Below are 230,686 nucleotides of genomic sequence, written 5' to 3'. Positions count from 1 at the left end.
GAGTTCGGCGGCCTGGGTGATCAGCGCACTGAGCGAGACATTGTTGCCCTGCAGGGCCTGGATCAAGGTTTCCGAGAGCGAATTGACCTGATCCGGTTGCAGCACACTGAACAGCGGTTCGAAACCCGACAGCAGCGATGACACATCGAACGAGGGTTCGGTGCGCTCGACGGGAATCGCGGACCCGGCAGTCAGCACGGTGCCCTCGTCCTTGCCGGGAGCCAGCGCGATATAGCGCTGGCCGATCAGATTCTGGTAGCGCACAAGGGCTTTCGTTGTCGTGGTCAGGCGCTGGTTGCGCTGGATGCGGAAGTCCACCCGCGCCTTGTAGTCGCCGTCGAAATCGATGGCGTCGACGCGCCCGACCCGCACACCCGCCATCCGGATGTCATCGCCGACCCGAAGGCCGAGCACATCGGTGAAAGTGGCCGAGTACGAATCGGTATCGCCGGTCACCGAACGTTGCAGCGTCGACCAGATCGTGTACGTCAGCAGCATCGCGACCACGGCGAACAGACTGAATCCGGCTAGTGCTTTCCCTGATTTCATGTGCTCACCGCCCCTCGTCCGGTGCGGTGTCGTAGACGGTCACCGAGCCACCGGCGAGTATCGGAGCCATTAGCAGGTACTGCGCGGTGGTCGGTCGGCCGCCGACGATCGCCGCCGCGGCATCGAGGCCGCGCAGATCCGAATTCGGCTGGGCCGATCGATCCGCCGCTGGTGCGGTGCTGCCCGGAATCGTCGGCAGCCCGGGAATACTCGGTAGTCCGGGAATACCTGGTAGGCCTTGCGTTGGAGCAAGGGGCGCTGGACCCGCGGCTGCCAACCGCTGCGGCATCAGCTGCAGCGGAAACTCCTGCGGCGGTGCGACATCCGGCACCGTACTACCACCACAGCGCGGACCGGACATGGTGCCGTAGTGCGGACAGTCCTTGGCCGTGTACTGCTGGAACGGCGTGAAGCTGACATCCATCTTCCACACCAGCCGACCCGGTCCGAATCCGAAGGCCGTGCCGAGTCGCCGCAGCGTGGCATTGAGGTTGGCGGCGGTATCCGGGATGGCCTGCGGATCCCTGGCCAGACCGCCGAACAGGCCGTCGAGTCCGACGACCAGATCCTTCCCGGCGTCCGGATTGCGTGCGAACAGCGAATTGAGCGAATCGACCGCGCCGCTGGCATTGGTCAGCAGTGCGACCAGGTTGTCGCGCCGCTCGGTGAGTGTGCGCGCCGTGGTCACCGAATCGGAGAGCACACCGACCAGCTCCGGCGCCGAAACGCTCAGCGCCGTCACCGCCCGGCCGAGATTGCCGAGCAGATCGCCGATGCCGGGAATCGCGTGCACCTGGGTGAGCCAGGTATCGAGGCGTTCGATGGTGGAACCCGGCACCCGCGCGGCGGGATCCAGCGCGTCGGCGAGTGTCGCGAGCACCCGGCCCAGCTTCTCCGGCTGGATGTGGTCGAGCACATCGCGCAGCACACTGAGCGTGGTCTGCAACCGCACTGTCCCTTCGCTGGTGTCCTCGAGAATTCGCGCGCCGGCGCGCAGGGTTTCGGTCGCGTGCCCGTTGTCGACGAGTTCGATGGCGGTCACGCCGAAGATATTGTTGGGGATCACCCGCGCCGTGACATTCGCCGGAACCAGGCCAGCCACAGCGGGTTTCAGATCCAATGCCGCATTTTGACGTTCGCCCCTGGCGACGACATCGACACCGGCCACCGAACCCACGACCATGCCGCGGAATTTCACATCGGCATGGGTGGGCAGCCCGTCGCCGGTGCTGGTGAGCACGGCGACGACCGACACCTTGTCCTGGAAATATCCGGTATAGCGCAGGCCGAGCAGGTACAGCAGCAATGCCGCCGCCGTGGCCATGGCGATTCCGGCGAGGGTGAGTTGACGTGCGGTGGGTCCGCGCCCACTTGGATCGAGCAGCATCGCCACCTATCCCGAAATCCGGAATCCGGGGTCGATTCCCCAGATCGCAAGGGTCAGAAACAGATTCACAAACACCATGACGACGATCACCATCTTGATCGCACGGCCCGCGGCGTGGCCGACGCCTTCCGGACCGCCGGTGGCGATATAGCCGTAGTAGCACTGGATAAAGGTCGAAATGAGGACGAACACAACCACTTTGACGACCGAGAACAGGACATCGATACCGTTGAGGAACTGGAAGAAGTAGTGGTCGTAGGTGCCAGCGGAGGTGCCGCCGAGGAATAGCACGGCCAGCTTCGTCATCAGATACGCGACGGCGAGGCCGACGCTGTAGAGCGGGACGATGGTCAGCGTGGCGGCGATCATCCGCGTGGTGACCAGATATGGAAGTGGCCGGATGGCAATGGATTCCAGCGCATCGATCTCCTCGGAGATCCGCATCGCACCCAATTGCGCGGTGAAGCGACAGCCCGCCTGGATGGCGAAGGCCAGAGTCGCCAGGATCGGACCGATTTCACGCGTGGTCGCGAAACCAGAGATCGCGCCGGTCAGCGGATTCATGGTGAGCAGATTCAGCGCGGTGTAGGACTCCATGCCGACGGTGATCCCGCCGAATCCGCACAGGATGATGACCACGCCGACCGTGCCGCCGCCGACGATGAGCGAACCATTGCCCCAGCCGACATCGGCGGTCAGCCGCAGCACTTCCTTGCGATAGTGCCTGAGCACGAACGGAATCGCCGCGACCGCTTGGCAGAAGGTGATCGCCTGATGGCCGAGTCGCCGGTTGGCCTGAATCGGCACGCTGGCGACCGCGCCCACCGCGCGAAACGGCTTCAGGGCGGGCGGGGTGTATCGGGTACCCATCTCAGATCACCTTCGCCGGGAACAGCGTGTTGTAGATCTGGGTGATGATGATGTTCGTCGCGAACAACATCAGCGCCGAGTTGACCACCGCCGCATTCACCGAGTTGGCGACCCCGCCGGGACCGCCCTTGGTGTGCAGACCGATATCGCAGGCGATGATGGCGGTGAGCGCACCGAAGATGGCGGCCTTCACCAGCGCGATCACCAGATCGTTCGCCACCGCGAAGGAGGCGAAGGTGCTGATGAACGAACCCGCCGTGCCGCCCTGGGCGTACACGTTGAACATATAGCCGGTCGCGAACCCGACGAAGACCACGAATCCGCACAGCAGGATGCTGACCAGGATTGCGGCCAGCAGTCGCGGCGCGACCAGTCGGCGCACCGGATCGACACCCATCACCATCATCGCGTCGATCTCCTCGCGAATGGTGCGAGAGCCGAGGTCGGCGCAGATGGCCGAACCGACCGCACCCGCAATCATCAGCGAGGTGACCAGCGGCGCACCCTGCCGAATAATGCCGAGACCACTGACCGCGCCGATAAAGGTCGTCGCACCAACCTGATTCACCAGCGCACCGACCTGGATCGAGACGACGACGGCGACCGGAATCGCGACGAATACGGTCGGTGCGGCCGAAACGCTCGCCATGAACGCGCACTGCTTGATGAACTCGTGAAAGGGGAAGCGGCGCACCAACATCGCGCGCAGCATCTCTGCGAAGGCATCGCGCATGAGCCGGACCTGGCGACCCAACGTCTCCAGTGATCGCTGTGGATGCCGTTGCCACAAGCCTTTCAGGTCTTCGACCGCGCGTTCTAAATCCGTTGGCCTTTCGGTGCTTTGGCTGCTCATGCCGACCCGCTGAGTTGATGCTGCAGCAGGACGAGGAGATAGCCGACCACGGCGATACCCGCGAAGGCGGTGCTGAGCACGGCGAGCCAGAGCCCGAAGCGCAGCACCGGATTGACTTTCATCCGCCCCCCGAGGATCTTGACGCCGATCACCAAGATGTCGATGAGCCAAACCAAGATCATCATCAGGTCATGCACACATTCGAGAAGGTGAGCACCGGCCAGCACACGATCGAGCCGAGGAAGGAGATGACCACGTCGATGCCGTGCATGCGATGCAGATGGCTGGTGTGGGTCAGCGTCCAGATGAGGCCGACGATCCCGTATGGAATGGCGAGAATGATGATGGTGCCGAGGAATTCGGAGACCTTCATCTCGTAGCTGAATATTCGATCCAGCTTCTCGAGCATGCGCCTGTGTCCTTTCTCGCGCCGCCCGCGCGGCACGGCCGATACGCACCGGGACGAGGTATCGCTGCGGCGCGAGTGCGGCCGATCACGCTGCGATCGGTCGGGTATGGGTCCGTATGTTACGCATGATTCCGTCGGCTGTGGAAGAACTTGAGAACACTTAGTTCGGTGAATCTCGGTAGAGAACCCAGTACAACCAGCTACACTCGGTTCAAATCATCGAGAATCTCGAGTAACATAACCGGCCGCTTGCCTGCTTCGCGCCGGTTCGGACGACAGGAGCGTTCGATGAGGGCAACGCGGATGCCGAGGCAATCCAGCGACAGCAACGGACCGATCCGCGCTGCCACATCCGGGAGTAGCAGCACCGCTAGTCCGAGTAGACCCGCCACATCTGGTCGACTATCGCCGCGATATCGGAATACGTTGGCACCCAATCCAATTGGTTCATCGCCTTGGCGGGATCGGCGACCAGCGCGCTCGGCTCCGGCACCGCCGGGCGATGGACGAGTGGCACGCGACGTCCCGATACCTTTTCGACGGCGGCAACAACCTGGCGGACACTCGCGCCCCGACCGCTACCGATCACGTACCGCTCGGTCGTGCCCGGCGATGGCAGGTGTTCGAGCGCGGCTACGAACGCATTCACGGCATCGGAAAGGTGCACATAGTCACGGACCGAGGTGCCGTCGCCGTTGACCTGCAACGGTTCATTCCGTGCCGCAGCTCTGAGCACCCTCGGGATGAGCCGAGTGGGGTCAGGATCGCATCCGCCCGCCACATTCGACAGCCGAAGTACAGCAGCGGCGGCATCGTGGGCTTCGACGGCTGCTTCGGCCGCCAGCTTGCTGCTCGCGTACGGATGGGGTGGGTTATCGGGGAGTTCCTCGGTGATCGGCCGCCCACCGACATCGCCGTAGATCGCGCCGGTCGAGGCGAATACCAGCCGGGGCACCTCGGCGGTCGACATGGCATCGAGTAGGGCGATGGTCCCGACGGTGTTGACACCGAAGTACCAGAGTGGGTCGGCCATCGACTCCCGCACCCGGGTCAGCCCGGCCAGGTGACACACCGCATCCATGCCGTCGACAGCGCTGCGAAGTGCATCTGAGTCGAGCAGGTCGGCAACGCGGATCTGGTTGGCATGCGCGATGTTCGGCTGCTCCGAATGCACCATGGCGACGGTGTCGTGCCCGGCCGCCGCCAAGGCCGCGACGACGGCCCGACCGAGGTAACCCGCAGCTCCCGTGACAAGTACGCGCATGGCGCGAGCCTATGGAAGGCCCTGGTCGGCTACCGGATCGGGTAGCGACGGTCGATGATGTCGAACATATTGGGTTGGCCCGCTTTGTAGAGCTCGCGGTCGACGAGTTTGAGCGGTTCCCAGAGCGGCATGGTGAAGCGGGGGGTGACAATGGCGAGTCCGGCCGATGAGCCGGATGCGTGCAGGATGGCATTGGCGGCGAGGCGGCCGCCTTCGTTCGCGCCCTCCATGCAGGCGACATTCATGCCGGTCTTGATCCAGTCGCCTGCGAGGAAGAGGTTGTCGATTGCGGTGGCGGCGTCGGGGCGGTCGGACCACGAGCCGGGGTTCTGGATGAAAATCGCGTCGTCGTAGGCGATTTCGGGCGTGCCAGCATCGGTGAGGGCCGGGTCGATCATCCAGGAGTGCAACATATCGTCGCTGAGCTGGACTTCGCCGTCGTCATTGACGTGCGCCTTGATCTGCGCCCAGGTTTCGCTGGCGATCTCCTCGGGGGTGCACTGCATGGCGGGCTTGCGGTTGAAGGTGCCCGGCTCTTCCCATTCGGAGATGATGGCGGACAACACATCCTGGACGGTGCCGTCGCCGTAGGTGGTCAGCGGCCGTCGCCAGAATTGCGCCTCGCTGATCGAGGTCAGTCCCCATGGCGCGTCGTTGTAGCCGACGTGGCCATTGGCCAGGTCCACGCGTTTGCGCAGGAAGAATTGGATGCCGACCATCCAGGCGGCCTGCAGGTTCCGGATGCGCTCGAGATTCGGGTCGGCCGCGGCCATATCGTCGGTGAGCACGTCGGGGAACTTGTCGAGCGGGATGGCGCAGAGGTAGTAGTCGGCCTCCACCCGATGACGCGCGCCGCCCTGGTCGGTCACGGTGGCCGAGGTGAGATGCGCGCCGTCGCTGTCGAAGCCCGAAAGACGCTGGCCGAGTTGGAAAGTCACGCCGATCGAGCGCAGATAGTCGATCCACGGATTGATCCACGCCTCGGTGGTGGGGCCGTTGAGCACACGGTCGTTGCCCTTGCCGTCGCTGTCGTTGTTGAGGTTCAGCAGCGACCAGACATATTCCTCGCCGACCAGCCCGATCGAATGTGCGCTGCAGTTGGCGGATTTGGTGGCGACGAGTTCGCGGATGAAGCCGTCGCCCAGGAAGCGATTGTATTCCGGGGACGAGTTGTCCAGGCGCGCGAAATCGGTCCAGGTCATACGCTCCCACTGCCCTAGCTTGCGCTCGGTGCTGCTGGAGACGTAGACGGCCAAGCGCTCCGCGGCGAAGACCGCCTCGGGCAGCGGCAGCCGGAACAGCGATTCGAAAACCGATGCGACAGAGTCGATGAATCCTTTAGGCGTCATCGGAAATTGGGACAACGGCAGTGGGAGCGGCAGGGGGACGGTGAGATTGTGCCGATCCATGCCCGCGATCATTGCCGCATTGAGTCGCACCAGGTTGTCCCATACGCCGTTCGCGTTGCCGGGGAAGGGGATCCGGCGCAGCGTATCGGGCAGATTGTGATAGAAGCCGAAGAAGCTGCGGAATCCGTGTTCGCCGGGTAGCCCGTCGGCGTAGATACTGCGGGTCTTGCCGCCGAAGGCGCCGAGCTTCTCGTACACCGTGACCGCGAAGCCGCGTTCGGCTAGTTCGTGCGCCGCGGTCAGACCCGCGGGCCCCGCGCCGAAGACCGCCACGGATCGGCCCGGCTGGGCGCTGGCCCGACCGCCGGTGGGCGCCAATGTCATGGCGGCTGCGACACCACCGACCATGGCGGCGTTTCTCATGAATGTTCGTCGCGACTGCTTGGTCCGCATGCTGAATCTCCCGACCATCCGGCCTGCCACGTCCATGTGAGCCGCGCGCAGGCGCCTGCGATGTCGCAAGATGTTACCGACTATTCTTCTGATACGTGACGGATTCCGTTCAGTAGATCGGAGCGCAACTAGTCTCAGGCGCAATGATCACGTGAATTCGCCGCCCATCACGCACCGCCACGATGTTGCTACTGATTCTCCTCAAGGGCAGAGAGCGTGCGAAAGTATGGTCGTCAGATCGGGCATGGCTTTCGGTGACTTCGTATAGGCGTAGGTCACCGCCCGACCATCCGGTGTGGCGCCGGAGACCGTGAGGAAGCCGTAGATGCCGCCGGTGTGCCCGACATACTCTGCGCCACAGGGCAGCCGAGTGGAGCTGATGCCGAGTCCGTAGTTCATATCCGCCTGCCCCATCGGCACACCGGTCCGCATCTCCCGCAGTTCGGCGGCCGGAACGACCCGTCCGGCCAGCAGCTCCTGATAGAAGCGGTTCAGATCGTTGCCGGTGGAGACCATTCCGCCCGCACCCCACGGCACCGAAGGTTCGATACGCGACACATCGGTGACCACGCCATCGATATCGGCGTAGCCCTTGGGATGCGGTCCCCGGATATCCAGCTCGCCCGGCGCGGGCAGGTAGGTGTCGTCGAGCCCCAACGGCTTCAGGATCCGCCGATTCAACTCGTCGACATACGCCGCACCCGTGACCCGTTCGACCAGCAGATCCGCCACGATGTAGTTCGAGTTGCTGTACTCGAACCGCGCACCGGGCGCGAAATCCGCTGGCATGCTGAGGATTATCGCGATCTGCTCGGCCGGTGTCATGATCCGTCCCGCCAGCGCCGCCGCATACTCGTCGACGCGGGGGTCATCGGTGAGTTCCGGCAAACCGCTTTGGTGCCGCAGGATCTGACGCACGGTGATCGCCCGCCCGTCGATCCCTTCGCCCCGCAACAGCCCCGGCAGATAGGTATCCACCGGCTCATCGAGCCGAACCTTGCCCTCCGCCACCAACTGCAACACCACCGCACTGGTGAACGTCTTGCTGATACTGCCGATCCGCACCCGCTGCGGTTGCGCGACCGGAATCGGCGCACGGGTACCGATATCGGCCACTCCGCTTGTGAGCGTGACCGTCTGCCCGTTCTCGGTCAACGTCGCGATCATCCCCGTGACCCCACCCTCGACCGCCTGATCGATATCCCCCTGGACCACCCGAATCCTGTTCTCCGACACCTCCTCCGACGCATCCTTCCCCGCACCCGGCGCGCACCCCACGAGTAGGGCAACCACACCAGCAGCAATACCTGACGTCACAAGGCGCATACCTCGACGCTAGGAATTTCCGCCAACCCCCACATCCGGGTCGCCCCCTGAGATCTCCCCGGGGTGGCCCCCTAGCACCAGCGGGTGATCTATCGCCCAGACATGGATCGAGCCCGATCCGAAGTTCGGACCGGGCTCGATAGCTCCGAAGCGGAACACTATCGGCGCTCGAACTCGCCGTCGACAACGCCAGCGGTGAAGGCAGCCCAGACACCGGCGGTGAATAAAAGCGCTGGGCCAGTGGGATTCTTGGAGTCGCGAACGCCAATCGTGTTGCCGTCGAAGAAGGCGACCTCTACGCACTGACCACTGGACTCGCTATAGCTGCTCTTGAACCAACGCGCCCCAGGCAGGTCAACGTTCACTGTCGAACCTTCCCGCCACCACGCCAGCAGTGAAGGCGGCCCACTCACCGGGAGCGAAGACCAGCGCCGGGCTAGTGGGATTCTTCGAGTCACGGACGCCGACTATGCCTCCGTCAAGGAATGCGACCTCCACGCACTGACCATTCGACGCGCTGTAGCTGCTTTTGAGCCAGCGCGCCCTGGAGATGTCAACGGTCACCGTACTTCTCCTTCACCGCCTGTGTGAACCGAACTCGGCAGAGTGGAACGAGCTTAGGGTTGAGCGAATTCGCCGTTCACTACGCCAGCGGTGAACGCAGCCCACTCACCGGGCGTGAAGACCAGCGCCGCTGCGATGGGATTCTTTGAATCACGGACGCCGACCAAGCCACCGTCGAGGAACGCAACCTCCACGCATTGACCGCTCGTCTCGCTATAGGTGCTCTTGAACCAGCTCGCCTTGGACAGGTCAACGTTCACTACTGAATCTCCTTGCTACCTGCCGTATCAGGTCTCGCGACTTTGTCTCATCCAGCGCAGTGCACCGAACGGCCTCAGCGTACTCATGGTAGCGCTGCACGAGTTCGGGCCGGTCAATGTACAGATCACTGCTCATCGCGCCATCGAGATAGACCACGGGCGGCTCGACAGGCTCTCTCTTGCTGTCCGTTCCGAAGTCGAGTAACACGAACGGGACTGCGGGCAGTCCCCACACGGACCCGGCGGTGAATGGGTGTATCCGGACGGTGACATTCGGGAGAGTGCTCCTCTCGGCGAGTTGGCGAAGCTGTGCCGACATGACCTGTGGGCCACCGATCATTCGATGCAGGGCTGACTCATGCAGCAGGACCTCCAATGCAAGCGGCCGTACCTTTCGCGTGACGATGACCTGTCGATCGAGCCGGACCTGCACGCGACGTTCGATGTCTTCCTCACTGCCATCGACGTAGAACGCACGGATCATGCCTCGCGCATAGTCCGGGGTTTGCAACAGGCCGGGCACCAGCTCTTGGTAGGAGATCAGGCGGCGCGCAGCACGTTCCATGTCGACATACATGTTGAACGCGTCGCTGAACAGTCCACCGAGGGACGTGATCCCGCCCTCGTCTTTGGCCGCCGCTGCCCGCGAGGCCAGTCCGACCGCCTGCTCGGTGGCATCGGGCTCCACCTCATACAGCGAACATAACTCGCGCACATCCTGACGCCGCGGTTTAACGGTGCGGCCGGTCTCCAGGCGCTGTAATCCGTTGTAGCTCAGCTGAACTGCCGTGGCGGCATCTTGAATTGCAAAGCCGCGCCCCTCGCGCTTCTCGCGCAGGAAACGGCCCAGCTGGCGGCGCAGCAGCGTCGGCGACTCCTCAGACATCGGATTCCTCCCCACACAGTGAATGCACTTGCGCTCGAATTCCGAACACGGTTTTACAGCACATTCGCACAGCGTCTTGGGGCTTTCCGCGAGTTCATCTGAACATTCGGATTTCACTCGTACGGTCACCGGCACGGTGGTGTGCTGAAACCGCGCTCGGAGAGAACTTTTCCCAGATCAGGAGTTGTTTTCGGGGCCCGAGCGCACCCACCATCGTCGAGGTCCGGGGAGGTCGGCACGTGCCGAATCGAGAACTGCCACAGCGAGATCCCTTCGTCGGTCCGCCGACCGCTTATCGCGGTGCGCCGGTCGATGTGGTCGAACAGTTCGCGGGCGCGGTCCGCGAGTGGGCCGAGCAGTCTGCTCTCTCCGAGTCGCCCCGATGCCGGGGGGTCGAGTCCTCCGACACCGGGTGCACGGACGGTGAGGTTTCGTAATGCGTCGAGATGCCTTGCGCACCAGTCGAACCCAGGACGGCGGCAAGGTCGCGGTCTGGCAGTTGATCGGAAGTTCCGCCCGCATCCTGCGCTTACAGCTTTCCGGAGAGTCGTTTACGGCCTATCGCCTGCCGTCGCGCACGACGCTGCTGAGTGCCCAACCCGGCACGGTCGTGTTCGACGCCGATGCGGACCTGGCTGACGCCCGAGAGCTGTTTCCCCAGCACGAGGATCTGTGGGATGTCCTGCGCGACGAGTACTGGGCCGCTCTTCTGAGCCGGACCGACCTTCCGAACTCGTTGTGACGCAGCATGTCTCGACCACCGCGAAACGAAATCTCACCGTCCATCGAAGCGCTACTCGTCGCCTTCCACCAAGACACCTGGCGCAAGCTCGAACTCGCTCCTACCGACAGCCGCCCGCTGTGTCACCACGCGGACGGCTCCGTGTACGAGGTCGGCGAAGACGGCTGGCCCACCGAGTACGACGAGCCCGACTAACGTCACGCACATCCAATGCGTACCTCGCATAGGTTGCGGCTTGTGCGAGGTTGCCACTGGCTATGCGACAGCCGTGGACTCTGCGGTTCACGCACGCGGTGACCAGGGCCTGGGCGGATGCGGTGGGTGGTAACTGCGCCCTTGTCACGGCCGAGGGCTAGCCGGGGTGAGTCAGGACTTGCGTTGGAGCGTGCTCCAACTTCTAGAGTTCGGGGCATGACGAAGACAGAGACCTCGGATCGGTTCGAGCGCGGGTTGGCGCTGCTGCAGAAGATCGGTGGGCAGGAGCGGCCCGCGGTATTGGACAGTCTGGCCGATATCGCGCCGGACCTGGGGCGGATGACCGTCGAGTTCGGGTACGGCGACATTCTGTCGCGGCCGGGGTTGACGTTGCGGGAGCGGCAGTTGGCGACGGTGTCGGCGCTGGCCGCGATGGGAAATGCCGCGCCGCAGTTGCGGTTCCACATCGACGGGGCGCTGAATGTGGGGTGCACGCGGGAGGAAATCGTGGAGACGCTGATCCACGTCAGCGTGTACGCGGGGTTTCCCGCCGCCTTGAACGGGCTGGGTGCTGCGCGCGAAGTGTTCGACGCCCGTACCGATCTCCCCGCACCGGCAGAACCCGCACCGGCACCGACCGGTGACCGGTTCGAGCGTGGGAGCGCCAAGCTCAGCGAGATCGACGGGCACGCAGGCGAACAGGTCATCGCCTCGCTGGCCGATATCGCACCGGATCTGGGGCGCTACATCATCGAATACTCCTTCGGCGACGTGTATTCGCGTCCCGGACTCGACCTGAAGACCCGTGAGATGGTCACCGTCGCCATGTGCACCGCGCTCGGTACCGCGGCGGCACAGCTCGGCGTGCACATCCACGGCCTGCTCAATGTCGGTGGTACCGAGACCGAGGTTGTCGAAATCATCACGCAGATGGCGGGTTACGCCGGATTCCCGGCCGCACTGAACGGAATCACCGTGGCACGCAACGTCTTCGCCGAGCGCTCACAGCACTGAAGCGTCGAACCCGGTGCGGCGCTGGCTAACCGAGCGCCGCACCGAGACCCCTCATCATGTCGGTGGCTACTTTTCGGCGGCGCGCCGGTAACAGTGTGCGGAGGCGGCCAGATACTGTCGGCAGCGGGCGCCGTGTCCGGCGTGAACGGACAGAATGAAGCGCGCTCGGTCATCGCTCAGACCCACCGGCTCTTGATTGCAGTCGCGGCTCTGCACGAGCCACAATTCTCGGATATCCGAATGCAAAACGTCCATTGTTCACCTCCAGCGAAGAGATAAGTGCACCCAGCACCGGCGCCCCCACCGGAACCCGCCTTCAACGCTGCGGATCGAACAGCGTCGGGACCGTGCGTCGGGATCCGGCAGAGTCGGCACCCCCGAAAGGGTTGGGGCACAAACCCGGTGCCGGGTACCGCTTCAGAGTGCCTGTTGCGATTCGGTGGATAACAGAGCCGAAGGCGATAAATGCGAGTAATTTTCGATTGATTCAGCCTGGTGCAAGGGAGCGGGACCTATGGTTGAGGTCGACTGGACCGGCGAAGACGTACTCGCTCTTCGCGTGGCGATGAAACGAAGTCGCTATGAGTTCGCACGCCTGGTGGGCGTCACCCCGCGCACCGTGATCTTGTGGGAGAACGGCCGGACAACCCGGATGCATGCCGCAAGCAGGCGATTGCTCGATCGAGTGCTCTCGGAGGCCGATTCGGTCGTCGTCGCGCGATTCGAGCGCGCGATCGCGGGACCGACGACGGCCCGCGGTACCGAAGACACGAGCGCGGCGCTCGATCGGATACAGCTCGGTAGGGACATCGGGCTCGACAAGGAAGTCGAGGATGACGACGTGAGAAGGCGATTGTTATTGGCCTGCATCGGCGCGGGCCTGGCCGGTCAGGCGGCCGAGATGGTCGCGAGCGAGCCGGAGAAGATGCTCGCTACCCTGGACGCGGGTTCGATGAGCGAACGACGGCTCGGCCTGCTCGAGCAATCCGTCGATGCCCTCGGCACCCGCGTCGTGCAGGTCCCGCCGCACGAGTTGCTGCAGACCACGCTCGACCAATTCCGGGCAGTCCGCGGCAGTCTCGCGGAGCGTCAGGCGACGCACCATCAAATCCGACTGGTCCGTACGGCCGGGCGCTTGGCGAATGTGGTCGGTGAAATTCTGTTCAATGAGGGACATTTCGGTCAGGCGCGATTGTGGTACACGACCGCAATTCATGCCGCCCAGGACATCGGAGATCGTTATTCCGAGGACATCGCACTGGCCGGAATGTCATATTTGCCAACCTATAGCGATAATCCGAAGGAAGTTTTGAACCTGCTCAGCCCCCGCCTCGAAGAAAATCCGGGCCACGGTCCGGCGGCGGCCTGGCTGTGGGGAATGGCGGCCCGCGCGCACGCCAGCCTCGGCAATTTCGACGGCTTCGCCCGCTGCATCTCGCGATCGGAGCGGGCACTGGAAAATGTTCCCGCGGAACAACTCTCGATCGGCATATTTTCCTTCCGTCCGGAGAAGCTCGCCTTCTATCAGGCGATCGGCTACTCCCGCTTGGGCCGCGCCGAGCAGACCGCCCTGGCATCCGAGCGAGCTATCGGGCTCTACGACCCGAGCGAGACGATGGAACCGGCGCTGGTCCGGTTCGAACACGCCACCGCACTGCTCGCCTCGGGCGAGGTGGACGAGGCCTGCGCGGTGGCGACCCGCGCGATCACGAACGGGCACACCTATGTCGGCCTCACCGTCACCAAGCGCGCCAAACAATTCGACACGGCGCTGTCGGGTTTCCGTGGTCGTGCGGTGGACGATTGGCGCGAGCAGGCTCGGATGGTCGTCGATACGCCACGCACCCGCGCATGAGGGAGTAGGACGCACCGGTCGGCAGGGAGGGATGTGCGGTACCGGCGCGCCCTACCTATTCAGTTGGCCTCGGTCCGCATCGCGGTAATGAGCGAATTGGGGCGCATATCCAGCCAGTTGGTTTCGACGTACTTCAGGCAGGAGCGGCGCGCGGCCGCACCGTAGGCGATGGTCCAGCCGCCGGGTACAGCGGCGAAGGTCGGCCAGAGGGAGTGCTGTCCCTCGGCATTGATCAGGACGTAGAACTGGGCGTCATCGTCGTCGAATGGGTTGGTCATTGATCGGCCTTCCTGGTGGGAGAGTTCAGGCCCGGTCGGCGTGCGCCAAGACATTGGTCAGGACGTGGCCGATGCGGGCGAGGGCGGATTCGGAGGTCATGCGCCAGTGCGTGGCTTGGACGGCGTGGTTGTGCACGGTGCCGTCGACGGCGTCGGACCAGCTGGCCGCGCCGGTGGCTCCGGTGGGGTCGTCGAGTGCGGCGGTGAAGTAGACGAGATTGCCCTTGTAGGGCCGCGGGCGGTAGCGGGTGATCAGCTCCAGCGCGTGCGCGCCCGCGTCCAGCAGACGGCCGAGTCGGTCGAATCCGAAGGAGGCGAATGGTTCCGGGAGTTCGGCGATGCGGCACGCGAGCTGGGTACGGTCGAGTTCGATATCGATGTCGTCGGCCTGTTCGCCGAGTAGGCCGCCGAGCAGGTCGGTTACCGGTACCGTCGCCGTCTCGTCCACGCTGAGGTGCAACGGGCTGTCCATCATGGCCAGCAGCGCGACATGTTGGCCCTGGTCCTGCAATTGGTTCGCCACGGCGTGTGCCAGCACACCGCCGAGCGACCAGCCGAGCAGGTGGTAGGGGCCCTCGGGCTGTACCGAGCGGATTTCACGGACGTAGTGTCCGGCCCAGTTCTCGATGGAATCCGGCAGCGCCGCTGTCGAATTCAGCACCGGCGACTGGATGCCGTAGACAGCGCGCTCGGGATCGATGTGCGCGGCCAGACCGGCGAACGACCACGCGACGCCGCCGACCGGGTGGATGCAGAACAGCGGTTCGCGAGAGCCGCCGGGGCGCAGGGGCAGTAGGACATCGAAGGCGGCGTGCGCGTCGACGCGGCCCCGGCCGGACCGATGCAGTTCCAGGTGGTTGATCAGGCCCGCGGGTGTCGGCGCGGCGAACAGCCACACCACCGGGATCTGTTCGGCGAGTGCGTTGCTCAGCTGGGTTGCCAGTCGAGTCGCCAGCAGCGAATTGCCGCCGCGTTCGAAGAAGTTGTCGTCCGTGCCGATTCGTTCCACGTCGAGCGTCTGGGCGAAGACGGTGCAGACCAGCAGCTCCAGCTCTGTTTCCGGAGCTCGGAATTCGCGGGAGCCCAACTCGGGTTCGGGCAGGGCGCTCCGGTCGACCTTGCCGTTGGCGTTGAGTGGCAGGGCCGTCAGTTGCATCAGCACGGTCGGAACCATGTAGCTTGGCAGCGTTTCGGTCAGCGCGGATCGCAGCGCATTCGGATCGATCGGTCCGGTTGCGGTGAAATACCCGACCAGCAGGTCACCGCGATGGGCGATGACGACCGCCTCGGCGACCGCCGGACGTGAGCGCAGGGCGTGCTCGATTTCGGCGAGTTCGATGCGGTAGCCGCGTACCTTCACCTGGAAGTCGCGGCGCTCGACGTATTCGAGGTTGCCGTCCATCCCCCAGCGGACCATATCGCCGGTGCGGTACATCCGGGTGCCCGATGCGCCGAATGGGTTGGCCACGAATCGTTCCGCGCTCGGGTGCGGCCTGCCGTGATAACCGCGGGCCAGCTGCGCGCCGCCCAGGTACAGCTCACCGGTCACCCCCGTCGGCACCGGGTGCAGCCGGTCGTCGAGCACATAGACCTGGTTTCCCGATTCCGGTGTGCCTATGGGGACGACCGTTTGACGGATACCGGTGCCGGTGCGGAATCGGGTCACCGAGACGGCTGCCTCGGTGGGTCCGTACAGGTTATCGATGCGCGCGGCGGTAAGTGCGCGGATCCGGTCGACGGTCGCGGTCGGCAGTGCCTCGCCGATGACGAGCAGTCGCCGCAGCGATCTCGGCAGTCGCTGATCGCCGCTGACCTCGGCCAGCATGGCCAGTAGCGATGGCACCAGCGTCACCGTGGTGACCGAGGCGCGTCGGATCAGATCCAGCACACGTGCCGGGTCACGTTGTGCGCCTTGTGGTGCCAGCACGACCCGCGCACCGGTGCGCAGAGCCCACCAGAACTCCCAGACCGAGAGATCGAAGGCCGCCGAGGTCATCAGTAGCGTGGCATCGTCGATGTGCAGCGCGTATTCCGTTTGCAGCCAATTCAATTGGTGTGCGACCGCCGCGTGCGGGACCGCAACGCCCTTCGGCGTTCCGGTCGAACCCGAGGTGAAGATGACATAGGCGGTGTGTGCGGGAGTCAGCGCGGCTAGCCGCTCCTCGGCACGAATCGGACTCCCGTCGAGAACTCCGGCCGCGACCGAGATATCCAGGACTACATCGTGGTCCGCCACCGATCCGGGCAGCATCGGCCGCTCGGTCGAGGTCAGCACCAGGGCCGGATTGGCGGCGGCGAGGACGCTCGTGGTCCGGTCGAGCGGGTGGGTCGGATCGAGCGGAACGTACGCACCGCCCGCGGTCACCACCGCGTACATGGCGACGAGCAGGTCGACACTTCGCGGAATGGCCAGGGCCACGAGCGATTCCGGGCCGATGCCACGCCCGATGAGCGCGCGGGCCAGTCGGTGCACCCGGGCGGCGAATTGGCTGTAGGTGACCGTTACCGCGTCATCGACGATCGCCACCGCATTCGGTGCCCGGACCACCTGTTCTTCGAACGCGGCAATGAGGGTGGCCGGAGCGAAGTCGTATTCGCTCCGATTCCAGGACACCAGCATCCGGTCACGTTCGACCGTGTGCAATAGCGGCAGATCACCTACCGGCAACTGCGGTTCGGCGCAGATGGCGGCCAGCAGCCGTTGCAGTCGTCCGGCGAAACCCGCGACCGTGGCTTCATCGAACAGTGTGGTGGCATAGGTGATCGATGCGGCCATACCCGCCGCGTTCCCCACCGCGTCGTACCGATCGGTGACGACCAGATGCAGATCGAATTGCGATATCTCCGAGTCGAAATCGACTGCGGTGGCAGACAAGCCGTCCAGTGCGAATTCCGCTTCGGCCTGGTTGTGGAAGGAGAAGCCGACCTGGAACAACGGATGCCGGGCGGTCGAGCGCTCTGGATTCAGCACCTCGACCAGCCGCTCGAACGGTACGTCGGCATTGGCGAATGCGGCGACATCCGCGGTGCGTACCCGATCCAGCAGTTCGGTGAAGCCGGTGGCCGCATCCACCTGCGTACGCAGCACCAAGGTATTGACGAACATGCCGACCACATCATCGAGTTCGGCCGCACCACGGCCCGCAACGGGGGTACCGACGGCGATATCGGCGGTGCCGGACAGGCGGCCCAGCAGCACGGCGAAAGCGGCGTGCAGGACCATGAACAAGGTCGCTCCGCTGTTTCGGCCCACATCGATCAGCCTGGCCTGCACGTCGGCGTCGATGCTGAAATCGACATGTCGGCCGCGGGTGGAGACGATGGCGGGTCGGGGACGGTCGGTGGGCAGGGCGAGCTGTGCGGGCAGTCCGGTAAGGGTTTCGGTCCAGAAGCGGAGTTGCTGGGAGATCAGCGAGTCCGGGTCGTCCTCGCTGCCGAGCAGATCCCGTTGCCAGCGACTGTAATCCGCGTACTGCACCGGCAGCGGCGTCCATTCCGGCGGCATGCCGTATTTGCGTGCGGCGTAGGCGGTCATCACGTCACGTGCCAGCGGGACCAATGACGAGCCGTCCGCGGCGATGTGGTGCACGACCACCACCAGCACATGCTCATCCAGAGCTGTCGCACCCGCGATAGGGCGGAAAAGCCTGGCGCGCAATGGCACCGAGTCGGTGACATCGAATCCGCCGCCGACGAAGTCCGCGACCGCGGAAGTCAGGTCATCGACCGGCACCGGAATCGGGGCCAGCACCGGCGCTCCCGCATCGGCCATCGGCAGCACGACCTGCACGGGGCCGCTTTCGTGCTGCGGGTAAACGGTGCGCAGCACTTCGTGGCGCGCTACCACGTCGGTGATCGCGGCATTGAGTGCGGCGATATCGAGATCGCCGGTGAGCCGCACTGCCAGTGGGATGTTGTAGGCGGTGGACTGGCGGTCGAGTCGGTTGAGAAACCACATGCGCTGCTGTGCCAGCGAGAGCGGGACCGGGTCGCTGTCGGTGCGTCGGGTCAGGGCCGGACGTGCCCGCGTCGCCGTCGTGTCGAGGGCGGCCGCCAGGGCCGACACTGTCGAGTTCTCGAAGACTTGTCGAACACCGACCGAAGCGCCCAACCGCGTGCCCAGCCGTGCGGCCAATTGTGTTGCGGTCAAAGAGTTTCCACCGGACGCGAAGAAGTCGTCGTCGAGGCCCACCGCTGTCAGACCGAGCACCTCGGCGAAGACGTCGGCCACGATGCGCTCGGCGGCCGCCTCTGGAGCGCGGAAGGTCGCGGTACGGAACTCCGGTGCGGGCAGTGCCTTGCGGTCCAGCTTGCCGACCGGCGTCAGCCGGATTTCATCGAGGACCATGATCGCGGCGGGCACCATATAGGCCGCCAGTGAGCGTGCGGCGAAGGCCGTGAGCTCAGCGGTGTCGATTGCTTCGTTCACGACCACATACGCGACCAATGAGACGCTCCCCGTTGCGTCCGTATGGCCGATGGTTACCGCGAATTCGACACACTCGTGCGCCGAGAGCACCGCATCGATCTCGCCGAGTTCGATGCGCAGACCGCGTACCTTCACCTGGTGGTCGGCGCGTCCGACGTACTGGATCGCGCCGGATGCGGTCCAGCGCACCAGATCACCGGTCCGGTAGAGCCGCCCGCCCGCCGGACCGTAGGGATCGGCGACAAAGCGATCCGCCGTAAGTGCGGGCCGCGCGTGATATCCGCGCGCCAGACCTGGCCCGCGCAAGTACAGCTCGCCGGTCACTCCATCGGGGACGGGCTGCAATCGGGCGTCGAGCACCACCGCGGACATACCGTGAATGGTGCTGCCCAGATCGAACTCGCCGGGCCGCAGCGGTGCGCTGATATTGGTGATGATCGTGGTCTCGGTCGGGCCGTAGGTGTTGTGGAACACACGTCCGGTTCCCCAGCGCCGCACCACATCCGGGCCGTACGACTCGCCGCCGACCGTCAGGTGGGTGAGTTCGGGGAGTTCGTTCGGATCCAGTGTCCGTAGCACGGCCGGGGTGATGAAGGCGTGGGTGATCCGTTGATCCCGGATGAGCGCGGTCAATTCCGCGCCACCGTAGACACCTGCGGGCGCGATCACGAGTGCGGCGCCTGCGGGCAGGGCTAGCAAGAGCTCGAGCATGGATGCGTCGAAACTGGGCGATGCCACGTGCAGGACCCGGGATGTCGCCGTGACCTGGTAGCGATCCCGCTGCGCATACGCCACACCTGCGAGGCCGCCGTGGGTGGCCACTACGCCCTTCGGGATACCGGTGGAACCCGAGGTGTAGATCATCCACGCGGGATTGGCCACGCGCACCGGACGAGTCAGCTCGTCGAGACCGAGGGGTGCCGCGCTCGAATGCCGCATACGGGCCACCGTGGCCGGTGCGTCGAGCACGAGCCATTCGGCGGTGCCGGGCAGCCCCGGTCGGCATCCGGTCAGCGTAATGCCCACGGTGGCACCGGAATCCGACAGCATGTGGGCAATGCGATCTGCCGGGTAGGTCGGATCGGCGGGTACGAAGGCCGCGCCGGTCTTCGCCACCGCCCACACCGCGAGTACCGATTCGACCGAACGCGGGATGGCCACGGCGACGAAGTCTTCGGCACCGACGCCGTGCCCGATAAGCATTCTGGCCAGGCGCGACGAGTGCTCGTCGAGTGCGCGATAGGTCAACGCACGGTCGTCCGAAATCAGCGCGGGCGCACCGGGATTCATCGCGACCGCGGCGGCCATCAGCTCGGCGAGGGTACGCGGCGGCGCCGGTTCATCGCCGCGCCTGCCGAGCAGTTCGGTACGTTCGGCCGGAGTGAGAATATCGATGGTGCCGATCGGCGCGGACGGATTCGCGGTGAGCGCGCCGAGGACACGACCGAACCGTCGCAGCAGTGCGGCCGCGCTCGACTTGTCGAAAAGATCTGTCGCATAGTCGAGTTCGATTGCCAGATGGCCTTCGGTATCGAGTTCCGCCGCGACGGTGAACTGGAGATCGAAACGCGCGACCGGTTCGTCGAATTCGACAGCCGTCAACTCCAGACCCGGCAGCGTGAACTCCGCCGCACCGGTATTCAGGTAGCTCAGCGCCACGGTGAACAGCGGATGCTTGGACTGGGAGCGCTCGATGCCGACTTCATCGACGACGTGCTCGAACGGGACCGTCGCATGGGCGAATGCGGCCAGATCGTTTGTCCTGGTCTGGTCGAGCAGATCGATGAACGAGCGGGCCGGATCAGGATGTGTGCGCAGCACCAGGGTGTTCACGAACATGCCGACCAGGTCGTCCAATGCCGCCGCGCCGCGGCCCGCGACGGGGGTGCCGATGGCGATATCGGCCGAACCCGAAAGCCGGGACAGCAATACGGCGAGCGCGGCGTGCACCACCATGAACGGTGTCGCGTTGTGACGCGCGGCGAGTCCGTGGATACCGGCACCGACACCACCGCCGAGGCGGGCACGCACCGTGCCGCCGCGCTTGGATGCGATGGCCGGGCGTGGCCGATCGGTGGGCAATGCCAGTTCTTCGGGCAGATCCCGCAGCGCTTCGGTCCAGTACCTGAGCTGTTCGGCCGCGACCGAATCCAGTTCGGCCGTCTGCCACAGCGCGTAATCGGCGTACTGCGCGGCGAGTTCCGGCCAGACCGGGGTGCCGCCGACCACTCGGGACAGGTAGGCCGACATCAGGTCTCGCAGCAGTGGCGCCATCGAATAGCCATCCGCCGCGATGTGGTGCAGCACGGCGACGAGCACATGGCTGGTCGCGTGCTCTCGCAGCAGGATCGCGCGCACCGGGACCTCGGCGGTGACATCGAAGCCAGCACTGAGGAATTCGGCTATCCGCTCGTCCACGGAGCTGGAAGTCTCGACCACGAGGGATACCGGGGCCGGTTCGGCGGGCAGGATCACCTGATATCCGATGCCGTGCGCATCGGCCGGATACACGGTGCGCAGCGCCTCGTGACGGGCGATCAGATCCGTGAACGCGGCACCCATCGCCGCCTGGTCCAACTCCCCGCCGATGCGCACCGCGACCGGAATATTGTGCGCGGCCGAGTCGGGGTCGAGCCGGTTGAGAAACCACATGCCGCGCTGCACCGGTGCCAGCGGAATGCGCTCGGGGCGTGCCCCGGCGATCAGGGGCACGACCCGGCCATCTGCTCGATCGGCTAGTCGTGCCGCGAAGGCACGTACGGTGGGCGCCTCGAACAGCAGCCGCACGGGCACCCGACCGATGCGCTCGCCGAGCCGAGCCAGCACCCGGGTGGCGATCAGCGAGTTGCCGCCCATGTCGAAGAAGTTGTCGTCGGCACCGATCGGCGACCATGCCAGCACCGCCTCGAACGCCTCGGCCACCAACCTTTCGGCCGGAGTGACCGGCGCACGGTAGGCGGCGCGGTCGAATACCGGCTCCGGCAGTGCCTTTCGGTCCAGTTTGCCGGAGGTGTTGAGCGGGAAAGCGGCCAGTACGACGATCGCCGATGGAACCATGTACGACGGCAACGCATCCGCCGCAGTCGCCAGAACTGCTTCAGTATCGATTTGCATATCGCCCACCACATAGCCGACGAGATGGTCGCCGGTGTTCGTGGCGACCACGCTGGCGGCAGCCTGCGAAACGCCGGGCACGGCAGCGAGTACGGCCTCGATCTCACCGAGTTCGATGCGCTGGCCGCGGAACTTCACTTGGAAGTCGGTGCGGCCCAGGTACACCAGTTCCGGGGTCGCGCCGCTGGTGTCCCAGCGAACCAGATCGCCCGTGCGGTACATGCGCTCACCCGCGGGTCCGAATGGGTTCGCCACAAAGCGATCCGCCGTAAGGTCGGGCCTGCCGTGATAGCCGCGGGCGAGTTGGGTGCCCGCCAGATACAACTCCCCCGCGACCCCCGGTAGCGTCGGTCGCAACCGGGAATCCAGCACGTACACGCGGCTGTTCCACTCCGGATTGCCGATCGGCATGACGCTGCGGTCGATCTGACCGGTGACATCGCGGTGGGTGATGCTGACCGCCGCCTCGGTCGGGCCGTACAGGTTGTGCAGGCGCGCCGAACTCACCGCGCCGAAGGCCCGGACGGTCTCGGCGGGCAGCGCTTCGCCGATGACGAATACCGTGCGCAAGGTGTCGAGATCGGCGGGTGTTCGCATCTGTCCGGCGAACTCGCTCAACATCGACGGCACGAAATCGGTGACGGTCACGCCGTATTCGGCGATCGTCGCGGCGAGGTAGGCGGGATCGCGATGCCCGTCCGGGGTCGCCAGCACCAGCGTCGCACCGATGCGCAACGGCAGGAAGTAACCCCACAGCGAGACATCGAAGGTGGTCGCCGTCTTCTGCAGGTACACGTCCTCGGCGGTCAGCCGGTACTCGGACTGCATCCAGGTCATCTGGTTGACGATCGCGGCGTGCGAGACGCTGACGCCCTTGGGTTTTCCGGTAGATCCCGAGGTGAAGATCACGTATGCCGGGTTCAGCGGGTGTATCGGCGCGGACCGCTCGTGCGCCGCGATCGGGTCGTCGGCATAGCCGTCGAGCGCGACAGTATCGACACACACCGTCGCACCGGCATATCCGAAGTCTCGACGATCGTTCTCGGTGGTGAGCAGTGCGATGGGTGCGGCGGTGTCGATGATGTGGGCGATGCGCTGCGCCGGATGGTCCGGGTCGATCGGCACATAGCCACCGCCCGTCTCGAGCACCGCGTACATCGCGACCACCAGATCGATGGAACGCCGAATCGCCAATGCCACCAACGACTCCGGGCCGACGCCGATCGCGATCAGATGTCGGGCCAGCCGGTTGGTTCGGCGGTCCAGTTCGCCGTAGGTCATGGTGGTTTCGCCGAAGACCAAGGCGATATCGTCCGGCGTCGCGGCGGCCTGCTGCTCGAATTCGTCGAGCAGCATTTCCGCGACGAACGCGGTGTGCGCGGAGTCGTTCCACGCGGTCACCACCCGTTCCAGCTCACCGGTCTCGAACAGATCGATGTCGCCGACCACCTGTTCCGGATCGCCGATCACCGCACCGAGCAACCAGATGAATCGTGCGGCGAAGGTCGCGATGGTCGACTCGTCGAAGAGGTCGGTGGCGTAGGTGAAGTGCAGCGCGTCGTCGGCGACGGTCAGTTGTAGATCGAATTGTGTTGTCTCGTAGTCGATCTCGTATTCGGCGACGGTGATGCCCGGCAACTCGACCGATACGGGCGCGAGATTCTGGAAGAAGAGCGCGATCTGGAACAGCGGATGCCGCGCCTGCGAGCGCGGCGGATCCAGCACCTCCACCAGCCGCTCGAACGGCACATCGGCGTTGGCGAAGGCATCCAGGTCACCATCGCGGACGCGACGCAGTACGGCGGCGAAGGAATCCGAATCAGCCACTTCGGTGCGCAGCACCAGGGTGTTGACGAACATGCCGACGAGATCATCGAGCGCGGCGGCACCGCGGCCCGCGATCGGCGCGCCGATGGCGATGTCGGACATGCCGGACAGTCGCGCGAGCAGGGTGGCCAGCGCGGCATGGACGACCATGAATGGGCTTGCGTCGTATCGGGCGGCGATGGCGGCCATGCCGTCGCGGACCGCGGGTTCAAGTGCGATGGCGGTGCTCGCGGCGGCGTGGCTGGCAATGGCGGGACGTGGCCGATCCGAGGGCAGATCGAGCTGAGCGGGCAATCCAGCGAGTGCGCGATTCCAGTAGCGCAGCTGCTGTGCCGCCAACGATTCCGGATCGTCCTCGGCTCCGAGGACCTCGCGTTGCCAGAGTGCGTAATCGGCGTACTGCACTCGAAGTTCCGCCCACGTCGGTGCGGTGCCGGTGGCGCGGGCCGCGTATGCGGTGGCGATATCCCGGGCGAGCGGGGCCATCGAGAAGCCGTCCGCCGCGATGTGATGTACCACGATGGCGAGTAGGTGTTCGCGATCCGACAGCGTGGCCAGGCCGACGCGCAGCGGTATTTCGGTCGTGACGTCGAAGGGCGTGGCTACCAGGTCCACCAGTGCCGACGAATCCAGCTCGACGATGTGGGGCACGTGCGTCGCATCGAGAATTCGTTGGTAGCCGGTGCCGTCGATTTCTGGGTATACGGTGCGCAAGGTTTCATGCCTGGCGATCACGTCGGCCAATGCCGCGGCGAGCGCATAGGTGTCGATATCTCCGGTGAGCCGGATCGCGACCGGAATATTGTGCACGGTTTCGCCGGGATCGAAGCGGTTGAGGAACCACATTCGTTGCTGTGCGGGCGAGAGCGGAATCAGCTCGGGGCGGTGCCGCGCGGTCAGCTCCGGACGAGCGCTGGTGCCGATGAGCCGAGCGGCGCGGGGGGCCATTGCGGCGACGGTCGGCGCCTCGAACACCATCCGCACCGGGACCTCGGCATCCAGCGCCGTACCCAGCCGAGCGGCCAGCTGGGTGGCGATCAGTGAATTGCCGCCGAGTGCGAAGAAGTCGTCGTCGACGCCGATTCGCTCGATGCCGAGCAGCTCGCCCATGATCGCTGCGACGGCTTGTTCGGTGCCTGTCTCGGGGGCACGGTAGGTCGCGGTCTCGAAGACCGGTGCGGGCAGTGCGGTGCGATCGAGCTTGCCAGAGGAATTGAGCGGAAAGGCAGCCAGCACGACGAAGGCCGACGGCACCATATACGCGGGCAGTGCGGCAGCCAGTTCCGCGCGCACATCATCGATGTCGACCGCTGGGTCGGCCACCAGGTAAGCGACCAACTGATCGCCGACTCGCTCGTCGGTGCGAACCACGACGACGGCCTGATCGACGGCATGCACCGTGGTGAGCGCGGATTCGATCTCGCCGAGTTCGATGCGCAAACCGCGCAGCTTCACCTGGAAGTCGGTGCGGCCCAGGTACTCCAGCTCACCGTTCGCATTCCAGCGGACGAGGTCGCCGGTGCGATACATCCGCTCCCCCACGCCGCCAAAGGGATTCGCGACGAAACGTTCAGCGGTCAACTCGGGCCTACCGACATAGCCGAGCGCCAACTGCTCACCCACGAGGTACAACTCACCCGGCACACCCACCGGCACCATGCGCATCCGCGCGTCCAACACCAGCAACCGGGTATTGAACACCGGCTTGCCGATCGGCACCGAGTCCGCATCGGCATCGGTCACCTCGTGGCAGGTGACATCGACCGCCGCCTCGGTCGGCCCGTACAGATTGTGCACGCGGGCACCGGTCAGCTCGCGGGCCCGCTGGGCGGCGGGCGCGGACAGTGCCTCACCTGAGGCGAATAGCGCCCGCAGCGTGTCGCATTCGCGCGCAAGTGGTTCCGAAAGGAATACCGCCAGCATCGAGGGCACGAAATGCGCGACGGTGATTCCTTCATCGATGATCAACCGCGCCAGATAGGCCGGATCCCGATGACCGTCCGGCCGTGCGAGCACCAGTCGCGCGCCGTTCTGCAACGGCCAGAAGAATTCCCAGACCGAGACATCGAAGGTCGCCGGGGTCTTCTGCAATACCGCGTCCTCGGCGTGCAGCCGATACTCCGACTGCATCCACACCAACCGGTTGACAATCGCGGCATGCGATACCGCTACCCCCTTGGGACGGCCGGTCGAACCGGAGGTGAAGATGACATACGCGGTGTGCCCCGGCAACAGTACGCCGAGCCGGTCCCTCGCGGTCAGCGGCGCGGGTGAGTATCGCGTCAGATCGAGTCGATCGATCCGAACCTGCCGTGCCGCAACAACTTCCAGATCACTACCCGAGGTCAGCACCCATACCGGACGCGCTGTCTCGAGCACATGGGCGATCCGGTCGGCCGGATGGTCGGGGTCGAGCGGTAGGTACGCCCCACCGGCGACAGTGACCGCGTACATGCCGACCACCAGGTCGAGCGAGCGCCGCATGCCGAGCGCGACCACCGAATCCGGGCCGACACCATGCCCGACCAGCCATCGCGCCAGCCGATGGACCCGGCTGGCGAACTCGGCGTATGTCAGCGTCGCGTAGCGACTCGATGAGGGGTGGTGGTCGGACGGATGGGCCGGACTGCACCCCTCGAATGTCACTGCGGTTGCGTCAGGCGTCCGCAGCACCTGTTCCTCGAACAGCGACACCAGGGTGTGCGAGCCGTCCAATGCGAATACGGTGTCGTTCCAGTGCTCGAGCAGCGACAGCTCATCCTGATCCAGTAGCTCGATATCGCCGACACGTATGGCGGGATCGGCCACTACGGCCTCGAGTAGGCGAACGAACCGGGCCGCGAAAGATTCGACCGTCGCACGGTCGAAAAGATCCGTCGCATAGCGCATGACCGCGCGCAGCGCGGTACCGTCGCCCTCCGCGAGTTCCAGCGCGAGGTCGAACTGCGTGACCTGGTTGTCGATCGGATACGCGGCGACCTCGAGTCCGGGCAGGCGAAGCACCGTATCGTCGCGGTGCTCGAAGGTGAGCAGCGTCTGCACGATCGGCGAATGCGCCTGTGCGCGAATCGGATTCAGCTCATCGACCAGCCGCTCGAACGGCAGATCGGCATGCCCGAAGGCCCGCACGTCGGCGGCACGGACCTGCCCGAGCAGTTCGGCGAAGGTCGCCTCGGCCGCCACCTCGGTGCGCAATACCAGGGTGTTGACGAACATGCCGACCAGATCGTCCAGCGCCGCCTCGGCCCGCCCAGCGACGGGGGTGCCGATCGCGATGTCGTCCACCCGGGCCAAGCGGGCCAGCAGTGCCGCGTAGGCGGCGTGCACCACCATGAACGTCGACACCCCGTGTTTGCGTGCCAGACCCGCGATCGCGGCGGTCAGCTCCGCGGTGACGGCGAACTCGACCGCGGCGCCACGACCGGATGCCACGGCGGGGCGCGGCCGATCGGCGGGCAATTCCAGCACCGGGGCGAGTCCGTCGAGTTCGGTGCGCCAATGCGCGATCTGGCGAGCCAGTACGGAGTCCGGGTCATCGGCCGAGCCGAGCACCTGGTGCTGCCACAGTGTGAAGTCCGCGTACTGGACCGGCAGTGGCCGCCACTGCGGTGCCGCGCCTTCGGTGCGAGCGCTGTATGCCACCATCAGATCCCGCGCCAGCGGGGCCGTCGAGACACCGTCGGCGGCGATATGGTGCACCACCACAACCAACACATGATCATCGGACGCGACGCGGAACAGCCTGGCGCGCACCGGTATCCGAGTGCGCAGATCGAACCCGATACTCGCGACGCCGACAACCGCTGCGAGGATGTCGGATTCGGTGATATCGACCCGCCGCAGTTCCAATTCGAGCGGTTCGGTCACCACCTGCGTGGGACCGATGCTGTCGGCTGGGAACACGGTGCGCAGCGATTCGTGCCGAGTGACGACATCGCCCAGCGCGGCGCGCAAGGCGGCTTCGTCCAAGGCACCGGTCAGGCGAATGGTGATCGGAATGTTGTAGACGGCCGAATCCGGATCGAGGCGGTTCAGCAGCCACATCCGAGTTTGGGCCAGCGACAATGGAATACGGTCCGGACGATCCCGTGCTACCAGCGCGGGTCGCACTACATCGGTACGGGTCACCCGCAGTGCCAATTCGGCCACCGTCGGTGCTTCGAAGACCTCCCGCACGGTCAGCGCGCTACCCAAGGCAGCGTTGGCCCGTGCCACTAGCCGCATGGCCAAGAGCGAATTGCCACCGCGCGCGAAGAAATCGTCATCCGCGCCGATCGGTCCGCACCCGATCAGATCAGCCGTCAATGCGGCCAGCACCGATTCGGTGCCTTCCTGCGGCGTGCGGAATTCCATTGCGGCACCCGCGACTTCGACCTGCGGCAGCGCCGCACGATCGAGCTTGCCGACCGTGGTGAGCGGCATCTCGTCGAGTACCACGAGATGTGCGGGCACCATGTACCCGGGCAGATGTTCACGAACCTGCGCGAGTACCGCGTCCGGAGAAACTTCCGCGCCACTGATGTAGCCGACCAGGCAGTCGGAGCCGGAGGTGTCGCGCGTCAGGATCACCGCGGCATTCGTCACGCCCGCCACCCCGGCCAGCGCCGACTCGATCTCCCCGAGTTCGATGCGCTGACCACGCAGCTTTATCTGGAAATCATTGCGGCCCAGATAGATCAGATCGCCACCGCGGTTCCAACGCACCAGATCGCCGGTGCGATACATCAACCGCCCCGGCACACCGAACGGATCGGCCACGAAGCGCTCGGCGGTCAGTCCGGCGCGTCCGTGATAACCGCGTGCCAGTTGGTCACCCGCGAGATACAGCTCGCCCGTGACGCCGATCGGGACCGGCCGCAGCCGTGCGTCCAGGACATAGGCGCGGGTGTTCCAGCACGGACCTCCGATCGCGACATCGCGGCCGGATTCGCCGTCGGCATCGGTGAATTCGTGATAGATAGCCGAAATCGCTGCCTCGGTCGGGCCGTAAGCGTTGTGCACCGCCCCGCCGACATGTTCGCGAATCGTCGCGAGCAGGTCCGGGGTGAGCGCCTCACCGCCGCAGTGCAGATGGCGAAAGGAGCACAGCGCATCACCCATACCCTCGCCGATGAGCGCCGCGAGTACCGACGGCACGTATTCGGCGATAGTGATGCGGTGTTCGCGCAGCAGTCCGGCGAGGTACGCCAGGTCCAGGTGGCCGCTGGGTCGGGCGATGACCAGCGGTGCACCGACCGCGATCGGTAGGAAACACTCCCACACCGAGACATCGAAGGTGAGCGGAGCACGCTGCAGGATGCGGTCGGCCGCGGTGACGCCGTAGCGGAATTCGAGCCAGCGCAGCTGATTCATGATGGCGCGGTGGGTCACCGCGACGCCCTTCGGTCGCCCGGTCGAACCGGACGTGAACAGCACGTACGCCGTATTGTCGCGGCGCAGTGGCGGCCTAGCGATCGGTGCGGCGTCGAGATCGCTGATATCAGTGAGATCGACAACGCGGATGTCATCGGGCAGTACCGCACCACCGACGGCCAACACCAGAGCCGGTGCGGCGCCATCGATCACCCGCGCGATCCGGTCGGCCGGGTGGGTCGGGTCCAGTGGCAGGTAGGCACCGCCCGCGCGCACGATCGCGAATATGGCTACGAGCATGTCGATCGATCGCAGCGCGGCCAGTCCGACAATCGTCTCCGGGCCGACGCCAGCCGTAATTAGGTAGCGCGCAAGGCGGTTCACCTTTGCTTCGAACTCCGCGTAGGTCACGGAGGTGTCCTCGAAGATCACCGCGACGGCATCGGGTGTCGCGGCAACGCGGGCGGTCAGCAGATCGTCGAGGGTTTCGGCGGGCAGCGGCCGGGCGGTGGCATTGCGGTCCGAAAGCAGCAGTCCGCGTTCGGCTACCGACATCAACTCGACATCGCCGACGAGGGTGCGCGCGTCACGCACCATGGCGCGTAGTACCCGCTCGAAACCCGCGAGGAAGCCATCGACCGTAACTTCGTCGAAAAGGTCGAGCGCGTAATGCAAATGCACATCGATGCCGTCGGCCGCACCATCGGCGGCATAGCGGTCGGTCAGCGTCCAGTCCAGATCCAGCTGGATCGGCGCTGGCCCGATATCGAGGGCGGCAATATTCAAACGGTGCAGCTGAAAGTCCGGCTTGGACTGGTTCTGCAAGGTCATCGCCACCTGGTAGAGCGGCGCATGTGCCTGCGAGCGAACGGGATTCACGGCATCGACGAGCTGTTCGAAGGGCACGGCGGCGTGCTCGAACGCGGCCAGATCCGCGGTCCGGACCGTGGCCAAGAGCTCACCGAGCGTGGCGTCGGCGCGCACCTCGGTACGCAACACCAAGGTATTGACGAACATGCCGACGAGCTCGTCCAGGGCTTCGTCACCGCGACCGGCGACCGGCGTACCGATGACGATATCGTCGCTCGCGCTCAGGCGGCTCAGCAGTACCGCCAGCGCGGCGTGCAGCACCATGAACGGGGTGACGCGATGCGTGGCCGCCAACTCCTGGATACCTCGATGCAAGACCCGATCCAGATGTCCGGTAATGGCACCGCCTCGGTTCGCGGAGACCGCGGGTCGCGGTCGGTCGGTGGGCAGCGGCAACACCTCGGGAACGCCAGTGAGCCGACCGGTCCAGTACCGCAGCTGATGGGCCAGCAGCGAACCCTTGTCGTCGGCCCGGCCAAGTGCATTGCGCTGCCAGATCGCGAAGTCCGCGTACTGCACGGTCAGCGGACTCCACGAAGGTGCGACATCCGCACACCTTGCGACGTAGGCGGTAGCCAGATCCCTGGTCAGCGGCGCGAAAGACCAGCCGTCGGCGGCGATGTGATGCACGACGAACAGCAACACGTACGTCTGCTGACGCGACCTGGAGTCGTCGAGTCGGAGCAGCCGCACGCGCAACGGAACCTCTGTCGTCACATCGAAACCGGTCTGGGCCGCCGCGGCGATGAGTTCGGGCAACTCCGCTGTCGACACCGCGCGGGCGACGAGTTCCACCAACCGGGTCCCGGCGGGCAGTACCACCTGTGTCGCGGCCCCGTCGTGTTCGGGATAGATGGTGCGCAGCGTCTCGTGCTTGGCGATGACATCGGCGATCGCGCGTTCCAGCGCGGACACATTCAGCACACCGGTGAGGCGCAGCGCGAACGGGATGTTGTATCCGCCGCTCGCGGCGTCGAATCGGTTCAGGAACCACATGCGCTGCTGCGCGATCGATAGTGGGATCGGCTCGCTGCGATCCTGAACCGTCAATGGCGGCAAGGCCGGTGGCGCCGCCTCCTGTTCGACGGTGATCCGCCGCGCCAGCTCGCGCACTGTCGAGGCGTCGAAGATGGTGCGCACGGGTACGTCCGCGCCGGTCGCCTTGGTCAGCCGGGCCGCGAGTTGCGTGGCGATGAGGGAGTTGCCGCCGAGGGCGAAGAAATCGTCATCCGCGCCGACGTGGTCGACACCGAGCAGTGCGGTGAACGTCTCGGCGACAAGGGTTTCCGCGAGATCGCTCGGCGCACGGTATTCGGCAGCCGCGAAAACCGGTGTGGGCAATGCTGTGCGGTCCAGCTTGCCGGAGGCCGTGATCGGGAATTCGTCCAACACGGCATATGCCGACGGGACCATATAGCTGGGCAGCCGACGCGCGAGTTCGGCTCGAACGCTGTCGGTATCGAGTCCGCCATCTGCCACCAGGTAGGCGACCAGCTGATCGTCTCGAACCAGGACGACGGCCTGTGCGATACCGACAACCGACAGCAATGCCGACTCGATCTCACCGAGTTCGATCCGCAGGCCGCGGACCTTGACCTGGAAGTCGGTGCGGCCGAGGAATTCCAGCACACCCGGCTCTCGCCAGACGACCAGATCGCCGGTGCGATACATGCGGGTACCGGCCGGACCGAACGGATCGGCCACGAACCGCTCACCGGTCAGATCGGCCCGACCGAGATAGCCGCGAGCCAACTGAGCTCCGGCAAGATACAGCTCCCCGGGCACCCCCACCGGCACCTGACGCAACCCTGCATCCAGCACATGCACACGGGTGTTCCAGATCGGCGCGCCCATCGGCAGCGGACCGCTATCGACATCCGTCACCTCGTACGCGCTGACCTCGACCGCCGCTTCGGTGGGCCCGTACATGTTGTGCACACGCGCTCCGGTGATGGCACGTGCGCGCTGCGCGGTTGTCGCGGGTAGTGCCTCGCCCGAGCAGAACACGTGCCGCAGTGTGGGCACGTCGAGATCGTCGGAAACGAAGACAGCGAGCATGGAGGGTACGAAGTGCGCGACCGTAATGCCCTCGCGCCGAATCAGATCCGCCAGATACACCGGATCCTGATGACCGTCCGGACGAGCCAGCACCAGCCGGGCACCGACCTGCAACGGCCAGAAGAACTCCGGGACCGAGACGTCGAAGGTGACCGGTGTCTTCTGCAGCAGCGCATCGGTGCCATCGAGCGCGACATGCGCCGACTGCATCCACAACAGCCGGTTCACGATGCCCTGGTGGCTCATCGCCACGCCCTTGGGCCGACCGGTGGAACCCGAGGTGAAGATGACGTAGGCGGTATTCGCGGACCGCAGTGGTGCGCACCGATCGGCATCGGTAATCGGCGCGAACGAATACCTGGAAAGGTCGAGTCGATCGATACGGACCTGCACGGCTGCGATATCCAAATCCAGGCCCGAGGTCAGCACGCAGCGCGGAGCGGCGGTATCGAGGATGTGGCCGGTGCGTTCGGCCGGATGATCCGGATCCAGCGGTACATAGCCACCGCCCGCCACGGTGATCGCATATATGCCCACCACCAGATCGACAGAGCGCCGCATGCCCAGTGCGACAAGAGAATCCGGACCGACGCCCCGCTCGATGAGCCAGCGTGCCAGCCGATTCACCCGTCCAGCGAACTCGGCATAGGACAGCGTTGTGCCCTCGAAGGTAAGTGCGGGTGCGCTCGGCGTGCGTGCCACCTGCATGGCGAATAACGAGGGGAGCGTCTGGGTTTCGTCGATGACGTGCGTCGTGTCGTTCCAGCGTTCCAACACCGACCGCTCGTCGGCGGCCAACAACTCGATGTCGCCGATCCGGGTCTGCGGCGCAGCGGCCACGGTGGCGAGCAGACGCCGAAAGCGGGTGACGAATGCGGCGATGGTCGCGGCATCGAACAGATCGGTGGCGTAACGCAGGCTGCCGGTGAGACCGTGCTCACCGGCGCGTTCGTTCACCACCAGATGCAGATCGAATTTCGCTGTGGGGTCGGGCGATTCGAGCGGTTCCACGGTCAGCCACGGCACTTCGAGCGCCCGACTGCCCGCGACAATGCGCGGTGCCGTACCGAAGCTGAACAGCACCTGGAACAGCGGGTGCGCGCCGGTGCTCCGGTCCACCGACATGGCATCGACCAGCCGCTCGAACGGCAGATCGGCATTGGCGAAGGCCGCGAGATCGCGATCACGCACGCCTGCGAGGAGTTCGGCGAAGGTGGCCGTCGCGTCGACCGGAGTTCGCAGCACCACCGTGTTGACGAACATGCCGATGAGCGCGTCGAGTTGGCGCTCGCCGCGACCACCGACGGGCGAGCCGATCACCACGTCATCGGTGCCGCTCAGTCTGGCGAGCGTCGCCGCGAAGGCCGCGTGCGCCACCATGAACAGCGTCGCGCCACTGTGATGGGCGAGTACCCGCAGCGCGGCGGCCAACTCGGGCTCGACCCCGAATTCCACTGCGGCACCGCGATCGGAAGCCAGCGCCGGGCGCGGCCGGTCGGTCGGCAGCGCGAGTTGGGTCGGCATGCCGTCGAGGGCGGCGCGCCAGAATCGCAATTGCTGGTAGGCCGGATCGCCGGGCCGGTCCTCGGAGCCGAGCAGTTCGCGATGCCAGAGGCTGTAGTCGGCGTACTGCACCGGCAGCTCGTGCCAATCCGGCTTCCGGCTGGTCAACCTGGCCAGGTAGGCGTGCACCAGGTCGGTGATCAGCGGTGTCATCGATAGTGCGTCGGCGGCGATATGGTGGACGACGAAGACCAGCACGTACTCGTCACCGGAAATGCCGCGCCGGTCGTCGACCCGGTCGACGCTCAATAATGCGACGCGCGAGGGCAGTTCGGTCGTCACATCGAATCCGGCGGCCGTGATCGCGGTAATGGCAGCGGTCAGATCGGCACGTTCGACGGGTACCGGCTCGAGGGTGAGGCCGATATCGGCCGGGGCGAGAATCGACTGGTACGGACCGGATTCGCCGTCCGGGTAGATGGTGCGCAGGGATTCGTGCCTGGACAGCACATCGAGCACCGCACGCTCGAGCGCTCTGACATCGAGTCTGCCGGTGAGCCGGAGCACAACCGGGAGGTTGTAAACGCTGGCGGCACCGTCCTGGGTTTCGATCCGGTTGATAAACCACAGCCGCTGCTGGGCGGGCGCGAGCGGAATGCGCGCCGGACGCTCGCGGCGCACCAGCGGACGCGCGGACGCACCGGCCATGCTGAGTTCGTCGACGGCGACGGCGAATCCCTCGACGGTCGAGGCGTCGAAAAGGGCGCGCACTGGGATGCGCGTGCCGATGGCCTCCCCCACCCGCGCGGTGACCTGGGTGGCGTCCAGCGAACTGCCGCCGAGCGCGAAGAAGTCGTCGTCGAGGCCGACTCGTCGCACCCGCAGTACCTCGGCGAATACCGAGGCGACCAGACGCTGGGCCGCATTGGTCGGTGCACGGAAGCTCTGCTGCCGCAGCACCGGCACCGGCAGCGCCTTGCGGTCCAGCTTGCCGCTGGTATTGAGCGGGAATTCGGACAGCTCGATCAGCGCGGTCGGCACCATATATCCGGGCAGACGCTGGGCTAGCCCGGCCTTGACCGCATCCAGATCCAGAGCACTGCCCGGCGCGCGAATCACATACCCAGCGAGATAGTCGCCGTCGATCAGCCGTACCGCGGCCTGACTCACCTCCGGCACAGCGAGCAATGCGGACTCGATCTCGGCCAGCTCGACGCGCTGACCGCGGAACTTCACCTGGAAGTCCATCCGGCCGAGGTAGACGAGCTCCCCTTCCGCGCTCCAGCGCACCAGATCCCCGGTGCGATACATCCGCGCACCCGCTCTGCCGAAAGGGTTGGCCACGAAGCGATCCGCGGTCAGATCGACTCGACCGTGATAGCCGCGGGCCAGTTGGTCACCGGCCAAATACAATTCGCCGGGTACCCCGATGGGTACCGGATGCAGTCGCGCATCCAGCACATACACCTGCGAATTCCATTCCGGCTCGCCGATCGGCACCAGCTCGTCGTCGACCGTGACCTCGCGATAGGTGATGGACACGGCCGCCTCGGTCGGGCCGTACAGGTTGTGCAGCGCGGCATCGCCGACCGAATGGAAGGCCGCGACGGTCTCGGGCGGCAAGGCCTCGCCGATGACGAAAACATCGCGCAGCGAATCCAGTTCGTTCGCTTCGGCATTGGCTGCGAAAACCGCGAGCATCGACGGCACGAAGTCGGTCAGTGTGACACCGTGGCGGGCAATGGTTTCGGCGAGATAGCGCGGATCGCGATGGCCATCGGGCGCGGCGAGGAGCAGGGTCGCGCCCGCGCGCAGCGGCAGGAAGTAACCCCACAGCGAAACGTCGAAGGTGGTCGCGGTCTTCTGCAGGTAGACATCGCCGACGCGCGGCCGATATTCGGCGTGCATCCAGGCGAGTTGGTTGGCGATGGCGCGGTGCTCGACCGATACGCCCTTCGGTCGGCCCGTCGAGCCGGAGGTGAAGATTACGTAGGCGGGGTGCTCGGGCCGCAGCAGCGCCCGGCGCTCGCGATCGGCGATCTTTGCCGCCGAGTACCCGGACAGATCCAGTTCATCGAGATGGTGCAGGCGCACGCTCGGCGGCACGGTCGCGGGGAGGGCGAACCCGGTGCCGCGGGTGGTGAGTACCGAATGCGGCCGGGCGGTATCGAGGATGTGCCAGATGCGTTCGGCCGGATGCTCGGGATCCACCGGCACATAGGCGCCACCGGCACGCAGCACCGCATACATCGCGACCACCAGCTCGATCGAGCGCGGCAGCGCGAGTACCACCAGCGATTCCGGGCCGACGCCGGTGCTGATCAGCAGGCGCGCGAGGCGATTGGCCCGCTCGGATAGTTCGGTGTATGTGAGTTCGGTGGTATCGGAAACCAGGGCAATAGCATTCGGCGTGCGACGAACCTGGCTGTCGAAACCTTCGTGCAGAAACCGATCGGCGACCTTGTGCCCGCTGGCATTCCAGCTGGCGGTCACGTAATCGAGTTCGCCCGCGTCGAGGAGTTCGATATCGCCGACCGCGATCTCCGGATCGGCGGTGGCCGTGCGCAGCAGTCGGAGAAACTTGATACCGAATTCGCGCACCGTCGCGGCGTCGAACAAGTCGGTGGCATAGGTGAATTCGGCACGGTAGCCGGTCGCGGTATCGGAAAGAGTCAGCTGCAGATCGAATTTGGCGAAGCCGGGATCGAAATCGACCAGTTCCGCGTCCAGGCCGGGCATTGTGAGCGCGATCGGCCCGATGTTCTGCATGAACAGCGCGACCTGGAACAGCGGATGCCTGCCCGGGGAGCGCGCCGGATTCACCACCTCGACCAGCCGTTCGAAGGAAATATCGCTGTGCGCGAAGGCATGCAGATCGCGCTCACGCGCATTGGCGAGCAGGTCGGCGAAGCTCAGCTCACCCCGTACCTCGGTACGCAGCACCAGGGTATTGACGAACATGCCGACGAGATCGTCCAGGGCGCGATCGCCGCGGCCCGCGACCGGTGTGCCGATGGCGATATCGGAGGTGCCGGACAGCCGCGCGAGCAAGACCGCGAGTGCGGTGTGGACCACCATGAATGGCGTGGCTCGGCTGCGAGCGGCAATCCGGTCGATCGCCTGACGTAGCTCCGCGTCGATGACGAACTCATGGGTCGCCCCGCGGTAGGACGCGACGGCGGGGCGGGGCCGATCGGTGGGCAGATCCAGCTGTGCGGGCAGGTCGGCCAATTCCGTTGCCCAGAAACCGAGCTGACGCGCGGCCACCGATTCGGGATCGTCCTCGTCGCCGAGCACCCGCTGCTGCCACAGCGCGTAGTCCGCGTACTGCACCGGCAGCGGTGCCCAGTCGGGTCGGCGTCCGGCGCGACGGGCCGCGTAGGCGGTGACGAGATCGCGCATCAGCGGTCCCATCGAGACACCGTCGGCGGCAATGTGATGCACCACCAGGACCAACGTGTGGTCCTCGGGTCCGCTGCGCAGCAATCGCACCCGAACCGGGATCTCCTCGGCGACATCGAATCCCTGTACCGCGCTGGCCAATACGGCGGCAGCGAGTTCGGACTCCGGAATATCGCTCGGCGACAGGTCGAATACGGCATGCACGGGCCGCACCACCTGGGCCGGGCCGTCGGCGGTCTGTGGATAGACGGTGCGCAGGATCTCGTGCCTGGCGACGAGATCGGTAATCGCCGCGGACAAGGCGGTGACCTCGAGCGGGCCGCGCAGCCGCAGTGCGACCGGAATGTTGTCCACCGCCGCGGTATCGAAGACGTAGGCGGATTCGGTGTGCGTGCCGAACCGGTTGAGAAACCACATGCGCCGCTGCGCCGGGGACAGCGGAATGTGCTGCGGCCGGACCGCTGCCGTGAGTGCGGGTCGTGCGGCTCCGGTCCGTGCCAGCCCGGCCAGCGCCGCTACCGTCGGGCGGTCGAAAAAATCGCGGACATCGACGGCAATGCCGAGCGCGGCCCCGATTCGGGCAATGGCGCGGGTAGCGATCAGCGAATTGCCGCCGAGCGCGAAAAAATCGTCGTCCGCGCCGACTCGATCCGTCTCCAGCAGTTCGCCGAAGATCGCGGCGACGGCCACCTCCGCCTCGGTCGATGGTGCCCGGTATGCGACCGATCCGAATACCGGTTCCGGCAGTGCGCGCCGATCGAGCTTGCCATTGGCATTGATCGGCATTTCGTCGAGGACGATCACCAGCGACGGCACCATGTAGTCCGGAAGGTCGCGGCGGGTGGATTCCAGCACGGCGACCGGATCGACGGTGACACCACGCTCGGCCACCACGTAACCGACCAGGTGATCGCCACCGGCATGCCGGTGCAGCAGCACCGCGGCCTGCGCGACCCGCTCATTGCGCAGCAGCGCCGCCTCCACCTCGCCGAGTTCGATCCGCAGCCCGCGCAACTTGACCTGGAAGTCGATGCGACCCAGATATTCCAGTTCGTCCGGGCCGCCGTCACCATCGGTGCGCCAGCGGACCAGGTCGCCGGTGCGGTACATCCGATCACCGGGCGCCCCTTGCGGATTGGCCACGAAGCGGTCCGCTGTCAGCCCGGGACGGGCCACATAGCCGCGAGCCAACTGCACACCGGCGAGATAGAGCTCACCGACGACGCCACTGGCCACCGGCCGCAGATTGTCGTCCAAAACCAGCAACTCGGTGTCATCGGCGGGCGTGCCGATCGGCACGGTCGTGCTGTCGACGGCGGTGACCTCGTGCGCGGTGACATCGACGGCGGCCTCGGTGGGGCCGTACAGGTTGTGCAGTGTCGCGCCGCTGATATCGCGGAAGGCGGCCGCGGTGGCGGCGGGTAGCGCCTCGCCGGAAGCGAATACCAGGCGCAGCGACCGTGCCGCACTTTCGATCTGCGGTTCGGCCACGAATACCGCGAGCATCGACGGAACGAAATGCGCGACGGTAATGCCACGTTCGGCGATCGTGCGCGCCAGATAGGCCGGATCACGATGACCATCCGGCGCCGCGATCACCAACCGCGCGCCGACCTGCAATGGCCAGAAGAACTCCCAGACCGAGACATCGAAAGTGAACGGCGTCTTCTGTAGCACCACATCGTCGCCGCGTAGTCGATACAGCCGTTGTCGCCATCGCAGATTGGCCAGGATCGACCGATGCGATACCGCAACGCCTTTCGGGCGGCCGGTCGAACCCGAGGTGAAGATGACGTAGGCCGTATTGTCCGGCGAGAGCGAGCGGCCATCGACCGACGCCGCCTCGACGGTGTCGAATTCGTCGATCCGCAGAACCGGGATATCCGGGCCGAGCTCGGGCTGGTCATGGGTCGTGGTGAGGACCAGGACGGGTGCGGCGACCTCGAGCACATAAGCGATGCGTTCGGCCGGATGCTCCGGATCGATCGGCACATACGCGCCGCCCGCCTTCAAGATCGAGTACATCCCGACCATAAGGTCGAATGAGCGTCGCACCGCGAGACCGACCAGACTGTCCGGGCCGACACCCAGCTCGATCAACCGTCTCGCGAGGGCGTTCACCCGGTTGTCGAACTCCGCATACGTCAGCGTCGCACCCGCGAATTCCAGTGCCACCGCGTCCGGCGTCCGGCGCACCTGCTCCTCGAATTCGCTGACCAACGTCTCGATCGGCGCGAATATCGACGGCAGCAGGTGCGCCGCCGCGGTCAGGGCATCGTCGAGCAGTTGCTCCAGCACGGTGCCCAGTGCGCCGTCCACGGACTCCAGCAGAGCGGGCAGCTGACTGGAGACCACGACCGATACCAGCGTGTCGGCACCGAGACCGCCGCCCATCGCCTCGTCCAGCACCATGATCTCGGTGGCCAGCGCGGCGTAGGTGATGGTGGTCCCGTCGTGCCGCAGGGCGACCCGCTCCGGATCCGATTCGGCGACCTTATCGATCAGGATGGGGAGATCGTCGAGCCCGTACGCCCGGCGCAGCGCCGAATGATCATAAGCGGCAACATGATTGCCGATTTCGCTGGATGCGACCGATTCTGCCTGGGACATCAGCTAATTCCTTCCGAATCGATTTCCGAACCAGAGTTGGCGAGTACGGCCTGCGCCTCGGTGCGCAGGATCCGCAGGACCGCGGCGAGACCACTGCCGCCGAGGGCGGCCAAGAGGCCGGGGACCAGCCCGGCGAGAGCGACATTGAGGAGCGCTTCCGGTTTCGCGGTCGCGCCCATGGCCCTGGCGACCGTCACGAGCTTGGTGGCCAGCTCGCCGAATGTCACCGTGTGCGTGTCGTGGGTGAAAGCAAATGCACCGGGCGCGATTTCGGCAGCGGCCGTGATCAGCGCGGGCAGATCCGCCGGGCTGGTCGATCGTTCGCCACGGGACTGTTCGCCGCGAATGTCGATGGCTCGGATGGCGATGGCGGGGTCCTGCGCGACTGCCGCGAATATGCGAAGTAGCCGCGCGGCAAAAAGCCGGACCGTCGCGGCATCGAAAATGTCGGTCGCGTAACCGAATCGCATATTCAATCCGGCCAGGTCACCGGCCGCATCGAACAATTCGATGCCGGTGAGTTGCAGGTCGTATTTGGCCTCGGCCAGCTCGAGGTCGAGCACCTCGACCTCGATGCCGGGCAATGTGACTCGGCCGGACGGCATGTTCTGGAAGGCGAACATCACCTGGAACAGCGGCGTATAGGCACTGGACCTGGTGCGGCCCATGGCATCGACCACCCGCTCGAACGGCACGTCGGCATGCGAGAGCGCCGCGATATCGCGATCCCTGGCCTGTCGAAGCAGATCCGCGAAGCCGGTGCGTGCGTCGACCTGGGTGCGCAGCACAACGGTATTGACGAACATGCCGATCAGATCGTCGAGCTCCGGTTCACCGCGCCCGGCGACCGGTGCGCCGATGGCGATATCCGCGGTGCCGGAAAGCTTGGCGAGCAGGACCGCGAACGCGCTGTGAAGCACGGTGAACAGCGTGGTGCCGTGCGCACTGGCGACGGCCGCCAGTCGATCGGCGAGCATGGCGTCGACTTCGAAACCGACTGTGGCACCACGCATATCGCGGCGCGCCGGACGCGGTCTATCGGTCGGCAATGGGAGAAGTTCGGGCAGGCCCGCCAATTCGGTTGTCCAAAAGCTGAGTTGCCGAGACAGCAGACTGCTCGAATCGCGGTCGGAGCCGAGCACCGCGCGTTGCCACACGCTGTAATCGGCGTACTGGATCGGCAATGGCGACCAATCGGGCGCATTGCCCGCGGTCCGGCTGAGGTAGGCACGCATGAGATCCCGCGTCATCGGTGCGACCGAATAGCCGTCGGCGCTGATGTGGTGCAGCACCACGACGAGTACGTGCTCGTCGATATCGGTGCGGAACAGCGCGGCGCGGATCGGTGGCGATGCGGTGATATCGAAACCGGCGGCGACGAATTCAGCGATGCGTACGTCGATATCACCCGGTGCCACCAGGACCGGTTCCAGATCGACCTCGGTGACGTCCAGCACCTGTTGCACCGGTTCCGGTTCGGCATCCGGATATCGGGTGCGCAGGATTTCGTGGCGCTCGATCACGTCCAGGACGGCCGCGGTCAGGGCAGCGGTACCCAGTGCACCGGTCAGACGCAACGCTGCGGGAATGTTGTAGGCCGAGGAGTTGGGGGCCAGCCGGTTGACCACCCACATCCGCTGCTGTGCCAGCGATAGCGGGGTGGGTGCGGTGCCGGAGCGTCGGGTCAGCGCTGGCCTGGCATCGGCGTCCCCGAGTTCGGCCAGTCGCGCGGCGAGCAGGCCGACGGTGGATGCGTCGAACACCGCGGCCACCGGAACCCGCATTCCGAGTGTCGAGCCCAGCTGCGCTGCCAGCCGGGTCGCCAGCAGCGAATTGCCGCCGAGCGCGAAGAAATCGCTGTCCAGCCCGACCATTTCCGCGGCCGCGATTACCTCGACGAAGGTGGCCGCGACCAAGCGCTCCAGATCAGTGGCCGGTGCCCGGAAGGTAGCCGTGGTGAATACTGGCTCGGGCAATGCGGCCCGATCGACCTTGCCATTGGCATTGAGCGGCAACGACTCCAGCACCACGATCGCGGCGGGCACCATATAGGTGGGCAGTTCCGCGGCCACCGCCGCACGCAAGGTCCCGGCCAGCTCAGCACCCGTCGAGCCCGGCACCGCGACATAGGCGATGAGCCGAGCTCCGGCGTGATCGTCGGCGGACGCCACCGCGACCGCGGCACGCACCTCCGGCAGCCGCAGCAATGCGGCCTCCACCTCGCCGAGCTCGATCCGGAAGCCGCCGATCTTAACCTGGAAGTCCGCCCGCTCCAGGTATTCCAGCGCACCCTCCGGACGCCAGCGGACGATATCGCCGGTCCGGTACATCGTGGTACCCACGGCGAAGGGATCCGCGACGAACCGGTCGGCCGTCAGCGCGGGCCTGCGCTGATAGCCGCGCGCCAATTGCGCACCGGCCAAATACAACTCGCCGGATACGCCAACCGGGACAGGTTGCAGCCGTGCATCGAGCACGTAGACCCGGCTGTTCCAGGCGGGCGCGCCGATCGGCACGATATGGGTCGGGTCCGCATCCACTTCGAAGGCGGTGATCGATACGGCCGCCTCGGTCGGGCCGTACAGGTTGAACAGTCGCGCGCCGGAATGTCCGGCGCGACGCCGGAATTCGATAGTGGTGGCAGGCGGCAGTGCCTCACCGATGGCGAGCACCTGCCGTAGTGAATCCGGTAGCGGCGCATTCGATACCGCGAGCAACAGGCCGACCAGCGACGGCACGGCGTGCAGCACCGTCACCGCATGCCGTTCGATCAGTGTCCGCAACAGGTCCGGCTCGCGCTCGGCGCCGGGCTCGGTCACCACCAGGCGACCACCCGTCGTCAGGACCGACCAGAACTCCCATACCGAGAGGTCGAAGGTCGCCGGAGTCTTCAGCAGCGCGCACTCGTGCGATCCGAGCGCGAAGCGGTCACGCAGCCAGGCCAATTGATTGACGATCGCCGCATGCGAAACGGTGACCCCCTTGGGCAGTCCGGTCGAACCGGAGGTGAAGATCACATACGCCGGGTGCTCGGGCCGCAACGGTCGCACCCGTTCGCCATCCCCGATCGGAGTCGCCGCGTAGCTCGCCAACTCGAGTCGATCCACTTCCATTGCGGGAAGTGAGGTTTCGATAGGCAGTCCGTCGCGTGACGTGGTGAGCAAACACACGGGTGCGGCAGTTTCGATGACATAGGCGATCCGGTCAGCCGGATGGTCCGGATCAATCGGCACATACGCACCACCGGCCCGCACCACCGCGTACATGGCGACAACCAACTCGATCGAGCGCCGCATGGCGAGCACGACAGTCGCCTCCGGACCGACCCCCTCCGCAATCAACTTGCGTCCCAACCTGTTGACCGCGGCGTCGAATTCGGCATAGCTGAGCACTGATTCCGAGCTCGCATCGATCAACGCGACACTCTGGCGCGTCAATGCCACCTGAGCATCGATGAGATCGGCCAACGTCGCCGAGGCCACCGGATGCGCGGTCCGATTCCACTCCTCGAGCAACAGCGTCCGCTCGGCGCCCAGCAGATCCAACTCACCGACAGCCGTATCCGACTGGGTGACAATCTTTTCGAGCAGCCGCAATAGCTGCCCACCGAACCGCTGTGCACTAGCGTGCTCGAACAGGTCGGTCGCGTAGCCGAGCGCGAGATCGATCCCCTCGGGCGCGCCGTCCGCACCGTAGTGATCGACAGCGAACAAATGCAGATCGAACTGCGCAACACCACTGTCGAATTCGACCTCACTCACTTCGAGTCCGGGTAGGTTCAGTTCGCCGCGCTCGTGATTCTGGAACGAAAGCCCGACCTGGAACAGCGGATGACGCGCCGCCGATCGTTCTGGATTCAGCACCTCCACCAGGCGCTCGAACGGCACATCCGCGTGCGAGAAGGCGGCGATATCGGCCGCCATGGCCTGCTCGAGCAGCGCATCGAAACTCGCGGTGCCATCGACCCGAGTACGCAGCACCAGCGTGTTCACGAACATGCCGATCACATCGTCGAGTTCCGCATCGCCGCGGCCCGCGATCGGCGTACCGACCGCGATATCCGAACCGCCGGACAGTCGGGCGAGCAGCGCGGCGAACGCGGCATGGACAACCATGAACAACGTTGCACCACTGCGTCTTCCGAGCGCGACGAGCGCGCCGTGCAACCGCGCGTCGATCGCGAAGTCCACCTTCGCGCCGCGCGAACTCTGCCGTGCGGGGCGCGGGTGGTCGGTCGGTAGGGCCAGCTGATCGGGCAGTCCGTGCAGAGTTCGGGTCCAGTACGCGATCTGCTGTGCCGAAAGCGATTCGGGATCATCCTCGTCGCCGAGCAGCTTCCGCTGCCACAGTGCGTAATCCGCGTACTGCATGGCGGGCGGTGCCCAGCCGGGCGCGATGTCATTCAGGCGTGCGCTGTAGGCCAGCATCAGGTCACGGATGAATGGCGCGAGCGAGGATCCATCCGCGGCAATGTGATGCAGCACCGCCGCCAATACGAACTCCGCGCGCCCCGCTATCCGGAAAAGCCGCAGCCGCAGCGGAATGTTAGCGGTCACGTCGAATGTGGTGGCGGCCAGCTCTCGAATGCGTTCCGATAGTTCGGCTTCGGAAATATCGGTCGGATACAGCGACGGAATCGCCTGCGCTACAGGCACGATCATCTGAGTCGCCGCGCCGTCCATCTCCGGATACCTGGTCCGCAGCGACTCGTGTCGGCCGATCAGGTCCGCGACCGCAGCCTGTAGCGCCGTGATATCCAGTGCGCCGGTGAGCCGCAGCGCCACCGGAATGTTGTAGGCGATGGAGTGCTGGTCGAACCGGTTGAGGAACCACATCCGCTGCTGAGCCGGGGAGAGCGGAATCCGTTCCGGACGTGCACCGGCCACCAGCGCGGGCCTGGTCGCAGTCGTATCGCTCGCGCTAACGGCTGCGGCGAGGTCGGCGACCCGTGGCGATTCGAACAGCGCGCGCACGCCGATGGTGCGCCCGAGTGCGGCGCCGATCCGGGCCGCGGCCTTCGCGGCCAGCAGGGAGGAACCACCGAGGGCAAAGAAATCGTCATCCGCACCGATCAGACCGTCATCGGCCATCCCGAGCACATCCGCGAAGACCCCGGCGACAATCTCCTCGACGAGCGTCCCCGGCTTGCGATACGTCGTCGCCTCGAACACCGGTGCGGGCAACGCGGCCCGATCCAGCTTCCCATTGACGGTCAAGGGAATTCGATCTACCACCACGATCGCGGCGGGCACCATATGCTCGGGCAACCGGCGCGCGAGTTGTTGTCGAAGGTCCGCGGTATCGATCCCATCGAAGCCGACCACATAGGCGACGATGCGCGACTCGTCCACCAGATCGCGGCGCACGTCCACCGCCACCTCGCGCACCGCGGCGCTCGCATCGAGTAGCGCCGCCTCTATCTCGCCCAACTCGATGCGGAATCCGCGCAGGTTCACCTGCTGGTCGGCCCGGCCCAGATACTCCAACTCGCCGTCGGCAGTCCACCGTGCGAGGTCACCGGACCGATAGGCCAGGCCACCGTCCACGGCGTATGGATCGGCCACGAACCGACTCGCGGTGAGCGCGGGCCGCCCGAGATAGCCACGCGCCAGCTGACCACCGGAAACGTAGATCTCGCCGGGCACACCGACCGGCACGGGCCGCAGCCGCGCATCGAGCACCCGCACGACCAATCCGGGTATCGCCCCACCGATCACACTCGCCGAGCCGGTATCCGCCTCGATCGGCCGGTAGGACACGTGCACGGTGGTCTCGGTGATGCCGTACATATTCACCAGTCGCGGCGAGCGGGGGTGCCTGGCGAACCAGCCGCTGAGCCGCTGCGGTTCCAGCGCCTCGCCACCGAAAATGACGTAGCGCAAGCTGAGTTCGGCGGGCGGTGGCGCGGCAATCAGTTGATAGAACGCCGACGGCGTCTGGTTCAGCACCGTCACCCGTTCCGCGGCGAGCAGTTCCAGGAACTGCTCCGGTGAGCGCGAGGTGTAGTAGTCGACCACCACGAGGGTGCCGCCGTGCAGCAGCGCACCCCACAGCTCCCAGACCGAGAAATCGAAAGCGTAGGAGTGGAACAGTGTCCAGACGTCCGCTGGCCCGAACCCGAAGTGGCACTGGGTGTTATCCAGCAGGCGCAGCACATTGCGGTGCGGGACGACCACACCCTTCGGCTGCCCGGTGGATCCGGAGGTGTAAATGACATAGGCCGTATGCGCCGGATTCAGCGACCCGCGACGCTCGGCCCGAGTGATCGCGGCCGAGTCGATCGAACCGCGATTCGCGGCCGCGATATCGAGCACCGGCCCGCCGAACCAGCCGGACGCCAATTCGGTCGCGGCACTGACAATCGCGCAGATGGGACGCGCGTCATCGAGTACGTATTCGATCCGATCCGCCGGATAGTTCGGATCGATCGGCAGGTAGCCACCGCCCGCCTTGATCACCGCGACCAATGCGACAACCAGTTCCACCGACCGCGGCAGCGCCACCGCCACCAGCGCTTCCGGTCCGACCCCGGCCGCGATCAGCCGCCGGGCCAGCCGATTCGACCAGGCATCGAGTTCGGCATAGGTCAGTGATCGGGTCCCCGCGCGGACCGCGACCGCTGTCGGGTCGATGGCGGCCGCGAGCGCGAACCGCTCGGCCAAGGTGTCCGTCTCGGTGACATAAGCCGTTGTCGGAGTGGACCATTCGTGCAGTGCGCGATGCTGTTCCTCGGCGCTGAGCAATTGGATATCCCCGACCACCACCGTGGCATCCGCGGCGATAGCCGCCAGCACCTGGGTGAACCGGCGACCGAGAACCGCGATCGTGCCCGCATCGAAAAGGTCGGTGGCATAGGTGATCTCGATATCGATGCCGTCCGCACGGCCATCCGCGTCATCGGATTCGAGCACCGTGAACTGGAGATCGAATTTGGCTGCCGCCACATCGAATTCGACCGGACGCACCACGAGATCGGCGAGTTCGAGCGGCGGCAAGGTGAAGTTCTGGAAGGTCAACGCCACCTGGAACAGCGGATTCCGATTCAACACCCGGGTCGGCGCGATGACCTCGACCAGCCGCTCGAACGGCACATCCGCGTGCGACAGCGCCTCGATATCCTGCGCGCGCACGGTATCCAGCACCGTCTCGAAGCGCGCCCTGGTGTCGATATGGGTGCGCAATACCAGGGTGTTGACGAACATTCCGATGAGCCCATCGAGCGCGGCATCACCGCGACCCGCGACGGGTGTCCCGATCGCGATGTCCTCGCTGACGGACAAGCGGGACAGCAACACCGCGAGCGCCGCATGGATCGTGCTGAACAGCGTCGTTTCCCGCTTGCGGGCCAGTTCGCGCAGTTCACTGTGCAGATCGGAGTCGATGCGCAGCCGGTGGGTGTCACCCCGATACGACGAGACGGCGGGTCGCGGCCGGTCGGTGGGCAGCTCCAGTTGTTCGGGCAGACCCGCCAGCGCACGCCGCCAGAAGGCGAGTTGCCGGTGCGCCTGCGACTCCGGATCCGCTTCCGTGCCGAGCGTTTCGGCCTGCCACAGCGTGTAGTCGGCATACTGCACGGGCAATGCCGCCCATGCGGGCGCGCTGCCATCCCGACGTGCGGCGTAGGCGGTCATGAGATCGCTCGCGAGCGGTCCGAGCGAGAACCCGTCGGCCGAAATATGGTGCAGCACAATCGCTAACACGTGGTCGTCGCCATATGTGAACAGCCTGGCCCGCAGTGGCGGCTCCGTGGTCAGGTCGAAGGCGGTCGCCGCGAATGCGCAAAGATGCGACCCGAGGTCGGCTTCGGTGATCGGCTCCGGCCGCAATATCGGAACGGCCCGTGCCGCGGCGATGATCACCTGCTCCGCGCCATCGGGTCCGCCCGGGTAGACCGTCCGCAGTGCCTCGTGCCGGGCGACCACATCGGCCAGCGCGGCCGACAATGCCGCCACATCGAGCTGGCCGGTCAGCCGCAGCGCCACCGGAATGTTGTGCACGGCATCGCCCGCATCGTCGGCAAGGAATCGGTTGAGAAACCACATGCGCTGCTGAGCCGGGGAAAGCGGAATCCGCGTGGGGCGCGGGCGCGCGTGCAACGCGACATATCCACGCCCCTCATGCGCCTCGGCCGCGGCCGCAAGCGCCACAACCGTGGATGCATCGAACAGCATCCGCACCGGCAGCCGCGTATCCAGCGCCGCCCCCAACCGGGCAACGACCTGAGTGGCATTCAGTGAATTTCCACCGAGGGCGAAGAAGTCGTCATCGAGGCCGACCAGCTCGACATTCAGCACCTCGGCGAAGGTCCGCGCGACGATATCCTGGGTCGCCGTGCCGGGAGCCCGGAAAACGGCGGCCTCGAATACCGGCGCAGGCAGGGCCTTGCGATCCAACTTCCCGGAAGCATTCAGCGGAAATTCATCGAGCACGACGACCGCCGACGGCACCATATATGCGGGCAGTTGCCTGCTCACGGCGGATTTCAGGGCATCGGATTCGACCCGCGCCCCGGATTCCGCGACGACGTAGGCGACCAGTTGCTGCCCGTCCCGCAGCACAACCACGGCCTGCGCGATCGAATCCACCGTGGTGAGCGCCGTTTCGATATCCCCCAGCTCGATCCGCAGACCACGCAACTTGACCTGGAAATCAGTGCGCCCCACATACTCGAGCACCCCATCCGCACGCCAGGTCACCAGATCTCCCGTGCGATACATCCGCGTACTATCGCCGAACGGATTTGCGACGAACCGATCACTTGTCAGATCCGGCCGTCCGATGTAACCGCGCGCCAATTGCGCACCGGCCAAATACAATTCGCCCGCAAGCCCCACCGGCACCGGACGCAACCGCGCATCGAGCACATAGACCCGGGTGTTGAATACCGGTCCACCGATCGGCACGCTATCCACATCGGCATCGGTGACCTCGTGGCTGGTGACATCCACCGCGGCCTCGGTCGGACCGTAGAGATTGTGCACTGCCGCACCGGTCAGCTCACGCAACCGATGAGCGGGCTTGGGGGCCAATGCCTCCCCCGATGCGAAGACCAGCCGCAGCGAATCGCACTCGGCCGCTGCGGGTTCGGCGACGAACACCACCAACATCGACGGCACGAAATGCGCGACACTGACTCGCTCGCGACGAATAACCCGCGCCAGATACGCCGGATCGCGATGCCCATCCGGCCGCGCCACCACCAGCCGCGCGCCGACCTGCAACGGCCAGAAGAACTCCCACACCGACACATCGAAAGTGGCGGGCGTCTTCTGCAGTACCACATCGTCGCCGGTCAGCGCGTAGGTGTCCTGCATCCACACCAGCCGATTGACAATCGCCGCATGCGCAACCACGACACCCTTGGGCCGCCCCGTCGAGCCGGAGGTGAAGATCACGTACGCGGCATCGGCCGCCACCGAGCAGCCCAGCCGATCGTCATCGGTGAGTGGTGCGTTCGCATAGTCGGAGGTGTCGAACAGATCCACATCGAGTACCGCCCATGCGCTCGCGCGCTGCTCGGTGCCGAGATCCAGCCCATCCTGCGTGCGGGTCAGTACGCATACCGGACGCGCCGCCCGCAGCGTCTGGGTGATCCGCTCGGCCGGATGCTCCGGATCCACCGGAACATACGCACCACCCGCCGTGAGCACCGCGTATATGGCGACGACCAGATCCACCGATCGCCGCATACCGATGGCCACCGTGGTCTCCGAGCCGACACCGATCGACACCAGCAGCCGCGCGAGCCGATTCACCCGACCCGCGAATTCCGCATACGTCAGCGATTCGCCTTCGAAGGTGACCGCGATCGCATCCGGCGTCCGCGCGACCTGCGCCTCGAACAGCGATACCAGCGTCGCGTCGGCAGGCACCGGATGCGCTGTCGCATTCCAGGCGTCGAGGATCAGCGCCCGCTCGTCGTCGGCGAGCAGATCGATATCGCCGATCCGCACGTGCGGATCGGCGACCGCATCGAGCACGCGTAGTAGCCGATTCGCGAACGCGGCGACCGTCCGCGCGTCGAAAAGGTCGGTGGCGTATTCGAAGGTCGCTGTCATACCGGCCGCGTTGACGGTCTCGGTGAGCGTCAGTTGCAGATCGAATTTCGCTGTCCGCGTGTCGATATCGAGCATCGACGCTTCGAGTCCGGCCAGCTCCAGGCTGGTCTGCGCGGTGTTCTGGAAATCGAGCATGACCTGGAACAGCGGATGCCGTGCCGCCGAACGTTCCGGATGCAATACCTCGACCAGCCGCTCGAATGGCACATCGGCATGCGCGAGGGCGCGCAGCTCACTGTCGCGGACCGCCGCGATCAAGTCGGCGAAAGCCATTTCGGGCCGTATATCGGTCCGCAGCACCAGGGTGTTGACGAACATGCCGACGAGCCCGTCCAGCTCGGCCGCGCCGCGCCCGGCGACCGGCGTCCCGATCGCAATATCCTGCTGCCCGGAGAGTTTCGTCAGCAGCGTGGCGAATGCCGCGTGCAGCACCATGAACAGGGAGGCATTCGCGCCTTCGGCCACCTCACGCAGTCGTCGATGGGTCGCGGCATCGATGCCGAAGGCATGGCGCGCACCACGCCCCGACGCGATCGCCGGACGCGGCCGGTCCCCCGGCAGTGTCAGCACATCCGGCAGATCGGCCAATTCGGTCGACCAATACCGGATCTGCTCGGCCATCAGCGATTTCGGATCGTCCTCCGCACCGAGCGTTTCCCGCTGCCACAGTGTGTAATCGGCGTACTGCACCGGCAGCGGCGCCCAGTTCGGCTCCGAGCCGACGCGCCGCGCCGCGTAAGCGACCATCAGATCCCGAGTGAGCGGCGCGATGGACCAACCGTCCGCACTGATGTGATGGATGGACACAACGAGCACATGCTCGGTCCCGGCGCACAGCAGTCTCAGCCGAACCGGGGACTCCCGATCGACGGCGAAAGGCATTGCCGCCGCGTCTCGAATTCGATCGGCCAGCTCCGTGACGTCAACCAGCTCCGGCACCAGCGAAACCGCGCCGCGATCCACGGGCAGCACTTCCTGATGCGGAACACCATCGACCGCTGGATATCTGGTGCGCAGCGGCTCGTGCCTGGCGATGACATCGGCAACCGCATCCGTCAATGCGCCGAGATCGAGCGCACCGACAAGTCGCACCGCGGCCGTCAGATTATTCGCGACCGAGGCGGCGTCGAACTGGTTGAGGAACCACATCCGCTGCTGCGCATAGGAGAGCGGCACCACATCGGGACGATCCGCCGCGACCAACGCCCGCCGCGCGGTCCCGGAACCGGGCAGATGCGCGGCCAACGCGGCCACGGTCGAATGCTCGAACAACAGCCGCACCGGAATATCGGCATCGACCACCGCGCCGATCCGGGCGACAATCTGTGTCGCGACCAGGGAGTTTCCGCCGAGCGTGAAGAAGTCGTCATCCAGCCCGACCCGATCGAGACCGAGCACCGCCGCGAACACCCCGGCAACCGCATGCTCGGCAGACGAAACCGGGGGACGAAATGTTCCGGCGGTCAGCACCGGATCGGGCAATGCCTTGCGATTCAACTTGCCCGAGCTGGTCAGCGGCATTTCCGCCATTCCGACATAGGCCGTCGGCACCATGTACGAGGGCAGCACAGCGCGCAGCCGCTGCCCCAGTACGTCGGGCAACTCCGCCTCCGGAATGGCGGCCACCACATAGGCGACCAACAACTCACCCGCGGCATGCGCGAACACCCGAACCGCCGCGGCCCGCACATCGTCGGCAGCGACGAGCGCCGCCTCGATTTCGCCGAGCTCGATCCGCTGCCCCCGCAACTTGACCTGAAAGTCACTGCGCCCCAGGTATTCCAGATCACCGGCACGATTGCGCCGCACCAGATCACCGGTCCGATACATCCGGGCTCCGGTCGGTCCATACGGATTGGCCACGAACCGCTCGGCGGTCAAGTCCGCCCGCCCGTGGTAGCCGCGCGCCAGCTGAACGCCGGAGAGGTACAGCTCGCCGACGACCAGGTCCGGCACCGGACACAACCGCGCGTCCAGCACCAATACCTGACTCGAACGCACCGGCCGACCGATCGGCACCGCCCCAGGCATCCGCGCATCGACCGCCGCATAGGTGGCGTGCACCGTGAATTCCGTTGGACCGTAGAGATTGTGCAGCTCAGCTCGACACACCGCGGCAAAGCGTGCGGCGGCTTCACCGGTCATCGCCTCACCCGCCACGAAAACGGCACGCAGCGAAGCGATCTCAGCTATGCCCGTGGTATCGGCGAACACCGTCAGCATCGACGGCACGAACGAGGTCATCGTCACCCGATGCGCCGCAATGGTCGCGGCCAGATACGCACTGTCCCGATGCCCGTCGTGCGCGGCGACGACCATTCGCCCACCGCGCGCCAATGGCGCGAACAGCTCCCACACCGACACATCGAAGGTCGCCGGAGTCTTGAAAAGAACCACGTCGTCGGCACCGATGCCGTACTCGTCGGCAATCCAGTCGATCTGATTGACCACCGACGCATGCTGCACCGCAACACCTTTCGGTGCTCCGGTGGACCCGGAGGTGAAGATGACGTAGGCCGTATCGGTCACCCGCAGCGGACGCAGCCGATCCGAATCCAGCACCGGCGCATCCGAATAGCCGGAGCAGTCCAGCGCATCGACGGCCAGCACCGAAGGTCCGGTCGACCACCGGTCGCCCGACCGAGTCAGCACACAGACCGGGTGAGCCGAAGCAACGACCTGCGCACGCCGCGCCGCCGGTTGATCCGGATCCACCGGCACATACCCGCCACCCGCGGTCAATACGGCGTAGGCGGCGACAACGAACTCCACCGACCGCCGCATACCGAGCACGACCAGCGTCTCCGGCCCGACCCCGGCTGCGATCAGCCGACGAGCAAGCCGATTCACCCGGGCAGAGAACTTCCGATAGCTCAGTGCCCCAGCCCCATCGACAAGTGCGACAGCATCGGGCGTCCGCCGCACCTGCGACTCGAACGAAGCCAGCAGTGTCGCGGCACGGCTGGACGATTCAGCGATTCCGCACTCGATCGCCCGCTGCCTACCCGCCGTATCCAGCAGCGGCAGATCCCCGACCGCCTGCTCGGCATCGACAACGATCGCTCGTAACAACCGAACCAACCACCGCGCATAATCCGCGATGGTGGCTTCGTCGAATAGATCTGTGGTGTAGGTGAACTCCGCCCGAACCCCCGCCGGTGCCGGACCTTCCCCGAGTCCGGCACCGGCGAAGCCTTCGGTGACCGTGAGCTGGAGATCGAATTTGGTCACTCCGGTCTCCACCCTACTGGTGCAGGCCGACAAATCGGGGAGTTCGAAGGCGATGTCCGCGGCATTGTCGAAAGCGAGCAATACCTGGAACAGCGGATGCCGCGCCTGCGAGCGCGGCGGGTTGATGGCATCGACCAGCTGCTCGAATGGCAATTCGGCATGACCGAAGGCGGCCAGATCGGTCTCACGCACCCGTGCGAGGAGTGCCGAGAAGGGCACGGCGGCATCGACTTCGGTCCGCAGCACCAGGGTGTTGACGAACATGCCGACGAGATCGTCCAGCGCCCGTTCACCGCGTCCGGCCACCGGCGTACCGATCACGATGTCGTCGCTGCCGGACAGCCGCGAAAGCAGCACGGCCAGCGCGGCATGCAGCACCATGAAGTTGGAAACGCCCTTGGCACGGGCTAGTTTCACAATCTCGGCGTGCACCTCGCCCGGAATTTCGAAGCCGAAGACCGCACCGCGCCCGGATGCGACGGCGGGCCGGGCTCGATCGGCGGGCAGCTCGATCAGATCGGGCGCACCGGCAAGCGCGGCAGTCCAGAACTCCAGCTGCCGGGCCGATGTCGCGTCCCGATCCTCGGCCGAGCCGAGCAACTCATGCTGCCAAAGACTGTAATCCGCGTACTGCACCGACAGCGGCGACCATTCGGGCGCCTCGCCCGCGTGCCGATTCCCATACGCGGACATCACATCTCGTGCCAATACCCGCAGTGACAGGCCATCGGCGGCAATGTGGTGCAGTACCAGCGCCAACGCACAGCTCTCGTCATCGACCAGGAAGATGCGTGCCCGAATGGGTATTTCACGCTCCAGGTCGAATCCGAGCGCCGCGAATCGAGTCACCTCGTCGTCCAGTTCGTCGGCACCGATCGATTCCGGCTCGCCCACGACGACGATGTCGTCCGCGGACAATACGACCTGCTGAGCCGCCATCCCGACCGATACCGCGGGAAAGATCGTGCGCAGCACCTCATGCCGATCGACCAGATCGGCCAAGGCCTGCCGAAGCGCGAAAATATCGACCGCACCGCGCAACCGCACCACGAACGGCATGTTGTAACCGGCGCTGGAAGTCTCGAACCGATTCAGGAACCAGATCCGCTGCTGCGCCGGAGATAGCGGAACCAGCGGCGGCCGGTGTCGCGCCCGCAGCTGCGCGAGCACCGGCACGCCACTGGATCCACCCGCCCGCTCGATGAGTTCGGCGAGTGCGGACACCGTGCTAGCGGTGAACAATTCGCGAACCCCGAGCCGACAGCCCAGTTCGGCGCCCAACCGCGCCGCGACCTGGGTGGCCACCAAACTATTACCGCCGAGCGCGAAGAAATCGTCGTCGCGCCCGACCCGCTCGTGTCCGAGCACCGCACCGAATACCCGCGCCACCGCCGCCTGCACCGGCGTCGCGACCTCGGCGTTTTCGTTCGAGATCCGCTCGGGCGCGGGCAGCGCGGCACGATCCAGCTTTCCGGAGGCATTGACCGGCAGCGCATCCAGCACCACGAACGCCGCGGGCACCATATATGCGGGCAGCGCGCGCAGGGCGGCGCCCCGCAGTGCACCGGAGGAAACCGCGCCGGGCTCGGATTCGACCACATAGGCAACCAGCTGCTCGCCCACTCCGGCGTCATCGCGCACCACGACCACGGCGCGCAGCACCGAATCGACGGTTCCGAGTACGGCTTCGATCTCACCGAGCTCGATCCGCAGCCCGCGCAACTTCACCTGGAAATCGGTGCGGCCCAGGTACTCCAGCTCGCCGTGGTTGGTCCAGCGCACCAGGTCACCGGTGCGGTACATCCGGGTCGCCGACCCGAACGGATTCGCGACGAACCGGTCGGCGGTGAGCCCGGGGCGGCCGAGATAACCACGGGCGAGCTGTACCCCCGACAGATACAGCTCGCCCGCAGCCCCGACCGGTACCGGCCGCAGCCGCGAATCGAGCACGTAGAGCCGGGTATTGAAGACCGGCGCGCCGATCGGCACCGAGAGGGTATCGGTATCGGTCACTTCATGGAAGGTGACGTCGACCGCCGCCTCGGTGGGACCGTACAGGTTGTGCAGCCGCACACCGGTCAGCGCCCGCAGCCGCTGCGCCAGCGCGGCGGGTAGCGCCTCACCGGACGCGAAGACGGTGCGCAGCGCCGATGGGCAGTCTTGCTGTGCCAGAAAAGCTTCCAGCATAGATGGCACGAAATGTGCGGTCGTGATGCCATATTCGGCAATCACGGCCCGCAGGTAAGCCGGATCACGGTGACCGTCGTGCTCGGCGAGCACCAGCCGCGCCCCGATCTGCAACGGCCAGAAGAACTCCCACACCGACACATCGAAGGTAGCGGGCGTCTTCTGCAGCACCACATCTTCGGGCGAAAGCCGATACTGCCGCTGCATCCACACCAGCCGATTCACGATCGCCTCGTGGGTGACCGCCACCCCCTTCGGCAGTCCGGTCGACCCCGAGGTGAAGATCACGTACGCGGGCTGTCCCGGTCGCAGCGCGGCGGTACGTTCCCGATCCCAGACCGGACCATCCGAATAATCCGTGAGATCCATGCCATCGAGACGGATCACCGGTACTCCGGAGAGCTCCAAGGCTTCAGTTGTCAGTACGCATGCCGGTCGCGCGGTAGCCAGAATGTGCGCGGTCCGCTCGGCCGGATGATCCGGATCGAGCGGCACATACGCCGCACCGGCAGCGAGCACGGCATATATGGCGATTACCAGTTCCGGCGACCGACGGATACCGAGCGCGACCCGCGTTTCCGGTCCGACGCCGAGTCCGATCAAATACCGTGCCAGCCGATTACTGCGCGCCGCGAGTTCCCGATACGTCAGATCCGGCACACCCGCGAACCGCACCGCGACCGCATCCGGCGTCCGCGCGACCTGCGCCTCGAACATCGAAACCAGCGTCGGCGCACCGCCGAGCGCGGCTGGCACATCGAAGCCGGTCGTATTCCAGATCCGGGTGCTGACCTCGAGTTCCAGTTCGGTCGCCAGCGCCACCGCCGCCATCGACGTATCCACCTCGGTGGCCACCAGACGCTCCAGATACCGCACGAACCGGGTCTGATGGCGTGCGATGTCGTCTGCGGTATAGAGATTCGGATTCGCCTCGAAATCGACGTGCACGCTGTCGCGCTCGCCGTAATAGACATTGAGGCTCAGGTCCTCCACCGGCCCGGTGGACAAGACGTGGTGCCTGCCGACCGCATCGCCGAGGGTCAACTCGCTGCCGAACAGCATGATGTTGGCCAGCGGACCGAACAGCGCACGGCGCGCGGGCCGCCCGTCGTGCTCGGCATCGCGGCGAATGTCCTCGTGCCGATACCGCTGGTGCCGCAGCGCACCCGCCACCTCGACCCGCGTCGCCCGCAGCAGATCCCCCCAGGTGCCGTCGACCGCGAGCCGCAGCGGCACGATATTCGACAGCATTCCGGCCGAGCGCCGCATGAGCGCGCTGGTGCGCGCCGTCACCGGCAGACTCAATACCGCCTCGTCCCGATCGGTGAACCGTCCGAGGTATCCGGCGAAGGCAGCGAGCAGTACCACCGCGAGGGTCGAATCTTGATTCGCCGCAAGCGAATTCATCCGGTCGACCAATGCATCCGGCAGCATCCGGGCCGCGATCAGATTGGCCGCCGAGCGCGGTGCGGTCCGTCCATCCAGGCTGGTAGCGCCGTCGAGCCCGACCACCCGCTCGGCCCAGTGCGCCCGGTCGGTCTCGAAGCGAGAGCTGTCCCGGTAGGCGAGTTCGGCGTCGACCAGCTCGGTCAGCGCACCGGGCTGGACCGCCGGTGGCTCGGTGCCGAGCACCCTGGCCGTGTACAACTGCGCCGCGCGCTGCGTATTGCTGAGCGCGCCGAACCCGTCGAGCACGATGTGATGCGCCCGCAGATACCAGAAGCACCGCTGATCGGCCACGCGCAGCAGGGCACCGGTGAACAGCCGATCGGTCAGCATATCGACCGGCGCGCTCGCATCGGCGCGCATCCATTGCTGCGCCTCGGCCACCGGATCGGCACATTCGCGCAGGTCGATTACCTGCATATCGACGGAATTCGCCGGATCGACGCACTGATACGGCACCCCGCCGGATTCGCCGAGTCGCACCAGCACCGATTGGTACTCCCGCGCCGCGATGACCGATACCTCCTGCAGGATCACGGGGTCCAGCAGGGCGGGCACGTCGACGTATTGGGCCACATTGATCGGCACGTCGGGATCGAGCAGCTGCGCGTACCAGATCCCCAGCTGCGCCGGTGCGAGCGGAAACGGCTGGTCGTCGGGAGCGTCCGGTAAGCAGTCACTCGCCAGCCGCGCGGCCCCGTCCGGTCGCGCCCCACCCAACTCCGTACCGTGCACCAGAGCCTCCTTGTTCGGCGTAAAACAGCTGGCCGAACGATTCCGGGCAGCGCGAATAAGCCGCTGCGGCAATACTGTTCAGCGTTGCCGCATGGCTTCGACGCCACCACAAGACAATTCGGCGAATGCGCGGGGCACAACGACACCCGCGCGGGATCGAAACAGAATGCGCCCCGCTCGCGCCTAGCTCTTGATCGCTCCTCCAACGTCCGCTGCCGCGGTGCGGGCGCCGCGGCGGTGTCAGCTACATCACTCGGATGTGATCCGCAGTGCGAACACTAGGCGCTTCGTTAATAAAAAGGAACTTTTTGCACTAAAAAAAGTTGGTCGGCCGTCCAGCGTGTTCAGCTGGGCCGACGCAGCTGGGCAAAGCTGTGTTCGCGACCACAATTCGATCGCGGATGTGAGCCACAGCACTTTCGGATGTGCAGACTATGAGCGCGAACGTTGCATCCGCGTTGCATCGGCGCCCAGCCGCCGATCGAGCACCCGAATCTTGGCCTCGATCTGCGCATACAGCGGCGAATCGCGATCTACGGTCGCGCGATACGCGACCCAGGCCGCGGCATCGTCGCGCCCCTCGGCACATGCGGTCCACCGGCGCAGCACCGCGGCTTCACCGGATCCGAGCACCGCGGCGCGCAGCCGAACCCGAAGTTCATCGCGGATATCGATAATTCCCGGCGCGGTAGAGCGCGGTAGCACCGGACCCGCGTACAGCCGTAATGCGGTGTCGACATCACCGGAATCGAGCGCGGCGCGCAGCGCCTCGATATCGGTCGCGATATGCACCCGCAACCGATAAGGGCGCGAACCGAATACATTCGGGCCGACCACCGCGCGCAACCGCGACATGGCGGCGCGGATGGTGCCGTTGTCCAGATCCGTGTCATCGAGCAGCAGTGCGAGATGATCCGCGCCGAGCCCCTCCGGATGCTCGGCGAGCAGCAGCAGAATCTCGGCGTGCCGCTGCGACAACGGAACTCGATCACCCGCGACGGTCAGCAGCGGCTGTCCGAGCCCGAGTGCATCCAGACCCCATCGCGGCGCCGCGATTTCGCCGGTCGAACCCACCGCCCCGCGCTGACTCGCGCGCATCGCGGTGAGCAGCAGATCCATTTCGGCCGCGGTCGAGGTCGCCTTCACCAAGGCCAGAATCTCCGGCTTCGCCACCCGCACGCCCCCGGCGATCATCAGCACCCCGACCAGCCTGCCGTCGGGATCGTGCACCGGCGCGGCGGCACCGGTGATCTGATGCATCCGGTGCAGAAAGTGTTCGGGCCCATGGATCCACGCGGCCCGCCCGGTGCGCACCACCAGGCCAACGGCATTCGTGCCGATGCGGCGTTCGCTCAGATCATCGCCAGCGCGCAGCCCGATCTCGGCGGCGGCATCGATCTGATCGGGATTGCCGTGCACCCACAGCACCCGGCCGAACTGATCGGCGACCGCGACGATCAAACCCGTTCTGGCCGTGTCCTGTACGAGCAATTTGTCGATCAGCGGCATCAATGCGGCAATCGGATGCGCGTCGCGGTAGCGCTGCAGATCCGCGCCGCGCAGCCCGCGCCCGTCGAGCGGATCCATCGGGTCGACACCGCCGCGCACACTGCGCAACCAGGATTCGAGCACGACGGGACGCAGCAGACCGGCAAGCTGCGACAGCTGCTCGCCACCCGCGCTAAGATATCCGTGTGCTTGTGCGGCATAGGCTTCCAGTGCGCCGAGCTGAGTGCCGGGTTCGACGCCGTGCCGTGGGGGCCGCCCACCTGCAAGATTGCTGACCATTTGCCTTTCTTTCCGCCCCAAACTGTACCGGCGCTCACAACTCAGGCAAGGACGGTTGCCTTCGTTTGTCCGCCAGCTCACACCGCGTTCAGATCTCGGACAAATGTGACCTACCCATCTTCATCGATGCCTAGGTGAGGTATTCGGCGACGCGTTCGGCAATCAGTACCGTCGTCGCCTGCGGACCGCGGCTCAGCGGCACCGGAACAACGGAAAGATCCACCACGGATAAACCGGTCGTGCCGTGCACGCGGCATTGCTCGTCGACCACCGCACGCTCATCGTCGGCACGGCCCATTCGGCAGGTGCCGGACAGGTGTTGCGAAGTAGCCAGATTCGCGTACTGCCACGCATCATCCGGTATCGCTTCCGGCGTGCGCACCGTCGGTATCGCGTGCAATATCTCGCGCGCCGAGCCAACCCCTTCCTGTAAACGAATCCGATCCGCCGCCTCGGATAAGTAGCGGTAATCGATGTGCGGCGGCACGGTCGGATCGGCGGAGCGGAGGCGGAGCACGCCCTCGGAATGCGGACGCATGAGCGCCACACCCAAACGTCGGGTATACGGGGTAAACGTTACGGCGTACGGACGGATTTCGACATCGCCGAGTTCCAGCACGTATTCGAGCGGGATGCCTTCGACAGCCGGGGGCGAGGGATCGAAGCGGTAGTCGATGCCGATCTCCGGATGGTCGCTGAACCCCGCACCGACGGGCGCGGGATGCACAACCGGAATATCCAGGGCCCGCAGCTGTTCCGGATCGCCGATGCCCGAGCGCAGCAACAGCGCCGCGGATTCGATTGCGCCCGCGCACAATACGATTCGATCCGCGTCGAGTGTGCCCGCCTTGCCCCTGTGCACGTACTCCACCCCGATGGCCCTTGTGCCGTGGAAACGGATGCGGGTCACCAGCATCGCACCGGTCACCGTGAGATTCGGCCGCGCCAGCGCGGGCGCGAGATACGCCGATCCGGTGTCGACCCGCCTGCCGTGCTCGATATTGCACGGCACCGGCCCGAAACCATCGGCCGGACCCGCGTCGGGCAGTGCGTTCAGGTCGGAAATCAGTGGCAACCCGATAGCTGTACAGGCCGAGGCGAATTCGCAGCTCACGGGTGCGGGCGCGGTGGCGCGACGCACCGGTATCGGGCCCGTCGCGCCGTGTCCCGGCTGGTCGCCGAAATCGTGATCGCGCTCGAGTCGGCGATAGCCGGGCAGTACCGCGTCGAAGGACCAGCCGTCGAGTTCCTTACTCCACGCGCCGAAATCCGCGGCCGTCGCCCGCACGAAGTAGCCGCCGTTGACCGCACCGGATCCGCCGATCACCTTGCCGCGCACGATATTCCCGGTGACCGCACCGGCCAGTGTCACCGGATACCGCCACACCCAGGGGGATTCGGGTCCGATCGGCATCCGAGTCGCATCCAGCAGTGCCGCCGGATCGGTCGGCACGGGCCCCGCCTCCACCAGCCGCACCCGATGATCCGGGTCCGCGCTGAGTCGGGCCGCAAGTACACACCCGGCCGTACCACCACCGATGATCAGAGTGTCGATCATCTACACATCAGCTCATCGGGTGGTACCGCCATTACACGTTCGATTCAGCTCCGGGGCGTACTCGGCTTGAGCGATTCCAGGCTGCGCGCGCGGAATGCGCCGAGCCACAAGCCGGTTCCGTAGGCGATATCGTCCATCCGCTTGTAGGCCAGGTAGCGGAACGGGTCGAGCCCGCCCGCGTCACGATGGGTGAACCAGTCGGCCAGACCGTCCGCGACCGCCATGGTGACCGCGATGCGCCGGACCCGCCGGGACAGAATCATCGCCAACATGGTGACCGGCCAATAGTGCCGACACATCGCCGAGGCCAGTCGCCAGATACCCGCGAAATAGCCGCGCGCCAGATAGATCGCCGCGATCCGGGTCGAGTTGTCCAGTCCGGTGAACACCCGGCGTAGTCGGGCCAGCGCGGTCACCAGGGTGATGAGCCCGCCGAGCAGTCCCCACTTCGTCAGCGTGGCGAACAGCATGGTCGCGACCACCGTCCAGAACGGCACCGACAGCGGCGTCACCATGCCCGCGTGCCGCTCGCCGAGTGGCGCGGCCCCGGTGCCGTAGAACAGCTTGCGACCGAACCAGGCGCGGAACGAGATTCGATGATCATGCGCGACGTGCGCCGCTGGCTCGTAGCGCAGCCGCCACCCCGCCTGCTCCAGCCGCCAGCACAGGTCGACGTCCTCGGCCACCTGCATCGTTTCGTCGAAGCCGTCCTGCGCGAGCAGCGCCCTGCGGCGCACCAGCATGGCGGCGCTCGGCACATAGGAGACCAGTCCGCGCGACTGAACGGCCGATTCGCGGCGCCCGAGATCGAGCGACGAGCGGGTGTGTTCATAGCGCGCGAGCGCGTTCGACTCCGGATCCAGCGCCACGATCCGCGGCGCGACCAGCGCGACCTCCGGATCGCTGAAGTGTCCGAGCATCACCTCGAGCCAGCCGCTGCGCGGGACCACATCGGAGTCCAGGAAGGCGACGAAGTCGGTTGTCGCGGCCCGCAACCCGGCATTGCGCGCGGCGGCCGGGCCCTGTCTGCGGTCGTGCCGCAGCACGGTCACCCGGCAGCGGGTGCCGCGATTGCGCGGGATCTCGACGGGCAGATCCGAACCGTCGTCGACGACGATCACATTGTGTCCGCGCAATGCCGCGAGCAAGCGGGCGAGGCCCTCGGCATTGTTGTGCAGCGGCACGATCACGGTCACATCGTCGAGGGACGGCAGCAACCGGGGTCGCGGATTACCGACGCCGGAGTCGAGCAGCCGTCTGGCAACAACGGCGGACTTCGGGCCGGTGACCTCGAGGTACCCGTCGCCGATCATTTCGGCGGCCTCCGGGGCAAGTCGCAGCAATCGGGCGGGCGAACCCCCGATCAGGATGCGTCCCCCGGAGTATGCGCGTACCCGTGGATCGATCCGCACCCCGAATCCGTCGGGCAGGCGATCATGGCGCATTCCTGGCATGCTAGGCGGTGATTCGCGCATTGGCACCATCAGTCCGGAAAAAAGGACGGAATTCCGCACGAATCCGCCCGTGCGGCGCAAGAACTCCCGCCGAATCGGGTCTCCGGCGGGTCGCAAGCGACTCGCCGAAGGCGGCTGGCAACACGAGGGCAATCATCGATTTGCCACTCGATAGCCATCGTCGATCAACGGGATAGCGCATGGCTGGCTACCGGCCCGACATCAGTTCAGCGGACTCTCGTCACAGGCCCGCGAAGGGCGTCGATCCGGCGACAGGCGATCCGAGGCGGGCCGAGATACCGATAGTGTCAGCGGAATCGGGCCCGACTTACGCGATCCGGGTCGGCTCGGCGCAATGCGCCGGGAATGGTCCACCGAGGAGCGCGGGATCATCCGCCCGGCATCGGCCAGCGCCGCCTCGCCGTAGCCCTGGACGCATTCCGGATCCGGTCCGTCGGCGGGCAGTCCGGTGAAGAACTTCGCCGCCATGCATCCGCCGCGGCAGGAGTCGTAGTGGGTGCAGCCGGAGCACGCACCGCCGCCGCTCGGCTCGCGCAGCTCGGTGAACAGGTCCGATTCCTGCCACACGGTGCGGAAACCACCGTCCGCCAGCACATTTCCGGCGAGGAACGTGTCGTGGATGGCGAACGGGCAGGCATATACATCACCGACCGGGTCCACCAGGCAGACCACTCGGCCCGCGCCGCACATATTCAGTCCGGGCAGCGCCGCACCGAAGGCGGACAGATGGAAGAACGAATCGCCGGTGAGCACACCCTCGCCATTGCGCACCAGCCAGTCGTAAAGCACCCGTTGCTGTTCCGGCAGCGGATGCAGTTCGTCCCACACATCGGCACCGCGTCCCGAAGGCCGCAGGCGGGTCAAACGCAGTGTGGCGCCGTACTTGTCGGCGATCGCCTTGAATTCGTCGAGCTGCGCGATATTGTGCCGGGTCGCGACAACGGAGAGTTTCGCATCCGCGAAGCCCGCGGCCGCCAGATTCTCCAGCGCCCTGATCGCCATCGCGTAGGAACCCGGTCCGCGCACCGCGTCGTTGACCTCGGCATCCGCGCCGTCCAACGAAATCTGTACGTCCACATAGTCACTGGCGGCCAAGCGCGCGGCGACCTCGGGCGTGATGCGAACTCCGTTGGTGGAGAACTTCACTCCGACATGGTGCGCGGTGGCGTAGTCGACGAGCTCCCAGAAGTCGGGGCGCACAGTGGGTTCCCCACCGCCGATATTCACGTAGAAGATCTGCATGCGCTCGAACTCGTCGATGAGCGCCTTGCACTGTTCGGTGCTCAGCTCGCGCGGATCGCGGCGCCCGGAGGAGGACAGGCAGTGCACACAGGACAGATTGCAGGCGTAGGTCAACTCCCACGTCAGACAGATCGGTGCGGCCAATCCGGTTTCGAACTTATCGATCAGTCGCCCACCCGTCACCGAGGACGGCTGCCCGGCCAACGCCAGCGGCGCGACGGCCGGAATCGGCGCGCTACCCGGCGCGGCCTGCCTGATCATGTCGGAGTCGGCCAGCTGATCCAATGCCCGAACATACTGTCCGGCCAGGTCATCGGTGATGCCCGCGGCATGCAGCGCCGCGCGCGCCGAGACATGCGCAGGCAGCGACCGCACGATCTCGAGTATCCGCGGACTCTTCAGAAAGGAGAGCTTGCGGGTGCCGAAATGGTAGAGCAGCGCGCCGAAGGACTCCGGCCGCAGCGCCACCCGCGGATGCAGCTCCCAACGGGTATCGAGATCGAGCATGGTCGCCGCGCCCGTCAGTAGACGCCGCACATACCGTCGATGGAGACCTCTTCGATGAGGGTCTCCTCGACCAGCGGCGCTTCCTCGACCGAACGGGACTCGGCCGCCCCGATCCGTCCGGTGTTGTCGGTATCGGTGTGTCCGATGGATCCGTACTCCGGCATGCCTACCTCCGAGATGTGACCGGGTTCCGCGGCCACTGGTGTAGCCGTCATCACACAATAACGTCACAAGCTGACAAAATGGAACAGGGGAACCACAGGTCTCGCGCGGACGCACCCCGACCGAGTCGCGGCCGCGCGCTCTAGACTGCGGATGGCAAGCAGCTGAACAGGACGTGACGGGCGATTCGACCCGCAGTGGTAGAGGTGGCATGGGAGTCGGACGAATGCAGACGAGCGGGGGCGGCAATACCCCGCGGTGCGAGCTCACGGCCCGGAGGCGGAAGCTTGCGTAACCACGTAGGGCCTGGGAGCACCGCAAGTAGGACACTGTCGGAGTCCGAGATCGTCGAGGCCGCGTTGCGGGTAGTACGTGAGGACGGCGTGGAGAAGCTGTCGATGCGACGGCTCTCCCGTGAGCTCGGCGTTTCCCCGATGGCGCCGTACTACTACGTCGCGGATAAACGCGAGCTGCTCGATCTCGTCGCCAAGGCGGCGCTGACCGGAGTTCGCAAACCACCGGCCGATTCCGGACCGTGGCAGCAGCGGCTGCGCGATCTGATCGATCAGATCGATGAGAAGCTGCGCAAGCATCCCGGACTCGGTGATGTGCTGATCGAGCAGATGCTGGGGAAACAGCTCGACCTGATCGCCGCGATCATGGAGATCCTGTTCGAGGCCGGTTTCAGCGATCGCAATGTGCTCGCCGGGTACGCGACCATCCACACCTACCTGTTCGGCCGCCGCCGGGTGAACCCGAGGGAGCCGCAGCCGCTGGCGGATGTCGCACTGCCCGAGTCGGTGGCGCGGGCCACCGAGTACATGCCCGACCTGCGCGGAAAGTATGCCTACGACTTCGGCATGGAGGTGCTGATCGCGGGTCTGGAAGCTCAGCTTGTCCGTCAGCCCGATCCCGACGTACGATGAAACTGAAACACGTTCTAGTTTTGGTTCGGTTCGAGAGGACACCATGACCACCGTCGAGGTTCCACACGGTTCGCGTTCGGTCGTGCTGCGGGTCGCCGCGGTGATCGCCGAGACGCCGGACACCTGTTCGCTGGTCTTCGACGTCCCCGACGAGCTGCGCGAGCGTTTCAGCTATCAGCCGGGCCAGTTCCTCACCCTGCGCATCCCGAGCGATCTGACCGGTTCGGTGGCCCGGTGCTATTCGCTGGCCAGCTCGCCGTACACCGATGACAAGCCGAAGGTGACCATCAAGCGCACCATCGGCGGCTACGGGTCGAACTGGGTCTGCGACAACGTCAAAGCGGGCGACGCAATCGAAGTCCTGCCGCCCTCTGGCGTTTTCACGCCGAAGGATCTCGATGACGATCTGCTGCTGTTCGGCGCGGGCAGCGGCATCACGCCGGTGATGTCCATCCTGAAATCGGCGCTGGCACGCGGCGGCGGGCGGATCGTATTGATCTACGCCAATCGCGATCACGACTCGGTGATCTTCGCGGGCGAGCTGCGCGAATTGGCCGAGAAGCATCCCCAGCGGCTCACCGTGATCCACTGGCTCGAGCACCTGCAGGGACTGCCGACCGCCGACGGGTTGGCCGCCCTGGTCGCGCCGTACACGAGCTACCACGCCTTCATGTGCGGACCCAAGCCGTTCATGGACCGGGTGCACGACGCACTCGCCCGGCTCGAGGTGCCGCGCTCGCGCACCCACGCCGAAGTGTTCAATTCCCTTGCCGGAGATCCATTCGCGGATCAGACGCCGATCGAGGTCACCGACGAGGAGGCGGCCGATGCGGCCACCGTCGAGGTCGAACTCGACGGTGAGGTGCACGAGCTGAAGTGGCCGCGCAAGCAGACACTGGTCGACATCATGCTGTCGAAGGGTCTCGATGTGCCGTATTCCTGCCAGGAGGGCGAATGCGGTTCCTGCGCGTGCACAGTGCTCGAGGGCAAGGTCGAAATGGACAATGCCGAAATCCTCGATCCCGAGGACATCGAGAACGGCTACATTCTCGGCTGCCAGGCGCATCCGGTCACCGATCATCTGCGCATCCAATTCTGATCGGGCACAGCCCTTACAGAGCGCGATAGTGCACGCGTAAGGCGGGATCGAGGCGTTCGGTCGCGTAACTCAGTGCGGTGCGGCCCATGTGCGCCGCGTGCTGGTCGAGGAAGCCGGTGAGCAGCTGCTCGTCGATGCGCTTGCCGACCTCGCGCAGCATCCAGCCGAGCGCCTTCTGGATCAGATCGCGGCGGTCGTCGAGGAGTCGTTCGCAGACTTCGAAGGTGGTGCAGGCATCACCCGCCTTGATGAACGCGAAGGTCGTCAGCAATGCCACCCGGCGCTCCCAGAGCGAGTCCGCACCGGCCAGTTCGAAGACCAGGTCGCGGGGTCGGTCGAGTAGCCAAGGGCCGATGATGTTTTCGGCGGATACGTCGACCAGATCCCAGTTGTTCACCCGGCCCCGGCGCACCGCGGCCAGGTAGAGCTCGACCATCGCCGCCTGCGCATCGATATCGAGCGTGCGCGGTTTGGTCGCCTTGTCGAATCTGGCATTCAGGATGATCAATGCGGCCAGCCGGTCCTCGTGCACGGGACTGTTCAATAGTGTGTCGATCTCGTGGAGCGGCAGCGCGGCAAAGCGTTTCGCGATCGATCGGGTCACGGGCACCCGCACTCCGAGGAAGACATCGCCCTCGCCGTACTCACCGCGCCCGGTCTTGAAGAACCGCTGCAGATGGATGGCGTCGGCCGGATCGGCGACCTCGACCAGGGCCGCATGCACATCGGCGGCCGTCGGTGGGGCTGCAGGCATCAGTGAACCTCCGATCGTCCAGCAGACCAAGGTCATTCATACAGTCGAGCAGCGGGGCCACCCGCGCGAATCCCCGGTGCTACCCCTGAGCTCCCAGAATCCGCCCCGACTCGAAAGCCGCCGCGCTGGTAGGCAATTCACCCGGACGCGCACTGTTGAACACCCACACCTCACCATTGCCGGTGGTCGGTCTGCCCAGCGCGTCCATGCGCCGAATCGTCTGCGCCGCAACGGCTTGCGCGCTGTCGAACAGTCGCACGCCGTCCGGCAGAGCGGCCACGATGGCATCGATGACCAGCGGATAGTGCGTACAGCCGAGCACAACACCCTCCACATCGTCGGGCGTCTGCTCGGCCGCGCGCGCGATCGAATCACGGGCCGCGACCAGATCACCACGATCGATCGAATCCGCCAGACCATGGCAGGCGATGCCGACAACCTTCGCATCGCCGCCGAAGCGGGCGATCAGATCGGCCTGATATCGGCTGGCCGTGGTCGCCGCGGTGGCCCACACCGCGACGGATTTGCACACCGCCGCGGCGGGTTTGATCGCGGGGACCGTGCCGATTACCGGAATGCCCGATCCGACCTCGGCGCGCACCTCGTCCAAGGCGGTGACGCTGGCCGTATTGCACGGCAGCACGAGCACTTCCGCGCCGAGCCGAACCGAGCTGCGCGCGGCGTCGACCACCCGGTCGGTCACCCACTGTTCCGGCTTGGGACCCCACGGCGCGCCATCCGGGTCCAACTGGAGTAGCAGGTCGACATCGGGCCGCAGCTTGCGCAGCCAGGCGGCCGTGGGCAGCAACCCCAGCCCGGAATCGATGAGCGCGACGATCACCCGACCACCGTATTACAACGGAATAATCGCTACGGCTGGGCGGCCTCGAGCAGGTCCGCGATCGGCGCGCCCGCGGCGATCTTGGCGCGGGCCTTCATTACCTGAGCGGTCTTTCCGGCGCCGACCACGCCGGTCAGATGGCCGTTCTGCGAGTAGTAGGCGAGGAATTTGCGGCCGTCATCGGAGACGATGTGGATTTCGTCGTCGGCGCTCGGGGTGCCGAGCGCCTGAATCTTCACGTCGTACTGGTCGCTCCAGAAGTACGGCACCCGCGCCGCGGTCGGCGGTTCCGCGCCGAGCATCGCACAAGCCAGCAGCCGCGCCTGCTCACCGGCATTGGTCCAGTGCTCGACGCGCTTGCACTGCCCGGTCTCGTGCAGCCAGGCCGACACATCGCCCACCGCCCACACCCCCTCGACCGAGGTGCGCCCCACCTCGTCCGCGAGTACGCCGCCACCGGCCGACGGCTCGGCCAGCGCGATACCGGAATCGGTGAGCCATTCGGTCACCGGCCGGGAACCGACGCCGATGACCACCAGATCGGCGGCCACCTCACTGCCGTCGGAGAGCCGGGCGCCGCGCACTCGGTCGTCAACGGAGAGGAAGGTGTCCAGACCGGTTTCGCAGCGCAGATCGACACCCTCGGCACGATGCATGCGCGCGACCAGCGCACCGATCTCGGTGCCGAGCACCGAGGCCAGCGGCGTCGGCTGCGGTTCGACGAGTACCACCTCGACACCACTAGTACGGAAGCTCGCCGCGAGTTCACAGCCGATGAATCCGGCCCCGACCACCAGGGCGGTACTCGCGCCGGACAATTCGTCGCGCAGCGCGGCGGCGTCGGCATAGCCGCGCAGGACGTGCACGCCCCGCAGCTCCGGCAGCCCGGGCAGGCGGCGCGGCCGCAGACCCGTCGCGATGATCAGCTGGTCGTAGTCGAGCGTGCCGCCGTCGGCAAGGCGCACCCGGCGCGCGCCGGTGTCGACGCCGACGGCCTCGGTATTCAGCCGCAGGTCGATCTGCTTCTCTTCGAAGAATTCGGCGGGACGCAAGGTGGTGTCATCGGTTTCGCCGCGCACGAATTGCTTGGACAGCGGCGGGCGATCGTAGGGCAGCCGCGACTCCTCGCCGACGAGGATCAACTCACCCTCATACCCGGCCCTGCGCAATTCTTCCGCGGTGCGCAGACCGGCCAGACCAGCTCCGATGATTACGACCGGGCCACCGGCTGTGTCTATGGTTCGCTCGCTGCGCTCACTCACGCACGGCCTCCCTTCGATAGTGCCTGGCAGGCGCCGGGTCGAGTTGGCATTCGTCACCGGTGGTGACGCAGCCAACCCTAACCTTCGCTTGGTCGCGAATCGCCGTGATGGCCGTCACTCCGCCGTACCGGACCGATCGCTGCGGAATCGTATCCGTAACTATATTGATCGGGCGGTCAATCAGAGTTAGATCTGAGTCAGGAGAACAATTCAGAGCCTGAGGAGGCACACCATGTTCACCGAAAGTCGCGCGCAGGACTTCCTGGCCGTTGTGCTGGGCGTCTTCACCGCGCTGTCACCCCTGTGGGTGACCCACAATGACAACGCCATGTGGACGCTGATCGTGCTTGGCGTGCTCATCGCCCTCACCGGCCTGGCACAGATGTACCGGGCGACCCTGGCGGCCGCCGACTATGCGATGGGCCTGTTCGGCGCGTTACTGTTCATCTCCCCGTGGGCGATGGACTACACCGACTACCGCGGCGCATCCTGGACCGCATGGGTAGTGGGCGTGGTGACGGTAGTGGTCGCGGTGGCGGCGCTGCCGATGGTGTCGGACCGGTTGCACGACATGGCGCCGCATCACTGATGCAGATGCCGAAGCCCCGGCGAGGCGGGCGTCGTCGTAGCGCCAAAGTCGACGGCGACGCCCGCCAGCTCATTCTCGATGCCGCGGAACGCCTCTTCGCTGCACAGGGATTCGACGCTACCGCGACAGCGGCCATCGCCGACGGCGCCGGTGTCCCCAAGGGGCTGGTCTTCTACTACTTCCCCACCAAGGATTCGATCCTGTCCGCGCTGATGGCCGAGCGGATGCCCGCCCAGCCGATCGCCGATATCGGCACCGTGGTCACCCCGGGCGATCCGGCGGCCAGCCTGATCAATCTCGATGCCGCACTCAATCTGCGCGACCATCATTCGTCGGTGCTGCGCGTGATCATGTGGCGCGAGGCCGATACCCATCCCGATGTCCGTCGCCAATTGCGCCGCCTGCGCGATCAATTGCTCGACGTCACCGCCCGAGTGCTGCAGGCCAGCGCGCCCGTCCCGGTGCAGCCCGGCACGCTGCGCGCGTGCGCCGCGGCCTGGGTTTCGGCGATGTTCGCCATTGCCAGCACCGATCGACTGCATGCGCTCGACGGGCTGCCGCTGCCGACCGCGGATGAAATCTGCAATGTCGCCCAGGTTGTCGCGGCGGGCATGACCCAGCTCGGCTGAGCACCGGACCGCTTTCCCGCCATCCTCGGCATTCCGTTGGTGCTGTCCTGGCTCGCCGCACGCTTGCGCGGCGATCCGGCGCCGAGCAACTACTAGTCGGCGAGAAACGCGACGACATCGGGGACGAACCGCTTCACCACCCCGATATGCGTGGTTTCCGGGTAGATGATCAAGCGCGAGTTCGGGATTCCATCGGCGGTGCGACGGAAGGTCTGCGTGCTGTAGGCGCCGTCGCGGTCACCGCCGAGCACGAGGGTCGGCGCGGTGATATCGCCGAGCCGACCGTTCAGGTCGAAGCCGTCCTCGGCACGGATGAAGGCCAGCGTGTCGGCCGGATTCTTCGGCCGCGCAAGGGGATCGGCCAACCACATACCCGCGGCGGCGATGCGCTGCGCGATCGGCGATGTGGAGCCGACGGCGGCCATGTGGTGCAGTGCGCGCCTACCCGCATAGGCTGCCTCGCCATAGGCCAGTTGCGCCGCGCGGGTGGCGTTTTCCAGGGTGTAGCCGGATGAGGCGATGATCAGTCGGCGCACCACCGCAGGGTGATCCGCCGCCAGTTGTAGCGCCAGCGATCCGCCCGAGGAGACGCCGAGAACATCGACAGGCGTACCGAATTCGGCCCCCAATGCGTCGGCGTGCTCGGCGGCGATATCGGCCATCGTCGTCCCCTCGGCCATACCCGGCGCACGGTTCACCGCATACACTCGGAAATGCGCCGCGAGCGGTGCCAACGTCTTGATCTCGGACTGCCGCATCCACCCGGTCGGATTGGCATGATCCGGGGTGAACCAGCGCAGGAATACCAGCGGCCGCCCGGCTCCGAGCGCGAGATACGGCATACCGTGCGTCAACGTCCCCTCGGTGACGTCGAGCGCGGTGGCCAGCGCCGAACTCCTCATACCATCCTCCGATCATCCGGTCTTTACCCCCTTTTGCCCGACGTTAACCACAGCGGCGCTGGGGCGCGATGACCAGAGACGTCATGGACGGGAATACCGTTTCCGGCAAGGCACCCCGCAAACCCGAGCGGCGCCGCACCTTCCGATGCGGCGCCGCACTTCTGCTAGGCGGTCGCGATGATCTGTTTCGACACGGCGGCCGGGACCTCCGCGTACGAATCGAACACCATGGAGTAGTTCGCCCGCCCCTGGGTCTTCGACCGCAGATCACCGATATAACCGAACATCTCCGACAGCGGAACCAGCGCGTCCACGACACGGGCACCGCCGCGTTCCGCCATGGCCCGGATCTGACCACGACGCGAATTCAGGTCGCCGATGACCTCACCGAGGTACTCCTCCGGCGTCACGACCTCGACGGCCATAACCGGTTCGAGCAGCACGGAACCGGCCAGCTCGATCGCCTCCCGCACCGCCTCGGCGGCGGCGGAGCGGAACGCAAAATCGGACGAATCCTTCTCGTGCACAGCGCCATCCAGCAGCAGCACCCGCACGTCGACCACCGGATACCCGGCGAGCACACCGGATTGGATGGCGTCCTGGGCCCCGGCGTCGACCGATGGAATGAATTCCTTCGGCACCCGGCCGCCGGTCACCCGGCTCTCGAACTCGTAGCCAGCGCCGTCGGCAACGTCCAACGGTTCGACAGCGATGATCACCTTGGCGTACTGGCCGTTGCCACCGGTCTGCTTGCGCAGGGTGTACTCGTGCCTGGATACCGCCTTGGTGATCGTCTCGCGATAGGCCACCTGCGGCTTGCCGATATTCGCCTCGACGTTGAACTCCCGGCGCATCCGATCGATAAGGATATCGAGGTGCAGCTCGCCCATACCGCCGATAACGGTCTGGCCGGTCTCCTTGTCCAGCGTCACCGAGAAGGTCGGATCCTCCCTGGCCAGCCGCTGGATCGCGATACCCAGTTTCTCCTGATCCGACTTGGTTTTCGGCTCGATGCAGACCTGGATCACCGAATCCGGGAAGGTCATGGACTCGAGCACAATCTGGTGCCCCGGATCGCACAGGGTGTCACCGGTGGTCGTGTCCTTTAGCCCGATCACGGCGTAGATGTGCCCAGCCCTGGCCTCGCCGACCGGATGCTCCTTATTCGAATGCATCTGGAACAGCCTGCCCAAACGCTCCTTTCGTCCCTTACGTGGATTGACGACCAGCGCACCCGTTTCGACGCGGCCCGAGTACACCCGCAGGTAGGTGAGCTCGCCGAAGAACGGGTGGGCGGCAATCTTGAACGCCAGCGCCGAGAACGGTTCGTCGGCATCGGCGGTGCGTCGGATGACCTCGGACTCGTTGCCCGGCGCGTGACCGATCGCGGCACTGGTGTCCAGCGGTGACGGCAGGTAGTCGACCACCGCGTCGAGCATCGGCTGCACGCCCTTGTTCTTGAATGCTGAACCGCAAAGCACCGGGTACGCAACGGAATTCACCGTCAGCGCTCGGATCGCACCCTTGATCTCCGGCACCGAAAGCGCCGCGCCATCGAGGAACTTGTCCAGTAGCGCGTCATCCGATTCTGCGACGATCTCGAGCAGCTCATTGCGATACCGCTCGGCCCGCTCACGCAGCTCCGCCGGAATCTCGACAACCTCGTACCGAGCCCCGAGTTCCGTTGCACCGGACCAGATCTTGGCATTCATCTCGACCAGATCGATGACGCCAACGAAGGCGTCCTCCGCACCGATCGGCAACTGAATGACCAAAGGCCGTGCGCCGAGCCGCTCTTCGATGGTCCGCACGGTGAAGTCGAAATCCGCACCGAGCTTGTCCATCTTGTTCACGAAGCAGATCCGCGGCACGTCATATCGATCGGCCTGCCGCCACACCTGCTCGGATTGCGGCTCGACACCTTCCTTGGCATCGAATACCGCGACGGCACCGTCGAGCACGCGAAGCGAACGCTCCACCTCGACGGTGAAATCCACGTGCCCCGGGGTGTCGATCAGATTGATCTGATGCCCGCCCCAGAAACACGTGACCGCGGCCGAGGTGATCGTAATGCCCTTCTCCCGCTCCTGCGGCATCCAATCGGTGGTCGCACCCCCGTCGTGTACCTCACCGATCTTGTAGGTGGCACCGGTATAGAACAGAATCCGTTCGGTAGTTGTCGTTTTACCCGCATCGATATGCGCCATAATCCCGATATTCCGAACAAGGCCGAGCTCGCCGAACACACCACGCGTCATGGGAATCCCACTCCATCAACTAGTTTCGTCAATTTCTGACGCTCGCCTAGTTGTAGCGCTCCGGTGACGGCACGAGCATCCCACGCGGCGCCGCCCCACGCCCATGGACGCTCAGCCGAACCTACCGCGCACGCGGACGCACTGGAAACATGCCCTCATATGTACCCGCCCCAACTCGCCGGTGTCGATCGAATATCCCGATTACCTCCCCGAAATGCCGAACGGCGCCGCCCCTTTCGGAGCGACGCCGTTCGAAAAGCGATTCAGTGAATCACTTGATGATCTTCGTGACGCGACCGGCGCCGACGGTGCGGCCACCCTCGCGAATCGCGAAGCGCAGACCCTCGTCCATGGCGACCGGCTGGATCAGCTTCACCGACATCTCGGTGTTGTCGCCGGGCATGACCATCTCGGTGCCCTCGGGCAGGGTCACAACACCCGTCACGTCCGTGGTACGGAAGTAGAACTGCGGACGGTAGTTGTTGAAGAACGGGGTGTGGCGGCCGCCCTCGTCCTTGGACAGGATGTAGGCCTGACCCTCGAACTCGGTGTGCGGGGTGGTGGTGCCCGGCTTCACCACGACCTGGCCACGCTCGACATCTTCGCGCTTGATACCACGAACCAGCAGACCGACGTTGTCACCGGCCTGACCCTGGTCGAGCAGCTTGCGGAACATCTCGATACCGGTGACGGTGGTCTTGGTGCTCTTCTCGCGGATGCCGACGATCTCGACTTCCTCGTTCACGTTGATCACACCGCGCTCGACACGACCGGTGACGACGGTGCCACGACCGGTGATCGTGAAAACGTCCTCGACCGGCATCAGGAACGGCTTGTCGGTCTCACGAACCGGGTCCGGGATCGACTCGTCGACCGCGGCCATGAGCTCGAGCACCGACTCGGTCCACTTCGGGTCGCCCTCGAGCGCCTTCAGACCGGAAACACGCACGACCGGCGCTTCCTCGTCGAACTCCTGCGAGGCCAGCAGCTCGCGGACCTCCATCTCGACGAGCTCGAGGATCTCGTCGTCGTCGACCATATCGGCCTTGTTCAGCGCGACCAGGATGTAGGGCACGCCGACCTGACGGGCGAGCAGCACGTGCTCACGAGTCTGCGGCATCGGACCGTCGGTCGCGGCGACCACGAGGATGGCACCGTCCATCTGCGCCGCACCGGTGATCATGTTCTTGATGTAGTCGGCGTGACCCGGCGCGTCGACGTGTGCGTAGTGGCGCTTCTCCGTCTGGTACTCGACGTGGGAGATGTTGATCGTGATACCACGAGCCTTCTCCTCCGGCGCCTTGTCGATCTGATCGAAGGCAAAGCTCTCGTTCAGATCCGGGTACTTGTCAGCCAGCACCTTGGTGATCGCTGCGGTCAGCGTGGTCTTGCCGTGGTCGACGTGACCGATGGTGCCGATGTTGACGTGCGGCTTCGTCCGCTCGAACTTCGCCTTCGCCACTTGGTGTCCTCCTGGACTTGTTGGTGCGTGCAGTTGCAGCAGTGCGGTTTACATATTGGGGGTCGTGCATGACTCCCGGCTGATAGGGGCAAGTCTTGCACCTGCCCCCATCGGACTTATTCGCCGGTCGCCTTGGCGATGATCTCCTTCGACACGTTGGCCGGAACCTCCGCGTACGAATCGAACACCATGGAGTAGTTCGCCCGGCCCTGGGTCTTCGACCGCAGGTCACCGATGTAACCGAACATCTCCGAGAGCGGAACCAGCGCCTTGACGACACGGGCACCACTGCGTTCCTCCATGGCCTGGATCTGGCCACGGCGGGAATTCAGGTCGCCGATCACATCGCCCATGTAATCCTCGGGCGTGATGACCTCGACCGCCATCAGCGGTTCGAGGATCACCGGACCGGCCTTACGGGCCGCTTCCTTCAGGGCCTGCGAGCCAGCGATCTTGAAGGCCATTTCCGACGAGTCGACGTCGTGGTAGGCGCCGTCGAGCAGCGTGACCTTCAGGTTCACCAGCGGGTAGCCCGCGAGCACACCGTACTGCATGGCATCCTGCGCGCCCGCGTCCACCGAAGGGATGTATTCGCGGGGCACGCGGCCACCGGTGACCTTGTTCTCGAACTCGTAGGTCGCGCCGTCCTCGCCGACGAACGGCTCGAGGGCGATGATGACCTTCGCGAACTGGCCGGAGCCACCCGTCTGCTTCTTGTGGGTGAACTCGAGCTTCTCGACCGGCTTGGTGATCGTCTCGCGGTAGGCAACCTGCGGCTTACCGACGTTCGCCTCGACCTTGAACTCGCGCCGCATGCGGTCGACGAGGATGTCGAGGTGCAGCTCGCCCATGCCGCCGATGACGGTCTGGCCGGTCTCCTGGTCGAGCTTGACCGAGAAGGTCGGGTCCTCTTCGGAGAGGCGCTGGATCGCGGTGCCCAGCTTCTCCTGGTCGGACTTGGTCTTGGGCTCGATGGAGACCTCGATGACCGGGTCCGGGAAGGTCATGGACTCGAGCACGATCTGGTTCTGCGGATCGCACAGGGTGTCACCGGTGGTGGTGTCCTTCAGGCCGATGACCGCGTAGATGTGGCCCGCGACGGCCTCGGTGACCGGGTTCTCCTTGTTGGAGTGCATCTGGAACAGCTTGCCCAGACGCTCCTTCTTGCCCTTGGTCGAGTTGATGACCTGGGCGCCGGAGTCGACCTTGCCCGAGTACACGCGGACGTAGGTCAGCTTGCCGAAGAAGGGGTGCACGGCGATCTTGAACGCCAGCGCCGCGAACGGATCCGCAGTGCTCGCGTCGCGGTGGATGATCTCCTCTTCCTTGCCCGGAACGTGGCCGTCGGTGCCACCATCGTCCAGCGGGGTCGGCAGGTAGTCGATCACGGCGTCGAGCATGGGCTGCACGCCCTTGTTCTTGAACGCCGAACCGCACAGGATCGGGTACAGCTCGGAGGCGACCGTCATCTTGCGGATGGCGCCCTTGATCTCCTCGATCGAGAGCTCCTCGCCGCCGAAGAACTTCTCCAGCAGCGCCTCGTCCGATTCGGCGACGGTCTCGAGCAGCTCCTGGCGGTACTGCTCGGCCTTCTCCTTCAGATCGGCCGGGATCTCTTCGATCTCGTACTTCTCGCCGAGCTTGGTCTCGCCCTTCCAGACCTTGGCGTTCATCTCGACCAGGTCGACGATGCCCTCGAAGGTGTCCTCAGCGCCGATCGGCAGCTGGATGACCAACGGCTTGGCGCCGAGGCGGTCCTTGATGGTCTGCACGGTGAAGTAGAAGTCCGCACCGAGCTTGTCCATCTTGTTGACGAAGCAGATCCGAGGCACGTTGTACTTATCGGCCTGACGCCACACCTGCTCGGACTGCGGCTCGACGCCTTCCTTGCCGTCGAACACCGCAACGGCGCCGTCGAGCACGCGCAGCGACCGCTCCACCTCGACGGTGAAGTCGACGTGCCCGGGGGTGTCGATGATGTTGATCTGGTTGTCGTTCCAGAAGCATGTGGTGGCCGCGGAGGTGATGGTGATACCACGCTCCTGCTCCTGCTCCATCCAGTCCATGGTGGCGGCGCCATCGTGGACTTCACCGATCTTGTAGGTGATGCCGGTGTAGAAGAGGATGCGTTCAGTTGTGGTCGTCTTGCCCGCATCAATGTGGGCCATGATGCCGATGTTGCGGACCTTGTTCAGGTCGGTGAGCACGTCCTGTGCCACGGAAATCTTCCCCGCTCGTAGCTAGTTGGGATTTTCGGGGACGACACTGTGGTCGTCTCTATGTCAACGCCGGAAGCGGCAGGTAAGTGCCGCCTTCCGGCTGTGCCTCCCGACCCAGAAACGACGGGCCGGGTAGACGTCACCAGCGGTAGTGCGCGAAGGCCCGGTTGGACTCGGCCATCTTGTGGGTGTCCTCCCGACGCTTCACCGAAGCGCCGAGGCCGTTGCTGGCGTCGAGCAGCTCGTTGGCGAGGCGCTCGACCATGGTCTTCTCACGACGGGCGCGCGAAAAGTTCACCAGCCACCGCAGCGCCAGGGTGTTGGCACGGCCGGGACGAACCTCGACCGGCACCTGGTAGGTGGCACCACCGACGCGGCGGGGCTTCACCTCGAGGGACGGCTTGACGTTGTCGAGCGCGCGCTTGAGGGTGACGACCGGATCGGTGCCGGTCTTCTCGCGCGCCTGCTCCAGCGCGCCGTAGACGATGCGCTCGGCGGTGGACTTCTTGCCGTCCAGCAGGATCTTGTTGACCAGCTGAGTAACCAGCGGCGAACCGTAGACCGGGTCGTTGATCAGCGGACGCTTGGGTGCGGGGCCCTTGCGTGGCATATCAGCTCTTCTCCTTCTTGGCGCCGTAACGGCTGCGGGCCTGCTTGCGGTTCTTCACACCCTGGGTGTCGAGCGAGCCACGGATGATCTTGTAGCGGACACCCGGAAGGTCCTTCACACGACCGCCGCGAACGAGCACCATCGAGTGCTCCTGCAGGTTGTGGCCCTCACCCGGGATGTAGGCCGTGACCTCGACCGCGCTGGTCAGGCGAACACGCGCGACCTTGCGCAGCGCGGAGTTCGGCTTCTTCGGGGTGGTGGTGTACACACGGGTGCACACGCCACGACGCTGCGGGCTCCCCTTGAGGGCCGCGGTCTTGGTCTTGGCGACCTTGTCGCGACGACCCTTGCGGACCAGCTGGTTGATGGTTGGCATAGACCGGCTTTCCTTAATTAGTTAACGCGGTGTCTGGAACTTCATGTCTTTGTCATCGAGCTTTCACTCGCACGTCCGACCACGTTTCTCGCGTCCCGAGGTCGGGCGTGTCGCGCGCAAGACATATCCCGAATTCCGGGCACGCCGGAAAGGTCAGCCGCTCTCGCTGGCCTACGTTTGCGCACGAACTTGCCCGCATGCTTCCGGGCACAGCGATCCACGATACTCGTGGCCGCGACACAGGGTCAAAGTGGGGTCGGTTATCACGCTAGACCGGCCACTACCACCTGCCAGGCTACCGCGCCAGATTCAGAGTCAACTCGACCAATTTCTGCGCGCCCGCGCACGGATCGGGATGGCCGCCGGGATGGTAGTTGATCCACCAGCCGATGATGCCGGTGTCGGCGGCGCCCGCACTCACCCCGCACGAGTCGGGATCGTTCGGACGCGTCGTCTTCAGTCCGCGCCGACCCTGCACGGTGATGTTCTCGGTGTTGTAGCCGAGCTTGTCGTTGGTGGACTTCTCGTTGTTCAGCGAGCCTTCCTCATACCAGTTCAGCGTCACCATGGCCGAGCCGCCGGGCGCGTCCTCGACATCCCACATGCACACCGCGCCGTTGAAGGACGGGGAAACGACCGACGCGTTGCCGACCGCCGCACCGATCTGATCCAGCCCGACCACCTCGCATTCACGCAGCAGCTTGTCGAAATTGGTATTGATCGTGGTGGTGCCGCTGCCGCCCGCCGGATGCGCCGAACCCTTGACGGTTTTGCCGCAGCCTCCCGCGCAGATCGCGACCGCGAGCACCGCGGCGGCGACGGCCGCGACCCGCAGACCTGGACGTGAACTCATCCGTCTTCCCCTCACTGCAGCCGCTGCACGGTCAACTCGGCCAGCTTGCGGGTCCGGTCACACGGATTGCCCTGCTCGGAGAACAGTCCGTAGGACATCGACCATTCGAAGAAATCGTCATCGAGCTGCACCGCAAGATCGCAGACCGAACCGCTGGGGTCCAGCGCCTGGAAGCCCTTGCGGCCACCGACATCGATGGTCTCCGGATTGCGTCCGACGTTGGAGACCCAGGCCTTCTCGCGATCGATCGGGCTGCCCCGATAGGACGCGAAAGTGACACTCGGCGAAGCGATTCCGGCGGATTGGAAGTTGCAGCCGACCGAATTCCGGTTCACCCGCGCGAGTTGGGACAGCCCGGCGATATCGCGCACCTCTTGATCAGTGACGTGGCCGCACTCACCGACGAACGGCCCGAGCGTGGCGACCTTCGGCGGCGGACGCAGCGGGGCGTTCGAGGAATCGGAGTCACCGTCCGAGCCGCAGGCCGACAGGGTCAATGCCAAGGCCAGACCGGTGATGATCGCCGACGGGATCCGCATGCGATGAACTCTACTGAGTTTTTGGCCGCGCGGGCGCGGCGTGCTCGCGGCCCCCTGGTGTCTCGCGTCCGAGCGGTCGAGACTCGCGCCTGCGGCGCATGCGCTTCGACCACTCGGACGCGAGACGGGCCGCGAGCGGGTCGCTCGTAAGACTCGCTCCGTCGTAGCTGGTAGGGCGGGATAGGACTTGTGTCAGAGGTTTCCGCGCGCGGCCTGTTCGCGTTCGATCGCCTGGAACAGGGCCTTGAAGTTGCCCTTGCCGAAGCCGAGTGAGCCGTGGCGTTCGATGAGTTCGAAGAAGACGGTCGGGCGGTCGGTGAGCGGTTTGGTGAAGATCTGCAGTAGATAACCGTCCTCGTCGCGGTCGACCAGGATGCCGCGGCGCTGCAGTTCGCGCACTGGGACGCGGACGTGGCCGATGCGGGCGCGCAGTTCGGGATCGGAATAGTAGGTGTCGGGCGTTTCGAGGAATTCGACGCCCTCACGGCGCAATACGTCGACGCATTCGAGGATGTCGCTGGTGGCCAGCGCGATGTGCTGCACGCCGGGGCCGCGGTAGAACTCCAGGTATTCATCGATCTGCGAACGCTTCTTACCCACCGCCGGTTCGTTGAGCGGGAACTTCACCCGGTGATTGCCATTGGCCACCACCTTGCTCATCAGCGCCGAGTATTCGGTGGCGATATCGTCGCCGACGAATTCGGCCATATTCGTGAATCCCATGACGCGGCGGTAGAACTCGACCCACTCGTCCATCATGCCGAGCTCGACGTTGCCGACGACGTGGTCGATGGCCTGGAACAGCCTGGTCGGGGTGCCGACGCGCGGCCGATATCCGGAGCGGCGGGCGACATATCCCGGCAGATACGGCCCGTAGTACTCGGAGCGGTCGATCAGCGTATGCCTGGTTTCGCCGTAGGTGGCCAGGGCGGCCGAGCGGACGGTGCCGAATTCGTCTGTGTCGTCATGTGGTTCGACCAGGATTCGCGCGCCGTGCGTGCGCGCCCATTCGATGCAGCGGTCCACATCCGGAACCTCGAGCGCGATATCGACGATGCCGTCGCCGTGCCGATCGTGGTGTGCGACCAGTGGGCTGTCCGGGGCGACCGCGCCGGTGACGACGAATCTGGCCGCCCCGCTGCGCAGCACATAGGCCTTGTGATCACGATTGCCGGTTTCCGGACCCGAGTAGGCCTCCAGCCGTATACCGAAGGCCGATTCCAGGAAGTGCGCGGTCTGGGTCGCGTTGCCGACCACCCAGACCAGTGCGTCCCAGCCGATGACCGGGAAGGGATCCACGCTGTCGTCGTGATCGACCAGCCCGACCAGGCGGCGTAATTCACCGTCGGTGGGCAACGGACCACTGCGGCGCTGGGCATTCGGCAGGTGCTCGATGGTCATGATCCAAGGAAATCTCCGCCTCCTGGGATAGGCAACATCACCGATTTCGGTTAGACACTCTGGCGAAATCGGCTAGCAAGTCACCCCTGATGCTGGACAATTTGAATAGCACCACAAGTGACCCGCACCACGCCGGTCGCGCCCCGAACGGAGGCCGTCATGTCGCGCACGCCCGCGAAACTGGATGAACTCGATCTCGCCATCCTCACCGCGATGCACGAGTATCAGAAGGCGGGCATTCTCGAGCTGTCCCGGCGCACCCGGGTCGCCAGGGCCACCGTCCAGTCGCGGATCGGACGGATGGAGGAGTCGGGCGTCATTTCCTCCTATGATCCGCAGATCGATGTCACCGCAGCGGGTTTCGATGTGCAGGCCTTCGTCACCCTGGAGATCGCACAGGGTGCGCTGGATACGGTGGCGGCCGAACTCGAGGCGATTCCCGGTGTGCTTGAGGCATATGCGACCACCGGCTCCGGCGATGTGCTGTGCCGGATCGGCGCGGATTCACATGCCGGATTGCAGGCGGCGCTGCTGAGTATCGATCGGACGAGTTCGGTGGTGCGGTCGCACAGTGTGATCGTGCTGTCGACGGTGATCGCGCACCGGACACTGCCGCTGTTGCGCACGCTGACACCGACGGGTACGACGAAAGCGCCCGCGTACCGGGACGCCTCGGAGCGCTGAAGCCGTCTAGGCTCGTACTTCCTGTATCACCGAGTACGAGATTTCGATGAGCGAGCCTGCCGATTCCAGCACCGCAACACCCCATGCCCGCGCCACTTGGGCGGAATTATTCTTCGACTTGGTCCTCGTCTTCGCGGTAACCCAGACCGCGCATGTGCTCGGCCACCACACTTCGATCGGCACCCTCGGCCATGCGCTGGTGCTGTTGGCGCCGCTGTGGTGGGGGTGGGTCGGGGTCACCATCCTGGTGAATACCGTTGAAGAGAACAACACTCAGCGCCTGGTCCTGTTCGGATCCGGGCTGTGCATCTTCCTGATGGCGGTGGCCGCGCCCGCCGCGCTTGACCAACCACGCAGTGCCGCAATGATTTTCGCGGGCTCACATCTGGTGCTGCGGATCATCTTGTTCGTCGCCGTCACCCGGACCAACGGGTTCGCCACCACGATCAACCCCTTCAGCATCGGATTGGTCACCGGCATAGCGATTTTCGCGAGCGCGCCGCTGCCGGAACATTCGCGCATCTGGGTCTGGACCGGGGCGCTCGTGGTGCAGTTGGGCGCACCGCTGCTGTACAGCAAGGCACTGCGAAACCGGACGATCGGGGTTTCGCATCTCTCGGAGCGGTTCGGCCTTTTCATCATCATCGCGCTGGGTGAATCCGTCGTGGACGCGGGTGCGCAGGCGTCCTCGACCGGTCTCGGTCCGGCAGTGGTGACCACCCTGGTGCTTGCCTTCGCGGTCGGCGCCGGACTGTGGTGGATCTACTTCCATCGGTCCGCGCGGCTGATCGAGCATGCATTGTCCACCATGCCGTCACCCGGGTTGATCGTGCGAGATGTGCTGAGCTACGGGCATTTTGCGCTGGTCACCGGGTTGGTGGCGGTTGCGGTCGGGCTCGGGCATTCGGTCGCCGACCCCGGCCATACCGCGCACGGCGTGGCCGCCGGGCTGGCGCCGGGCGGCGCCGCGCTGTTCATGCTCGCCCTGGTCGTGAATCGGTGGCGGATGCTCGGCAATGTGGCGACCACGCGCGCCATTCCGGTCATCGCATTGATCACCATCGCGCTGACCTCGTCATTACTGCCCGCCATCGCGGTGGTCGCGCTGACCGCGGCCGTCCTGGTGACCGCCAATATCGTCGAGCAACTGGTGGCACCACCCGGTCGGCCATTGCCCGCGGTGTCCGTCGGACGTCGCCGTTCGCGATAGCGCGGCGGGCTCAGGGACGCAGATCCGCGCCCACCTCGAGGATTTCGACGCTCGGCCGCTTATCGGCCTCCAGGAATGCGACGAGTGCGTTCGCTTCGGCATCCACCGCCGCGTATTCGGCGGCCGCCCACTTCCTGATCGGGATGATGCGCAGGCGGGCGACGCCCTTCTCCAGGAAAATTTTGTAGAAGCCCGCCAGAAAGCCGTCGACCAGGACCGGGGAGACCGCAGCGGCGAAGGCGCGCAGGGGTGGGGCGGCGCCATCGGGGACGATTCTGGTTCGGTCCTGGTGCGAGAGGATCGCATTGTCGTACCAGCCGAGCAGGCGGACCGGGGCGGGCATGTCGGGATCGGCGAGTTCGCCGTCGGCGACGTCGTAGAGGGTGCGGCCGCGTTCGTCGGTGTAGGTGCGCAGCCGGTCGCCGAGCTCTTCGACGGCGGCCTTCATGCCGGTCAGCTTCGACCAGGTCTGCATATCCATGGTGCTGGCCGGACCGAAGGCGCGCAGATAGCGAAAGACCAACTCCGCCAATGGATAACCTGGCTCGAGCGGCGCGCCGAGCCAGGGTTCGACGCGAGACCACACCGGCCTGCTGTTGTCCTTCCACTTGCCCCGCGGCGGAGTCTGCAGCACCGGCAGTTGGTACAGCCAGGTCTGCAGCACCGCACCGGCATCGCGATCCGGGTAGATCGCCGCGGCCTTGGTACGCAGATCCGCCGCCGACATCGGCTCGTCACCGAGCGCGGCCTCGCCGTGCTCGCGCACCTCGTCCGGATCCAAGCCGAGCATCGCGCCGTAGTTGAAACCCTTTCGGAACGGGATCTTTTCCAGCTCGGGCTGGATATGCGGTGCGATCCGCAACGCATCGGGCGGAGTGACCATGTGAATCGTCCCGCGCATCAAGGTGATTCGCACCAGTGATCGGTCCTCCAGACCCGCCGAAACCGTCGCCGGATCGAAATCCGCTATGCGGCTCCACAATCCGACGAACGGCGGTGGCGAATCCTGGGCCTGCAGACCCACCAGGTGCTCACACATTTCCGGCACGGTCAGCGTCGAACGCTCCAGCAAGTGCTGGCGCGCAAGTAAGGTCCGGTTCAGTACCCGATTAGACAGCATCTGCGCGGCGATTCCATGAGGGTTGGTTGGCGAGCTTCATGATCAGATCACCGTACCGGCGCGCACGATCCGCCGCGCCGCGCATCGAATAGTCGCGGTGGCCTCGGTCAGCGCAGGGTGACGACGACCTTGCCGGTGGCGGTGCGATTGTCGAGGGAGGCGACCGCCTCGGCGGCGCGGTCCAGCGGGTAGAGCACCGGTTCCGGCGGCGCGATCCTGCCGGAGGCGAGCAGCGGCTCGACCTCTTCCCACTGCTCGGTCAGATAGCCCGGATGGGTCATCACCCACTCGCCCCAGGCCGCGCCGATCACCTCGACATTCTTGAGCAGCAGTCGATTCACCTTGACCGTCGGGATCTCACCGGCGGTGAAGCCGACCACCAGCAGGCGGCCCGCCGGAGCGAGACTGCGGATGCTGTCGGTGAACCGGTCGCCGCCGACCGGATCGAGCACGATATCCACACCGCGGCCACCGGTCAGCTCCTTGACGGCCGCGAGCCAGCCGTCGGTCAGCACTACATCGGTGGCGCCGTTGGCGCGCGCGACCGCCGCCTTCTCCTCGGTGCTCACCACCGCGATGACCCGGCCCGCACCCAGCGCGGCCGCCATCCGCAGCGTCGAGGTGCCGATACCGCCTGCGGCGCCGTGCACCAGCACGGTCTCTCCCGCGGCCAGCCTGCCGCGATTGCGCAGGCAGAAGTGCACGGTCAGGTCGTTGAACAGGATCCCCGCCCCGGACTCCAGAGAAACGTTGTCCGGCAATCGGAAAACCATCTGCGTCGGCGTGACCGCCACCTCGGCGATGGCATTGCCGAGCATGGTCAGTGCGACCACCCGATCCCCCGCCGAGACGTGCGCGCCCTCCGGCGCCTCCCGCACGATTCCCGCGACCTCGCCACCGACGACGAACGGCAACTCGGGCTTCATCTGGTACAGACCCCGTGTCATCAGCACATCGGGAAAAGCCACCCCGGCCGCGTGCACGTCGATGACCACACCCCCGGAATATGCCGCGGGCTCCGGAATCTCGACGACCTCGATCGCTTCCGGCCCCTCCAGCTTGCTGACCTGAGCTGCGCGCATATGCCGACCTCTCTGTCCCACTCGGCGACACCCACATCATCACCGACGTCCCGATCAACCTAACCACCCCCGCTCCGCCCCCTGTCCACACCACCCGTTTTTGCTATGCTGACCGCGACCTGAGGTGGGGACGAAGGGGGAGTCTTTCGTGGTAGATCAAATGGACCCGGGCACGTTGCGCGTCGACGCGGGCGCGCTGCAGACCTTCGCCAAGAATCTCGGCAACGAGGCGGACGGGATCAAAAAGCTCAACGCCGGTGACGGTTTCGATGTCGCGGCGAACGCACTGCCCGGCACCCAATTCGGAACCGCGGTGCAACCGGCAACCGACGCCGTCAATCGCAGCCTGACACGAATCGGCGAGCGCCTCGACAAGATCGCCTCGATCACCCACAACGCCGCGGGCGCCTTCGAAGTCGCCGAGACCGACTTCGCGAACAGCCTGAAAACGATCGGCCTGCAACTGCCATGACCCTCAGTCTCGATGATGTGGCCAAGTGGGAGCCGGAGCACCTCACCACCGCGGCGAATAACGCGCTCGAGATCTCGACGAATCTGGATGCCGCAATTCGCAAAGGGACGGAAGACACCGCGAAGCTCGGAACCGACAAGGTCTGGTCGGGTGCCGCCGCCGCTGCGGCGAACACGCGGATGGGGACCGAGCAGACCCGTGCCTCCGAAGTCAGTACGCGGTTGCACGAACTTCAGACGGCGTTCCAGGCCGAGGTGGGTCGACTGCGGTACCTCAAGGACGAGATCGTCAAGCTGCGCAATACAATCCAGACCGCCTCGCCGGTTCCGGCTGACGGCAAGGGTCTCATCACCGGCTTCGCGGTGAACCCCGACGGTACGATTGATCCGGCAGCCCGGATCGCCGAGTTACTCGGCCCATTGTCCGGCCAAGACAACCAGAACGCCGACACCCAAAACCTCACGATACGTGCCCAGACCGACGCCGCGAACTGGTCGAACCAGATCACTCTGAAGCTGAAGGAAGCCGAGCAGGCCGCTAACGACGCAAAAACCAAGGTTGACACCGCCGTACAGAACCTGGAGAAGGCCTTCGGCAACCTGGGTGACCCGAATGCCATTGCGTCGCAGCCGCAGAACACCAGCACGACACCGGCCACCACCACGAACTCCAACACGAGCAAGCCCAGCTATGTGACGAGCAGCCACCATGGCAGCGGCTCCGGATCGTCTTCCGGCACATCGAATTACGGGACCACCGGTGGTACGCACAACGCGACCGGGCCGATGCCGACGGGCGACGTCGCGGAATGGATCAAGAAGGCCAAGGCCAAGTTGATCGAAATGGGGTACAGCCCGGATCAAATCGATGAGCGGGCCCTGGCCATGATCATCGAGCACGAGTCCGGCGGCAACCCGTTGATCGTCAACGATTGGGACAGCAACGCCGCGGCAGGCCACCCCTCAAAGGGCCTGATGCAGACGATCGACAGCACCTTCAACGCGTATAAGGCGCCTGGCCACGACAATATCTACGACCCGGTCGACAACATCATCGCCGGAACCCGCTACGCCATCGACCGGTATGGTTCCCTGTCCAACGTCCCCGGTGTGGCGGCCGTCAACAGCGGCGGCGCCTACCAGGGCTACTGACCGAGGATCCGCCCCATTGCCCCCTGACCTACCGTGCGATCAGGCGGTGTCGTCCCGCTGTGGATCGGCGTGTTCGGCCGGTTTGCCGAGTTTCGCGGGTAGGTCGGCCTCGAGCATGGCCCAATACTGCCCCGGGGACCGACAGATGGGAGTAGGGGCGGCTCGGCGCGAGGGTGTGACGTACGCCCCGTAAAGTCGTCTCAGAACAGCAGCGTAAGAGAACGCGGCACACCGTGCAGCGCGAGGAGCACCAGTGTCACTCGATCAGCCACTCGCCCCGCTTCCCCAGGAGGGCATGGGGTTTGCGTCGGCGTGGCCCATCCGGGCTGGCGATGTAGATCCGTACAACCGCTTGCGGTTCGACGCAGTCGCCCGTTATCTGCAGGACATCGCCTGGGAGCAACTGCAACAGACGAATCTGCATACGACCGATCCGAGCTGGATCGTGCGTCGTACGGTGATCGACGTGATCCGGCCGATCCTGTGGCCCGACCAGGTGCGGTTGCTGCGGTGGTGTTCGAGCATGTCCACCCGGTGGACGAATATGCGGGTGCGCATCACCAGCGCGAACGGTGGATTGATCGAGACCGAGGGCTTCTGGATCAATATCAGCGAGTCCAACAATATGCCAGCCAGGATCAGCGACGAGGGCCTGGCCTATCTGGCGCAGACCACCAATGAGCACCGCCTGCGCTGGCGGCCCTATCTCACCGACGCCACCCCGCCGGAATCGGATACCGATATGCCGTTCCCGGTGCGGGCCACCGATATCGACCAGTACAACCACGTCAACAATGCCTGTTATTGGCAGGCGGTGGAACAGTTCCTGGTCGAATACCCCAAGCTGGTCGCGGGGCCGCATCGCGCGGTGATCGAGTACGTCGCGCCGGTACTGGCTCGTCAGCATGTCACCGTGCGCAGCCGCTACGAACCGGGCGACCGCTCCGGACGGCCGGTGCTGCGGTTGTGGTTCGTGGTCGGCGGCACCACCACGACCGTCGTGCGCATCATGCCCCTGTAAAGAAAACCGGCTCCGTTCAGGGAACGGAGCCGGTTGTCTGTTCAGCCGCGCGCGGCCTTGAGCAGATCCTCACGGGTAGTGAACTTGACCCGCGGACGGCCTGACGCCTTACCCGCGGACTTCTCCGCCGTATCGATCGCCTTCCAGCCCTCACGGTCGACCAGATCGGCCTGCCGCTGTCCGAGCAGCGCCTTCAGCGCGGCCCGATCGCGCTGTGGCACAGCGAGTTTGCCCGCGGTGAAGTCGGCGATGAGCTGCTCGACGGTCTCCTCGGCGTCGATGCGGTTGGAGCCGATGACACCGCGCGGACCGCGCTTGATCCAGCCGCTCACGTACACGCCGGGCACCGGAATACCGTCCTCGCCGATGACGCGACCGTGCTCATTGGGGACGACAGCACGGCGTTCGTCGAAGGGCAGATCCTTGATCGCTTCGCCCTTGTAGCCGATGGAACGCAGAACAAGTCCGGTGTCCAGGGTTTCGCTGCGATCGGTCGTGCGCGCCAGCAACTGGCTGTTCTCGCTGACCAACTCGTTGTGCGCGAACTCCACCGACTCGACGTGATCGGCGCCGTGCAATGCCGTCGGCGAGACCAGGTAGCGGAAGACGATCCGCTTATTGGCCGGATCACGACGCCCCGACGCGTACTCCTTGGCCAGCGTGTACTTCAGCTCCAGCGACGGCTCGACCTCGGGATCGTCCAGCAGCGCCTGGCTGCCCGGGTCGAGTGCCAGGTCGGCCTCCTCGACGATGACATCGACGCCCTTCAGATGCGTCAGTGCCAGGAACTCCGGCGAGGTGTAGGCAGCCTGCAGCGGACCACGCCGACCGAGTACGACGACCTCGCGAATATTGCTGCCGCGCAATGCGTCCAGGGCATGGTCGGCGATATCGGTCTTGGCGAGTTCGTCCGGGTCCACCGTCAGCACGCGAGCGACATCGAGGGCGACATTGCCGTTGCCGACGATCACCGCGCGCTCGCCGGACAGGTCGAACGTGCGATCCGCGTAGTCCGGATGGCCGTTGTACCAGGCGACGAATTCGGTGGCGGAATGGCTGCCGGGCAGATCCTCGCCCGGCACACCGAGACGCCGGTCGGAGGACGCGCCCACCGCGTAGATGACCGCGTGGTGATGGGCGAGCAGTTCCTCATGGGTGATGTGCGAGCCGACCTCCACATTGAGGTGGTACTGCAGCGCCTCGCGCCGGAAGGCCGACTCGAACAGCCCGGAGACCGTCTTCGTGCCCGGGTGGTCCGGGGCGACGCCCGCACGCACCAGACCCCACGGCGTCGGCAGCCGGTCGAACATCTCGACCTCGACATCGCAGCGGCGCAGCAGTTCGTCGGCCGCGTAACAGGCCGCGGGTCCCGCGCCGACGATCGCGACGCGCAGCGTGCCGAGTTCCTTGGGCGGGCGCGCGGGCGTGACGATCGGATCGAAATTCGATTCGAGTGGATGCCGTTGGAAGTAGGCGGCGTTGATGTCTCGATACCTGGCCAGCGACGCGGTCAGATCATCCTCGGAGAAGATGGCCTCCACCGGGCACGCGTCGACGCAGGCACCGCAGTCGATACAGGTGTCGGGGTCGATGTAGAGCATCTCGGTCGTCGCGAATTCCGGCTGGTCCGGGGTGGGACGGATGCAATCGACCGGGCACTCAGTGACGCAGCTGGCGTCGTTGCAACAACGCTGCGTGATTACGTAGGCCATATTGTGCAGATCCTCGAAAATGTACCTGGGCTATAGCCACCCAAGGGTGTCGGGAGTGGGTCGGGAGCGTCATCGCCACGGTGCCGACGGAGGGTGCCCCATCAGGCGCCGTGATGTGATGCCGCTTTCAGTTTGCCTCGAGTGTGTTCGAGGCCTCTCCTCCGGAGGGCTTACGGTATCTCCATGGTGCGGACTCTGATCCTCATGCGGCACGGTAAGTCGGCCTATCCCAACGGTATCTCCGATCACGAGCGCCCGCTTGCGCCGCGTGGTCAGCGCGAGGCCGGACTTGCCGGTCAGTGGTTACGCGAGACCCAGCCGCCGATCGATGCGGTACGGTGCTCGACCGCGACCCGCACCCGGGAAACGCTGGCCGCCACCGGAGTTACCGCACCGGTGGTCTACGAGGCGGGCATCTACGAGGCGTCACCGCGCACGCTCATCGAATTGGTCCAGCTCAGCGATGACGATGTCACGACGCTGCTGGTAATCGGGCATGCGCCCGGAATGCCGTGGACGGCATGGGAGTTGGCGAGCAATCGCGATTCCGAACCGGCGATCGAGCTCAGCCGGAAGTTCCCCACGTCGGCACTCGCGGTACTCGAATTCGACCGGCCGTGGGCGCAGGTGGACGAGGGCACCGGCGATCTGGTGCGCTTCCACATACCGCGCTGAACGCGGCGCTCAGTGCAGTAGTTTGCCGCCGACGACCACAACGACGCCGAGGACGACGAGCAGCACGAACGCGGCGAATCCGCCGAGCAGCCACCACACGACGCCGAGCGCCAGCACGAACGGCGCCACCGCGATGGCGGTGATCACGGGGCTTTCCTTGACCGTGGCCCAGGCCGAGCGGGCCCTGATCCGGTCGATGTCCTTACCTGGCATGTCACCAGGGTAGGTGCGAAAACCAGTTCTCGCCGTCGAGCGGGTGGGATGCTCGACGGATGGATTGGAAAATCGAACTGGTCGCAATCCCGGTGACCGATGTGGACCGCGCCAAGGACTTCTACACCAAGATCGGCTTCAATGCCGACCACGACCACCGCGTCAACGAGAGCCTGCGCTTCGTCCAGCTGACCCCACCCGGCTCCGGCTGCTCCATCTGCATCGGCGAAGGCATTACCGACGCCGCACCGGGCAGCGTCGAAGGCATGCAGATGGTCGTCGCGAGCGCCGAGGAGGCGTACCAGCAGTTGGTCGCCTCGGGTGTGGAGGCGTCGCCGGTAAAGGACATGGGCTGGGGACTGTTCACCTTCTTCGCCGATCCGGACGGCAACAAATGGGCTGTGCAGGAGCTGCCCAAGCGCGACTGAACCCCGCGAACCGGCCCATGTCGGTCATCGCCGCGTAGCGGATGCGCGACGATGACCGCTTTCGGGCGCGTCAGGTGGCTGCAGCCGAATCCGTGATTCGGCAGAATTGGAGCTTGCTTGGAGTGCGCTCCGGGTTACTAACGTCGGTTTTGGTCATCGAGAAAGGCGAGTGCAGTGGGTGGAGCCGTAGGTCAGGTTGTCGGTGACGAGCAAGTCGTGGACGCGGATCGGGAGAAGCCGCAGTATTCGATCGGCGAGGCGGCGGATCGATCGGGACTCAGTCGCGACACGCTGCGCTGGTACGAGCGGATCGGGCTGATGAATTACATCGGGCGCGATCACGCCGGGAAGCGGCGGTTCAGCAAGCGCGATCTGGAGTGGTTGGCGTTGATCGGCAGGCTGCGCACCACCGGTATGTCGGTGGCGGACATGGTCCGCTATGCCGAATTGGTGCGGGAGGGGGAATCCACCGTGCCCGAGCGGCTGCAGATGTTCCGCAATACCCGCGCGGAGGTGCTCGCCAAGATCGACGAACTCCGTCAGACCCTGGCCGTACTCGATTACAAGATCGACCTGTACGAGGGCAAGACCGCCGCCGCCAAACCGGCCGCACTCACGAAATGACTGCTATCCCGAGGAACCCAGCGCAGCAGGATGATCCGGACCGCAGTCCGGTCACCGTGCTGCTCTACTATCCGGTCCATGGAGTCCTCCGGCAGACGCGTATTCATCGATAAACAGACACCCGAGGCGTTTCGCGCGCTGAACACCGTGGCCAGCGCGGTCCGCGCGGCGGGTGCCGAGGCTGGACTCGACCGCAGGCTCATCGAACTGATCAATCTGCGCGTCTCGCAGATCAACGGCTGCGCCTACTGCCTGGACGTACACCATCGCGCCGCCGTCGGCGCCGGTGCCACCGAGCGTGAACTCGCCGTACTGTCCGCGTGGCGGCGCACGGAGCTGTACACGCCGCGGGAACGGGCCGCGCTGGCACTTGCCGAACTCACCACCACGCTGCCGGACGAGGCCACGATGGATCGTGAGTACGCTCTGGCACGGGAGCATTTATCGGATGAGCAGGTCTCGGCGATCCTCTGGGTCGCCACCACGATCGGCGCGTTCAACCGCGTATCGATCCTGAGCAAGCACCCGGTACGCCCGACGAAGGAGAAGTCCACCATGACCGAATCGACGCCCGAGAGCAAGGTCGTTCGCAACGACGAGAAGCAGCGCTACGAGGTTTTCTACGGCGGCGAATTGGCCGGATTCGCCGAGTACGAGGAGCGCGACGACGAGACGGTGTTCATTCACACCGAGATCGATGGCGCGTTTTCCGGTAAGGGTCTCGGCACCGTCCTGGCCGAGCACGCGGTCGAGGATGCGGTCACCCGCGGCCGGGTGATCCGGCCGCTGTGCCCGTTCATCAAGGCCTACCTGGAGAAGCATCCGAAGTACGACGAGCATGTGATCGGCAAGGGCGTCACCCGATGAGTGATCTCGATGCGCATCCCGAGGAAGCGGTGTGTGAGGCGACACCGGGTCCCGGGCCGGTCGCGGAGCTCTATCCGGCGCGCGAGGTCCCACTCGGCGGAGTGCGCGGTGTTTACGTGGAACGCGTACTGCCGCAACGTGATCTGCCGACGGTCGGCGCCTGGTGCTTCCTCGATCACTTCGGCTCGCCCACAGTCACCAAGACGGGTGCGTCACCGGATATCGATCCGCACCCGCATATCGGATTGCAGACGGTGACCTGGCCGTTCGACGGACGCATCCGGCACCGCGATTCGATCGGCTCCGATGTGCAGATCGAGCCGGGGCAGCTGAATCTGATGACCTCCGGGCGCGGCATCGCCCATTCCGAATACGGCGTCGCGGGGGCGCACGCCGGGCACGGCCTGCAGTTGTGGATCGCGTTGCCCGGCGACAGCCTCGGGATCGATCCACATTTCGAACAGCATCGTGAGCTGCCGGTCTACCAAGCACCGGGTTTGCGAGCCATCGTGTTGATCGGCACGTTCGCCGGGCTCACCTCGCCCGCCAAGGCGTACACACCGATTGTCGGCGCGGATGTACGGATCGAACCGGGCACCGACACCGCCATCGCCCTCGACCCCGATTTCGAGCACGCGCTCATGGTGATCGAGGGCAATGTCACCGCCGATGGCACCGAAATCGCCGCCGGCCCACTGCTCTACCTGGGCACCGGCCGCGACGAACTGCGCCTCGACAGCACCGAGGGCGCGCATTTTGCGCTCATCGGCGGCGAGCCGTTCGGTGAGGAACTGGTGATGTGGTGGAACTTCGTCGGCCGCAGTCACGAGGACATCGTCGAGGCCCGAAACGATTGGGAGAAACACGTTGTCGAGCGCTTCGCCGATATCGCGGGACACACACCGCAACAACGTATTCCGGCCCCGCCGCTGCCCGGTCTGCATCTGAAGCCGCGCAAGCGGCGCATGGGTCCCGCCAGGACCTGAATTCGGGTATCTTCGTCCGAAGCAAACCGGACATTCCACGCCGGTGGTCGGATGAAAGAGCAGGATGAGGATCTCGAGAATCACCGCGACGGCACTGCTTGCGCTCGCGGCCACCACGATCGGCACCAGCGTCGTCCACGCCGAACCCGCACCGGCCGCGCCGAATTCGACCGCCGACGTACCGCTCGATCTGCAGGGCTTCTTCCAGCACATCGGCTATCACGTCGCGGCGACGCAGGACCGTCACGCCGTGGTGACGACCATTTCGGAGGGTCGCTGGGACCTGCTTCGCGGCAACAAGGTCATCTCGCTGACCGATCCCGACGGGCAGGTGGTCGCCGCGCTACCGACCGCGGTGAAGATCGCCGGACATCGGATCGATCTGGTGCCGACCATCGACGAGGCGGGCACCCGGCTCTCGCTCACCCCGATCAGCACGACCGATGACCCAGTCCGGGACGTGAGCACCGAGCAGCGCTTCTTCGATCAGGTCGAGAAGTCCATGCCGCAGGTGCTGACCGGTGCCGCCATCGGTGCGGCCATCGGATTCGTGCTCGGCTTTCCGCTCGGTCTTTTCGTCTTCGACTTCATCACCGTCCCGGTCATGACCGTGGTCGGCGGGACCATCGGTGCGTTCGCCGGTCTGTCCGCCGGTGGTGGTGAACCCGCCGTGCAGGCGGCGATGGATTACTTCGACCTCAATCCCTGAGCGAGCCGATATCGTCGTGCGGTAGCAGGCGCTGCGTCCCGATGACGCGCAATAGATCCAGCTTCTCCGCGGCATCGGTGCCCGGACGCGGCATATAGACCAGCAGACGCTGGGCCGCGTTCGAGGTCAGCAGGGTTTCGCAGACCGTATCGATCGCGCCGACCTCGGGGTGCAGGATCCGCTTGATGTCCGAAGTCCGCACCGCCACTGCGTGTTCGTGCCACAACTGCTCGAATTCCGCACTCGCGGCGCGCAATCGGCTCACATATTCGGCGACGTCGGCATCGCCGGATCGGCGCGCCGCGGTGGCGCGCAAATCCGCGACGTGGTTGCGGCCCAATCGCTCCCAGTCGTCCTCAGGAAAGATCGAACGCGACCGCGGATCGGTGAACCAGCGCCAGGCATAGAACCGGTCCCAGCCGCGCCGATTCGCGTGGTCGCCGACGAGCAGGGTGTGCATCCGGTTCTGTACCAGCACCTCGCCCAGGTCGGTGATGACCGTGGCCGCCGTGTCGTCCAGTTTCGCGAGCATGTGCATGAGCCCGGGACCGACGTGCTTGTCGGCGGACTCGCGTCCGGGCGGGGCGTGGTCGCACAGGTGATACAGGTGGTCGCGCTCGTCATTGCCGAAGCGCAGCGCCCGCGCCAGCGACGCCAGCACCTGGGTGGAGGGACGCGGGCCGCGGGACTGCTCGAGGCGGGTGTAGTAGTCGGTGGACATGCCCGCCAGCAGTGCCACCTCGTCCCGGCGCAGCCCTGGCGTGCGCCGACGTACCCCCGGTGGCAGGCCGACATCCGCGGGCGTCAACTGTTCGCGCCGCCTGCGCAGAAAGTCGGCCAGTTCGGAACGGTCCATAGCACCACTTTCCCCTAATACGCGCGGGCCAGCCAGGGATCGCCGATCCCCCGATAAGCGATCTCTGCCGCCGCGCTTGGACAGGGTCCAAGCTGGTCCTATGACGACATCGAAGCTCACCAGCAAGCTCGGAAATACCGGCCCGGCGGTCAGTCGCATCGGACTCGGCGCCATGGGCATGTCCGGCATGTACGGCGCCGCCGACGACGCCGAATCGATCGCCACCATCCACGCCGCCCTGGACTCCGGCGCCAACCTCATCGACACCGGCGATTTCTATGGCGCGGGTCATAACGAGATGCTGATCGGCCGGGCCATTGCCGAGCGTCCTCGCGAGGACATGGTGCTCAGCGTGAAGTTCGGCGCGCTGCGCGGACCGGGTGGCACCTGGGGCGGCACCGATAACCGACCCGTCGCGCTGCGCAACTTCCTCACCTACAGCCTGCAGCGGCTCGGCGTGGATTACATCGATATCTACCGGCCCGCGCGGTTGGATCCGAACGTCCCGATCGAGGAGACCATCGGGGCCATGGCCGAACTCGTCGAGGCGGGCTATATCCGGCACATCGGCCTGTCCGAGGTCGGCGTCGAGACCATTCGTCGGGCCGCCGCCGTGCACCCGATCGCCGACCTGCAGATCGAATACTCCCTGATCTCCCGGGGTATCGAGGCCGAAATACTGCCCGCGGTAAGGGAACTCGGCATCGGTATCACCGCATACGGCGTGCTGTCGCGTGGCCTGCTCAGCGATTCGGTTCGGCCGGGCGCGACCTTCGCACCGACCGACTTCCGCGCGCACAGCCCGCGCTTCCAAGGTGAAAACCTCGACCAGAACCTGAAATTGGTCGATGCTCTCGCGAAAATCGCTGCGGAAAAGGAGGTCTCGGTCGCGCAATTGGCCATTGCCTGGGTGCTCACCCGGGGCGCGGATATCGTGCCGATCCTCGGCGCGCGCACGCGCCAGCGCTGGTCGGAATCCCTTGGGGCCGTGGGCATCCAGCTCAGCGCGAACGAACTGGCCACCATCGAGGCCGCGGTGCCCGCGGACCGGATCGCTGGCGAGCGTTATGCGCAAGCGCAGATGGCGCTGCTGGACAGCGAGCGCTGAAATCCGGGGCTGGGAGGCGTTCCTCCCAGCTCACTTCCGCCGTGGCCGAATAACCGCCGTGAATGCCGATGCGGCAACAGACTTTCCGGTGCTATCGGTGATATTCACCGGCACCTCCAGCTCGATATCGACCCGTGCCGCGATATCCGCGCGCACCTGAGCCAGGGTTTCGGCGGTCAACTCGGAGGTGGCAAGGAACGGGCCTGCCGCACCCTTGGCCCGCGCGAGGTATTCGATCCGACCGTCACGGGCGACGATGAAGGTCTCACCCATCAGATCGACAATGCCGGAAATCGACGCGCCCATCGCCGCGGTCTCGGCCAGGCCGAACAGCACCGCGGCATGCAGATCGCCATTGTGGTTGAGATGTTCGGGCTTCGGCGCCATCGCCACGACATTGCGGCCAGCGCTGAATTCCACACCTTCGATGCCGGTGAACTGGATAAATCCCAGCTTCTGAAATCCGGCCATCACCAGATCGCCCATGGCCGCGTCATCCATCGCATCTCCCACCGAACTGAAACGTGTTCCAATTTCATACCGCGCGGGATAGCGATTGTCCACCGTGGATCAGTAGGAAGACGATCGGGTGAGCGTGACGACCAGGTAGCCGAGCGCGAGTACCACACACAGCACATTCGCGACCATGGCTGCGATCCCCCAGCCCCGCGCCTTCTTCGACGCGTCCATGGCGCCCGCGATGTCGCCCGCGATCCACTTCGAATGCACCTGGGTACCGAAGACGATCGCGACCATTCCGAGCACCGTCCCCACCAGACAGGTGAGCGTCCCGATAATCGTGGCGAGGACCGCGAAGCCCAGATGTGCCGGTGGCTCGAACTGCGGCTGGGCCGCCGGGTAGCCATAGCCGGGCTGTTGTCCGTAGGTCATGGGTGTAGTCCCGTCTCGAAGTCGGCGGCCGGGCCCGGCATTTCGGGCCGTTCCAGCCTACGAACCTTTTCGCGCACCCGTGCACGGCGACCGCGGATGATCGCGCGATCGGCTCGGCTTGGGCACAATTGAAAACGGTGGCAGCTATCGCGATTGGATATTGCATGACGGCATCGACTCGGAGAGTTGAGGGAAAGCCGATGTGTCCGCGGCCGATCGGACGGTAGGGCCGATGTACGACCCGACCGCCGATATCGATCGGATCATCGCGCAGCAGGTGGGTTGGTCAACGGCCGACGACCATCTGCTGTACACCTGCGGTGTCATCGACTTCCTGCTGCACGACCGGCTTGCCGAACTGCCGACCCGAGCCACCATGGTCCGAACCGAACCCGACGAAATCTGCTTGGCCGAGGGGCCCGCGGTCTGGTTTCAGTGGCGGGCGGTCGGCGACGGAACCTGGAATCCCAACAGCGTCATCGCGGTCGGATCGCTATCCTTCGTGGCCGCCGCCCATCTCGGCAATGCCATGGCGAACCGCGCGCGCCGTCGCCAGGCCGAGGCCGGACTGCGCCCGCGATGGGTGGCCGAACGTCCCGGGACGGTAATGGTTTCGGACCGACGGATGTACTGCTACAACGCCGATCATTCGTTCTCGGTGCATTGGGCAGGTCTGGAAATGGTGGATCTGCCCGGTCCCGACCGGCTGGTCTGCCGTTATCCGGATCGGAACGGCCATCCACATCTCCTGCAGGTCCAAAGCCCATGGGCGGTACTGATTTTCGCACTCGCGGCACATACCCAGTTCCCGAGCCACCCCCTCTTGCTATCGGGCAACTGGCTACCGGCAGGGTTCGAGGAGAAATGCCACATCGCAGGCAAAACCTGTCCCCGAGTGCGTCATCGGAATCGCTAAAATGCGCGGACCGACCGCCGGTCATCACTACGGCAGAACATGGATGAAATCTAGTCCGGCGGTCTTCACCGCACGAAAGTGGTTGTCCGCAGTAGCAATTTCGCGTATTCCGAGTCGCTCGGCAACAGCAATCAGAGAAGCGTCCGCAGGGCCCAATGGAAAGCTCGCGAACTGCTTCATTAGCTCGATGATCCGCAGCGTGTCCGCGGAATCGAACTCATCCCCGCGTGCCGTTTATCCCGCCGATTCATCACTGCGACTAGGACATTAGCATCGACGATCAGTGTCACTGGGCCTCAAAGAGTTCGGTATCCATCCGCTCGCTGAGGTCTTCTGGGCCGTCGAAGGTCGGCAGTGCGGCGAGTCGATCGCTTGCGCCACCCTTGACCAATCGCAGCAGCGCCTCACGCGCTGCCGGGGCAACCTCTGGTCGGAGTTGTTCGACGAGGCGATGCAGTTCTGGGTAGTGGTCGTACGCCACGCTCATGCTTCGACAATGCCGTGAAACGACAATCGCCCCGCTCCAGTTGGAGCGGGGCGATTGCCTATTACCGACTACCGGTAGTCGCTGAAACCGTAATCGTCGAGCGGGACCGCGGCACCGGTGGTGGCGCCGAAGCTGTCCGGCGAGTAGTAGGTGTCGTCGTAGGACGGCACCGCGTACGCGGCGGCACGAGCCTCTTCGGTCGGCTGGACCTGGATGTTGCGGTAACGGTTGATACCGGTACCGGCCGGGATCAGCTTGCCGATGATCACGTTTTCCTTGAGGCCGATGAGCTTGTCCGAGCGGCAGTTGATGGCCGCGTCGGTCAGGACTCGGGTGGTCTCCTGGAAGGATGCCGCCGACAGCCACGAATCGGTCGCGAGCGACGCCTTCGTGATACCCATCAGCACCGGGCGACCCGCCGCGGGCTCATTGCCCTCGGCGACGACACGACGGTTGGAGGCCTCGAACTCGGAACGCTCGGTGAGCGAACCGGGCAGGAACTCCGTGGCACCCGAATCGATGATCGTCACGCGACGCAGCATCTGACGCACGATGACCTCGATGTGCTTGTCGTGGATCGACACACCCTGCGAGCGGTAGACCTCCTGGACCTCGTGGACCAGGTGGATCTGCACCTGACGGGGGCCCATCACGCGCAGCACCTCGTGCGGATCCGCCGCGCCTTCCAGCAGCTGCTGGCCGACCTCGACGTGGTCACCGTCGGAGAGCAGACGCTCGGTGCCGTCCTCGTGCTTGAACACCCGCAGACGCTGACGCTTCGAGAGCTTGTCGTAGACAACCTCTTCGCCACCGTCATCCGGGATGATGGTGATCTTGTAGAAGCGATCGTCGTCCTCGAGCCGCACCCGACCCGAGACCTCCGCGATCGGCGCCTTACCCTTCGGCACACGAGCCTCGAAGAGCTCCTGCACACGGGGCAGACCGCCGGTGATGTCGTCACCCGCGACACCACCCTGGTGGAAGGTACGCATGGTCAGCTGGGTACCGGGCTCACCGATGGACTGCGCGGCGACGATACCGACGGCCTCACCGATATCGACCAGCTTGCCGGTCGCCATGGAGCGGCCGTAGCAGGTCGCGCACACGCCGGTGCCGGTGGTGCAGGTCAGCACGGAGCGGACCTTCACATCGGTGATGCCTGCGTCGAGCAGCGCCTCGATGGCCGGGTCGCCGAGGTCGGCGCCCTTCTCCACGATGACATTGCCCTTCTCGTCGATCGCATCGGCGGCGAGCGTCCGCGCGTAGGCGGAGGTCTCCACGTGCGCGTCCCGGATCAGCGAGCCGTCGAGCTGCTTCTCCGCGATCGGCACCAGGATGCCGCGCTCGGTGCCACAGTCGTGCTCGCGCACGATGACGTCCTGCGAGACGTCCACCAGACGACGGGTCAGGTAACCCGAGTCGGCGGTGCGAAGCGCGGTGTCGGCCAGACCCTTACGAGCACCGTGGGTGTTGATGAAGTACTCCAGCACCGTCAGGCCCTCACGGAAGGAGGACTTGATCGGTCGCGGGATGAACTCACCCTTCGGGTTGGTAACCAGGCCCTTCATACCGGCGAGGGTACGAGTCTGGGTGAAGTTACCGGTCGCGCCCGAGTCGACGATCGTGATGATCGGGTTGTCGGCCGGGTAATGCGAACGCAGCGCCTTACCGACCTCTTCGGTCGCTTCCTGCCAGATCTTGACCAGGGCGTTGTTGCGCTCCTGGTGGTCGAGAGCACCGCGCTGGTACTTCTTCTCGATCTGATCGGACTGCGCCTCGTAGCGCTCCATGATCTCGGTCTTCTCCGGCGGAACGAGCACGTCCGACATCGAGACCGTCACGCCGGAACGGGTGGCCCAGTAGAAGCCCGCGTCCTTGAGCTTGTCGACGGTCTGCGCGACCACGATCATCGGGTAGCGCTCGGCCAGATCGTTGATGATCGTGGCCTGACGCTTCTTCGGCATCTGCTCGTTGATGAACGCGTAGTCCGCCGGGAGCAGCTCATTGAACAGCACGCGACCGAGAGTGGTCTCGGCGATCCATGCGTCGCCGCGGTTCCAGCCATCCGGGAACTGCTCGGCCTCGACCGCCTTCGGCGGACGCTGCTCGGTGAGGCGCACCTTGATCAGCGAACGCACGGTGAGCTCACCGCGGTCCACCGCCATCTGCGCCTCGGCGGGCGAGGAGTACACGCCCTGTTCCGGTGCGTCCTTGGTGGCGGCCCGGTACTCGCCCTTCGCGCCCTCTTCCAGGCGGGTCAGGTAGTACAGACCGGTCACCATGTCCAGACGAGGCATGGCCAGCGGACGACCCGAGGCGGGCGACAGGATGTTGTTCGAGGACAGCATCAAGATGCGGGCCTCGGCCTGCGCCTCCGCGGACAGCGGCAGGTGCACGGCCATCTGGTCACCGTCGAAGTCGGCGTTGAACGCCTCACAGACCAGCGGGTGCAGCTGGATGGCCTTACCTTCCACCAGCTGCGGCTCGAAGGCCTGGATGCCGAGGCGGTGCAGGGTGGGCGCACGGTTCAGCAGCACCGGGTGTTCGGCGATGACCTCTTCGAGGACATCCCACACCTGAGGCCGCTGCCGCTCGACCATCCGCTTGGCCGACTTGATGTTCTGCGCGTGGTTCAGATCGACCAGACGCTTCATCACGAACGGCTTGAACAGCTCCAGCGCCATCAGCTTGGGCAAACCGCACTGGTGCAGCTTCAGCTGCGGACCGACCACGATGACCGAACGGCCCGAGTAGTCGACGCGCTTACCGAGCAGGTTCTGCCGGAAACGACCCTGCTTACCCTTGAGCAGATCGCTCAGCGACTTCAGCGGGCGGTTACCCGGTCCGGTGACCGGGCGGCCGCGGCGACCGTTGTCGAACAGCGCGTCCACCGACTCCTGCAGCATCCGCTTCTCGTTGTTGACGATGATCTCGGGCGCGCCCAGATCGATCAGTCGCTTGAGGCGGTTGTTGCGGTTGATCACGCGGCGGTACAGGTCGTTCAGGTCGGAGGTGGCGAAGCGGCCACCGTCGAGCTGAACCATCGGGCGCAGCTCCGGCGGGATCACCGGAACGGCGTCGAGCACCATGCCCATGGGCGAGTTGCCGTTGGCCTGGAAGGCCGCGACAACCTTGAGCCGCTTCAGCGCGCGCAGCTTCTTCTGGCCCTTACCGCTGCGGATGGTCTCGCGCAGCGATTCGGCCTCGGCGTCGATGTCGAAGTTCTCCATCAGCTTCTGGATGGACTCCGCACCCATGGCGCCGGTGAAGTACTCGCCGTAGCGATCGATCAGCTCGCGGTAGAGCACCTCATCGACGATGAGCTGCTTGACCGACAGCTTGGTGAAGGTGTTCCAGATCTCGTCGAGCCGGTCCAGCTCACGCTGGGCGCGGTCGCGCAGCTGACGCATTTCGCGCTCGCCGCCGTCCTTGACCTTGCGGCGGACGTCGGACTTGGCGCCCTCGGCCTCGAGCTCGGCCAGATCTGCCTCGAGCTTCTGGGCGCGGGCCTCGAGATCGGCGTCGCGCTGATCGGCGACCGCCTTCTTCTCGACCTCCATCTCGGCCTCGAGCGTGGAGAGCTCGTTGTGCCGCAACTCCTCGTCGACGCCGACGATGACGTAGGCGGCGAAGTAGATGATCTTTTCCAGATCCTTCGGCGCCAGGTCGAGCAGGTACCCGAGGCGCGAAGGCACGCCCTTGAAGTACCAGATGTGGGTAACCGGAGCGGCCAGCTCGATGTGGCCCATCCGCTCACGGCGCACCTTGGCGCGAGTCACCTCGACGCCACAGCGCTCACAGATGATGCCCTTGAAGCGAACGCGCTTGTACTTACCGCAGTAGCACTCCCAGTCCCGGGTGGGACCGAAGATCTTCTCGCAGAACAGGCCGTCCTTCTCCGGCTTGAGCGTGCGGTAGTTGATGGTCTCCGGCTTTTTCACCTCGCCGTAGGACCACTGGCGGATGTCTTCGGCGGTGGCCAGACCGATCCGGAGTTCATCGAAGAAGTTGACGTCTAGCACGTAACTTCCTTTCCCCTATTCGGGTCGAATTCGAGCAAAAAGTTCACTAGTTGGTCGAGCGCGGAGACCGGATGTCGTCGGCGTGCACGACATCCGGCCCTACCGCCTAGTTCGCCAGATCGTCGACGGTCGCGGCTTCGTTCCTGGACAGGTTGATGCCCAGGTTCGCGGCCGCGCGCTCCAGATCCTCATCATCGCCGTCGCGCATCTCGATCGCCGCGCCGTCCGAAGACAGCACCTCGACGTTGAGGCACAGCGACTGGAGCTCCTTCAGGAGCACCTTGAACGACTCCGGAATGCCCGGCTCCGGAATGTTCTCGCCCTTGACGATCGCCTCGTACACCTTCACGCGACCGACCACGTCGTCGGACTTGATGGTGAGCAGCTCCTGCAGCGTGTATGCGGCGCCGTAGGCCTGCATGGCCCAGCACTCCATCTCACCGAAGCGCTGACCACCGAACTGCGCCTTACCACCGAGCGGCTGCTGGGTGATCATCGAGTACGGACCGGTCGAACGGGCGTGGATCTTGTCGTCGACCAAGTGGTGCAGCTTCAGGATGTACATGTAGCCGACGGCCACCGGGTACGGGAAGGGCTCACCGGAACGTCCGTCGAACAGCGTCGCCTTGCCGTTGTCGTCGACCATGCGCTCACCGTCGCGGTTCGGCAGGGTCGAGGCGAGCAGACCGGTCAGCTCCTCTTCACGAGCGCCGTCGAACACCGGGGTGGCGATGTTGGACTCGGCCGGAGCCGCCAGCATCTCCTCCGGCAATGCCCTTGCCCAATCCGGACGGGAACCGTCCGAGGCGCCGACATCCCAGCCCGCCTTGCCGATCCACCCGAGGTGGGTCTCCAAGATCTGGCCGATGTTCATACGACGCGGCACACCGTGGGTGTTCAGGATGATGTCCACCGGGGTGCCATCGGGCATGAACGGCATGTCCTCGGTCGGGAGGATCTTGCCGATGACGCCCTTGTTGCCGTGACGACCGGCGAGCTTGTCGCCGTCCTGGATCTTGCGCTTCTGCGCCACGTACACCCGGACCAGCTCGTTGACGCCCGGGGGCAGATCGTCGTCGTCCTCGCGCGAGAACACGCGGATGCCGATGACCTTGCCGGACTCACCGTGCGGCACCTTCAGCGAGGTGTCGCGCACTTCGCGCGCCTTCTCACCGAAGATCGCGCGCAGCAGCCGCTCCTCCGGGGTCAGCTCGGTCTCACCCTTCGGGGTGACCTTGCCGACCAGGATGTCGCCGTCGCGAACCTCGGCGCCGATACGCACGATGCCGCGCTCGTCCAGGTCCGCGAGCACCTCGTCGGAGACGTTCGGGATGTCCCGGGTGATCTCCTCGGCACCGAGCTTGGTGTCGCGGGCGTCGATTTCGTGCTCCTCGATGTGGATCGAGGTGAGCACGTCCTCCTCCACGAGACGCTGCGACAGGATGATCGCGTCCTCGTAGTTGTGGCCTTCCCACGGCATGATCGCCACGAGCAGGTTCTTGCCGAGGGCCATCTCACCGTTCTCGGTGCACGGACCGTCGGCGAGCACCTGACCGGACTCGACGCGCTGCCCCTCGTCCACGATCGGACGCTGGTTCGCGCAGGTGCCCTGGTTCGAGCGGGCGAACTTGCGCATCCGGTAGCTCTTGCGGGTGCCGTCGTCGGCCATCACGGTGACGTAATCGGCCGAAACCTCTTCCACCACACCGGACTTCTCGTTCACCACGACGTCACCGGCGTCGACCGCGGCGCGCAGCTCCATACCGGTACCCACGATCGGGGCTTCGGAACGGATCAGCGGCACGGCCTGGCGCTGCATGTTCGCACCCATGAGGGCACGGTTGGCGTCGTCGTGCTCGAGGAACGGAATCATCGCGGTCGCGACCGAAACCATCTGACGCGGCGAAACATCCATGTAGTCGACCTCGGAGGCGGGGACGAGTTCGTTCTCGTCGTTGCCCCGGCGGCAGAGCACGCGCTCCTCGATGAAGCGGCCGTCGGCGTCGACCGGCGAGTTGGCCTGCGCACGAACGTGGCGGTCCTCCTCGTCGGCGGTGAGGTACTTGACCTCATCGGTGACCACGCCGTCGACCACCTTGCGGTACGGCGTCTCGATGAAGCCGAACGGGTTGACCCGCGCGTACACCGAAAGCGAACCGATCAGGCCGATGTTCGGGCCTTCCGGGGTCTCGATCGGGCACATCCGGCCGTAGTGCGAGGTGTGCACGTCACGGACTTCCAGACCGGCGCGCTCACGGGACAGACCACCTGGGCCCAGCGCCGAGAGGCGACGCTTGTGGGTCAGGCCCGACAGCGGGTTGTTCTGGTCCATGAACTGCGACAGCTGCGAGGTTCCGAAGAACTCCTTGATCGCGGCCACGACGGGACGGATGTTGATCAGGGTCTGCGGCGTGATGGCCTCGACGTCCTGGGTGGTCATCCGCTCGCGGACTACGCGCTCCATGCGGGAAAGTCCGACCCGGATCTGGTTCTGGATCAGCTCGCCGACGGTGCGCAGGCGACGGTTGCCGAAGTGGTCGATGTCGTCGACCTCGACCGGCACCTCTTCGCCGCCCGGCGCGGTCATCATCCGATCACCGGCGTGCAGACGCACCAGGTACTCGATGGTGGTGACGATGTCTTCCTTGGTGAGCACCGATGCGGTGATCGGCTCGCCGAGGTGGATGCCGAGCTTCTTGTTGATCTTGTAGCGACCCACGCGAGCCAGGTCGTAGCGCTTCTCCTTGAAGAACAGGTTCTCCAGCAGGGTCTGCGCGGACTCCTTGGTCGGCGGCTCGCCCGGACGCAGCTTGCGGTAGATGTCCAAAAGCGCCTCGTCCTGACCGGCGGTGTTGTCCTTCTCCAGGGTCGACATCATGATCTCGGAGAAGCCGAAACGCTCGACGATCTCCTCGTTCGTCCACCCCAGCGCCTTCAGCAGCACGGTGACCGGCTGACGACGCTTGCGGTCGATGCGCACACCGACGGTGTCGCGCTTATCGATGTCGAACTCCAGCCAGGCGCCGCGCGACGGGATGACACGCACGCTGTGCAGGTCCTTCTCCGTGGCCTTGTCGACGCTGTGATCGAAGTACACACCCGGCGAACGCACCAGCTGCGAAACAACCACGCGCTCGGTGCCGTTGATGATGAACGTGCCCTTGTCGGTCATCATCGGGAAATCACCCATGAAGACCGTCTGGCTCTTGATCTCACCGGTGTTGTTGTTGATGAACTCGGCGGTCACGAACAACGGCGCCGCGTAGGTCATGTCCTTGTCTTTGCACTCGTCGATGGAGGCCTTGACCTCCTCGAAACGAGGATCCGAGAAAGAAAGGGACATCGACCCGGAGAAGTCCTCGATCGGCGAGAGCTCCTCGAGTACCTCCTCCAGACCGCCCGTTAGTCCGCCGTCGCCGCGAGCCGCGGCTTTCTCACGCCACGAGGGCGAGCCGATCAACCATGCAAATGAGTCGGTCTGTAGATCGAGAAGTCCGGGCACCTCCAAGGGTTCACGGATCTTCGCGAAAGACACCCGCAACGGGGCTCCGGGGATTCCGGCAACTGCCTTGGTCTGGGTGGAGACTGCCAAGATGCGTCCTTCCAGCACCTCACGCGCGTCGCGTGGTGGTCCGCGACCGTCGCTTGTCTGCTACGAATTCCGCTGGATACAACCCGAACGAAACCCGAACAGGCAACAACGGAAGTAACACCGGAAGGTGGAACTTACGTGTGCAAATCGAGGTATGGACAGGAGGCAGCCAGCGCAACGTCCAACCGTACACCAATACGCAAGGTGGTGTCAAAGTACCACCCGAACAAGCCTCCGCGTGGCGGCACGCCGTGACCGTTATGGCCGCGTGCCCGTGTCCGAATCGCTGGCTGCGTCGGGAGCCACGGGGCACGAGAAGCCACTGTGACAGCTGCCGCTGTTGTGAATAGCGTGACGGGTCCGGCGAAACTCGTCAAGTGGCGGGCTCGACCCGATGATCGGCCAGATACCCTGCCCCACTGGGCTTATGCCGTCGAAATCACTGGTCGACGATGGCCGCGGCCAGCCACTTGCCGTCGACCTTCTGCATTTTCAGCACGATCGGGCCGGACGCGCTCTGCTGGGCGACCCCGTTCTTGTTCGCGCTGACCACGAAGTTCACGAGCAGCTCGGCCCGATCGTCGGTGAGCAAGGTCACCCCGATCGGATCGGCGAGGGCATCGGCGCTGGTCTGCGCCTGTTTCAGGGCGGCGAGATTGGTTTCGGCGTACTTGTCGAAATCGGCGAGCATCTGCCCGGTGACGACACCGTGCACCGCGTCCTTGTAGCCGTCGAGTTTGTTCACGTCGTAGGCGTAGATGGTCTTCAACGCGTGCGAGGCGGCCGCGGTCACCTCTTCGGTGGCCTTGGTGTCCACATAGGCCTCGTTCGAATCGTCGATACCGGGACGCACGGCCGCGACCGTCGCGAAGGCACCGAGCAGCACGGCGACCAGGAACAGGGCCGCGACCACACCCCAACCCGCGCGCGGACGCAACCGCTGTGACCACGGCCGCGACGGTCCGGCGGGCTGCGAAGTCGGACGGACCGGCTCAGCGGTACCGGCGACCTTCGTCCGGCGCTTCGTGGTCGCTTCCTCGGCCGCACGGGTGTTGCGGCGCGTGCCGACGGACCCGGTGCTCGCCGCCGTGCGGCCGACGGTGGGACGGTTGCGGGGAGTGACCCGATTGACTGGTCGACGAGATGCCATAACGGGTTCTCCTACGATCCGGGCTTGGGCGCGGGCGTGGCACCGGGCTGTGCGGCAGTCGGCTGATTCAGGGGGATCGGCTGACTCAAGGGACTCGCCTTCTCGGCCTTCCACACCTCGCCCTGCTTGACCAGATCAAGGGCCCAGGTCTGACGGTAGGAGTACGGCGCGACGTCTGGCGCGGTCCTGGTGGTCTGCAGCACGATGAGCGCGGAGGCGTGGTCGCGCTCGGAGTTCAGCGCGGTCAGCGAGGAGCCGATGACCTTGGATTCCAACCTGGTCTTGGCCTGTTTGGCCTGGTCACGGAACTGATCCTGAGTCTTGGTGGCATCATCGAGCAGCGATCCGGTCATCGACGACTGGATCAGCTTGATCGAACCGTCGACATCATTGGGATCCAGCGACATCAGATTGATCGCGGCCTGCCTGGCATCGGCGAGCGCGGTATCGCGGGCCTCGACGCGCGGACCGTCGGTGAAGAACGCCGCGCGCACCCAGCCGGTGCCGAACCAGACCGCGGCGATCAACGCGACGACCAGCGCGGCGGCCGCGACCATGGTGACCGCGAGTCGTCCGCGTGGCGCGTCCGCGGCCGCGACCGTGGGGCGCACGGGATCCGATGCCGTCGCGTCATGCGCTGCGGCATCAGCTTCCGTGGAATCGGAGCCGGACACCGCCGACGTTTCCTTGGACATGTCGATGCTCACAGCGAGACACCCTAACTGTTATTACTGCGGGGTAGCAGCATAGGTCCTGCTCACCGCTTGGGCGTGACCCCCAGCAGGGTGGCCATCTGCACGGCGATCGGGTTCAGATTCAGCTTCTCGGGATCGGTCTTGGGGTTGGAATCCCAGGGCTGCGCGATGCTCGGATCCGCCAGGTCGGCACGCAGCCCGCCGCGCACCGCGGTCGGATTGCCGAACGGCACAGTGCATTTCGCGTCCTTGTTGAACGGGAATTCGTCGCGGGTGTCGTCGAAGTCCGGGTTCTCCCGCTTCATCTGGTCGAGGATTGCCTTGGTGCCCTCGTAACCCTGGGTGCAGGCGGGCGGATTGTTCGTCTCCAGCACCAGACCGAAATGGCTGGTGCCGTCGCCGGGCGCGGTGGACGACGCGCCGATGGACAGCTGCGGCAGCATCTGCAGCAGCGGGCGCAGCGCGTAGAACTTCGGCGAGATGGACAGCAGCACCTGACGCAGGTTGGTCAGATCCTCGGTGAGCGCACCGCCACTCTCGTTCAGCAGCGCGGTGATCTGCTCACCGGCATCGGTGCCGGTGCCGATCAGCCGCCGGATATCCGGATCGCTCGAACGCAGTTGAGCGGTGAGTTCGTCGAGGCCCTGGCTGAACTGTCGGATGTAGCCCGACTGCTCGGCCTGGGTGCCCAGTGCGATCCGGCCGTCCCGGATCAGCTGGATCGTCTGCGGCAGGGTGTCGTTGAACGTCGCGGTGAATTTGTTCAAAGAATCGATGAAGACCTTGAGGTCGTCGCCCTTGCCGTCGAATGCCTTGCCGAGTTCGGTAACGGTGGTGTTGAGTGCGGTCAGATCGACCGAGCGGGTGAAGGTGTCCACGCTCGTCACCAACTGCTCGACCGAAATCGGTAAGGTCGCCGTGGCGATCACCGAGCCGTCACGTAGATACGGACCGTGGTCGGCATCGGGCTGGAGATCGACGTACTGCTCACCGATGGCCGAGCGGTTGGCGATCACCGCCTTGGCCGAGTCCGGAACCTTCGGCGCACTCGAATCGAGCACCAGATCGATCGCCACACCCGAATCGGTCAGTTCGAGACTGCCCACCCGGCCGACCGGAACGCCGCGATAGGTAACCTCGGCGCCCTTGTAGATGCCGCCGGTCTGTTTGGCGTCGACCTTCACCTTGTATTCGCCGATGCCGAGCATGTGCTCGAGCCGGACGTATTTGGCACCGACGTAAACCACGCCGAGCACCGCGATCAGGGCGAACGCGATCAGCTGGTAGCGCACCAGACGGGTCATCGCTGACCACCTCCGATCTGGTCGAGAATCGCCCCGAGCGGATCGGTCGGCAGCTGCGGCAGGCCGGCCGGGAAGCGAGGAATATTGGGCGGCAGCGGCAGCAGCGACACCGTCGGCCAACCCGGGCGAGGACCATTGCCGCCGTAGTACGGGTTGGTCGGGTTCACCGGCACCTCGGGGCCGTAGGGCGGCGGGATGTAGACCGGATCACCCTTGCCGACACCGAGATTGCTCAGCGTCACACCGATCTGCTGATCCACCGAGAGCCAGGTGTTCACCTGACCACCGAAGGTGCCCTCCAGTGTCGAGTCCGGGAACGGATAGGTCGGCACCAGCGGCAGCGCGGTCACCAGATCCGGTGCGGCCTTGCCGAGTTCCTGCAGGGTCGGACGCAGCGAGGTCAGATCCTTGATCAGATCGTCCTTCGAGTGGTTCAACACGTCGAAACCGGCCTGGCCCACCCGATCCAACTGCGCCAGAAGCGAAATCAGTTGCGGCCGTTGCTCGTCCAGAATCTTGATGCCCCGCGGCAGCTCATCGATGATGTGGCTGATCTGATCGGTCTGGGTACTCACCCGATTGCTCAACGTGGCCAGTCCGTCGATGGCCTTGGTGATGTCGTCGACCTGCTCGTTCAGCCCGCCGATCAGGGTATTGGCCTGATCCAGCAGCGAACGCACCCGCTGCTCGCGTCCGCCGAGGGTCTTGTTCAGCTCCGTGACGATCGGCTGCAACTGCGCGACGCCACCACCGTTGAGCAGCAATGACAGCGCACCGAGCACCTGCTCGACCTCGGTCGCGTGCCGGGTGTGATCAGCCGGTATGACCGAACCGTTGGCGAGCTTTTTGCTGTCCGGTTCCTCGGCGGGCTTGGACAGTTCGATGAACTTCTCGCCGAGCAGATTCGACTGCCGCACCTCGGCCCGCGCATTGGCGGGCAGGTCGACCGAGGAGTTCACCAGCGCGCGCACACTGGCGGTCCAGCCATCCGGTGCCAGGGCGATCTTCTCGACACGCCCGACCGCAACGCCCTCGACCTTGATCGCCGACTGTGGCACCAGATCGAGCACATCGTCGAACCGGATATCAATGGTCATCGGATGGTCGCCGACATCGGCGCCACCGGGCAGCGGCACCGCGTAGATACCCTCGGACGAGCACGACGCCACCAGGACCGTGCTCATGCCGACCACCAGCACGGCGCTGACCATTTCGAGCGACCGGCGAGCAGTCGCAGCGCGGAGAGTACGTGCCGCGGAACGGATTCGCGTGTTCATCGCTGGCCACCTCCCTGCGAGGGCGGAAGTTGATCGGACGGGGTGCCGGGAACCGTGCCCGGTACCGGGTCACGCTGCTGGTTGTCATTGCTGAGGATGCCGAACGGCAGGTTCAGCGTCGGCGTCTTGACACCGGCGGTGATCTGGTCGGTGATTTCCTTGCAGTGGTCCAGAATCGGGCGCATCTGCTTGCCGAGGGCCTCGAACTTCGGATCGCCCGGCATCAATTTGCTCAGATCCAGCATCTTGCACACCGCGCCGAACGGATCCTGCAGATCGGTGAAGTTGGCCCGCATATCGAGGGTGCCGGACTCGGCATTGTGGATATTGATCAGGTTGCTCAGCGCCAGCGGCAGGACCGGCAGTGCCGCGGCCAGATCGTCGCGCTGCTTGGCCAGCGTCGCGGTGAGCGTGGTCAGGCCCTGGGCATTGCGCTGGACCAGGTCCCGGTTCTCATCGATGAATCGGGCGACATCGCCGAGCGCGACCGAAAGCAGGTTCAGCGCCGCACCGAGATCCTGACGCTCCCCCGCGAGGAAGGTCGACAGATCCGCGAGCTGGGCATTGAATTGCCGCACCTGCTGGTCGTTCTGGGCCAGCATGGTGACGAAGGTCTGCAAATTCTTGACGGTGTCGAAGATATCGCCGCGGGCATCACCCAGGTACCGCGCCGCACGCGAGAGCTGAGTGATGCTGTTGGCAAGGGCCTCTCCGTTGCCCGTCAGATTCGCGGCCGAGGTGCGCACCAGCTGGTTCACCGAGCCCTGGGCGTTGGCGCCGTTGGGGCCCAACGCATCCGAGAGTTCGGTGATGCTCTTGTACAGCTGATCCACCTCGACCGGGGTGACCGTGCGATCGCGCGGAATGGTCGCGTTGCGTGCCATTTTCGGTCCACCGGTGTAGGCCGGGGTCAGCTGGATGTAGCGGTCGGACACGATCGACGGCGTGATCTGCGCGGCCTTGGCCTCGGCGGGCACGTCGAAGCCGCGGTCGACGCTCATCACCACCTTGACCTGCTCGCCCTGCGGTTCGACGGAATCCACCTTGCCCACCGGCACGCCGAGGATGCGCACATCCGAACCCTCGTAGATGCCGACGGAACGGTCGAAGTACGCGGTGATCTTCGTCGTGGTCATCCGGTCGAACAGCCACCAGAGGGCACCCGCCAGGACCAGCGCCGCGATCACGCCGATCGCGATGGTCGCCTTGGTGCCGCGACGCGAGGTGCGTATCGCGGTGAGCGGCTCCTTACGAGGCCAGTTCACCCCCATGTCAGTTACCTCCCATGGTGCGCACCGGCGGACGGTCGCCCGGAATCTCCGGCAGACCAGGCGGCAGCAGGTTCACGATCACCGCGTCGAACCAGCGACCGGTACCGAGCACATTGGCGTAGAGGCCGTAGAACGGCGCCGCGAGTTCCAGCGTCTTGGAAATGTTCTGCTGGTTCTCGTTCAGCAGATCGATGGAGGCCTCGAGGTTGGTCAATGCCGTACCCATCTGCTTTTCGTTATCGGCGACCAGCGCGCTCAGCTCCGCCGACACCGTCTTGGCTCCGGTGAGCAGCTGCGCGATGGACTGCTGACGAATGTTCAACTCGGCCAACAACTGTCCGCCGTTGGCCAGCAGGCGCTCGAACTGCTGATTGCGGTCGGCGAGCACACCGGTGGTCTGCCTGGTCGCCGCGAACAGCTTCTTCAGCTCCTCATCGCGCTTGCCGAGGGTTTCCGAGAGCCGGGCGACACCGTCGATGGAATTGCGGATCTCCGGCGGTGTGGTCTCGAACGCCTCCGAGAGCACCCGCATGCTGGTGGCCAGCTGCGCGGTGTCGATCTGATCGATTTGCTTGGCCGCATCGCTGAACGCGTCCACCACGTCGTACGGGGATACCGTGCGCGACAACGGAATCACCTTGCTCGGATCGGCAGGGTCGGAACCCTTCGGATCCAGCGCCAGATATTTCTGTCCCAGCACGGTCTTGATCTGGATGGAGGCGGTGGTCTCGTTACCGATCCAGGCGTCCTGGGTGCGGAAGTCGACGAGCACCTTGTTGCCGTCGAGCCGAACATCGGATACCGAACCGACCTTCACACCCGCGATGCGAACCTCATTGCCCTTCTTGAGGCCCGCGGCCTCCGAGAACTGCGCGGTGTACTTGGTGCCAGCGCCGATGATCGGCAACCGGTCCAGGAAGAACGCGGAGACCGTCACGAGCAGCACCATCGCGACGCCGAGCACACCCATGAACGCGGGGCTGCGCTTGCCGAGCAGGATCCGGTCGTCCATCAGTGACCACCCTTCCCCTGGCAGCGCGGCGCGGCATTGGTGTAGAGCGGCTGGTTGACCGTCGGCAGCCCGGCCGGGAGGTTGAGCTGCGGCGCATCCACCGCGCCGGGTCCGACCACGATGTCGATACCGCACAGATAGAACTGGAACCAGGAGCCGTAACTGCCGGCGCGGCCGAGCTTTTCCATCTTGATCGGCAGATTCGTCAGCGCCGTATTCACTTCGTCCTTGCGCTCGTCGATGGTGCCGGTGAGCTGGCTGAGCCCGGCGATCGAACCCTGCAGCGTCGGGCGGGTCGGCACCAGCAGATCCGCCGTGGCCGAGGCCAGATTGCCGAGCGAGGTAACCGAGCTGCCGATGGTGTCGCGTTCTGCGGCAAGTCCGCTGACCAGCGCCTCGGTATTGACGATCAGCTGGTCGAACTGGCCCTCACGCTCATTGACGGCATTGAGTACCGCCGTCAGGTTCTTCACCAGATCACCGATGACCGCATCCTTGTCGGCGATCTTGTTCGTCAGATTCGCGGTGGTCGCCACCAGATCGTGGATGGTGCCCTGCTCGCCCTGGAAGACCTGGATGATCTCGTAGGACAGCTTGTTCACATCATCGGCGGTCAGCGTCTGGAACAGCGGACGGAAGCCGTTGAACAGTGTGGTTAGGTTCAACGCTGGCCTGGTGTGCTCGAGCCCGATGGTCGCGCCCTTGTTGAGCTTGCGGCCCTGCTCCCCCGTGCCCTGCTCGAGCGCGATATAGCGCTGGCCGACCAGGTTTCGGTACTTGATGGTCGCCGTCGTGGAGGCGGGCAGCCAATCGCGGTCGGTCAATTCGAATCCGACCTCGGCCTGGCGCTTGTCCACGATCGAGACGCTGGTCACCTTGCCGACCCGGACACCGGCGATGCGCACCTCGTCACCGGGATTGAGCGAGGTGACATCGGTGAAGCGCGCCTTGAACGCCGTGCCCCCACCGGTGTAGTTGGCGATCGAGAGCCCGAGGATCGTCGTCGCCAACAGCGTGACGATGACGAAGATGATGAGCTTGGTCAGCGGCCCGCCGAGGCCGCGCATCGTATCCTTCATCGCACGCTCACCTCGCTGCCACGGAATGCGGGTGCACCGATCCGGGTGACCCAGCTGGGCACCTGGTCGGGCGAAACACCGTTCGCCGCACCGTAGATCGTGCCGAGCGTCTGCTGCTCGGCCGGTGAACCGGCGGTGGTCGGCACATTCGCGGCCGGGTACATGCCGAACTGCGGCGCCGACAGCTTTCCGCTGTCCTGGTCACCCGGATTGCGGCTCGGCACCGCATAGGAACCGTCATTGTTCGGTCCGCCGGTGTACTGGCCCGGATCGGTGAACGTCGGGTATTCCGGCACGCACCAAGGTCCGCGGGTGTCCAGCCATCGCGGCTCGTCCTGGTTGGGCAGGTACTTGCCGCGGGTATTGGTCAGCTCGATGCTGACTCGCGAACCGGGACGTGAGGTGCCCATGCCCATGATCTGGTCGATGCGCGGCTTCATCTTGGCGAAGTTCGCCAGTGCGCAGGCGTAGTTCGGCGAGTAGGTCGCCAGCTGTTCCAGCGCGGGACGTGAATCGGCGGCCACATCAATGATGTTGTCGCGGTTGGCGATCAGGAAGTCCGCGGTGGTGGCCGCGGTCGGGTTCAGCGTGGCCAGCAGGGTGTCGATCTGCGGGCGACGCTGCACGATGGTCGCGTTGGTGGTGCGCAGGTTGTTGAATGCGTCGACCAACTGCGGCAGCGCGTCGGAGTAGGTGGCGGCCACATCGGCGAAGCTCACCAGATCCTGCTTCAGATCCGGCATGACCCCGTTGACCTCGCGGAAGATGTGATCCAACTGCTCCACCGACTCACCGAGCGCCAGACCCTGACCCGACAATGCCTGGGACAGTGCACCGAGCGTCGATGCGAGATCCTGCGGCGGAATCGCCTGCAGCAGCGGCAGCACATCGTCGAGCAGCTTGCTGATCTCGATGGCATTGCCGCTGGTGTCCTGATGCAGGGTTACACCCTCGGTCAGATGCTGCTTACTCGGCTCGTCCGGGATGACCAGATCCACATACCGCTCACCGAACAGCGTCTTCGGCAGCAGCCGGGCCGTCGCGTTGACCGGAATCTGCTCGGCCTTGCCGGGATCGATCGCGAGGTCGAGGGTCACCTTGCCGCTCTCGGACCGGCTGGATCTGACCTCACCGACATTGACGCCGCGCACCTTCACATCGGCATTGCGGGTCAACGCATTTCCCACGCTGTCGGTGATCAATTCAACCCGGACGGTGTCGACGAACGCCTTGTTGTAGATCGCGACCGTCGTGACCAGAAATAGTGCGCAGACCACGAAGAATGCGACACCGAGCAGCCGGACACGCAATTTCTCCGTCGCGCGCCACATCTGCACGCTATTACTCATGACGGCACCTCACTGCCGCTTCGCATTTCGCTCATCCGGCAACCCGCACTGTCGTGGTGGTGCCCCAGATCGCGAGGCTCAGGAAGAAATCGAGCACATTCACGAGGACGATCGCCGCGCGCACCGCGCGACCCACCGCGACACCCACACCGGCCGGTCCGCCGGTGGCATTGAAGCCGTAATAGCAATGCACCATGATGATTACGAATGCGAAGACCAACACTTTCACGAATGAATACAAGACGTCTTCTGGCGGTAGAAACAGACTGAAATAGTGGTCATAGGAACCACTGGATTGTCCGTTGAACCAGATGCTGATCATTCGCGACGCCAGGAATGTGCCCAGCAGGCCCACGATGTAGAGCGGGATCACCGCGAGGAAGCCCGCGATCACCCGGGTGGTGACCAGGAACGGCACACCGGGCACCGCCATCACCTCGAGCGCGTCGATCTCCTCGGAGATCCGCATCGCGCCCAATTGGGCGGTGAAACCACAACCCACCGTCGCCGATAGCGCGAGCGCGGCGACCAGCGGCGCGATCTCACGGGTATTGATATAGGCGGTGAGGAAGCCGGTGAGCACCGAACTGCCGAGCGCATCCAAGGCCTTGAAGCCCTGCAGACCGACGACGACGCCGACCGAACCGGACATGAACACGATGACGCCGATGGTGCCGCCGATGACGGCAAGCGCACCACTGCCGAAGGTCACCTCGGCAAGCAGCCGCATGACCTCCTTGCGGTAATGCACCGCGGTGCGCGGAATCCAGGCGATGGCCTTGGAATAGAACGACATCTGATCGCCCGCGCGATCGATGACGTTGACCGGCACACGTGCGATCTCACGGGCCCGGCGGGCGGATTTCGCCAGGGCCGGGGGACGGTACGAGGTGGCCACGGGTCAGGCGCCCTTGGCGGGGACGACCTGCAAATACACCAGTGTCAGGATCAAGTTCACAAAGAACAGAACCATGAAGGTGATAACCACGGATTGGTTCACCGCGTCTCCGACTCCTTTCGGGCCCCCTTTGGGATGCAACCCCTTGTACGCGGCGATCACGCCTGCGAGCAGACCGAATACCAAGGCCTTGATCTCGCCGATCCACAGGTCCGGCAGCTGGGCCAGTGCGGAGAACGAAGCGAGGTAGGCGCCCGGTGTTCCGCCCTGGAGCAGCACGTTGAAGAAGTAGCCGCCCGCGATGCCGACCACCGACACCAGACCGTTGAGCAGCAGCGCGACCAGCATCATGCCGAGTACGCGCGGTACCACCAGCTTCTGCACCGGATCGACGCCGAGCACCTCGAGCGCATCGATCTCCTCACGGATGGTGCGCGAGCCGAGGTCGGCGGCAACCGCCGAGCCGGCCGCGCCCGCGATGATCAACGCGGTGACAACGGGAGCGGCCTGCTGGACGGTAGCCAGCACACTGGTTGCGCCGGTAAATGATTCGGCGCCTAGTTGTTTGATCAAAGAGCCGGTCTGCAGCGCGACAACCGCACCGAACGGGATGGCGACCAGTGCGCTGGGCAAGATCGAGACACTCGCGATGAACCACGACTGCTCGATGAATTCGCGCAACTGGAAAGGCCGTTTGAACGTCTTGCGCATAACGTCGATGAGCAGCGCAAAGATGTTCCCGGCCTGGCCAAACCCCGACTCTACTGGAGTCCGCAATCGCGCCAGGGTGGAATTCACGATCGCAGATGTTACCCGTTAGTTGTGTTGTGGCGCACGGTAGTGTCGAATGACCCACCCTGATATCCGCCCAGGTCCCCATTCTGGTACGCCATCACCTGCGTGTCGTCGCTCTCCGCAAGTGACTCACGAATAGCCACCTGGGCCGCATGCGGCAGGGTGTGCATGATTTCGCGGACGCGCGCCTGACGGCGAATCACGGCCTGGCGCACCGGCATACCCGGAGTGGCCCGCATCTGCGGAATGATGCCCTCGACCTCTTCCGCGCCACCGTGATGGTGCCCGGCGTCGACGAGGGCCTGCTCGCGCGCCATCTGCGCCTCGTCCTTCTCCTCCGACATACCGATCGGACCGATCATGCGACCGTTGAGGAACTGCTTGACCACCGGCTCCTCCGAGGTCAGCAGCACCTCACGCGGACCGAACATCACCAGCGAGCGACGGAACAGCATGCCGATGTTGTCGGGCACCGTGCGGGCCAGGTTGATGTTGTGGGTCACGATCAGGATCGTCGCGTCGATCTGGGCGTTGATGTCGATCAACAGCTGCGACAGGTAGGAGGTGCGGACCGGGTCCAGACCGGAGTCGGGCTCGTCGACGAGGATGATCTGCGGATCCAGCACCAGCGCCCGGGCCAGACCGGCGCGCTTGCGCATACCACCGGAGATCTCACCGGGCAGCTTGCCCTCCGCACCGAGCAGACCGGTCAGCTCGAGCTTCTCCATCACGATCTTCTTGATGTCGGACTCGGACTTCTTGGTGTGCTCGCGCAACGGGAACGCCACGTTGTCGAACAGGTTCATCGAGCCGAACAGCGCGCCGTCCTGGAACAGCACACCGAACAGCTTGCGGATTTCGTAGAGCTCCTTATTGGAACAGGTGGTGATATCGGTGCCGTCGATGAAGATCGAACCGCGCTCCGGACGCAGCAGACCGATCAGCGACTTCAGAAAGACGGATTTACCGGTACCCGAGGGGCCGAGCAGCGCGCTGACCTCACCCGAGGGCAGCGTCAGAGAGACATCCTGCCAAATACGCTGTGAACCGAAGGATTTGGTAACACCCTCGGTCCTGACCTCGACGCCCACGCCAACCTCCACAAATTCTCAGCGAGCCACCCACCGGCGAACCGCGCTATTCGGTATCACGGTGTGTCGCGTCACAGTGGGTGCGGTCACTGTATCCCATCAGCATGACGCGGCACACCCTAACCTGACCGAAGAGTAACCCCGGATCACTCGCAATAATCGCAATACCGTCGCACGCGTCGCGAGAATGCAAACGGGCGGCCCCCAATGGGGACCGCCCGTTCCGGCGAGTTACTCGCGAATTACTTGACCGAGACCTTGGCGCCGGCCTCTTCCAGCTTCGCCTTGGCAGCCTCGGCGGCCTCCTTGGCAACCTTCTCCAGGATCGGCTTCGGGGCGCTCTCGACGAGGTCCTTGGCTTCCTTCAGGCCCAGGCCCGAGACGATCTCACGGACCACCTTGATGACCTGGATCTTCTTGTCGCCCGCACCCTCGAGGATGACATCGAACTCGTCCTGCTCCTCGGCGGCCTCGGCCGGAGCGGCAGCGCCACCGACGGCGGCGACGGCGACCGGAGCAGCCGCGGTGACCTCGAACTTCTCCTCGAACTTCTTGACGAAGTCCGACAGCTCGAGCAGGGTCATGTTGCCGAAGGTCTCGAGCAGTTCGTCAACGTTGGCCATTGTTGTTTCCTTTCGGTAGTTGATTGTCTATGTGGGCGAGCCGCACGCGAGTCACCCGGATGGGGTGTTTACTCGGCGGCCGAGCCGCCCTCTTCGGCCTGCTTCTTCTCCTGCAGCGCGGCGGCCAGGCGGGCCACCTGCGAAGCGGGAGCGTTGAACAGTCCGGCTGCCTTCGCCAGGTTGCCCTTCATCGCGCCGGCCAGTTTGGCCAGCAGCACCTCGCGGGACTCCAGGTCGGCGATCTTCTCGACCTCGGCAACGGACAGCGCGGCGCCGTCCATGTACCCGCCCTTGATGATGAGCGCCTTGTTCTCCTTGGCGAAGGTCTTGATGGCCTTCGCCGCGTCGACCGGCTCGCCCTTGATGAAGGCGATGGCGGTGGGTCCGACGAACAAGTCGTCAAGGCCAACGACGCCCGCTTCCGCGGCCGCCCGCTTGACCAGGGTGTTCTTGGCGACGGAGTAGGTAGCGCCTTCGCCGAGCGCGCGACGCAGATCGGTGAGCTTACCGACCGACAGACCACGGTATTCCGTGATGACGGTGGCCGACGAGCTCTTGAACTGCTCCGTGATCTCTTCGACCGCGGTGACCTTCTCGGGTTTTGCCATACTTCGCCTCCTCTCTGGATGTCGGTTCGTATTCGAACTGCCGAGTACCAGGGGCCAGCGATAAAGCAAACGCCCCGAACGCAGAACGTTCCGGGGCGCAGTAGGTGATCGACCCAGATATAACCCGGGTCAATTCCCAGCCTCGGTCCTCCCTGCGTGGGCCGCCGGCTCGATGCCGGACCTTCGACCACACCCGAATGGGCGCGGCGACCAACGGTCTTCGGTAGAACGGATTGGGTAGTCATCGAACTCGTCGATTACTTCGGTCCAGCGTAGCCGAGCCCACCCTCATCTGCCAAAACGGTCCTGAACGGGAACCCTTTCGCGCCTGAATTGTTGTGGCGCGACTCACAATTGGACCTCAGATGTGTCGGACGTCGCCGCCATAAGGTGTTACCAAGAGTGACAGTTACTGTTTGACTACTGAACTATGGCAACCTCCATAGTCGATCCACCGATGTTGCTGGAACGACGCACCAGGCGCTTCCTCGCTCTTGCCGTCATCTGTCTGGCGGAGCTGCTGGTCGTCCTCGACAACACCATCGTGAATGTGGCCCTGCCCTCCATCGGAGTGGAATTGGCCACCGGCGTCAGCGGCCTGCAATGGGTCGTCGATGCATACACCCTGACCTTCGCCGGATTGTTGCTGGCCTTCGGCAATCTCGGCGACCGCTACGGACGCCGCCGCGTGATGATGCTCGGCCTGGTCGGCGTGGCCGTCATGTCGATCGGCGGTGCGCTGTCGGAATCCATGGGCAGTGTCATCGCCGCCCGCGCCGCCATGGGCATCTTCGCCGCGGCCGTCTTCCCCGCGACCTTGGCATTGATCATCAATATCTTCACCGATAAGCGCGAGCGCGCACTGGCAATCGCAGCATGGACGGCCATGGCGGGATTCGCCATCGCGATCGGCCCGATCTCGGGCGGCTGGCTGCTGGAACACTTTTCCTGGCATTCGGTCTTCTGGATCAATGTGCCGGTGGCGGTCATCGCCTTGGCCGCCACCCTGATCTGGGTGCCAGAATCGCGATCCGCCCAGGTGGGGCGACTCGATCTGCCGGGCATCGGGCTGTCGGTCATCGGCATCACCGCGCTGGTGTGGGCCATTATCGAAGCGCCGCGCTACGGCTGGCTTTCCACCACCACACTTGGTGTCGGCGCACTCGGCGCCGCACTGCTCGCGGCCTTCATCACCTGGGAATTGCGTACCAGTGCACCGATTCTCGATATGCGACTGTTCCGCAATCGCCGATTCTCCATGCCCGCCTTGGCGATTGCCGTCGGCTACTTCTCGATGTTCGGATTCCTGTTCCTTATTACTCAGTACTTTCAAGGGGTACGGGAGTACACGCCGCTCGAATTCGGTATCGCCTCATTGCCATTCGCGTTCTCGGTGGCGATCGGCGCACCGATCGCGACGCTCATGGCGACCCGCATCGGCACCACGCCGGTGATCGTATTCGGGCTGTTGCTCACCGGGCTCGGGCTGTATCTCGGCGGGCAGGTCACGGTGGACAGCAGTTATGTCATCGGCGTGCTGCCCTCCATGGTGTCGATGGCGCTCGGCCTGGCCATCGTGCAGGGTCCGGCCACCGAATCGATCATGTCGTCACTGCCGCTGAACGAAGCAGGCTCCGGGTCGGCGGTCAACGACACCACCCGCGAGATCGGCGGCACCCTCGGCGTCGCGGTACTCGGCTCGATTGTGGCCTCGTACTACACGACTCGCATCGGCGCACGCATCGATGCGGTGCCGAAGGGGCTGATGAGCGATAACGAGAAGGGCCTGGTGAAGGCAAGTCCGCTCAGCGTGCTCGAAATGCGCAAGCGTCCGCTGGCGCCATTCTTCGAGAGTCAGCGCGAAAACCTCATCATCGCAATGAAAACCGCAGCACTACAGGGCTCCCACGCGGCATCACTGGTCGCCGCAGGCGCCGTAGTAGTGTGCGCCCTCATCGTCGCCATCTTCCTCCCCTGGGGCGCACAGGAGGGTGAGTCCATCCTCCTCGGCTGGCGCAAGTCCGACTGACCGTCGAGTCGAAGGGTGGTTCGGATGTGCTCCGGCAGCCACCCTTTTACTCGCCTCGTCGGCGGTCAGACGTGCGCGGCCTGGCGGGCCAGAAGGGTGAGGGCTGCCAGTGCGCCGGTGCGGAATTCGGGGGTAGTGACCAGGCCGTTGGTGTCTACGGCATCGCGTGCAACGGGTAGGCGGGGGCAGTTCGCCGGGTCGACCACCGCGCCGACGTAACCCAGAACCGTTGTCAGGGTCGCGGCCGCACCCTCCCCGCGGCCCTGAGCGGCGACATTGAGGAAGGCGGTCGGCTTTTCATAGAGGTCGGCGGTGCCGACGGTCCAATCGAGCAGGTTCTTGAAGCTGCCGGGAAGGGTGCCCGCATATTCGGGAGTGCAGAGCAGGACGGCGTCGGCGCGGGAAAGGTGTTCGCGCAGTGCGTGAACCGAGGGGTGGGCGGTCCCGTCGTCGTCCGGATTGAAGGCGGGGAGTTCGGCAAGCCCCTCGTACCAGAAGGTTTCGATACCCTCCGGCGCGATCGCCGCCACGGTGCGCAATGCGGCGGTATTGGTCGAAGCACCGCGAGTGCTTCCGGAGATGAGCAGAACAGCGGTCACCTGAGGGGCAACGTCGGCGACAAGTCGAATAGTCCGGCGCGAACTTTCGGAATCGATGTCAGCAGTTCCCAGTGCGCATGATCCGGTCCGAAAAGCACAAAGGACGGGAACGCGATTCGCGTTCCCGCCCCTGCAGTGTTCAGCTTCCGAGGAGCTGGCGTGCTACTTACGCATCCTCTTCGAGGAGGTTGCGGGTGCGGTTCGGGTCCACCGGGATGCCCGGTCCGGTGTTCGTCGAAACCGTCACCTTCTTGACGTAGCGGCCCTTCGCGGTCGACGGCTTGGCACGCAGGATCTCGTCCAGCGCGGCGCCGTAGTTCTCCACCAGCTTGGCATCGTCGAAGGACGCCTTACCGATGACGAAGTGCAGGTTGGCCTGCTTGTCGACGCGGAAGTTGATCTTGCCGCCCTTGATGTCGTTGACGGCCTTGGTCACATCGTTGGTGACCGTGCCCGTCTTCGGGTTCGGCATCAGGCCGCGAGGGCCGAGGACACGCGCGATCCGGCCGACCTTGGCCATCTGGTCCGGGGTGGCGATCGCGGCGTCGAAGTCCAGCCAGCCGCCCTGGATCCGCTCGATCAGATCCTCGGCGCCGACGGCGTCCGCACCGGCGGCCTCGGCCTCGGCGGCCTTCTCACCGGCCGCGAACACGATGACGCGGGCGGTCTTACCGGTGCCGTGCGGCAGGTTGACCGTGCCGCGGACCATCTGGTCGGCCTTGCGGGGATCCACACCGAGACGAACGGCGACCTCGACGGTCGCGTCGGTCTTGGTGGTGGCGGTCTCCTTCGCCAGACGCGCGGCGGCCAGCGGGGAGTAGAGCTGAGTGCGATCGACCTTCTCGGCCGCGGCGAGATACGCCTTGCTTCGTTTTGCCATGATTGTCTGTCCTTAATGTGGTTCAGAAGTGGTTATCGGGTCTGGCCGACCCTCCCACCGGGATTGCGAGCCGCGGCTCACGCCTCGACGGTGATGCCCATCGAACGTGCGGTGCCCGCGATGATCTTGGCCGCCTGGTCGATGTCCTTGGCGTTCAGATCTTCCTGCTTGGTCTTGGCGATCTCCCGGACCTGGTCCATGGTGACCTTCGCGACCTTGGTCTTGTGCGGCTCGGCCGAGCCCTTCTGCACACCGGCGGCCTTGAGCAGCAGCTTGGCGGCGGGCGGGGTCTTCAGCTTGAAGTCGAAGGACCGGTCCTCGTACACCGAGATCTCGACCGGAATGACGTTGCCACGCTGCGACTCGGTCGCGGCGTTGTACGCCTTGCAGAACTCCATGATGTTGACGCCGTGCTGACCGAGCGCGGGGCCGACCGGAGGGGCCGGGTTCGCCTGGCCGGCCTGGATCTGAAGCTTGATGATCCCGGCGAGCTTCTTCTTCTTGGGGGGCATCTTTCTTTCCTAGGGTTTTGGTGTCCTTGCTCTTTGCAAGCCTGGTGAATCAACCCGTGCGCCGGGCCGATTCATCCCGCGATCCCGGCCGGAGCCGAAACCGCGGAACTAGATCTTCGCGACCTGGGTGAACGCCAGTTCGACCGGAGTCTCGCGACCGAAGATCGACACGAGCACCTTGAGCTTCTGCTGCTCGGCATTGACCTCGGAGATGCTGGCGGGCAGCGTCGCGAACGGGCCGTCCATCACGGTCACCGACTCGCCGACCTCGAAGTCGACCTCGATGACCGGCTTGGGCGCGATATCGGCGGAGGTCGAAGCCGCGGCGGCGGCCTCGGCAGCGGGCTTCTTCTGCTGCTGCGCGGCCGGGACCAGGAACTTCACCACATCATCGATGGAAAGCGGCGACGGCCGCGAGGTGGCGCCGACGAAACCGGTGACACCGGGGGTGTTGCGCACCGCGCCCCACGATTCGTCGTTGAGTTCCATCCGGACCAGGATGTAGCCGGGCAGCACCTTGCGGTTGACATGCTTGCGCTGGCCGTTCTTGATCTCGGTGACCTCTTCGGTCGGCACCTCGACCTGGAAGATGTAATCCTCGAGGTCCAGGTTCTGCACGCGGGTCTCGAGGTTGGCCTTCACCTTGTTCTCGTAACCGGCGTACGAGTGGATTACATACCAATCACCGGGGGCGCGCCGCAGGGCGGCCTTCATCTCGGCGACCGGGTCGGCGGGTTCGGCATCGACAGGAGCGGCCTCGACAACTTCGGCGTCAGCGGCGTCGGATTCGTCGACAACAGCTTCCTCGACGCCCGCGGACTCCTCGACGGTCTGCACCGCGTCGTCGACCGGGAACTCGTCGGTTGTGTCGTTCTCCGGGGTGCTCACTGGGGCACTCGCTTCCTGTGTCGTCACGTACATCCTTTGCGTACCGGGCCGGGCGCGCTGTGTAACGCGCCGCCCCCGGGGTCGGCTACCGGCGTCGGCGGCGATCAGCTAGCCGAACAGCCAGTTGACACCCTTGATGAACGCCAGATCCAACCCGCTGATGAACGCGACCATGAAGATCACGAACACCAGAACAACGCTCGTATAGGTGACCATCTGCTTCCGGTTGGGCCAGATCACCTTGCGCAGTTCCGCGACTACTTCGCGCAGGAACTTGATCAAACGCTTGAACGGGTTACCCGTCTTTTTGCGCTCGGCCCGATCGGTTTTCTTGGCTGCCTTGCCCAACGTGGGCCGATCGATCGTGGCGATCGAGCCCGAATCGGCATTGCGACTGCGCCGCGCGGACCGCTTACCGCTCGGCCGAGCCACCGCGGCGGTGTCGTCGTCCTCGGCATGCGCGCCGCGGCGATTATCCCGCTCGTCGCTCACGCCGTCACCTCGCTTCGCTCGGCGCCGCCGTGCGCGATGCGCGCTGTGCCAATGGCTCGCTCGCTACGCTCGCTCACGTCGATCCTTTCGTCGCTGGCATCCAGGGCAGGGGCGACAGGACTTGAACCTGCAACCTGCGGTTTTGGAGACCGCTGCTCTGCCAGTTGAGCTACGCCCCTTCGGTTGGACGATCCAGCTGTCCAACCACTGTTCTGTGTTCAGTTGTCGTACTGCTATCTGGTGTCACACAACACGCGCGCCACTCCGGCAGTTGCCGGCCCCGTCGGCGAATCCTTGCGGACTCACCTGGAACCAGCCCTTGCAGAGCAGCGCGCAGCGGCTGGTGACCCCAGAAATCTGAGTGTACGTTACCGCCTGCGGCATATGCCAATCAGGGTCGCTCGACCAGGTCAGGCCAGTTGGACCGTCGCGGTGGCGCGTCCGAAGATCTTCCTTCCCGCCGACTTCGCCACAATGGCGACGACCGCGGTCCGGGTCTCCGGATCCACCGACTTCACCTTACCCGTGAACTCGACCTCCGCAGGCTCCTCGGAGCCGACGTAGACCGGACTGGTGAAGCGGACGTTGTACTCCTTGACCGCACCGGGATCGCCGAGCCAGGAGGTGACGAACCCGCCGCCGAGGCCCATGGTGAGCATGCCGTGCGCGACCACATTGTCCAGACCGACCAGCTTGACGACCTCGTCACTCCAGTGGATCGGATTCGCGTCGCCGGAGACACCGGCGTAGTTCACCAGATCGCCGCGGGTCAGCCGGACGGTGCGCGCGGGCAGCTCGTCGCCGACGGCGATATCCGCGAACTCGAGCGCGTGCTTGCTCGGCGTGATCGCGGGCGCCGCGGCCACCGGCACCGTGGACGCACCGGCGGCGTCCGGGGTGCGCGGATGGTGGCTCGGAGCGTCCTCGCCGATACCGTGCATGAGCACATTGCGGACCGCGCCCTGCAGGTTCGGATCGATATCGCCGCCGCTGCGCCCGATCAGCGTGGTGTAGGTGGTGAGCACCACCTCGTTCTGCGCGGTGACGATGTTCTTGGTGACGATGATGTCGCCGCCGAAGGCCTGCCGGAACGAGTGCAGGTAGACATCGCAGACCAGCTGGTCGCCGACCTTGATGGGCCGGTGGAATTCCAGGATCTGATCGGTCTGCATGATCTGGCTCAGGTCGTAGCCGGTGACGATCTGCTCGAAGAGTTTGCGCTGGGCCAGAATTCCGACCAGGGAGATGAAGGTGAGCGGGGCGAGCAGGCTGTCGTAGCCGTACTCCTGCGCGGCGTCTTCATCCCAGTGCACGGGATGGTAGTCCTGCACGGCGCGGGCGTATTCGCGCACCTTCTCGCGGCCGACCTCGTAGTAGTCGTCGACGCGGTAGTGATGACCGACCATCGCCGCGGCATGCGCTGCGGCGTCGAGTTCTTCGTCCGTTGCGACCGCTTCGTCTGTACCGGTGTTGATTGTCACGGGAGGACTGTACCTATCTGACCCCGAGCCCCGGAGTCGACGGAGCGTTCACGACTGCGCCTCGCTAGCGCTCGGCTCCGTCGTGCCCGCTTGGCGGCTGTGCTTATGGCTCTCTCGCTTCGCTCACTCGCAGGACTGCGCCTCGCTAGCGCTCGGCTCCGTCGTGTCCGCTTGGCGGCTGTGCCGATCGGTTACTCGCTTCGCTCGCAACGCCCACCGCACTCGAGCCGTGAAACACGTCAGGGCCGGACATATGTCCGGCCCTCGCAAGTGTCACGACCCGATAATCCGAGGCGAACCCGGAAGCCAATCAACGCGGCAGCGGCACGCGTGGTGGACTAGCGGGATTCGCGGTGCGCCCGGTGGGTACCGCAGTTCGGGCAGAACTTCTTCAGCTCCAGCCGATCCGGGTCGTTGCGCCGGTTCTTCTTGGTGATGTAGTTGCGGTGCTTGCACTGCTCGCAGGCCAAGGTGATCTTTGGCCGGACATCGGTGGACTTCGCGGCCACGATATTCCTTCTTTCGGGTCAACCAGATGGTCTGATCGGTCTTTGGTAGCGATGGCCGGACTTGAACCGGCGACACAACGATTATGAGTCGTTTGCTCTACCGACTGAGCTACACCGCCACGGGGTCGCATTGCTCGGTGATGCCGCGCCCAACCTTGGAGATGCCGAGTCGGTCACCACCGGCAATCCGGCGAGCCCCCTAACGGAATCGAACCGTTGACCTTTTCCTTACCATGGAAACGCTCTGCCGACTGAGCTAAGGGGGCATGACTAGCTCCGCACCGTGACCTACGCTCAGGACTCCGGCGCGGCGAAGTCTTGAACGAGGTTACACACTCACCGGTCGCACCTCCAAACCGGGTGGTCAGGGCGGTTTTTGCGACCACACATCGGCGGGCGCCAGCACGCCTACCGGTAATTGACGAACTGCAGCGCTATGCCGAAGTCCTCACCCTTCAGCAATGCGATCACTGCCTGCAGATCGTCGCGCTTCTTACTGGAGACGCGTAATTCGTCGCCCTGGATCTGCGCCTTCACTCCCTTGGGGCCCTCGTCGCGGATCTTCTTGGAAATCTTCTTCGCATGTTCGGTGTCGATGCCCTGCACCAGCGTGCCGGTGATTTTGTAGGTCTTGCCGGAGGCCGCGGGCTCACCGGCATCGAAGGCCTTGAGCGAGATATCGCGGCGGATCAGCTTTTCCTTGAACACCTCGAGCGCCGCCTTGACCCGCTCCTCGGCCTCGGCACTGAGCACGATCTTGTCCTCACCGGACCATTCGATACTCGCGCCGGTGCCACGGAAGTCGTAGCGGGTGTTCAGCTCCTTCTCCGCCTGATGCAGCGCGTTGTCGACCTCCTGACGGTCGACCTTGCTGACAACATCGAAAGACGAATCGGCCACACTTCGCTCCTGTCCTGGCGGTCCAACGGGTTTGTAACCGGTTGTTCCGGTCACCGTCAGTTCTACCCCGGAGCGTGACCGTAGTCCCGCCGCATGGCCGATGGCCAGCCGGTTTGCATTCTGGGTGCGGGTTCGTTGTAAGCTGCTCTGCGCGCCGGAAAGCGCGACGGCAGGTTGCCCGAGCGGCCAATGGGAGCAGACTGTAAATCTGTCGGTGAAAGCCTACGTAGGTTCGAATCCTACACCTGCCACCGAAACCCCCGACGATCATCATGATCGGCGGGGGTTCCTCGTTTCTGCGAGCATTTATCGCTGTCGAAGTGTGGCCGGGTCGGTCGCATTCAGGGTCGCAACGAGTTCGTCCTCTTCGTAGCTGAAATGGGTTTCCAATTCATTTGCGAGACGATCGAATTCGACACGCAATCGCACGGGATCGGCACTGTTGAGCAGCTGCTGCAAATCGGTGAGTGCCGCGGCGACGACATCGTGCTCACGCTGGAGCCGCTCGACCACCGGGGCCAATTCGGGATGCTGGCGGGCCAATGCCGGAAAGACGCCGTCCTCGTTGGTGTGGTGCTCATGCAGCGCGCCGCAGAAGGCGACACAGTGGCTGCGCAGATCCTTTGGCAGACTTGGGATTTCACCGCCCTCCCGGAGTTGATCGAGTTGCGTGCGAACCGTCGCCAGGTCGCGCCGCAATTGCTCGTGCACGTCCCGCAGATGGTCACCGATGGCGGCCGCGCGCGGGGTCGCCTGTGCATCCGTCATGTCCTGCGCCCTTCCGGATCGCCGGTCGAACCGGCGACCGCTGGTACTAGCCTTGCCATAGAGATCAGATTTTGCTTTGCAAGCAAATATATTTTGTAAGCAAAGACTATTTGGAGGTGTGAGCGATGTCAACGGGTGCGCGCGGCAGTGGCGTCGACGAGAGCATCCGGAGTCTGCTGCTGCTCATGCCGCGGCTGGTAGGGCGGGCCAAGAAGATGCGCGTTCCCGAAGAGTTGCAATCGTTTTCGCTCGCACCGCGGCATCTGTCACTGCTGGCGAATCTGGTGTTCGAGGGACCGATGACGGTGAACGAACTGGCCGCGCGGCTGGAAGTCGCGCCGACGACGGTGAGCCTGATGGTGGGTGATCTGAGCCGTCAAGGGGTACTGGAGCGGCGCTCGGATGCGGCGGATCGCCGTCGCACCATCGTCGCGATCGCGGGGGCGCACGAGAAGTCGGTCAACGCATGGCTCGGTGGCAGCGCGCGGGCGTGGCGGAAGGTGCTCGAGCCGTTGAATGCCGAGCAGCGGCGAATGTTCGTGGAGACGCTACGGGCCTACGAACAGGAACTCGCGGCCGAACACGATCGAGGGCGTCCAGACCAGCGCGCCGATCAGTAGTTGCGGGGACCGCCCGCCATTTCCTCCAGGCGGGCGATGCGCTCGGCCATCGGCGGGTGGGTGGAGAACAGGCGCGCCGCACGCTCACCGGCCCGGAACGGGTTGGCGATCATCAGGTGCGACTGAGCTGTCAGCTGCGGCTCAGGCGGCAGCGGGGCGGCCTGTACACCGCGCTCCAGCTTGCGCAGCGCCGAGGCCAAGGCGAGCGGGTCACCGGTCAGCTCGGCGCCGGACTGGTCGGCTTGATATTCGCGGGAGCGGGAGACGGCCAATCTGACCAGGGACGCGGCGATCGGGCCGAGCAGCGTCACCAGGATCACGCCGAGGATATTGGGGCCGTCGCCATTGCGGTTGCCGCCGAACATCGAGGCGAAGAAGGCCAGGTTGGCCAGGCCGGAGATGACCGCGGCCAGTGCGCCCGCGATCGAGGAGATCAGTATGTCGCGGTTGTAGACGTGCGATAGCTCGTGGCCGAGTACGGCACGCAGTTCGCGCTCGTCGAGGAGCTGCAGGATGCCGCTGGTGCAACAGACCGCGGCATGGCGCGGATTGCGGCCGGTGGCGAAGGCGTTGGGGGCGTTGGTAGGACTGATATAGAGCCGCGGCATCGGCTGACGCGCGGTGGTCGCGAGCTCACGCACGATGCGATAGATGACCGGCGCCTCCAGCTCACTGACCGGCTGCGCGTGCATGGCCTTGAGCGCGATCTTGTCGCTGTAGAAGTAGGCGTAGGCATTCATGCCGACCGCGATCAGGATCGCCAGGAAGAGAATCATCGGGCTGCGGAACATCGCCCCGGCGAACACGATCAAGGCCGAGAGCCCGACCATGAGCCCGAACGTCTTCAGCCCATTCGCATACCCGTGCATGTCCGCCTCTCCGCGTATTCAGGCCATACAAGGCATTACACCAGGTCAACGCCAAGGGCGGAGCGAAGGTTCCTGATCGAGATGTGAGCTCGGTGCCACCTAGCCGACGCGTTCGATGGTGTAGCGGACCAGGCGCTCCAGTGCGTCGTTGGCCGGGCCCGACGGCAGCGCGGAGAGTTCGGCGTGCGCGATATCGGCGTAGCCCTGCAACTTTTCCTTGGCGAGCACCATGCCTCGCGAGTGGGCGAGCAGCGACAGCGCCTCCTCGACCTCGTCGTCGGTCTGCAGCGGATGCGCGAGCAGTTTGCGCAGGCGGTCACCCTCGGCGCCCTCATCGCGCAGCGCGTACAGCACCGGCAGGGTGTGCACGCCCTCGCGCAGGTCGGTGCCCGGCGTTTTGCCGGATTGTTCGGCGGCCGAGGAGATATCGATGATGTCGTCGGAGATCTGGAAGGCGGTGCCGACCGCATCGCCGAGGCGAGCCAGCCGCTCCACGTGTTCGGCGCCGGCGCCGGAGAAGGTGCCGCCGAAGCGTCCGGCGGCGGCGATCAGCGAGCCGGTCTTCTCCCAGACCACGCGCAGGTAGTGCTCGACCGGATCCTGGGATTCGCGCGCGCCCATGGTTTCGCGCATCTGACCGGTGACCAGTTCGGCGAAGGTTTCGGCGATGATCCGCACGGCATCCGGGCCCAGGGTCGAGGTGAGCCGGGACGCGTGCGCGAAGAGATAGTCACCGGCGAGGATGGCGATGCTGTTGCCCCAGCGCGAATTCACGCTCGGGGCGCCACGGCGCATGGGGGCCTCGTCCATGACGTCGTCGTGGTAGAGAGTCGCCAGATGCACCAGCTCGACCACGGTGCCCGCCGTGATCAGCGCCGGATCGGTGGGGCGCGGACCGAGCTGGCCGGTGAGGATGGTGAACAGCGGGCGGAATCGCTTGCCCCCGGCCTTGGCCAGATGCAGCGCCGCCTCCTGTAGGAACAGCTCGCCGTCGGACAGCTCGTCGATCAGGAGTTGTTCGACATCGATGAGGCCATTGCGCACGGTCTCCGCGAGCTCGGTATCACCGAGATCGACTCCGGCCACCACCGTGCTCTCATCACTCACAGCCGATGTGCTCATCTCTTCTCCCAGCGATGCGTCCGACCCCACGGTAGAGAACCTAGCGTGTCCCCGCCGCGCGGCCCATGAACACCGTCACTATGCGGTGTATCAGACACTTTTCCACATTGTTTTCCGACCGCATCGACCGCATGGTCTGCGTCGCGGGCGGGCTCCATCGACACGAACCGAATGCTCCTGCGAGTATTGAGCGCATGGGTTCACCGGATGCCACCCCCGCGGACGGGGACGGGGAGACGCAGAGCGCGATTCCCACACAGACCGAAGTGCTCGTGGTCGGTGCCGGTCCGGCCGGATCGGCGGCCGCCGCTTGGGCCGCGCGGGCGGGTCGCGATGTCCTGCTCCTCGATTCCGCCGTCTTCCCACGTGACAAGACCTGCGGCGATGGACTCACTCCGCGCGCGACCGCCGAATTGGAGCACCTAGGGCTCGGCGATTGGCTGCGTGCGCACACCGTGAACCACGGCTTGCGCATGACGGGTTTCGGTCGCGAGGCCCTGCTGCCGTGGCCGGGCGGTTCCTTCCCGACGTATGGAAGTGCCGTTCCCCGAACCGAACTCGACGACAAGCTGCGTGAGACAGCCGTCAAGTCCGGGGCCAGGATGCTGGATGGCACGAAAGTGATCGATGTCATCCGCGACGGTGATCGCGTCACCGGTGTGACGGTGAAGACCGCGCAGGGGTCCCATTCGATCGGATGCAAGACTCTCGTCGTCGCCGACGGTGTGCGCTCCCCGATCGGCAAATTGCTCGGTCGCACCTGGCATCGGCAGTACGCCTATGGCACCGCGGCCCGCGCCTACATCAAGTCCGCGCGCAGCGACGACCAGTGGATCACTTCGCATCTGGAGCTGCGCAATGCCGATGGCGAGTTGGTGCCCGGCTACGGCTGGGTGTTCCCGCTGGGCAATGGCGAGGTGAATATCGGCGTCGGCTCGTTGGCCACCGAGAAGCGACCCTCGCATATCGCGCTGAAACCGCTGCTGGAGCACTACACCTCGTTGCGTCGCGAGGAGTGGCGGTTCGAGGGTTCGCTGCGGGCGGTCGCCTCCGCGCTGCTGCCGATGGGCGGGGCGGTATCGAATGTCGCGGGCCGCAATTGGGTGCTGATCGGCGACGCCGCGGGCTGTGTGAATCCGCTCAACGGCGAGGGCATCGATTACGGACTGGAGGGCGGGCACATGCTCGCCGAACTGCTGGACGAACCGGACCTCACGAAGGTGTGGCCGGAGCTCTTGCGGGCCAGGTACGGGCGGACGTTCTCGGTGGCGCGGCGGATCGCCGGTCTGGCGACACACCCGCGGATGGTGCCGATGGGCGGGCCGCCGGTGATGCGGTCGAAATATCTGCAGCGCACCGCGGTTCGGGTGATGGGCAATCTGGTCACCGATGAGGATCTGGATCTGACGGCCAGGGCCTGGCGGGCCGCGGGCCGGGCGTCCTACCGATTCGACGAACTCGCCCCCTTCACCTGAGATGACCGGTCTGCCCGCGCTCTACCTACTTCCGCATCTGCGGCGGGCGCGGGATCTCGCGGATCGCAACTACGCCGAGCCGTTGAATCTGGACGAATTGGCCGCTGCCGCAGGGGTTTCGAAGTATCACTTCCTGCGCGCTTTCGCGGCGGTGTACGGCGTGACGCCCGCGGCGTATCTGGCCGAGCGACGGATCGAGCGGGCGCAGGATTATCTGCGGGCCACCAACCTCACCGTGACCGAGGTCTGCATGCTGGTCGGGTACAGCAGTCTCGGGTCGTTCAGCAGTAAGTTTCGCCAGCTCGTCGGAGTGACCCCCTCGGAGTATCAGGCCAAATTCGCGGATGGCGCGCCGCGGATTCCCGGCTGTTATGTGTTCATGCACCGGCTCTCGGATCGCAAGCCGCGCGATTGAGGCGCAACTGTTCGCACGGCTCAGCAATTTCGGAGAAGCGCCCGGGTCGGCGCGTTTCCTAGCCTTTGGGCATGACTATTACGAATGTCTCGCTGGTCACCGTGTACGTCACCGACCAGGACGCGGCCAAGCAGTGGTACACCGAGAAGCTGGGGTTCGTCGAGCGCACCGATGTGACGATGGGCGACAACGGATTCCGCTGGGTCAGCGTGGCACATCCCGATCATCCTGAACTCGAGATCACCCTGATGATTCCGGGACCGCCGTTGGATGAGAATCTCGCCGATGCCATCCGCAGGGCCCTGGCCAATGGCACCCACGGCGCGCTCGGCCTGAAGACCGACGATTGCCAGAAGACCTTCGAGGAATTGACCGCCAAGGGTGTGGAGTTCATCCAGCCGCCCGCCGAACGCCCCTACGGCACCGAGGCGATCATCCGGGACAACTCCGGCAACTGGCTGGTGCTGGTGGAGCCCAAGGAATTCAGCCCGGAGGATTTCGCCGGATAGCCGACGCGCCCGATCCGCCCCGGCTTTCGCCGGGGCATTCGGAACAGATCAGGCGCTCGCCTGCCCGGCGAACCACGCCTCGATATGTTTGCGCTCGCTCTTGAGCACCCGGTGGTGCAACTGCTCGGCGAGCGGCTCGATGGCACCCCCGACCAGCGGAACCTTCACCTGCACGGTGCCGACCACCTCGATCTCGGACCCCTCGGCGGTCGGACGCAGCTCGTAAGTGCCCGACATTTCGCTGTTGATGCCGCCGGTGACGCCCGCGAAGGTGCCCTTGGCGATTTCGCCGTCCAATGCCTGCCAGTTGTCGGTGCGCGAGAGCACCAATTCGCTCTTGAGTACCTTGCTCACGATGCCGGGAACCTTGTCATCGCTTGCCTTTTCGGTCATATGAATGCGAATGGTGCCCGCACCCTCCGGATGCGAAAGTTCGAGTGTGGCGGTCTGCGCACCGGCGAACCGGGACTGCCAGACGTCATCGGTGGTGAGTGCCCGGTGAAGATCTTCGACCGGGACGGCGTAGGGCACGGTGAAGCTGAATTTTCGGGACATGGGCGCACACGGTATCGGAGGCGGCAAGTAGCCTGTTGTGGTGTCGGAAACCAGCCAGTCTGAAAGGCGTTCGAACCGCCTGCGGCGGGCCAAGATCGGGGTACTGACAGCGGCCGTCTTCCTCAGCGCCCTCGTCGTGCTGCTGGTGCTCGCCGCCTGGCGCAACGACTATCTGATCAGCTCCGACAAGGGCGTGACCTCGGCCGAGGTGCTCTCGGCCGGGCGGCTGCGTTCGGCGGTCATCTATGTCACACCGGACGGGAAGACGCACAATCCGAAGGTCGGGGTGCTGTATCCGACCAACCTCACCGCGGGTGAGCGGATCAATGTGGAGTACAGCCGCAAGGATCCGGATCTGGTCCGGGTGGCCGGACGTGACGTGCGGGTCGCGATTCAGCCCGCGCTGTCGGTGATTCTGGTGGTGTGGGTGGTCACGCTGCCCACGCTGTGGCTGCTGCTGCGGGCACAACGCCGCACGCCTGGTCCGGTGAACGGACCGCGCGCGGCGGCCGGTGCCGCCTGAGGCGGCCAGCCCCGACAGTTCGCCGGATCTTTGCGTATCGGTCATGTCGACGTGGCGGCGTGGCGCGTTGCGCGGGTCAACCTGGGATGGTGCGAGTAGCCATCGTTTCGGAGTCGTTCCTGCCGAATATGAACGGCGTCGTCAATTCCGTACTCCGGGTGCTGGACCACCTGGATCAGCATGGGCACGAGGCGCTGGTGATCGCGCCGGATACGCCTTACGGGCTGCCCGCCGCCGAGCGGCGCTACAAACGCTTCCCGGTGCATCGGGTACCGGCGGTGATGGTGCCGAAGGTCAGTTCGCTGCCGGTCGGCCTGCCGCAGCCCGGAATCACCGCCGCGATCGACGAATTCGATGCCGATGTGGTGCATCTGGCCTCGCCGTTTCTGCTCGGCGCCGGTGGCCTCGGTGCGGCGATGCGGTTGGATCTGCCGACAGTCGCGATCTATCAGACCGATGTGGCCGGTTTCGCGAAGAGTTATGGGCTCGGGCTGGCCAGTCGCGCGGCCTGGGCTTGGACGCGACGGATTCATGAGGGCGCGACACGGACGCTGGCACCGTCGCGCGCGGCGGCCGAGGATCTGGCTCGGCACGGTATTCCGCGGGTGCACCGCTGGGGTCGCGGTGTCGATATCGGCCGGTTCACGCCGTCGGCGAAGCGGCACGAGCTGCGGGCCTCTTGGTCGCGGGGGCAGGAAAAGCTGCTGGTGGGGTTCGTCGGGCGGCTGGCACCGGAGAAGCATGTGGAGCGGCTCGCGGTGCTCGGCGGCGATCCGGGGATCCAGCTGGTCATCGTGGGAGACGGGCCGGAGCGGGCCCGGTTGGCGCGGATGATGCCCACCGCGATCTTCACCGGTGAACTCGGCGGTGCCGAACTGGCGCAGGCGTACGCGAGCCTGGATGTGATGGTGCACGCGGGTGAGCACGAAACGTTCTGTCAGGGCGTGCAGGAGGCGCTGGCCGCCGGGGTGCCGGTGATCGGGCCGGACGCGGGTGGACCGCGGGATCTGATCGCGCACTGCCGCAACGGCTACCTGCTGCCGGTAGATCGCTTCGCCGAGCTGCTCCCAAGTGCGGTTGCGGCCCTTCGTGATCCGCTATTGCGGGCGCGATTCGCCGCGGCCGCCCGCAAGTCGGTGCTGCACCGGACCTGGTCCGCCATCTGCACCGAATTGCTGGGCCACTACGCCGATGTCACCGGGATTCGGACCCGGTTGCCGCACACCGCGTGATCCACCATCGTGTGAGTTTCGCGACCCGCGAAAGCTGGTGACCACGGAAAAACAGGCGTATCCGCTGCTGGGACATATTGTCTGGGCCAGTTCGGCGCGGGAGTCTCGCCCCGCATGTGTTACGCGCGGTAGGTTCGGGGCGTGGCGAAAACAGAGCAGCGCGAACCGGTTCGGGCCTCGCTGGACAAGCAGCCGCACGAGGTCGCGTCGATGTTCGACGGGGTCGCGAAGCGGTACGACCTGACCAACACCGTCATCTCCTTGGGACAGGACCGATATTGGCGCTGGGCGGTGCGGAAGGCCGTCGCGCCGCGGCCGGGTGAGCGGGTGCTCGACCTCGCCGCGGGCACCGGCCTTTCGACGCTGGACCTGGCGAAATCCGGCGCCTGGTGTCTGGCGGCCGACTTCTCCCAGGGCATGCTCGCCGCGGGCAAATCCCGCGATGTGCCGAAGGTGGCCGCCGATGCGACCGCACTGCCGTTCGCCGACGATTCGTTCGACGCGGTGACCATCTCCTACGGTCTGCGCAATATCTCCGAGACCGATACCGCGCTGCGCGAAATGCTGCGGGTCACCAAGCCGGGCGGGCGGATGGTGATCTGCGAGTTCTCGACGCCGATCGTGCCGGTCTTCAGCACCATCTATCTGGAATACCTGATGAAGGCGCTGCCGAAGGTCGCGGTGGCGGTGAGCAGTAATCCGGATGCCTACGTCTACCTCGCCGAATCCATCCGGGCCTGGCCGAATCAGCGGCAGTTGGCGCTGCGGATCGCCGATGCGGGCTGGTCGTCGGTGAAATGGCGCAATCTGACCGGCGGCATCGTCGCGCTGCACCGCGCTTATAAACTGGGCTGATCGCCGAATCGGACTGCGCACCTGGTCGCGGCATATTTTCGTGTCGCACGCCACACCTCACGGGTGAATTTCGGCGCGGTGAGGTCAATTGTCATCTGCCGATAACGTTGGGTAAATCGGCCGCAATCGGCGATGCGCATGATCGGTGGCATGACCGATGCAGGCACCGACCGCGCGAGCACCGCCAGAACGGCGTGTTCGTACTGCGGCGTCGGTTGCGGCATCGTCGTCGAGACCCGCGCGGGCGCGGACGGTGCGCCGGTCATCGCCAAGGTGCGCGGCGACAAACTGCACCCGACCAATGCGGGCCGCCTGTGCACCAAGGGTGCGACCCACCAGGAGTTGATGGCGACGCCGGGGCGGATGGAGACCGCGTACCGGCGGCCCGAGCGCGGTCAGGTGCCGGTACCGGTGCCCGTCGACGAGGCGGTGCACGAGGTAGCCACCCGGCTGCGGGCGATCCTGGACGAACACGGGCCCGACGCCATCGCGTTGTATGTCTCCGGGCAGATGTCGCTGGAGGCCCAGTACCTGGCGACCAAGTTGGCCAAGGGATATCTGCGGACCAAGCACATCGAGGCCAATTCCCGACTGTGCATGGCCAGCGCCGGGACCGGCTACAAGCAGTCGCTCGGCGCGGACGGGCCGCCCGGCTCCTATGACGACTTCGAACACGCCGATCTCTTCTTCGTGATCGGCGCGAATATGGCCGACTGCCATCCGATTCTCTATCTGCGCATGATCGACCGGGTCAAGGCCGGGGCGAAGCTGATCGTGGTCGATCCGCGACGCACCGATACCGCGGCGCGGGCCGATCTGTTCCTGCAGATCGCACCGGGTACCGATCTCGCCCTGCTCAACGGGCTATTGCACCTGCTCGTCGAGAACGGCGATATCGACGCGGACTTCATCGCCGAGCACACCGAAGGATGGGCGGCGATGCCCGAATTCCTCGCCGACTACCCGCCGAACCAGGTCGCCGCGATCACCGCGCTGGCCGAGGCCGATATCCGCACGGCGGCGCGCTGGATCGGCGAGGCCGGTGAATGGATGTCGCTGTGGACCATGGGACTGAACCAGTCCACCCACGGCACCTGGAACACCAACGCGCTCTGCAACCTGCACCTCGCCACCGGGACGATCTGCCGTCCGGGCAGCGGGCCGTTCTCGCTGACCGGTCAGCCGAATGCCATGGGCGGGCGCGAAATGGGTTATATGGGTCCTGGTTTGCCCGGGCAGCGCAGTCTGCTCTCCCCCGCCGACCGCGCCTTCGTGGAGACCGCATGGGGTGTCGAACCCGGCACGCTGCGTACCGAGTCCGGGCCGGGCACGATCGAGATGTTCCGCGAGCTGTCCGAGGGACAGATCAAGGCCGCCTGGATCATCTGCACCAATCCCGTTGCCACCGTTGCCAACCGGAAGACGGTCATCGGCGGGCTGGAGGCGGCCGAGCTGGTCATCGTGCAGGATGCCTACACCGATACCGCGACCAACTCCTATGCCGACATTCTGCTGCCCGCAACGCTGTGGGCCGAAGCCGATGCGGTGATGGTGAATTCCGAGCGCAATGTCACGTTGCTGCAGCGCTCGATGGATCCGATCGGCGATGCGCGCCCGGACTGGCTGTTGATCGCGCAGGTGGCCACCGCGATGGGTTTCGAAGGCTTCGAATACGCCTCCAGTGCCGAGGTTTTCGACGAACTCAAGCAGTTCGCCAATCCGGCCACCGGATACGACCTGCGTGGCATGAGCTACCAGCGGTTGCGCGAGGGGCCGATGCAGTGGCCGTGCGCCGAATCCGACCGCGCGCGCAACCCGATCCGCTACCTCAATGACGGTGTCAGCCAGGAACTTTTCGTCGACGATGCCGGGCGCAGGCCCCGACTCGCGTTCGCGACGCCGAGCCGTCGCGCGGTGTTCTGGCCGCGCCCGCATATGGCGGCGGACGAAATGCCCGACGACGACTACCCGTTCACGCTGAACACCGGCCGCTTGCAGCATCAGTGGCACACCATGACCAAGACCGGCAAGATCGACAAGCTGACCAAGTTGACCGGGCAGCCGTTCGTCGAGGTGCATCCCGAGGATGCCGAACGGCTCGGGGTCGAAGCGGGTGACCAGCTCGAAATCGCCTCCCGGCGTGGGCGAGCGGTGCTGCCGGTGCAGATCAGCGACCGGGTGCGGCCCGGCGACTGCTTCGCGCCGTTCCATTGGAATGACGAGCAGGGCGAATATCTGACGATCAATGCCGTCACCAATGACGCGGTGGATCCGGACTCGTTGCAGCCCGAATTCAAGGCGTGCGCGGTGTCGTTACGGCAGGTCGCGGTGATGCCGAAAACAGCCGAGATCCCTCCGACGGCAGTGCCGGAAACCGCCGCGAACCATGGCGCGCACCCGCTGGCGGTCATGCTCGGGCTCGACGCGGGCACCGCCCCGACGCTCAGTGAGACCGAGCGGATCTATCTCGCCGGATATCTCTCTGCGCTGCAATCCATTCCGGTGACGGGGCAGCCGGTGCTGCCCGAATCCGCACCGCTGGCCGAGCACAGTCGATTGTGGATCGATGGGCTGTTGGCCGGTATGTATTCGCGAACCGCGGCAACCGAATCCGCGCCCGCCGATAGTGTTCCCGAGGAACCGGCCCGGCCGATCACCGTGCTGTGGGCCTCACAGACCGGCACGGCCGAAGAGTTCGCGGCGGCGACGGCCGAGCGCCTGGCCGAATCCGGTTTCGTGCCACGGCTGATCGATATGGACTCGTGCGAACTCGACGAGCTCAACGGCGATGTGCTGGTGATCAGCAGCACCTTCGGCGACGGCGGCCCGCCGGATAACGGCGCCGACTTCTGGGAACGCCTGGACGACAGCGTGATCCGGTTGACCGGCATGCGGTACGCGGTATTCGCACTCGGCGACTCCTCCTATGACGACTTCTGCGGCCACGGTCGCAAACTGGACGCGAAACTGACCGAGCGCGGGGCTACCCGCCTGCTCGCCCGTGTCGACAGCGAACCCGATTACGAGCAAGCGGCGACGCGCTGGCTCGACGAGGTGCTCACCGCACTCGACGGCGGTGCGCCCGAGGTGAATCCGTCCGGGCCGGTCGGAACTCCGAAGCCCGCGCGGTCCTTCGGTGCCACCATGGTGCTGCCCCGCACCGCGCCGCCGCTCGGCCGGAACCAGCGGCCCGGCCCGGCACCGTTCACCCGCAATGCCCCGGTGACCGCACCGCTGGTACGCAATGAACCGCTCTCGCATGCCGGTTCGACGAAAGAAGTACGCCAGTTCGGCTTCGACTTGCGCGGGCTGAAGGCGAGCTACGAGGTCGGCGATTCGCTAGGGGTATGGCCGACGAACAGCGAATCGATGGTCGCTGAATGGCTCGGGAGCACCGGATTGGACGGCCGTCGAATAATCGAACTCGACGACCAGGAACTGCCGCTGGCCCAGGCGCTGCGCACCCGTTACGACATTACGAAGGTCAGCCACGATCTGCTCACCTTCATCGCCGAACGCAACCCCAATAACCGGCTGGCGAAACTGCTGCGCCGCGATAATCGCAATGAACTCGACAACTACCTGTGGGACCGGCAGGCCGTCGATGTGCTGCGCGACTTCCCGGTGCGCGCCGATCTCGTCGAATGGCTCGGCACGCTGAAAAAGTTACAGCCGCGCCAGTATTCGATTTCGTCGAGTCCGCTGGTCAGTCCCGATGAAGTGCAGCTCACCGTGGGTGTCGTCCGATACGGCGATCCCGCCGCGACCGGATCCGCCGCGCGCCGCGGCGGGGTGTGCTCGACCTTCCTCGCCGACCGCGCCGACGCCGCCGCATCCGCGGTGCCGATCTTCCTGCAGCGCGCACCGCATTTCCGGCCGCCGCTCGATCCGACCACCCCGATGATCATGGTCGGCCCCGGCACCGGCATCGCGCCCTTCCGCGGCTTCCTGCAGGAACGTCGCGCCCTCGGCTGCAGCGGCCGCAACTGGCTGTTCTTCGGCGATCAGCATGCCGCCCAGAACTTCTACTACCGCGCGGAATTGGAGGATATGTTCCGCTCGGGCTTCCTCACCCGACTCGATCTGGCCTTCTCCCGCGACCAGCGCGAGCGGATCTACGTGCAGCACCGGATGATCGAGCACGGGGCCGAGCTGTGGTCCTGGCTGCGCGACGGCGCACACTTCTATGTGTGCGGTGATGCCGCGCGCATGGCCAAGGATGTCGACGACACCCTGCTGACCATTGCCAGGATCCACGGCAAGCTCGACGAGGACGGGGCGCTGGCGTTCCGGAAGCAGCTGGTCGCCGAGAAGCGATACGTTCGCGACGTGTACTGAGCGCACATTCGGCGTCCCGATCCCGATCGCCTCACACCGCGGGAGCGCTCAACCGGGCAAAATCCGGCAGCCGGTAATACGGGTAGTAGGGATAGGCCGGGGTCGTCGCGCTGACCTTGTCGAGGCGGGCGATCTGCTCGGCGTCGAGTTCCCAGCCGATCGCGCCGAGGTTCTGACGCAGCTGCTCGGCATTGCGTGCGCCGACGATAACGGTCGACACCGTCGGACGGCGCAGCAGCCAGTTGAGCGCGATCTGCGGGACGGTCTTGCCGGTCTCGGCGGCGAGTTCGTCGAGGACGTCGACCACGTCGTAGAGCTTGTCGTCATCGACCGGCGGACCCGCCTCGGCGGTCCGATGCAGGCGGCTGCCTTCCGGAAGTGCTCGGCCACGACGGATTTTCCCGGTCAGCCTGCCCCAGCCGAGCGGGCTCCACACCACCGCGCCGACGCCCTGGTCCAGGCCGAGCGGCATGAGTTCCCATTCGTAGTCGCGGCCGACGAGCGAGTAGTACACCTGGTGTGCGACGTAGCGGGTCAGGCCGTGCCGATCCGCCGCGGCAAGGGATTTCATGAGCTGCCAGCCCGCGAAGTTGGAGGCGCCGAGATAGCGGATCTTGCCCGCGCGCACCAGATCATCCAGTGCCGCAAGGACTTCCTCGACCGGGGTGTATGCGTCGAAGGCGTGCAGTTGGAACAGGTCGATGTAGTCCGTGCCGAGCCTGCGCAGCGCACCCTCGACCGCCTTGATCAGGCGTGCACGGCCGGAACCCGCGTCGAACGGCCCCGGACCGGTCGGCAAGCTCGCCTTGGTGGACAGCAGCACTTGGTCGCGCCTGCCCTTGATGGCCGCGCCGAGTACCTCCTCGGAGGTGCCGTCGGAATAGACATCGGCCGTGTCGAACATGGTGACGCCCGCGTCCAGGCTGATATCGACAAGTCGGCGCGCCTGCTCCGCATCGGTATCGCCCCACGCGCTGAACAGCTCGCCACGCCCGCCGAAGGTGCCCGCGCCGAAGCTCAACGCCGGGACGAGCAGACCTGATGCGCCGAGCCGCCGGTACTCCATGATGACTCCTAAAGGGTCTATAGTTCCGTTAATGATTCGAACCATACACCTGTCGCGCCGTAAATGAAACTGGAGTTCCGTTATGGAGTCTGACAACGCCGTTCCCGGCTCGGTTCGCCCTGGTGGCCGCACTGCCCGCGTCCGCGAGGCCGTGCTGCAGGCCGCGGGCGATCTGCTCGCCGAGCGCGGTTTCGCGCACCTGGATCTGACCGAGGTCGCGGCGCGCGCGGAGGTCGGCAAGACCACGGCCTACCGACGCTGGCGCAACTCCACCGGACTCGTCGCCGACCTGCTCGTCGATATGGCCGAACAATCGCTGCCGCACGCGGATACCGGCTCGCTGCTCGGCGATCTCACCGCCAACGCCCGCCTGGTCGCCAAAACCCTCACCGACCCACGCCAAGGCAAGCTCTTCCAGGCCGTCATCGCCGCCGCCACCCGCGACGAAACCGCCGCGGCAGCCCTGCGCCGCTTCTACGACATCCGCCTTACCGAATGGACACCCTGCATCGAGGCCGCCATCGCCCGCGGCGAAATCCCCGAAAACACCGACCCCCGCGCCGTCCTCACGGCCGTCTCGGCCCCCCTCTACTACCACCTCCTCGCCAGCGGCGACCCCATCGACGACGCAACCGCCCGCACCGCCGCCACAGCCGCCACCCAAGCCGCCACAGCGGGCATCTTCATCTCGACGCGGCACTAGCTTTCGGATGCCTGGCGGTCGGTTTGGGCTCGGTGGACTTCAAGGGCGGTGCGTAGGAAGTCGAGGATTAGTTCGAGTTGGTCGGAGTTGTAGCGGGCCAAGGCTTTTGCGCCCGCTCGGCCGACGGGGCCGAAGATTTCAGCCGCTGTCGCTTGCGCAGCCTCGGTGGCTTCGACCAGGACGCGGCGACGGTTGGCCGGATCCTGGCCGCGGGTGACGAATCCGGCGCGGGCGAGTCGATCGATGACGGTGGTGGTCGCGGCGGGACTCAGTTTGAGCTGGGCACTCAGCTCACCCGCCGCGAGTGGGCCGCGACCGAGGACGACGTCGAGGCAGCGAGTATCGGTGCGATTGAGACCGAGACGGGTGGCGACGGCCTCATCGAAGGCATCGAAGCTCTCCTGCAGCAAGCGCAGCTGCATACCGATCTCACCGATGAGTTCATCTTTCGACATTCGAAGCTTTCTGTTATCGTATATTTCGTTCATCGAAACGATAGCACAGAAAGAGCTCAGTGCCATGAACGAGACCATCGATCGCGCCAGCACCGACGACGCGCAACTGAGCGCGGTTTTCCAACAGGTCATGCAGACCTGGACCGATAACGATGCCGCGGCATTCGGCGCGCTGTTCACCGACGACTCCGATTACGTGTCCTACGACGGCACCCGAGCGATCGGCCGAACGGAACACCAGGCCAACCACGACAAGCTCTTTCGCGGCGTGCTCGCCGGTTCGGCCCTTGTCGGCGAATTGGAGTCGATCCGATACGTGACGCCGGATGTCGCGATTCTGCACGGAACCGCGTCGGTGCTGATGCCGTGGCGGTCGCGACTGCCCGAGCGTCGCCTGTCGCGGCAGACCTTGGTGCTGGTGCGGACCCCCGAGGGGTGGCGGATCACCGCGATTCACAATGGCCGGGTGCGCCCGGTCACGGTTCCGGAGCCGGATTCGTTCCCGGCCAGGATGTCTCAGCTGATGGCCCGTATCGCACGCAAGCTCGGCCTCGGCCGGAAATGATCAGCGGGACCAGGCGGGGTCGCGGCCGGTGAGTCCGACGATGCGGTCCAGGAGTGGGGCGTTTTCGGGGACTCGGATGACCGGACCGAACATGCCCGGGGTGCCCTCGGGCGGTGTGTCCCTGAGGAATTCGAGCAGGACGGCCAGGTGGGCCGGGTCGACTCCGGTTGCTGACCGATAGCGCGGGCGAGATCCCAAGTGTGCACCACGATTTCGTCCAGTGCGATGGTGGCCATGACGACCGCCGGGGCCGATACGCCGCCCGCTTCGGTTTCGCCGTCCCAGGCCGCCGGATCGCGCCAGGCCTCGACCAGTGCCTTCAGCTGGGCCGGAATGCGGGAGCGCCAGTCGGCGGGCAGGGCGGTCTCCGGGCCGACGGCGGGCGGGACCGAGCGGCCGACCGCTTCCTTGGTCGCGGCCTGCCGGAAGGCCTCGGTCAGTCCGATGACGTGGGCGAGCAGGTCGCGCACGCTGGTGTCGGCGCAGGGCGTCGGCGCGGTGAGCTGATCGTCGGCAATGGCACCGACCACCGCCTCCAGAGCGGTGGCGGCCGGTTCGAGATCAAAATTCGGGTGCATCGGTTCCTCCTCGGCAACGGACGTTATCGATTGAGACGGGGCGCGCCAACGGAATTCATCGGTGCCGCGATCCGGTAGGTCTTCCCGTCGCCGTCTATCGCAACCAAGTCGTAGCGGCGAAAGGTGCTGGAAAAGCGGAGAATTGGTAGATGAAGGGCGATCGAGTGGAGATCGTCGTCGATTTCGGCGACGGGTCTCGCAGTTATGAAGTGGCCGCGACGCGGGCCGGGCGCAAGGTCGAGGTGCGCATCGCGCGGGGCGTGGTCGAGGTCAGCGAAGTGACCCGAACGGGCGTGGCGGTGCGGACGGCGCGGTTCATGGCGGGGCGCACATTGGCGCTCGTCGAATTCCCGGCGAATGGTTCGGGTCCGGTCGACGGCGAGTAGCGGGCGGGTTGCCGCGCGGCCCGAGCAGGGGCATTCTCAACAGTGTTGGACTGTTGTCTGCCTGCGCCTGTGTGATTTTGCAGCAATGGGTATTCACTCGATGGAGCACCGGATACCAACCGGAAAGCCTGCGCGGAGAGGAGTGAACGATGACTGACCCCAGCACGTCCCGCACTCTGGACGAGGTCCCGGAGGCCGACCTCGTCGAGCAATCCCTCGTCGCGTATCCGCAGGATCAGGCATTTACCGATGACGCGGCCGACGAGAGCACCGAACGCGATCTCGCGGCGGCCGTCGATCGAGATGCCTTCGAGGCCAATCCGGCCGATATCGTCGAACAGTCGATCCCGGTGCCGCTCGATGACGATCGCGATTCCGAGCCGGAGTACTGATCGGCGCATCGCGAACGGCTGAAGGCGGGCCGAAAAGCGCACGCTCAGAGCCGGTTCACGGCGCGATCTTGGCCCGCACGGTCGCGTGCAATTCCCGCAGACTGGAACGCTCGGTGGCGACCTCGAGCACCCGCAACCCGTGCGCATGCCCGGCCAGCTCGATCGCGAGCTGCTCGGTATCGACCTGCCGGTGCGGAATCCGGTAGGCGGCACACAGCGCGGCCAAATCCATCCCGTGCGGCGTACCGAAGACCCGCTCGAAAACACCGGCGTACTGCGGATCGCCCTGTTCCAGGAGTTCGAAGATGCCCCCGCCGTCGTCATTGGCGACCACGATGGTCAGATCGGCGGGGCGCGGTTCGCCGCGGCCGATGAGCAGGCCGGAGGCGTCGTGCAGGAAGGTGAGGTCACCGATCAACGCGATGGTGCGGCCGGTGTGGTGCAGTGCCGCGCCCACGGCGGTGGAAACGGTGCCGTCGATACCGGCCACCCCGCGATTGGACAGCACCCGGACACCCGGCCGCGGATGCGAAACAAGGGCCGCGTCACGCACCGGATTGGAGGCGCCGAGCAGCAGCTGGTCGCCCTCGCGCAGTGCGTCCATCACCACCGCGGCCACGTGCAGCCCGGTCGGCTTCGGATGGTTGGCCAGTTCCGCGCGCACGACCTGTGCCGCCTTCGCGTCGAGTTCGCGGCAGTGCGCGAGCCAGTCCGAACTCGGCGCACCCGTGATCACCGCCCTGGTTCCAGTGCCGACCACATTGCCGGAAACATCGGGCCAGCGCGGACCGGTGGTGAGCGCGTAGACGGTGACGGCCGGATCGGCCAGCACCTTCGCGACCTGACGATGCAGCGTCGGCCGCCCGGTAATGATCGCCTGCCGCGGCTTCAGCAGCGGCAAGGCCAGCGGATGCAGCGACGGACCGTGCATCGGGGCCGTTGGTTCGGCCACCGTCGGCAGTTCCGCCAGTTCCGGCCGAAATCCGGCGCCGTGGCCGGAGATGACGACCGTATCGGGGGTCAGGTCGAGGTCGAGCGGCACGTCGAGGGTCGCGTACCGGGTGGATGTCCACGCCTCGCCGCCGGGACGGCCCTGTGGCACCCACTCGTCCGGCAGGTGATCGGGCACCAGCGGCTCGCGCAGCGGAATATCGAAATGCACCGGCCCCGCATTGCCGGAACGGGTGCCGCGGGCCGCGGCGAGTACCCGGCAGACGGCCGAACGCCACTGGCTGTTCTGCTGGCCGTAGGGCACGCCGTCGTCGGTACCGGCTTCGGCTTCCTCCTCGGCGAGTCCGAGGCTGATCGAGGCCCGGACCTGGCTACCGAACAGCCCGAATTGTTCGACGGTCTGATTGGCGCCGGAACCGAGCATCTCGTACGGCCGGTTGGCGCTGAGCACCACGAGCGGCACCCGGGCGTAGTTCGCCTCCAGCACCGCAGGGCCCAGATTGGCGACGGCGGTTCCCGAGGTCATCACCACCGGCACCGGCAGTCGGCTGGCGATGGCGAGACCGATGGCCAGGAAGCCCGCGGTTCGCTCGTCGATGCGCATATGCAGGCGGAGTCGGCCCGCCGCATCGGCCGCCTGCAGTGCGAATGCCAGGGGCGCGTTGCGCGACCCCGGACATAGCACGACATCCCGCACACCCCCACGCGCGAGTTCGTCAACGACCACTTGCGCCTGCGCTGTAGACGGGTTCACGCCTCCAGCCTCTCAGACAGTAGCTTCGACGTCTTCGTCAGCCTGCTCACAATGGCACCTCGCCAACGGTCGGCACCATTGTGCCCAGCGGGCGCTGTGCCATCGATTCGCTCGCCGTGCTCACGCACGCGATCGGGGATTTGCCGCCCGCGTCCACCACCGGACGCGGGCGGCTGGCATGCGCCGCAGATCGATGATCCGCATCAGCACAGCGAATCGATGTGCGGTGCAAGCTCAGGCGTGCCGCTGCACCAGGTCGCCGAGCCGGGGCAGGGCCTCGATGACGTTCTTCTTAGCCGAGGAACGCATCGACGAGTAGACCTTCTGCAGCGCAGGACGGGTCGAGGCCTCGGCACGCGCGTCGGTCACCGAAAGCAAAGCCTCGGCGACCTCATCCGACTTGGCGACCAGCAGGTCGGCGAACTTGCCGGACCCGGTCGCCGTGTATTCCTGCCAGAACGGCTCCAGCTGCGCTACGAGCTTGGGCGCCAAGGACTCCAGCGCGTCCGGCACGATGGACGGGCTGATCTTCTTGACCGCCGCGTAGCCACCCTTGACGGCCAGGCCCGACGCACCACCCTTGTCCGACACCTCGGCGTCCAGAACCTCCTTGGCATCGGCAAGGAAGGCCGAGCGCTTTGCGTCGTCGAGCAGGGATTCAGACAGTGCTGCAACCACTTTCAGGTTCCTCCGGGATCGATGTCGATGAACGAGCGCACGTCACTATACGCATTGGTGCGCGCAGTCACACGGCACTCATCCAGCTACGGCTGCCACGGCAGCAATTGGACCATCAATCCTTCACAATCCGCGAGGACAATGCCCTGCTCATCGACCAGTTCCGCGGTGATGAAGGTCTTGCGCCCTTCGATGCGATCTACCCGACCCCGCACGGTCAGCGGCGTCTGCAACGGAGTGATCTTGCGGTAGTTCACATGCAGATAGGCGGTGCGGCTGATCGGTCGTCCGGCGTAATGCACGATCATGCCGAGCAGATCGTCGAACAGCAGTGGCAGCACGCCGCCGTGTGCCGCGCCGTTGCCACCGAGGTGGAAGCGACGGAATTCACCGGTCATCACGATGCCGTCGGGTCCGGCCTCGACCACCTGCCACGGCAGCAGCAAAAGGCTGCCGCGCCCGGGCAATTCGACCGCGCGGCCCGCCGGGCCCTGGAGTTCGGGTGCGCGATAGGGCTCGAGCAGATCGATGAGTTCGCGGGTGCGGTCGAGTGCCTCGCCGTAGATCTCGTCGGGGGCGTCCACGGAGACGACCAGATCCTGCAGTGTGCGCATGGCCTCGACGAACGGGCCGAAGTTGGCACCGACTCGGGCATGGGAGACCTTGGGGAAGCCGCCGTGACTCTCGTACCGGGTTTCGTCCACCGCGCTGTTGTCGATGCGCGGACCGGACCGCCCGCCAGCGGTTTCTGAAACCCGTTTCACTGCCTCGCGCCCTCCCGTCGCCCGACCGCCGCCCCTCATCGAATCGCTTCGCGATGCTCTACTCACACCTGCACGGTATCGCGTTGTTTTACACCGTCAAGTCGTACCGTCGAGTAATGCCATCGCGACCATAGGAGTTCGCATGGAAGTCGCTGGCATCCACAACATCGGAGGGGGCAATAATCACAGGGGTGACGTTCAATCCGAAGCTGTGGCGGCCCGTTCCGGGATTCGAGAACCTGACTGACATCACCTATCACCGGCACATCGAACAGGGCACCGTCCGGGTGGCCTTCGACCGGCCGGAGGTGCGCAACGCGTTCCGTCCCCATACGGTCGACGAGCTCTACCGCGCGCTCGATCACGCCAGGATGACCCCGGACGTCGGCGCGGTGCTGATCACCGGCAACGGCCCGAGCCCCAAGGACGGCGGCTGGGCCTTCTGTTCCGGCGGCGACCAGCGCATTCGCGGCCGCAGCGGCTACCAGTACGCCGACGGCGAGACCGCGGACACCGTCGATCAGGCGCGCGCGGGCCGCCTGCACATCCTCGAGGTGCAGCGACTGATCCGGTTCATGCCGAAGGTGGTCATCGCGCTGGTCAACGGCTGGGCCGCGGGCGGCGGGCACAGTCTGCACGTGGTCTGCGATCTGACCCTGGCCAGCCGCGAGCACGCCAGGTTCAAGCAGACCGACGCAGATGTCGGCAGCTTCGACGGCGGTTACGGCAGCGCGTATCTGGCGAAAATGGTCGGCCAGAAATTCGCCAGGGAAATCTTCTTCCTCGGCCGCCCCTACACCGCCGAGGAAATGCATCAGATGGGCGCGGTGAACAAGGTCGTCGATCACGCCGAACTGGAAAACGTCGCGCTGGAGTGGACCGCCGATATCAACGGCAAATCACCGCAGGCACAGCGCATGTTGAAGTACGCGTTCAATCTGCTCGACGACGGTCTGGTCGGTCAGCAGCTCTTCGCCGGTGAGGCCACCCGGATGGCATACATGACCGATGAGGCGGTCGAGGGCCGCGACGCCTTCCTCGAAAAACGCAAGCCGGACTGGACCCCCTACCCCTGGTACTTCTGATGGACATCCTCAGCAGCCGGGTCATCCTGCGGCCCGCCGACTACCAGGCGACCCTCGCGTTCTACCGCGACGGCCTCGGCTTGGCGATCGCGCGCGAATATCCGGGCGGCACGGTTTTCTTCGCTGGACAGTCGCTGGTCGAAGTTGCCGCGCACGGCGGATCGGGCAAATCGACCACCTTCGAAGGCGCGCTCTGGCTGCAGGTTCGCGACATTTCGGACGCGGCGGCGGAGTGCGCGCTGAAGGGGATCCGCATCGAGCGGGAACCGGTGCGCGAGCCGTGGGGACTGATCGAAATGTGGGTGCGCGATCCGGACGGGGTGCCGATCGTCTTGGTCGAAGTTCCCGCCGAGCATCCGATCCGACGGGATTCGCGCTGGTCACCAGACTGATCGCGACAGTAGCGGCGGCGCGGTCGGTCCGGCTCGAGTTGCCAACGCCGACACCGGCGAGGACGATAACGCACGGATGGCCACCCGACCGCCGACGTCCGGGCGACCATCGTTGAGTACCGTCCTCCGAGTGAATCGCAGTCTCGATGTCCGGCGTACCTGACTTCTCCTCCCCTGACGCGGCCGAACCCCCAGCGCGCCGCCCCAGCAAACCGACCCCTGCCGCGTGCGGTCACGTTGACATGACACGATCAGACTCGTGAGGGAGCGCAGCGAGCGAACCATGAACACAGCGCGCCTGCGCGCGACGAAGCCGAGCACGCGCATGACAGGGCCGAAATCATGAGTCGCACCCTGCGGACGCTGCCGATGCCGACCGGATCGGGGCTGGGCGATGTCATGCCGCATCTGCGAGAAGTGTTGGAGGGCAACGGCCCCGCGTGGTTGCCGATACCGACCAGCGACCGTCGGGAGGCCCGGCGACTGAGCGACGCGCTCGCGCCCGGCGAGCCGATCGATGACGAGGTGGCGCTCGTGGTGACCACCTCCGGCACCACCGGTGTGCCGAAGGGCGCCATGCTCAGTTCGGCCGCGCTGCGGGCCAGCGGGACCGCGACACACGATCGACTCGGCGGTCCCGGCACCTGGCTGCTCGCCCTGCCGACCCATCACATCGCGGGCATCCAGGTCTTGCTGCGCAGCATTCTGGCCGGTACCGAACCCAGCGTGCTCGACGTTTCCGGCGGCTTCCTACCCGAGGCGCTGGCGGGCGCGATTTCCGGTATGCGCGGGGAACGCCGCTACACCGCCTTGGTGCCGACCCAGCTCATCAAGGCGCTGGAGGCACCGACCGCCGCGGCGGCACTCGCCCAGTTGGACGGCGTGCTCGTCGGCGGAGCGGCCACTCCCGCACCGGTCTACGAACGCGCGAAAGCGGCCGGTATCAACGTCGTTCGCACCTACGGCATGAGCGAAACCTGCGGCGGCTGTGTGTACGACGGAGTTCCACTGGACGGCACCGAGATTCGTATCGAGGACGGTCGCGTACTGCTCGGCGGGGCGATGATCGCCGAAGGCTACCGCGGCCAGCCCGACCATCCGGCATTCGCCGAACCCGGCTGGTTCCGCACCGAGGACGCGGGCACCTATGAGAACGGCGTGCTCAGCATCACCGGGCGCCTCGATGAAGCGATCACCACCGGCGGACTGCTCGTCATCCCACAGGTCGTGGAGGCCGTGCTGATCACCCATCCCGGCATCAGCGAATGCGTGGTGCTCGGCCTGCCCGACGACCGGCTCGGCCAGCGGGTCGCGGTCGCGGTGGTCCCCGCCTCCGGCGCCACTCCGACCCTCGAGGAATTGCGCGATCACGTCGTGCGCGAACTCGATTCCATCGCCGCTCCACGGGAACTGGCGATCCTCGACGAGCTGCCCTTGCGCGGCCCTGGCAAGCCGGACCGCGCCAAACTACGCGAGCATCTTCTCGCGGGGTCGACGCACTGACGCCGGATCCGCGGCGCGCTCGCTAGGACCTCGATCGGAAGGCCAGGCCGACACGGCCGCCGGTGCGATTCGGCGTCGAGGCGGACATGCAAGTAAGCGCAAGAGTGCGGCGACACCGCGATGCAAGGGGCGTGCAAGACGGCGGCCGCAAAGTCTTGTGCATGACTTCTTACACACCCACTGCAGCGCTCGCCGTCGAGGCGGACAGCCTGGTCAAGGTGTTCGGGGATCAGCGCGCCGTCGACGGTGTGAGCCTGGCGGTTCCGCAGGGCTCTGTCTACGGCGTGCTCGGACCGAACGGTGCGGGCAAGACCACGACCATCCGCATGTTGGCCACCCTGCTACGCCCCGACGGCGGCAGCGCCCGCATCTTCGGCCGTGACGTCGTCGCGGAACCGACCGCGGTCCGGTCCCTGGTCGGTGTCACCGGGCAGTACGCCTCGGTCGACGAGGACCTCACCGCCACCGAAAACCTGATCATCTTCTCCCGCCTGCTCGGCCTCGGCCGCATCGATGCCAGGCGCAAATCGGTCGAACTGCTGGAGGAGTTCGACCTCACCGAGGCGGCGAACAAGCCGCTGAAGAACTTCTCCGGCGGTATGCGACGCCGTCTCGATCTGGCCGCCAGCCTGATCGCGACACCGCCGCTGCTGTTCCTCGACGAGCCGACCACCGGACTCGATCCGCGCACCCGCGCCCAGATGTGGGAGACCATCCGCCGCCTGGTCCGCGAGGGCGCGACGGTGCTGCTCACCACGCAATATCTGGACGAGGCCGATCAGCTCGCCGACCGAATCGCCGTCATCGACCACGGCAAGGTGATCGCCGACGGCACCGCCGACGAACTCAAATCCTCGGTCGGCGGCTCCTCACTGCACCTGACCCTCGTCGATCGGGCCCAACTCGACGAGGCCCGCCGCATTGTCGGCGACTTCCTCGGCGCCGAGGCCCAGATCACCCCCGAGGCCGGACGGCTCACCGCGCCGCTGCCGGACGCGGGCATGACCGCCGATCTGCTGATTCGCCTGCGCGAGTGGGAGATCGCGATCGACGAGATCACCGTCACCAAACCCAGCCTCGACGAGGTCTTCCTCACCATCACCGGCCACCCGGCCGACAACGACGAACGGAGCGCGGCATGACAACCATCACCGCCACCGAAAAGGCCGCGCGGCATGCGGCACCGCAATCCCTCCCGGAGGCCAGCAATCGGATCAGCCTGCGCCAGACCGTGGCGACCTCGTTCACCATGGCCTACCGCGGCATCCTGAAGATCAAGCACAATCCCGAGCAACTGTTCGATGTGACGATCCAGCCGATCCTGTTCACCGCGCTGTTCGCCTACATCTTCGGCGGCGCCATCGGCGGCAGCGTGCACGACTATCTGCCGATCCTGATTCCGGGCATCCTGGTGCAGACGGTCGTCCTGACCTCGGTCGTGACGGGCACCCAGTTGCGTGAGGATATGGACAAGGGCGTCTTCGACCGGTTCAAATCCCTGCCCATCGCCCGCATTTCGGCACTCGCGGGTGCGTTGATCGCCGATATGGTGCGTTACGCGCTGGCGACGACGCTGACCATCGTGGTCGGCCTGGCCATCGGCTACCGGCCCGAGGGCGGTGTGGTCGGTGTCGTGGTCGCCGGACTGGTCATCGTGGTCTGCTCATTCGCGGTGAGCTGGATCTGGGCGCTGGTCGGCGTCACCGGTAAGAGTGCCGCTGGCGTGCAGGGCATTTCGATGATGGTGATGTTCCCGCTGACCTTCATGTCCGGTGCGTTCGCTCAGGTGAGCACCATGCCGGGCTGGATGCAGGGGCTCAATCACGTGAATCCCGTGTACTACATGGTTAATGCGGCCCGGGCGTTGATGAACGGCAATGTCTACGGCAGCGATCTGGCCTGGTCGCTGATCGGCTCGGTGATCGTGATCGCGATCTTCGCGCCGCTGAGCATCAAGGCGTACATGCGCCGGGCGTGAACCGATGACCCGGAAGTCGCGGTGGGTGAGTCACCCACCGCGATTTTCGTCGTCGCAGGACAGTTCCTGCAGAAGCTCGAGGATCCTGGCGGCCGCTTGCCGCCGACGCATTCCGGCGGCCCTGGCCAGTGCTTCGTCGAAGCGCTCGTCCCCCACCGTTGGTCGATGCAGTGCCGCGTGCCTCCGCAATTCAGCCGACGGACTATCCTGGCGCGCAAGCACTTTGGCGGCCAGCGAGAGCAATTCGAGACCGGTCTCCGAATCGCGCCCGACCGCGAGACAAAACGTTCCGATCGCGTTGCCGACCGCACCGATCTGCGGCAAGTCATAGAACTGTCCGAGGCGGCCCGTCGCGAGCGGCAGTAGCGTGCGCGCGATATCACCGGCCTCCGTGGCCCGCCCGTGCAGCACGTGCGCGTCCAATGCCTCGCTCGCGGTCACCAGACTGCGCGGGCCCACCATCGGTTCGTCATCGGGCCAGCCGTACAGCTCCAGTGCCCGCCGATAATGGCCCAATCCGGCATCGATATCGCCCTCGGCGAGTTCGAGTTCCGCCATTCCGATGACGACCGGCGCCAGGCGATGGTTACGTCGGATGTGTGGGTCATCGATGGATGTACCGTGCGCCGGATCGCCGTCCGCGGCGCCGAGCGCGAAGCCCAACTCCCGGCGCGCCTCGTCCAACCGACCCGCGCCGATCAGTGATACCGCCAGATAGCTGCGCATTTCCACGGCTTCTTCGTGAGCACGCAACTCCCGCAACAGTTCCGCCGCCCGACGGTAGTACTCCACCGCGTCGACATAATGCGCGGTCTGTCCCGCGAGCTGCCCGAGATGCTGAGCGACCATCGCCGTGCCCCAGACATCGCTGCCCTCGATCAGTTGCAGGGCCGCCTTCGCATCCCGGGTGGAGCCGTAGACATCACCCGCGTTTTCCCGGATGTTCGCGCGCATGAACATCGCCGCGCCGCGCACCACGGGGTCCGGCGACCGAGCGCCGTCGGCAAACTGCCTGGCCGCGCTCGAACCCGATGTATCCCCACAGGCCACAGTGCCGAGAAAGCGGGCGCCGGTATTGAGATCGATTGCGGTGCTGAGCAATCGACGGATCCTGGCCCGTGAGGTCGCCACCTCCCGCAGGTCCGCGCCGAGGAAAACCATGTGCATGCCCATCTGCAGGTGGGCGAGCAGCTGTAGATCGGCGACCGTACCGCGCACCGGACCGGGTTCGGGTGCCAGGGGCAGAATCCGGCGCGCCCAACCGCCGAGTTCCATATGCGCGCCGCGCATCACCCACAGCGTGCCGACAATCGGGAAGACCCGGTACACCGTGCGGGCGTCCCTGCGCTCCAACGCATATCGCAGCACGGTGACCAGGTTGTCGAGTTCCGCACCGACCGAAAGCACGGTGGCCACCTGCTCGTCCGACAGATAACGGTGCACCGTGGCGATCGAATAGTCACGGGCCCACCGCGACATGCGATCCATCACCATCGGACGCTCGTCGACGGCACCCGAAATGCCCGCGGCCGCATCGGATCCGGTCAGCGCGAGCTGTTCCTCACCGAATTCGCGCACCGTTTCCAGCATCCGGTAGCGGGTTCCGATCATGCCCTCGTCGTCGTCCAGGACGGTGAGCAGTGATTGGCTCACCAGTCCGTCCACCGCCGTCGGCACGTCGTCGACATCCGGGCCACCCGCCACCACTTCGGCGGCATCCAGGGTGAATCCGGCCGGAAAGCGACACAGCCTGCGCAACGCGATCTGTTGCGGCTCTTCGAGCAGATTCCAGCTCCACGCGATCACCGCGTGCAAGGTGCGATGACGTTCCGGTGAGGAGCGATCTCCACTGCGCAGCAAGGCGAATCGGTGTTCCAGCCGGGTTTCGATTTCCTCGACGCTCATGGTTCGCACGCGAGCGGCCGCGAGTTCGATGGCCAGCGGCAGCCCGTCGAGTGTGGTGCACAGCCGGGCCACCACTTCGGGATCCAGGCGCACTGTGGGCCGCACCGCACGCGCTCTGGCCATGAACAGCTCGGTTGCGGGCGATCCGGCCGCATCGATTGCCAACGGCGCCAGCGGATAGACCGTTTCCGCGGTGATCGCCAGCGGCGCTCTGCTGGTGGTGAGGACGCTGAGCTGGTCGCAGCTGCCGACCAGATCGGCGACGACCTCGGCGACCGCGTCGATCAGATGCTCGCAGTTGTCCAGGATCAATAGCGTCGGGCGGGCGGCGAGCGCATCGCGCAGTCGGCGACCGGCATCGCTGTAGCCGGTCGAGCGCCGCCACGCCGTGTCCCGGACGATCTCGCCGAGGCCGAGCGTCGTGCTGATCGCGGCCTCGACATCGGCGCGCGGATCGGCGTCGGCGGCGGTATCGGCCCGTACCGAGGCCAGCACCACCAGCACCACGGATTCGCCGCGCGCGACCCGCGCGCCCAATTCGTTGGCCACCCTGGTCTTTCCGGTGCCGCCGGGGCCGAGGACGGTGGTCACCCGGGAGCGGTGCAGCAGTTGCTCGAGTGCGTCCAGATCGGCGGCACGTCCGAGCAGCGCATTCGGGGCCGCGCGCAGGCCGATCGCGGAGAGAGCATTCGGCGATGCGGCAGCGGCCGAATCCGAAACGCGTCCAATCGAATCCAGCGCCGTCGAATCCCGCATTGCGGAATCCCGTACGGCCGAATCCCCTGACGCGACCGATACGGTCGGACCAACTGATGTGACCGAATTCACTGACGGCGACCGATTCGGTACGGCCCCATCATGACCGGCGCGCGGCGCGAAACCGGCCACCGCATCACCGCGCAGGATCGCGGTATTCAACTCGACCAGAGCCGGACCCGGATCCGCGCCGAGTTCTTCGATCAGTCGCGCGCGGATCGATGCGAAGACATCGAGGGCTTCGTTCGGCCGACCGGCCGCGGCGAGCAACCGCATCAAGGTGGCGTGCGCGGCCTCGTCGAGCGGTTGCGCGGCCGCGGTTCGGCGGGTGATCGCCACCGCGCCGTCGAGATCGCCGCTGGCGACTCGTGCGGCGACCTCGATCGTCTCCAACGCGGACCAGCGCTGCGCGGCCCCGCTGCGCAGTTCGTCGGCGAGGTCGCCCGCGGGGAGGTCGGCACCGGGCTCGCCGCGCCAGAGCGATCTGGCCCGGGTCAGCACATCGAGACATCCGGCATGGTCGCCGTCGGCCTGTTTGGCGCGAGCCGCGCGCACCAGATCGTCCACCAGCGTCAAATCGACCTGATCGGCGGTCAGCATGAGGCGGTAGCCCGCCGGACCGATCTCCAGCGCCGCATCGGGTAGGGCCGCGCGCAGTCGCGACACCTGGGTGTGCAGCGCGTTCATCGGCGCGCGCGGCGGCTGCTCACCCCACACCTCATCGATCAATGCCTGGGCACTGCGGCTGCGGCCGGGACGCAGGGCCAGCGCGGCGAGCAGCAGCCGCGATCGCGCCCCGGGTAGCGCGGCGAGCGTGCCGTCTCGGCGTAGCGCGATTTCGCCCAGCAGGCCCACTACGACCGATTCGCCTGCGGGCGTCGTCAGGGTTTGACTTCGGCCGTTCGGGCCGCTCTGATCGGGAAACATTCCGTCGTTATCGTATGTGAGGAGTGCCTGCTGGGCTGACATGGTTTTTCGCCCCTGTTCGGACCGGTAAGTCGCTTACGCTGTGCGCATGGCTGAGTTCGAAATCGTTCGGCACGCCGTGATCACGGCCGATCCCGCGCGCATTCATGGGCTGATCGATAACTTCCACGAGTGGACCAAATGGTCGCCGTGGGAGGATCTCGATCCGCAACTGCAGCGCGAGTACTCCGGGCCGGACGCCGGAGTCGGCGCCAAGTACGCCTGGGACGGCAACCGCAGGGCCGGTCGCGGCAGCATGGAGATAACCTCCAGTGACGACCGGGAGATCGGTATCCGCTTGGCCTTCGAGAAGCCGTTCAAGGCCACCAATAAAACGACCTTCCAGCTGAACCCGGTCGAGGGCGGCACCGAGGTCGTATGGCGGATGACCGGGCAGCACAAGGGCCTGATGGGCGTGATCGGGAAGGTGCTCCCGATCGACAATATGATCGGCAAGGACTTCGAAAAGGGCCTCGACCGACTGAAGACCGCCGCCGAAGCCAACTGAACCGCCCGAGCGGACCGAACCGCCGCCGCGCATTAGGCTGCGAATATGGCTACTGCAGCGCAATGGATCGAGGGCGCCCGGCCCCGTACCCTGCCGAACGCGATCGCCCCTGTCCTCGCCGGAACCGGCGCCGCCGCCTCCATCGATGGCGCGGTGTGGTGGAAAGCGGTTCTCGCGCTGCTTGTTTCGCTGGCCCTGATCATCGGGGTCAATTACGCCAACGACTACTCCGACGGCATCCGCGGCACCGATGACGTGCGGGTCGGTCCGCTGCGGCTGGTCGGGCAGCGGCTCGCCTCCCCCGCCGCGGTCAAGAATGCCGCGATCATCAGCCTGGCCGTCGGCGCGGTCTTCGGGCTGGTGCTGGTCATCGCGACGGCGTGGTGGTTGCTGCTGGTCGGCGCGGCCTGCCTGGCCGGTGCCTGGTACTACACCGGCGGCCGCAAGCCGTATGGCTACAGCGGGTTCGGTGAGTTGGCGGTGTTCGTCTTCTTCGGTCTGATCGGTGTGCTCGGTACCGAATTCGTGCAGGCCGAGCGGGTCGAATGGGCGGGTCTGGTGCTCGCGGTCGGGGTCGGGGCGTTCTCCAGTGCGGTGCTGGTCGCCAATAATCTGCGTGACATTCCGACCGATACCGAATCCGGAAAGGTCACGCTCGCGGTCAAACTGGGGGATCCGCGGACCCGGACGCTGCACTTGGCGCTGCTCGCCGTGCCGTTCATCGCGACGCTGCTGTTGGTCGTCCGCACGCCGTGGGCGCTGGTCGGACTGGTCGCCGTACCGTTGGCTGTGCGCGCCAACGCACCGGTGCGCTCCGGTAAGGGTGGGTTGGAATTGATTCCGGCGCTGCGCGATTCGGGCTTGGCGCTGCTGGTGTGGTCGGCGGTCAGCGCGTTGGCGCTGGGAATCGCGGGTTAGTCGGGTATCACCGGTTGTGAGCGCGCGGGCGACCAGGACGGTCGCCCGCGCCGCAGCTTTCAGTCGTCGCCGTCCGGGACCAGGACGCCGAGGATCCAGTTGACCACCGCAACGATGATGCCGCCCCATACCGCGGCCCAGAAGCCGTCGACGCGCAGGCCGTAATCGGTGGTTTCGGTGATCTTTGCGGTGAGCCACAGCATCAGCGCGTTGATCACCAGCAGGAAAAGGCCGAGGGTCACGATGACCAGCGGTAGCGATAGAAGTTTGACGATCGGTTTGATCAGGGCGTTCACCAAGGTGAAAACCACGGCGACGGCCAGGATGACAATGACTTTCGCGCCATTGCCCTTGTCCGCGGGACTGAGAATTTCGATCTTGTCGACCCAGGCGGCGGCCAGCCAGATGGCCACCGCGTTGATGATCAACCGAATCAGAAGCTGCATGCGCCAATGCTAGGCCCGACGGGCGGGCATGTGCTGCCACAAAACGGGAATCGGGTGGCGCGCACATGCCCGACCTCTCACGCCGCACGATCGAGCAGCGCGTGCACCTTCGGTCGGAGCGCGTCGATCGCCTTCGGACCGCCGAGAATGCTGGTGGTGGTCGCATTGGGCGCGCGCAGAATGCCGAGCAGCAGATGCCCGGATTCGATGGACCTGTCCTTACGGGCCAGGGCTTCGCGCAGTCCGAGTTCCAAGACTTTCTTGGCCTCCCTGGTGAACGGGATGTGACCCCAGCTCCGATCGCGGCCGCGGCCGAATCGGGACCGCTCCTCGGGCACCGCCCGTTCCAGCGCGTCCTCGCCGAAGGTGGCCTCCAGGCTTTCGCGCACCGCATCCAGATCGATGCCGATCGAGCGCAGCGCCTCGGCGTCCTCCGCACCCAACGGCTGGCCCTGAGCCTGTCGGCCGAGGGTTTCCAGCACGTCTCGGTGGGTGAGCCCGACCTCCTCTAGCAGCGTCTTCAATTCCGGCTCGCCCTGTGCCAACAGACCGAGCAGCACATGCTCCACCTCGATCTTGGGTGCGCGCAATTCCCGCGCGTCTTCCTGGGCGATGACGATTGCCGTGCGTGCCGACCTGCTGAACCGTTCGAACATCAGCGGTTCCCGCCTCTCCGGTTGTACTTCTGGTGGACCGCCTGCTTGCTGACCTCGAGCGCCTCCGCGATCGCCTGCCAGGACCAGCCCTGTTCGCGGGCATTGGTCACCTGGATCGCTTCCAGCCGTTCGAGCAGCCGACGCAGTGCGAGCACCGCGCGCAGCCCGACCTTGGGGTCCGGACTGCCTGCGGCGGCCGCCAGTGTGGTTGCTTCAGTCATGTCGTCAATTTTGATTGACGAACACCGGAGTTGTCAACGAAAATTGACGAGGTTCGCCGCAAGAGAAACCCGGCGCTGCGGGCCGGGGTTGCGGTATCGGGCGCTAGCCGGACCAGATTCCGGTCGCGGCGAACTTCTCCAGGATCGCGGCGGGTTCGGTGAGATTCATGCCCTGCGCCCGGACCCATGCGTCATCGAAATATGTTCCGGCGTAACGATCTCCGCCGTCACAGAGCAGCGTGACCACACTGCCGGAACGACCGGCGGAGATCATTTCGGCGATGAGTGCGAACGCGCCCCACAGATTGGTTCCGGTGGAACCGCCCACGCGGCGGCCGATTACCCGGCTCGCGAGCCGGGCGGTGGCGATCGATGCGGCATCGGGCACCTCGATCATCCGATCCACCACCTGACCGATGAACGACGGCTCGACCCGCGGGCGGCCGATTCCCTCTATGCGCGAAGGCATCCCGGTCTGATATCCGGCATCGGCCGTTTCGTAGCCGCCGTAGAACGCGGAGTTCTCCGGGTCGACCACGGCCAGCTTCGACGGGTAATGGTGATAGCGGATGTAGCGGCCGATGGTAGCGCTGGTGCCGCCGGTACCCGCACCGACCACGATCCAGTCCGGCACCGGATGCGCCTCCAATTCCATTTGCTCGAAAATGGATTCGGCGATGTTGTTATTGCCGCGCCAGTCGGTGGCGCGCTCGGCATGGGTGAACTGATCCATGAAGTGACCACCGCATTCAGCGGCCAGCCGCGCCGCCTCGGTGTACATATCCGGCGGGCGCTGCACGAAATGGCAACGGCCGCCGTGGGCTTCGATCAGCTCGATCTTCTGCGGCGAGGTGCTTGCTGGCATCACCGCGACAAAATCCAGGCCGAGCAGTTTGGCGAAGTACGCTTCGCTGACCGCGGTCGAGCCGGATGACGCCTCGACCACCGTCGTGCCCTCGGTGACCCAGCCGTTGCAGATCGCGTACAGGAACAGCGACCGCGCCAGCCGATGCTTGAGACTGCCGGTGATGTGGGTCGACTCATCCTTCAGATACAGCTGGACACCCCAGGATGCGGGCAGCGGATACCGGATCAGATGGGTGTCGGCGCTGCGCTGCGTATCGGCCTCGATGAGCCGCACGGCATTGTCGACCCAGGCGCGTGGCGTACTGCGATCGCAGTATTTCACGATGCCGACCCGGTCGGGTCGTCGTCACCACGCAGCCGGGCGCGCAATTGGGCCTTGTCCTGGCGACGCTTCGCATCGACGACCGCGATGTCCTCGTTGACCCGGGCGCGCAACTTCTTGAACAGCGTCAGCGACAGCGGCATGGCGATTATCAACGCGAACAGGGCCGCGACCACCAGCGGGATCTCCACCGAGACGAGCCGGGCGACGCCGACGATCGCGGCGGTGATGACGACGACCAACCCAAGCCTGGCGAGCGTGTACAGCGCCAGATTGCGGGCCAGCCGCGCGCCGACGCCAGCGGTTTGCTGTTCGGGTTCACCCTTCGGTGGACTTGCCTCACTCACGCGGTCCAGCCTATGCGAAGCTATTGCGCACCTCGGCGATACCTGCTGCCGAGGCCAGGGCGCGTATCCGTTTTGTCTATTACTTCCCCTTTACCAACTGTAGGTGGTTCGAGTACCTAGGGGTTGCAGTGCAACGATGGCGCCATCTGATGAGGGAACTGTCGAGAACGGAGAGGTTTGCTATGACTGCGATCACCGTCGGCGGCCAGGACACCCTGCTGACACCCGGCCAAGTAGCCGCCATGTTCCACGTCGATCCGAAGACCGTCACCCGCTGGGCCCACGCCGGGCGCCTTGGATCGCTGCGCACACCGGGCGGGCATCGCCGGTTCCGCGAATCCGAGGTACTCCAACTGCTGAAGTCGCTGACCACCGAGGCGACCGCACGCTGATTATGGTCCGCGGGCCCATAGCCGTGAGCTCGATCTCACTGTCCAGGGGCCCGCACCCACCAATTTCGTGTCTGCGGTGTCCGAAGGCTACGCACGCGACTACCCTCATTAGCAGGAGGTGAGCGACGTGACGTACCTGTTGGCACTCATCGCAGTCGTGGCAGTCGCGGTGTTGTGCTGGAAGGCGTTCGGCCCCGATAAGACAGCCGGACCGCCCACGCGTTCACCGCAACGCAAGCGCATCATGGGGCCCGACGACGACCCCGAATTCCTCTGGCGCATTTCGCGCCAGCATCGTGATGGTGACGGGTCTGCCGAGCGCTGAGCGTTCACTCGGTCCGCCGGGAGGATTCCGGGCTCGAAGCCCTCAGTCGCGCAACCGTATTGACCGCGCGGATTATTTGCCGCATGAATTGCGCCTGGTCGCGCCGTCAACCAGCGCGCATGAGCAGGCACGGCACATCCGATCGCCGAGCGATGCTGCGGCCCGCCGAACGAGAAGTCGACGTATTGGGCGTCACGCACAACCCTTGACTACCTCGCACAAGGTAGAGCCTGTGCGAGGTAGTCACTAGATGTGCGACAGCTCAAACGATCACGGCTCGCCGTTGATGACGGCCATGAGGGCGTCCATGAAGGACTGTCCGCCCATGATGTAGCCGCCCGCGATGGCGCCGATTACCGCGCCGATGGGGCCGGTGATGAGGCTGAAGAAGAAGACGCCGACGATGGCGCCGATAATCAGGCCGAGCACGCCGCCGAGGACCACGCCGACGATGTTCTTGTTGATTTCATCGGTCAGGCGGGCCATGGAGTTGACCGGCTGCATCTCACCGATGTTCTTGGCGGTCAATTTCGGTGTGAGGGCGAGGGTTCGGCCGTTTTCGGAGATCGTCTGGTCGACCGCGACCTTCGTACCGGAGAGCTCGTAGGTCAAGGGGACTTCCGACACGACATCGCCGGAATCGGACTTCAGCAAGACCTTGGTGCCGTTGTCGGCGAGTTCGAACTTGCCGCTGTCGACCTCGGTGGTGAGAACGCGATCCCGGTGCCCATCCGAGATTTCGGAAGCCACTGTGTGGTAACCGATTCCCTGCTCGACGCCGGAGGCCGACACCTCTTTGGCAACTTCCGCTGGCTTTGCATTCGCGGTTCCCGCCGCGATTCCCACAGCGGCGATGGACACGAGGGTGACGGCGAACGTGCCGAACTTCATCAAGGTTTCCTTCTGACAAGCACCGGCCCCGGTAGCCGGTTGACGCGTCTAGCGCCACGTAGCTTGTTGCCCCGCACGGCATTTGGGAAACCCCTGACGGCCATCGTTATCCGATTGTTATGCCGATATCCGACCCATGATCGTTTCACACGAGTATCTTGCTATCCCCAGAAATGGGACGACTCGACGCACACACACCGGATGGTGTAGGCATGACGTGATCTCTAACCATTGCAATTTTCAACTTCGGATCTCGGCGCGCGAGTTCGAACAGCCCTGGAGGACGTCACAGGTGTCGCGTCAACGTGTCCGTGCGGGTCTCACCTTGACGGTCTTCATAGCCGTAACCGCGCTGGCCGCAGCCGTCGTGGCGGTCGCAGCGATGTCGCTGAGCGATGACAAGTCCACCACGAGCAGCCCCTCGCCCGCGGCCCAGAACGATGTCGCGCCGACCACCTCGCCGGAACCATTCCCCGAGCTGCCGTTGACCACCCCCGAAGCCCCACCGACGACCTCGGCCATCCGCAGCACCTTCGACAAGATCGCGGGCGGCTTGAAGGTCGAGGTCGGCGACTGTGTCGAGATCGGCGGCAGCGGCGACAATCCCACCCTCGGCAAGGCCGCCTGCGGCAGCGCGACCTCCAACTACAAGATCATCGACAAGGCCGCCGAAAACGCCGCCTGCCCCGCCGACGCCGACCGCGCCCTCAACGACACCCTGCACGGCATCAATCGGGCCGCCCTCTGCCTGGACATCGACTGGGTAGTCGGCGGCTGCATGGACCCGAACAAAGACAATCCGAAACGCCTCGACTGCAACGTCAAAGGCGTCCCCAACGCCGTCCGCATCGTCGACATCAAACAAAAGACCACAAACGTCAATGTCTGCTCGTCCAGCGACCGCGGAATCGTCTACCAACAACGGCAATTCGTAGTCTGCGTCCACCGCTTGTAAGTCGCACTATTCGGCCATCGAGGGCCGATGGGTGATCGATCAGCGTTCGCGACGCCGCAGCCCACGGGAAACTGTCGACCACGTCGCTGCCTGCCTCGGGCCCGTGCGGTGGATCCTCGATCAGCACGGTCACGCCGCACGGCACGCGACTACGCGCCCCAGACCGGCGTGACCGATCGGTAGGTGACCGCGTTCGGCCCGCTGAACGCCGAAATGCGCACGCATGCAATAGAACTCGTGGCCACGGGGCGCGAGGGACGCTGACAAAGGGCCGACTGTGCGGCAGGTCCCTGATGGATCAGAAGGTGAACTGGCTGCCGTAGGCGGAGGTCTGCACCGTCTCCACCGCGGTACTCACCGTGGCGGTGACGAAGGGGACGGCCGATACCGGTGAGGCACACTGGCCGACGTTCAACGCGGCGTTGTTGAAAATGAAGTGGTACGGGAACACGGTCTTGTTGTCAAGGTTGGTCGTCACGGTCGTGACAGTGGTGATCTGACCCGGTGCCAAGGTGGCTTCCAGGACCTGTGTCAAGCCAAGGGTCCCGCCGACGGTCGGTCCGAGACTTGCGCTGGGGGCACTCGGGGAGGTGGTCTCGACGCTCGGGGAGGTGGTCTCGACGCTCGGGGAGGTGGTCTCGACGCTCGGGGAGGTGGTCTCGACGCTCGGGGAGGTTGTGGCAGCACTCTGGGAGGTGGGCGCAGCACTCTGGGAGGTGGGCGCAGCACTCGGGGAGGTTGTGGCAGCACTCTGGGAGGTGGGCGCAGCACTCTGGGAGGTGGTCGCGACACTCCGAGAGGTGGTCGCGACACTCGGGGAGGTGGTGCCGACACGCTGCGGGGTGGACACCGGGGTCGGCTTCGCACTCGGCGGTGTGGACACCGGCGTGCTCGGCAGTCTGGCGGCAGCGTTCGACTGGCTGAATTCCGGGGAAATACTCGCCAACAGCCCTTGATTCGGATCGATTCCGACGGTGAAGCCGTTGTCCAGACTGAGCGCACAGCCGAGAAGGAACCCCGCCACCGCCTGGCCGGACACTATTCCATCGCCCTCCACGTTCAGCGAGTAGTTGCCCGATAGCTGTGCGGCATGCGCGAACGTCATGAGGAAGTTCGGCATCCGGTCGCCCGGTGGGTCCACTTTGACGTTCTCCACGGATGTCGTCACATGAATCCCGGCACCGGATACGTCCGCACCGGGCGGTTGAGCTCGGCTCGGCTCGGCGCCGGGCCACACGACCACAGCCAGGACGGCCGCGACCACACCGGTCGCGAGAACGACGAATCGAGGGCGCATATCTGATCCCGTTTCGAATCGGATGTACTTCAGCGGCGGCGAGATCGCATGAACAGAACCCACATAGCTAATATTCGGCAAGCATAGTGGGATACCGGCCCGGCTCGGTCAAGCTGCGGGGCGTGTCGCACACCGCCCCATTTCCGCTGGTAAAGCGCTTTAGTTCAGGCCGGCGTAAGAGTGCAACCCGCTGATCACAATGTTGATGATGAAGAGATTGAAGAGCATCGCGACGAAACCGGCGATGTTGATGTAGGCGGCCTTGGTGTCGCGCCAACCCGAGGTGGCTCGGGCGTGGAGGTAGGCGGCGTACAGGACCCAGGCGATGAAGGAGCAGGTTTCCTTCGGGTCCCAGCCCCAGAAGCGGCCCCAGGCGGCTTCGGCCCAGATGGCGCCGAGGATTACACCGGCACCGAACAAAGGGAATCCGATGATCGTCGTCTTGTAGGCCAAACGGTCCAGGGTGCGGGCATCGGGGAGGCGGCGGGCGATGGTGCCGAGGATGTTGTCGGATTCGGCGCCTTCGGGCTGACGCAGGCGGTAGAGGAACAGCAGGCTGGCGATGCCGGAGACCAGGAAGACGCCGCTGCCGATGCTGACGATGGTGACGTGGATGGGCAGCCAGAACGACTTCAGCGCGGGCACAACGGGTGCCGCGTCGGCGTAGAGCACCGTACCGGCCAAGAACAGCAGGATCAGGATCGGGACGAGCAGGAAGGCCCACATCGAGCGATAACGCTGTTCGCGCAGGAACACCATGCCGACCACGGCGGCCGCGGCGGTCGCCATGGTGACGAATTCGTACATATTGCCGAGCGGGAAGCGGTGGGTCGCGAAGCCGCGCAACACAATCGAGGTCACGTGCAGCGCGATGGCCACGAACAGCACCGAGAACGCCATATTGCCCGCGCGCTCGGCGAACGGCTTGGCCTGCGGCGTCTCGACCCGGCCTGGTCCGGCGGGACGATCGGAACCGCCGCCCGCGCTCAGCAATTCGCGCGCGACGACCTGCTGCGTCCGCGCCGCCGCGTACTGCACGATCAGCAGCACCAGCACCAGCACGTACACGACGATCGCCGATTTGAAGGCGAGATCGCTGTACTGGGCGATGGTCTCGTCGATCGGCATGGTCACTCTCCCGTGGCGGATCGGTCATCGAGCAGGCGCTTGCGCAGGCGATCGAATTCGCCGCCCCAGCCCGCCTGATCGGTTCTGGCGAGCCCGCCCATCTCTACTACAGTGCGTCGTTGGTCAACGGTACCCGCTTCGTCATCGGCGGGGTAGCCGCGGATCCAGATGCGTCGCCGCTTCACCAGCAGCGACACCAGCAGTCCGGCCATCATGGCCAGCGCGCTCACCAGCACCCACTGCTGCGCCGGATCGTGCGATACCTGCAGATTCACGAATTCCTGCGCACCGTCGAAGGTGACCTTGGTGCCATTGGGCAGCGTCGCCGATTCGCCGGGACGCAGGTTGACCCTGGCCTCCTTGGTCAGTCGCCCCTGCTTGACCTGCTCCGGATCCAGCGCGAATAGCGATTGCGGCTTACCGGTGTCGAGACCGGTATCGCCGCGATAGATGTCCACCGCGACTGCCGGATCGTTCATGGTGGGGAACGACGAGGTCAACAGGCTGCCGTGCAGCAGCGCGGTCGGCGCGAACAGCCCCTCGATGGCGATCTGGTTCTTGCGGCGCTCTTCGTCGGTCGCGTACATGCCGCCGGGCGGATCGATCCGCAGCACACCGCTGGACAGGAAGGTCTGTGCGTTGTCGGGCCGCCATTGCACGGTCTCGGTTCGGGTCCGGCCATTCGGGAAGGTCACCGTGAACGTCGGCGCGTAACCGTGGCCCTGCAGATACAGCCGGTCCCCCGAGACCCGCAGCGGATGGTTCACCTGGATCTGCGCATCGCGCCAGGTATCGCTCTGCAGATCGCCACCGGCCTGATATTCGATATCCGAGGTGAACATCTCGGCCTGGCCGTTCTGCAGGTAGTCGGCCTTGAAGTCCTTGACCCGCACGCACAATGGCGCCATACCGGTGCCGTCGTTGATATTGCCCGCCTTGAACGAGTCGAAGACGGCGGGCGAGGTGGTGCAGAAACCGGGACCGTTGTTCGCGATGACGATCACGCTGCCCTCGTAGCCGAACAGCTTGCCGACCGCGATGGCGACGAGCAGTCCGACCAGGGCCAAGTGAAAGACCAGGTTGCCGAGTTCGCGGGTATAACCCTTCTCCGCGGAGAGGGTGATCTCACCTTCGCGAGTGCCCTCGCGCACCTCGGTCCGCCAGCCGCGCAACTCCTTTCGAGCGTGCTCGAGCACGGCGTCCGGGGTGCCGTCGATCGTCTCGGCATAGTGATGCGGCAGCCGAGACAGGTTGCGCGGCACCCGAACCGGCGGCGTGCGCAGTGCGCGATAATGGTCGAGGCAGCGCGGCAGAATGCAGCCGACGAGCGAAATGAACAGCAGCGCATAGATTGCCGTGAACCAGAAGCTGGAGAACACGTCGAACAGCTGGAACCGGTCCATCCACGGACCGAGCGTCGGGCGGTCCGCGATGTACTGATCGACCTTGCCCTCGTTGAGATTTCGTTGCGGCAGCAGCGCACCCGGAATCGCACCCAAGGCCAGCAGGAACAGCAATACCAGCGCGGTGCGCATACTGGTCAGCCCGCGCCAGGCATTGCGCACGAGCGCCCAGGCACGCCCGACCGGGGACTGCTTCGGCTGCGTCACCGACGCCTCGGGTCGGTCGATCACGGTCATATCGGCAGCGTCACCTCGGAAACGAAACCATCGCGTACCCAGGCGACGAACTGGTCCCACGCCCCCGTGACCAGCGCGATCCCGACCGCGACGAGCAATATGCCCCCGATGATCTGAATGGTGCGCGAATTGCGCCGTAGCCAGCCGACCCCGCGCAAGGCACTCGCCGACCCGAAGGCCAGGATCACGAACGGCAGCCCGAGGCCGAGGCAGTAGGCGACGATCAGCGCAACTCCGCGCACGGCCGTCGTGCCCTCGGTCCCGGCCGAAACCGCCATCACCCCGGACAGCGTCGGTCCGAGGCACGGCGTCCAGCCGAGCGCGAAGACCGCACCGAGCAGCGGAGCGCCCAGAATACTGCTGAGCCTGCGCGGCTCCATCCGCGTATCGCGCTGTAACGCCGGAACCAAGCCGATGAACACCAGACCCATCAGGATGGTGATCACACCGCCGACCCGTTGCAGCAGTTCACGATTCACGTTCAAGGTCTGGATGACGCCGAAAACCGTTGCGGTGGCGAGCACGAACACTACGGTGAAGCCCGCGACGAACAGACCGGCCGCACCGGCCACTCGGATCCGACCCGTACCTGCCGCAGCCCGATCAACCGAAACCGCTGTGCCGCCAAGGCTTTTGGCCTGCGCAGCGGTGGCGGGCGGCGCCTCGGCGCCGACCAGCCCGGCCAGATAGGACAGGTAACCCGGCACCAGCGGCACCACACACGGCGAGGCGAACGAGACCAGTCCGGCCAGTACGCACGCACCGAGCGCCAATACCAGCGGCCCCGTCGCCGCCGTCTGCTGGAACGAATCGCCTACTGCGGCAAGAACCATCAGTCGGACTCCACCGGGGGTCGATCAGCTCGCTCGGGCACCGGCGCGGCTTCCGGGGCGAAGTCCATCATGGAATCGGCTGCGGCGCTGCGCGGTACGGCAGCAACGCCGACCCACCGGTCATCGACCGTCCAGACCCCGCGAACGAGACGGGCGGCCTGGCGCGGACGACAGGCACGCGGGCTACGAGTACGGCGATCGCGATTCACGATTGCACCTTCCTACCGCTCGCTATCGAGCGGGACGTGATTACGGCATGGGCCGAACGGGTCACTGCGAACCTTCCGCCGCAATGCGTTCGACAACTGGTTGGAGGTCTTCCGCCAAGAGCGAGCGGAGGAAGACAGCGGCGACCCGATGTTGCCGATCCAGCACCAGCGTGGTGGGAATGACACTGGTCGGGAAGTTGCCGCCGAGCGCGAGCAGGGTGCGCATGGACGGGTCGTAGACGGACGGATAACCGACCTTGTTGTCGACGACGAAGTCCTGCGCCTTGTCCTGCTGGAAATCACGGACATTGATGCCGAGAAAGACGACGCCCCTGTCCTTGGTTGCCTCGTAGACCTTTTCGAGTGCGGGCGCCTCGGCGCGGCACGGCCCGCACCACTGCCCCCACAGATTGAGCACGACCACCTTGTCCGGGAAGTCGGCGACCGAGGTGGTCTTGCCCGAGGTCATCAGATCCGGCCCGGCGAGCTTGCCGATGGTGCCACGCGCGGCGGGCGGATCGTAGAAAATATCGGTTCTGCCGCCGGGCGAGACGAATTCGAACGTACCGCCGGAGGCCACCGCATCCTTCCCGGTCGAACAACCCGCGAGCGCGGCCACCAGGGCAACGCACGCGAGCAGGACCGGCGCGAAACGCCGGGCCGACGGCCGGGAAGAAGTTCTCATGCGCCGTGCACCGTGGGATCCGAACCCCCGGCGGGCTCGGAGTAGACGATGTCGACGAGGGTGTCGCCCTGGTAGACCAGTGAGGTCAGCGAGGCGAGCGAGCACTGCCGCTGCCGCGGATCGTGCCAGAGCCGCTGTCCCTGCAGGAACCGCCGCAACGTCCAGACCGGCAGCTGATGCGAGACCAGCACCGCCTCGTGTCCGGCCGCCTCGACCCTGGCCTTGTTGACCGCGGCCAGCATCCGATGCGCGATCTGCAGATACGGCTCGCCCCAGGACGGGGTGAAGGGATCGCGCAGCTTCCACCAGTGCCTCGGCTTGCGCAGCGCACCGTCGCCGACCGAAACCCGCAGGCCCTCGAAGGTATTACCAGCCTCGATCAGGTTCTCATCGGTGCGCACGAGCAGCCCGTGCCGGCGCGCGATCGGCTCCGCGGTCTCCTGCGCACGCTGCAGCGGCGAGGCGATGACCAGAGCGATGTCGTGATCGGCCAGCGACCGCGCGACCGCACCGGCCTGCGATCGACCGGTCACCGACAGGCTGAATCCGGGCAGGCGACCGTAGAGAATGCCCTTCGGGTTGTGCACCTCGCCGTGCCGCAGCACATGCACGATGGTCTCGACGGTGTCGTCGGCGACGATGCCGGATTCGTCAATGGCGCTCGACTGCTCGGGCGCACCGGCATCGGATGTGACAGCGGCTTCCGCGCTGTCGACAGGGGTATCTGGTAGTTCGCGCATATCTGAATCTGGCTGGTCGGAACTCACGCGCGGGATCCTTCGGGGGTGGCGGCCGCGGCCGCATATGCGGCGGCGGGCAGGGCGGCGGCGATACGGTCGAATGCGTCCTCGTCGAGCGCCGCGGAGACGAACCATGCCTCGAACGCGCTCGGCGGCGCGTACACACCGCCGTCGAGCAGTGCGTGGAAGAAAGCGGGGAAACGCCAGGTCTGGCTGGCTTTGGCGGCGGCGTAGTCGGTGACCGGACGGTCGGCGAAGAACACGCTCACCATATTGCCCGCGAACTGGACCTGATGCTCGACCCCCGCGGCACCGAGTGCCTCGGTGAACAAACCGCCCAGTCGCTCGGCATTGCGATCGAGTGCGGCGTACACCGCGTCATCGGCCGCGCGCAGCGAGGCGAGCCCCGCGGCGACGGCGACCGGGTTACCGGACAGGGTGCCCGCCTGATACACCGGCCCAAGCGGCGCAAGGTGATTCATGATCTCGGCGCGCCCGCCGAATGCGGCGGCAGGCAGACCACCGCTCATCACCTTGCCGAAGGTGTAGAGGTCACCGGCGACACCGTCACGGCCGAACCAGCCGGACCGGCTCACTCGGAATCCGGTCATCACCTCGTCCATGATCAGGAGCGCGCCATTGTCCGCGGTCAGCTTGCGCAGGCCCTCGTTGAAACCGGGCAGCGGCGCGACCGCACCCATATTGCCCGCGGCCGCCTCGGTGATCACACCCGCGATTTCACCCGGATGCGCGGCGAATGCGGCCGCGACGGCTTCGATGTCGTTGTACGGCAGCACGATGGTGTCGCCCGCCTGCGCACCGGTGACACCTGGCGAGGTCGGCAGGCCGAGCGTCGCGACACCGGAACCGGCGTCGGCGAGCAGCGCGTCCACATGGCCGTGGTAGCAACCGGAAAACTTGATGATCTTGGCGCGACCGGTGTAGCCACGGGCCAGCCGGACCGCGCTCATGGTCGCCTCGGTGCCGGAGTTGACCAGGCGGACCCGGTCCACCGGCGCCATCCGTTCGGCGATCAGCTCGGCGAGTTCGATCTCGGCCTCGGTCGGCGCACCGAAGGACAATCCGCCGACGGCCGCGCGCTGCACCGCCTCGACCACCTCGGGATGCGCGTGGCCGAGAATCATCGGACCCCAGGAACACACCAGGTCGACATATTCGTTGCCGTCGACATCGATGAGTGTGTAGCCCTTGGCCGATGCGATGAATCGCGGTGTGCCGCCGACGGACTTGAAGGCCCGCACCGGCGAATTCACACCACCCGGAATCACCGAAGCGGCCCGGTCGAAGAGCTGAGCCGAGACCGGCACCGATGCCCTGGTCGCGCGCGGAGAAGAACTCACGACGTCCAGTGTCTCAGCCCGATCGGAACGAGTCGACGACAGGGTGTAGTCGAGTGACGCAGACCGCACGCACCGCAGTCTCTTCGACGCAACACGCCGATCATGGTTGCGGCCGATATCGGTCGCTGACCGATTACCGATGCGTAATCTCGGTGCGTCGTCGCACCATCTAGCCCATCGGGAGGGTCCAATGCGGTTTGCCGTCATCAGCGCCACGCTCTTCGCCGCGCTCGCCGCCGCCGTCACCTTCGGCACCGGGACCGCGGCCGCCGCGGATCCGGTCGCCCAACCCGACCGGGTCGGGCTGCATCTGGATCACGCGGAGACCGCGGCGCTCGGCGGCGGACCACTGCCCGCGTTGGTCACCATGGTGGTGCCGCTCAACCGAATCGGCGCGGGACTGAAGAGCGATACCGAGATCTACCGCGATGAGAACGGCGGAGTGCACGCCTCATTGCGCCAGGTCATCATGGAGGCGGCCAGTCATCCCGACGGTACCGTCACCGTGTACCTCAACGCGCCGGGCACCAGGGACGGCCGGACGCTGGACGTTTATCAGAGTTGGAACTAGGGACGGCAGCCGGAACTCAGGTATACATGCACGGCGCCGAGGCCGAGATGGTGTGCAGCTGGCACATGAAGTTGTTGTACACACCCGCCGAACCCGAATCCGGCACGAAGATCGGCGCAGGCTGGGACACCTCGGTCTGAGTGTCGGTCTGGGCGGCGGGCTCCAGCGGCAGTCCCGGCGCGGCCCATGCGGGCGCCGCACCGATCGCGGCCGCCACGACGACCGCGGCACACACTTTCCCGGCAAAACGAATCACAAGCATTTCTCCCAGTCGACACATTTCGGATACCGGCCGAAAGCATAACGGCCACAACAGTATTCACTGAATGCCGACCAATGCACCTCGCGGCTGCGGCACTTGCACGGTAGTGCAGTAGCGGCCGATGCGCCAGGGCACGGTTCGGATCGACCGCGCATGACGCTAAGTAGTGGCGCCCATGCAGAACAGGGCGAACCCGGTGGTGAGCAGACAGGCCAACGGGACCGGCAGCAGATTCAGCGGCGAGAACGACGGGATGGTCGGCAACATGCCTGCGATGTTCCCGCGAAATTCGCGACCAAACAGCGGAGGCGACGCGGAACGCCGGTGATTGCCCTGATTCAGCGCGAACGCGCGGCACGCACCGTGCGCGCGACGGCATCGATCGCGAGCACACCCGCGACCATGACCAGGAAGGCGGCCAGCACCAACCACGGAGCGCTGTAGCGGGTGGCATCGAAGCCCGGCACGTCGCCCGACGGCGCGAAGGTGGTGGTGATCAGCCCGTTGCGCCAGCTCACCACCGCGAGAACCGCACAGCCCAGCGCGAGCGTCAACTCGACCAATGCCGGAAGCATCCGGTCACCCAGCGCGATCAAGCGCGTCAACGATCCGCTCCGTTCTCGCTGTCTTCGGTTTCCTCGGTCCGTGTGGTCGGTTCGGCATCGGTTCGCCCGAGCGCTTCGGTCAGTGCGGCCCGCAGTCCACGGTGATCCTTCGCCCACGCCTGCACCAGTTCACCACCGACCAGCCGCAGCCCGATGCCCTTGCGTCGGCGTGGCACTCCGCTCAATTCGCCGAGCGAACGCGCCGATTCCCAGTCCTCCTCAGCCCAGGAGTCCTCGTCGCGTTCGGGCAGCACCGCGGCGATGGTCGCCAGTGGCAGGGTCTCGGTGCCCTCGCGCAGCGTGTCGGGGGTCAACTCGATGCTCACGTGCCGCTGCCCCGCGATCACCTGCAGCACAACGAAAGCCGCGATCAGAGCGGCACAGAAGATGAGGGCGAACCAGTGCACCTGGTCGGCGGTCACCATTTCCAGAATCAGCACGAGCAGACACAGCAACGGCCCGTAGGCCACCGAACGCCAGCGCGCGCCCGGTTCGGCGAACAGGATGGTCGCGCCATCCGCGGAAGCCGTCACCCCATGCTCCCGGTCGCGCCGAGTACGGCGACGGGAATCGACATCCGGCTCCTGATCAGCCGACCGCGCCGGGCAGCAGCAGCACGGCGACGGTGACCAACGCGAACAGGATCAGCAGGCTCAGCACGAGCAGATCTCGTCGAATGCTCTGCGGCTGTTGGATCACCACTCGCATCGATGCCTCCGATCTCCCGGAGCCATCTGGTCGACGTACTTACAAGAAGTAAGACAACGCGTGACAAATGACTTCCGGTTCCCATGTCCTCTGTGACAACCCTCACGATACATGCTGCCGATTTCTTGACAAACTCACGGACCGGTCCAGCCGCCGTTCACCTGCGATTCATCTGGAAGTACGCGGTCGAGTCCGGACGGTGACTCAGATACACCGCACCCGCCGCCAGCACGCCCTGCACGATCGCCGCGGCACCGGCCACCAGCGAGGCCGCCCCGGTCACCGCCTCCAGCGCGAACAGCGTGCCGACCGCGACCAACACCAGCCAGACGCCCACGGCCGTCAAAAGCGTTCGCGCCCAAAGCTTTCCGCGCACAAGCTGGTGCACGAAGAGCAAAGCGAACGCGGCCAGCGCCAACCCGATCACCACAGCGACCACGAAGGCCAACGAAACCATCAGCTCCGCACCGGCCATCGTGAAATTCGGATCACTGACATGCACCTGGTCGAACATCTTCTGCGCGAAGTCCTTGCGCTGCTGAAACGCCGCGACAACCGACGCGATCATCTGCAGAACACCGAATCCGATGACACCCCACCACAATTGCCGCGCCGTCCGGATGTCCTCCGGCGGTTCCGGCCGCGGCGGCGGCGGTCCGACAACCGGGCCGCCCGGGTACGGCCCCGGCGGATACGGCATCGGCGGCATCGCGCCCTGCGGATGGGGTCCGGACGGACTCGCCCCGGGCGGATACGACTTCGGACTGCCGGACTCCGAACCCGGAGTCTCGGGTCTGGACGGATTCACGACAGCCAGTGCGCGGCCTCGGTCGCCCAATAGGTGAGCACCATATCCGCGCCCGCCCGGCGGATGCCGATCAGCGATTCCAGGATGGCGGCGCGGCGGTCGATCCAGCCGCGCTGTGCGGCGGCGGTGATCATCGCGTATTCGCCCGAGATCTGGTACGCGGCCACTGGCACCGTCGATTGGTCGGCGACATCACGCAGGATGTCCAGATACGACATCGCGGGCTTGACCATCACGATGTCCGCGCCCTCGGCCAGATCCAGTTGCAGCTCCCGGATCGCCTCCCGGCGGTTCGCCGGATCCTGCTGGTAGCTGCGCCGATCCCCGTCCAGCGAGGAGGCGACCGCCTCGCGGAACGGGCCGTAGAACGCCGAGGCGTACTTCGCCGCGTAGGCGAGGATGCCGGTATCGGTGCGCCCGACCGCGTCCAGGCCGCGCCGGATCGCGCCGACCTGACCGTCCATCATGCCGCTGGTACCGAGCAGATCCGCACCGGCGTCGGCCTGCGCGAGCGCCATCTCCACATAGCGATGCAGGGTGGCGTCGTTATCGACGGCACCGTCCGCGGACAGCACGCCGCAGTGCCCGTGATCGGTGAACTCGTCCAGACACGTATCGGCCATGACCACCGTCGAATCGCCGACCTCGTCCGCGAGCGCGCGCAGACCCCGGTTGAGAATGCCGTCGGGATCGCTGGCCTTGCTGCCGGTGGCGTCCTTGTCCTCGGGCAGCGGCACACCGAAGAGCATGAGCCCGCCCACACCCGCGGCGACCGCCTCGACCGCCGCCTTGCGCAGCGAATCCATCGAATGCTGTAGCACGCCCGGCATCGAGCCGATCTCGCGCGGCTCCTCCAGTCCGTCGGCGACGAACATCGGCAGCACCAATTGCCGTGGCTCGAGAGTTGTTTCGGCCACGAGACGACGCAGGGCGGGAGTACGGCGCAACCGCCGCGGGCGGTCCAATCCGGTCATAACCGCACGATACGCCCGGCATGAATGCGAGTCGCAAGCGGCCACCCGGCGGTCGCCGAGGTTTACCGGCTATTCGAAGAATGCGTTGCGAAGGGCGGATGATGGTGGGGAGTGGCCGGTCTTTTTCCAGGAGTGCGCGATGACCGAATTCGCGAAGCCACCGCGCCGACGCACCGATTGGGAGGGTCTGCGCAGAGTGGCGCGCGGCGGGGATTCGGGCGTGATCGTGCTGTTGGCGCAGCGGCTATCCGAGGCCGGTGAGACGGCCGAGGCCGAGCAGTGGTTCCGACACGCCGCCGCCCAAGGCAGCGGACCGGCCATGGCTGGCCTCGGCGCATTGCTCGCCGCCGACGGTCGGATCTCGGATGCGATTCGATGGCTGGAGTCCGCGATCGCGGCCGGGTTTCCGGGGGCGGACCAGCAATTGGGCACGTTGTATTTGGAGCGCGGGGATCTCGACGCCGCCGAGCTGTGGTTCCTGCCCGTGGCCGAGGACGGACTGCCCGAGGCGCTGTGCAATATGGGCGTTGTCGCGAGCCGTCGCGGTGTCGACAATGAGGCGCGGCATTGGTACGAGCGGGCGGTGCGCGCCGGAAGTCCAACGGCCATGCGCACTCTCGGCGTATATCTCGCGCACGATGGTGAAATCGAAAGGGCGATCACGCTACTGACCGAGGCGGTCCGGCGCGGGCGCGACGACGCCATGGCGGTACTCGGCGCGATCTTCCTCGACCACGGCGACTGGGTCGAGGGCGAGCGATGGTTGCGTCGCGGCGCCGACGCGGGCGACGCCGATTCGATGTTCCAGCTCGCGCGCTTCCTGCGCGAACAACCCGTGCACGCGGACAACCCGGCCGCAGACGCCGCGGCAAAAGCCCAGGCGCACAAGGACGCCCGCTACTGGCTCGAACGCGCCGCAACGCTGCGTCATCCACAAGCACTCGAATTCCTACACGAACTCTGAACGCGGCGGCCGGGGTCGCGGGCGTGACCAAGATGCTCGAGGCGATGCACCATCGCGTGGTGCCGAAATCGCCCTGCCCCCACGTGGACACCCGTGTCGCGGCCGGGCAAGGCAGACCCGGTGTGTTCGGCTCGAACGCGGGGCGCCCGGATCACAACACGGTTGACCGTTGCCTGCGAAAGCCCTTGTGAGCGGGCGTTTTTGTCGGTGGCCAGGAGTAAAATCGAAGGCGTGTTCGAGGGAATCGCACCGGTTCCCGATCGCGACGGGAGGACGCCACCGTGCCAAACACCGCACCGAAGTCGAAGGTTATCGATCGGCCCTATGTTCCGCTGCAGAAGCGGCCGCTACCCGCCGGGCGACCGCGCAAGTGGTACATCTCGCACAATCGGCGACTCAAGGCGATGCGGCTGACCATCGCCCTGCTGGATTCCGGTATCTATCTGCCGAGCCAGGCCAGTAACGAAAGGATCCGGCGCACAGCCGAACTCATCGATATCCGCCCGCCGTCCGACACCACCTGCCGTCTGGTGCGGACCCTGATGCGCTACAGCCGCTGATCAACGGAGCTCGACGGTTGCGGCGGCTCCGGTTGGGCGGCGGAGAGCGACGCTTTCGCCGCCCAACCGGGTAGGCCGACGGATATCTAGCGGCTGCGGCGGCTCTTCTTGCGCGGCGGGGGCAGCAGGCCCTCGGCGCGCAGCCTGGCCGCATGCTCGGCCAGTGCCTCGACCAGGGGACCGACCTGGGCGACCTCAGGCTGCACATCCACGCGCAGGCCGAATTCGATGGCCGTCTCGGCGGTCTTCGGGCCGATGCACGCAACGATGGTGCGCGCGTGCGGCTTACCCGCGATACCGACCAGATTGCGGACCGTGGACGACGAGGTGAACAGCACCGCGTCGAAGCCACCGGTCTTGATCATCTCGCGGGTCTCGGCGGGCGGCGGCGAGGCGCGCACCGTGCGGTAGGCCGTCACGTCATCGATTTCCCAGCCGCGGTCGCGCAGACCTTCGGCCAGGGTTTCGGTGGCAATGTCCGCGCGCGGCAAAAGGACTCGGTTCACCGGGTCGAAAACGTCGTCGTAGGGCGGGAAGTCGGCGAGCAGGCCCTCAGAGGACTGTTCACCGCTCGGCACCAGCTCCGGGTTGATGCCGAACGAGCGCACCTTATCCGCGGTGGCCTCACCGACGCAGGCGATCTTCACGCCGGAGAAGGCCCGTGCGTCCAAACCGAATTCGGCGAACTTCTCCCAGACCGCGCGTACCGCATTGGTGGAGGTGAACACCACCCACTGGTAGCGGCCGTCGACCAAACCCTTGACCGCGCGCTCCATCTGCGCCGGACTGCGCGGCGGCTCGACCGCGATGGTCGGCACCTCCATCGGAATGGCACCGTGGGTGACCAGCCGCTCGCTCATCTCGGCGGCCTGATCCTTGGTGCGCGGCACCAGCACGGTCCAGCCGTACAGTGCCCGCGACTCCCACCACGACATCTTCGACCGCTGCGCGACCACCTTGCCGATGGTCACCACCAGTGGACCGACCAATTCGGAGGCCGCGCTGTTGAGCGTGGCCAGGGTGGCCTCGATGGTGCGCTGCTGGCGGGTGGTGCCGCGCACCGTCACCGCGACCGGGGTCTGCGGGGCCATACCGTGTTCGACCAGCGCGCTCGCGGTCTCGGCCAGATGACCCGAGGTCGCCGACAGCACCAGCGGGCCGGGCGCGGCGGCCAGCGCCGCCCAGTCGACCTCACCGCGCACATCGGCCTCGGTGTGCCCGGAGCCGAGCGCGATACCTGCGAAACTCGGCACCGCGGAACCATTGGGCAGCCCCGGCAGCACCTCGAAGACCATATGTGAACGCGTCACCGCATTGACCTCGGCGATCACCGAATCGGTCGTCAGCGGATCACCCGCGACCACGCGGACCACGTCGTGCCCAGCACGGGCCTCGGCGATCAGCGTCTTGGCCACCTCGGCGGGGTCGCCGAGCGCGGGCCGCACGTCCACCGGACGCTCACCGTCCTCGCCCGGCTCGACCGCGAGACCGATCAGGGCGAGCACGCCCTTGTCGACGTCTGGATCGGTGAATGCCAATGTCGCCCGCTCCAGCACCTCGCGCGCACGCACTGTCAGCAGTGCCGCGTCGCCGGGCCCCGACCCGACAAACAGGATCCGACCTGGATGCTTCTTGTGTGCTCGGCTCATGCCCGTACCTCGCTAGCGCTCGGCACGGACATCGCCGGGGGCGCTGTGCTTTTGATTCGCTCGCTGCGCTCGCTCATTGGCTGTTCTCCATTGGGCTGGAATTGGAAAAGTCAGTGGCAGGCGGGTTATCCGCTGCTTCCGGCGTGCTGAGCAACTCACGGGCGCCCAGATCGAGCAGTTCCCGTGCCAACTCGCGGCCGAGCTCCGCGGCGCGCTCCGGAGCGCCGACCACAGAGGCTCGCAATACATCGGAGCCGTCGACGGCCGCCGCGCAACCGCGCAACGAGAGTTCGTCGACAATTCTGCCGTCATCGTCGAGTGATTCGACGACTTCGGCGATCGCGCCGATCGGCACGGTGCAACCGGCCTCCAGTTCGGCCAGCAGCGACCGTTCGGCAGTGACGGACGCGCGGGTCGCGGCATCGTCGAGTTCGGTCAGTGCCTTGATCAGTTCGCTGTCATCGCTGCGGCATTCGACCGCCAACGCACCCTGTGCGGGCGCGGGCAACATCTGCACCGGCTCCAGCGCCTCGGTGACCGCGTCGAGCCGACCGATTCTGGCCAGTCCGGCCCTGGCCACCACGACCGCGTCCAACTCCCCCTCGCTGACCTTGCGCAGCCGAGTGTCGAGGTTGCCGCGCAGCGGCACGATGTCGAGACCGAGCCCGAGCGCGCGCAATTGGGCCGCGCGGCGCGGCGCCGAGGTGCCGACCTTGGCACCGGCGGGGAGTTCACCGAGCACCAGACCGTCGCGCGCCACCAGTGCGTCGCGCGGATCCTCACGCGGCGGGATGGCGGCGATGGTGAAGCGCGGGTCCTGCGCGGTCGGCAGGTCTTTGTACGAATGCACCGCGATATCGATATTCCCGGCGGCCAGTTCGTCGCGCAGGGCCGAGGTGAACACGCCGACACCGATCTGCTGCACCGGATCCGCGGACAGATCGCCGGGGGTCTTGACGACCACCAGCTCCGCATCATGTCCGGCCGCGATCAGGTTGTCGCGGATGGTGCCCGCCTGGGTGAGGGCGAGCAAACTGCCTCTGGTGCCGATCCGCCACGGCACGCGAATGCTGCCTGCGGTCACGTTGTCCTCTTCCTGCACAACCGTCATGCCGTCTGCCCCTGTTCTTCGCCGCGGTGTCCGGCGGTGAAGTCGTCGGCCAGCGCGATCTCGCTGGCGCCGACGATCGCTTGCGGGTCGACCGATACATCGCCGAGGAAGCGGATCGCGGTGTGCTCGTCGCTGATCGAACTGAGCTCCATCGGAGCCGCGACCGCTTGCGCCGCACCGGGTTTGAGCTCGAACAGCTCTCGCAGCGCCTCGGCGTAGGTATCGCCGCCCGGGGTGGAGGCCAACTGTTTGACGCGCACCGTCGGCGCGTGGAGCAACTTGTCCACCACGCGCCGGACGGTGCGCGCCACCTCGTCACGTTCCGGATGGGCCAGCCCGGGCAGTCGGGAATCCAGGCGAAGCAATTCGGCCTCGACCACCTCGGCCGCCCGCTGGCGCAGTGCGGCGACGGTCGGGGTGACCTCCGCCATGCGCTGGCCAGCAAGGTATTTCGCGAGTTCGTCGGCGACGATCGAGCGCGCGGCGGCGGTATCGTCGGCGGCCGCACCGGCCGCCGGATCGCGCTGCAATGTCTCGATATCGATGACGGTGACACCGGGCAGTCCGGCGACGGCGTGTTCGACATCGCGCGGCAGGCCGAGATCGCAGAACACCAACGGCCGTTCCACCTGGCTGGCGCGCTCGCGTTCAGCGAGTGCGCGGTGGGTATCGGCCAGCGTCACCACCGCGCCGACCGCGCCGGTACAGGTGATGACGACATCCGCGGCCGCCATCGCCTCGGTCAGGCGCGACAGTTCCATCGAATGCGCATCGACACCGTGACTGCGCGCGGTCGCGGCGAGCCGCTTGGCCCGGGCCGACGTGCGATTCACCACGATGATGCGGCCTATACCCGCCCGCGACAGATGCGCCACCGCGAGTCCGCCCATCGCCCCGGCACCGAGCACAACGGCGGTCTGCCCGGCGAGCGGGCCGAGCACCTGCTGCGACCGATCGAGGGCCACCGAAACCACCGACGCACCGGCCCGGTCGATACCGGTCTCCGAATGCACCCGCTTGCCGACGCGCAGTGCGTGCTGCGCGAGTTCGTGCAGGGTCCGCCCGACCGCCTGCTGGGCGTCGGCGGAGGCGTAGGCGCCGCGGATCTGGCTGAGCACCTGCTGCTCGCCGATCACCATCGAATCCAGGCCGCTGGCCACCGCGAACAGGTGTTCGGCGGCGGCCTCGCTGTAGCGGACGTAGGCGTGCTTGGTCAGGTCCGGCAGCGGCAGTCCGGAATGTTTGGTCAGCAGTTCGCCGACCTCGGCGAGACCGCCGTGGAAGGCATCCACCACGGCGTAGACCTCGACCCGGTTGCAGGTGGAGACGATCATCGCCTCGGACACATGGCTGGAGGTGAGCAGTCGATCGATCAGTTTCGGCCGGTCCGCGTCGGTGATCGCGACCTTCTCCAGGATCGAGACGGGTGCGCTGCGATGCGAAATCCCGACCAAAAGAACGCTCATGGTGTAACCACCGATCCCTTGCTGGATGGCTCCGTTGCCGAATGCGAGGTCGTCGTGTGCTTGAGTGCCGGATGTCCGGCAGCGGTGTGCGCGGGCGCGCGATGCGCGATGCGGCCGGAAGAAACGGCGTGCGCGACCTCGGCCAGCGGCGGCGCATTGCGTGCGGTCTCGAACGACAGCATCTGCAACTCGACCGCCAGATCGACCCGGCGCACCTCCACCGTCTCCGGTGCGGTCAGCTCACACGGGGCAAAGCTCAGAATCGACTGCATCCCGGAGGCGACCAGCAGATCGCAGACATCCTGAGCCGCGTCGTCGGGCACGGTCAGCACCGCGATGGTCGGCTTCAACGCATCGATGGCCGGGGCCAGATCGGCGACATCGCGCACCACCAGACCGGCGACCGAGCGGCCGATCACCTCGGGATGGTTGTCGAACATGCCGACCACGGTGAAACCGCGCCGCCGGAACCCGCCGTAGCCCACCAGGGCCCGCCCCAGATTTCCGGCGCCGACCAGTACCACCCGATGTCCCTGCGACAGCCCGAGCACATCCTCGATCCTGGTGCGCAACTTGGCGACGTCATAGCCGACACCCCGAACACCGTTGGGCCCGAGGAAGGAAAGGTCCTTGCGCAACTTGGCCGAATTGACACCCGCCGCGACAGCCAGTTCCTCACTCGATACGATGGCAACACCGTCGTCGGCCAACATGGCCAAGACCCGGAGATAGGTGGCCAGCCGCGCCACGGTGGCCTGCGGGATGTCCTTCTGCAGAGCCCTGCCGGAGACGCCGTTCGGCGCCTCATGCTGCTCTGTCACGTCGTCGGCTCCTCGTTCCGGCCTCCGGCGAGGTCCGGTTCGTCGTTCGACCTCGGGCCCGGGGCGGTCCGGTGCCATGGTCGAAGTATTCGGAATGCTGGGTTCATTACGCGGTGGATCCGCAGCCTCGGCGAGCGGGTCGCGTGCCACCACCGTAACCGCTTGTGCAGCCCTTCACAAAGTCGGTGAATTTGGCCTCATTTTCCGCCGCGACCAGCAGCGCGGCGGAATCGGGCCGGATCAGCAATCGCTCAGCGAGTCAAGTCGGCCCGCAATCGGCGCTCGTCGACATCGAAATAGCTGTGCTCACGGCCGTCCAAAAGCACGACGGGAAGCCGGTCGCCGTACTCCGCGCGCAGGCCAGGGTCGGTTCCGGCGGCTTCGTCGACATCGACGGTCGCCGGTTCGATATCGAAATCGGCGCAGATCGCCCGGAGTTGCTCGAGCGCGATGACACAGAGCCCGCAGCCCGATCTCGTCAACAGCGTCACCGAATGTGTGGGATTGGTCATGGCCGATATTAAATCCCCTCGCCACGCCCCGATCGGAGCGCGCGGTACTGCCTTAACTGTCACCGCGGCCAGCTAATGTGGTTGTGGTTCGCGCGACGGGCGGAGGTACTGGTGCCGGAACGATCGAAGGTGGCAAGGGCTGGTTTCATCGCGGGACGATTCGGTGAGTTTCCGGTGCGGTGGAATCAGGGTCGACTCGGCCAGGGTCTGCAGGACCAGCTCGCGCGCATCTCTCGCAGCCCCTTCGGCCCGAGCGAGGAAGAGCTGCGGGCCAATCTGGCCGGTGAGGCCAGTGCCGAGGCGGCGCTGTCGCTGCACGATGCCGAACTCGCCGAAGCCGATATCGAGGCCGCCGGGCCCGAGGTGCCGCGTGACCTGACCGCGGCCGCATTCTTCGATGTCGACAACACCATGGTGCAGGGCGCCTCGATCGTGCATTTCGCCCGAGGCCTGGCCGCGCGCAAATACTTCAAGACCTCAGATCTAGTGGACGTCGCCTGGAAGCAGGTGAAATTCCGGGTCACCGGCAAGGAGAACAGCACCGATATGGCCGCGGGCCGGGAGAAGGCACTGGCATTCATCGCCGGTCGCCCGACCGCCGAACTGGCCGCCCTCGGCGAGGAGATCTACGACGAGATCATCGCCGACAAGATCTGGCCGGGCACAAGGGCTTTGGCGCAGATGCACCTGGACGCGGGACAGCAGGTCTGGCTGGTGACCGCGACGCCGGTGGAGCTGGCGCAGGTGATCGCGAAGCGGCTCGGACTGACCGGCGCGCTGGGCACGGTCGCCGAGAGCGTCGACGGAAAGTTCACCGGACGACTGGTCGGCGACATTCTGCACGGCCTCGGCAAGGCGCACGCGGTACGCACGCTGGCGATCCGAGAGGGCTTGAACCTCAAGCGTTGTACGGCCTACTCCGACAGCCACAACGATGTGCCGATGCTGTCCCTGGTCGGCACCGCGGTGGCGATCAATCCGGATTCGGACCTACGCGAGGTGGCCAAGAATCGCGGCTGGGAGATCCGTGATTTCCGCACCGGACGCAAGGCGGCCAAAATCGGCGTGCCGACCGCGCTGGCACTCGGCGCCGCCGGTGGCGCGGTCGCCGCGGCGGTCACCCGGCGCCGCGAGCATTAGCCCGTGAACGGGTTGCGGCGCTTGGTGAGCAGCTTGTAGAGGGTCTGCTGAATGGTTTCGCGGACCTGGTCGGTGACCTCGAACATGGTCATCGGATCGTCCGCGTCCTCGGCCTCGTAGCCGGTAGTCGCGATGGGCTCGCCGAATTCGATGTACCACTTCGACGGCAGCGGCAGCGCACCGAGCGGACCCAGATGCGGAAACAGCGGCGTCACCGGGAAGTACGGAAGATTGAGCAGCCGGGCCAGCGGCTTGATATCGGCCAGCTTCGGGTAGATCTCCTCCGAGCCGACGATCGAGCACGGGATGATCGGCGTTCCGGTGCGCACCGCCGCCGCGACGAATCCACCGCGACCGAAGCGCTGCAGCTTGTAGCGGTCGGTGAACTGCTTGCCGACGCCCTTGAAGCCCTCCGGGAACACACCGGTCAATTCACCTGCGCGCAAAAGCCTTTCGGCATCCGGATGGCAGGCCAGGGTATGTCCGGCCTTGCGCGCGAGCACCCCGAGCACTGGCGTCTCGAAGACGAGATCAGCGGCTAGCAAGCGTAGTGCGCGTTCCTTCGGATGCCGGTCGTGGATCGCCAACTGCAGCATCAGCCCGTCGAGCGGGATGGTGCCCGCGTGGTTCGCGACGATCAGGGCGCCGCCCGCCTCCGGAATGTTCTCGATGCCGCTGACCTGCACCCGGAACCAGTAATCCGAGAGCGGGCGCAGCGCGGGCAGGATCAACGATTCGAGCAGATGCTCATCGAAGCCGAATTCGTCGATCTGATAGTCGCCGGTGAGCCGACGGCGCGCGAAATCCGCGGTGGTGCGGATCTGCTTGCCGATGGCGCCGCGCAGCATCTCCGATACCGAACGCGGCGCCGGGGGTTCGGCGGCCGCCAGACGTTCGGTCAGCGACGTCACCACCTTGGTCGGCGTAACCTCGCCGGTCAGCGGCTCCGGCCAGCGCCGCGGGGTGCTCCGCTGGCGGGTTTCGATATTCAGATCGTGGAGTTGGATGACTTTGGCTACGTCATTCATGTATGTGCTCCCGTACCGGCCCCGAGCAGGCCGAGCAGTTTATGTTCTGCGGCATCGATCCACGCTGGATCGATGACGGGCCGCGACGCTGCGCCCCCGATGAAGTCGTCGAATGCCTGCACCGTCGTCCAGCGTGGGACGAACCCGAGTTCGGTGCGCATGCGGGTGGTGTCCAAGCCACAGCCGAAATGGAAATAGTCGATCTGCTCACTGGTGAAATCGCGCATGATCGGGCCCATGAGCGCGCGGCCCGCGGTGCGGAAGACCAACCATGGGATCGGCAGCTCGATCCGGCCCGCACGCCGGATCGCCTGCGATAACACCAGTGCGCCGTCCCCGGCGATGTTGTAGGTGCCACCGGGTGCCTGCCGTGCCGCGTGCGCCATCGCGGCGATGGCATCCTCCTCGTGCAGCAACTGCAATCTGGCATCGCGGCCCAACACCGTCGGCGCGACCGGTGAACGCAGATACTGCACACCGCGCCCGGCCAATCGCGGGCCGACAATGGGCGCCAAACGCAAAATGGAAGCGGCGATATCGGGACGCCGCCGCGCGAGTCCGCGGACGAATCCTTCGATTTCGATCATGTCGCGGGCAAACCAACCACTCGGTGGGGTTCGCGCGCTCATTTCTTCGGTGAATTTGGCGGGGTCCTTCGCGCTGCATCCGTAGACCGCGGAGGTCGAGCGCACCACCACGCGCCGAACAGAGGGCGATTTCTGACAGACCGCGAGCAGCTGCATCGCGCCGAGCACGTTGAGATCCTTCATCACCGCCCGGCCGCCACCGGCCGGTGGATGGGTGAGCATCGCGGCATGCACAACGGTGTCGACCGCATTGCCGCCGATCACCTTGCGGATCAATGGATTTCGAATATCGGCGCGAACGAATTCGGCGCGGCCCATGCGCCGTTGCAGCTCGCGACCAGGGGTCATGGTGTCGACGGCCAGGATGCGTTCGATGTTCTGATCCTGGGCCAAACGCGCGACCACGTTGCCGCCGAAGAATCGGCTGGCACCGGTCACCATCACCACTTGGGGTGTATGTCCATCCCGCATCTCAGAACCCACCGCACCGGATCCCAACTGTGACAGCCCCCAATTCTGTTTACCGCGGTACCAGAGTAGCCGGTCGACTCCGATACGCAGAGGGTATTAACCAGGTTCTAACGATGACTTCAGTCACCTGATACATGAGCAACTTTCAAAATATTCTGTTTCAAAAAGAAAAGCCCGCCACCATTCGGTGACGGGCCCCTCAGCTAACGCGCAGCGACTCACTTGCCGAGTTTGCGCCGCTGAACACGCGTGCGGCGAAGCAGCTTGCGGTGCTTCTTCTTCGACATGCGCTTGCGGCGCTTCTTGATCACAGAACCCATAGGGTTGTCCTCGCGTTCTCTCTACTCGGCGCGCACGCCAATCACGTACGCCTATTTCAGCGTCCGCGCCGCCAGCTGGCACCGGACACCACAAAGCGGTGCCGCCGACAGGCGCACACGAACCGAGGGTTCATCCTACCGGGACACCCTCGAGCTGATAAAACCGCCTCATCCGGCGTCGAAGTAGGACGTCTCCAGATAGTCGTGCACCGCCTTGGCATGCACCCGGAACGAGCGACCCACGCGTACGGCGGGCAACTCACCCGAGTGCACCAGCCGATAGACCGTCATCTTGGATACCCGCATAAGATTCGCAACCTCGGCGACGGTGAGGAACTGAGTACCTCCGCCGAGCACTGATTGCGTCGGAGCCGCCGAACCGCCTTGAGTCCGGGAGTTAGCCCGGCCACCCGATGGTCCGGAACTTCCTGGCGACGTCCCTGAACTATTCGCAGACATCTTGTTAGACATCATCGCACCACTGACCTCCGGCACGTCCGCGCCGCCGGCTTCCCCACCGGCGGAACAGACACGCACGTGCTCCTTGAAGCTTAGCGGGACCAGTGGGATTACTGCGACGGGTGTGAGAAATCCGGTTTACACGCGGGGAACCGACCGGTCACCCCATGGTCGCACGATGTTTGATCGACGCCCGCCCGAAATGGCTAGGAAGCGCTGCCGCCCGCACCGTCGTTCGCCCCCTGTTCGGCGGACCGGTGCTTCGCCGCGTGCAAAGCCTCCAGGAAGGCCGAGCGCACCCCGCCGCGCTCCAATTCGCGCACGGCGGCGGCGGTCGTGCCCGCCGGTGATGTCACGGCGGCGCGCAGCTCGGCGGCGGTCTGTCCGGAGCTCTCGAGCAGCGCGGCCGAACCGAGCATGGTCTGCACCACGAGTTCGGAGGCGACGTCGCGCGTCAGGCCGAGCCCGACACCGGCATCGATCATCGCCTCGGCCACCAGGAAGAAGTACGCGGGGCCGGAACCCGAGACCGCGGTCACCGCATCCATCTGCGCCTCGGTCACGGTCGCCACCTTGCCTACCGCGGCGAGCAGCTCGGTCACCTGGGCCAGCTGTTCCGACCGCGCGTAGCGTCCCGGTGCGAGCACACTCATGCCCTGGCCGACCAGCATCGGGGTATTCGGCATCACCCGCACCACCGGGAAACCGGCGGGCAGCTTGTTCTCCAGCCGCGCCGTCGGCACACCCGCCGCCAGCGAAACCAGGATCTGATCGCGATCGGCGTCGAGTTCGGCCTTGCCCAACTGGGTCAGCACCGTATCCACATCACCCGGTTTGACGGCGATGACCAGGACATCCGCGCCGACGATCGCGTCCGCGATCGAATCGGTGACCCGCACGCCGAAGCGATCGCCGATGAGTTCGGCCCGATCGGCATGCGTCTCGACGACGACCAGATCCTTCGCCGCCCGGCCGGATTCGAGCAATCCGGCGATCAACGCCTCCCCGATGCGACCGCCACCGATCACCGCAACTCTCGTCATGATCTCAAGGCTAGCCCGCCTCCCCGAGCCTTTTGCCGGCCGTAGGTGCCACGCAACTTTGCGTACCGGGCCGGCGGGTGTCGAGTGGACGATTTCTGGGCGTACCCGATGAGTTACCGATGTGCTCGCGAAACCAGGTGTTGCGTTTCTTCCGAACGGGCGCGTTCAGCGCTGCGGCACAAGGGCCAATTGACGGCTCTGTGCCACCACGGCGCCGGTGGAGTCGATGACCAGCTGGTCCTCGTCGAACATGCGCTCGCCGACCTCGTGGCTGGTCGCGATGATGCGCAGCCAGCCTGGGGCCGGGCGGCGGCGCAGGTAGGTGGTCATCTGAACCGTGGGAGCCCAACCGAACTGGCCGAGGTTCGCCGGGACCGGCGGGCTCATATCGGCGGACATGATCGCGAAGTACATGGCGATATCCGAATCCTGCTGGTCGCCGTCGAACGGACGCATCCAAAGACGCAGGCGCGGTTCACCTTTCGCGCCGTCGAGGAATCGGGCCCACTCCCGGTCGATGAACAGGTCGGCGCCGCGCGCCACATGCACGAGCTTGCCCATCGAGGAATCCCGGTAGCCGACGGCGTCGGCGGGCGGTTCGATCGGCATATCGGCGTGCTGCTGCGCGTAGATCGGGTCGGCATCGTCGAGATGACCGAAGGTGAACGCGGTGCGCACCAGCGTGCGCCCGCTCTGGATCAGGTTCACATCGACCAGGCAGATCTGGCGGCCGACCTTGCGGATGTGCACCTCGTACTCGACCTCGCCCGGCTCGGGTGCGCCGAGGAAATCGGAGCTCGCCGCGATGGGCGCCATGGCGACCAGGGCCGGATCGGAGGCGCGCAGCCAGCGGGTGGCCGCGGCCGCGCTCGCCGCGACCATGGTGCCGCCGTGCACCTTCGGACCGATGGTCCAGATTTTGTCGATGATGCCCAGGTAGCGGCCGCTATCCGGGTCAGCCGACAGCAGTTCGGTCAGGGCGCACACCCGGCTGAAGGGTGCGTCCGTGGTGATGGCCTGCTCGAGTTCGGCGGTCAGCTCCGGCATCGTCACTCCTGTCGTCGGTCGGCCGCGTCGGCGAGACGCGGCGTTCGTACAGCGTAGAACGAAGCGATTCGTGGTCGGAATTCCCCTGTGCCGACAGATCGGTGCGGCGTCACAGCTGGCTGGCGTGCGTCGGGGCCGGAGCGGGTGCGTTGAGATGTGTCCTGGCGAACTCGAGCGTGCGGTTCAACATGCCCGCGCGGCCTTGGGTGGTGCGGGCGTTCTGGGTATTGATCTCGGCGACCGCATGACCGGCGAAACCCGACCGCAGCAGGGCCGCGCACAGTTCGACGCAGGGCTGGGTGCCCTCGCCCGGCACCAGGTGCTCGTCGTGCGCCGCACCACGGCCGTCGGCGAGATGCAGGTGCGCGAGGCCTGTGCCCATCCGCGCGGCCAGCGCGAGCGGATCGGCGCCCGCGGTCGCGGTATGGGAGATATCGAGGGTGTAGTGCCGGAATCCGGTATCGGTCGGATCGTAGGACGGACTGAAGGCCGTCACACCGGGACCGGGTCCGCCGCGGCGCTCCAGCCGCTTCGCCGAGCCGGTTTTGCGGCCGAAGAGGGTGTCCGCGCGCATGGGGAACATATTCTCCACCGCCACGATGACGTGGCTGTGCTCCTCCAACTCGGCCACCTGATCGGCGAAGCCCTGCGCATACCTGCGCTGCCAGCGGAACGGCGGATGCACCACCACGGTGCCCGCGCCGAGCGCCTCGGCGGTGCGCACACTGCGCTCCAGTTTGGCCACCGGATCCGAACCCCACACCCGCTGCGAGATCAGCAGACACGGTGCGTGGATCGCCAGCACCGGCACCCCGTATTTGCGGGAGTAGGCCTGGATCGCGGCGATGCTCTGGCTGGCCGGTTCGGCCCAGACCATCAATTCGATACCGTCGTAACCGATTTCGGCCGCGTAACGGAATGCCGACTCGGTGTTCTGCGGATATACCGAGGCCGTCGAGAGACCGACGAGAATCTGCTGACCACCGGATCCACCCGCCGCCTCGACCGGCGAATGCGGTTCGGTGCGTATGTCGGGATCGGGAGCGCGCCCCCTGGCCGCGCTCGCCGTTCTGGTGTCGTCCGCCTGCCCGATGTTCCCCACAGCCGCTCCCTGCTCAGTTCGTACTGAGTAGAAAGGCTAGCGGTCCCAGGGTGACAAAGATGCCGACGACGACGGCTATCACCGTGCTGAGGATGTCATCGGTGCGCCGCAGTATTCGCACCAGTGCCACCAGGCCCAGGATCACGATCATCGCCAGGCACAGTGCCACCCAGGGCAGCATTTCCCACATGCGCTCGAAACCCTTGAACAGCAACATTCCGGCGACCGCTGCGCCGGTGCTCTGACCGCCGAGAATCATCCACTGTCGGCGATTGGCGTCGTATTCGGACTTGCGCGCGATCCGCGAGCGAGCGCGTCTCGGGGACAAGCGCGAGGCGAACGAATGGTCCGAATCGACATCGTCGCCGTCGAAATCCTCATCGTCGTCCAGGACATCGCCGGTCGGGAACGGTTCGTACACATCGGTCAGACCGTCGTACACCTCATCCGGTTCGGGCGTCGATCGGCCGCGTCGACCACGTCCGTTGCGTTCGGCCGCACGCCCGTTCGCCCGTTGGGCCTCGGCACGTTCGACTTCGTCGCGTAGCAGGTCGCCCGCCACGGTCTGGCCGGAAACCAGCTGTTGATCCTGGCTGGCCAGTGACCACGCGGCCGTCGGGACGCTCTCGGCTTCGGGCGGCACGTTGTTCTTAGGCGGGACGTTTCTTCGCGCCGACCAGGCGGGCAGAGCGCCATCGGCCGGACCGTCACGGCGTGCGGATCTTCGCTGATCCGGCGGCTCGGGATAGGCGCCGCGCGATGGACCGTCGGGCAGCGGGGACATCGGCATCGGCGCGGATTCCGGGGCGAAGCCATTGGTGGACGGCGACCATGGCGCGGTCGAAGGTCCGGCATTATTTGCCTCGGCTTCGGCTGCCTCCGCCGCGCGTCTGCGGGCGGCACGACCGCCGGATCTCGAGCCGTTCGGCGGGCTTTCGGGCGGGGCGCCGATGCCACGGCCGAGATCGCGCAGCGGCTGTACGTCGGTGGTCTCTTCCTCCGGTTCGGCATGCCTGCGTCTGCGGCCGGTGCGGCCGGAGCCGACCGCCGAAGCGCCATCTGCGAGCGGGTTCCGCGCATACGGATCAGGTGCCGGGGTATACGGATCCTGGGCCGGGGCATACGGGTCGGGGCGGGGGGCGTACAGATCCGATATCGGCGCGGACAGCGGATCGGCGGCCGCGGCATGCCGCGACGAATCCGCGCCCGGCATTTCCCGCCCCGGCATGATCCGGCTCGAATATCCCGGCGCGGGCAACGGGTCGGCCGGTGCCTCCGGAGCGGCGTAGGCCGAGAGCGGGTCGTATCGGGTGATCGGCCCCGACATCGGCGAGTAGTTGGGTAAGTCGGGTGCGGCGTAGGGCGCCGGATCCGGCGCTGCATACGAAGTGGGTTCCGGCGCAGGCGTTTCGAAACCGGACGCGTACCCGCTCGACTGGAAACCGGAAGGTTGGTACCCCGACGCGTCGTACCCGTTGGCTTCGTACGCGGGTGGTTCGTACGCCGGTTCGTCATCGTCGGGTGCGGCGTGCGCGGAATGGCCACCACCGCCGCCGACCGGTATGGCGGGCAGATCGCCGGTCAGCTCGGCCACCGAGATGCCGCGCCCACTGCGCCGCCGCCGTCCGCCGCCACCGGGGGATGCCGCGCCCTGCTGGCCGTTGCGTGCCAGCAGCTCGGCAACCGATAGCTGCTTGGAATCCTCACTCATGACGACACCGTTTCGATCGGGCCCGATAAACCGCCACCGGGCACCGGCTTACCGCTCGCTTCCACGACGACACCCGGCAATGCCGTAGCCCTCGGTCCGCCGTTCATATCGGTATCCAGTTTGCGCAAGATGAGCCCCTCGCGCAGTGCCCACGGACAAATCTCGAGGGTATCCAGCGATAGTGCCCGCATACTCGCCTCCGCGACCAATGCGCCAGCCACCAATTGCTGTGACCGATCGGAACTTACGCCTTCCAATTCTGCACGGTCCGCCGCCGTCATTCTCGAGATGAAGGCAATCAGTTGGCGCAGACCTGAGCTGGTGAGTGTACGGCGCACCCGAAGCCCGGCCGAAGACGGTGCCGCTCCGGTCAATCGGGCAAGCGACCGAAACGTCTTCGAGGTGCCGACCGCCAGATCCGGTTTACCGACGTCCAGCAGCTGTTTCGCGGGTGCGACGAGTTCCGCGTCGAGCCAATCGCGCAGCACCGCGATGCGGCGTTTGCCCGGCGGATCCTCGCGCAGCCACTCTCTGGTCAACCGTCCGGCGCCCAGTTGCAGCGAGACCGCGAGATCGGGCTCCTCGTCGCCACCGTTGGTCATTTCCAGTGAGCCGCCGCCGATATCGAGGTTGAGGATCCGGCCCGCGCTCCAGCCGTACCACCGGCGCACGGCGAGGAAGGTCAGCCGAGCCTCGTCGACACCGGAGAGCACCTGCAGTTCGACGCCGGTTTCGGCGCGGACCCTGGCCAGTACCTCATCGGAGTTGGCGGCCTCACGCAGCGCGGATGTCGCGAACGGCATCAGCTCCACGCAGCGGGAAGTCTCGGCGATACTGGCGAATTCGGCGACCGTCGCGATCAGCCGTTCGGCCCCCTGGACGGTGATGCGACCGTCGGAATCCATGTTCTCCGATAGCCGGAGGGTGGCCTTTGTCGAGCTCATCGGCATCGGGTGACCACCGCGATGGGCGTCCACCACAAGCAGGTGGACGGTATTGCTTCCGACATCGAGTACCCCAAGCCGCACATGAATACGGTACTGGGTGAACCGGCCCTTTAGCCCAGGCGACTGAACTGTTAGCGTCCTGAAGTGTGACGGTAGGCGCAACGAACAGCGGCTCCACGAGGCCCCGACCAGCGGGGAAGATCGATCCGGCACCGGAGGTCGATCCCGACTTTCCTCGCGAATGGATCGAGTTCGTGGACCCGGCAAACGACGAGCATGTGATCGTCGCGGATTTGACGTGGCTGCTGTCGCGCTGGACGTGTGTCTTCGGAACTCCGGCCTGTCAGGGAATTCTGAGCGACCGCCCCGATGACGGCTGCTGCTCGCACGGCGCGTTCCTCTCCGACAAGGACGATCGCAAGCGCCTGACCAATGCTGTGAAAATGCTCACACCGAGCGACTGGCAGCTGATGGACGAGGCGACCGACGCCGACGGCAAGATCACCAAGAAGGGTTATCTGGAGCTCGACGAACTCGAGGACGAGCCCGCGCTGCGCACCCGCCGCTTCGACGGCGCCTGCATTTTCCTGAACCGCCCCGGCTTCCAGGGCGGCGTGGGCTGCGCGCTGCACACCATGGCGCTGCGCAAGGGCATCGAGCCGCTCGAGGTGAAGCCAGATGTCTGCTGGCAGCTGCCGATCCGGCGCACTCAGGACTGGGTGGAGCGCCCGGACGGCGTGCAGATCCTGAAGACGACCATCACCGAATACGACCGGCGCGGCTGGGGTCCAGGCGGCGAAGACCTGGACTGGTACTGCTCCGGCTCCCCCGACGCCCACGTCGGCGCCCGTCCGGTATGGCAGTCCTACGGTCCCGAACTGAAGGAATTGCTCGGCGCACCCGCCTACGAAGAGCTGGCCAGACACTGCAAGCGGCGCGAGGGACTCGGCCTCATCGCGATCCATCCAGCGACCGTGCATGCCGATCGGATGAAATCCGACCAACCCATCGCCGACCAGTCCGCGTGAGGTTTGCATAGCGGGCGATTCACCTCCCCGCCATGCAAGCTTTACTCACATCGGGTTGGATGTGCGGTCATGTTGAAGAAAGCCCTGACCCTGACCGCCATCGCGCTCGGCGCGACCGCCGCACTGACCGGTGCCGCACATGCCGAACCCAATGGTGACCCGGCCAAATACGCCGATTTCACCGCCGACTTCCTGCCCGCCAACACCCCCGAGGCGATCAATGCCCAGGCGAACGGCAAGAACCTGATCATGAGCCCGTACGGGGTCTCGCGCACCATCGCGTGCCGCGGCACCAGCGCGGCCGACGTCTACGAATGCATGCAGGAAGACGATCTCGGCTGGATCACCCTGCACAAGCAGGACGTCCCCGGCATCGGCCCCACCTGGGTCTACCTGCCCTGATTCGGATACGCAGCAGCACCGAGGTTGTCGGGGCCTCGGTTGCTGGGCTTTGTTGGAACTTCTACTCCAGCGCTGACCGTCAAGCCTCGAGCTTGTAGCCGAGGCCGCGGACGGTGACGAGGTGCTCCGGCTTGGCCGGATCGCCCTCGATCTTCGAGCGCAACCGCTTGACGTGCACGTCGAGGGTCTTGGTGTCGCCGACATAGTCGGCGCCCCAGACCCGGTCGATCAGCTGGCCGCGGGTCAGCACTCGCCCGGAATTGCGCAGCAGATATTCGAGCAGATCGAATTCCTTCAGCGGCAGGGTGACCTGCCTGCCGTTGACGTGCACGGTGTGGCGATCGACATCCATCCGGACCGGTCCGGCCTCGAGCACATTGCTCTCATTGCCGCCGTCCAGTTCATCGCCCGCGCCGCGGCGCAGCACGGCCCGGATGCGGGCGATCAGTTCGCGCGCGGAGTACGGCTTGGTGACGTAGTCGTCGGCGCCGAGTTCCAGGCCGACCACCTTGTCGATCTCGCTGTCACGTGCGGTGACCATGATCACCGGTACGCCGCTGCGGGTGCGCAGCTGTTTGCAGACATCGGTGCCGCTCATACCGGGCAGCATGAGGTCGAGCAGCACGATATCGGCGCCGGAGCGGTCGAATTCGGCGAGCGCGGACGGTCCGTCACCGACGACGGTGACCTCGAAGCCCTCCTTGCGCAGCAGGAATGCGAGCGGATCGGCCAGCGACTCCTCATCTTCGACGATCAGAACACTCGTCATCTGCGTGCCTCCACACCGTTGGGTCTGCCCGGCCCCGAGAGGCGCGGGTGTGTTTCTCTCATGCTCACCGCGGAACCGTCGACCTCTTCTTCGCCGCCGGATTCATGGTGGGCAGGTATTCGCAAGGTGAACGTCGATCCGGTGCCGAGCTTGCTCCACAGGGTGATCTCACCGTTGTGGTTGGCCGCCACATGCTTGACGATAGCCAGGCCCAGCCCGGTACCACCGGTGGCGCGCGAGCGCGCCTTGTCGGATCGGAAGAAGCGCTCGAAGACCCGCTCCTGGTCTTCCTTTGCGATGCCGATGCCGCGATCGGTCACGGCCATCGCGACGTGATCGCCGCGCAGTGAGCGGCTCACCGAAACGTGCGAGCCCGCGGGTGAGTACGCGATGGCGTTTTCCACCAGGTTGGACAGTGCGGTGACGAGCAGGGTTTCATCGCCGAGCACCTCGAGTCCGCTCGGGCGGTCGGTGCTGACGGTGATGCCCGCGGCCTCGGCGGCGGTGCGGGAGCGATCGACCGCCTGCATGACCACGGTGTCGACGTCGACCACCTCGAGTTCGGGTAGCTTTTCCGCGCCCTGTAGTCGCGAGAGTGCGATCAACTCGGTGACCATCTTGCCGAGCCGCCGGGATTCACCGAGTACGCGCTGACCGAAGTGCCGGACCGCCTCGGGATCCTCGGCGGATTCCAGCATGGCCTCGGCCAGCAGGCTCATCGCACCGACAGGGGTCTTGAGTTCGTGGCTGACATTGGCGACGAAGTCCCTGCGGGTGGCCTCCATCCGGGCCTGCTCGGAATCGTCGTCGGCGAACAGCACGGTGAAACTGGTCTCTTCGCGCGATAGCTGTCTGGCCACTCCGCGCACAGCGATCCGGCTGCGGCCGGGCATCGGGTTCTTGGCGGTGAGATCGAATTCGGTGGATTCACCGGTGGCGAGCACCTTCTCCACCGCGGCCCATGCGCGTTCGTCGAGCAGCCGGTTGCGGACCAGGCCCAGTTCTTCGGCGCGCGGATTGACCAGCACCACATCGCGGTACTCGTCGACGACCGCGATTCCGCTCTCGGAGGCGAGCACGATGAGGTCGAGCACCTGCGACATGGTGAGACCGGAATCTGCCTGTCTGCGGGCGGCCTGCCTGGCGTTCATGAACGGGATCAGTAGCCCGCCGACTGCCAGGCCGACGACAGCCGCGAGGACTGCCAGCAGGACGGCCTGGGGAACACTCACACTTGAATCGTACGGTCGCCAACCGACAACCCGACTCGGGGTACGGGAAGTTTCGCGCAGGTCATGGGCACTTCCAGGACCGTTAGCCGCTTGTTTACGCGTTGTTCGCGCGCTGGCGCCCGGATCCTTTTCACTCCGGCGAATCCGACATCGCCGATCGCACCGACTCGCCGTGCCGATCCGCCCATTCGCCCAGGGCGTAGATCGGAATGAGCAGATCGCGTCCGGCTTCGGTCAGTTCGTATTCGACCCGGGGCGGCGCCTCGGCGTAGCGGCGGCGCTCGATGAGGGTCATGGTCTGCATCCGGCGCAGCGTTTGGGTGAGCATCTTCTGGCTGATGCCGCCGATGGCGGTGCGCAGGTCGCCGGGGCGCATCGGGCCGTCGCGCAACATGTAGACGATGACCGCGAGCCAGCGGTTGCCGAACAGGTCGACCCCGAGTCGGGCCGGACAGTCGGCCTCGAAATCGCCATAGGGCGCGAATTCCACCGGTTCGGCATGTTCGACCGTCATGTCACCAGCCTGCCATCGTCATTGCGCACCTTCGGGTGCCTATCGAAATCCTTAGCGTCGGTGCCGAATACATCCGAACCAGGAGTTGATATGCGAATCGGAATCATCGGGGCGGGCGCGATGGCGAAGGCACTCGGCGGCGGCTGGGCCGCGGCCGGTCACGAGGTCGTCATCGGCGCGCGCTCCCGCGCGGCCGCGGATGCGCTGGCGGCGACCATCGGACACGGAGCGCGGGGCGGAAGTGTCGGAGCGGCTGCGGAATTCGGTGCGGTCGTGCTGTTGGCACTGCCGGTAAGTGCCCTTGACGAGGTACTGGATGAAATCGGCGGAAAACTCGCCGGGCGGACGGTGATCGACTGCACCAATGCTTTCCTGCCGGACCAGGCCGCGCCGGAAGGAGTCCCGGCGTTCGTACTGTCCGAGGACGCGGTCGCCGCACGCATCGCGGCAACGGTTCCCGAGGCGAATGTGGTGAAGGCCTTCAACGTATGCGCCGCGGAGGTGTGGGAATCGCGGGCACGGGTGTTCGAGAACCGCAGACTGGCCGTGCCGATCTGCGGTGACGCCGCTGCCGCAGTAAAGCAGGTCGCGACACTCGCGGAAGATATCGGACTGCAACCGATTTCGGCGGGCGGACTGCATCGCGCCAGATATCTCGAGGCCACCTCGGTCTTCACCGTCGGTCTCTGGTTCGGCGGCGCTGATGCCCGCGCGATCTTCCCGCCATTGGAAGCGGCCTTCGCCGTGGCCGACTAGCGACCGGACCCGGTCCGAGCGTGCACGACCGCCCATACCCCGCGTTTCGAGCATGAATGCGCGAGAGGTGCACGCTCGGGCCGGATACGGCTTACCAGCCCGGGTTCCCCCGCACCGGGATATTCACGAAACTCGGCCGATTCGGATCGAGTTGCAGATATTGTGGTTTCAGGCCCGTATCGATCAGCATCGGCAGTACCGGCAGGCCCTTGGGGAAGTTGCCCGCGAAGACATCCACGCGCAGGCGGTGGCCGGGCCGCAGAATCGCCTCGGTGGCGGGCAGGGCGATATCCAGGGTCGTCTCCTCCCCCGGCACGGTCGGCTGACGCAGGTCCAGCGAGGTATAGGGGCGCGGGTCGGTGTAATCGCCACTGACGGAACGGGTGCTGTTCGCCTCGTCGACCTGACGCAGCGACGCCATCAACTGGCCCGAGGAGAGCACGGTGGACTGTCCGTCCGGCGCGACATCGTTCACCGTGACCACCCAATAGCCGTCGGCGGCGTCCTGAACGGTATTGAGGTGCGCGGCGATTCGGCCGGAAATGGTGGTCGGTTCGGCGACCGGGTCGCTGGTGAAGGTGAGCCCGTTCAGCTCCGCGATCCGGGAGTCCTTGGCACAGCCATCGATGATCGAGAGGAAACCCGCACTACCCTGCGCTGCGTCGTTGGAGCACAGGGTAGTCAGGCCTGGCGCGACCGTGAGCCGCGCCGAGTCCGGGCTCGCCGCGGCGAGCAACGATCCGTCGTACCGGCTGTTCGCGGTGCCACTTCCGTTGGCGGACAGATACATTCGGCGATATTCGGCATCCTGGGATCCGGTCCGCGGATCGGCGAACGAGTCGGTGGTGATCCAGCCGCCACCCTGCTGCCGCAGGGTGATCGGACCATACTGATCGATACCGTTGTCGATTCCCTTGAGCCACTTGTCGAACCACGCGCGCTGCAATACGTCCAGCCGCGGCGGCAGGCCGGGCTTGCCGTATTCATTGCCGGAGCCGACGTGGTAGGTATTGCCCATCAGCAGCTGCTTCTGGCCAGCGGGCAGCGGAATCTCGTTGTAGATCTTGGATTCCGAGTAGGTGAACAGATCGTGCCAGCCGCCGGTGACGAAGGTGGGCACCTGAATCCTGCTCGGATCGCTGAGCCAGGCCGCGCGCGCGGCCGACGAACCGGTCAGCAGTTCCTTGGCGCGCGGGTCCAGGTCCTCGATCCGGGTGGTGCTGTAGACATTGAGCAGCACGTCCATGAAGGTGAACGGATCCTTGGCACGATCCGCGAGCCACTTCATATCGAACTGTCCGTTGAGCATCGACGCGACATCCGGAACGAGCTTGAGGCCGTTGATGGCGGTCAGCCACAGCGGAATGAAGTTGAAGCCGAAGCCGCCGCCGGGTGCGAGCACATCGTTGACCAGGTCACTGCCCGGCACGACCGGGAAGATCGCCTTCAGCGCGGGCGGGTGCATCGCGGCCACCTGGACCTGATTGATACCCGAATACGACAGGCCGTTCATGCCGATGCGGCCGTCGGACCATGGCTGACGCGCGGCCCAGTCGATCACCTCGAGGGTGTCCTGCTGTTCGCGCTGGCGCAGCATGTCCCAAATGCCCTGGGAGAATCCGGTGCCGCGCACGTCGACCACGACCTGGGTGTAACCGCTCTTGATGAGCTGCCGGTCGACCGCGAAGTTGCGCAGTTCGCCGCCGCCGAAGGATTTGGTCAGATCGGTGACGCCGGAGAGCGGGGTCCCGCTGAGGTCGATCTGGCGGAACAGTTCGATCAGCGCATCGGACAGGCCCGGAATGGACATCGCGCTGTCGGCGATGTTGGAGACCAGTTTGGTGTACGGGGTCAGGTTGACCACCGTTGGCGTCGGGGTGTCGATCGGGCGACCCGCCGCATCCGCCGGACGGTACACATTGCCCTCGAGGACGGTGCCGTCGCTCATCGTGATCGGGATATCCCATTGGATATTCACATTCGGGTACTGCTGGGGACCGTCCTCGGCCGCGACCCAGGCGGCCCCTGCCGCGCCGCCGTCGGGACCGGACGGTTCCGGCTCGGCGATCGCGCTCTGGGTGACGAATGGAATGAGCACCGCCGTGGCGACTGCCGCCACTGTGGCACGCAACATTGTCTGCATCAGGTGGTGATCCGCCTCTCGGACTGGTCGAACGACCAGAGCTTACATACCGACGAGTAGGTTCGAACTCCGGGTTACATGAATTTCGGGTCGAATACTGGTTCACATACAGCACCAGGCACCGCATAAAGCTTGCGCAAGGCTGAGGAAACCCCCACCAACCTGCAGAATTCACACTAACCCAGGCGAGAGCAGCTAACCGCTCGCGACGCGCGCCCCAGTTCCATCCCCGGTCGAGGCAAACGGCGTGTCACCACCTGAAACGGCGACGCGCCGCGACCGAATCCGGTCGCGGCGCGTCGCTCGAGGTGCTTACTTGCCGCCCTGGCTGGCGACGGCCGCGGCACCCGCGGCGGCGGCCTCGGGGTCGAGGTACTCACGCGGACGAATCGGGCGCAAGTTCTCGTCCAGCTCATAGCGCAGCGGGATACCGGTGGGAATGTTCAGCCCGGCGATATCGTCATCGGAGATCCGGTCCAGATGCTTGACCAGCGCGCGCAGCGAATTGCCGTGTGCCGCAACGAGAACGGTCTTGCCCGAGAGCAGATCCTTCGAGATGGTCGACTCCCAGTACGGGACCATCCGGTTCACCACATCGAGCAGGCATTCGGTCTTCGGGACGTCGATGCCGTCGTAGCGCGGGTCGCTCTCCTGGCTGTACTCGTTGGCGGGGTCGATGGGCGGCGGCGGGGTGTCGTAGCTGCGCCGCCACAGCATGAACTGCTCGTCGCCGTACTGATCGCGGACCTGCGCCTTGTTCTTGCCCTGCAGATCGCCGTAGTGGCGCTCGTTGAGGCGCCAATCGCGCACCACCGGGATCCAGTGCCGGTCGGCGGCGTCCAGCGCGATATTCGCGGTGCTGATCGCGCGACGCAGCACCGAGGTGTAGACGATATCCGGCAGGATGCCGTGTTCGGCCAGCAGTTCCCCGGCGCGCTTGCCCTCGGCGATGCCCTTATCGGTCAGGTGCACATCCACCCAGCCGGTGAAAAGGTTCATGGCATTCCATTCGCTCTCGCCGTGGCGCAGCAACACGAGGGTGTACGTCATGCAGGCCATTCTGGCATGTGCGCGAACCGGGCTCACACCCGTTCCCACTGCTCAGGAGATGGCATCGGCGGTATCGTGGCTCGCCGCGAGCACACCGGCGCCAACCAGGGTGGCGCCATTGGTGATTCGCGACGGCACCACCCGCAGCTCGCCCAGGAAGTCCAAACCCGCGTGCCGGGTCACGGCCGCGCGCAGCGGTTCCCACAGTGGTTCGCCCGACTGCGCGAAGCCGCCGCCGATCACCACCCGGTCGATATCGAGTGTCGAGGCCGCGGAGGCGATGGCAGTGCCGAGCGCGGTTCCGGCCCGGTGCAGCGCGGCCAGCGCGATCTCGTTGCCGGTATGCGCGGCCTTCGCCAGTGCGGCGCCGGTCTCGCCGCGCCAACCCTGTTCGCGCGCCCAGCGCACCGACGACATGCCGCTCGCAATCGCCTCGACACAGCCGACGCCGCCGCATTCACAGGGCACATCCCAACCCGGCACCACGATGTGGCCGACGTGTCCGGCATTGCCGGTGCGCCCGAGCAGCACCCGCCCGTCGGCGATGATGCCGCCGCCGATGCCCGAGGAAACCGTCATGGCCAGGCCGTTCGGAATGCCGCGCAGCGCGCCGACGTGATGTTCGGCCAGGGCGAGGCAGGCGCCGTCCATAGCGAATCGCACTGCGGCCGAAGGGAACAGCCGCTGCACTTCGGCCACGATCGGAAAGCCCGGCTTCCATTCCGGAATGTTCAGCGGCCTGGTGACACCGGTCCGCACATCGACCGGCCCGGCCGAACCGATGCCGATCGCCGAAACCGTCGCGTCACCGGCGACTTCCAACAGCAGCTCGCGACATGCCGCCCACACCGACTCCGGTGGCACATCGACCCGCCGCACATCACGTACCTTCCGGCCCGCGGAGACGACCCCGGCGGCGAATTTCGTCGCACCGATATCCAGAGCAAGAACCATCATCGCCGGGCAGCCTTTCCTGTACCTCGCGGCATTCCCACAGCGCGATTGTCGCCTACGCCGAGCGCGTCGGCGTCGGATCGACGTCGACGAACCCTGCTCGGATCCGGACCCGGCCGCTGTCTCCGCACGCACGGTCGCGGACTCACACCAGGTCTGCGTTCACCCGCCGCCTGTGCATCCACAGTCGCGGACTCACACCGGGTCCGCATTCACCACAGCGGGTTCGCACCCGGGCGAACTCAGGGTTGGTCGGCGGTTTCCACCAGATGCTCGAAGGCGCGCAAGTTCTGCAGGGATTCACCGCGCGATACGCGCCACTTCCATTCCCGGCGAATGGATTCGGCGAAGCCGAGTTCCAGCAGCACATTGAAGTCGGCGTCGACGGCCTCCAGGATCTGGCCGAAGATCCGGTCCAGTTCGTCGGGGGTGACGGCGTGCGTGGCCATGCGGCCGACCAGGTAGATATCGCCGACGCGATCCAAGGTGTAGGCCACCGCGTAGAGGCGGCGGTTGCGGCGCAGCAAGAATTTGTAGACGCCCTCGAAGTTCTCGTCGGGCTTTCGGCAGACGAACGATTCGATCCGCAGTCCGTGCTTGCCGACGGTGAGCATCACGGTGGTCTTGAGTTTGCGCTCGCCGGGCAGGATGACGACGAAGGTCTCCTGGCTGGGCTGGGTGTACTCGATTTCGCGCTCGCGCAACGTTTCGTCGATCAGCTGCGCGGTCGCGGCTACCGTGCTCATCGGTGCGCTCCCGTCCGGCGCCGCCACAGCGCCCGCGATCTGGCCTGACTGCTCTCGCCGAGGAGAACAGCACTGCGTTCCCCCGCGAGGGTAGTGCGTTCCTCGGCCCGCGCGGCCTCGAAGACCCGGCCGCGGCCGGTGCGCAGCGCGCGGAAATCGGCCAGCGCCGCCGAATAACTGGCGAGCAGTCCGTCCGCGGTGTGCTCCCAGGAGAAATGCCCCGCGTGCTCGACCGCGCGCAGCCCCATCCGGCGTAGTCGCTCGCCGTCGTCGAGCAGGTGGCCGAGGGCATCGGCCCAGTCCGGCGTCCGATGCCCGGGCACCAGCAGGCCGGTCTCACCGTGGCGCACGGCGGTGCCGAGTCCGCCCACATCGGCCGCGAGTACCGGGGTTCCGCTGGCCTGCGCTTCGATGGCGACCAGACCGAAGGATTCGTTGTAGCTGGGCACCGCGACCAGGTCGGCGGCCCGATACACCTGCACCAGGCGGTCCGGCGGCTGCGGCGGCAGGAAGGTGACGTGCTCGGCGATGCCGAGCGCGGCGGCGAGTTCGATCAGTGCGTCGGGGCGCTCCAGTCCGGTGCCGGACGGCCCGCCGACGATGAGCACCCGCAGCTTGCGCGACGGATCGCGGTAGAGCAGCTCCGCGGCCGCGCGGACCAGCACATCCGGGGCCTTGAGCGGCTGGATGCGGCCGATGAAGGCGACGATCCGCTCGTCGGCGGCCAGCCCCAATTCGGCTCGGGCCGCGGCCTTTTCACCGGGACGGTAGCGAGTCAGATCCGCGCCGGGCGGTACCACATCGATGCGCTCGGGATCGGCGCCGTACAGCTCGATGAGCTGGCGTGCCTCCTCCGCGGTGTTGGCGACCATCCGATCGGCCTCGGCGATCACCTGCTTTTCGCCGATCTCGCGGGTCGCGGGTTCGGGGCAGTCGCCCTCGGCCAGCGCCGCGTTCTTCACCGCGGCCAAGGTGTGCGCGGTGTGCACCAGCGGCACCCGCCAGCGGTCCCGCGCAAGCCAGCCGACCTGACCGGAGAGCCAGTAGTGCGAATGGACGAGGTCATAGTGACCGGGCAGGTGTCTGGCCTCTTGGCGCAGCACCTCGGCGGTGAACGGGCACAGCTGGGTCGGCAAGTCGTGCTTGTCCAGTCCCTCGAACGGGCCAGCCACCACATTGCGCACCAGGACCCCCGGGGCCGCCTCCTGGACCGGCGGCACGTTCGAGGAGGTGGCCCGGGTGAAAATCTCGACCTCGGTGCCGCGTCGGGCCAGCTGAAGGGCGGTTTGCAGCACATAGACGTTCATGCCGCCCGCATCACCGGTGCCCGGTTGAGCAAGTGGTGAGGTGTGCACCGATAACACGGCGATCCGATTCGGCCGTAGGTCCGGGCGTTGACTCACACCATCCATAGTGCACGTTGGATTGCCCAACTCAGACGCCGTAACCGGGGCGAGTGACAGTCGTCACAGCAGTTTCGTGAGGGTTCTCACGCGCGGTGCGGATATCCGTCCGGCGCTGATCTTGTGCACCGCGACAGGACCAGTCTGCTCGAGCCGAGCGCGCGACGCCAGCGAATTTCGGACGGCTAATTCAGATCATCGATGAACGCGCTCACCTCGGCGACGAAGCGGGCGCGATCCTCGATGAACAGTCCGTGCTGCGCGTCCGCCCAAAACGAGCCGCGGCCGTCGGGCACCGCGTCGAGGATGTAGCGACCGTTCTCGATCGGCACCACCGGATCCTTGGTTCCGTGCAGGACCAGCACCGGAATGTCCAGGGTGCGTAGCGTTTCGGTGTTGTCGACGGTCCGGTAGAACAGCGCCTTGCGCACCCGAGGCGGCGTGCCGAGGCTCGCGCCGAAGATGCGCTGCGCATCGACGCCCTTATCCGGACCGGGTCCGGTATTCGCATTGCCGAAGGCGCCGAATGCACGCAAGGCACGTCCCGCACTTTCCTCGAAGACACCGGGAATGGCCTGATGCATTGCCGAACCGGTCTGCGCTCCGGGTGCGCGGCCGATATTGGCCATCGAACCCGAGTAGACGACCCCCGCGACCGCGCCGGTGCCGTAGGCGCTCAGATAGTCGCTGATCACGATGCCGCCATAGGACCAGCCGAGCAGCACCGCACCGGAATCGATGCCCTCGGCCGCCAGCACCGCGGCGATATCGGCGGCCCAGTTCTTCGGATCGTCGTAGCCGGTCTCCGGCGCGCCGGAGTAGCCGTGGCCGCGCAGGTCGACGGCGAGCACCCGGAAGCGCTCGGCCAGGTCGTCCGCAGCCGCACCCCAGCACTGCAGATTGGCCGACCAACCGTGCACCAGCAGCAGTGGCCTGCCGTCGGCCGGACCGCTGACCCGATAGACGATGCTCGTTCCGTCCGCACTGACCGCTTCCCGAATAGCCATGTCACCGAGGCTAACGGCGGCCGGTCCGATGCGGTGATCCGGGCAACTGCCGGACTCACCAGCAAACCACCTGCACTTAGGATCGGATCCATGAGCATTCGCACTGCCGTCGTGACCGGAGCCAGCTCGGGAATCGGCGAGGCCACCGCCAGGGAGCTCGCCAAACAGGGCTATCACGTGATCGTCGGCGCGCGAAGGCTCGATCGGCTGCGGCGCCTCGCCGACGAAATCGGCGGTACCGCACTAGAACTCGATGTGACCTCGGAAGATTCCGTGCGCGCGTTCACCGATGCGGTCGAGAACGCCGATGTGCTCGTCAACAACGCGGGTGGGGCGAAGGGGCTGGCCCCCGTGGCCGAGGCGGATCTGGACGACTGGCGCTGGATGTGGGAAACCAATGTGCTCGGCACGCTGCGAGTGACCAAGGCCTTGCTGCCGAAGCTGATCGCGTCGGGTGACGGGCTCATCGTCACCATCACCTCGGTCGCCGCCTTCGAGGCCTACGACAACGGGTCCGGCTACACCTCGGCCAAGCACGCACAGGCCGTACTGCACCGAACATTGCGCGGCGAATTGCTCGGCCAGCCGGTGCGGCTCACCGAAATCGCCCCCGGCGCAGTCGAAACGGAGTTCTCGCTGGTGCGATTCGCCGGGGACGAGGAACGTGCGGCCAAGGTGTACGAGGGCATCGATCCGCTGGTGGCGCAGGATATCGCGGAGATCATCGGGTTCGTGGCGTCGCGACCGTCACATGTGAATCTGGACCAGATTATCGTCAAGCCGCGTGACCAGGCCGGTCCGGGACGCTTCGCTCGCCGCGGCTGACGTAATCGGCGATACTCCATCCGAATCGAACGTTTCTCGATTGCTGAAAATTCGCTCATCCTTGGCGCGAACGTTAGCATCGGGTGCTTGAAACGCGTTTAGACCGGATTGGAGTAGCTCGGCTCATGCTCAAGGGTTTCAAAGATTTCGTGATGCGCGGCAACGTTATCGATCTCGCTGTCGCGGTGGTCATGGGTACCGCGTTCACCGCGGTGGTGACAGCGGTGACAAAGGGAATCATCAACCCGCTGCTCGCGGTATTCGGTAAGACCAATGAGCTGGGACTCGGCGTTCAGCTGGTCTCCGGTAAACCGGCCACCTTCATCGCGATCGGGCCGATCATCACCGCACTCATCGATTTCGTGCTGGTCGCAGCGGTGCTGTACTTCGTGCTGATGGTGCCGATGAAGACACTGAAGAACCGCTTCGGCACCGCCAAGGTGGCCGAGCCGTCCGAAATCGAATTGCTCATCGAGATTCGCGATCTGCTCGCCAAGCAGCAGAAGGATTCGATCGTCGATGCCGAATCGTTCGGTGCGGACGGTGCGCTCGTCAAGGAGAATGCGCGGTAATCGCCACGCATTTCGCCCCCGCACGGTTCGTCCGAGCGGGGGCGATTTTCGTTATGCGCCGACGTATGCCGCCAGATGTTCGCCGGTGAGGGTGGCCCGCTCGGCGACCAGGTCGGCGGGCGTGCCCTCGAAGACGATCTTGCCGCCGTCGTGGCCCGCGCCGGGACCGAGGTCGATGATCCAGTCGGCGTGCGCCATGACCGCCTGGTGGTGCTCGATGACGATCACCGACTTACCCGAGTCGACCAGCCGGTCGAGCAGGCCGAGCAGCTGTTCGACATCGGCGAGGTGCAGGCCGGTCGTCGGCTCGTCGAGGACGTAGACGCCACCCTTCTCGGCCATATGGGTGGCCAGCTTGAGCCGCTGCCGCTCGCCGCCGGACAGCGTGGTGAGCGGCTGGCCGAGGGTGAGATAGCCGAGTCCGACATCGGCGAGCCGGTCGAGGATCTTCTCCGCGGCCGGGGTGCGCGCCGCGCCGTCGCTGAAGAACTCCTGCGCCTCGGTCACCGACATCGCGAGTACTTCGCTGATATCGCGGCCGCCGAGGTGGTACTCGAGCACCGCGGCCTGGAACCGCTTGCCCTCGCACTCCTCACAGGTGGTCGCGACACCGGCCATCACCGCCAGGTCGGTGTAGATGACGCCCGCGCCGTTGCAGTTGGGGCACGCGCCCTCCGAATTCGCACTGAAAAGTGCTGGCTTGACGCCGTTTTCCTTCGCGAATGCCTTGCGGATCGGATCGAGCAGTCCGGTGTAGGTCGCCGGATTGCTCCGGCGGGAGCCGCGGATCGCGCCCTGATCGACGGACACGACGTCCGCGCCAGGGGGTATCGATCCGTGCACGAGTGAGCTCTTACCCGAGCCCGCGACGCCGGTGATGACGGCGAGCACACCGAGCGGAATATCTACATCGACATCACGCAGGTTGTTCGTCGATGCACCGCGAATCGCCAACGCGCCGTTGGGCTTTCGTACCGTTTCCTTCAACGCGGCCCGGTCGTCGAAGTGGCGGCCGGTTACGGTGCCGCTGCCGCGCAACCCATCGACGCTGCCCTCGAAGCAGACGGTGCCGCCGCCCGTACCCGCGCCGGGCCCCAGGTCGACGATGTGGTCGGCGATGACAATCGTCTCCGGCTTGTGCTCGACGACGAGCACCGTATTGCCCTTGTCCCGCAGCCGCAGCAGCAGTTCGTTCATCCGTTGGATGTCATGCGGATGCAGACCGGCGGTCGGCTCGTCGAATACGTAGGTGACGTCGGTGAGCGAGGAGCCGAGGTGGCGGATCATCTTGACGCGCTGCGCCTCACCACCCGACAGCGTGCCCGCGGGCCGTTCCAACGATAGGTAGCCCAGCCCGATCTCCACGAACGAGTCGAGGGTGTGCCGCAGCGAGGTCAGCAGTGGCGCCACCGACGGCTCCTTCAGTCCACTGACCCATTCGGCCAGATCGCTGATCTGCATGGCACAGGCGTCGGCGATGCTGATGCCCTTGATCTTCGACGATCGCGCCAACTCGCTCAGCCGGGTGCCGTCGCATTCCGGGCAGACCTGAAAGGTGACCGCCCGCTCCACGAAGGCGCGGATATGCGGCTGCAGCGCGTCGACGTCCTTGGCCAGCATCGACTTGCGGATCCGCGGGATCAGACCCTCGTAGGTCAGGTTGATGCCGTCGACCTTGATCTTGGTCGGTTCCTTGTAGAGCAGATCGTTGAGTTCGCGCTTGTTGTACTTCTTGATCGGCTTATCCGGATCGAAGAAACCACAGCCGGTGAAGATGCGCCCGAACCAGCCGTCCATGCTGTAGCCGGGGATGGTGAGCGCGCCCTCGTTCAGCGATTTGGTGTCGTCGTACAGCTGGGTCAGATCGATATCGTTGACCGAACCCCGGCCCTCACAGCGCGGACACATACCGCCGGTGATGCTGAAACTGCGGCGCTCCTTCACCGTCTTCCCGGCACGCTCGATCGCGACCGCACCCGCACCGCTGATCGAGGCGACATTGAACGAGAACGCCTGCGGTGAGCCGATATGCGGCTTTCCGAGTCGGCTGAACAGGATGCGAAGCATGGCGTTGGCGTCGGTGGCGGTGCCGACGGTGGAGCGCGGATCGGCGCCCATGCGCTGCTGGTCGACGATGATCGCGGTGGTCAATCCGTCGAGCACGTCGACCTCTGGCCGCGCCAGAGTGGGCATGAAGCCCTGCACGAAGCTGCTGTAGGTCTCGTTGATCAGCCGCTGCGACTCTGCGGCGATGGTGTCGAATACCAGCGAACTCTTGCCCGACCCGGAAACCCCGGTGAACACCGTCAGTCGGCGCTTCGGGATTTCGATGCTTATGTCCTTGAGGTTGTTCACGCGTGCGCCGAGCACGCGGATCAGATCGTGGCTGTCGGCAGCGTGCGTTCGCGTATCCGTCTTCTTGGCCATCTGCTCGGTTCTCCATCTGGTTGCGCGGGCCGCATGCGCGGTCTCCGTCGGAGTCGACTAGCTCGATCTAATCAGCTTCGAGCAGTGCGTTTCGGTTACTTCTGCGGCGGTGGTCGTGGCAATTGCCCGGCTCGACGCCGGTGACCAGCGGTCGCCACCGGTGTCGAGACGGTGCTGCGATTCTCAGCTCACCTGCTGGATACGGACCATGTTCCCGGCGGGATCGCGGAAGGCGCAGTCGCGAACCCCGTACGGCTGATCGGTCGGCTCCTGCACGACCTCGGCATTGGTGGCCTGCACCTTCTCGAAGGTGGCGTCGACATCCTTGCTAGCCAGCAGGATGCTGGCGTAGGTGCCCTTGGCCATCATCTCCGCGATAGTGCGGCGCTCGTCGTCGGTGATGCCCGGATCGGCGGCGGGCGGGTGCAGGACGATGGATGTGCCCGGCTGGTCGACCGGTCCGACGGTAAGCCAGCGCATACCGTTGAATCCGACGTCTTTGCGCAGCTCGAAGCCGAGGGCGTCGCGGTAGAAGGCCAGCGCGGCCTCGGGGTCGTCCTGTGGAAGGAAGCTCGCTTGAATGGTGATGTCCATGGCTTTCACGCTAATTGCTGCTAGGTGACCCGCGCTTCTCGATTCCTGATCGGTCTGGTCACCCGTTTCACGATCAGCGTCGGCAGATCCACCGTGGCGTGCTCGGCCTGCTCCCGGTAGGCGCTGGGCGGCATTCCGACCAACTCGGTGAACCGAGTGCTGAAGGTGCCCAATGACTGGCAGCCGACCGCGAAACAGACCTCGGTGACGCTGAGATCGCCACGCCGCAGTAGCGACATCGCGCGCTCGATGCGCCGCGTCATCAGGTAGGAGTACGGCGACTCGCCGTAGGCCAGCTTGAACTGACGGCTCAGGTGACCGGCCGATATGTGCTCGTCCCGCGCCAGCCGCTCGACGTCGAGCGGCTGCGCGTACTCCCGGTCGATCCGGTCGCGGATGCGACGCAGGCGCGCGAGCTCGCGCAGGTTGTCCTCCGTGGCGGGTCTACTGGTCACCTGACCGATCGTCGCATGTCACGCCGGGTTTGCCTAGCTCAGCGACCACCGGCGGGCAGCGGCGGCACCGGGGTCGCGGACACCGGATTCTTGGGCTCGCCCTGCAATGCGGACAGCCCGGTCCAGGAATTCCAGTCGATGGTCCAGTCGTAGAGATCGCCGTCGGCGGCCGACAGTGCGATCGATGTGCCGATCACCTCGACCGGGTCGCCGTAGAGCGCGGTCGGGAAGTATGCCTGCGCGTCGGTCGGCGACAGGTTGATGCAGCCGTTGGTGACATTCGAAGAGCCCTGTGCCGAAAGGGATTGCGGGTTGGCGTGGATGAATTCGCCGTTATTCGAGATGCGTACGGCCCAGCGTTCGCGAACGTTGGTGTAGAACGGCGGATTCGACATCATGAAGTCTTCGTACTTCTCGGTGACGACGTGCACACCGGAACGCGTGACATTGCGCGCCTCATTGCCCTCGCCATAGCTGACCGGGAAATCGAAGACGACCTGTCCGTCGCGCACGACCTGCATGCGATGGCTCGGTGCGTTGGCCTTGACGATCTGGCTGCGGCCGATCCGGAAATCCGAAGTGAGATCGGTATATCCGTAGTTTCCACCGCCGAGATCCAGACCGTAGAGCTTGGCCGCGACGTGCACGGTGGTGCCGGGCACCCAGTAGTCCTTCGGCCGCCAGTGCACGCGCGAGCCGCCGTTGTCGTCCGGGAACCAGGCCCAGGCGCCCTCGGTCGGCGGGTTCGTGGTGACGGTGAGCGCCTTCTCCACCGCGGCCTTGTTCTGCACAGATCCCTTGAACTGCAAGATGATCGGCGCGGCGATGCCGACTTCCTGGTTATCGGCGATATTGAGCGTCGCGGGGAAGGTGTTCTTCGGTGCGAGGGTGGTGAAGGCGCCCCCGATCGGGACCGGCTTGTTGTCGACGCCGACCGCGGTGCCGGACCAGGTGTACTTGGCGTCGTAGCCGAGCGCTTCGGTGATCTTGTAGCTGTGCTTGTCCGCGGCGAGTTCGCCCGCGACCTGCTTGCCGTTGGCGTTGGTCAACGCGATCTGATCGATGGCGCCGTCGGTGACGGTGACCGAGATCGGTGCGGTCGGATTGACGTTCTTGGCGTCGGCGGCAGGTGTCAGCGTGACCTTGGCGACGGGGTTTTCTTTGGCGGAGTCGGTCTTTCCGCCTTTGTCGGACGTGCATCCGGCCACCAGCGCGACTACCACGAGCAGCACGGCGGAGACGGCGGCGGCCGGTCTGTGGATGACTGGACGATGACTCACTTCATCGAATTTACGCGGCGAAAACCGGGTGTCCGGCCCGCGAAGAGTGTGGTGTCCGTTTCACTCGTTTAGAGATCCACCCCGATGGGTACCGGCTCTGGTTCCAGTCGGATACCGAATCGCTCGGCGACACCGTCGCGGACCGTGCGGGCCAGTGCGACCAGATCGGCGGCGGTCGCGCTGCCGCGGTTGGTCAAGGCCAGCGTATGTTTCGTGGACAGCCGGGCCGGGGCATCCGGACCCGGAAATCCCTTGGCGAAACCCGCTCGCTCGATGAGCCAGCCCGCGGAGAATTTCACGCCGTCGGGCGCGGGATAGATCGGGATCGTGACATCGCCCACATGAGCGATGATCGCAGCCTTCACTTCCTCGACACGATGGTTCGCGACGACCGGATTGGTGAAGAACGAGCCCGCGCTCCAGGTGTCGTTATCGGCCGGATCGAGCACCATGCCCTTGCCAGCGCGCAGCTTCAGCACCGCCGCCCGGACCTGATCGGCCGGACGTGAGTCACCGTTGCCGGCGCCGAGTGCGTGCGCGAGTTCGCCGTAGCGCAGTGGTGCGCTCGAACCGTCGGGATTGAGTGCGAAGTCCACCGCGAGCACGACGGCGGTATCGCGATGCTTGAGTGCGCTGGTGCGGTAGCCGAAGCCGAGTTCGGCCGGTTCGACCCAGCGGATTTCGCCGCTGGCCCGTTCCAGCAGCCGCACCTGGCGCAACAGGCTCTCGACCTCCACGCCGTACGCGCCGACATTCTGTACCGGCGTCGCACCGGCCGACCCTGGTATGCCCGACAGGCATTCCAGGCCGCCGAGACCGGCCTCGATCGTGGCCGCGACCACCGTGTCCCAGTTCGCCCCGGCCTCGGCGACCACGCCGTTCGAGCCGATCTCGACCGCCTCGTTGCAGACCCTGACCACGACACCGTCGAAGCCGTCGTCACCGATGAGCAGATTGGATCCGCCCGCGAGCAGTAGTAGTGGAATGCCAGCGGCGTCCAGCGTCCGGACCGTCGCGACCAACGCATCGGTCGTCGCACACTCCGCGACCGTGGCCGGACCGCCGACCCGCAATGTGGTCAGCTCGGCCAGCCGAACCGACTCGCGCAGCCGCGCACCGCTATCGACCAGCAGCTCGCGCAGCTGGTCCGCCGACACCACCCGTGAAGTTCGCACGCCCCAGACGGTAGCCTGTTCGACCATGGCTACACCCCTGGCGTACACGGCTCGCTACTCGCATCCGGTCGCCGCCGTACGCGCGGCCTTCGCCGATGAGCAGTATTGGAAGGACCGCATCGCCGAGGTGGGTGGCGAAAATGCCCGGCTGGATTCGGTCACCGTCAACGGCGACCAGGTCAAGGTCGAGATGGTGCAGGTCATCGCGGCCGAGCTGCTGCCAGCCGCGATCACCGCGGTACGGCCCGGCGATCTGATCATCCCGCGCACCGAGACCTGGACCGGCGATTCGGCCACCTTCACCGCACGGGTCGAGGGTGCGCCCGCCGAGGTGCGCGGCACCATTGAGCTCACGGCCGACGGCTCCGGTTCGGTCGCCCAGACCAAGGGCACCATCGAGGTGAAGATTCCGCTGTTCGGCGGGAAGATCGAGGCCGCCATCGCGGAGCGGTTGACCGAGTTGCTGACGAACGAGGAAGAGTTCACGAACAACTGGCTCGCTAAGCACTGAGCTTGGTCGGCATGACCTCTGGTGAGCTCGACAGCCACCAGCGTTTCGACGCAAGTCCGGCGAGCATGGCTCCGATCGCGTTGACGAGGACATCGGCCGCCACGCGAGGGCAACGGCAAGCGGAAATGCCGCGATCGTCGCCGTGATCACCCCGCCCCACGCCTCCCACGTCCTGTTCATACTGCGATTCTGTCCGGACGATGTGCGGATTCCGCGTGGCATGGGTGTGGAGATTGTGGCGAATCCCCAGACCCAACGCCGAGCGATGCGGCGGCCGCCGGTCCCGGTAACGTAACCCCACATGGCTCGCCGACTGGACTATTCAGCCCGCTTCCCGCTGCACACCACCAAGGAGCTTTACGCGGCGCTGTCGACCCGGGAGTACTGGGAAGACCGGTGCGCGGAGATGTCGAAACTAGCGCCCGGCAATGAAGTCGCCGGCCTCGATGTCAGCGACTCCGGTATCGACATCGTGCTCAACCACATCCTGCCGCGCGACATGCTGCCGGAGATCGCGCAGACCGTCATGCGCAAGGACATGGTCATCACCCGCAAGGAGAGCTGGGGGCCGTTCGACGAGAACGAATCCGTCGGCAAGTTCTCGGCATCCATTCCGGCCGGGCCGGGCAGCCTCGGCGGCACCATTCGCCTGTTCCCCACCGATACCGGCTGCACCATGCGGTTCTCCTCCGAGGCCAAGGTATTCATTCCGATGGTCGGCCCGCGACTCGAACAGCTGATGCTGGTCAACCTGGTCGACCTGTTCCGCGCCGAGGCCGAGCAGACCGTGAAGTGGCTGGAAGAGCAAAACCCGACCCGCTGAGACCGGTCGGCACCATCACCAGAGGCACCACCGGTGTCAACCGATTGCGACGCAGCGACCGCTGGCTGATCCACGACGAGCTGGTCACCGGCCGACTGCGCGATGCGGCCGATCCACTGGTCGTCGACCTGGGCTACGGGGCGAGTCCGTGGACCACGCTCGAGTTGGCTGGTCGACTGCGCACGGTCCGGGCGGATGTGCGGGTGGTCGGACTGGAAATCGATCCGGAACGGGTGGTGCCCGGTCGCGACGGCGTCACCTTCGCCCGCGGCGGTTTCGAATTAGCTGGACTGCGGCCGGTGCTGGTGCGCGCGTTCAACGTGCTGCGGCAATATCCGGAGTCCGCTGTACCCGATGCCTGGGCCACCATTGTGTCCGGAATGGATCCGGCCGGTTTACTCGTCGACGGCACCTGCGATGAGCTGGGCAGACGGTGTGCATGGGTGCTGTTGGATCGATCCGGGCCGCGCTCGCTCACCCTGGCCTGGGATCCGTTCACGGTCGAGCGTCCGTCCGATATCGCCGAGCGCCTGCCGAAAGTGTTGATCCACCGCAACATTCCCGGCGAACCGATCCACGCGCTTTTGTCAGCCGCTGACCGCGCATGGGCCCGTGCCGCCCCACTCGCCCCCTTCGGCCCCCGAGTCCGCTGGCGCGCGGCGGCCGAGTACCTGCGCCAAGAGGGTTTTCCAGTCCGCACCTACCGCCGCCGCATGCGCGACTGCGTGCTCTCGGTCCCCTGGGCCACCGTCGCGCCTTAGATCAAGATCAGGTGGCACTGGTGGCGGTGGCTTCTCGACCGATGCCGCCATAGTTTCCACCTGATCTTGAAAAGGGGTGGCGTCCATGGCCACGCTGACTGTTGGGTGGCTGGGCTGCGGTTTGTCGAGGGGAGTCGAATGGTGGTTGGTGGTCGAGTTTCGGACGACCATTTGACTACGCCCGACCTGTGGCGCCGTCTGTCTACGCTCGCTTCTCGGGGGCGTCAGGGGCGGCCGAAGAGCCCGCGGATATGGCCGATAAGGGCCGCGAGCGGGAGGGTTGAGGTCGGCTCGTAGGGCTGACGCCAGAGGCCGCCGTGGGCGGCACCGGCCACGAATAGGGCCTCGGGGTTGGTGTCGGCGGGGGTTTCCGGTGGGGCGAAGAGGTCGGCAACGAGCTTGGCCGCCAAGAGGGTTCGGGCGGTGTCGGGGTCGAAGACTTCGATACCGAAGTGGCGGGCGCCGCGGTAGGAGGCGGCGAGGGAACGTTGGGCGCGCAGGGATTTCGTGCTGGCGGGTGGTGCGACGGCGCATGAGACCGTGCGGCCCGCGGTGTGCGCGATGATCGCGCGCCAGCGCAGCAGCCGTTGGGCCAGCGCGTGATTCGGTCCCTGGGCTGGGAGCAGTATGTCGGCGACGCTCCAGGTCGCGCCGAGGTGGTCGGGATTCGTGGTGCGGTAGTTGGGTCGGTAGAGGGCTGATGCGGTGAGCACGCGCAAAAGGTGCGGGCCGTGCTCGCGCAGGCGGGCGTGGGCATCCGCGATGACGCCCTCGGGAACGGCGTAGCAGTCGGTCGGCGAACCGAGGTATGCGACGGCAGCGTCATCGCGGTGCTCGAGCAGATCCTCGACGAGGAGATCCAACGCGGCGGCCAGCCGAACCCCTTGCGGTCCCGGGCCACTCGCGTACAGGCCGAATACCGGCCGAGCGTCGTGGTCGAACTGCGCGCGTATCCAATGCACCAATGCCGGGAACTGCCTGGTGATATCCGCGCCGGGCCCGGCCGTGACGGGATAGCGCAGTCGGCCCGCTCCCGCTTTCGCGATCTCCGAAATCCCATGCCACCGCCGCGGTCCGGGCAAATCGATCGCGAGAATGTCGGCGCCCCATCGCGATAGTGGACGCAGCGGACCGAGTTCGGACGCCGCCCCGGTGACGATTACTCGGAAACCGGGTAGCGACAACCACTCCGGATTATCGATCACCCGCTCGACCGCCGCCGCGAAGGCGGGCTCGATAATGCCGCGGCGACGCCAGTCGGTCAGCTGCTGCCAGAGCGCCTCCTCGGCCAATAGCGTTCCACGGAACGGAATTTCGAGCCGAGACGCGGGCTTCGCGGTCCCGTCGATCCGGCCGGTCCCGAGTCCGTCGGGTGTGGCGATCGCGTCCACGTCGACGCTGTGCAGCGGTGCGATGGTGTGTCCGGTCACGAATCGCAGCAGCTGGCGTGCCGCCCGCAACCCGTCGGTCGCGATCCCCACCGAGACCGCGGGCGAACTCGCGGCCAAGGCGGTCATGGCGCGGAAGATATCGCGGTAGGCACGGTGCCAGTCCCGGCAGGTTTCGACCTGTTGCGCGAGGTCGGCGTCATATCTGCGGACCGCGTCGGCGACCACGGCGGTGGCGAACATGTCGCCGATGCGCTCGGGCGCTCCGGACGGAAAGACGAGATCCCACTTGCCCTGACCTACCGTCCCCATGGTCAGTCACCCTGCCATGATCGCGCGCCGGGCAAAACCGGAGATCGACCGAATTGATAGCCGAATCGGATCATTCGCGTCCTCACCGCGCCGATCAGGCGACGGTGAGGGCCCGGTACACCCGGGCCGCGGCACGCGGGGGTAGTCGCCCACTCGCGGAACGGATTTCGTCGGTATCGCAGCGATGGATGGCCACCGCATCGCCGACCACCTCATCCAATGCGGATTGTCCGATAGCGGCCTCGGCCAGATCGAGCACCGTGCGCACGGGCGTGGTCACCAGAAATCCACCCGCGGGTTCGAGATCGGCCGGAATCAGCGGACGGCGCAGCACCACAAGTCGCGGGGTGACCGGCGGACGTCCCGCGCCGACCGACATGTGCAGGAATCGCGGCCTCAGCCGACCGAGTCCGTGCAACTCCGCAGCACTCTGATGCGATACCGCGGCGGCCCCATCGAACCAGGCCGCCCACATGGCGTATTCGTCGAGCGGGCCGGTGGGCCAATCGGCCAACCGCAGCAGCCCGACCCCGGCCCGTGTCACCGAGCCGTCGCCGAGACCGGCGCGAACGTGCGCCTCGCATCCGGCGCGCAGTACCTGTCTGGTGGTGAAGAACCCCGCATGGCGCCCGGCCAATCGCCGCAGTACACGCCACCCGTGCTCGGTGGAATCGAGTGCGCGGCCCGCCGCATCGCCAGCCATGTCGACCAGGCTACGCTCGAATCCTGTGTCGCATGTCACAATCGAACCCCTCACAGCGCCCACAGAGCGAGCTCAGAAACGTGGGGAAGAATCGAGCCCATGAGTATGAAGAGCCCATCTACCCTGACGGTCAACCGGCGCGCCCTGGTGATCGCCCTCGTTGTGGTCGCGATTCTGCTCGCTACCGTGCTGGTCGGCGGGGAGGCATATGCGCGGTACCAGGTTTCGCGGTGCATCAGCACACAATTCGAGAAGGATATGGGTTCGAAGATCGATGTGAGCTTCGGAGCCAAGCCGATGCTGATCACCTGGATCGACGGGAAGGTCGATCAGGTGAAGGTGGACAGCGACGATTCCAAGTTCGGCCCGGCCGTCGGCATGGTGGTGCACGCCAGATTCAACAACGTCGAGGTCAGCAATAGCGGCAGCGGCAGTACCATCGGCAGCTCCTCGGCCGATGTCACCTGGGGCAACGACGGTATCCGGGAGACGCTCGGCGGCCTGGTCAGCGGTGTGTCGTCCTCATCGGCGACCGGGATGCTGACCCTGGATGTGCTCGGCGGGCTCGCCCAGCTGCAGGTGAAGCCGGAGATCAAGGACGGCACCGTGCAGGTCGAGACGAAGTCGGCGGCGCTGCTCGGCATGGGGATACCGACCGATCTGGTGTCGGGCATCGTCGAAGTTTTCACGCAGAGTCTGCAGAGCTACCCGCTCGGTCTGAAGGCCACCGATGTCAAGGTCACCGATAACGGCGTCGTGGTGAAGCTGGCAGGTGGGCGGACCGAACTTCCCGCCGCGGACAACAGCGGCAGCACCAGCTGCTGATCCAGCGGCGGTCGGCGAGCCGAAGCGCGACATCGTGGATCGCGCGTTGTGGCGGACGGTGGCCTTTCGGTCGGCGAAATGGCTGTCCAGATTGGCATTTCCGTGTTGTATCGGCGAATCCCGCACGGCCTTCGTCGGATTCGCCGGACTCTTTCAGCCAGCCTCGGGTACATCCGGTTCTACAGACTGCCGCTGCGATATCAGGCGGGCTCGCTGGACCTGGATTCCGCCAGCAGCAGGCGTTATCAGGATTCGCTCGCACGTTCGGCATCGGCATCAGGCGGGAAACCCCTCCAGCACCGCACGGGATTTTGAGAGTCCGAGACGGGTCGCGCCCGCGGCGATCAGTTCGGCAGCGGCCTCGGAGGTGCGGATGCCGCCGCTGGCCTTCACACCGAGTCGTCCGCCGACGGTCTCGGCCATCAGCTGCACCGCGTGCACGCTGGCACCGCCAGAGGGGTGAAATCCCGTGGAGGTCTTCACGAAATCAGCGCCAGCGCGTTCGGCGGCGCGGCAGACTTCCACGATCGCGGCATCGGACAGCGCCGCCGACTCGATGATCACCTTGAGTACCGCGCGATCGGCCACTGCCTCACGCACCGTCACGATATCCGACAGCACCGCGCCGTAATCGCCTGCGCGCGCGGCCCCGACATCGATCACCATGTCGACCTCGGCCGCGCCCTGCTCGACCGCGAGGCGCGCCTCGGCGCCCTTGACGAGCGAATGGTGCTTGCCCGAAGGGAATCCGGCGACCGTCGCGACCACCACTCCTGATGCCCGGATCGGCAGCATGGACGGCGATACGCAGATCGCGTACACGCCGAGTTCGCGTGCTTGCGCAACCAACGCGTCCACCTCGGCGGCCGTCGCTTCCGGCGCCAGCAGCGTGTGATCGATCATGGCGGCCACTTCGGCCCTGGTCAGCGACGCGGAATTTGCCACAGGGTGAGAGTCTGGCATACCGGTGGCGAATTCCATTGCGTGCCTCCGGCACATCGCGCACACTCGATACTGTCGGTGGAGCTGGACAACGCATGTGACTACCGATTGTTGCGCAGTTGCGGATGGCCCCAATCCTTCAGGAGGAGACGACACCGTGCTGATCCGTCGCGAACGCGCCGACGATGCTGCCGCGATCGCGGCCGTCCACCGCAGCGCCTTCGGACCGCAGTACGCGAACGCCGATAACGACCGGGAGACGGCCGAACTCAGCAACGACGGCGCCGCCGACCCACCCGAGGTCGACCTCATCACCCGGCTGCGCAGCGACTCCGGCTGGATTCCCACCCTCTCGATGGTCGCGGTGGAACACGACACCGTCATCGGCCACGTCTGCCTCACCCGCGCGGGCGTCGGCCCGTTCCCGGTGCTCGCCCTCGGCCCGATCGGCGTCCTGGCCGAACATCAGGGCAACGGTGTCGGCGCCGCCATGATGCACGCCGCCATCGGCGCCGCCGACGCCCTCGACGAACCCCTGATCGGCCTGCTCGGCCACCTCGACTACTACCCGCAATTCGGTTTCCTCCCCGCCGCCCGCCTCGGCATAACACCGGACGAACCGGCCTGGGTTTCCCACTTCCAGGTGCGCACGCTGTCGGCGTACGACTCGCAGATCACCGGCGAATTCCGTTACGCGGAGCCGTTTTACGAGTTGTAGTGCTGGGGTCGAGGGGCAACCCCGCAGGCGGGTCAGGGGTGGTGGAGCATGGTGTAGACGTAAGAGCGTTCGTGTTTGCGGGTGACCCAGGCGCCTTCGGGTGGGAGGGGGCCTTGGCCTGGGTTGTCGAAGGGGCGGCTCAGGACTTCGCCGGAGGCGGTGCAGATGGACCAGCCGAAGTCTGGGAGGCGGCGGCACCAGAGGTCGTGATCGATTCGCTTGTACGAGGGGTAGCCGTAGGCCCAGCCGTCGCGTACGAATTCGTACGTCAGCCCATCGAGCTGTCGTACGAACTTCACACGGGTCACATTTCCATTGTCGGCTTTCGTGCAACACTCGCTCAACACCGCAGGCCGGGTGCCGCAGGTGGCACATAGTCCACCTGGGAGGATGAGCCCCATGAGTTCCGCTCCACCTGCCTTGGACGACCGACGCTTCGTGCTCACCCTCGGGTGCCCGGACCGTCCCGGCATCATCGCCAGGATCACCTCCTTCATCGCCGAGTTCGGGGGGTCCATCGTGGAGGCGGGCTACCACTCCGATCCGGATATCGGCTGGTTCTTCACTCGCCAGGCGATCAAGGCGTCGACGGTGCCGTTCGGCATCGCGGAACTGCGCGACCGATTCGCCGGAGTCGCGGCCGACTTCGGCACGGAGACAGAGTGGCAGCTGCTGGATTCCGGTGAACGTCGCCGGGCTGTACTACTGGTCAGCAAGGACGGCCACTGCTTGCACGACCTGCTCGGCCGCGCCGCCAGCGGTGAACTGCCCGCCACCATCGAAGCAGTGATCGGCAATCACCCGGACCTCGCCGGGATGACCGAAGCGCACGGCGTGAAGTTCCACCATGTGCCCTTCCCGAAGGATCCGGCCGAACGCGGCCCTGCCTTCGAGGAGGTGCGGACCCTGGTTGATGCCCACGACCCGCACGCCGTTGTGTTGGCGCGCTTCATGCAGGTGCTACCCGCCGAGTTGTGCGAACACTGGGCGGGCAAGGCGATCAATATCCATCACAGCTTCCTGCCCTCGTTCGTCGGCGCCCGCCCTTACCACCAGGCCTTCGCCCGCGGCGTCAAACTGATCGGCGCGACCTGCCACTATGTCACCGCCGAACTCGACGCGGGGCCCATCATCGAACAAGATGTGATCCGCATCGACCATGCGGACGAGGTCCGCGATATGGTCCGCCAAGGCCGCGATATCGAGCGCGTGGTGCTGGCCCGCGGCCTCCGCTGGCACCTCGAGGGCCGAGTCCTGGTTCACGGCCGCCGAACCGTCGTCTTCTCTTAGAGACTTACCCTGCTGCCTTGGCGGGCTGGCGCACCGAATCGAGGATCAGAGCCAGTTCCTCGTTGAACCGCTCGTACATCTCGGTGTTTCCGAGATGTCCCTGCGGGAGCACCTCGTACTTGACCAGACTGCCTGTTTCCCTGAGCATTTCGGCGATTCGCTCGGCGTGCACGGGCGGGGTCATATCGTCGAATTCACCGGCCAGGATCGTGGTCGGCACGACCAGGTTGCGGGCCGATTCGCCGAGATCCAGTTCGGCGAGCAGGATGCCGAATTTCGCACGGACGCGAGCGGGGCAGGAGCGGACGACGGCGAGACTGTAGTCGACCACGTCGCCGGTGGAGCGCAGGCTCATGATCTGTCGGGTGAAGGCCCACTTCACCGGCGCGATCGGGGGGAAGACGATCGCGGCGCCGAGGCCGAAGCGGCCGATGGCGGGCGGCAGCGCAATTCGCCGGTTCAGCAGTGGGAGTGGTGCATTGAAGATTGGTAGGACGGTCGTCTCGGCGATCAGTCGACCCGGCGCAGTGTTGGTCAGCAGTACTGCGCATGCCTGCTTCACGACCCGTTCCGGATAGCGTCCGGCCCAGGCTTGCAGGGTCATCCCGCCGAGACTGTGGCCGACCATAACCGCTCGCTCGCCCGGGCACAGGGTGGCGTCGAGCACAGCGGCCAGATCGTCGGCGAGCAGATCGGTGGTCAACCGGCTGGACCCGAGCTCGCTCTCGCCGTGGCCGCGCACGTCGTAGACGACTACACGGTACTGATCGGCGAATTCGTTGATCTGCGCATTCCAGTATTCGATGGCGCAGGTCCAGCCGTGTACCAGCACGATCGTCTGCGCATCGGCCGGTCCGTAGACGTGTACGCGCAAGCGCGCACCATCACGAGTGACGACCGGAACGACCTCATGCGGCGCGGTCGGCGGATTGAACGCCGCGGTCGCATAGGTACGGGACCGCAGGTTGGCGCGGTGTGTGTGAAACAACCCCCGGACCCGCCCAGGGAAGCCCACCAGCGCAGGCGGCATTGCACGCATCGGACACTCCTTTGTGTTACTGCCCGATACACTAACTGCAAACGGCCGTGCTTGCTAGTGCAAGCACCCCAAAAGTTATCCGAACTTCTCCCCGAGCCCCTTTGTGACCGATCACAAAACCTGCCGGACCCACCCGGCCGCCCGAGGGCACAAACTGGCCGTCACCAGCGCGGTCCAGCCATTGTGCATACGTGCGAGCCACCTCTGAATGGCATCCCACTCCCCCGGGCGGGCCGCCCCAAGTCGATCGAAAATCCCGTTCCGCCGCTAGCCGCATCTGCCGAACTCGGCTGCTACGGCCGCCGGAAGCAACCCAACCCAGAGCCGGTCCAGCACATTCGCCCCGCACCGCCCGCCCGAAATCTCGTCCGCCTTCAGCCATCCGGCATCAAGTCGACATCCCTGTCGCGGACGACGAATACCGACGCTCAGACCGCAAGCGCTCGATCCGCACCGCTCGATCCGCAATCAAGCATCAGGAGGAAGCCGCCCCAGTTCGAACCGCGCTGGTATCAGCCAGTTTTTCGGCTGCGCATCAATCAGCTACGCACGCAGCGCATGCGGGCTGACGACGCTCAGCGAGACCACCCCGAGTACGCACCTACGCCCGCCGAGGGACCCCGTCTCGAGCCATCTCAATCGACACTGCTCACCCCCGACAGAGCGCCAACGACGCAGCCGCTACCAGCACGAATCACACCGCACCTCAGCCACTTTCGGCCAACCACCGAATGCGCACTCTGATTGCGCTGGTGATGACGCAGACCCGAAATCCGGGCACCACCAACTACCAGCGCGGCCCGCGCTGAATCTCATCCACCTTCGGCCGCACATCGGCCAGGTACACGCCGGTCGCGATAATCGACACCAGCGCAAGCAAACTCGTGACGCTCAGCGACAGCAGCAGGAACAGCAGGGCCGCGCCGAGGATTGCGATCCAGATCGGTTTGGTCAGCTTGTCCACCGCGGTGAAGGCGTCGGGGCGCTGGCGGATGGCGTGGATCAGCGCGAAAATCGTCGCGCCGAGCGCCAAGAGCCGCAGCCCGTACAAGATCCAGCTGGCCAATCCGTGCGCTGTGTCCACCAGCCCATCATAGAAGCAACGACCCCGCACACGTCGGTGTGCGGGGTCGTCAGCGTGGAGAAGGGAAGGGCGTCAGGCCTTCTTGGGAGCCGCCTTCTTGGCCGCGGTGGCCTTCTTGGCGGGCGCCTTCTTGGCCGGAGCCTTCTTGGGGGTGCCGTTGGTGGCGGGCGCGGTCTCGGTGGTCACCTCGACGACCTCGGCCTCGACGACCGGCTCGACCTCGACCTCTTCTTCCTTGGCCGGACGGCCGATCAGCTCGTTGACCTTCGCGAGCGCATCCTCGGCGCGGCTGGCCGCATCCTTGTACAGCGTCTCGACGCGCTCGATCTGATCCTCGACGAGGTGGTTGGCGCGCAGCCGCTCGACGGTCTCCTCACCGCGCACGGCCAGATCCGCGTACAGGTCGATGACCTGGGTGTAGTACTTCTCGGCGAGCGCCTTCAGCTCCTCCGAGGTGAACTTCTCGCGCAGCTCGGCGAGGTCCTCCGGCAGCTCCGAGGGCAGTCCGGACAGCCGCTCGCGCAGCGTCTCGAACTGGGCCCGGACATCGGCGGGCACGTTGGCGAAGCGCTCGCGTGCCTCTTCGACGCGACCGCTGACATCGGCGGTGGCGGCGCGCTCACGCACCTGGCTGACGGCGTCGACCACCGCGGTGTACACGGCGTCACCGGCACCGACGGTTGCGAACAGTGGCTTGATGGTTGCGTTTTCGGTCATTCTTCGTTCTCCTGGCGTGGCGGAGTTGGTGATGTGCTCGGAACGTCGCTGTCCCACTCGTCCCCCCCTGGCTCGCTTCCTCCGTTTTCCCGGCGAAACGATTCATAGATGTCCAGCAGCACCTGCTTCTGCCGCTCGCTGATCGACGTATCGGCAAGCAGGGCATCCCGGACCGGACTGTGCGGCCGTTGCTCGAGATAGCCAGCCCGTACGTACAACACCTCCGAAGAGACGCGCAGTGCCTTGGCGATCTGCGCGAGTACTTCGGCGGACGGATTGCGCAATCCGCGCTCGATCTGGCTGAGGTATGGATTGCTCACTCCCGCCAGCGTGGCGAGCTGACGCAACGAGACTTGCGCGGCTTCTCGCTGTGCCCTGATGAAACCTCCGATGTCGTGTGCCGCGTTGGCCACACGTGCCGCCTTTTCGCCGACGCCGCTGGATCTCTCCTGCGACTCGTCGGTGTACTCGGCGGAACCTTCGGGCTGGTCTGCCATCACTCACCTTCTGGCGGTTGTACGTGTCCAATTCTAAAGCAGGGTGCTAGCTATTGCAAGCACGCTGTAAGCACCCTTCCAGCAAACATTCAGCGGCGTTACGGTCAGCCGCCGAACATCAAATGCGAAATCGTGTAGATCACCAGCCCTGCCAGCGATCCTACGACCGTGCCATTGATGCGAATGAATTGCAGATCACGCCCAACCTGCAATTCGATCTTCTTGCTAGCTTCCTCGGCATCCCATCTGGCAACCGTGTCGGTGACCAGAGTGGTGATCTCCCCGGCATAGTTTTCCACCAGATACCGCGCGCCGCGGTCGATCCAATCGTCGACTTTGGCACGCATCTCGGCATCGTCGCGCAGCCGCTCCCCGAGCTGCTGCACGTTCTCGGCGACCTTGCGCCGCAGCGTGGAGTTCGGATCGTCGGCCGATTCCAGGATCAACCGCTTGGCCGCGCGCCAAGTCGCCTCGGCCATGCCGGTGATCTCCTCGCGACCCATGATCTGCGCCTTGATCCGCTCGGCCTTTTTGATCATGGCGTCGTCGTGCTGGAGGTCGTAGGCGAATTCCTCCAGGAACCGATTCGCCGCCAGCCGCACCTCGTGTTCCGGATTCGAGCGCACCTTCCAGGTGAACTCGACAAGCTCGCGATAGATCCTTTCTGAAAGCAGAATGTTTACGAATTTCGGAGCCCATTGCGGCGCGTCCCGCAAAACGATCCGGTCGATCGTTTCCTGCGAACCCAGCGCCCACTGGTGCGCACGCTCGGCAAGCATGTCGAGCAGCGGCAGCTGCCGGTTGTCGGCAAGCAGTTCGGCGAGCACCCGACCGATCGGCGGACCCCACAGCGGTTCGGCGATCCGCTTGACGATGGTGTTGTCGATCACCTGCTCGACATCCTCGTCCCGCAGCACCCCGACCACCGCGCGCAGAATGGTCGAACTTTCCTGCGCCACCCGGCCCGCATGTCCGGGATCGGCCATCCAGCGCCCCACTCGCCAGGACACCTGCGCCGAATTCACCTTCGCCGAGACCACGTCCGGGGCAAGGAAATTCGATCCGACGAAGGCGCCGAGGCTGGCGCCGAGCTGATCCTTCTTCTTCCTGATGATCGCGGTATGCGGGATCGGCAGGCCGAGCGGATGGCGAAACAGCGCGGTCACCGCGAACCAGTCGGCGAGTGCGCCGACCATGCCCGCCTCGGACGCGGCCCGCAGATAACCGACCCAATCATCGCCCGCCCCGCGCGATTCCAGCCAGCGGCAGAACAGATAGATCGCCGTCGCGAACGCCAACAAACCGGTGGCCAGCGCCTTCATCTTGAACAGATCGCGGCGCTTGCCCGCCTCGTCGACGAAGGCCGCGAAACTGGTCGGTGCCGCGGACGTGGGCGCATCGAGCACCGCGCCGGGAGCTTTCTCCATGACACCCATTCTGCTGTGTGTTTCCGACCGACCTCTCGGGGCGATCTCGAGCGACACGCAACCGACGCCGAATGGCCCGTTTATGTGCAACCTGTCGCAACCGACACCCAAACGCGCATGTGGCTCGTTGCCTGGACCTAAGCTGGTGGTCCACGAACCCAACACGAACGAGGGAGCTCACGCTGTCCACCGATGACCTTGTCGATGTCGGCGAGCTTGCCGAACGACCGGCGGCGGTGCGCACCGGCCGGACGGACGGCCGCAAGCGCCGATGGCGGCAGCACAAGATCGACCGCCGCGAAGAGCTGGTCGATGGCACCCTCGCGGCTATTCGCACCCGCGGCAGCAATGCGGGCATGGACGAGATCGCCGCGGAGATCGGCGTCTCCAAGACCGTGCTCTACCGCTACTTCTCGGATAAGAACGACCTGGTCCACGCGACCATGCAGCGGTTCATCGAGACCACCCTGATGCCGCGGGTGTACGAGGCGATCAGCCTCGACGCGGACGAGTACCACCTGGTCCGTTCGGCCCTGGCCGCCTACGTCGGCACGGTCGACGAGGATCCGGAGGTCTACCGGTTCATCATGGGCAACGGCTCGACCGATCAGTCCTCGCTTGCCGAATTCGAGAAGCTCTTCGCCGAGGTCGTCACCACGGTCATCATCGATCGCGGCGCCGAGCACGGCTTCGCGACCGATGGTGCGCTGCTGTGGTCATATGTGCTGGTCGGCGGCATCCAGTTGGCGACGCACTGGTGGACAACGGATAAGGCGATGGCGCGCGAGGAAGTCATCGACTACCTGACCATGATGGCCTGGAGCGCGATCGAGGGAATGGCGCGCGCGGGCGGCTCCCGGGCGATCTTCAACGCCCAGCCGCACATCCTGCCGGAACCTCCGCAGACCGGTGCATGAGCGAGCGAAGCGAGCGATCAATCGACACAGCCGCAATAGCGGTCATGCCGGAGCCGAGCGTCAGCGAGGTGAAGGCATGAGCGAGCGAAGCGAGCGATCAATCGACACAGCCGCAATAGCGGTCATGCCGGAGCCGAGCGTCAGCGAGGTGAAGGCATGAGCGCTAGCTCGCGATCGCCAGCTGATCAATCGCCCGACTTCGCGCGCTAACAGGCCGCTAGCTGGGGCGCTAGCTGAAATGGTGACGGCGGTCTCGACATTGCCGTGAGGTTGGCTACTCTGAAGCCCAGCGCGTCGGCACCAATGGAGGTACCTCGATGGCGAAGCAAGTGCCGACTTCTCGGCTTGCTCGTGGCACCAAGCTGGGTGCGGTGGCAGCCAGTTCGGTAATCCGAACCCAGCGCACACGCCTTTCCATGCGGGGTCGGTCCGCGGCCGTACGCGCGAAGATGGCCGAGGAGTCCATGATCCGCACCACCGAGCAGGTGGTCACGGTCCTCGGGACCATGAAGGGCGTGGCCATGAAGCTCGGCCAGATGATGTCGGTGCTCGACCTCGATCTGGTGCCCGAGAGCCATCGGGAACGCTTCCAGAAGCGACTCGCCGTGCTGCGCAATGCCGCGCCGACGGTGTCGTTCGAGTCGATGCGGCAGGTGATCGAGGAGGACTTCGGGCAGCCGCTGGACGCGATATTCGCCGAATTCCAGTCGGAACCCATTGCCGCGGCCTCGATCGGGCAGGTGTATCTGGGGCGGCTGCACGACGGACGTCAGGTCGCGGTGAAGGTGCAGTATCCGGGCATAGATGCGGCGGTGCGCGCGGATCTCAAGAATCTGGCCATGTTCCGGCGCGTACTGCAATCGGCGATGCCGTGGGTGACGCCCGCGGTACTCGACGAGTTGCGACTGAATATGGAAAGCGAACTCGACTATCACGCCGAGGCCGATACCCAACTCCAGATCGCCGAGCTCTACGCCGGACATCCGTTCATCATGGTGCCGCGCTCGCTGCCCGAACTCAGTACCACGCGGGTGCTGGTCAGTGAATATGTCGCGGGCAAGGGATTCGAGGAGATCCGACAGATGCCCGCGGCCGAACGCAATCGGATGGGCGAGATCATCTATCGCTTCTACGTCGGTTCGCTGTTCAGCTTCAACGAATTCTGTGGCGACCCGCATCCGGGAAATGTGTTGCTGGCCGACGACGGTCGGGTCGGCTTCCTGGATTTCGGCCTGTTCAATCGGATGGATCCCGAACATGTGCGGTTCGAGACGATCTGTCTGCGTGCGGCGGCCGAGGATCGGGCAGAAGACCTGCGGCAGTTGATGATCGAGCGCGGCGTGATCGATTCGCCGGACGAGATCGGCGCCGAGGAATGCCTGGAGTACGTGCTCTCGGCCTCGGAATGGTGTCTGGTCGACGAGGAACTGACCATTACTTCGGAACTGGCCAGCGGTGCGTTTCTGCTCGCGGTGGATCCGCGGGCCAGTGAATTCGCCGGGATGAAACAGCAGAATCTGCCGCCGGAGCACCTGTTCTCCCGCCGGGCCGACTTCCTCACCTTCGGCATGCTCGGCCAGCTCGAATGCACCGCGAACTGGCACAGAATCGCCCGTGAATGGCTCTACGACGAGGCGCCGGTCACCGATTTGGGTAAGGCGCATCGGGAGTGGTTGAACCAACGCAAACCGACGCCGACCAAGAAACCGCGGGCTCGGGCGAAGAAGCCCGCCACGCGCGGTTCCGGCGCCAAATAAATTGCAGCTATCGAACGGAAGATCATGACAGACAACCGCGAATTCGACCTGGTGCTGTTCGGCGCGACGGGTTTCGTCGGCAAGCTCACCGCGGAGTATCTGCTCGGCGCGGCGCCCGCCGAGGCGCGCATCGCATTGGCGGGGCGCTCACTCGACAAATTGGCCACGGTCCGTGCCGAACTCGGTCCGGCCGCCGCGAATTGGGATCTGGTGGTTGCCGATTCGACCGACCAGGCCGCACTCGACGCACTGGCCGCGCGCACCACGGTCGTGGTGACCACGGTCGGCCCGTACCTGCGCTACGGCCTGCCGCTGGTGGCCGCGTGCGCGAAGGCCGGGACCCACTACGCCGATCTCACCGGTGAGCCGCTGTTCATCCGGGACGCGATCGACCAGTACCACGAGCAGGCCGTGCAGACCGGCGCGAAGATCGTGAATTCCTGTGGCTACGACTCGATTCCGTCGGATCTGAGCGTGTACCAGCTGTACAAGCGCACGGTCGCGGACAATACCGGCGAGCTCGAGGACACCACGCTGATCGCGTCGCTGAAGGGCGGGGTGAGCGGCGGCACCATCGATTCGGGCCGAGCCATGATGGAGGCCATCGCGGCCGATCCGGCCAAGGGTTCGGTGATGAGCCACCCGTATTCGCTCAGCCCGGACAAGTCGATGGAACCCGATGTGGGTCGGCAGACCGATCAGGCGCTGCAGCGAGCCAGCAGCATCGATCCCAGCCTGGACGGGTGGGTCGGCACCTTCGTCATGGCCGCGCACAACACCAAGATCGTGCGCCGCACCAATGGTTTACTGGGCTGGGTTTACGGCAAGAACTTCCACTACCGCGAGGTGATGAACGCGGGCAAGTCGGCCACCGCGCCGCTGGTGGCCGCCGGTATGGCGGGCGGCATCGTGGCGACGATGACGGCCGGTGCGCTGCTGTCGCGAGTCGCGGTGGGGCGCAAGCTGCTCGACCGGATCGTGCCCAAGCCCGGCACCGGGCCGAGCGAAGAGGCGCGCACCAGTGGCTGGTTCACCATGAAGACCTACGCGCGCACGTCTTCCGGTGCGAAATACGTGGCGACCTTCTCCGGCACGGGCGATCCCGGCTACCAGGCCACCGCGGTCATGCTCGGACAGGCCGGACTGTGCCTGGCATTCGACGGTGCGAAGCAGCCCGAATTGGCAGGCATCCTGACCCCCGCGTCCGCGATGGGCGACGCACTCACCGACCGGTTGCGCGCCGCGGGCATGACCATCGAGGTCGAGCGCACATAGCGCGAATGAGTTGGCTAGTTGGAGGAGCGGGGGCGGTGTGGTGAATCTTGCTCGGCGCACGATGAACGCGCCCGCGCTCGCCGCGATTTACGAAAAGGCTTGGCGGCCCGCGTTGTTCTATCTGGCCAGTGGTCGGACTACGGCCGCCGATCGGCGCGACGCGGTCACCACTCTGCGCCTCGACGGATCCAAGAAGGTGCTCGATATCGCTTGTGGCCCAGGCAATTTCACTCGCTACCTGAGCAATGCCCTCGGCCGCGGCGGCTATGCCATCGGTCTGGACTATTCCGAGCCGATGCTCGCCCGAGCTGTCGCCGATAACGCGGGGCCGCGCGTCGGGTATCTCCGTGGTGACGCACGCACCCTGCCCTTCGCCGACGGCACCTTCGACGCTGTCTGCTGCTTCGGTGCGCTCTACCTCATCCCGGACCCGATCGCGGCGACCCGCGAAATGATCCGCGTCCTTGCCCCCGGCGGCCGGATCGCCATCACCACGAGTCACCGCGCCGACAACCCGATCGGCCACGCGAGCCGGGTCATCGGCGGCTGGAGCGGACTGCGCGTCTTCGACGACGAAACGTTCCCTCGGTTGTTCGCGGAAGCGGGACTGATCGACATAGATCAACAGGTGCACCGCCTCCTGCAATACGTCAGCGCCACCCGCCCGCTCTAGGACCCGCTCTGTCGTGCGTCACATCACAACGGCGCGCGGTCGTGGACGAGCACAAGCGGGTTACACCGGTCGGTAGCGAACGGTAAAGTGCGCGCAAGCGGTGGGTGGACCGAACGTGAGGGGGCGACCCAGATGGCGGTACCGGATACCGGTCAACGAATGGCCAGGCAGTTGTATGCCGCCGCCACCGGAGCCAGCGGTGGTGAGCCCTTCGAACTGGCCAAGGATGTCGCCGAAAACCTCGCCGCCGCATGCGACAAGCTCGTCGAGGATCTGCAAAAGGCCACGGCCACCGGACATCTCGTCACCGAGGTATCCGGCTTCCCCAACCTGCCGACGGGCCACGGCCTGGCAAAAGGCTTCGGCGACAAGGGCACTCAGTTCCTCGACACCGTCACCGCGTTCCAGGAGACCGCTCTGCTGTACAAGGCCGCCTATCTGGCCGCGGGCAAACGCTTCGAGGATGCCGAGGCCGCGAACCGCGCCGCACTACAGCTGATCACCGACTACCTCGAATCGCCGCGCGACGAGTACACCGACGGAAACCACTGACCCATGGCCGATTCCGTCACCAGGGCAGCCGCCGATGCCATTCGAGTGCAGCAGCGCGCCGTCGCCGCCTCCGCCGGATCGGCAAGCGGCGGAACCGATCCCGCGTACGCGCCAGAGCGCGAACTCTTCGGCGCCTATACGCACCAGGAGATCTGGGATCTGGTGCACGAGGTCATCGATCCCGCGGCCCTCGGCCGGGTCGCCGATGCCTGGCGCGCCAATGCCACCGCGGTCGCCGAGGCATTCCAGGCCTTCTCCGATGCCACCAATCGCGAATTCGCGCACTGGTCAGGTCGTTCCGCCGATGCGGCACAGCGCGCCACCCGCGAATTCGTCCGCGCGGGCACCGAGGCGCACGATGTCTGCCACGCGGTACAGCGCCTGATGGAGCTCAATTCCGATGCGGCACAGGCCATCCGAGCGGCGATTCCGCCGCCGCCGCAGTATCGTGCTCTGGAAGATCCCGCCGCCGAAGCGATCCACGGCGGACAACGCAGGATGGACCACGACATGGCCGCTGCTACGGCGCAGGCCGATGTCCAGGACACGATGACCTATGTCTATACCCCGATCATGCCCGCATCCGGCGACCGTGTCCCCCGATTCACCGCACCGCCCGACGGACCACAGATCGCGCGGGCCGATGCCAGGGGCACGCGGTGAAATGGGTATTCACTCCGGACGAATTCACGCATGTCTGGGAGAACGAAACGAGTCTGGACCGCCGCCCCTACCCGGTCAATCTGGCGCCCGCCGCCACCGTGCGCACCGAATCCGAATACGCCGCACTGCGACTGGCCCAGCGCTTTGCCCGCCAGGCCGATGCCGATCTGGCTGCCGCGCTCATGCTGTGTGCCCGCTCCGACGCCACCACCATCACCGTCTCCGGTGAGTCGGGGGCCAAGCGGATCCTGGTTTTCGCCGCGGTGGTGCACAACCACGCGGGCATTCTGATCGCCGATATCGACAAGGTGACGGTGCGCATGTGCCACGCCCGCAACCTCGGCAAACATCTGGTCGAGATCATCGGCTCGGCCCAGCCGGGCAAGTTGGCGGCCATGCGGGAGCCGCAGGATACGGTGCTGAACTCCGAGGAAGGCGACAGCGCGACCAACGGCCACCGCCGCGCCGCCCGTTTCCGCCAGACCCTACGAAAACCGGTGGACGGTCGCGGCTTCATCACCGTGACCGTGGAACCGGAAAACCCGATGTCGCCGCCCACCCGGCACCGCAGCTGGCTCGATTTCACCGGCGACGGACGCTATCTGCTCACCACCTCGCACGAGCTGACCCTGACCCCGGTCACCGACGAGGATTTCGCCGACCAACTGCTGCGCCTGGCCCAGATCCGCTAGACGCCATCGCCGCGCAGTTGACAAATCGCCACGTCGCAGCATCCGCGACCACAACGGAGCGAGCCTTACGAGCGACCGTTCACGGCCCGTCTCACGTCAGAGCCGTCGAAGCGCATCCGCCGCAGGCACGAGACTCGCCCCATCCGACCGAGTGCGTCAGGCGCCGAACATCCCGCCATCCCCAACCACAACGGAGCGAGTCTTACGAGCGACCCGTTCGCGGCCCG

General features: G+C 65.7%; 197 protein-coding genes, 4 tRNA genes and 2 pseudogenes (1 of these 203 cut by a window edge). 69 read left to right on the top strand and 134 right to left on the bottom strand.

Features of this window, described 5'->3' with window-relative positions; all coding sequences use genetic code 11:
• The 13 genes from NA5_RS09195 to NA5_RS09135 form a co-directional block, all read right to left on the bottom strand.
• Positions 1-549, bottom strand: partial view of an MCE family protein gene (locus tag NA5_RS09195; protein WP_062983945.1) — the 5' portion only. Its footprint begins 474 nt before the window's first position; 549 of the gene's 1,023 nt are visible here — the first part of the coding sequence; its start codon is at positions 547-549; its stop codon lies beyond the left edge, outside the window.
• 4 nt (positions 550-553) lie between these two features.
• Positions 554-1,936 carry an MCE family protein gene (locus NA5_RS09190; RefSeq protein WP_062984031.1) on the bottom strand — a complete coding sequence of 461 codons (1,383 nt, stop codon included), beginning with the start codon at positions 1,934-1,936 and terminating at the stop codon, positions 554-556.
• A gap of 6 nt (positions 1,937-1,942) precedes the next feature.
• Positions 1,943-2,806, bottom strand: coding sequence for an ABC transporter permease (locus NA5_RS09185; protein ID WP_062983943.1), 864 nt, complete (start codon positions 2,804-2,806; stop codon positions 1,943-1,945).
• 1 nt (position 2,807) lies between these two features.
• A complete protein-coding gene (locus tag NA5_RS09180) occupies positions 2,808-3,659 on the bottom strand; it encodes an MlaE family ABC transporter permease (RefSeq protein WP_062983941.1) in 852 nt (283 codons plus the stop codon).
• Positions 3,656-3,844 carry a hypothetical protein gene (locus NA5_RS09175; protein WP_062983939.1) on the bottom strand — a complete coding sequence of 63 codons (189 nt, stop codon included), beginning with the start codon at positions 3,842-3,844 and terminating at the stop codon, positions 3,656-3,658. Before NA5_RS09175 ends, NA5_RS09180 begins: the two co-directional genes overlap by 4 nt.
• Positions 3,844-4,068 (bottom strand): hypothetical protein, encoded by a 225-nt coding sequence (locus NA5_RS09170; protein ID WP_062984029.1) that lies wholly within the window; start codon positions 4,066-4,068, stop codon positions 3,844-3,846. The genes NA5_RS09175 and NA5_RS09170 overlap by 1 nt, the downstream gene beginning before the upstream one ends.
• Positions 4,069-4,438: 370 nt before the next feature.
• A complete protein-coding gene (locus tag NA5_RS09165; RefSeq protein ID WP_062983931.1) occupies positions 4,439-5,332 on the bottom strand; it encodes an NAD-dependent epimerase/dehydratase family protein in 894 nt (297 codons plus the stop codon).
• Between the two features lie 29 nt (positions 5,333-5,361).
• Positions 5,362-7,104 carry a hydroxysqualene dehydroxylase gene (locus tag NA5_RS09160; protein ID WP_245672155.1) on the bottom strand — a complete coding sequence of 581 codons (1,743 nt, stop codon included), beginning with the start codon at positions 7,102-7,104 and terminating at the stop codon, positions 5,362-5,364.
• Positions 7,105-7,335: 231 nt separating this feature from the next.
• Positions 7,336-8,460: a serine hydrolase domain-containing protein gene (locus tag NA5_RS09155; RefSeq protein WP_062983930.1), complete on the bottom strand. Its 1,125-nt coding sequence runs from the start codon at positions 8,458-8,460 to the stop codon at positions 7,336-7,338.
• A 158-nt stretch (positions 8,461-8,618) separates the two neighbouring features.
• Entirely contained in the window at positions 8,619-8,825 is a 207-nt protein-coding gene (locus NA5_RS09150) for a DUF397 domain-containing protein (protein WP_062983929.1), read from the bottom strand.
• A complete protein-coding gene (locus NA5_RS09145) occupies positions 8,815-9,024 on the bottom strand; it encodes a DUF397 domain-containing protein (protein ID WP_062983928.1) in 210 nt (69 codons plus the stop codon). Before NA5_RS09145 ends, NA5_RS09150 begins: the two co-directional genes overlap by 11 nt.
• 53 nt (positions 9,025-9,077) lie before the next feature.
• Positions 9,078-9,284 (bottom strand): DUF397 domain-containing protein, encoded by a 207-nt coding sequence (locus NA5_RS09140; RefSeq protein ID WP_062983927.1) that lies wholly within the window; start codon positions 9,282-9,284, stop codon positions 9,078-9,080.
• Positions 9,274-10,170, bottom strand: coding sequence for a helix-turn-helix domain-containing protein (locus NA5_RS09135; RefSeq protein ID WP_062983925.1), 897 nt, complete (start codon positions 10,168-10,170; stop codon positions 9,274-9,276). Before NA5_RS09135 ends, NA5_RS09140 begins: the two co-directional genes overlap by 11 nt.
• Before the next feature lie 436 nt (positions 10,171-10,606).
• Between NA5_RS09135 and NA5_RS09125 the strand changes: the two genes are divergently transcribed.
• The 4 genes from NA5_RS09125 to NA5_RS09105 all read left to right on the top strand — a co-directional run bounded on the left by NA5_RS09125 (position 10,607) and on the right by NA5_RS09105 (position 13,976).
• The gene (locus NA5_RS09125; RefSeq protein WP_062983920.1) at positions 10,607-10,912 is read left to right on the top strand and encodes a hypothetical protein; all 306 of its coding nucleotides are present in this window, start codon (positions 10,607-10,609) and stop codon (positions 10,910-10,912) included.
• A gap of 6 nt (positions 10,913-10,918) precedes the next feature.
• Complete coding sequence (locus NA5_RS09120; protein WP_062983918.1) at positions 10,919-11,107, top strand: hypothetical protein; 189 nt, start codon at positions 10,919-10,921, stop codon at positions 11,105-11,107.
• Between the two features lie 216 nt (positions 11,108-11,323).
• Entirely contained in the window at positions 11,324-12,121 is a 798-nt protein-coding gene (locus NA5_RS09115; protein ID WP_062983916.1) for a carboxymuconolactone decarboxylase family protein, read from the top strand.
• Between the two features lie 514 nt (positions 12,122-12,635).
• Positions 12,636-13,976 (top strand): helix-turn-helix domain-containing protein, encoded by a 1,341-nt coding sequence (locus tag NA5_RS09105; protein ID WP_062983912.1) that lies wholly within the window; start codon positions 12,636-12,638, stop codon positions 13,974-13,976.
• 59 nt (positions 13,977-14,035) lie between these two features.
• On the opposite strand, the gene NA5_RS09100 is transcribed toward NA5_RS09105, so the two are convergent.
• The 8 genes from NA5_RS09100 to mftA form a co-directional block, all read right to left on the bottom strand.
• Positions 14,036-14,254 (bottom strand): MbtH family protein, encoded by a 219-nt coding sequence (locus NA5_RS09100; RefSeq protein ID WP_062983910.1) that lies wholly within the window; start codon positions 14,252-14,254, stop codon positions 14,036-14,038.
• A 25-nt stretch (positions 14,255-14,279) separates the two neighbouring features.
• Complete coding sequence (locus tag NA5_RS09095) at positions 14,280-39,419, bottom strand: non-ribosomal peptide synthetase (protein WP_062983908.1); 25,140 nt, start codon at positions 39,417-39,419, stop codon at positions 14,280-14,282.
• Positions 39,419-57,076, bottom strand: coding sequence for a non-ribosomal peptide synthetase (locus tag NA5_RS09090; RefSeq protein ID WP_062983906.1), 17,658 nt, complete (start codon positions 57,074-57,076; stop codon positions 39,419-39,421). The genes NA5_RS09095 and NA5_RS09090 overlap by 1 nt, the downstream gene beginning before the upstream one ends.
• A gap of 432 nt (positions 57,077-57,508) precedes the next feature.
• Positions 57,509-58,864 (bottom strand): GAF domain-containing protein, encoded by a 1,356-nt coding sequence (locus tag NA5_RS09085; RefSeq protein WP_062983904.1) that lies wholly within the window; start codon positions 58,862-58,864, stop codon positions 57,509-57,511.
• Positions 58,865-58,994: 130 nt separating this feature from the next.
• The gene (gene mftG, locus NA5_RS09080; protein WP_062983902.1) at positions 58,995-60,422 is read right to left on the bottom strand and encodes a mycofactocin dehydrogenase MftG; all 1,428 of its coding nucleotides are present in this window, start codon (positions 60,420-60,422) and stop codon (positions 58,995-58,997) included.
• Positions 60,423-60,466: 44 nt separating this feature from the next.
• Positions 60,467-61,867: a mycofactocin biosynthesis glycosyltransferase MftF gene (gene mftF / locus NA5_RS09075; RefSeq protein ID WP_062983900.1), complete on the bottom strand. Its 1,401-nt coding sequence runs from the start codon at positions 61,865-61,867 to the stop codon at positions 60,467-60,469.
• A gap of 231 nt (positions 61,868-62,098) precedes the next feature.
• Positions 62,099-63,646 carry a mycofactocin radical SAM maturase gene (gene mftC, locus NA5_RS09070; RefSeq protein ID WP_084483987.1) on the bottom strand — a complete coding sequence of 516 codons (1,548 nt, stop codon included), beginning with the start codon at positions 63,644-63,646 and terminating at the stop codon, positions 62,099-62,101.
• Positions 63,647-63,660: 14 nt separating this feature from the next.
• The gene (mftA, locus tag NA5_RS43150) at positions 63,661-63,759 is read right to left on the bottom strand and encodes a mycofactocin precursor MftA (RefSeq protein ID WP_371856386.1); all 99 of its coding nucleotides are present in this window, start codon (positions 63,757-63,759) and stop codon (positions 63,661-63,663) included.
• Between the two features lie 336 nt (positions 63,760-64,095).
• Between mftA and mftR2 the strand changes: the two genes are divergently transcribed.
• Together mftR2 and NA5_RS09055 are read left to right on the top strand one after the other, a co-directional pair.
• Entirely contained in the window at positions 64,096-64,734 is a 639-nt protein-coding gene (gene mftR2, locus NA5_RS09060; RefSeq protein ID WP_062983896.1) for a mycofactocin system transcriptional regulator MftR2, read from the top strand.
• A 43-nt stretch (positions 64,735-64,777) separates the two neighbouring features.
• Complete coding sequence (locus NA5_RS09055) at positions 64,778-65,833, top strand: ferredoxin--NADP reductase (protein ID WP_062983894.1); 1,056 nt, start codon at positions 64,778-64,780, stop codon at positions 65,831-65,833.
• A gap of 13 nt (positions 65,834-65,846) precedes the next feature.
• Here the strand turns inward: NA5_RS09055 and NA5_RS09050 are convergent, their stop codons facing one another.
• The 3 genes from NA5_RS09050 to NA5_RS09040 form a co-directional block, all read right to left on the bottom strand.
• Positions 65,847-66,587: a DNA alkylation repair protein gene (locus tag NA5_RS09050; RefSeq protein ID WP_062984023.1), complete on the bottom strand. Its 741-nt coding sequence runs from the start codon at positions 66,585-66,587 to the stop codon at positions 65,847-65,849.
• A 79-nt stretch (positions 66,588-66,666) separates the two neighbouring features.
• A complete protein-coding gene (locus NA5_RS09045) occupies positions 66,667-67,428 on the bottom strand; it encodes a glutamate racemase (protein ID WP_062983892.1) in 762 nt (253 codons plus the stop codon).
• Between the two features lie 29 nt (positions 67,429-67,457).
• Positions 67,458-68,690 (bottom strand): NAD(P)/FAD-dependent oxidoreductase, encoded by a 1,233-nt coding sequence (locus NA5_RS09040; RefSeq protein WP_062983890.1) that lies wholly within the window; start codon positions 68,688-68,690, stop codon positions 67,458-67,460.
• Positions 68,691-68,922: 232 nt separating this feature from the next.
• Here NA5_RS09040 and NA5_RS09035 point away from each other — a divergent pair, with 232 nt between their 5' ends.
• Together NA5_RS09035 and NA5_RS09030 are read left to right on the top strand one after the other, a co-directional pair.
• Positions 68,923-69,279, top strand: a complete 357-nt coding sequence (locus tag NA5_RS09035) for an SPW repeat domain-containing protein (RefSeq protein WP_062983888.1) — start codon at positions 68,923-68,925, stop codon at positions 69,277-69,279.
• Between the two features lie 5 nt (positions 69,280-69,284).
• Positions 69,285-69,908 (top strand): TetR/AcrR family transcriptional regulator, encoded by a 624-nt coding sequence (locus NA5_RS09030; RefSeq protein WP_062984021.1) that lies wholly within the window; start codon positions 69,285-69,287, stop codon positions 69,906-69,908.
• 92 nt (positions 69,909-70,000) lie between these two features.
• Here the strand turns inward: NA5_RS09030 and NA5_RS09025 are convergent, their stop codons facing one another.
• From NA5_RS09025 to hppD, 9 genes are all read right to left on the bottom strand, one after another.
• Positions 70,001-70,810: an alpha/beta fold hydrolase gene (locus NA5_RS09025; protein ID WP_062983885.1), complete on the bottom strand. Its 810-nt coding sequence runs from the start codon at positions 70,808-70,810 to the stop codon at positions 70,001-70,003.
• 164 nt (positions 70,811-70,974) lie between these two features.
• Entirely contained in the window at positions 70,975-73,068 is a 2,094-nt protein-coding gene (fusA, locus tag NA5_RS09020; protein WP_062983883.1) for an elongation factor G, read from the bottom strand.
• 271 nt (positions 73,069-73,339) lie between these two features.
• Positions 73,340-74,530 carry an elongation factor Tu gene (tuf, locus tag NA5_RS09015; RefSeq protein ID WP_062983881.1) on the bottom strand — a complete coding sequence of 397 codons (1,191 nt, stop codon included), beginning with the start codon at positions 74,528-74,530 and terminating at the stop codon, positions 73,340-73,342.
• Positions 74,531-74,646: 116 nt separating this feature from the next.
• Positions 74,647-76,749 (bottom strand): elongation factor G, encoded by a 2,103-nt coding sequence (fusA, locus tag NA5_RS09010; protein ID WP_062983878.1) that lies wholly within the window; start codon positions 76,747-76,749, stop codon positions 74,647-74,649.
• A 139-nt stretch (positions 76,750-76,888) separates the two neighbouring features.
• Positions 76,889-77,359 (bottom strand): 30S ribosomal protein S7, encoded by a 471-nt coding sequence (gene rpsG / locus NA5_RS09005; protein WP_014353063.1) that lies wholly within the window; start codon positions 77,357-77,359, stop codon positions 76,889-76,891.
• 1 nt (position 77,360) lies between these two features.
• Positions 77,361-77,735 carry a 30S ribosomal protein S12 gene (gene rpsL, locus NA5_RS09000; RefSeq protein ID WP_014353064.1) on the bottom strand — a complete coding sequence of 125 codons (375 nt, stop codon included), beginning with the start codon at positions 77,733-77,735 and terminating at the stop codon, positions 77,361-77,363.
• A gap of 295 nt (positions 77,736-78,030) precedes the next feature.
• Positions 78,031-78,588 carry a DUF3558 domain-containing protein gene (locus tag NA5_RS08995; RefSeq protein ID WP_063813261.1) on the bottom strand — a complete coding sequence of 186 codons (558 nt, stop codon included), beginning with the start codon at positions 78,586-78,588 and terminating at the stop codon, positions 78,031-78,033.
• Between the two features lie 11 nt (positions 78,589-78,599).
• Positions 78,600-79,127 carry a DUF3558 domain-containing protein gene (locus tag NA5_RS08990; protein ID WP_062983874.1) on the bottom strand — a complete coding sequence of 176 codons (528 nt, stop codon included), beginning with the start codon at positions 79,125-79,127 and terminating at the stop codon, positions 78,600-78,602.
• Positions 79,128-79,319: 192 nt separating this feature from the next.
• Positions 79,320-80,528, bottom strand: coding sequence for a 4-hydroxyphenylpyruvate dioxygenase (gene hppD / locus NA5_RS08985; protein ID WP_062983872.1), 1,209 nt, complete (start codon positions 80,526-80,528; stop codon positions 79,320-79,322).
• Between the two features lie 159 nt (positions 80,529-80,687).
• Here hppD and NA5_RS08980 point away from each other — a divergent pair, with 159 nt between their 5' ends.
• Positions 80,688-81,212, top strand: a complete 525-nt coding sequence (locus NA5_RS08980) for an Lrp/AsnC family transcriptional regulator (protein ID WP_062983870.1) — start codon at positions 80,688-80,690, stop codon at positions 81,210-81,212.
• 46 nt (positions 81,213-81,258) lie between these two features.
• On the top strand, positions 81,259-82,422 hold the full coding sequence (locus NA5_RS08975; RefSeq protein WP_062983868.1) for a low temperature requirement protein A: 1,164 nt from the start codon (positions 81,259-81,261) through the stop codon (positions 82,420-82,422).
• 10 nt (positions 82,423-82,432) lie between these two features.
• Here the strand turns inward: NA5_RS08975 and NA5_RS08970 are convergent, their stop codons facing one another.
• Positions 82,433-83,542 carry a winged helix DNA-binding domain-containing protein gene (locus tag NA5_RS08970; protein WP_062983866.1) on the bottom strand — a complete coding sequence of 370 codons (1,110 nt, stop codon included), beginning with the start codon at positions 83,540-83,542 and terminating at the stop codon, positions 82,433-82,435.
• A gap of 107 nt (positions 83,543-83,649) precedes the next feature.
• Positions 83,650-84,624 (bottom strand): NADPH:quinone oxidoreductase family protein, encoded by a 975-nt coding sequence (locus NA5_RS08965; RefSeq protein ID WP_062983864.1) that lies wholly within the window; start codon positions 84,622-84,624, stop codon positions 83,650-83,652.
• Between the two features lie 148 nt (positions 84,625-84,772).
• On the opposite strand from NA5_RS08965, the gene NA5_RS08960 reads away from it, so the two are divergent.
• From NA5_RS08960 to NA5_RS08950, 3 genes are all read left to right on the top strand, one after another.
• Positions 84,773-85,096 carry a type VII secretion target gene (locus tag NA5_RS08960; RefSeq protein ID WP_245672154.1) on the top strand — a complete coding sequence of 108 codons (324 nt, stop codon included), beginning with the start codon at positions 84,773-84,775 and terminating at the stop codon, positions 85,094-85,096.
• Positions 85,097-85,113: 17 nt separating this feature from the next.
• Positions 85,114-86,247, top strand: a complete 1,134-nt coding sequence (locus tag NA5_RS08955; RefSeq protein ID WP_245672153.1) for a transglycosylase SLT domain-containing protein — start codon at positions 85,114-85,116, stop codon at positions 86,245-86,247.
• Positions 86,248-86,500: 253 nt separating this feature from the next.
• Positions 86,501-87,268, top strand: a complete 768-nt coding sequence (locus NA5_RS08950; RefSeq protein ID WP_062983856.1) for an acyl-[acyl-carrier-protein] thioesterase — start codon at positions 86,501-86,503, stop codon at positions 87,266-87,268.
• Between the two features lie 41 nt (positions 87,269-87,309).
• Here the strand turns inward: NA5_RS08950 and NA5_RS08945 are convergent, their stop codons facing one another.
• Positions 87,310-88,980: an FAD-dependent oxidoreductase gene (locus NA5_RS08945; protein ID WP_062983854.1), complete on the bottom strand. Its 1,671-nt coding sequence runs from the start codon at positions 88,978-88,980 to the stop codon at positions 87,310-87,312.
• Positions 88,981-89,163: 183 nt separating this feature from the next.
• Between NA5_RS08945 and NA5_RS08940 the strand changes: the two genes are divergently transcribed.
• Positions 89,164-89,655 (top strand): SixA phosphatase family protein, encoded by a 492-nt coding sequence (locus tag NA5_RS08940; protein ID WP_062983852.1) that lies wholly within the window; start codon positions 89,164-89,166, stop codon positions 89,653-89,655.
• A gap of 9 nt (positions 89,656-89,664) precedes the next feature.
• Here the strand turns inward: NA5_RS08940 and NA5_RS08935 are convergent, their stop codons facing one another.
• The gene (locus NA5_RS08935) at positions 89,665-89,868 is read right to left on the bottom strand and encodes a hypothetical protein (RefSeq protein ID WP_062983850.1); all 204 of its coding nucleotides are present in this window, start codon (positions 89,866-89,868) and stop codon (positions 89,665-89,667) included.
• 59 nt (positions 89,869-89,927) lie between these two features.
• Between NA5_RS08935 and NA5_RS08930 the strand changes: the two genes are divergently transcribed.
• From NA5_RS08930 to NA5_RS08910, 6 genes and pseudogenes are all read left to right on the top strand, one after another.
• On the top strand, positions 89,928-90,296 hold the full coding sequence (locus NA5_RS08930) for a glyoxalase superfamily protein (protein WP_062983848.1): 369 nt from the start codon (positions 89,928-89,930) through the stop codon (positions 90,294-90,296).
• A gap of 174 nt (positions 90,297-90,470) precedes the next feature.
• A complete protein-coding gene (locus tag NA5_RS08925) occupies positions 90,471-90,920 on the top strand; it encodes a MerR family transcriptional regulator (RefSeq protein ID WP_084483981.1) in 450 nt (149 codons plus the stop codon).
• A 69-nt stretch (positions 90,921-90,989) separates the two neighbouring features.
• Positions 90,990-91,463, top strand: a pseudogene (locus NA5_RS43465) (carboxymuconolactone decarboxylase family protein); the annotation flags it as partial.
• 12 nt (positions 91,464-91,475) lie between these two features.
• Positions 91,476-91,787, top strand: coding sequence for a GNAT family N-acetyltransferase (locus tag NA5_RS43460; RefSeq protein ID WP_307188871.1), 312 nt, complete (start codon positions 91,476-91,478; stop codon positions 91,785-91,787).
• Complete coding sequence (locus NA5_RS08915; RefSeq protein WP_062983845.1) at positions 91,784-92,773, top strand: pirin family protein; 990 nt, start codon at positions 91,784-91,786, stop codon at positions 92,771-92,773. The genes NA5_RS43460 and NA5_RS08915 overlap by 4 nt, the downstream gene beginning before the upstream one ends.
• Positions 92,774-92,837: 64 nt before the next feature.
• On the top strand, positions 92,838-93,482 hold the full coding sequence (locus NA5_RS08910; RefSeq protein ID WP_062983843.1) for a DUF8020 domain-containing protein: 645 nt from the start codon (positions 92,838-92,840) through the stop codon (positions 93,480-93,482).
• Here the strand turns inward: NA5_RS08910 and NA5_RS08905 are convergent.
• Entirely contained in the window at positions 93,472-94,338 is an 867-nt protein-coding gene (locus NA5_RS08905) for a helix-turn-helix transcriptional regulator (RefSeq protein ID WP_062983841.1), read from the bottom strand. The two genes, NA5_RS08910 and NA5_RS08905, sit on opposite strands and share 11 nt — an antisense overlap.
• Before the next feature lie 100 nt (positions 94,339-94,438).
• Here NA5_RS08905 and NA5_RS08900 point away from each other — a divergent pair, with 100 nt between their 5' ends.
• Positions 94,439-95,446, top strand: coding sequence for an aldo/keto reductase (locus NA5_RS08900; protein ID WP_062983839.1), 1,008 nt, complete (start codon positions 94,439-94,441; stop codon positions 95,444-95,446).
• Between the two features lie 30 nt (positions 95,447-95,476).
• Here the strand turns inward: NA5_RS08900 and NA5_RS08895 are convergent, their stop codons facing one another.
• Together NA5_RS08895 and NA5_RS08890 are read right to left on the bottom strand one after the other, a co-directional pair.
• Positions 95,477-95,947, bottom strand: coding sequence for a PaaI family thioesterase (locus NA5_RS08895; protein ID WP_062984017.1), 471 nt, complete (start codon positions 95,945-95,947; stop codon positions 95,477-95,479).
• A 69-nt stretch (positions 95,948-96,016) separates the two neighbouring features.
• Positions 96,017-96,337 carry a CD225/dispanin family protein gene (locus NA5_RS08890; RefSeq protein ID WP_062983837.1) on the bottom strand — a complete coding sequence of 107 codons (321 nt, stop codon included), beginning with the start codon at positions 96,335-96,337 and terminating at the stop codon, positions 96,017-96,019.
• Between the two features lie 232 nt (positions 96,338-96,569).
• Between NA5_RS08890 and NA5_RS08885 the strand changes: the two genes are divergently transcribed.
• Positions 96,570-97,253 carry a hypothetical protein gene (locus NA5_RS08885; RefSeq protein WP_062983836.1) on the top strand — a complete coding sequence of 228 codons (684 nt, stop codon included), beginning with the start codon at positions 96,570-96,572 and terminating at the stop codon, positions 97,251-97,253.
• A gap of 27 nt (positions 97,254-97,280) precedes the next feature.
• Here NA5_RS08885 and NA5_RS39160 read toward each other — a convergent pair.
• The 17 genes and pseudogenes from NA5_RS39160 to rplJ all read right to left on the bottom strand — a co-directional run.
• A pseudogene (locus tag NA5_RS39160) lies at positions 97,281-97,460 on the bottom strand (PIN domain-containing protein); the annotation flags it as partial.
• Positions 97,461-97,539: 79 nt separating this feature from the next.
• Positions 97,540-97,740 (bottom strand): hypothetical protein, encoded by a 201-nt coding sequence (locus NA5_RS08880; RefSeq protein WP_062983834.1) that lies wholly within the window; start codon positions 97,738-97,740, stop codon positions 97,540-97,542.
• Between the two features lie 68 nt (positions 97,741-97,808).
• The gene (locus NA5_RS08875; RefSeq protein ID WP_062983832.1) at positions 97,809-101,762 is read right to left on the bottom strand and encodes a DNA-directed RNA polymerase subunit beta'; all 3,954 of its coding nucleotides are present in this window, start codon (positions 101,760-101,762) and stop codon (positions 97,809-97,811) included.
• A gap of 106 nt (positions 101,763-101,868) precedes the next feature.
• Entirely contained in the window at positions 101,869-105,372 is a 3,504-nt protein-coding gene (gene rpoB, locus NA5_RS08870) for a DNA-directed RNA polymerase subunit beta (protein ID WP_062983830.1), read from the bottom strand.
• Between the two features lie 421 nt (positions 105,373-105,793).
• Positions 105,794-106,504 carry a hypothetical protein gene (locus tag NA5_RS08865; protein WP_062983829.1) on the bottom strand — a complete coding sequence of 237 codons (711 nt, stop codon included), beginning with the start codon at positions 106,502-106,504 and terminating at the stop codon, positions 105,794-105,796.
• Positions 106,505-106,515: 11 nt separating this feature from the next.
• Complete coding sequence (locus NA5_RS08860; protein WP_157110295.1) at positions 106,516-107,211, bottom strand: Rv1363c family protein; 696 nt, start codon at positions 107,209-107,211, stop codon at positions 106,516-106,518.
• A 50-nt stretch (positions 107,212-107,261) separates the two neighbouring features.
• The gene (locus NA5_RS08855; protein ID WP_062983827.1) at positions 107,262-108,503 is read right to left on the bottom strand and encodes an MCE family protein; all 1,242 of its coding nucleotides are present in this window, start codon (positions 108,501-108,503) and stop codon (positions 107,262-107,264) included.
• Positions 108,500-109,714 carry an MCE family protein gene (locus NA5_RS08850; RefSeq protein WP_062983825.1) on the bottom strand — a complete coding sequence of 405 codons (1,215 nt, stop codon included), beginning with the start codon at positions 109,712-109,714 and terminating at the stop codon, positions 108,500-108,502. Before NA5_RS08850 ends, NA5_RS08855 begins: the two co-directional genes overlap by 4 nt.
• A gap of 62 nt (positions 109,715-109,776) precedes the next feature.
• Positions 109,777-111,051: an MCE family protein gene (locus NA5_RS08845; protein ID WP_062983823.1), complete on the bottom strand. Its 1,275-nt coding sequence runs from the start codon at positions 111,049-111,051 to the stop codon at positions 109,777-109,779.
• A 1-nt stretch (position 111,052) separates the two neighbouring features.
• Positions 111,053-112,063 carry an MCE family protein gene (locus tag NA5_RS08840; protein ID WP_062983821.1) on the bottom strand — a complete coding sequence of 337 codons (1,011 nt, stop codon included), beginning with the start codon at positions 112,061-112,063 and terminating at the stop codon, positions 111,053-111,055.
• Positions 112,063-113,130 carry an MCE family protein gene (locus NA5_RS08835; protein ID WP_062984015.1) on the bottom strand — a complete coding sequence of 356 codons (1,068 nt, stop codon included), beginning with the start codon at positions 113,128-113,130 and terminating at the stop codon, positions 112,063-112,065. The genes NA5_RS08840 and NA5_RS08835 overlap by 1 nt, the downstream gene beginning before the upstream one ends.
• Positions 113,131-113,138: 8 nt before the next feature.
• On the bottom strand, positions 113,139-114,491 hold the full coding sequence (locus tag NA5_RS08830) for an MCE family protein (RefSeq protein ID WP_157110294.1): 1,353 nt from the start codon (positions 114,489-114,491) through the stop codon (positions 113,139-113,141).
• Between the two features lie 31 nt (positions 114,492-114,522).
• Positions 114,523-115,287: an ABC transporter permease gene (locus NA5_RS08825; RefSeq protein ID WP_245672164.1), complete on the bottom strand. Its 765-nt coding sequence runs from the start codon at positions 115,285-115,287 to the stop codon at positions 114,523-114,525.
• A 105-nt stretch (positions 115,288-115,392) separates the two neighbouring features.
• Complete coding sequence (locus tag NA5_RS08820; RefSeq protein WP_245672163.1) at positions 115,393-116,100, bottom strand: MlaE family ABC transporter permease; 708 nt, start codon at positions 116,098-116,100, stop codon at positions 115,393-115,395.
• Between the two features lie 98 nt (positions 116,101-116,198).
• The gene (locus tag NA5_RS08815; protein WP_174555213.1) at positions 116,199-117,275 is read right to left on the bottom strand and encodes an ABC transporter ATP-binding protein; all 1,077 of its coding nucleotides are present in this window, start codon (positions 117,273-117,275) and stop codon (positions 116,199-116,201) included.
• A gap of 242 nt (positions 117,276-117,517) precedes the next feature.
• Positions 117,518-117,898, bottom strand: a complete 381-nt coding sequence (gene rplL, locus NA5_RS08810) for a 50S ribosomal protein L7/L12 (RefSeq protein ID WP_062983816.1) — start codon at positions 117,896-117,898, stop codon at positions 117,518-117,520.
• A 68-nt stretch (positions 117,899-117,966) separates the two neighbouring features.
• Positions 117,967-118,506, bottom strand: coding sequence for a 50S ribosomal protein L10 (gene rplJ, locus NA5_RS08805; protein WP_062983815.1), 540 nt, complete (start codon positions 118,504-118,506; stop codon positions 117,967-117,969).
• A 430-nt stretch (positions 118,507-118,936) separates the two neighbouring features.
• Between rplJ and NA5_RS08800 the strand changes: the two genes are divergently transcribed.
• Entirely contained in the window at positions 118,937-120,535 is a 1,599-nt protein-coding gene (locus NA5_RS08800) for an MFS transporter (RefSeq protein ID WP_245672152.1), read from the top strand.
• Between the two features lie 65 nt (positions 120,536-120,600).
• Here the strand turns inward: NA5_RS08800 and NA5_RS08795 are convergent, their stop codons facing one another.
• The 11 genes from NA5_RS08795 to NA5_RS08745 form a co-directional block, all read right to left on the bottom strand.
• Positions 120,601-121,134 carry an NADPH-dependent FMN reductase gene (locus tag NA5_RS08795; protein WP_062983811.1) on the bottom strand — a complete coding sequence of 178 codons (534 nt, stop codon included), beginning with the start codon at positions 121,132-121,134 and terminating at the stop codon, positions 120,601-120,603.
• A 166-nt stretch (positions 121,135-121,300) separates the two neighbouring features.
• Complete coding sequence (gene rplA, locus NA5_RS08790; RefSeq protein WP_040696013.1) at positions 121,301-122,014, bottom strand: 50S ribosomal protein L1; 714 nt, start codon at positions 122,012-122,014, stop codon at positions 121,301-121,303.
• Between the two features lie 77 nt (positions 122,015-122,091).
• Entirely contained in the window at positions 122,092-122,526 is a 435-nt protein-coding gene (gene rplK, locus NA5_RS08785; RefSeq protein ID WP_062983809.1) for a 50S ribosomal protein L11, read from the bottom strand.
• A gap of 108 nt (positions 122,527-122,634) precedes the next feature.
• Positions 122,635-123,414: a transcription termination/antitermination protein NusG gene (nusG, locus tag NA5_RS08780; protein WP_062983807.1), complete on the bottom strand. Its 780-nt coding sequence runs from the start codon at positions 123,412-123,414 to the stop codon at positions 122,635-122,637.
• 108 nt (positions 123,415-123,522) lie between these two features.
• Entirely contained in the window at positions 123,523-123,906 is a 384-nt protein-coding gene (secE, locus tag NA5_RS08775) for a preprotein translocase subunit SecE (protein WP_062983805.1), read from the bottom strand.
• A 106-nt stretch (positions 123,907-124,012) separates the two neighbouring features.
• A tRNA-Trp gene (locus NA5_RS08770) sits at positions 124,013-124,085 on the bottom strand.
• A 231-nt stretch (positions 124,086-124,316) separates the two neighbouring features.
• The gene (locus NA5_RS08765; RefSeq protein ID WP_062984013.1) at positions 124,317-125,381 is read right to left on the bottom strand and encodes a fused (3R)-hydroxyacyl-ACP dehydratase subunits HadA/HadB; all 1,065 of its coding nucleotides are present in this window, start codon (positions 125,379-125,381) and stop codon (positions 124,317-124,319) included.
• Positions 125,382-125,725: 344 nt separating this feature from the next.
• Entirely contained in the window at positions 125,726-125,896 is a 171-nt protein-coding gene (gene rpmG / locus NA5_RS08760) for a 50S ribosomal protein L33 (RefSeq protein WP_011211653.1), read from the bottom strand.
• 43 nt (positions 125,897-125,939) lie between these two features.
• Positions 125,940-126,015: transfer RNA gene (locus tag NA5_RS08755), tRNA-Met, on the bottom strand.
• A gap of 74 nt (positions 126,016-126,089) precedes the next feature.
• A tRNA-Thr gene (locus tag NA5_RS08750) sits at positions 126,090-126,162 on the bottom strand.
• 142 nt (positions 126,163-126,304) lie between these two features.
• Positions 126,305-126,796: a YajQ family cyclic di-GMP-binding protein gene (locus tag NA5_RS08745; protein WP_062983802.1), complete on the bottom strand. Its 492-nt coding sequence runs from the start codon at positions 126,794-126,796 to the stop codon at positions 126,305-126,307.
• A gap of 168 nt (positions 126,797-126,964) precedes the next feature.
• Between NA5_RS08745 and NA5_RS08740 the strand changes: the two genes are divergently transcribed.
• Positions 126,965-127,047: transfer RNA gene (locus NA5_RS08740), tRNA-Tyr, on the top strand.
• Between the two features lie 55 nt (positions 127,048-127,102).
• Here NA5_RS08740 and NA5_RS08735 read toward each other — a convergent pair.
• Complete coding sequence (locus NA5_RS08735; protein WP_062983800.1) at positions 127,103-127,564, bottom strand: hemerythrin domain-containing protein; 462 nt, start codon at positions 127,562-127,564, stop codon at positions 127,103-127,105.
• 125 nt (positions 127,565-127,689) lie between these two features.
• On the opposite strand from NA5_RS08735, the gene NA5_RS08730 reads away from it, so the two are divergent.
• Positions 127,690-128,184 (top strand): MarR family transcriptional regulator, encoded by a 495-nt coding sequence (locus NA5_RS08730; RefSeq protein WP_062983797.1) that lies wholly within the window; start codon positions 127,690-127,692, stop codon positions 128,182-128,184.
• Here NA5_RS08730 and htpX read toward each other — a convergent pair.
• Positions 128,178-129,053, bottom strand: a complete 876-nt coding sequence (gene htpX / locus NA5_RS08725; RefSeq protein WP_062983795.1) for a zinc metalloprotease HtpX — start codon at positions 129,051-129,053, stop codon at positions 128,178-128,180. The two genes, NA5_RS08730 and htpX, sit on opposite strands and share 7 nt — an antisense overlap.
• 99 nt (positions 129,054-129,152) lie before the next feature.
• On the bottom strand, positions 129,153-130,175 hold the full coding sequence (locus tag NA5_RS08720; protein WP_062983794.1) for a polyprenyl synthetase family protein: 1,023 nt from the start codon (positions 130,173-130,175) through the stop codon (positions 129,153-129,155).
• 194 nt (positions 130,176-130,369) lie between these two features.
• Here NA5_RS08720 and NA5_RS08715 point away from each other — a divergent pair, with 194 nt between their 5' ends.
• The 3 genes from NA5_RS08715 (at position 130,370) to NA5_RS08705 (ending at position 132,574) form a co-directional block, all read left to right on the top strand.
• Positions 130,370-131,650 carry a geranylgeranyl reductase family protein gene (locus NA5_RS08715; RefSeq protein ID WP_062983792.1) on the top strand — a complete coding sequence of 427 codons (1,281 nt, stop codon included), beginning with the start codon at positions 130,370-130,372 and terminating at the stop codon, positions 131,648-131,650.
• A 1-nt stretch (position 131,651) separates the two neighbouring features.
• Positions 131,652-132,065 carry a helix-turn-helix transcriptional regulator gene (locus NA5_RS08710; RefSeq protein WP_062983790.1) on the top strand — a complete coding sequence of 138 codons (414 nt, stop codon included), beginning with the start codon at positions 131,652-131,654 and terminating at the stop codon, positions 132,063-132,065.
• 71 nt (positions 132,066-132,136) lie between these two features.
• Complete coding sequence (locus NA5_RS08705; protein WP_062983788.1) at positions 132,137-132,574, top strand: VOC family protein; 438 nt, start codon at positions 132,137-132,139, stop codon at positions 132,572-132,574.
• Between the two features lie 48 nt (positions 132,575-132,622).
• On the opposite strand, the gene NA5_RS08700 is transcribed toward NA5_RS08705, so the two are convergent.
• Positions 132,623-133,129 (bottom strand): DUF2505 domain-containing protein, encoded by a 507-nt coding sequence (locus NA5_RS08700; protein WP_062983786.1) that lies wholly within the window; start codon positions 133,127-133,129, stop codon positions 132,623-132,625.
• 40 nt (positions 133,130-133,169) lie between these two features.
• Between NA5_RS08700 and NA5_RS08695 the strand changes: the two genes are divergently transcribed.
• From NA5_RS08695 to NA5_RS08680, 4 genes are all read left to right on the top strand, one after another.
• Positions 133,170-133,652 carry a DUF3592 domain-containing protein gene (locus tag NA5_RS08695; RefSeq protein WP_062984011.1) on the top strand — a complete coding sequence of 161 codons (483 nt, stop codon included), beginning with the start codon at positions 133,170-133,172 and terminating at the stop codon, positions 133,650-133,652.
• Between the two features lie 89 nt (positions 133,653-133,741).
• Positions 133,742-134,884, top strand: a complete 1,143-nt coding sequence (locus NA5_RS08690; protein WP_084483986.1) for a glycosyltransferase family 4 protein — start codon at positions 133,742-133,744, stop codon at positions 134,882-134,884.
• Between the two features lie 141 nt (positions 134,885-135,025).
• Complete coding sequence (locus NA5_RS08685) at positions 135,026-135,739, top strand: demethylmenaquinone methyltransferase (protein ID WP_062983783.1); 714 nt, start codon at positions 135,026-135,028, stop codon at positions 135,737-135,739.
• Positions 135,740-135,889: 150 nt separating this feature from the next.
• Complete coding sequence (locus tag NA5_RS08680; RefSeq protein WP_062984007.1) at positions 135,890-140,077, top strand: bifunctional nitrate reductase/sulfite reductase flavoprotein subunit alpha; 4,188 nt, start codon at positions 135,890-135,892, stop codon at positions 140,075-140,077.
• 31 nt (positions 140,078-140,108) lie between these two features.
• On the opposite strand, the gene NA5_RS08675 is transcribed toward NA5_RS08680, so the two are convergent.
• Positions 140,109-141,143: an aldo/keto reductase gene (locus NA5_RS08675; protein WP_062983781.1), complete on the bottom strand. Its 1,035-nt coding sequence runs from the start codon at positions 141,141-141,143 to the stop codon at positions 140,109-140,111.
• A gap of 82 nt (positions 141,144-141,225) precedes the next feature.
• Between NA5_RS08675 and NA5_RS08670 the strand changes: the two genes are divergently transcribed.
• Positions 141,226-141,846, top strand: coding sequence for a TetR/AcrR family transcriptional regulator (locus NA5_RS08670; protein ID WP_062983778.1), 621 nt, complete (start codon positions 141,226-141,228; stop codon positions 141,844-141,846).
• Here NA5_RS08670 and NA5_RS08665 read toward each other — a convergent pair.
• A complete protein-coding gene (locus tag NA5_RS08665) occupies positions 141,843-142,301 on the bottom strand; it encodes a MarR family winged helix-turn-helix transcriptional regulator (RefSeq protein ID WP_062983776.1) in 459 nt (152 codons plus the stop codon). The genes NA5_RS08670 and NA5_RS08665 overlap by 4 nt on opposite strands.
• A gap of 64 nt (positions 142,302-142,365) precedes the next feature.
• Between NA5_RS08665 and NA5_RS08660 the strand changes: the two genes are divergently transcribed.
• Positions 142,366-142,866: an SgcJ/EcaC family oxidoreductase gene (locus tag NA5_RS08660; protein WP_062983775.1), complete on the top strand. Its 501-nt coding sequence runs from the start codon at positions 142,366-142,368 to the stop codon at positions 142,864-142,866.
• Here NA5_RS08660 and NA5_RS08655 read toward each other — a convergent pair.
• Complete coding sequence (locus tag NA5_RS08655) at positions 142,818-143,444, bottom strand: TIGR03086 family metal-binding protein (RefSeq protein WP_245672151.1); 627 nt, start codon at positions 143,442-143,444, stop codon at positions 142,818-142,820. The two genes, NA5_RS08660 and NA5_RS08655, sit on opposite strands and share 49 nt — an antisense overlap.
• Before the next feature lie 149 nt (positions 143,445-143,593).
• On the opposite strand from NA5_RS08655, the gene NA5_RS08650 reads away from it, so the two are divergent.
• Positions 143,594-143,830 carry a DUF8836 family protein gene (locus NA5_RS08650; protein ID WP_062983773.1) on the top strand — a complete coding sequence of 79 codons (237 nt, stop codon included), beginning with the start codon at positions 143,594-143,596 and terminating at the stop codon, positions 143,828-143,830.
• 149 nt (positions 143,831-143,979) lie between these two features.
• Positions 143,980-144,222 (top strand): Rv3202a family protein, encoded by a 243-nt coding sequence (locus NA5_RS08645; RefSeq protein ID WP_062983771.1) that lies wholly within the window; start codon positions 143,980-143,982, stop codon positions 144,220-144,222.
• A gap of 55 nt (positions 144,223-144,277) precedes the next feature.
• Here the strand turns inward: NA5_RS08645 and menD are convergent, their stop codons facing one another.
• The 3 genes from menD to NA5_RS08630 all read right to left on the bottom strand — a co-directional run bounded on the left by menD (position 144,278) and on the right by NA5_RS08630 (position 147,324).
• Entirely contained in the window at positions 144,278-145,927 is a 1,650-nt protein-coding gene (gene menD / locus NA5_RS08640) for a 2-succinyl-5-enolpyruvyl-6-hydroxy-3-cyclohexene-1-carboxylic-acid synthase (RefSeq protein ID WP_062983769.1), read from the bottom strand.
• Between the two features lie 234 nt (positions 145,928-146,161).
• Positions 146,162-146,605 (bottom strand): DUF6918 family protein, encoded by a 444-nt coding sequence (locus NA5_RS08635; RefSeq protein WP_062983767.1) that lies wholly within the window; start codon positions 146,603-146,605, stop codon positions 146,162-146,164.
• 86 nt (positions 146,606-146,691) lie between these two features.
• On the bottom strand, positions 146,692-147,324 hold the full coding sequence (locus tag NA5_RS08630) for a PaaI family thioesterase (protein WP_062984005.1): 633 nt from the start codon (positions 147,322-147,324) through the stop codon (positions 146,692-146,694).
• 236 nt (positions 147,325-147,560) lie between these two features.
• Between NA5_RS08630 and NA5_RS08625 the strand changes: the two genes are divergently transcribed.
• The 5 genes from NA5_RS08625 to NA5_RS08605 all read left to right on the top strand — a co-directional run bounded on the left by NA5_RS08625 (position 147,561) and on the right by NA5_RS08605 (position 152,327).
• Positions 147,561-148,454, top strand: coding sequence for a 1,4-dihydroxy-2-naphthoyl-CoA synthase (locus NA5_RS08625; RefSeq protein ID WP_040696142.1), 894 nt, complete (start codon positions 147,561-147,563; stop codon positions 148,452-148,454).
• Complete coding sequence (locus NA5_RS08620) at positions 148,454-148,846, top strand: VOC family protein (protein ID WP_062983765.1); 393 nt, start codon at positions 148,454-148,456, stop codon at positions 148,844-148,846. The genes NA5_RS08625 and NA5_RS08620 overlap by 1 nt, the downstream gene beginning before the upstream one ends.
• A 342-nt stretch (positions 148,847-149,188) precedes the next feature.
• The gene (menE, locus tag NA5_RS08615) at positions 149,189-150,349 is read left to right on the top strand and encodes an o-succinylbenzoate--CoA ligase (protein ID WP_062983763.1); all 1,161 of its coding nucleotides are present in this window, start codon (positions 149,189-149,191) and stop codon (positions 150,347-150,349) included.
• A gap of 161 nt (positions 150,350-150,510) precedes the next feature.
• On the top strand, positions 150,511-151,491 hold the full coding sequence (locus NA5_RS08610) for an ATP-binding cassette domain-containing protein (RefSeq protein WP_062983761.1): 981 nt from the start codon (positions 150,511-150,513) through the stop codon (positions 151,489-151,491).
• Entirely contained in the window at positions 151,488-152,327 is an 840-nt protein-coding gene (locus NA5_RS08605) for an ABC transporter permease (protein ID WP_062983759.1), read from the top strand. Before NA5_RS08610 ends, NA5_RS08605 begins: the two co-directional genes overlap by 4 nt.
• Positions 152,328-152,357: 30 nt before the next feature.
• Here the strand turns inward: NA5_RS08605 and NA5_RS08600 are convergent, their stop codons facing one another.
• A complete protein-coding gene (locus NA5_RS08600; RefSeq protein ID WP_062984003.1) occupies positions 152,358-155,915 on the bottom strand; it encodes an AfsR/SARP family transcriptional regulator in 3,558 nt (1,185 codons plus the stop codon).
• 88 nt (positions 155,916-156,003) lie between these two features.
• Between NA5_RS08600 and NA5_RS08595 the strand changes: the two genes are divergently transcribed.
• Positions 156,004-156,462, top strand: coding sequence for an SRPBCC family protein (locus NA5_RS08595; protein WP_062983757.1), 459 nt, complete (start codon positions 156,004-156,006; stop codon positions 156,460-156,462).
• Between the two features lie 45 nt (positions 156,463-156,507).
• A complete protein-coding gene (locus tag NA5_RS08590; protein ID WP_062983755.1) occupies positions 156,508-157,380 on the top strand; it encodes a 1,4-dihydroxy-2-naphthoate polyprenyltransferase in 873 nt (290 codons plus the stop codon).
• Between the two features lie 59 nt (positions 157,381-157,439).
• Here the strand turns inward: NA5_RS08590 and NA5_RS08585 are convergent, their stop codons facing one another.
• The 5 genes from NA5_RS08585 to NA5_RS08565 all read right to left on the bottom strand — a co-directional run bounded on the left by NA5_RS08585 (position 157,440) and on the right by NA5_RS08565 (position 160,239).
• On the bottom strand, positions 157,440-157,826 hold the full coding sequence (locus NA5_RS08585) for a phage holin family protein (RefSeq protein ID WP_062983753.1): 387 nt from the start codon (positions 157,824-157,826) through the stop codon (positions 157,440-157,442).
• Positions 157,827-157,903: 77 nt separating this feature from the next.
• The gene (locus tag NA5_RS08580; protein ID WP_062983752.1) at positions 157,904-158,482 is read right to left on the bottom strand and encodes a Clp protease N-terminal domain-containing protein; all 579 of its coding nucleotides are present in this window, start codon (positions 158,480-158,482) and stop codon (positions 157,904-157,906) included.
• Positions 158,482-158,703 carry a hypothetical protein gene (locus NA5_RS08575; protein ID WP_040696163.1) on the bottom strand — a complete coding sequence of 74 codons (222 nt, stop codon included), beginning with the start codon at positions 158,701-158,703 and terminating at the stop codon, positions 158,482-158,484. The genes NA5_RS08580 and NA5_RS08575 overlap by 1 nt, the downstream gene beginning before the upstream one ends.
• Positions 158,704-158,806: 103 nt before the next feature.
• Positions 158,807-159,892, bottom strand: coding sequence for an L-cysteine desulfhydrase Cds1 (gene cds1, locus NA5_RS08570; protein ID WP_062983750.1), 1,086 nt, complete (start codon positions 159,890-159,892; stop codon positions 158,807-158,809).
• Positions 159,889-160,239: a DUF4229 domain-containing protein gene (locus NA5_RS08565; RefSeq protein WP_062983748.1), complete on the bottom strand. Its 351-nt coding sequence runs from the start codon at positions 160,237-160,239 to the stop codon at positions 159,889-159,891. The genes cds1 and NA5_RS08565 overlap by 4 nt, the downstream gene beginning before the upstream one ends.
• Before the next feature lie 182 nt (positions 160,240-160,421).
• Between NA5_RS08565 and NA5_RS08560 the strand changes: the two genes are divergently transcribed.
• Positions 160,422-160,631: a BldC family transcriptional regulator gene (locus NA5_RS08560; protein ID WP_062983746.1), complete on the top strand. Its 210-nt coding sequence runs from the start codon at positions 160,422-160,424 to the stop codon at positions 160,629-160,631.
• A 127-nt stretch (positions 160,632-160,758) separates the two neighbouring features.
• Positions 160,759-160,956, top strand: a complete 198-nt coding sequence (locus NA5_RS08555) for a hypothetical protein (protein ID WP_062984001.1) — start codon at positions 160,759-160,761, stop codon at positions 160,954-160,956.
• Between the two features lie 270 nt (positions 160,957-161,226).
• Here the strand turns inward: NA5_RS08555 and NA5_RS08550 are convergent, their stop codons facing one another.
• Complete coding sequence (locus NA5_RS08550; RefSeq protein WP_062983744.1) at positions 161,227-161,847, bottom strand: DUF8020 domain-containing protein; 621 nt, start codon at positions 161,845-161,847, stop codon at positions 161,227-161,229.
• Positions 161,848-162,139: 292 nt separating this feature from the next.
• Here NA5_RS08550 and lppU point away from each other — a divergent pair, with 292 nt between their 5' ends.
• Positions 162,140-162,802 (top strand): LppU family putative lipoprotein, encoded by a 663-nt coding sequence (gene lppU, locus NA5_RS08545; protein WP_062983742.1) that lies wholly within the window; start codon positions 162,140-162,142, stop codon positions 162,800-162,802.
• Positions 162,803-163,100: 298 nt separating this feature from the next.
• On the opposite strand, the gene NA5_RS08540 is transcribed toward lppU, so the two are convergent.
• Positions 163,101-163,943: an MspA family porin gene (locus NA5_RS08540; protein ID WP_245672160.1), complete on the bottom strand. Its 843-nt coding sequence runs from the start codon at positions 163,941-163,943 to the stop codon at positions 163,101-163,103.
• Positions 163,944-163,970: 27 nt separating this feature from the next.
• Between NA5_RS08540 and NA5_RS42820 the strand changes: the two genes are divergently transcribed.
• Positions 163,971-164,105, top strand: coding sequence for a hypothetical protein (locus tag NA5_RS42820; protein WP_281201699.1), 135 nt, complete (start codon positions 163,971-163,973; stop codon positions 164,103-164,105).
• 153 nt (positions 164,106-164,258) lie between these two features.
• On the opposite strand, the gene ccsB is transcribed toward NA5_RS42820, so the two are convergent.
• The 6 genes from ccsB to hemL all read right to left on the bottom strand — a co-directional run bounded on the left by ccsB (position 164,259) and on the right by hemL (position 170,695).
• The gene (gene ccsB / locus NA5_RS08535) at positions 164,259-165,227 is read right to left on the bottom strand and encodes a c-type cytochrome biogenesis protein CcsB (RefSeq protein WP_062983738.1); all 969 of its coding nucleotides are present in this window, start codon (positions 165,225-165,227) and stop codon (positions 164,259-164,261) included.
• A gap of 2 nt (positions 165,228-165,229) precedes the next feature.
• Complete coding sequence (gene resB / locus NA5_RS08530) at positions 165,230-166,867, bottom strand: cytochrome c biogenesis protein ResB (RefSeq protein WP_062983736.1); 1,638 nt, start codon at positions 166,865-166,867, stop codon at positions 165,230-165,232.
• Positions 166,864-167,700, bottom strand: coding sequence for a cytochrome c biogenesis CcdA family protein (locus NA5_RS08525; RefSeq protein ID WP_062983735.1), 837 nt, complete (start codon positions 167,698-167,700; stop codon positions 166,864-166,866). Before NA5_RS08525 ends, resB begins: the two co-directional genes overlap by 4 nt.
• Positions 167,701-167,970: 270 nt before the next feature.
• Complete coding sequence (locus tag NA5_RS08520) at positions 167,971-168,594, bottom strand: TlpA disulfide reductase family protein (RefSeq protein WP_062983733.1); 624 nt, start codon at positions 168,592-168,594, stop codon at positions 167,971-167,973.
• Positions 168,591-169,361: a histidine phosphatase family protein gene (locus tag NA5_RS08515; RefSeq protein ID WP_245672150.1), complete on the bottom strand. Its 771-nt coding sequence runs from the start codon at positions 169,359-169,361 to the stop codon at positions 168,591-168,593. Before NA5_RS08515 ends, NA5_RS08520 begins: the two co-directional genes overlap by 4 nt.
• On the bottom strand, positions 169,358-170,695 hold the full coding sequence (gene hemL, locus NA5_RS08510) for a glutamate-1-semialdehyde 2,1-aminomutase (protein ID WP_062983999.1): 1,338 nt from the start codon (positions 170,693-170,695) through the stop codon (positions 169,358-169,360). Before hemL ends, NA5_RS08515 begins: the two co-directional genes overlap by 4 nt.
• A 190-nt stretch (positions 170,696-170,885) precedes the next feature.
• Here hemL and NA5_RS08505 point away from each other — a divergent pair, with 190 nt between their 5' ends.
• Positions 170,886-171,266 carry a hypothetical protein gene (locus NA5_RS08505; protein ID WP_062983731.1) on the top strand — a complete coding sequence of 127 codons (381 nt, stop codon included), beginning with the start codon at positions 170,886-170,888 and terminating at the stop codon, positions 171,264-171,266.
• 16 nt (positions 171,267-171,282) lie between these two features.
• Here the strand turns inward: NA5_RS08505 and NA5_RS08500 are convergent, their stop codons facing one another.
• The 5 genes from NA5_RS08500 to hemB all read right to left on the bottom strand — a co-directional run bounded on the left by NA5_RS08500 (position 171,283) and on the right by hemB (position 174,623).
• Complete coding sequence (locus tag NA5_RS08500) at positions 171,283-171,528, bottom strand: hypothetical protein (protein ID WP_062983729.1); 246 nt, start codon at positions 171,526-171,528, stop codon at positions 171,283-171,285.
• Positions 171,529-171,866: 338 nt separating this feature from the next.
• A complete protein-coding gene (locus tag NA5_RS08495) occupies positions 171,867-172,133 on the bottom strand; it encodes a hypothetical protein (RefSeq protein WP_062983727.1) in 267 nt (88 codons plus the stop codon).
• Positions 172,130-172,666, bottom strand: coding sequence for a transport-regulating membrane protein Mce1N (gene mce1N, locus NA5_RS08490; protein WP_062983725.1), 537 nt, complete (start codon positions 172,664-172,666; stop codon positions 172,130-172,132). Before mce1N ends, NA5_RS08495 begins: the two co-directional genes overlap by 4 nt.
• Positions 172,667-172,998: 332 nt before the next feature.
• Positions 172,999-173,649, bottom strand: a complete 651-nt coding sequence (locus NA5_RS08485) for a hypothetical protein (RefSeq protein WP_245672149.1) — start codon at positions 173,647-173,649, stop codon at positions 172,999-173,001.
• Positions 173,646-174,623: a porphobilinogen synthase gene (gene hemB / locus NA5_RS08480; protein WP_062983723.1), complete on the bottom strand. Its 978-nt coding sequence runs from the start codon at positions 174,621-174,623 to the stop codon at positions 173,646-173,648. Before hemB ends, NA5_RS08485 begins: the two co-directional genes overlap by 4 nt.
• Before the next feature lie 139 nt (positions 174,624-174,762).
• On the opposite strand from hemB, the gene NA5_RS08475 reads away from it, so the two are divergent.
• Together NA5_RS08475 and NA5_RS08470 are read left to right on the top strand one after the other, a co-directional pair.
• A complete protein-coding gene (locus NA5_RS08475; protein WP_062983721.1) occupies positions 174,763-175,587 on the top strand; it encodes a tetratricopeptide repeat protein in 825 nt (274 codons plus the stop codon).
• A gap of 281 nt (positions 175,588-175,868) precedes the next feature.
• Positions 175,869-176,147 (top strand): hypothetical protein, encoded by a 279-nt coding sequence (locus NA5_RS08470; protein WP_062983719.1) that lies wholly within the window; start codon positions 175,869-175,871, stop codon positions 176,145-176,147.
• An 86-nt stretch (positions 176,148-176,233) separates the two neighbouring features.
• Here the strand turns inward: NA5_RS08470 and NA5_RS08465 are convergent, their stop codons facing one another.
• The 5 genes from NA5_RS08465 to NA5_RS08445 form a co-directional block, all read right to left on the bottom strand.
• On the bottom strand, positions 176,234-177,796 hold the full coding sequence (locus NA5_RS08465; protein WP_062983717.1) for a bifunctional uroporphyrinogen-III C-methyltransferase/uroporphyrinogen-III synthase: 1,563 nt from the start codon (positions 177,794-177,796) through the stop codon (positions 176,234-176,236).
• A 73-nt stretch (positions 177,797-177,869) separates the two neighbouring features.
• On the bottom strand, positions 177,870-178,907 hold the full coding sequence (gene hemC, locus NA5_RS08460; RefSeq protein ID WP_062983715.1) for a hydroxymethylbilane synthase: 1,038 nt from the start codon (positions 178,905-178,907) through the stop codon (positions 177,870-177,872).
• Positions 178,904-180,373, bottom strand: coding sequence for a glutamyl-tRNA reductase (locus tag NA5_RS08455; RefSeq protein ID WP_062983714.1), 1,470 nt, complete (start codon positions 180,371-180,373; stop codon positions 178,904-178,906). The genes hemC and NA5_RS08455 overlap by 4 nt, the downstream gene beginning before the upstream one ends.
• Positions 180,370-181,194: a redox-sensing transcriptional repressor Rex gene (locus NA5_RS08450; protein ID WP_062983993.1), complete on the bottom strand. Its 825-nt coding sequence runs from the start codon at positions 181,192-181,194 to the stop codon at positions 180,370-180,372. The genes NA5_RS08455 and NA5_RS08450 overlap by 4 nt, the downstream gene beginning before the upstream one ends.
• 251 nt (positions 181,195-181,445) lie before the next feature.
• Positions 181,446-181,706, bottom strand: a complete 261-nt coding sequence (locus NA5_RS08445) for a glutaredoxin family protein (protein ID WP_062983711.1) — start codon at positions 181,704-181,706, stop codon at positions 181,446-181,448.
• Between the two features lie 129 nt (positions 181,707-181,835).
• Here NA5_RS08445 and NA5_RS08440 point away from each other — a divergent pair, with 129 nt between their 5' ends.
• Positions 181,836-182,846 carry an HAD family hydrolase gene (locus tag NA5_RS08440; protein ID WP_157110297.1) on the top strand — a complete coding sequence of 337 codons (1,011 nt, stop codon included), beginning with the start codon at positions 181,836-181,838 and terminating at the stop codon, positions 182,844-182,846.
• Here the strand turns inward: NA5_RS08440 and NA5_RS08435 are convergent.
• The 9 genes from NA5_RS08435 to NA5_RS08400 all read right to left on the bottom strand — a co-directional run bounded on the left by NA5_RS08435 (position 182,843) and on the right by NA5_RS08400 (position 191,642).
• Positions 182,843-183,874: a lysophospholipid acyltransferase family protein gene (locus tag NA5_RS08435; RefSeq protein ID WP_062983709.1), complete on the bottom strand. Its 1,032-nt coding sequence runs from the start codon at positions 183,872-183,874 to the stop codon at positions 182,843-182,845. The two genes, NA5_RS08440 and NA5_RS08435, sit on opposite strands and share 4 nt — an antisense overlap.
• Positions 183,871-184,932 carry an NAD-dependent epimerase/dehydratase family protein gene (locus tag NA5_RS08430; protein ID WP_062983707.1) on the bottom strand — a complete coding sequence of 354 codons (1,062 nt, stop codon included), beginning with the start codon at positions 184,930-184,932 and terminating at the stop codon, positions 183,871-183,873. The genes NA5_RS08435 and NA5_RS08430 overlap by 4 nt, the downstream gene beginning before the upstream one ends.
• A 218-nt stretch (positions 184,933-185,150) precedes the next feature.
• A complete protein-coding gene (locus tag NA5_RS39155) occupies positions 185,151-185,252 on the bottom strand; it encodes a 30S ribosomal protein bS22 (protein ID WP_003402602.1) in 102 nt (33 codons plus the stop codon).
• A 168-nt stretch (positions 185,253-185,420) separates the two neighbouring features.
• Positions 185,421-185,711, bottom strand: a complete 291-nt coding sequence (locus tag NA5_RS42100; protein ID WP_245672159.1) for a helix-turn-helix domain-containing protein — start codon at positions 185,709-185,711, stop codon at positions 185,421-185,423.
• Positions 185,712-185,917: 206 nt separating this feature from the next.
• Complete coding sequence (gene proC / locus NA5_RS08420) at positions 185,918-186,754, bottom strand: pyrroline-5-carboxylate reductase (protein ID WP_062983705.1); 837 nt, start codon at positions 186,752-186,754, stop codon at positions 185,918-185,920.
• 165 nt (positions 186,755-186,919) lie between these two features.
• Positions 186,920-187,801, bottom strand: coding sequence for a thioesterase family protein (locus NA5_RS08415; protein WP_084483975.1), 882 nt, complete (start codon positions 187,799-187,801; stop codon positions 186,920-186,922).
• A gap of 109 nt (positions 187,802-187,910) precedes the next feature.
• Entirely contained in the window at positions 187,911-188,831 is a 921-nt protein-coding gene (locus NA5_RS08410) for a sugar phosphate isomerase/epimerase family protein (protein WP_062983987.1), read from the bottom strand.
• An 85-nt stretch (positions 188,832-188,916) separates the two neighbouring features.
• Positions 188,917-190,614 (bottom strand): Rv0497 family membrane protein, encoded by a 1,698-nt coding sequence (locus NA5_RS41620; protein ID WP_062983703.1) that lies wholly within the window; start codon positions 190,612-190,614, stop codon positions 188,917-188,919.
• Positions 190,611-191,642: a Ppx/GppA family phosphatase gene (locus NA5_RS08400; RefSeq protein ID WP_062983701.1), complete on the bottom strand. Its 1,032-nt coding sequence runs from the start codon at positions 191,640-191,642 to the stop codon at positions 190,611-190,613. The genes NA5_RS41620 and NA5_RS08400 overlap by 4 nt, the downstream gene beginning before the upstream one ends.
• Positions 191,643-191,761: 119 nt before the next feature.
• On the opposite strand from NA5_RS08400, the gene NA5_RS08395 reads away from it, so the two are divergent.
• Together NA5_RS08395 and NA5_RS08390 are read left to right on the top strand one after the other, a co-directional pair.
• Entirely contained in the window at positions 191,762-192,589 is an 828-nt protein-coding gene (locus tag NA5_RS08395; protein ID WP_157110296.1) for a DUF3109 family protein, read from the top strand.
• A 69-nt stretch (positions 192,590-192,658) separates the two neighbouring features.
• Positions 192,659-192,991 (top strand): hypothetical protein, encoded by a 333-nt coding sequence (locus NA5_RS08390; RefSeq protein ID WP_062983698.1) that lies wholly within the window; start codon positions 192,659-192,661, stop codon positions 192,989-192,991.
• 79 nt (positions 192,992-193,070) lie between these two features.
• Here the strand turns inward: NA5_RS08390 and NA5_RS08385 are convergent, their stop codons facing one another.
• The 3 genes from NA5_RS08385 to NA5_RS08375 form a co-directional block, all read right to left on the bottom strand.
• Complete coding sequence (locus NA5_RS08385) at positions 193,071-193,760, bottom strand: response regulator (RefSeq protein WP_062983697.1); 690 nt, start codon at positions 193,758-193,760, stop codon at positions 193,071-193,073.
• Positions 193,757-194,992, bottom strand: coding sequence for a sensor histidine kinase (locus NA5_RS08380; protein ID WP_062983694.1), 1,236 nt, complete (start codon positions 194,990-194,992; stop codon positions 193,757-193,759). Before NA5_RS08380 ends, NA5_RS08385 begins: the two co-directional genes overlap by 4 nt.
• A 130-nt stretch (positions 194,993-195,122) precedes the next feature.
• Entirely contained in the window at positions 195,123-195,506 is a 384-nt protein-coding gene (locus NA5_RS08375) for a winged helix-turn-helix transcriptional regulator (protein ID WP_062983693.1), read from the bottom strand.
• Positions 195,507-195,596: 90 nt separating this feature from the next.
• Between NA5_RS08375 and NA5_RS08370 the strand changes: the two genes are divergently transcribed.
• Positions 195,597-196,262, top strand: coding sequence for an NADPH-dependent F420 reductase (locus NA5_RS08370; RefSeq protein ID WP_062983692.1), 666 nt, complete (start codon positions 195,597-195,599; stop codon positions 196,260-196,262).
• 91 nt (positions 196,263-196,353) lie between these two features.
• Here NA5_RS08370 and NA5_RS08365 read toward each other — a convergent pair whose 3' ends face one another.
• The 6 genes from NA5_RS08365 to NA5_RS08340 form a co-directional block, all read right to left on the bottom strand.
• Entirely contained in the window at positions 196,354-198,405 is a 2,052-nt protein-coding gene (locus NA5_RS08365) for a CocE/NonD family hydrolase (protein ID WP_062983691.1), read from the bottom strand.
• A 312-nt stretch (positions 198,406-198,717) separates the two neighbouring features.
• Positions 198,718-199,455, bottom strand: a complete 738-nt coding sequence (locus NA5_RS08360; protein WP_062983690.1) for a phosphoglyceromutase — start codon at positions 199,453-199,455, stop codon at positions 198,718-198,720.
• 51 nt (positions 199,456-199,506) lie between these two features.
• On the bottom strand, positions 199,507-200,412 hold the full coding sequence (locus NA5_RS08355; RefSeq protein ID WP_062983689.1) for an ROK family protein: 906 nt from the start codon (positions 200,410-200,412) through the stop codon (positions 199,507-199,509).
• A 239-nt stretch (positions 200,413-200,651) separates the two neighbouring features.
• The gene (locus NA5_RS08350) at positions 200,652-201,155 is read right to left on the bottom strand and encodes a type III secretion system chaperone family protein (RefSeq protein WP_062983981.1); all 504 of its coding nucleotides are present in this window, start codon (positions 201,153-201,155) and stop codon (positions 200,652-200,654) included.
• Positions 201,152-202,567 (bottom strand): D-inositol-3-phosphate glycosyltransferase, encoded by a 1,416-nt coding sequence (gene mshA, locus NA5_RS08345; RefSeq protein ID WP_174555211.1) that lies wholly within the window; start codon positions 202,565-202,567, stop codon positions 201,152-201,154. The genes NA5_RS08350 and mshA overlap by 4 nt, the downstream gene beginning before the upstream one ends.
• A gap of 176 nt (positions 202,568-202,743) precedes the next feature.
• Positions 202,744-203,565: an alpha/beta fold hydrolase gene (locus NA5_RS08340; protein WP_062983687.1), complete on the bottom strand. Its 822-nt coding sequence runs from the start codon at positions 203,563-203,565 to the stop codon at positions 202,744-202,746.
• A gap of 90 nt (positions 203,566-203,655) precedes the next feature.
• On the opposite strand from NA5_RS08340, the gene NA5_RS08335 reads away from it, so the two are divergent.
• Together NA5_RS08335 and mscL are read left to right on the top strand one after the other, a co-directional pair.
• Positions 203,656-204,390 (top strand): SDR family NAD(P)-dependent oxidoreductase, encoded by a 735-nt coding sequence (locus NA5_RS08335; RefSeq protein ID WP_062983685.1) that lies wholly within the window; start codon positions 203,656-203,658, stop codon positions 204,388-204,390.
• 125 nt (positions 204,391-204,515) lie between these two features.
• Complete coding sequence (mscL, locus tag NA5_RS08330) at positions 204,516-204,962, top strand: large conductance mechanosensitive channel protein MscL (RefSeq protein WP_062983682.1); 447 nt, start codon at positions 204,516-204,518, stop codon at positions 204,960-204,962.
• Positions 204,963-205,013: 51 nt separating this feature from the next.
• Here mscL and NA5_RS08325 read toward each other — a convergent pair whose 3' ends face one another.
• The 5 genes from NA5_RS08325 to NA5_RS08305 form a co-directional block, all read right to left on the bottom strand.
• A complete protein-coding gene (locus tag NA5_RS08325) occupies positions 205,014-207,389 on the bottom strand; it encodes an ATP-binding cassette domain-containing protein (RefSeq protein WP_062983680.1) in 2,376 nt (791 codons plus the stop codon).
• Positions 207,390-207,572: 183 nt separating this feature from the next.
• Complete coding sequence (locus NA5_RS08320; protein WP_062983979.1) at positions 207,573-207,983, bottom strand: VOC family protein; 411 nt, start codon at positions 207,981-207,983, stop codon at positions 207,573-207,575.
• A 20-nt stretch (positions 207,984-208,003) separates the two neighbouring features.
• Positions 208,004-208,438, bottom strand: coding sequence for a helix-turn-helix transcriptional regulator (locus tag NA5_RS08315; RefSeq protein ID WP_062983678.1), 435 nt, complete (start codon positions 208,436-208,438; stop codon positions 208,004-208,006).
• Positions 208,439-208,476: 38 nt separating this feature from the next.
• Complete coding sequence (locus NA5_RS08310) at positions 208,477-209,718, bottom strand: L,D-transpeptidase (protein WP_062983676.1); 1,242 nt, start codon at positions 209,716-209,718, stop codon at positions 208,477-208,479.
• A 68-nt stretch (positions 209,719-209,786) separates the two neighbouring features.
• On the bottom strand, positions 209,787-210,893 hold the full coding sequence (locus NA5_RS08305) for a UDP-N-acetylmuramate dehydrogenase (protein WP_245672148.1): 1,107 nt from the start codon (positions 210,891-210,893) through the stop codon (positions 209,787-209,789).
• A gap of 25 nt (positions 210,894-210,918) precedes the next feature.
• Here NA5_RS08305 and NA5_RS08300 point away from each other — a divergent pair, with 25 nt between their 5' ends.
• The 3 genes from NA5_RS08300 (at position 210,919) to NA5_RS08290 (ending at position 212,988) form a co-directional block, all read left to right on the top strand.
• Positions 210,919-211,404, top strand: coding sequence for a DUF2505 domain-containing protein (locus tag NA5_RS08300; protein WP_062983672.1), 486 nt, complete (start codon positions 210,919-210,921; stop codon positions 211,402-211,404).
• A 301-nt stretch (positions 211,405-211,705) separates the two neighbouring features.
• Positions 211,706-212,227, top strand: a complete 522-nt coding sequence (locus tag NA5_RS08295) for a DUF2505 domain-containing protein (protein WP_062983670.1) — start codon at positions 211,706-211,708, stop codon at positions 212,225-212,227.
• The gene (locus NA5_RS08290) at positions 212,197-212,988 is read left to right on the top strand and encodes a class I SAM-dependent methyltransferase (protein ID WP_245672147.1); all 792 of its coding nucleotides are present in this window, start codon (positions 212,197-212,199) and stop codon (positions 212,986-212,988) included. The genes NA5_RS08295 and NA5_RS08290 overlap by 31 nt, the downstream gene beginning before the upstream one ends.
• A 224-nt stretch (positions 212,989-213,212) precedes the next feature.
• On the opposite strand, the gene NA5_RS08285 is transcribed toward NA5_RS08290, so the two are convergent.
• Positions 213,213-214,688, bottom strand: a complete 1,476-nt coding sequence (locus NA5_RS08285; RefSeq protein WP_062983668.1) for a hypothetical protein — start codon at positions 214,686-214,688, stop codon at positions 213,213-213,215.
• 94 nt (positions 214,689-214,782) lie between these two features.
• A complete protein-coding gene (locus tag NA5_RS08280) occupies positions 214,783-215,391 on the bottom strand; it encodes a type IV toxin-antitoxin system AbiEi family antitoxin domain-containing protein (protein ID WP_062983666.1) in 609 nt (202 codons plus the stop codon).
• Between the two features lie 99 nt (positions 215,392-215,490).
• Here NA5_RS08280 and NA5_RS08275 point away from each other — a divergent pair, with 99 nt between their 5' ends.
• Entirely contained in the window at positions 215,491-216,216 is a 726-nt protein-coding gene (locus tag NA5_RS08275; RefSeq protein ID WP_062983664.1) for an LmeA family phospholipid-binding protein, read from the top strand.
• Between the two features lie 276 nt (positions 216,217-216,492).
• On the opposite strand, the gene deoC is transcribed toward NA5_RS08275, so the two are convergent.
• Positions 216,493-217,179, bottom strand: a complete 687-nt coding sequence (gene deoC, locus NA5_RS08270) for a deoxyribose-phosphate aldolase (protein WP_062983974.1) — start codon at positions 217,177-217,179, stop codon at positions 216,493-216,495.
• Between the two features lie 136 nt (positions 217,180-217,315).
• Here deoC and NA5_RS08265 point away from each other — a divergent pair, with 136 nt between their 5' ends.
• Positions 217,316-217,876, top strand: coding sequence for a GNAT family N-acetyltransferase (locus tag NA5_RS08265; protein WP_062983662.1), 561 nt, complete (start codon positions 217,316-217,318; stop codon positions 217,874-217,876).
• Positions 217,877-217,908: 32 nt separating this feature from the next.
• On the opposite strand, the gene NA5_RS08260 is transcribed toward NA5_RS08265, so the two are convergent.
• Positions 217,909-218,184, bottom strand: a complete 276-nt coding sequence (locus tag NA5_RS08260) for a hypothetical protein (RefSeq protein WP_063813255.1) — start codon at positions 218,182-218,184, stop codon at positions 217,909-217,911.
• 91 nt (positions 218,185-218,275) lie between these two features.
• Between NA5_RS08260 and purU the strand changes: the two genes are divergently transcribed.
• On the top strand, positions 218,276-219,166 hold the full coding sequence (purU, locus tag NA5_RS08255; RefSeq protein ID WP_062983658.1) for a formyltetrahydrofolate deformylase: 891 nt from the start codon (positions 218,276-218,278) through the stop codon (positions 219,164-219,166).
• 4 nt (positions 219,167-219,170) lie between these two features.
• Here purU and NA5_RS08250 read toward each other — a convergent pair whose 3' ends face one another.
• The 5 genes from NA5_RS08250 to NA5_RS08230 form a co-directional block, all read right to left on the bottom strand.
• On the bottom strand, positions 219,171-220,205 hold the full coding sequence (locus NA5_RS08250; RefSeq protein ID WP_062983656.1) for an alpha/beta fold hydrolase: 1,035 nt from the start codon (positions 220,203-220,205) through the stop codon (positions 219,171-219,173).
• 787 nt (positions 220,206-220,992) lie between these two features.
• Positions 220,993-221,289, bottom strand: coding sequence for a DUF2516 family protein (locus tag NA5_RS08245; RefSeq protein ID WP_040696344.1), 297 nt, complete (start codon positions 221,287-221,289; stop codon positions 220,993-220,995).
• Between the two features lie 72 nt (positions 221,290-221,361).
• Complete coding sequence (locus NA5_RS08240) at positions 221,362-222,006, bottom strand: hypothetical protein (RefSeq protein ID WP_062983654.1); 645 nt, start codon at positions 222,004-222,006, stop codon at positions 221,362-221,364.
• Complete coding sequence (locus tag NA5_RS08235; protein WP_062983652.1) at positions 222,003-222,503, bottom strand: helix-turn-helix domain-containing protein; 501 nt, start codon at positions 222,501-222,503, stop codon at positions 222,003-222,005. Before NA5_RS08235 ends, NA5_RS08240 begins: the two co-directional genes overlap by 4 nt.
• A 104-nt stretch (positions 222,504-222,607) precedes the next feature.
• Positions 222,608-223,930 carry a DUF445 domain-containing protein gene (locus NA5_RS08230; RefSeq protein ID WP_062983972.1) on the bottom strand — a complete coding sequence of 441 codons (1,323 nt, stop codon included), beginning with the start codon at positions 223,928-223,930 and terminating at the stop codon, positions 222,608-222,610.
• Between the two features lie 236 nt (positions 223,931-224,166).
• Here NA5_RS08230 and NA5_RS08225 point away from each other — a divergent pair, with 236 nt between their 5' ends.
• The 7 genes from NA5_RS08225 to NA5_RS08195 all read left to right on the top strand — a co-directional run bounded on the left by NA5_RS08225 (position 224,167) and on the right by NA5_RS08195 (position 230,459).
• Entirely contained in the window at positions 224,167-224,847 is a 681-nt protein-coding gene (locus tag NA5_RS08225; protein ID WP_084483972.1) for a TetR/AcrR family transcriptional regulator, read from the top strand.
• Positions 224,848-225,164: 317 nt separating this feature from the next.
• A complete protein-coding gene (locus NA5_RS08220) occupies positions 225,165-226,604 on the top strand; it encodes an ABC1 kinase family protein (protein WP_062983650.1) in 1,440 nt (479 codons plus the stop codon).
• Positions 226,605-226,625: 21 nt separating this feature from the next.
• Positions 226,626-227,879, top strand: a complete 1,254-nt coding sequence (locus NA5_RS08215; RefSeq protein WP_371856385.1) for a saccharopine dehydrogenase family protein — start codon at positions 226,626-226,628, stop codon at positions 227,877-227,879.
• A 37-nt stretch (positions 227,880-227,916) separates the two neighbouring features.
• Entirely contained in the window at positions 227,917-228,552 is a 636-nt protein-coding gene (locus NA5_RS08210; RefSeq protein WP_245672146.1) for a class I SAM-dependent methyltransferase, read from the top strand.
• A gap of 159 nt (positions 228,553-228,711) precedes the next feature.
• The gene (locus tag NA5_RS08205; protein ID WP_245672145.1) at positions 228,712-229,104 is read left to right on the top strand and encodes a hypothetical protein; all 393 of its coding nucleotides are present in this window, start codon (positions 228,712-228,714) and stop codon (positions 229,102-229,104) included.
• A gap of 3 nt (positions 229,105-229,107) precedes the next feature.
• Positions 229,108-229,767 (top strand): hypothetical protein, encoded by a 660-nt coding sequence (locus tag NA5_RS08200; RefSeq protein ID WP_062983644.1) that lies wholly within the window; start codon positions 229,108-229,110, stop codon positions 229,765-229,767.
• Entirely contained in the window at positions 229,764-230,459 is a 696-nt protein-coding gene (locus NA5_RS08195; RefSeq protein WP_062983643.1) for an ESX secretion-associated protein EspG, read from the top strand. The genes NA5_RS08200 and NA5_RS08195 overlap by 4 nt, the downstream gene beginning before the upstream one ends.
• Positions 230,460-230,686 lie beyond the last annotated feature (227 nt).

The organism is Nocardia anaemiae NBRC 100462 (genome assembly GCF_001612725.1).
Taxonomy (GTDB): Bacteria; Actinomycetota; Actinomycetes; order Mycobacteriales; family Mycobacteriaceae; genus Nocardia; species Nocardia anaemiae.
Note: the sequence above shows the minus strand (reverse complement) of the source record. Positions and strands in the feature narration are given on the sequence as shown.

Bases quoted from the DNA above. Each gene is read 5' to 3' on its own strand.
- NA5_RS09190 (WP_062984031.1), bottom strand. From the start codon at position 1,936: ATGCTGCTCGATCCAAGTGGGCGCGGACCCACCGCACGTCAACTCACC.
- NA5_RS09185 (WP_062983943.1), bottom strand. From the start codon at position 2,806: ATGGGTACCCGATACACCCCGCCCGCCCTGAAGCCGTTTCGCGCGGTG.
- NA5_RS09180 (WP_062983941.1), bottom strand. From the start codon at position 3,659: ATGAGCAGCCAAAGCACCGAAAGGCCAACGGATTTAGAACGCGCGGTC.
- NA5_RS09175 (WP_062983939.1), bottom strand. From the start codon at position 3,844: ATGATGATCTTGGTTTGGCTCATCGACATCTTGGTGATCGGCGTCAAG.
- NA5_RS09170 (WP_062984029.1), bottom strand. From the start codon at position 4,068: ATGCTCGAGAAGCTGGATCGAATATTCAGCTACGAGATGAAGGTCTCC.
- NA5_RS09165 (WP_062983931.1), bottom strand. From the start codon at position 5,332: ATGCGCGTACTTGTCACGGGAGCTGCGGGTTACCTCGGTCGGGCCGTC.
- NA5_RS09160 (WP_245672155.1), bottom strand. From the start codon at position 7,104: ATGAGAAACGCCGCCATGGTCGGTGGTGTCGCAGCCGCCATGACATTG.
- NA5_RS09155 (WP_062983930.1), bottom strand. From the start codon at position 8,460: ATGCGCCTTGTGACGTCAGGTATTGCTGCTGGTGTGGTTGCCCTACTC.
- NA5_RS09135 (WP_062983925.1), bottom strand. From the start codon at position 10,170: ATGTCTGAGGAGTCGCCGACGCTGCTGCGCCGCCAGCTGGGCCGTTTC.
- NA5_RS09125 (WP_062983920.1), top strand. From the start codon at position 10,607: ATGCGTCGAGATGCCTTGCGCACCAGTCGAACCCAGGACGGCGGCAAG.
- NA5_RS09120 (WP_062983918.1), top strand. From the start codon at position 10,919: ATGTCTCGACCACCGCGAAACGAAATCTCACCGTCCATCGAAGCGCTA.
- NA5_RS09115 (WP_062983916.1), top strand. From the start codon at position 11,324: ATGACGAAGACAGAGACCTCGGATCGGTTCGAGCGCGGGTTGGCGCTG.
- NA5_RS09105 (WP_062983912.1), top strand. From the start codon at position 12,636: ATGGTTGAGGTCGACTGGACCGGCGAAGACGTACTCGCTCTTCGCGTG.
- NA5_RS09100 (WP_062983910.1), bottom strand. From the start codon at position 14,254: ATGACCAACCCATTCGACGACGATGACGCCCAGTTCTACGTCCTGATC.
- NA5_RS09095 (WP_062983908.1), bottom strand. From the start codon at position 39,419: ATGTCCCAGGCAGAATCGGTCGCATCCAGCGAAATCGGCAATCATGTT.
- NA5_RS09085 (WP_062983904.1), bottom strand. From the start codon at position 58,864: ATGGTCAGCAATCTTGCAGGTGGGCGGCCCCCACGGCACGGCGTCGAA.
- mftG (WP_062983902.1), bottom strand. From the start codon at position 60,422: ATGATCGACACTCTGATCATCGGTGGTGGTACGGCCGGGTGTGTACTT.
- mftF (WP_062983900.1), bottom strand. From the start codon at position 61,867: ATGCGCCATGATCGCCTGCCCGACGGATTCGGGGTGCGGATCGATCCA.
- mftC (WP_084483987.1), bottom strand. From the start codon at position 63,646: ATGCTCGATCTCGATACCCGTTGGGAGCTGCATCCGCGGGTGGCGCTG.
- NA5_RS09055 (WP_062983894.1), top strand. From the start codon at position 64,778: ATGACCACCGTCGAGGTTCCACACGGTTCGCGTTCGGTCGTGCTGCGG.
- NA5_RS09050 (WP_062984023.1), bottom strand. From the start codon at position 66,587: ATGCCTGCAGCCCCACCGACGGCCGCCGATGTGCATGCGGCCCTGGTC.
- NA5_RS09035 (WP_062983888.1), top strand. From the start codon at position 68,923: ATGTTCACCGAAAGTCGCGCGCAGGACTTCCTGGCCGTTGTGCTGGGC.
- NA5_RS09030 (WP_062984021.1), top strand. From the start codon at position 69,285: ATGCCGAAGCCCCGGCGAGGCGGGCGTCGTCGTAGCGCCAAAGTCGAC.
- NA5_RS09025 (WP_062983885.1), bottom strand. From the start codon at position 70,810: ATGAGGAGTTCGGCGCTGGCCACCGCGCTCGACGTCACCGAGGGGACG.
- fusA (WP_062983883.1), bottom strand. From the start codon at position 73,068: ATGACGCGTGGTGTGTTCGGCGAGCTCGGCCTTGTTCGGAATATCGGG.
- rpsG (WP_014353063.1), bottom strand. From the start codon at position 77,359: ATGCCACGCAAGGGCCCCGCACCCAAGCGTCCGCTGATCAACGACCCG.
- rpsL (WP_014353064.1), bottom strand. From the start codon at position 77,735: ATGCCAACCATCAACCAGCTGGTCCGCAAGGGTCGTCGCGACAAGGTC.
- NA5_RS08995 (WP_063813261.1), bottom strand. From the start codon at position 78,588: ATGAGTTCACGTCCAGGTCTGCGGGTCGCGGCCGTCGCCGCCGCGGTG.
- NA5_RS08990 (WP_062983874.1), bottom strand. From the start codon at position 79,127: ATGCGGATCCCGTCGGCGATCATCACCGGTCTGGCCTTGGCATTGACC.
- hppD (WP_062983872.1), bottom strand. From the start codon at position 80,528: ATGACCATCGAGCACCTGCCGAATGCCCAGCGCCGCAGTGGTCCGTTG.
- NA5_RS08980 (WP_062983870.1), top strand. From the start codon at position 80,688: ATGTCGCGCACGCCCGCGAAACTGGATGAACTCGATCTCGCCATCCTC.
- NA5_RS08975 (WP_062983868.1), top strand. From the start codon at position 81,259: ATGAGCGAGCCTGCCGATTCCAGCACCGCAACACCCCATGCCCGCGCC.
- NA5_RS08970 (WP_062983866.1), bottom strand. From the start codon at position 83,542: ATGCTGTCTAATCGGGTACTGAACCGGACCTTACTTGCGCGCCAGCAC.
- NA5_RS08965 (WP_062983864.1), bottom strand. From the start codon at position 84,624: ATGCGCGCAGCTCAGGTCAGCAAGCTGGAGGGGCCGGAAGCGATCGAG.
- NA5_RS08945 (WP_062983854.1), bottom strand. From the start codon at position 88,980: ATGGCCTACGTAATCACGCAGCGTTGTTGCAACGACGCCAGCTGCGTC.
- NA5_RS08940 (WP_062983852.1), top strand. From the start codon at position 89,164: ATGGTGCGGACTCTGATCCTCATGCGGCACGGTAAGTCGGCCTATCCC.
- NA5_RS08935 (WP_062983850.1), bottom strand. From the start codon at position 89,868: ATGCCAGGTAAGGACATCGACCGGATCAGGGCCCGCTCGGCCTGGGCC.
- NA5_RS08930 (WP_062983848.1), top strand. From the start codon at position 89,928: ATGGATTGGAAAATCGAACTGGTCGCAATCCCGGTGACCGATGTGGAC.
- NA5_RS43460 (WP_307188871.1), top strand. From the start codon at position 91,476: ATGACCGAATCGACGCCCGAGAGCAAGGTCGTTCGCAACGACGAGAAG.
- NA5_RS08915 (WP_062983845.1), top strand. From the start codon at position 91,784: ATGAGTGATCTCGATGCGCATCCCGAGGAAGCGGTGTGTGAGGCGACA.
- NA5_RS08910 (WP_062983843.1), top strand. From the start codon at position 92,838: ATGAGGATCTCGAGAATCACCGCGACGGCACTGCTTGCGCTCGCGGCC.
- NA5_RS08905 (WP_062983841.1), bottom strand. From the start codon at position 94,338: ATGGACCGTTCCGAACTGGCCGACTTTCTGCGCAGGCGGCGCGAACAG.
- NA5_RS08900 (WP_062983839.1), top strand. From the start codon at position 94,439: ATGACGACATCGAAGCTCACCAGCAAGCTCGGAAATACCGGCCCGGCG.
- NA5_RS08895 (WP_062984017.1), bottom strand. From the start codon at position 95,947: ATGGATGACGCGGCCATGGGCGATCTGGTGATGGCCGGATTTCAGAAG.
- NA5_RS08890 (WP_062983837.1), bottom strand. From the start codon at position 96,337: ATGACCTACGGACAACAGCCCGGCTATGGCTACCCGGCGGCCCAGCCG.
- NA5_RS08885 (WP_062983836.1), top strand. From the start codon at position 96,570: ATGTACGACCCGACCGCCGATATCGATCGGATCATCGCGCAGCAGGTG.
- NA5_RS08880 (WP_062983834.1), bottom strand. From the start codon at position 97,740: ATGAGCGTGGCGTACGACCACTACCCAGAACTGCATCGCCTCGTCGAA.
- NA5_RS08865 (WP_062983829.1), bottom strand. From the start codon at position 106,504: ATGGCATCTCGTCGACCAGTCAATCGGGTCACTCCCCGCAACCGTCCC.
- NA5_RS08855 (WP_062983827.1), bottom strand. From the start codon at position 108,503: ATGACCCGTCTGGTGCGCTACCAGCTGATCGCGTTCGCCCTGATCGCG.
- NA5_RS08850 (WP_062983825.1), bottom strand. From the start codon at position 109,714: ATGGTCAGCGCCGTGCTGGTGGTCGGCATGAGCACGGTCCTGGTGGCG.
- NA5_RS08845 (WP_062983823.1), bottom strand. From the start codon at position 111,051: ATGGGGGTGAACTGGCCTCGTAAGGAGCCGCTCACCGCGATACGCACC.
- NA5_RS08840 (WP_062983821.1), bottom strand. From the start codon at position 112,063: ATGGACGACCGGATCCTGCTCGGCAAGCGCAGCCCCGCGTTCATGGGT.
- NA5_RS08835 (WP_062984015.1), bottom strand. From the start codon at position 113,130: ATGCGCGGCCTCGGCGGGCCGCTGACCAAGCTCATCATCTTCGTCATC.
- NA5_RS08830 (WP_157110294.1), bottom strand. From the start codon at position 114,491: ATGAGTAATAGCGTGCAGATGTGGCGCGCGACGGAGAAATTGCGTGTC.
- NA5_RS08825 (WP_245672164.1), bottom strand. From the start codon at position 115,287: ATGTCGTTCTATTCCAAGGCCATCGCCTGGATTCCGCGCACCGCGGTG.
- NA5_RS08820 (WP_245672163.1), bottom strand. From the start codon at position 116,100: ATGCGCAAGACGTTCAAACGGCCTTTCCAGTTGCGCGAATTCATCGAG.
- rplL (WP_062983816.1), bottom strand. From the start codon at position 117,898: ATGGCCAACGTTGACGAACTGCTCGAGACCTTCGGCAACATGACCCTG.
- rplJ (WP_062983815.1), bottom strand. From the start codon at position 118,506: ATGGCAAAACCCGAGAAGGTCACCGCGGTCGAAGAGATCACGGAGCAG.
- NA5_RS08800 (WP_245672152.1), top strand. From the start codon at position 118,937: ATGGCAACCTCCATAGTCGATCCACCGATGTTGCTGGAACGACGCACC.
- rplA (WP_040696013.1), bottom strand. From the start codon at position 122,014: ATGGCAAAACGAAGCAAGGCGTATCTCGCCGCGGCCGAGAAGGTCGAT.
- rplK (WP_062983809.1), bottom strand. From the start codon at position 122,526: ATGCCCCCCAAGAAGAAGAAGCTCGCCGGGATCATCAAGCTTCAGATC.
- NA5_RS08735 (WP_062983800.1), bottom strand. From the start codon at position 127,564: ATGACGGATGCACAGGCGACCCCGCGCGCGGCCGCCATCGGTGACCAT.
- NA5_RS08730 (WP_062983797.1), top strand. From the start codon at position 127,690: ATGTCAACGGGTGCGCGCGGCAGTGGCGTCGACGAGAGCATCCGGAGT.
- htpX (WP_062983795.1), bottom strand. From the start codon at position 129,053: ATGCACGGGTATGCGAATGGGCTGAAGACGTTCGGGCTCATGGTCGGG.
- NA5_RS08720 (WP_062983794.1), bottom strand. From the start codon at position 130,175: ATGAGCACATCGGCTGTGAGTGATGAGAGCACGGTGGTGGCCGGAGTC.
- NA5_RS08715 (WP_062983792.1), top strand. From the start codon at position 130,370: ATGGGTTCACCGGATGCCACCCCCGCGGACGGGGACGGGGAGACGCAG.
- NA5_RS08710 (WP_062983790.1), top strand. From the start codon at position 131,652: ATGACCGGTCTGCCCGCGCTCTACCTACTTCCGCATCTGCGGCGGGCG.
- NA5_RS08705 (WP_062983788.1), top strand. From the start codon at position 132,137: ATGACTATTACGAATGTCTCGCTGGTCACCGTGTACGTCACCGACCAG.
- NA5_RS08700 (WP_062983786.1), bottom strand. From the start codon at position 133,129: ATGTCCCGAAAATTCAGCTTCACCGTGCCCTACGCCGTCCCGGTCGAA.
- NA5_RS08680 (WP_062984007.1), top strand. From the start codon at position 135,890: ATGACCGATGCAGGCACCGACCGCGCGAGCACCGCCAGAACGGCGTGT.
- NA5_RS08675 (WP_062983781.1), bottom strand. From the start codon at position 141,143: ATGGAGTACCGGCGGCTCGGCGCATCAGGTCTGCTCGTCCCGGCGTTG.
- NA5_RS08670 (WP_062983778.1), top strand. From the start codon at position 141,226: ATGGAGTCTGACAACGCCGTTCCCGGCTCGGTTCGCCCTGGTGGCCGC.
- NA5_RS08665 (WP_062983776.1), bottom strand. From the start codon at position 142,301: ATGTCGAAAGATGAACTCATCGGTGAGATCGGTATGCAGCTGCGCTTG.
- NA5_RS08660 (WP_062983775.1), top strand. From the start codon at position 142,366: ATGAACGAGACCATCGATCGCGCCAGCACCGACGACGCGCAACTGAGC.
- NA5_RS08655 (WP_245672151.1), bottom strand. From the start codon at position 143,444: ATGCACCCGAATTTTGATCTCGAACCGGCCGCCACCGCTCTGGAGGCG.
- NA5_RS08650 (WP_062983773.1), top strand. From the start codon at position 143,594: ATGAAGGGCGATCGAGTGGAGATCGTCGTCGATTTCGGCGACGGGTCT.
- NA5_RS08645 (WP_062983771.1), top strand. From the start codon at position 143,980: ATGACTGACCCCAGCACGTCCCGCACTCTGGACGAGGTCCCGGAGGCC.
- NA5_RS08620 (WP_062983765.1), top strand. From the start codon at position 148,454: ATGGACATCCTCAGCAGCCGGGTCATCCTGCGGCCCGCCGACTACCAG.
- menE (WP_062983763.1), top strand. From the start codon at position 149,189: ATGAGTCGCACCCTGCGGACGCTGCCGATGCCGACCGGATCGGGGCTG.
- NA5_RS08610 (WP_062983761.1), top strand. From the start codon at position 150,511: ATGACTTCTTACACACCCACTGCAGCGCTCGCCGTCGAGGCGGACAGC.
- NA5_RS08605 (WP_062983759.1), top strand. From the start codon at position 151,488: ATGACAACCATCACCGCCACCGAAAAGGCCGCGCGGCATGCGGCACCG.
- NA5_RS08600 (WP_062984003.1), bottom strand. From the start codon at position 155,915: ATGTTTCCCGATCAGAGCGGCCCGAACGGCCGAAGTCAAACCCTGACG.
- NA5_RS08595 (WP_062983757.1), top strand. From the start codon at position 156,004: ATGGCTGAGTTCGAAATCGTTCGGCACGCCGTGATCACGGCCGATCCC.
- NA5_RS08590 (WP_062983755.1), top strand. From the start codon at position 156,508: ATGGCTACTGCAGCGCAATGGATCGAGGGCGCCCGGCCCCGTACCCTG.
- NA5_RS08585 (WP_062983753.1), bottom strand. From the start codon at position 157,826: ATGCAGCTTCTGATTCGGTTGATCATCAACGCGGTGGCCATCTGGCTG.
- NA5_RS08580 (WP_062983752.1), bottom strand. From the start codon at position 158,482: ATGTTCGAACGGTTCAGCAGGTCGGCACGCACGGCAATCGTCATCGCC.
- NA5_RS08575 (WP_040696163.1), bottom strand. From the start codon at position 158,703: ATGACTGAAGCAACCACACTGGCGGCCGCCGCAGGCAGTCCGGACCCC.
- NA5_RS08560 (WP_062983746.1), top strand. From the start codon at position 160,422: ATGACTGCGATCACCGTCGGCGGCCAGGACACCCTGCTGACACCCGGC.
- NA5_RS08550 (WP_062983744.1), bottom strand. From the start codon at position 161,847: ATGAAGTTCGGCACGTTCGCCGTCACCCTCGTGTCCATCGCCGCTGTG.
- NA5_RS42820 (WP_281201699.1), top strand. From the start codon at position 163,971: ATGAATCCCGGCACCGGATACGTCCGCACCGGGCGGTTGAGCTCGGCT.
- ccsB (WP_062983738.1), bottom strand. From the start codon at position 165,227: ATGCCGATCGACGAGACCATCGCCCAGTACAGCGATCTCGCCTTCAAA.
- resB (WP_062983736.1), bottom strand. From the start codon at position 166,867: ATGACCGTGATCGACCGACCCGAGGCGTCGGTGACGCAGCCGAAGCAG.
- NA5_RS08525 (WP_062983735.1), bottom strand. From the start codon at position 167,700: ATGGTTCTTGCCGCAGTAGGCGATTCGTTCCAGCAGACGGCGGCGACG.
- NA5_RS08520 (WP_062983733.1), bottom strand. From the start codon at position 168,594: ATGAGAACTTCTTCCCGGCCGTCGGCCCGGCGTTTCGCGCCGGTCCTG.
- NA5_RS08505 (WP_062983731.1), top strand. From the start codon at position 170,886: ATGCGGTTTGCCGTCATCAGCGCCACGCTCTTCGCCGCGCTCGCCGCC.
- NA5_RS08500 (WP_062983729.1), bottom strand. From the start codon at position 171,528: ATGCTTGTGATTCGTTTTGCCGGGAAAGTGTGTGCCGCGGTCGTCGTG.
- hemB (WP_062983723.1), bottom strand. From the start codon at position 174,623: ATGACCGGATTGGACCGCCCGCGGCGGTTGCGCCGTACTCCCGCCCTG.
- NA5_RS08475 (WP_062983721.1), top strand. From the start codon at position 174,763: ATGACCGAATTCGCGAAGCCACCGCGCCGACGCACCGATTGGGAGGGT.
- NA5_RS08465 (WP_062983717.1), bottom strand. From the start codon at position 177,796: ATGAGCCGAGCACACAAGAAGCATCCAGGTCGGATCCTGTTTGTCGGG.
- hemC (WP_062983715.1), bottom strand. From the start codon at position 178,907: ATGACGGTTGTGCAGGAAGAGGACAACGTGACCGCAGGCAGCATTCGC.
- NA5_RS08455 (WP_062983714.1), bottom strand. From the start codon at position 180,373: ATGAGCGTTCTTTTGGTCGGGATTTCGCATCGCAGCGCACCCGTCTCG.
- NA5_RS08445 (WP_062983711.1), bottom strand. From the start codon at position 181,706: ATGACCAATCCCACACATTCGGTGACGCTGTTGACGAGATCGGGCTGC.
- NA5_RS08435 (WP_062983709.1), bottom strand. From the start codon at position 183,874: ATGAATGACGTAGCCAAAGTCATCCAACTCCACGATCTGAATATCGAA.
- NA5_RS08430 (WP_062983707.1), bottom strand. From the start codon at position 184,932: ATGCGGGATGGACATACACCCCAAGTGGTGATGGTGACCGGTGCCAGC.
- NA5_RS39155 (WP_003402602.1), bottom strand. From the start codon at position 185,252: ATGGGTTCTGTGATCAAGAAGCGCCGCAAGCGCATGTCGAAGAAGAAG.
- NA5_RS42100 (WP_245672159.1), bottom strand. From the start codon at position 185,711: ATGTCTGCGAATAGTTCAGGGACGTCGCCAGGAAGTTCCGGACCATCG.
- proC (WP_062983705.1), bottom strand. From the start codon at position 186,754: ATGACGAGAGTTGCGGTGATCGGTGGCGGTCGCATCGGGGAGGCGTTG.
- NA5_RS08415 (WP_084483975.1), bottom strand. From the start codon at position 187,801: ATGCCGGAGCTGACCGCCGAACTCGAGCAGGCCATCACCACGGACGCA.
- NA5_RS41620 (WP_062983703.1), bottom strand. From the start codon at position 190,614: ATGAGTGAGGATTCCAAGCAGCTATCGGTTGCCGAGCTGCTGGCACGC.
- NA5_RS08390 (WP_062983698.1), top strand. From the start codon at position 192,659: ATGTTGAAGAAAGCCCTGACCCTGACCGCCATCGCGCTCGGCGCGACC.
- NA5_RS08385 (WP_062983697.1), bottom strand. From the start codon at position 193,760: ATGACGAGTGTTCTGATCGTCGAAGATGAGGAGTCGCTGGCCGATCCG.
- NA5_RS08375 (WP_062983693.1), bottom strand. From the start codon at position 195,506: ATGACGGTCGAACATGCCGAACCGGTGGAATTCGCGCCCTATGGCGAT.
- NA5_RS08370 (WP_062983692.1), top strand. From the start codon at position 195,597: ATGCGAATCGGAATCATCGGGGCGGGCGCGATGGCGAAGGCACTCGGC.
- NA5_RS08365 (WP_062983691.1), bottom strand. From the start codon at position 198,405: ATGCAGACAATGTTGCGTGCCACAGTGGCGGCAGTCGCCACGGCGGTG.
- NA5_RS08360 (WP_062983690.1), bottom strand. From the start codon at position 199,455: ATGACGTACACCCTCGTGTTGCTGCGCCACGGCGAGAGCGAATGGAAT.
- NA5_RS08355 (WP_062983689.1), bottom strand. From the start codon at position 200,412: ATGATGGTTCTTGCTCTGGATATCGGTGCGACGAAATTCGCCGCCGGG.
- NA5_RS08350 (WP_062983981.1), bottom strand. From the start codon at position 201,155: ATGAGCACGGTAGCCGCGACCGCGCAGCTGATCGACGAAACGTTGCGC.
- mshA (WP_174555211.1), bottom strand. From the start codon at position 202,567: ATGGATGGTGTGAGTCAACGCCCGGACCTACGGCCGAATCGGATCGCC.
- NA5_RS08340 (WP_062983687.1), bottom strand. From the start codon at position 203,565: ATGGCTATTCGGGAAGCGGTCAGTGCGGACGGAACGAGCATCGTCTAT.
- NA5_RS08335 (WP_062983685.1), top strand. From the start codon at position 203,656: ATGAGCATTCGCACTGCCGTCGTGACCGGAGCCAGCTCGGGAATCGGC.
- mscL (WP_062983682.1), top strand. From the start codon at position 204,516: ATGCTCAAGGGTTTCAAAGATTTCGTGATGCGCGGCAACGTTATCGAT.
- NA5_RS08325 (WP_062983680.1), bottom strand. From the start codon at position 207,389: ATGGCCAAGAAGACGGATACGCGAACGCACGCTGCCGACAGCCACGAT.
- NA5_RS08320 (WP_062983979.1), bottom strand. From the start codon at position 207,983: ATGGACATCACCATTCAAGCGAGCTTCCTTCCACAGGACGACCCCGAG.
- NA5_RS08300 (WP_062983672.1), top strand. From the start codon at position 210,919: ATGGCTACACCCCTGGCGTACACGGCTCGCTACTCGCATCCGGTCGCC.
- NA5_RS08295 (WP_062983670.1), top strand. From the start codon at position 211,706: ATGGCTCGCCGACTGGACTATTCAGCCCGCTTCCCGCTGCACACCACC.
- NA5_RS08285 (WP_062983668.1), bottom strand. From the start codon at position 214,688: ATGGGGACGGTAGGTCAGGGCAAGTGGGATCTCGTCTTTCCGTCCGGA.
- NA5_RS08280 (WP_062983666.1), bottom strand. From the start codon at position 215,391: ATGGCTGGCGATGCGGCGGGCCGCGCACTCGATTCCACCGAGCACGGG.
- NA5_RS08275 (WP_062983664.1), top strand. From the start codon at position 215,491: ATGAGTATGAAGAGCCCATCTACCCTGACGGTCAACCGGCGCGCCCTG.
- deoC (WP_062983974.1), bottom strand. From the start codon at position 217,179: ATGCCAGACTCTCACCCTGTGGCAAATTCCGCGTCGCTGACCAGGGCC.
- purU (WP_062983658.1), top strand. From the start codon at position 218,276: ATGAGTTCCGCTCCACCTGCCTTGGACGACCGACGCTTCGTGCTCACC.
- NA5_RS08250 (WP_062983656.1), bottom strand. From the start codon at position 220,205: ATGCGTGCAATGCCGCCTGCGCTGGTGGGCTTCCCTGGGCGGGTCCGG.
- NA5_RS08240 (WP_062983654.1), bottom strand. From the start codon at position 222,006: ATGACCGAAAACGCAACCATCAAGCCACTGTTCGCAACCGTCGGTGCC.
- NA5_RS08235 (WP_062983652.1), bottom strand. From the start codon at position 222,503: ATGGCAGACCAGCCCGAAGGTTCCGCCGAGTACACCGACGAGTCGCAG.
- NA5_RS08230 (WP_062983972.1), bottom strand. From the start codon at position 223,930: ATGGAGAAAGCTCCCGGCGCGGTGCTCGATGCGCCCACGTCCGCGGCA.
- NA5_RS08220 (WP_062983650.1), top strand. From the start codon at position 225,165: ATGGCGAAGCAAGTGCCGACTTCTCGGCTTGCTCGTGGCACCAAGCTG.
- NA5_RS08205 (WP_245672145.1), top strand. From the start codon at position 228,712: ATGGCCAGGCAGTTGTATGCCGCCGCCACCGGAGCCAGCGGTGGTGAG.
- NA5_RS08200 (WP_062983644.1), top strand. From the start codon at position 229,108: ATGGCCGATTCCGTCACCAGGGCAGCCGCCGATGCCATTCGAGTGCAG.